Consider the following 222,263-nt stretch of genomic DNA (forward strand, 5'->3'; position numbering starts at 1 on the left):
TTTCAAGAAGCGGCCCGGCCCTGGATCCGGCGCCGTCGTGTTCCGAGGCGGATATCGAATCCGGCGATGGCCTCGCTCCATTCAGGCCATGGAGCGGGCGCCTGCCCTGTCCCAGGGCTAGCGGCTCCCGATGGCGAAAGACTGGCGGGAAGCTCCACGCTTGCCCTCGCAACACTCCCCGACCGCCGAATGACGGGTAGGGGAATATCGAGTGCTTTCTTCCTTCCGAGGAAGGAGGACTGCCTCAGCCCTTCATGCTGCCCGTATCCAGCCAGCGCTGGTGCCAGGACAAGGCTTCGGGCAGCAGGTGCGGCGTGTGGCGGCCATAGCTGGCATGCAAGGCGCGCTCGTAATAGTCGGTCAGCAGGTCGCGGTAGTCCGGATGCGCGCAGCGGGCAATCAGCACGCGGGCGCGCTGCTTCGGCGACAGGCCGCGCAGATCCGCCAGGCCCTGTTCGGTGACGATGATCGAGACGTCGTGCTCGGTGTGATCCACGTGGCTGACCATCGGCACCAGCGAGGAGATGCTGCCACCCTTGGCGATGCTGGGGCTGAGGAAGATCGACAGGTAGCCGTTGCGGGCGAAGTCGCCGGATCCGCCGATGCCGTTCTGGATCCGCGAACCCATGATGTGGGTGGAATTGACGTTGCCGTACAGGTCCGCTTCCACCATGCCGTTCATGCAGATGCAGCCGAGCCGGCGCACCAGTTCCGGATGGTTGGAGATCTCCTGCGTGCGCATGACGATGCGCTCGCGATAGAAACCGATGTCCTGCTTGAACACCTCGTTGGCTTCCGGGCTGAGCGCGAAGCCCGTGCACGAGGCGCTGCGCAGGACGCCGTCGCGCAGCATGTCCAGCATGCCGTCCTGGATGACCTCGGTGAAGGCGGTCAGGTCACGGAAGCCGCTGGCCGACAGTCCCGCCAGCACGGCATTGGGAATGTTGCCCACGCCGGACTGCAGCGGCAGCAGGTTGGGCGGCAGGCGGCCCTGTTTCACCTCGTGCTGCAGGAACTCGATCAGGTGCGCGGCGATCCGCTGGCTGGTGGCGTCGGCGGGATTGAACGGGCTGTTGCGATCCGGGCCGTGGGTGCGCACCACCGCGACGATCTTGTCGGGATCGCAGCGCAGCGCGGTGTCGCCGATGCGATCGTCCGGATGGATCAGCGGAATCGGCTTGCGGTGCGGCGGCAGGGCGGTGCCGTAGTAGATGTCATGCATGCCGTCCAGGCCTTCGGGCTGCCAGTCGTTGACCTCCACGATCACCTTGCGCGCCAGGTCCAGCCAGGTCTTGTTGTTGCCCAGCGACGTCGATGGCACCAGCGCGCCGTCCTCGCGGATCGCCGAGGCTTCCACCACCGCGGTATCGATCTGTCCGTAGAAGCCGAACCAGGTGTGCTGGGCGACGTGGCTCAGGTGGGCGTCGATGTATTCCAGCGTGCCGGCGTTGATGCGCTGGCGCGTGTCCGGATCGCTCTGGAACGGCAGCCGCAGGGCGATGCCGTCGACCTTGGCCAGCGCGCCGTCCAGTTCCGGCGCGGTCGAGGCGCCGGTCAGCAGGCGGATCTGGAAGCCGCGTCCTTCCGCGTGCCAGCGGTCGATCCGGTCGGCCAGCGCCAGCGGCACCTCCTTGGGATAGCCCGACCCGGTGAACCCGCTCATGGCCACGGTCTCGCCGGGCTGGATGTGCGCGGCGGCGGCCTCGGCGGAGACGACAAGCCCGCGCAGGCGCGGATGGCGGATACGATCGCTGGACATGCAGGCGCTTGGAAACGGAAAGCGCTCATTATCGCCGCGCCGGCCCGTCCGGGCACCAAGACCATCGGGGAATCCACAGCGCGCGATTTTCCGGGTCCGGTGGTTCGGGCATGCTGTGCGCATGAACAGGATGTCGAATCACGGGAATCCTTCCCGCTGGAACGCGGTGCGGCGCGGGTCGCTGCGGGTGGTCGTGGCCCTGCTGGCCATCTACGCGCTTTATCTGGCCGCGGCCAATCTGTGGATCAACACCGCCTGGGGCGAGCGCACGCTCAACCGCAAACCGGAGAAGTTCCAGATGCACTGGGCTGGCGGCCACAGCTGGTGGCCGGGCCGGGTCACCCTGCGCGACGTGCGCCTGCAGGGACAGGTCCGACGGATCGCCTGGCAGGCGCAGGCGGACGAGGTCCGCGGGCGCATCGCCCTGTCGCCGCTGCTGCGCCGGGAATTGCATGTGCCGTGGTTGCAGGCCGGCGAAGTGCGCGGAAGCATCCGCCAGGCGGCACGCGAACTGCCGGTGCCGCCCCCGGCCGACGGCGGCTGGGTCCTGCGTTTCGATCGCATCGCCAGCGACAGCGTGCGTCGCGGCGAGTTCGGTGGCCTGCGCCTGGAGGGCGACGGCAGCGCGCGGGTCGGCTTCGTCAAGCAACTGCGCGGTGGGCCGATGGAACTGCTGCCGTCGCGGGCGAGCTTCCACAAGGCAAGACTGATCCGCGACGGCGAGGAGGTGCTGCGTGACGCGGCGCTGGAGGCCACGTTCGCCATCGCCAGGCATCGGCGCGAGCAAGCGCCCGGCCTGCGCAAGCTGCTCAAGACCGACGCGCGACTGAAACTGCGCGGCACCACCAGCGCGATCGACGTCACCCCGGTGCCGGGCGACGTGACCCTGGCGCTGGTGCCGGGACGCGGCCATGCCGACATCGATCTGGGTTTTTCGAAAGGCGTGCTGACGCCGGGCAGCCGCCTGCGCTGGAGCATGCCGATCGGTGGACACGACGCCTCCGGCGCCAGCCGTGCCGATGCGCTGGGCATCGCGCTGGCGGTGGATCAGCGCGACATCGCCTTGCGGGTGAAGGCGCCGCCGCTGGCCGAAGGACGGATGTCGGTGGACGCCGACCTGCGCCTGCGCGGCCGCGAGGTTCCACTGGGCGATTTCCCGTCGTTGCTGCCGCGCGCCTCCGGACACGTGGTCGGGCGTTGGCGATTCTCCTCGCTGCACTGGATCACCAGCCTGTTCCCGCGCACCCCGTGGCTGCGCCTGGATGGCGCGGGCGATGTCGATGCCGACGTGCAGGTGGTGGACGGCAAGCTGGCGTCCGGCAGCCGCATCGGCGTGCCCGAAGTGGAAGCGGTGGCCGACGTGATGGGCAACCGCATCCGTGGCCGCGCGCACGCCGACATCCGCCTGGACGCCGGCGCCGGTGGCCAACTGGTGCCGCGCCTGCAGGCGGTGATGGAGCAATTCCATGTCGCCTCGGTACGCGCGCCGGACCGCCCCTACGTGCAGGGCCGCAACCTGCGCCTGTTCCTCAATGCCGATGGACAACTGCAGGATCTGCGCAACGCCATGCGCGGGCGGGTGGTGTTCGACAACGCCAACGTGCCGGACCTGCGGGTATACAACCCCTACCTGCCGCGCCGGCACATGCGCTTCGACGGTGGCGCCGGTTTCCTCAGCGGCGATCTGTCGCTGGATACCGCCGGCGATGTCGGCCAGGGCCGCCTGCGCATCACCGGGCGCGGTGCGCGCATGCACCTGGCCGGCATCGATCTGCGCGGCGACGTCGACATCGGCCTGGCCCTGCGCCGCGCGGACCTCAGGCGACGGGTATTCGTCGCCGATGGCAGCACCGTGCAGTTCCGCAACCTCGGTTTCCGCGAACCCGGCGGCGACGCGCGCAGCGGTTGGTGGGCGAAGCTGCGCCTGGATCGTGCGCGGCTGGACGTGGATCGGCCACTCAGCGCGGGCGGCAGCGCTGCGGTGCAGATGAAGGACGTGGGTTTCCTGCTGGCCCTGTTCTCGCGCCAGAAGGACTACCCGAAATGGGTCTACCGGCTGGTCGACGCCGGCCAGGCGCAGGCCGACGGCCGGGTGCAGTGGCGCGACGACGTGCTGGTGCTGGATCGGGTCAAGGCCAACAACCAGCGCTTCGACCTGCAGGCCCGGCTGCGCTTGCGGGGCCAGCGCCGCACTGGCCAGTTGTACGCCCGCTGGGGCGTGCTGAGCGCCGGGCTGGAATTGCAGGACAATACCCGGCGCTGGCACCTGGTGAAGGCGCGGGAGTGGTACCAGGCGCAACCGGATCTGCTGCGTTGAAGGCCGTTTTGCGCAGCTGAACGGTTTTGCCCCTATTCAGGTTTCCGGGGGAGAACCGTGAAACCGGTTACAGGATTTGCCTCGAAATTGGTCTGGCATCGGTAACATCCAAGCGGCACAAGGCTTTTGGTGAAAACATGGTTCCACGCTCAAATGTACTGCCCGGTTCTGTTTTGCAGTGCAGCGTGCAAGCCCGGTAACCGCTCCTTCACGATGGCCCCGCATCCCGACGTGGGGGAGGGAGCAAGCCCGCAACTGGCCTAGCCATTGCGGGCTTTTTTTATGCCCGGGATTCGCAGCGCCAGGATGCCATTGCGACGCTGGATTCCGGCGAGCGTGGCAATCGCGGCTGCCGGTGGGGTGGGGGAGGCGTAGAATTCACGCCATGAACGAATCCTCCCCACGCCAGATTCCCCTGCAGGTCGTTTCCTCCGCCAACACCGCGCCCTCCGCCCCGCTGGAAACCGGCGTCAAGCAACTGGGCGGCGACAAGATTTCCCGCTCGCCGGTGCAGTTCGCCGATGCGCCGGTGCTGCGCAAGCCCTCGTGGATCCGCGTGCGCATTCCCAGCGACGGCTCGGTGGCGCGGCTGAAGGCCAAACTGCGCGAGAACCGGCTTGTCACCGTGTGCGAGGAAGCCAGTTGCCCGAACATCCATGAATGCTTCGGCCATGGCACCGCGACCTTCATGATCCTGGGCGAGGTCTGCACCCGCCGTTGTTCGTTCTGCGACGTCGCCCATGGCCGGCCCAAGCCGCCGGACGCGTCCGAGCCGCTCAGCCTGGCCCACACCGTGGCCGACATGGGCCTGAAGTACGTGGTGGTGACCAGCGTCGACCGCGACGACCTGCGTGACGGCGGTGCCCAGCATTTCGTCGACTGCATCGCCGCCATCCGCGAGCATTCGCCCGGCACCCGCATCGAGATCCTGACCCCGGATTTCCGCGGCAAGGGCCGCATGGACCGCGCGCTGGAGATCCTGGCGGTCAATCCGCCGGACGTGTTCAACCACAACATCGAGACCGTGCCGGACCTGTACCCCAATGTCCGTCCCGGCGCCGACTACCAGTGGTCGCTGACCCTGCTGCAGAAGTTCAAGCAGCAGCATCCGGCGCTGCCGACCAAGTCCGGCATCATGCTGGGCCTGGGCGAGACCATGGAGCAGGTGAAGGCCACCCTGCGCGACCTGCGCGCCCACGACGTGGAAATGGTCACCATCGGCCAGTACCTGCAGCCGACCGCGCACCACCATCCGGTGATGCGCTACTGGACCCCGGAGGAGTTCAAGGAACTGGAGCTCTACGGCAACGAGCTGGGTTTCAGCCATGTCGCTTCCGGTCCGCTGGTGCGTTCCTCCTACCACGCCGATCGCCAGGCGGCCGAGGCGGCCGCCAGCGCCCGCAACACGGCTGCCGGCTGAACCGTTGGCGGCCGACGGACGGCCAGCCGAAACAGGTTCACTTTTCTCTACGGGCCCGGGGTTAGGGTCTCTTTCGGCGGGCCGTTCCGCCTGCCGAAAGACAGGGATGACAAGCGCCGCAACTTTGGGCACTGTCTGGTTGTCAGATTCCCCGCCGTTCTCCAGCAAGGCCTCCCGGCCGCGAGTACCCGATGAAAGTGAAGAAAGTCCCCGCCGTCCTCCTGCTGTCCCTGGCGCTGGCCTCGCCGCTGGCGCTGCTGGCGCGTGGCGATGGCGACAACCGCGTCGCGCTGCCGACCGCGCCCACCGCGGATCAGGCCACCACCTCCAAGCTGGTGTACGGCCTGTTGTCCGACAGCCGCTACGCCTATCGCCCGCGCGCGCTGGATGAAACATTGTCGGCGGACATCTTCAAGCGCTACCTGGAGGCGCTGGACGGCGGCAAGCAGTTCTTCACCGCCGCCGACGTGGCCAAGTTCGCGCCCTACCAGGCGCGGATGGGCGACGCGATCCGCAGCGGCGAGCTGGATCCGGCGTACGACGTCTTCACCATCTATCGCCAGCGCGTGCAGCAGCGCGTCGCCTATGCGCGGTCGCTGCTCAAGCAGGACTTCGACTTCAGCGGCAACGAACGCTGGGAGTACGACCGCAAGGACGTGCCGTGGGCTGCCAGCACCCAGGAACTGGATGCGATCTGGAAGAAGTCGGTGATGAACGACTGGCTGCGCCTGAAACTGGCCGGCAAGAAGCCCGAGGACATCCGCAAGACCCTGGACAAGCGCTACGCCAACCTGCAGCGCACGGTCGACGAATTCAAGAGCGAGGACGTGTTCCAGGCCTTCCTCAACAGCTACACCAGCGCGATCGATCCGCACACCGATTACTTCACCCCGCGCACCGCCGAGAACTTCAACCAGTCGATGTCGCTTTCGCTGGAAGGCATCGGCGCGGTGCTGCAGCGGCAGGACGACCTGGTGGCGATCCGCGAGATCGTCCCCGGCGGCCCGGCGGACCTGAGCGGCAAGCTCAAGGTCGGCGATCGCATCGTCGCGGTCGGCCAGGGCAGGTCCGGCCAGATGACCGACGTGATCGGCTGGCGCATCGACGACGTCGTCGCCCAGATCCGCGGCAAGAAGGACACCCAGGTCCGCATCGAGTACATCCCGGTCGAATCCGGCATCGACGGCAAGCACGCCCAGGTCACCATCACCCGCCAGAAGGTCAAGCTGGAGGAGCAGGCGGCCAAGGCCGAGACCATTACGCTGCCTGGCGCCAACGGCGAGCCGCAGCGGCGCATCGGCGTGATCAAGCTGCCGGCGTTCTACCAGGATTTCGAGGGCCGCCGCCGCAATCCCAACGACTTCACCTCCGCGACCCGCGACATCGCCAAGCTGCTGGCCCAGTTCAAGACCCAGGACGTCGATGGCGTGGTGATGGACCTGCGCAGCAATGGCGGCGGTTCGCTGGACGAGGCGGTCGAACTGACCGGCCTGTTCATCGACAAGGGGCCGGTGGTGCAGGTGCGTGAATCCGGCGGCCGCGTGACGGTCAACAGCGATCGCAAGCCGGGCGTGGCCTGGGACGGTCCGCTGGCGGTGCTGATCAACCGTGGCTCGGCCTCGGCGTCGGAAATCTTCGCCGGCGCCATCCAGGATTACGGCCGCGGCCTGGTGATCGGCGAGACCAGCTTCGGCAAGGGCACTGTGCAGAACATGGTCGATCTGGACCGCTGGCCGGCCAACGAGACCGCGCGCTTCGGCCAGGTCAAGCTGACCATCGCCCAGTTCTTCCGGGTGGCCGGCGGCAGCACCCAGCACAAGGGCGTGGTGCCGGACATCGCCTTCCCGGTGAGCGTGGACGCCAGCGAGTACGGCGAGAGCACCTACGACAACGCGCTGCCGTGGACCCGCATCGCCGCCGTGCCGCATACCCAGTACGGCAACTTCGCGCCGCTGCTGCCGAAGCTGGAGTCCCTGCATGCCGCCCGCGTGCTGAAGGACAAGGAATTCCAGTGGAGGCTGGAGGACGTGGCGCAGTTCCGCGCCGAGGCGGCCAAGAAGTATGTCTCGCTCAACGAGGCCGAGCGCCGCGCCGAGCGCGAGAAACAGGACGCGCAGTTCAAGGCCCGCCAGGCCGAGCGCAAGGCGCTGGGACTGGCCCTGGACCCGCTGGCCGATGACCTGGCCGACGACGGCCTGGGGGCGAGCGAGCGCGATATCGTCAAGGACGCCGCCCGCGAGAAGCTGGTCGACAAGCGCCCGGATCCGCTGCTGCGCGAGTCGGCCGCGATCCTGGGCGATGCCATCGACGTGTTGAACCAGGACCGCAAGCTGTCGGCGCAGGTGCTGCCGGAATCCACCGGGCCGGGGCGCTGGGCGGACTGAGTCGGCGTGGTTCCGAAGAGGTGAAAAAGCGCGGCCTCCGGGCCGCGCTTTTTTTGTTCGAGGCTTCGTGGCGGGAGCGGGGACGGGACGCCGCGGAGCTTGCGGCGACGCTGGGAGGAAGGGACGTTTTACGGCCGCGACTCACGTCGTTCCTGCTACGCCTGACGCGGGGAGACTTGAGCCAGATGAAAGGCGGACCGTGAAACCTTTCAATGGTGGTGTCACGCCGCGGCCTTCGGCACTGTCCTAGAATAAGTCCCAATACGCTTGGCGCTCCCCCCATGAACTCCTCCACCTCCAGCACCGCCGCGCCCGCGCGCGGTGGTGTCGCCGTCGTCGTCGCCCTGGCCCTGGTCTATGTCGTCTGGGGTTCCACCTATCTCGGCATCCGCCTGGCCCTGGAAGGCGGCTACCCGCCACTGCTGATGGCCGGTGGTCGCTTCATCGTCGCCGGCACGTTGATGTACGCGGTGCTGCGCTGGCGCGGCTATGCCGCGCCGACCGGCGCGCAGTGGAAGAACCTGGCGTTCATGGCGGTGGCGCTGCTGCTGTTCGGCAACGGCTTCGTATGCGTGGCCGAGCAGACCGTGTCCTCGGGCCTGGCGGCGGTTGCGGTGGCGTCGATGCCGTTGTGGATGGGCCTGTTCGGCGCGATGCGCGGGCAGCATCCCAGCCGCGCCGAGTGGGCGGGCATCGTGATTGGTTTCCTGGGCGTGGTCTGGCTCAATTCCGGCAGCGCGCTGACCGCCAGTCCCAAGGGCCTGATCATGCTGCTGATCGCGCCGATCGCCTGGGCCTACGGTTCGGTCTGGAGCCGCGGGCGGGATTTGCCGACCCCCTTCATGTCCGCGGCCGCGCAGATGATCTGCGGCGGCGTGATCATGCTGGTGGTGGGCGCGGCGATCGGCGAGCGCTTCACTGGCTGGCCGACCCTGCAGGGCACGCTGGCGGTCGGCTATCTGGCGATGTTCGGTTCCATCGTCGCCTTCAGCGCCTATGTCTGGCTGCTGCACAACGTGCGGCCGGCGGTGGCCGGCAGCTATGCCTACATCAATCCGGTGATCGCGGTGGCGCTGGGCGCGTGGATCGCCCACGAGAGTTTCAGCGCGCATGACCTGGGCGCGATGGCGATGATCCTGCTGGGCGTGGTGGTCATCACCCTGGCGAAGGCGAAGCGCGCATGAGCCAGGCCGCCATCGATCGCAAGGGACTGGTGATCACCGTCCTGACGTTCGTCATCTGGGGCGTGGTGCCGCTGTACTGGCACCTGCTCAAGGTCGTGCCCTCGTTCCAGATCATCGCCCATCGCATCGTCTGGAGCGCGCTGCTGGTGGTGGGCTGGCTGGCGCTGAAGAACGGCCTGGGCTGGCTGCGCGCGGTGCGCGCGCAACCGCGCGCGTTCGCCGCGCTGGGCCTGAGCAGCCTGCTCATCGCCTTCAACTGGGGCCTGTACATCTGGGCGGTCAACGCCGGCCACGTGGTCGAAACCAGCCTCGGCTACTTCATCAATCCCTTGCTCAACGTGTTGCTGGGCGTGCTGGTGCTGCGCGAACGGTTGAGCCGCCCGCAATGGATCGCGGTCGGCTTCGCCCTGGCCGGCGTGGCCTGGCTGACCTGGCAGGCCGGTTCGCCGCCGTGGATCGCGTTGGGACTGGCGCTCTCGTTCGGCCTGTATGGACTGGTACGCAAACTGGTGGCGGTCGACGCCGTGGCCGGGCTGGGCGTGGAAAGCCTCTACCTGTTCCTGCCGGCGCTGGCGTTCGTCGCCTGGGGCGAGAACGGCCACGGCGGCGGTTTCCTGCAGGGCTGGGGCTGGCGCATCGATCTGCTGCTGATCTTCGGCGGCGTGGTCACCGCGATTCCGCTGATCGGCTTCGCCTATGGCGTGCGCCGGATTCCGCTGACGGTGGTCGGATTGCTGCAGTACGTGGCGCCGAGCATCCAGTTCCTGATCGGCGTGTTCGTGTTCCGCGAACCGTTCGGCGCCGCGCAGGCGTTCGGCTTCGCCGCCATCTGGACCGGCCTGCTGATCTTCGCCGCCGATGGCCTGTGGCGTTCGCGCCAGCGGCCGGTGGTGCCGGCCGCGGTCACCGAGTAAGGCGCCGCGCTCAGGCGCGACCGGGAGGCAGCGGTTGCGGGCAGGCCGGCGTTGCCGTCGGCGTGCGGTTGAACCAGTCGATCACGGTCGGGGCGAGCCGATCCAGCCGCATCGGCAGGCTCAGGTGATCCTCGCCGGCGATTTCCAGGTAGCGGGCGCGCTTCGACGCGGCCGCGAGCAGCCGGCCATGCGCGACCGGGATGTGCTGGTCGGCGTCGCCGTGGACCAGCAGCACGCAGGCCGGCGCCTGCGCCAGTGCCGCGCCGACATCGACCCGGTCCAGATCCAGGCCGAGCTTGCGGTCGGCCTGGGCGATCGCCACGTCGAGGCTGTCGCCGCTGTAGCGCCAGCGCACCAGTGGCAGGGCCAGCCGATCGCGCCAGTTGGACGCCGGCCGGGTGAGCATGTGCGGGACCATGTCGCGGATCGCGCTGCCGGCGTTGTCGAACGATTCCATCGCCACCACGCCGCCGGCCTGCACGCCGAGATCGCGGGCGGTGAAGATCGCGGTGGCCGCGCCGTAGGACACGCCCATCACGTGCAGCGGGCCGGTGACCTCGCCGCGCTCGCGCAGTGCGCGCAGCATCGCCACCACGTCCTGGCCCTCGCGGGTGCCGTAGCCGGACGGCGCGGCGCCGGAGCGGCCGTGGTTGCGCAGATCCACGCTGATGGTGCGGTAGCCGGCCTGGGCCAGTTCCAGCGCCCATGGCAGCAGCGAGCCGCCATCCATCATCCAGCCGTGCAGCAGCACGACGGTGCCACGCGGCGCGCGTGGCGACGGTTTCGCCGGGCCGTTGAAGTCGAGCTGGAAGTCCATGCGGTTGTCGGCGGTGCCGCCGGCATAGCGATAATGCAGTCCGTAGTCGCCCGGATCGATGGCGCGCCAGTACAGCGGCACGCCGTTGACCGGCACGAAGCCTTCGCGATGCGGCAACCGCGCATACATCGCCTCGATGCGCGCGCGCGGCAGCAACGGCGACACGCCGCCGGGCGCGGCCAGGCGTTCGCCCAGCGACAGGGCGGGCAGATGGGCAGTGGTGAAGCCGACCAGCGACAGGCAGACGCAGGCCAGCGCGATCAGGCGCAGCAGCATGGCGATCATCGGGGGGAGGGACAGCGGTCGCGCACCTTACCGGCGTCGCGCGGCCGCTGCTATCGCAGAACGATGACAAAAAGATGACGGTTAAGCCGGGATTTGCCTGGAGGGGGGCGGTTGGCCCAAGGGTGCACCGCGCCGCGAGCGCGGTGCGGGCCCGTGCGATGGCAACGACAGCCGGGCCAGCCCGGCCCTACCGGGACGGGCAGGGCGCGCCGGCGTCGGCCCAGGTCCTGAAGGCGGCGACGAACCGATCGTGCGGCACCGGCACCGGCGCGCGGCTGCCGCCGGGATTCCAGCCCCACAGCACCAGCTTGTCCTCGCTGACGTGCTTGATCAGCGCGGGCATGTCGCGATCGCCGTTGCGCTTGCGATCCTGGATCATCGCGCACAGCTCGGCGGCCGGCAGGCCGATCCAGGCCATCTTGTGATCCGGCGGCGGCAGCTGCCAATGCGGTGCGCCCGGCGGCGCATGCGCGCTGTAGCCGGCGGGCGGATTGGCTTCGCCGTGGCAGGTCGAACAGGGTTGCCCGGGCGCACCCTTGCCTTCGGGGCCGCGCACCACGTTCATCATGTGCGGGGTCTGGCTGTCGAACTGCAACGGTTGATCGCCCGGAATGTGGCAGTTGCTGCAGCGTGGATGCTGGAACACCTGCTCGACGGTGGCGAAGGCCTGCAGGGCCTGCGCCTTCTGTTCGGCGCTGATGCGCGGGCCGCAGGCGGCCAGCAGCAGCATCAGCGCGGCGATGGGAAAGAGGGCGGCGGCGCGCATCGTCGGTTCCTCAGGCGGATTTGGCGGCGGGCGCCAGGGTGAAGGGCAGATCGCGCAGGCGCTGGCCGGTGAGGGCGAACACCGCATTGGCGACTGCCGGCGCGATCGGCGGCGTGCCGGGCTCGCCGACGCCGCCCATCTTGTCCGTGCTGGGCACGATGTGCACTTCGACCACCGGCATCTCCGGCAGCCGCAGCACCGGATAGTCGTGATAATTGGATTGCTCCACTTCGCCGTCCTTGAAGGTGATGCGCCCGTGCAGCGCGGCGCCCAGGCCGAACGCCAGTCCGCTCTCCAACTGCGCCTTGACGTTGTCCGGGTTCACCGCCAGTCCGCAGTCGATCGCGCAGACCACGCGATGGACCTGGATGACGCCGCCATCGACCGACACTTCCGCCGCGTGCGCGACGTAGCTGCCGAAGGATTCATGCACCGCGATGCCGTGACCGCGTCCCTTCGCCGCCGGTTTGCCCCAGCCGAACTTCTCCGCCGCCAGATTCAGCGCGGCCAGATGGCGCGGATGATCCTTCAGCAGGCGCTGGCGGTAAGCCAGTGGATCCTGCCCGGCCGCATGCGCCAGTTCGTCGACCAGGCTTTCCATCACGAAGCCGTTGTAGCTGTGTCCCACCGAACGCCACCACAGCACCGGGATGCCGGTCTTGGGCGAATGCAGATCCACCCGGTGCGCGGGCGTGCCGAGCACGTACGGCGAATCGGCCACGCCCTCGACCGAAGTGGCGTCGATGCCGTTCTTGATCGTGAATGGTTCGAACGGCGTGCCGGCGGTGATCGACTGGCCGACCATCACCTGCTGCCACGCCACCGGCGTACCGTCCGCGCCCAGGCCGACCTTCGCCCGCTGCACGTAGGCCGGGCGATAGTAGCCGCCGCGCACGTCGTCCTCGCGCGGCCACACCGTCTTGACCGGCGCCCTGGCGGCCTTGGCCACTTCCACCGCTTCGGACACGAAGTCCGACACCGGCGTCGCGCGCCGGCCGAAACCGCCGCCGAGGAAGGTGGTGTGAATGCGGATCTGTTCCGGCTTCAATCCGGTGATGCGCGCGGCGACCTGCTGGTCGACGGTCTGGAACTGGGTGCCGGTCCAGATGTCGCAACCGTCGGCGACGATCTTCACCGTGCAGTTCAGCGGTTCCATCGGCGCATGCGCCAGATAGGGCACGCTGTATTCGACTTCCACCACCCTGGCCGCCTGCGCCATCGCCGCGGCGGCATCGCCGGCCTGCACGGCCACCGGTCCGGGCGTGCGCGCCTGCGCGGCGAACTGCTCGCGCAACCGCGCGCTGTCCAGATCCGCGTGCGGACCGCGATCCCAGTCCACCTTCAGCGCATTGCGGCCCTGCAACGCGGCCCAGTAGTGATCGGCGATCACCGCCACGCCGCTCGGCACCTGCACCACGTCGCGCACGCCGGGTACCGCCCTGGCGGCGGTGGCGTCGAACGATTTCACCGTGCCGCCGAACACCGGCGCGCGCGCGACCACGGCGGTCAGCAGGCCGTCGAACTGCACGTCCATGCCGAAGATCGCGCGACCGGTGATCTTCTCAGGCGTGTCCAGGCGCTTGGCGCCCTTCCCGATCAGTTTCCAGTCCTTGGGATCCTTGAGCGTCAGCGTTTTCGGATCCGGGGCCTTCAGCTGTCCGGCCGCATCGGCCAGGTCGCCGTAGCGCAGCCGCTGATCGCCCTGGACCACGGCGCCGTTCTCGGTTTTCAGATCCGCCACCGGCACGCCCAGGCGCTGCGCGGCGGCCTGCAGCAACATCGCGCGCGCGGTGGCGCCGGCCATGCGGTAGCGATCGAATTCGGACCAGGTGCTGGTCGAGCCGCCGGTCATCTGCATGCCGAAGGCGGTGTGCGCGTAGGCCGGCGCGGCGGGCGCATGCTCGACCTTCATTTTCGTCCAGTCAGCATCCAGTTCCTCGGCGATCAGCATCGGCAGGGTGGTCCAGATGCCCTGGCCCATTTCCGAGTGCGACAGCAGCACGGTGATGCTGTCGTCGGCGGCGATGCGCAGGAACGCATTGGGCGCGAACGGTGCCGCCGCGACCGGCGCCGTGGCGTTCTGCGCCAGCGCGAAGCGACCGGCGGCCGGCACCACGAAACCGATGACCAGGCCACCGCCGAGGACGGCGCCGGCCTTGAGGAACTGGCGGCGGGAAGAGGAAGCGACGGAATCCGCAGGCTTGGCGTCCACGAACGTTCTCCGATCAGGCACCGGGCCGGATGGCCCGGCGGGGGAAGAGAAGAATCAGGCCTTGCCCAGCTGCGCCGCGCGATGCACCGCCGCGCGGATGCGCGGATAGGTGCCGCAGCGGCAGAGGTTGCCCGCCAGCGCCTGGTCGATGTCCTGATCACTCGGACTGGGCACCACCGCCAGCAACGCGGCGGCGGTCATGATCTGGCCGGACTGGCAGTAGCCGCACTGCACGACGTCCAGCTCCGCCCACGCCTGCTGCACCGGATGGCGTCCGTCCGGCGACAGCCCTTCGATGGTGGTGATCTTCTTGCCGGCCACCGCGGACACCGGGGTGACGCAGGCACGCAGCGGCGTGCCGTCGATATGCACGGTGCAGGCGCCGCATTGGGCGATGCCGCAACCGAACTTGGTGCCGGTGAGTTTCATCAGGTCCCGCAGGACCCAGAGCAGCGGCATGTCGGGTGGTGCTTCGACGTCGTGCTCGGAACCATTCACATGCAGCTTCATGTTCGTTCCCTGGCGTCGGCGGGGGAGTTGGCACATTACGCCCGCGGATGCGACATTGCCAAGCCGTCCGGCGACCTTTTTTCGGAGCCCCATGTCCAGCCAGCGCAAGGTGTTGGAAGCCGCCATGCGGGCCATGGCGATCGGCGACGCCGTTGCGGCACTGGCAATCGTCGTGGACACCGAGGGGTCCACCTATGTGCATGCCGGCGCGATGGCCCTCTTCGGTGGCCGCGACGGCCAGGTCGGCTGGCTGAGCGGCGGCTGCCTGGAGCCGGATATCCAGCGCCGCGCACAGGCCGCGGCCGAGGCGGGCGCGCTGGACTGGATGGACATCGACACCCGCGACGACGAAGACCTGCTGTCCGGATCGGCGGTGGGTTGCCGCGGACGCCTGCACCTGGCGCTGCTGCCGCTGGCCAGGCTGGATGGATTGGCAACGCTGCTGGACGCCTGGCGGCAGGGCAGTGCCGCGCTGCACTGGACGTTGTCCGCCGCAGGCGATCTCCAGGTGCGCCTGGACGAGCAGTCGGCGCAATGGCGGCTGCCGACCGCCCCACCGGCCGAGGCGCCGCGCCAGGCCGGTTACACGCTCGCGATCCGCGCCGCGCCGAGGGTGCTGATCTGCGGCGCCGGGCCGGAGACACCCTTGCTGGTGCCGTGGCTGCGCGAACTGGGCTGGCGGGTCACCGTGGCCGAACGGCGCCCCCGCTGGCGGCCCGCGGCGGCGCTGGCCGACCAGGCCTGGGAGGTGTCGCCCACGGACGCGGCGTTGCGCGCCAGTGACCACGACGCTGCGCTGGTGATGCACCACCATTTCGAACTGGATCGCGAAGCGCTGGCGGCGCTGGCGGACACCGGACTGCCCTTCATCGGCCTGCTCGGGCCGGGCCGCCGCCGCGACGATCTGTTCAAGGTGCTGCCAGCCGACGTACGCGAACGCCTGCGCCATCGCCTGCGGTCGCCGATCGGCCTGCGCCTGGGCGGGCAGGGGCCGGAAGCGATCGCCCTGAGCATCGCCGCGCAGTTGCAGGCGGTGCTGGCCGGCGAACCGGCATGACCTTCGCGCACGATGCGGTGGTGCTGGCCGCCGGCGGCAGCCGCCGGCTCGGCCAACCGAAGCAACTGCTCACCCGCGATGGCGAAACACTGGTGCATCGCTGCGCGCGGCTGGCCGCGGCCACCATGCCGCAACGCCTGCTGTTGATCGTGGGAAGCGATGCCGACGCCGTGGCGGCGGCGGCGGATGGCCTGCCGGTGGACATCCATCGCAATGCCGACTGGGAAGAAGGCCTGGCGAGCAGCCTGCGCCTGGCGGCGAGCGTGCTCATGAATGCATCGCGCCCCTGCCTGCTGCTGATCTGCGACCAGCCGGCCCTGGAGGCCGCGCATCTGCGCGCGCTGAGCGAAGGTTTCGCCGCGCAGGGATGTGCCGCGACCCGGCATGGCGATGCGTGCGGGGTACCGGCGCTGGTCCCGGCGGATCTGCTGGCGCAGGCATCAGGCCTGACCGGCGATCGTGGCCTGCGCGGCCTGCTCGCGGCACGCGGACGGGAACGCATCGCCTTGCTGGATGCGCCGGAACTGAGCCGGGATCTGGATACCCCCGCGGATCTGCGCGAGGCGTGCGCGCGTGGCTGGATCGATCCGGCGGTAACACCCGGCGCCTGAAAGGAAAACGGCCGGCGAGAGCCGGCCGTTTTCGAACTGCATGGCGCGCAGGCTCAGGCCGCTCGCAGGGCCTCGGTCACCGGCAGCCGTGCCGCGCGCAGGGCCGGGAACAGGCCGCCGACGAAACCGATCGCCAGTGCCCACTTGATGCCGGTCCACAGCACCTCCGGCGAAACCTTGAACTCGAAGGTCAACTGCCCGACGCCGCCGGCAATCGTGGAGGCGGTGAAACCGTTGAATATCAGCCAGGCCAGCACGCCGCCCAACAATCCCCCCAGCAGCGCCAGCAGCATGGTCTCCAGCATCACCGCGACCACCACCGGCACGCCGCGGAAACCGATCGCGCGCAGCGTGGCGATTTCGCGGGCGCGGGTGGCGACGGTGGCGAACATGGTGTTGAGCGCGCCGAACACCGCGCCGATGGCCATGATGCCGCCGACCACCATGCCGATGATCCGGATCACCTTGGTCATGCCCTCGGACTGCTTGCTGAAGTACTCCAGCGTGGTGCTGGCGTCCACGTCCAGGCGCGGATCCTTGGACAGGGTTTCCTTGAAGCCCTTGAACGCTTCGGCGTTGACGAGCTTGGCGGTCACCGAGGTGCGCGAGCTGCCGCGGCGGTAGGTGGTGGCCACTACTTCCGCGTCGCCCCACAGTTCCGAGTCCATCGCATCGCCGGAGTGGAAGATGCCGACCACGTCCCAGGTCTGGTTGCCCAGCCGGATCTGCTTGCCCGGCTCCAGCCCGGCGAACTGGCGCTGCGCGCCGCTGCCAGCGACCAGCTCGCGGCGGCCGGTGGCGAACTTGCGGCCGGCGATGATCTTCGTGTTCGGGCGCACCGTCCAGGCGGCTTCACCGACGCCGCGCAACTGCACGCTGCCGTCCTCGTCGGGCAGGCCGCCCTTGATCGGCAGGTTGGCCGCGACCACCAGTTCCGGCGACACCAGCGCACGTCCCTGCGCATCACGGGCGATGCCCGGCGCCTGGCTGATGACGTTGACGCTGTCATGCATCAGCGTGGACATCACTTCCGCCGCGGAAGCGCCACGCAGGACGATCGCGCTGTCCTCGCCACCGCTCTTGCGCAGCGTCTCGCGATAGCCCTCGGCCATCGCCAGCAGCGCCACCAGCACCGCGACCACGCCGGCGATGCCGATCACGATCACCGACGACGAACCGATGCGCTGGCCGAGCGTGCTCAGCCCCACCTGGGTGACCGAACCGGTCTGGCGACCGCGCCGGGTGAAGAACATCCAGGCCAGGAAGATCACCACCAGCCCGAGCAGGAACGGCCACGGCAGGGCCAGCCACGCGCCGATGCCGATGATGACCAGCAGGAACAGCCCCAGACCGCGCAGGAATGATTTGAGAATACCCATGTGTGTGCTCCTATCGGCCGGTCAGGGCGTCGACGATGTTCAGGCGCATCGCCCGCAGAGCGGGCAGCGCACCCACCAGCAAACCGATGGCGAGCATCAGGCCCAGTCCCATCGCCCAGCTGCGCGCGCCCACCGGCGGCATGTTGATCACGCCGCCGCTGCCGGCGGACAACACCGGTCCCAGCAACGCCGCCAGGCCCAGGCCCAGCACGCCGCCGATCAGCACCAGCAGCACCGATTCGGCCAGCACCAGCCCCAGCACGCTGCCGTTGCTGAAGCCCAGCGTCTTGAGCACCGCCAGTTCCGGGATGCGCTCGCGCACCGCCTGGGCCATGGTGTTGCCGGTCAGCAGCAGCAGGGTGAAGAACACCGCGCCCATGATCGAGCCGACGATCAGGCCGATGTCGGCCATCTGCTTCATCCACGAGGCCGTGGCCGCCGCTTCGGTCTGGGTCTTGGTTTCATGATCGGAGTTGGCCGACAGCGCATCGATCGCCTTGGCCACGCGGTCGGCCTGGTTGACGTCGCCCACGCCGCTCACGTACCAGCCCACCGAGCCGCGGTTGTAGGGTGAGGATTCGTCGAAGTACTTCCAGTGCATCAGCAGCATCTGGTCGTACCAGCCGCCGGCGGCCTTGTCCTTGGGCTTCATCACGCCGACGATGTCGAACGACCAGTTCTTGCTGCCGTCGCGGTTGGGGAAGATGGTCGACAGCAATGGAATCTTCTGCCCGACCTTCCAGCCGAAGCGCTTCATCAGCCCCTCGCCGACCAGGATGCCGGTGCGGGTCTGGGCGAAGGCCTGGCGCTGGGCCGGATCCACTTCGATTTCCGGATAGAGGTCCAGGTAGTTCGGCGCCACCGCGAAGCTGAAAATCTGGTTGCGCGCGTCCTGGTAGGCGCCACCGAACCAGTTGGCGTAGGTGACCGCGGTGACACCGTCGGTACGCGCGATGCGGTCGTTGAGCGACAGTGGCAGGGTGTCGATGAAGGACAGCCGCGAACCGGTCTGCAGTCGCTTGGCGCCCTGCGCGCTCTGCCCGGCCTGATCGAAGCTCTCGCGCACGCCGTTGAGCATGCCGAACAGCAGGAACGCGGCCAGGATCGAGACCAGGGTGAGGATGGTGCGCGTCTTGCGGCGGAACAGTTCCGCCCAGATCAGATGGAGATATTTCATGGCAGACGCTCCCGCGCTCAGGCGTGTTGCACTTGTTCGACCAGGGTTCCCTTGTCCAGATGCAGCGTGTGCGACGCGTATTCGGCTGCCTTGGGATCGTGGGTCACCATCACGATGGTCTTGCCATGCTCGCGGTTGAGCGTCTGCAACAGGCCCAGGATTTCCTCCGCCGACTGGCGGTCCAGGTCACCGGTCGGCTCGTCGCAGATCAGCAGGGTGGGGTCGGACACGATCGCCCGCGCGATCGCCACGCGCTGCTGCTGGCCGCCGGACAGTTCGTTCGGGCGGTGCGACTTGCGTTCGGCCAGGCCGACCAGCTGCAGGGCGATTTCGGCATTGCGCTTGCGCTGCGCGGCGCCCAGCTTGGTCAGCAGCAGCGGCAGCTCGACGTTCTTCTGCGCGGTCAGCATCGGCATCAGGTTGTAGAACTGGAACACGAAGCCGACGTGGTGGCTGCGCCATTGCGACAACTGCCCGGCGCTGAGCCGGTTGATGTGCTCGCCATCGATCTCGATGTCGCCGGAGGTCGGCGAATCCAGTCCGCCGATCAGGTTGAGCAGCGTGGTCTTGCCCGAACCCGACGGGCCCATCAGGGCGACGAAGTCACCGCGGCCGATGTCCAGATCCAGGCCATGCAGCACATGGACCTTCTCCGGACCGCGTTGGTAGGTCTTGGTGAGATTGCGGATCGAAACCAGGGACGACATGGCAACTCCTCGATGGCCGGGCGGCCCCGGCGTGGTGGTGGGATTCCTCCGCCGGGGCCACGGCGCGTGCCGCCGGCGGTCCCGACAGGTGTATGACGAACGGGGAGACCCGGATTCGACCGGGTTCGCGCGTCCGGTTTGGTGCCGCGCGCGCGGCCGGCGGGATTACTCGCCGGCCGTGCGCACGCGTCCGCCGTCCTTCAGTTCGGCGGGGGGATCCAGTACGACGTTCTCGCCGGCCGCCAGCCCGGAACGGACCTGGCGATCGTTGCCCATCAGCATGCCGACCTGGAGCGCGCGCTGTTCGACGCGCTGCTCGCGGTTGACCACGAAGGCGACCTGCTGGCCGGCGCGTTCGGCGATGGCCGCGGCCGGCACCCGCACGCCCTGCGGTTGCGGGGCAGCGTCCCTGGCCGGCTGTTCGGTCTCCAGGAAGCTCACGTTCACGCCCATGTCCGGCACGATGCGCGGGTCCTTCACCTTGATCGCGATGCGCACCTTCACCGTGGCCTTGCCGCGATCGGCGGTGGGAATGATGGCGATCACCTCGGCCGGAATCTTCCAGTCCGGGTAGGCGTTGAGGGTGGCCTCCACCGGCATCTTCGGCTGCACCCGGCCGATGAAGGCCTCGCCCACGTCCACTTCCACTTCCAGCGAATCCATGTCGACGATGGTGCCGATGCCGGTGCGGGTGAAACCGCCGCCGGCCGACAGCGGCGAGACGATTTCGCCGGGCTGGGCGGCCTTGGCGATCACCACGCCGGAGAACGGTGCGCGCACCACGGTGTTGTCCTTGCCGATGTCGGCGATGCGCAGGCGGTCGGCGGCAGCGCGCTGGTTGCGCTGCGAGGTCAGCGCCTCGGCGCGCAGGGCGTCGCGTTCGGCCACGGCCTGGTCGTACTGCGAGCGCGCGACCAACTGCTGCTGGGTCAGCTGCGACAGACGGCGCACGTTGGCCTCGGCCTCCTTCAGCCGCGCCTGCACGCCGGTGCTCTGGCTGCGCGCGGCCTGCAACTGGCTCTCGGCCAGGGCGCGTTCGGCATCGGCGTCGATCGGCTCCAGCCGCGCCAGCACCTGGCCCTCCTCGACCCGCATGCCTTCCTCGATCAGCACTTCCTGGACCTTGCCGGTGACCTTGGCCGACACGGTGGCCATGCGCCGCGCGACCACGTAGCCGGTCGCGTCCAGCACCGAGGCCGAACCGCCACCGCCGCCATTGCCGATCGCGGTGGCCGCGACGGTTTTCACCTCGATGCCCTTGTCACGCCCGAACACGAACCAGGCGCCGAACGCCAGCAGCACGACCAGCACCGCCACGCCCAGTCCGATCCACAGTCCGCGGCGCGACGGGGGTTCCGGCGGCGCGGCCTTGCGATCGATGCGGAGTTCCTTCAGCAGATCAGCGGAATTGTTCATCGCTTGTCCAGACGGGCGAGAGCGGAAAGTGTGACCGGCAAGATTAACCCGGCCCAGTTGCCGGAAGTCATCTGTTTGCCGGCGACATCGTCCCGCCTCCCGGGGCGGGGAGGGCACAGGATGCCCGGCAAGGGCCCCGCGACCAAGTGACAGCTGTCATCCGCTGTGCATGAACACCGCCACTGCCGGGCCCAGCATCCGCGGCCTAGATTGGTCTCCATCCCCGCTGTCCCGGAGCCCCGCCACATGCAGACGCAGACACCGCAGTACGAGCCGGCCCGCCTGCGGGCCGTGCACAAGCGCCATGGCGCGGTCACCGCGCTGGCCGGACTGGATCTGGCGCTGGCGCCGGGGCGCCTGCTGGCGCTGCTGGGGCCCAACGGCGCCGGCAAGACCACCGCCATCGCGATCCTGCTGGGCCTGCAACCTCCCGACAGCGGCGACGTCCACCTGTTCGGGCAGGCGCCGGGCGCGCCCGCGGTGCGTCGGCGGATCGGGGTGATGCTGCAGAGCGCCGGCATTCCGGAAACGCTCAAGGTGCGCGAGCTGCTGGATCTCACCCGCAGCTATTACCCGGCCCCGCGCAGCGTGGCCGACTGCGTGGCGATGGCCGGCCTGGACGGATTGCTGGAACGCCGTTACGGCCGGTTGTCCGGTGGCCAGCAGCGGCGCGTGCAGTTCGCGCTGGCGATCTGCGGGCGGCCGCAATTGCTGTTCCTCGACGAGCCCACCATCGGCCTGGACATCGAGGCGCGACAGACCTTGTGGAAGGCGATCCGCGAACTGGTCGCCGATGGCTGCGCGGTGCTGCTGACCACCCACTATCTGGAGGAAGCCGAGGCACTGGCCGATCGCGTCACCGTGATCGACGCCGGTCGCGTGGTCGCCGAAGGCAGCGTGGCCGAAGTGCGCGCGCGGGTCGCGCAGCGGCGCATCCGCTGCCTGACCGCGCTGCCGGAGGACGTCGTCGCCGGTTGGCCGCAGGTGCGCAGCGCGCGGCGCGAGGGCGGACGGCTGGAGATCGTCGTCGATCTGGCCGAACCGGTGGTGCGCCGGCTGCTGGCCGAGGACGCGGCGCTGACCGAACTGGAAGTGGCCCGCGCCGGCCTGGCCGAGGCCTTCGTCGCCCTGACCCGGCCGGGCCGCGAACAGGAGGCCGCGTGATGGACGCCATGACCGTCGCTTCGCATTCGCCGCTGCGCGCCTACCTGCTGGAAGCCCGCTACGAATTCCTGCGCCTGCTGCGCACGCCGTCGTTCTCCCTGCCCACGCTGCTGTTCCCGGCATTGTTCTACCTGCTGTTCGGAGTGCTGCTGGGATCCCATCGTGGCGGCGACGTGGCCGCGCGCTATTTCCTGGCGACCTACGGCGTGTTCGGGGTGATGGGCGTGGCGCTGTTCGGCTTCGGGGTCAGCGTGGCGCTGGATCGCGAACAGGGCCTGCTGGCGCTCAAGCGCGCACTGCCGATGCCGCCAGCCGCCTATCTGCTGGCCAAGACCGCCATGGCGATGATTTTCGCCACCGTCGTGTCGATCCTGCTGGCACTGATCGCCGTCGGCCTGGCCGGGGTCGCGTTGTCGCCGTGGCAATGGGGCGCGCTGCTGCTGGTCAACGTGCTGGGCGTGTTGCCGTTCGCCGCGATTGGCCTGTGGCTGGGCTGTCTCGTGGGCGGGCAGGGCACGCCCGCGGTGATCAACCTCGTGTATCTGCCGATGGCCTTCCTGTCCGGCCTGTGGGTGCCGCTGGGCATGTTGCCGGCCACGCTGTCGCAGCTGGCGCAGCTGTGGCCGGCGTATCATCTGGCCCAGATCGCCCTGTGGGTGGTGGGCAAGGACGCGGGCCAGCCGCTGGTCCTGCACCTGGCCGTGCTGGCGGCCGTCACCGTCGTCTTCGGCCTGCTGGCGTGGCGGCGGCTGGCGCGTCCGGCCTGAGTGCCGGTTTCGTTTCGGAGGGTCCACGTGTTCATGTACTTCCCGCCCGTATCCGAGAACTCGCTGGCAAACCTGCATGAGCGGCGCAGCGAACTGCGCGGGCGCGGCACGGGGCGCTGGTTCCCGCTGCTGATGCTGATCTGGTCCATCTGGATCTTCGTCACCCCGATGTCCAATCCGGCGTCGTTCCCGCACTGGCTGTGGCCCACCCTGGCCAGCTACGCGGTGTTCCTGCTGCTGTTCCATGGCGCCTACTACCGCGATCGCCGCCACATGCTGTTCAACGCGCTGGGCATGGCCGGGCTGGGCTACGCGCTGACGCCGTTCAATCCCGGTGCGCAGAGCTACATGATCTACGCCTGCGCCTTCATGGCGTTCACCGGCGCCACCCGTCCGGCGGTGATCTGGATGCTGGCCCTGCTGGCCGCCTATTCGATCGAATGGATGGTGCTGGGCTGGCCGCTGATCTACCTGGCCAGCACGCTGATGGTCGGATTCGCGGTGGGGCTGATGAACATCAGCTTCGCCCGCAAGGCCCAGGCCGACGCCGCGCTGATGCTCAGCCACGAGGAAGTGCGTCGGCTGGCGGCGATGGCCGAACGCGAGCGCATCGGCCGGGATCTGCATGATCTGCTGGGGCATACGCTGTCGCTGGTGGCGCTGAAATCGGATCTCGCCGGCAAGCTGCTGGATCGGGACCTGGTGGCGGCCCGGCGCGAAATCGACGAGGTCAGCCGGGTCGCGCGCGACGCGCTGGCGCAGGTGCGCAGCGCGGTCACCGGCATCCGCGCGGCCGGTCTGGCCGCCGAACTCGCATCCGCACGGTTGCTGCTGGAATCCGACGGCGTGGTGCTGACCTGCCCGGCCGAGATTCCGCCGCTGTCGCCGGAACAGGAAACCGTGCTGGCGCTGACCGTGCGCGAAGCCGTGACCAACCTGCAACGGCATGCCCGCGCCAGCACCGCGCGGGTGCAACTGGAAGTGGCCGCCGGCCACCTGAGGCTGCGCATCGAGGACAACGGTCGCGGCGGCGCCATCGTGCCCGGCAACGGCCTGAGCGGCATGCGCGAGCGGCTGGAAGCGTTGGGCGGCTGCCTGCGCATCGATGCCCGCGCCGGGCGCGGGACGGTGCTGGAAGCGAGTCTGCCCATGGGCCCCCTGGCGCCGCAGGTGCCGGGCGCGGCATCCTTGCTGCCCGCGCAATCCTGAGGACAACACGCATGCCGCACGCCGCGGAGCCGGTGGAATCGCCACGCGCATGATCCGGGTGCTGCTGGCCGAAGATCAGGCGATGGTGCGCGGCGCGCTGACGGCGCTGCTCAACTTGGAAGCGGACATCGAGGTCGTCGGCGCGGTCGCCGACGGAGAATCGGCCTGGCGCGAACTGCAGCGGCTGCGCCCGGATCTGCTGGTCACCGACATCGAGATGCCCGGCCTGACCGGACTGGAACTGGCCCAGCGCATCCATCGCCATGAATGGCCCACGCGGGTGGTGATCGTCACCACCTTCGCCCGCGCCGGCTACCTGCGGCGCGCGCTGGACGCGGGCGTGTCGGGCTACCTGCTCAAGGATGCGCCGGCCGATCAACTGGCCGCCGCGCTGCGCAAGGTCCACGCCGGTGGCCGCGCCATCGAACCGCAACTGGCGCTGGAAGCCTGGAGCGAAACCGATCCGCTCAACGATCGCGAACGCCAGGTGCTGCGGCTGGCCGGCGAGGGCCTGTCGGCCGGCGACATCGCGCGCCAGCTCAACCTCTCGCAGGGCACCGTGCGCAACTACCTGTCCGAGGCGATCGGCAAGCTCGGCGTCAGCAACCGCATCGAAGCCTATCGGCTGGCGCGCCAGCGCGGCCTGCTGTAGCCCGGCGCTGTAATCGCGGCTTCCACATGCGTGAGCGTACGTTCCCACGGCGCGCCCCGCGCGAGGCCGCTTCCCCATCCGCGTACATAAAGGTCGTGACGAAACCGACATCGCCCGCGTGATGTGTCGCAGGTTCCATATCGAGGCTTGCGGGATTGTCGTGCCTGCTTGCGATGCTTAGGCTGCACCGACTGACGTGGCCGCCCGGATACCTGTGAGACCCCGCCAAGCCAATCGACTCGGCCTGTTCACCGCCGCACTGATCTTCGTCGCCATCGGCGCGGGCGTGTTCTATGGGGCCCAGCGTTTCATTTCCGACGCCAACCGGGTCACCCACACCAACGAAGTGATCGCGCTCATCGGCGACATCGAATCGGCGGTGCACGACAGCGAGTCCGCGCAGCGCGGCTACCTGCTCACCAACAACGTCAGCTATCTGGCCGATTACGGCCGCAGTCGCGACCAGCTGCCCGACGCGCTCACGCGCCTGCAGGACATGGTTCGCGACAACCCCGAACAGGGGCGGCGGGCGGCGTCCTGGCGGATTGATATCCTGCGCCGGCTGTCGCAGATGGAAGCCACCCTGGGCAACTACCGGCTCGGTGGCCTGGCCGCCGCGCAGCGCTCCATCAACCATGAAGTGCGCCAGGCCTCGGTGAACATCCACCGGCAGGCCGAGGAACTGGTCACCGCCGAACGCGACCTGCTGGCCCTGCGCGCGCGCTCCAGCCACGACAGCGCCAACCTGCTGCGCGGACTGGCGCTGCTGGGCATTCCGCTGGGGCTGGCGGTGGTCGGCCTGGTCTACTGGCTGCTGGTCGGCGAAATCCGCCGCCGCGCCAGCGCCGAGGCGGCCAGCAGCGACGCGCGCCGGCAACTGATGGTCACCATCGAAAAGCTGGAAGCGCACGGGGAGGACCTCAACGATCTCAGCCGCTACAGCGGCATGCTGCAGAGCTGCGTGCGCAGCGAGGAAGCCATCCGCCTGGCGACCCAGCATTTCTCCCGCCTGCTGCCGGAGGTGGGCGGCACGCTGTATCGCATCCGCGCCTCGCAGGACTACGCCGAGGAAGCCGCGCACTGGGGCGAGCATGCCCTGCACAGCGGCGCGATGTTCCCGCTGGAAGCCTGCTGGGCGCTGCGCCGCGGCCAGCCGCACGTGCATCGCGCCCACGCCGAGATGCTCGGCTGCACCCACCTGGTGGCGCCGGCCCTGCATGCCGCGCCGACCACCGCCTGCATTCCGCTGATCGCCCAGGGCACCCAGCTGGGCCTGCTGTACCTGTCCAGCCATGACGATGCGTTCCTCGCCCGCCAGGACCTGGTCGAGACCGCCGCCGAACAGTTGTCGATGGCGCTGTCCAACCTGGAACTGCAGGAGCGCCTGCGCATCCAGTCCATCCGCGAACCGTTGACCGGCCTGTTCAACCGCCGCTACCTGGAAGAGTCACTCGCGCGCGAACTGGCCCGCTGCGAACGGCGCGGCCTGCCGCTGAGCGTGATGATGATGGACCTGGATCACTTCAAGGCCTTCAACGATCTGCACGGCCATGTCGGCGGCGATACGCTGTTGTCCGGTTTCGGCCAGTTGCTGCAGAAGCTGGCGCGCGCCGAGGACATCGCCTGCCGCTACGGCGGCGAGGAGTTCACCCTGATCCTGCCGGAGGCCGACATGGACATCGCACGCGAACGCGCCGAGAGCATCCGCGCGGCGGTGGGGGCGATGCGCATCCGCCACATGGGCCAGGAACTGCCGGCGGTCACCGTGTCGATCGGCGTCGCCACCTATCCGCGCCACGGTCGCGAGGGCGAGCAACTGATCCGTCTGGCCGACGAAGCGCTGTACCACGCCAAGCGCAGGGGCCGGGACCGGGTGGAAGCGGCCGCCGAAGCCGGCGGCCCGGTACTGCATCAGGCGTAGCGCGCCTTCAGCAGCGCGTAGGCGCTGCGCAGGGCCAGCGCTTCGCCGCCGGCCGGTCGGCCGGGACGATCGCTGTCGTTCCAGGCATACACGTCCAGATGCGCCCACTTCTGGGTGGCGGGCAGGAAGCGCTCCAGGTACAGCGCGGCGGTGACCGCGCCGGCCATCCGTGAACCCGCATTGGCCAGATCCGCCACGTTGCTGGTCAGGTAGCGCAGGTAGGGACGCCACAGCGGCATCCGCCAGACCGGATCGCGCATGCGATCGCCAGCGTTGATCCAGTCATTGGCCAGCGCATCATCATTGGCGAACAGCGCCGGCAGGTCCGGACCCAGCGCGATCCGCGCCGCGCCGGTCAGGGTGGCGAAGTCCAGCACGATCTCCGGCGACTGCTCGCCGGCATAGGTCAATGCGTCGCACAGGACCACCCGGCCTTCGGCGTCGGTGTTGTCGATTTCCACGCTGATGCCCTTGCGGGTGGCGATGATCTCGCCCGGACGGAACGCGTCGGGACCGATGCTGTTCTCCACCGCCGGCACCAGCAGGGTCAGGCGCACCGGCAGTTGCCGCGCCATCACCAGCCCGGCCAGCGCCAGCGCGTGCGCCGCGCCGCCCATGTCCTTCTTCATGTTGCGCATGCCGTCGGCCGGCTTGATGTCCAGGCCGCCGGTGTCGAAGCACACGCCCTTGCCGACCAGCGCCACGTGCGGGTGCGTCGGATCGCCCCATTGCAGCGCGATCAGGCGCGGCGCGCGGTGCGAGGCGCGGCCGACCGCGTGGATGGCGGGGAAGTTGCGCGCCAGCAGTTGCTCGCCGGTGATGACCTCGATGTCCGCGCCATGCGCCTGCGCGATCGCGCGGGCTTCGGCTTCCAGTTGCTCCGGTCCCATCTGCTCGGTCGGCGTGTTGACCCAGTCGCGCACGCGCAGGCTGGCGGTCAGCAGGTCGCCGGCTTCGGCATCGATCTCTTCCAGCACCAGCCGGGCCGGCGTGCGCGAGGGCGTCTTGTAGCGGCTGAACCGGTAGCTGCCCAGGCCCCAGCCCAGTTGCAGCGCGGCGCGGATGCCGGCATCCGGCGCGCCCGCGACCTGCCAGTCACCTGCGGGCAATCCGAACGGCGCGTGTCCGTAGCTGTAGGGATCCAGCGGATCGCCCACGCCGATCACCGCGCCGGCCAGGCCGTCGGCGCCGGGCAGCAGCGCCAGCGTGCCCGGCGCGGCGGTGTAGTTCTGCGCTTCCAGCCAGGCGCGCACGGCGGCGGGTTGGGCGTCGCGCCAGCTTTCCCAGCCGCCGCGCTCGACGATGTGCAGCGGCCGCGCCTGCGAGGCGTCCTGGGTGTAGGCGGGGGAAAGGTTCATGCGCGGGCATGCTCCGTGGCGAAGTCGGGATGGGCATCCAGCCAGTCGGCCAGTGCGGTGAGGGTGGCGAATTCCAGATCCGGCAACGGATCCGGATGCGGCCACCCGGCGAGGTGGTCGACGTGATCCACCCGGTTGAGCCAGCAGGTACGCAGGCCGGCGCGCGCCGCGCCAACCACGTCCAGGTCGATGTGATCGCCCACGTGCAGCACCTGCGCCGGCGGCACGCCCAGGCGCTCGCAGGCGGCGTGGAAGATGCCCGGTTCTGGCTTGGCCGAACCATGCTCGCGCGCACCCAGCTGGAACACGAAATGCCGGGCCAGGCCAATCCGCTCCAGGTCGGCATTGCCATTGGTCACCGCCGCCACCGGCACCCGCGCGGCGATGCGCAGCAGCGCGTCGATGGCGTCGGGGTAGCACTCGACCTGGTTGCGGGCGGCGTAGAACACCTCGTAGGCCGGCTCCAGCAGCGCCGGATCCGCGCCGCTGTCGTGCAGGGCCTGCTGCAGGGTCAGCCGGCGCATCGCGCTGAGGTCGTGGATCAGTTCCGGATGCCCGGCGAAGACCTGCTCGCGCAGGGCGCGCATGCGTTCGATTGGGAACAGTTCGGCGGTGCGCGGGCTGTGTTCGAGCAGCCAGTCGTGCAGCACCCGTTCGATCCGCGCGCCGATGGGGGCGAACGGCCAGAGGGTGTCGTCGAGGTCGAGGGTGATGGCGCGGACGGGGAAGCTCACGGGGGAGATTTTAACCCGGTGGGGGAGGGGGTGCCTGTGGTGGGTATTTCGGGCGGTTTTGCTGGGTGAGTAGGTTCGTGGAGGGAGGGTAGCTGGGGCGATATCTGGCGCTGGCGCGGTGATGGGTGTCGGTTGTCATCGATGCGCGCTCGCCGCGGGGCCTTACTTTCTTTGCTTGTGCAAAGAAAGTAAGCAAAGAAACACACCCCGGTCCTCGCGCCCCAGCCGCGAAGCGGCTGGGGTTCGTGTCGCCGATGGGAATTTTGGGACGGCACATCCGTGTGCCGGCCCAAAACGCCGCGCGTCGTGCGCGGCGCCCTGCGGGTTTACCCACCGTCGCCACCGCTGCGGAAGGGGGCCCAGGAGCAAGGGCAAAAGCCAAAGCCAAAGCCAAAGCTAAAGCAGCAAAGACACACCTGCGTTCGACATTCCGCCGTTGCGCTGCTCTTGCTTCGGCTTTTGCCTTTTGGGTCCCCGTCAAGGCGTGGCAAGCGGGCCGGGTAAAACCCGAAGGGCGGCGCACAGGGATGTGCGCCGTTTCCGGCAGGGGCAGGATGCCCCTTCCGGAAATTCCCGGACCGATTGCGGACCCGGAGCGCGTAGCGCGGAGGGCACGCCGGCTAGGGGTGTGCTTTCTTTGGGGGAACGCCTCGCGGCGAGCGCACCATCTCCAACAACCGACGTCACCCGCGCGCGCCAGCGCCCATTCACAGGAACAGACGCGCGCAAACCGAAATCACTCCAGCAACCGCGCCCACCCCTCCATCCCCTCCACCCGCGCCAGCACCAACTTCACACACACCAGCAACGGCACCGCCAGCAGCAAGCCAATCATCCCCCACGCCCACCCGAACAGCATCAACGCCAGGATCAACACCAACGGCGACAACGCCATCCGCCGTCCCAGGATGATCGGCGTGACGATCTGTCCCTCCAGCGTGTGCAGCACCAGGTAGATGCCCGCCGGCAACAGCGTGTACAGCGGTTCGTCGAAGGTGATGAAGCCCACCAGCAACATCATCATCACCCCGATCAGCGGCCCCACGTACGGCGCGAAGTTCAGCAGCGCCACCAGCGTGCCCCACAACATCGCGTCGGTCAGCGGCATCTCCAGCAGGTACAGCGCCGCGCCGAAGATCAGGCCCACCACCGTGTTGATCACGCTGATGGTCAGCACGTAGCGCGACACCTCGCGCTCGATGGAGTGCAGGATGGCGACGGTGAACTTCTTCTGCTGCCGGCTCGGCAGCAGCGCGATGGCCTGCCGCTGCAGGTTCTCGCCGTAGACCATGAAGAAGAACGTCAGCAGCACCACCGCCAGGATCGAGGCCACCAGCCGGGGCGTGGTGGTCAGCGCGCGATAGGGATCGTCCTGGGCGGTGCGCACGATCTGCGGGCGCTTGCCGGTTTCGCCGCCAGCGGCGCGGGCGAAGTTTTCCGCCGCGCGGTTGGCTTCCTGCACCGGCTTGGTCCATTCGCGCAGCTTCGGCGCCAACTGGCGCAGTTCGCGCGGCGCCTCGCGGAACCACACCGAGGCCGGCTGCCACAGCTGCACGCCCAGGGTGCCCGCGCCGGCCAGTCCACCGATCAGCACGAACAGCGCGGCCAAGAAACGCGGCAGGTACAGTCGCCGCAACAGGCGGATGATCGGATTGCCGACCAGCGCGAAGAACGCGGCCAGCAACACCGGCAGCACCACGTCCTGCGCCGCCCACAGGGTGAACCCGACCGCCAGCGTCGCCAGCACCACCAGCGCGATCGGCGCGCGCGGGCGGGGCGGCAACGGCGTGGATTCGGGGGCGGCAGTCTCGGCACTGATCGGAACGGACATCAACGGCGCTCCTGGAAACGGTGTCCGATTATGCCGCTCCGGGTCGCTTGCGCACGGCCAATGCGGCGGCCGGACGGGTTCCGGCAGGCGTCATCGTCATGGCGTGAAGGCAAGGCTGGCTGCGTTCACGCCGGGTCGACACGCAGCTGGCGACATGAAGCCAGCGCTCGTTTGGAAAAAGGGCGGGATGCCGCAGGCGATCGGGCGGGTTGCTTCTGCGCGGAAAAGCAAATCCCCCTCGGTCCCCCTTCTCCGAAGGGGGAGGAAAGCAAAAGCAGGGAAGCCTAGAGCAGTGTCGGAATGCGTTTGAGTTACCCCCTTCGAAGAAGGGGGGGGCGCCGCAGGCGACCGGGGGATTTGCTTTGCGCGGAAAAGCAAATCCCCCTCGGTCCCCTTTCTCCGAAGGGGGAGGAAAGCAAAAGCCGGGAAGCCTAGAGCAGTGTCGGAATGCGTTTGAGTTACCCCCTTCGAAGAGGGGGGCAACGCAGGCGACCGGGGGATTTGCTTTACGCGGAAAAGCAAATCGCCTAATTCCCTTCCTCAAAGAAAGGATCAACACAACTCAGCGAAGAAGAAGACTCACCGGAGGAAACGATCGCCGGCGCGCACGCCTAGCGCTCCGACATCTCGGTCGCCGCTTCGGCCGGCATCGGCTGGCGAAGCGGCAGCTCTTCCTCGTCGAAGGCTTCATCCACCAGCGGTTCTTCCGGCGGATAGGCCGCTCCCGGCTGCGCGCCGGCCTCCTGCTCTTCCTGCACCGCCTGCGCGGTGTCCGCCGCCTCGCTGGCCTGATCGGCGGCGGTGGCGGCCTGCACGGTGGCGAACAGGCTGCTCAGCGAACCGACCATCTGCAACCAGCGTGCACCATTCATCGAGCGCAGGGGCTCGGCACGCCCTGCCAGGAAACCGCTGACCAGCCCGGCAATCATGATGCGTCCGGGCGTCCAGCTGTCGCGCCAGACCTGGCTCAGCGTGCGCCAGTGCGCCTGGGTCTGCATCGCCCGGCCTTCGACCAGTTGCTCCGCGCGCTGCACGCGGTGCTGCAGGCGTTCGAACTTCATCGCGCCGCTCCCGGGCCGTCCTCGCCTTCCGGACCGTGCTCCGGATCGGGCTCGTCCTCATCGAACAGGCCCAGCCGCTGCAACTGCCGACGGGTGGCGTGCAGGCCGGTGTGATCGAAATAGCAGCCCACCTTCCACGCCGCCAGCACGGTCACGCCGATGCTCACCAGCGCGGTCACCGACAGCGACTGCAGCCAGGACCAGCCCAGCCGCTGCAACAGGGCGATCAACGCGCCCGCGCACAGCAGCCATGCGGATGCGCCGAAGATGATCGCCACGCCGGCCCAGGCCAGCGCGCGGCCGAACGCACTGCGCGCCAGCGCCAGATCCGCCGAGACCAGCCGGCGCAGCGCGCGGCCGGTGTCACCGGCCGATGCCAGCGCGGCCTTGCCGGCCGCACCGACCTCGCGCAGGCTGTCGTCCAGCCCGGGTTTGGCGCCCGCGGGTGCTTCGGCGTCGGCCGATTCCGGAGGAACGCTCACGCGCGGCGGCTTACTTGTCGCCGCTGCGTGCCAGCTTGGCGATGATCCAGCCGGCGGCGAAGGCCACGCCGAACGAGGCCAGCGGCCGCTCGCGGATCAGGTCGGCGGCGCTGTCGATCAGATCGCGGCCCTTGTCCATCAGCGCGTCCACCTGTTCGCGGGCGGCGGCGCCACCCACTTCGGCGGCGGCGATGCCGGCCAGCGCGCTGTCGGCCAGCTCGGACTTCACGTTGGCCTTGCCCAGCTTCAGCTCGTCGCCGGCCGCGCCGGCTGCGCCCTTGATCGCCTCGCCGGCAGCGGATGCGGCCGACTTCAGGTGCGAACCAGCCTCGCCCAGATTGCTCTTCATCGCATCGGTAGCGGTGGGATTGCTCATCGTCGTCTCCAGCAGTGAGGGATTGCCGCTCCACTCTATAGCAGGTGGGCATGAATGGGCTGTTATGCGGCCCGGTGCGGGCTTTTCGCAAATCCCGGAATCAGAAGCAAATCCCCCTCAATCCCCCTTTTGCAAAGGGGGAGGCAAAACAAAACGAAGCGCCCCTTGATCAGCCATTCGGCTGTTGAGAAGCGTTGCAAGGGGGGAATGCTTCGTTGTGTTTCACCTCGACCGGATGCCGCTTCCGCCTCCCCCTTTGCAAAAGGGGGATTGAGGGGGATTTGCCTTTGGCTTCTGCCCGCCTACTGCATCAGCAGATTGCCCGAGCTCCGCCCGCGCAGAATCTGCAGCACCAGTTGCTGCGGCTTGCGATCGAAGCTGGCGCGGAAGCTGGCCAGGTCGGCGAAGTCGCCGCTGCTGCCGCCCACCACCAGGTCACCCGGACGCAGGCCACTGTTCCAGGCGCGGCTGCCACGAGCCACGTTGCCTACCTGCAAGCCGCCGCCGGCGCCCATGCTGCGCAGCTGCTGGCGCGAGCCCTCGTCCAGATCCTTGAAGGTGGCGCCGGTCAAACGCGGATCCACCGTCGCGCCGTCCAGCGAGCGCAGGCCTTCCTTCAGCGTGGCGGTCAGCTGCAGCGGCTTGCCGTCGCGGCGCACGTCCAGGGTGATCCGGCTGCCGACATCCTGCAGGCCCTCGAAGTTGTGCAGCGACGGCGCGTTGTCGATGCGCTGGCCGTTGGCGGCCAGCACCACGTCGCCGGACTGCAGGCCGGCGGCGGCGGCGGCCGAGCCCGGGTACACCCGGGTCACCAGCGCGCCGCGCGGATTCTCCAGGCCCAGGCCCTTGGCCAGGCGCTCGTCCACGTTCTGGGTCTCCACCCCCAGGGTGCCGCGCTTGACCACGCCGTTGTTGGCGATCAGCTGATCCTTGATGTTGCGGGCCAGATTGATCGGAATCGCGAAGCCCAGGCCGATGTTGCCGGCCATGCTGCCGCGCGGGTTGAAGCTGGCGGTGTTGATGCCGACCAGTTGGCCCTGCAGGTTGACCAGCGGGCCACCCGAGTTGCCGGGATTGATGGAGGCGTCGGTCTGGATGAAGTTCTGGAAGCCGGCCATCGGGATCCCGCTGCGGCCCACCGCCGAGACGATGCCCGAGGTCACCGTCTGGCCGAGGCCGTAGGGGTTGCCCATCGCCACCACGAAGTCGCCGACCTGCAACTGGTCGCTGTTGGCCATCGGGATGGCGGTCAGGTTGCTGGCCGGGATGCGGATGAGCGCCACGTCGGTGTCCGGGTCCGAGCCCAGGAACTCGGCTTCCATGGTGCGGCCGTCGCTCAGGGTTACCGAGACGCCGTCGGAATTCTCGATGACGTGATGGTTGGTGAGGATCAGGCCCTGCTGGGCATCGATGATCACGCCCGAGCCCAGCGCGCGCTCCACGCGTTCGCGCGGCATGTCGGGGATGCCGAAGATGCGGCGGAAGAACGGGTCGTCGGCGAACGGCCCCAGCGGGCTGGCCACCCGCACGGTCTGGCGGCTGTACACGCTGACCACCGCCGGGGTGACCTGCTTGAGCATCGGCGCCAGCGACGGCACCGGCTGGCCGCCGACCGCGGCCGGCAGCGTCGCGGCGACTGGAATGGCGGCCGCGGGCATCGCCTGCGCGGGCTGCTGGAAGGTTTCGTGGAGGGCCGTGGCGGCGAATCCGCCGAACGCGGCGGCGGCGGTCAGGGCGAGCAGGGTGGGAAGCGGTCGGATCGGTCGCATCGGTCTTATCGCGGCTGTGTCTGGGGGTGTCGGACGTTCGGATGGCGACGCCGGCGCGGGCTTGCAAGGGGCGCAGGCGAATCCTGAACGAGTGTGCGGATCGACCCCTAAACCCGCAATGAAGTTCCACGCCAACGCTGTCCGGGGTTTCACTGGATCACCCCGGATTGTCATGAAAAAAAGCGCATCAAGCCGATTGACAGACCCTACCCCGGGGGGTAGCTTGGCTATCTCGTGCCGCCACTACATATAGCGGTTTGGTGCGAAAGCGGCCCAAGCACTGGTGTTTTTGCTTGGCAAGAGGGGGCTCCCCGGGGAGGGGGCCAAGGCGATGGAACGGTGTGAGCAGACCTGCGTGAGCCTACGTGAGCGCGTTTCCCTCAATTCCGCCAACACAGTCCGGCAACCTGCGCCGCGCATGATGGAGCGCTGCGCGCGGGCCGGCCGTCGCCGTCATTCGGGCACGCCGCGGTAACACGACAACTAGAAAGAATCCGGTTCAGGAACCAAGGAGAACAACACAAAATGAGCACGGTGCGCCTCGAGGCGGTCAAGACAGCGGCAACCGGGACCGAGATCCCCATGCAGCCGGCGTCCCAGGATATCTGGGACAAGAAGTACCGGTTGAAGACCAAGCAGGGCGAAGCCCTGGACGCCGACATCGACGGCACCTACCAGCGCGTGGCCCGTGCCCTGGCCGACGCCGAGAGCACCAACGAGAAGCGTTCCTACTGGTACGAGCGTTTCGTGTGGGCGCTGCGCCGCGGGGCCATTCCCGCCGGCCGCATCACCTCCAACGCCGGCGCCCAGCAGCACAAGCCGGCCACCAGCACCATCAACTGCACCGTCTCCGGCACCATCGAGGATTCGATGGACGGCATCCTGGACAAGGTCCACGAGGCGGGCCTGACCCTCAAGGCCGGCTGCGGCATCGGCTACGAATTCTCCACCCTGCGTCCGCGCGGCGCGTTCGTGGCCGGCGCCGGCGCCTACACCTCCGGTCCGATGTCCTTCATGGATATCTACGACAAGATGTGCTTCACCGTGTCCTCGGCCGGTGGCCGTCGTGGCGCCCAGATGGGCACCTTCGACGTGTCCCACCCGGACGTGAAGGACTTCATCCGCGCCAAGCGCGAAGACGGCCGCCTGCGCCAGTTCAACCTGTCGCTGCTCATCACCGACGGCTTCATGGACGCGGTCAACAACGACGCCGACTGGCCGCTGGTGTTCCCGGTCAACATCAAGGAAAAGGGCGACCTGGACCTGGAAGACGCCAACCAGGTGGTCTGGCGCGACTGGCCGACCCACAAGAACTACGTGGTCCGCGACGACGGCCTGGTCGCCTGCAAGATCTACGGCCACATCCGCGCCCGCCACCTGTGGGACATGATCATGGTCTCGACGTACGACTACGCCGAGCCGGGCTTCATCCTGATCGACCGCGTCAACGAGATGAACAACAACTGGTGGTGCGAGACCATTCGCGCCACCAACCCGTGCGGCGAGCAGCCGCTGCCGCCCTACGGCGCCTGCCTGCTGGGCTCGGTCAACCTGACCAAGTTCGTGCGCGATCCCTTCACCGACCAGGCGCGTTTCGACTGGGAGGAATACAAGGAAGTCGTGCGCGTGTTCACCCGCATGCTCGACAACGTGGTGGAAGTGAACGGCCTGCCGCTGGAACAGCAGCGCGCCGAAATCCTGCGCAAGCGCCGCCACGGCATGGGCTTCCTGGGCCTGGGCTCCACCCTGACCATGCTCAAGCACAAGTACGGCAGTCCGGAATCGTGCGAGTTCACCGAATCCATCGCCCGCGAAATGGCCGTGGCCGGCTGGGAAATGGGCCTGGCGCTGGCGAAGGAAAAGGGCGCCGCCCCGATCATGGAAGAGCTGTTCACCGTCACCGCCGAGATGCTGCGCAAGCGTCCGGAAATGGCGAAGGACGGCTGGAAGGTCGGCCAGGAAATCCCCGGCAAGGTGCTGCACGCCAAGTACAGCCGCTACATGCAGCGCGTGGCCTCGGTCGCGCCGGATCTGGTCGATGAAATGGCCGAGGTGGGCAGCCGCTTCACCCACCACAGCTCCATCGCCCCCACCGGCACCATCAGCCTGTCGCTGGCCAACAACGCCTCCAACGGCATCGAGCCCTCGTTCGCGCACCACTACAGCCGCAACGTGATCCGCGAAGGCAAGAAGTCCAAGGAGAAGGTGGACGTCTATTCCTACGAGCTGCTGGCCTACCGCGAACTGATCAACCCCAAGGCGATGCCGTTCAGCGACGAAGCCGAGGCCAGGCTGCCGGAATACTTCATCGCCGCCGACGACATCTCGCCCAAGGAACACGTGGACGTGCAGGCCGCCGCGCAGAAGTGGGTGGACAGCTCCATCTCCAAGACCGCCAACGTCCCCACGGACTACCCGTACGAGGAGTTCAAGGACATCTACCGCTACGCCCACCAGCAGGGCCTGAAGGGCTGCACCACGTTCCGCTTCAACCCCGCCGCCTTCCAGGGCGTGCTGGTCAAGGAAGCGGACCTGGAAAACACCACCTATCGCTTCGAGCTGGACGACGGCAGCGTGGTCGAGGTCAAGGGCAACGAGCAGATCGAATACGACGGCGAAATGCACACCGCCGCCAACCTGTTCGACGCGCTCAAGGAAGGTTACTACGGCAAGTTCTGACGGCCGATGGCGCGCGCTGCCCCGCAGCCGCGCGCCGCACCCGGAAGAACACGCCCCGTAGAAACCAACCGAAAGTCCCCTCTCCCGCTCGCGGGAGAGGATGCCCGCAGGGCAGGTGAGGGAGGCGAGCGCAGCGACTGCTCTTCCCCGGGAAACAACCCGAAAGTTCCCTCTCCCGCCTGCGGGAGAGGATGCCCGAAGGGCAGGAGAGGGGGGCGAGCAAAGCGAGCTGCTTTTACCGCCAACCCAAACCACTCCAAAGGCAAAACCACAGGCCTCAGCCCCGCTGCAAAACCGCGAAGCTGGGTATAGCATCGGCGACGTAACCCGACAGAACGCCCACAGGAGGGCACATGAGCAACGGTAATGGTGTCACGGCGACGCTTTCCGACGCCGCCGAGACTGTGAAGGAAAAGGCGATGGAAATCGGCGGCGCGGTCGCCTCCTCCGCCAGCGCCACCGTCGCCAAGGCGAAGAAGGCCGCCAAGAAGGCGGAAAAGACCGTCAAGGCCGACCTCGCGAAAGCGAAGAAGGCCGTCGCCAAGCGCACCAGCAAGGCCAGCAAGGCGGTGAAGAAGACCGTCGCCAAGGCCAAGAAGAAACTGGCCGCCGCCAGCGCCAACGCCAAGAAGGAAGCCGCCGCGCTCAAGCGCAAGGCCTCCGGCGCCGCCAAAAAGGCGGCCAAGAAGACCACCGCCCGCAAGGCGGCGAAGAAAGCCGTGAAGAAAACCACGGCCCGGAAGGCGGCGCCCAAGAAGGCCGCCGTCCGCAAGGCAGCACCGAAGAAGGCAGTAGCCAGGAAAGCGGTAGCGAAGAAAGCAGCACCCAAGAAGGCGGCCAAGAAAGCCGTCCGCAAAGCAGCCCCGAGAAAGACCGTAAAGAAAGCCGCCAGAAAGGCGGCCAGGAAGTAACCCGCGGTACCGCCTTCCCCTCTCCCCACCGGGGAGAGGGGACAGGCTTCAGGGCACCACCGCCCGGAAGGCGGTCCCCTCATCACCCAGCACAACGACACAACAGGATTTCCCGCCATGGCCGTCAAGATCGACAAGAAAATCAAGGGTTACAGCGTCCTCACCCCGGAAGACAAGGCGCGCGAAGCGGCGCCCCCGGTGCAGGTCGAGTCGATCACCCGCGCCAAGGCCGAGGCCGAACTGCCCAAGGCCGACATCATCCACATGCACGAGCGCATCGAGCGCCCGGAAGTGCTGGTCGGCAGCACCTACAAGATCAAGTCGCCCCTGGTGGAACACGCCATGTACGTGACCATCAACGACATCGTGCTCAACGCCGGCACCGAGCACGAACTGCGCCGCCCCTTCGAAATCTTCATCAACAGCAAGTCGATGGAGCATTTCCAGTGGATCGTCGCGCTCACCCGCATCATGTCCGCCGTGTTCCGCAAGGGTGGCGACGTCACCTTCCTGGTCGATGAAATGAAGGCCGTGTTCGATCCGCGCGGCGGCTACTTCAAGGCCGGCGGCGTCTACATGCCGTCCCTGGTCGCCGAACTCGGCGCCATCGTCGAAGAACACATGAAGTCGATCGGCCTCATCCACGACCCGGAAATGAGCGACCACCAGCGCGCCATCCTGGCCGAAAAGCGCAAGCAGTACGAAGATCGCGCAAAAAAAAACTCTGAAGTAACCCCCTCCATCGTCTCTTCCCCCGCTCCCGCGGGGGAAGATGCCCGCAGGGCAGAAGGGGGCGCTCTTAACGCAAGCCCTTCAAGCACCACCAGCACCCCCGGCGCCTCCGAAGACATCGCCGTCACCGGCGACGGCGCCAGCTTCCCGCCCTCCGCCACCCTCTGCCACAAGTGCAGCACCAAGGCGCTCGTCATCATGGACGGCTGCGCGACGTGCTTGAACTGTGGGTATTCGAAGTGCGGGTGACGGTTACTGCATTGGAAAAAAGGGGCCGTATGGCCCCTTTTTTATTTCAATCAACCAATCAAGTTATGCAATCCTGATGAATCGCTCGCGTGGCTGACGTTGTCAACGACCTTGTTGGAAGGCCGAATCGCATCGAGTGAGAAGAGAGGTGGTCCAACCCACAGGGAAATCACCATCACGAGCGGTCCGCCCTCGCAGCCCAACCTCGATCCACCTACTCCTTCAACCGCACCCTGAACTGAAAACACTCGATCCCAAACCCTTCGCGGAAATAGAAGCGATGGGCCTGTTCGCGAATGGTTCGGGAGATCAGTTGAATCTCGGCGCAATCCAGGGCTTCGGCCTCGGCGCGTAGTCTGGCGATGATCCGGGAACCGTAGCCCTTGGAGCGGACGCGCTCGTCCGTCACCAGGTCGTCGATATAGAGCAGGCGGCCGCAATAGATCATGTTCATGACGCGGTAGCTGGCCACGGCGCGCACCACGTTGTCGTCGGTGAGCGCCAGCAGTTTGAGGTTGTCGCTGGCCATCAGGTCCCGGATGAGGGATACGTAGCTGGCTTTTTCGATGTTGGGACGCAGTTGGCGCATGACGTCGAACGTCGCGGCAATCTGGTCGTCCGAAACGGCATGCTCGATATGTACGGTCATCGACGTCGGGGAGGCGGCGGCACGAGGGGATGACGCGATTCTGGGCAGGCGGCGGTCACGCCGTCAATCGGAACCGGGTGCTTCAGGGAACCTCCGAGAGCAGGGACCGGAGCGCGCCGCTGCGGTTCATCGCCATCATGTCGTCGAAACCGCCGATGGGCACGTCGTTGATCACGATCTGCGGCACGGAGGTGCGATGGGTGGCGGCGACCATCGCTTCGCGTGCCTGCGGATCGGTGTCCACCCGCAGCTCCCTCCACGAGAGGTTCCTGGCCTTGAGGAAGTTCTTGGTCGCCATGCAGAAGGCGCAGGTGGCGATGGTGTAGAGGACGATGCGCGGCATGATGTGGTGCTCCTCAGTAGGCGGGGGAAGGAAGGGGGAAGGGATGAACATCCGTGTCCTGCGCGGTGGATGCGGTCGTGACGTCGGGCGGGCCTTCGGTGACCACCAGCAGCACGATGCTTCCGGCGTCCAGGCCATAGCGTTCCCGCTGCTCCGGTTGGCGGGATGCCGCCAGCAGGCCGGCCAGGCCCGCGGCGCCAGAGGGCGTGGATGCCGGGCCTCCGGCGGCCAGTAGCTGTGCCGGCCCGGCTTCCAGTTCGGATTCGGTCACCCGCATCGATTGGGCGCGGTGACGCAACAGGATCTCCAGGGCCGGCGCCGAGGCCAGGCCGCAGGCGAGCATTTCGGCCGTGGTCCGCAAGTCTCCCTCGATGCGAACCGGCCTGCCTTCGCGCATGGCGCGGGCCACGCATGCGGCGCCGTGGGGTTCGACCACCACGAGGCGGCCGGCGGCGTGCATGTGGGCATGCAGACCCTCCGCGATGGCTGCCGCGAGCCCGCCCACGCCCGCCTGGATGAAGGCATGGGTCGGCTGGACGTTGCCGGCGGCGGCGAGCTGGCAGATGAGTTCATCCGTCAACACGCCATAACCGGCCATGACGTCCTTCACCACCGGGTGGTCGGCGTCGGGCGTGGTGTCCGGAACCAGCAGGCAGTCTTCCGCGAGTGCCGCCGCCTGCGCGCACTGCACGGCATCGTCGTAGGTGCCGTCCACGAGTACGATGTCCGCGCCCGTCGCCCTGATCCGATCGACCCGCACGGGGCTCACGTCATGGGGCAGGTAAACGGTGGCGCGCACACCGGCGCGTTGGGCGGCGGAGGCCACCGCCAGGCCATGATTGCCGTCGCTCGCGCAGACCAGGCGAAGGCGCCGATGGGCGGCGCCATCCGCGTTCGGCGAATTCATGGCGTGGCGCCTGATCGCGCGCAGTGCCGCGACCATTCCGCCCAATACCTTGAAATTGCCCAGCGGACGCTCGGCCTCGTTCTTGACGAAGACCCGGGCGACTCCGGCGGCCCTGGCCAGTCCGGGCATCTCCAGGAGCGAGGTGGCCTGGTAGCCCTCCCATATGTCGCCGGGATTCCAGTCGCGCGAAAGGTTCGAAGAAGATTTCATGCCGGCAGTATGCGCAGGCCTGCGCGCCGTCTTGCCGCAAAACGGGCCGCTGCCGTGCGGATTATCCGCAATCGCGCAGGCGGAACCGCAAGAAAACAAGCACCGCGTTCCGCCGCTACACCGGTTTACACGTCGGCTTCCCCGGGAACGGGAATGGTCAGGCCGCGCTTGACCACGCCCAGCGCCACGTTCGTGGTGAACCGCTTTACGTTCGCGTTCTCGCCGACCATGCGCGCCATCAGCGCGTCGTAGGTTTCCGTGTCGGGCGCGGTGATGACCAAGACGAAGTCGGCCTCTCCCGTCACATAGAACGCCTGCTGGATATGGATCTGGGTGGCCATCCATTTCCTGAACTGCGCGAGCAGTTCGGGGCGCTCCCGTTCCACCTGGACGGACACGATGAAGAAGGTGGGTTTGCCTGCGTACCGGGGATCGACGACGGCGATGTCGCGCATGATCGCGCCGGACTCGCGCAGTCGACGCACCCTGCGCTGCACGGCCGACGGAGACAGGGCCACCTGCTCGGCCAGCCGATCGGCGGTCTGGCCCGCGTCCTCCTGCAGGAGGTTGAGAAGCTGTCGGTCGAAGCGGTCGAGCTGCATGGCGTCATCCTAACCCTGCCTTTGCGCGGAAAAAAGGCGCAAACCACTCCCGAATCGCGGCGTACCTGCACGGACGCGCCCGTAGCATCTCAGCTCCGATTCGGAGGTGTCATGGATTTTTCGCAACTGCAGGACTTCATCGAAGAAACCTGGTCATCGGAGGTCATGCCGGCGCTGCTGGCCTACATGCGGATCCCGTGCGAGTCCCCCGCGTTCGACCCCGGCTGGGCGGACAGCGGGCATATCGAGCGCGCGGCCGAACTCATGCGCGACTGGTCGAGCCAGCAACTGGACGGCGTGCCGGGCGTCTCGATCGAGATTCTCAGGCTCGGGGCGCGTACCCCGGTCCTGCTGATCGACATCGCCGGCGACGGACGCGCGCCCTGCCTGATCTACGGTCACCTGGACAAGCAGCCGCCGATGGACGGCTGGACGAACGGTCGCTCGGCCTGGACCCCTTCCCGGGAAGGCGATCGGTTGTATGGGCGTGGGGGCGCCGACGACGGCTATGCGCTCTTCAGCGCCATCACGGCGGTACGCGCGTTGCACGACCAAGGCGCATCGCTGCCGCGTTGCCTGATCCTGATCGAGGCCTGCGAAGAATCCGGCAGTGGCGATCTGCCCGCCTATATCGATCATCTCGCGGATCGCATCGGGGTTCCGGCGGTCGTGTTCGCGCTCGACGCCGGCTGCGGAAATTACGATCAGCTGTGGTTGACGACGTCCCTGCGGGGACAGGTGGCCGGCACCTTGACGGTGCGCGTGCTGGAGCAGGGCATCCATTCCGGCGATGGCTCCGGCGTGGTTCCGTCAAGCTACCGTATCGCTCGCCAGCTGCTGTCGCGTCTTGAATCGGAGGAGAGCGGCGAAATCGTGGATGCCTTCCACGTCGCCATTCCCGCCGCCAGCCGCGCGCAGGCGGAGGTGGCCGCCGAGGCGCTGGGCGCCGACTTCCATGCGCAGTTGCCGCTGGCCGGCGGCGTCCGTCCCGTGAGCGGGCAGGTCAGCGAATTGATCCTCAACCGATCCTGGCGGCCCCAGTTGGCCGTGCTCGGCATCGACGGGCTGCCCTCGGTCGCGAACGCCGCCGCCGTGACGCAGCCGAGCACGACGCTGAAGCTGGGCCTGCGGTTGCCGCCCACCCTGGATCCGGTGCGGGCGGCGGCCACGCTCAAGCGCCTGTTCGAGTCCGATCCGCCGTACGGCGCGCAGGTGGAGTTCACCCCCCAGTTGCAATCAGGCGGTTGGTTGGCGCCAACCATGCCTGCCTGGCTGGAACACATCGTCGAAGAGGCGTCGATCGCCGCTTTCGGCGCGCGCCCGGCCGCGATCGGCGGCGGCGGCGGCATCCCGTTCCTGTCCATGCTCGGGGAGCGGTACCCGCAGGCGCAGTTCATCGTCACCGGCGTGCTCGGGCCGCAATCGAACGCCCATGGACCCGACGAGTTCCTGGATGTCCCTACCGCCATCCGCATCACCATCGCGCTGGCGCACATCCTGCGGGATGTCCAGTTGCAGGCAGGCTCCCACGACAGCCATGCCTTTCCTTCCACCGTGCCCGCGCAGGACACGACCAATCCCTGAGTACGACCCCATGAAACTGCTCTATCAGACCCATTCGCCCTACGCCCGCAAGGCGCTCGTGTTTGCCCACGAGGTCGGCATCGCGCCGCGGCTTGAAGTCATCCATCAGGAAACCAGTCCCACCGCGAAGAACCTTGAGGTGTTCGCGCAGAATCCGCTGGGCAAGGTGCCGGTGCTGCTGCGCGAAGGGGCGAGCCCCCTCTTCGACTCGGACGTGATTTGTGCCTATTTCGATTCCCTGCACGATGGGCCGCGCCTGATTCCCGCGAGTGGCGAAGCCCGCTGGAACGCGCTCCGACTGCAGGCGGCCGCGCAGGGAATCGCCGACGCGGGCATCGCCTTGCGCTGGGAAACGGTGCGACGCCCGGTGGAACTGCGTTACGCGCCATTGAGGGATGGCTACATCGAAAAACTGCGGACGACCTACGACTGGCTCGAAAGCGAAATCGCGCCAGGTGAACCTCTGCATGTCGGCCATATCGCGATGGCCACTGCCCTGAGCTGGATCGCCTTCCGCGAATTGCCGGACTTCCGGACCGGGCATCCCCGCCTGACGGAGTGGTTCGACGCCTTCGAGCGGCGGGCTTCGATGCGGGCCACGCCGCTGCATGGCGAAACCCGGGACTGACTGGGCAGCGCCGTGCCCACGACCGCTTGAATTCACCGCGGGATGCCGCTCATCCGCGGGCCGCGGCGGGATGGGTTGACATGCAGGTAAACGCCTGCATAATGAGTTGCACTCAATCGATGCACCGGGATGGACGACGACAAGGTTTTCAAGGCGCTGGCCGACCCGACGCGCAGAAGGCTGCTTGACCTGCTGTGCGAGCGGAACGGGCAGACCCTGGGCTCGCTCTGCGAGCAGATCGACATGGCGCGGCAGTCGACGGCGCAGCACGTCGGGATTCTCGAGGCGGCGCAGCTGGTCAGCACCGTCTGGCGTGGCAGGGAGAAGCTGCATTTCATCAACCCGGTCCCGCTGCATGAAGTCTACGAACGCTGGGTGCGCAAGTTCGAACGTCAACGACTCGCGCTCCTGCACGACCTCAAGAACGAACTGGAAAGGGAATGATCATGGGCAACGACAAAACCAGCTTTGTGTATGTCACCTATATCCGTTCAACGCCGGAGAAGGTGTTCGAGGCCATTACCCGGCCGGAAGTGGCACGACAATACTGGGGGCACGAGAACGTGTCGGACTGGGCGCCGGGATCCGACTGGAAACACGTGCGCGCCGACGACGGCCGCGCGGTGCAACTGGTGGGCAAGGTGGTTGCCATCGACCCGCCGACGCGCCTGGTCATCACCTGGGCCGATCCCGCGCAGGCCGGCAACCCCGATGCGCACAGCCGCGTGAGTTTCGACATCGCACCCTATGACGGCATGGTGCGGCTGACGGTGACCCACGAGGAACTCCAGGCCGACGGCGAGATGGCCCGCGGCATCCAGCGGGGCTGGCCGATTGTCCTGTCCAGCCTGAAGTCGTTGCTGGAAACAGGACAGGGCATGGATGTGTTCGCCAAACCGACCGCGTCCTGACGAAGGGAGCCCACAGATGACCGAGCCATTCACCGGCGGCTGCGCGTGCGGCGCCATCCGCTACTCGACCCCGCACGCGCCGATTTTCCAGAATCACTGCCAATGCCGCGATTGCCAGCGCCGAAGCGGTACCGGGCACGGATCGTGGCTGACCTTCCCCGCCCGATCCGACATGACCCTCACCGGTCAAGCGACCGAGTGGGAAGTCGCCAGCGACAGCGGCAACCGGAAGATCCACGCGTTCTGCCCGATCTGCGGCACGCCCACCCATCTGCGCTTTTCCGAATCGCCGGATCTGATTGCCGTCGCGGCGGCCAGCCTGGATGACCCCAGGCGCTTCACCCCCCAGGTGCTGACTTACCGCGTGCGTGCCCTGGACTGGGATGACATGTCACCCTCTTTGCCGGCCTTCCAGACGATGCCGCAGGCATGAAGACCCGGGGATCCCACGGACGGGATCCCGCACGGCCACGCTGATTGTCCGGAACCTCCCCCTCCCGGGCGGAACGGCACCCCAACGTCTGACCTATTCAGCCCCGCGACGCATGGCAATACCATCGACCGACGAGATTTCTCCTCTGCCGGCTCGCCCTATCAGATCCGTCCCATTGTTTCGGGCCGGGTTGGTGGAGAATCTGATGGAGGAGGCGCGAAGGCGCAGGCGAACTGGGGACGGGTAGGTTTTACCCCGGACATTCCCAGCGAAGCCGGGCTTGCGCGCCGGAAGCGTCCAGCGGGTGAAGGCGGACGCCACCGATCCGATGCAACGAATTTCCGATGCGAAGTCCCTTCCGGAGAAGCGCAATGATGTCCCTCCACAACCGTCGTGCCGTTCCAACGTCCGTGGCTGGATGGCGACGCGCCCTCACGGCGCTGGCGCTGGCCGTCGTCGCACCGGTCGCCGTCGCTCAATCCGCGCTGTTTGATTCCCACGTCCATCTGTGGGACGGCGAGAAGTCGCTTGCGGCGTATGAAGCGCAGTTGAAGGAAAGCAGGCTGGGGCCGGCCCGATTCGCGGCGATGTGGTTCGGCGGCCCCAACCAGGCGCTGGCCGGGGACACGGCGAAAATCCGCGCCGGCAACGATGGCATTCTCGCCCTGGCGGCCCGCCATCCCCGGATGACGCCGGTGGTGACGGTCCATCCCTACGACGGAGAGGCGGCGCTGATGGAACTGGAGCGCGTCGCCAAACAGGGTGCCAAGGTTCTCAAAATCCACCCGCATACCCAGCAGTTCGAGGCCGATGACCCGCGCGTGCTGGCGGCCGTCACCCGTGCCGGCGAGCTGGGGGTGATCGTGCTGATCGACAACGCCAACATCCTGCCGGGCGACAGCGAGAAGATGTTCAATCTGGCGCTGCGCGCGCCGGGAACCAAGATCATCTTCGCGCACATGGGCGGGATGAACTTCCGCTTCTGGAACACGCTCAAGGCGGCGCGCACCGCCGAGGGGCTGCTGGGCGACAACATCTATTTCGACGTGTCGGCCATCGTGGCGCTGGTGGCGGATTCGCCGGTTGAGCAGGAATTCGTCTGGACCATGCGCAACGTCGGCATCGACCACATCCTGCTGGGTTCCGACTATCCGCAGTTCACGCTCGAGCAGAATGTCGACGCCTTGAACCGCCTCGGTCTGGACGCGAAGGAAGTGACCAAGGTGCGCTACCAGAATGCGCACGTCCTGTTGAATCAGGGCGATTGAGCTGGATGCAGACGGAAGGCGTCGCTACCAGTGAAGGCGTTCCCACGGCAGCGGTCGTTGCTGGCCGACGAAGAGCGCGGGCATTGGGACCCGTATACCTGTGCCGGAGCGGATGCGCGGAGCTCATGCCGTCTTCCATCGCGGGCAACGCCCGCCAGGAATTGAGCCCCGGTGACCAGTGGGACTAGACGCCCTGCCGGGCGGCCGAGTAGTGGCGCAGCCTGTCGGCGATGTTCCCGGCATGCAGCTCGAACAGATGATTGTCGAAGTCGTAGAAGTAGACGGATGCGCTCTCCGCGCCTACCCGGGGGCGTGACGGCACCACCTCCGCACCTGCCTCGATCAGGCGGCGCGTGATCTCCGGAACAGCTTCCAGATCGATACTGAGGGCGATGTGATCGTAGGAGCGGGCGCGCTGGATGTGCGCGTCTTCCATGACGACCAGCCACAGATCGCCGATCCTGAGAAACGTCTCCGGATACTTCGAGTACTCGCGTTCAGGGCTCCGGTATTCCTCACGGGCGCCCAGGGCCTGGACAAACAGTCGGACGGTCCGATCCATGTCGCGCACGATGATGGTCACGTGGTTGATACCGTGGATTGGCATGGGCGCGGCTCCGGGGTCCAGGCGAAAGCCGGACGTCCGACGGATGATAGATCGCCCGTCTGTGGCAAAGTCGCCGATTGTCATCCGGTGATGGAGCCGAAAAAGCCATCAGATTGGCGCGGGTAGTCCCGCCGTACAGAGTTTTTCTGAACTACTGGCGCAGGGTGTCAGCCGACGTTGCCCAGCGGTGTCGATTGACCCTGAGTGTTTCGTACAAAGTACGCGTTCTCACGGAACGCGGAACGCGCAATGCTGTTCCAGGGCTAGAGCGCCAGTATCAGCGTAATGCCCATGGCGTTGTGAAACATCTGGATGAGAGCCGAGGACACGGTGCTTTCCTTGAGTGACCTGGACGGACACAAGAAGGGCGTCGCGAAGACCAGCGAAGGGAACCAGACCACCAGACCCCAGAGGCCGTAGAACGCGCTCTGGGCAGTGGCGAACAAGGTGCCAGCCAACATTGCTGACCATCGTGGTGAGAGGCGTCTGGAGAAGTTCTTGAACAGCCATCCCAGCAGGAGGGCTTCCACGAACGGCGACAGCACCACGGTTCCGACGATCATAAGGACCTTGGAGAATGCCCCGGGCCCATGTCGAGAGCCGGTGGCGGGCTCTCCAGAACCTGATTCAATCCCAACGCCGCCAGGAGGGCGCCTGCAAAGCTGATACAAGCCAAGAGCAGGCAGCGTCGAAGCACCGAGTAGGTCAACATGGCGATCAGAAGCCCGACGACGCGTGGCCGCCGGGACAAAGGATTACTGCATGCCCGCAGGCATGTTGTTGTAGTAATCGCACGCATCTCCGCCGGAATGCTTTTCCGAGAGAATTGTTTTGGCGGCCAGCTTCACGCCCTATCCAATGACAAATCGAATGACTGTCGTGCGAATGCCACCGCTTACAGTTTGAATTTCATTGGTTGAAAGTTCACGCATGATCGACCTCTTCCTCTCAATGGCCACTGGCCGGAAGTCCCGAGTCTGCCGTGATAATGTCGAGGATGTCGACTAACTTTGAGCATTTTGCGCTCAAAATTCATGCTGTCACGGAAGCATCCAAATTGGAACCAGCGGGGCGAATTCCTTTCTACCGTGCTGGCCCGCTTCCATTCACGATCCGCCCCTCCACCATCGTCAAAACCCGATCCGCGCTGCGAATGGTCTCGGGCCGATGGGCGACGATGACCTTGGTCAATTTCAGTTGCTGGACGGCTGCATTGACCAGCCGCTCTCTCGTCACGTCGAGGTGGCTGGTGGCTTCGTCCAGGAATAGAAGTTTGGGCTGTCGGTACAGCGCCCGCGCGAGAATGAGCCGCTGCTTCTGTCCGCCCGAGAGCGAGCTGCCCATGTCGCCGATCAGGCTGTGATAGGCCATGGGCATGGCGGCAATCTCCTCGTGTACCGCCGCCAGCCGGGCGGCAGCCTCCACCCGGTCGTGGTCGAAATGGGGGTCGAAAAAGCTGATGTTGTCGGCGATGCTGCCGGCGAACAATTGGTCATCCTGCATCACGGTGCCAATGATGGCGCGGAAGTTGCGAGGGCCTACCTGTTTCAGGTCCATGCCGCCTATGCGGATGCTGCCCAATTCCGGTCTCAGCAGGCCAAGCATCAGCTTGACCAGAGTGGTCTTACCACAGCCGGATGGTCCGACGATGGCCACCGACTCGCCGGGTTCGATGATGAAGCTGCAATCCTTGACAACCCAGGGCTCGCTTTCGGCGTAGCGGAAAGACAGGTTCTCCACCACGATCCGCGACTCGCCAGCGGGGAGGCTTTCCGGTCCGTCAATGTCCTCGGGAGGCGTCAACACGATATCGGCCAGCCGCTCGCCATGCAGGCGCAGCAGTTTGAAGCCGATGAATGTGTCGATGAGACTGGTAATTCGGCTGCTGAACTGCGCTTTGTAGGAAAGGTACGCCACCAGCATCCCTACCGAGAACGTGTTGCCGATAACCAGATATGCGCCGACGGCCAGCACCACGATGTTCTCGATGCCGAATATCAGGTTGCTTACGGCACCGTAGATCATATCCATCCTGGCGATCCGGACCGTCTGGTTCTGCGTATCAACTGCATGGTTCATCCAGGCGCCGTGGCGCTGGCGCTCGTGCCCCATGAGCTTGATGGTGGTGACGCCACGCAAGGTCTCGAGCAGGTGGGTCTGCAACCTGGCGGATAATACGAGCTTCTCTTCGTTCGCCTGGCGGAACCAGCGATAAGTGGTCAGCCTAACTCCAAAGTAGAGCAGCAGTGCGATCGCGCTGGCCAGCATCAGCAGGGGGCTGTACGTCAGCATCATCGCCAAGGTGGTGACCGTCATGATGCCGTCCAGGACTACGCCCACGGCACTGGACGTGATCATGCTCTGGATGGTGCCAACCGAGCCCATGCGCGAAGTGATGTCGCCCAGATGGCGCTTCTCAAAAAAATCCACGGGCAGGCGGAGCAGGTGCGCCAGGACGTTACCATTCCATTGCAGGCCGAGGCTCGTCGACAGGTGGATGCCCGCCCAGGTGCGCATCAGCCCGATGGCGATCTGCAATACCAGGAGAAGAGAGAATGCGACGATCAGGACGGCCAGGAGATTGGTATCCGCACTGACCAGGACATGGTCGATGACGCCCTGGGTAAGCAGAGGAGACACCAAGGTGAAGACCTGCAGGGCAAGCGACAGGACCAGGATCTGGATCAGCGAGCGCTTCAGTCCTCCGATGGTGCCTGCCAACTGGCGGAAAGAAACGGATGGCTTCGGCTCCTCCTTTTCGAACTCAAGTCCGGGGCGGAGCTCAAGAGCGACGCCGGTGAACCGGCTGGAAGCCTCATCCATTGACACTTTCTGCAGTCCAATGGCGGGATCCATGACCGTCAGCCATTTGCCCTTGACCTCCGCCAGCACCACGAAATGATTGAGATCCCAATGCAGGATGCACGGCAGCTCTAGCTGGTCAATTTCCGCCAGCTCCAACCGAAGTGGACGCGTGAGAAGACCGTGTTGGCCCGCGATGCCGACAAGCTGTTGAAGTGTGGCTCCCTTCAGCGAAAGGCCATTCTGGCTGCGGAGGGTGGCGAGATCCACGTGGCGACCATGATGGGCGAGGATCATCGCCAAGCAGGCAAGTCCGCACTCGGCCGCTTCAGATTGAACGATCGGTCTCATGCGTGCCTGTGGGATGCAGCGAAGATTCGGATGCCCGGCCTGTCGATGGGGAGGATGCTCGGGGGCATGAACTGTCTGGGATGTGCATGAGCAAGGCGCTTGGCCCATAACCAACCGTGGGGAAAGGAATCACGCTTCAACGGATGATCACCGGGTCCCCGGTGTCCGTCCGGAACCCGAGCTTTCCGTAGACGGCGGAGGTCTGGCTGACCCGTGCGTTCCCCTCCGCTGCAAGGTCGAAATAGACGCCGAGTGCCGGAATATAGGCCACGACATGGTTGGACCATCGGGGATCCGGGACTACCAGACTTCTAGGAGGTTCTCGCTTGAGGCTCGTGATGACAGCAGTGGAGTAGATGCCCTGCGCGCTGAGCGAATCGATGAACAAGGTCACGTAATCTTTGCAGTCAGCGACGCCAAGCTGCCGAATCCTGTCGGGAGAGTTTTGAGGATAAACGCCGGAGTTGTCCGCCGTGACCTGATAGGGGAATCGGCCTTTCAGTTCACCTGCAATCGCATCAACATCACCAAGCTCAATTTCATGGCGGTTGGTGGATGGATTCGAAAGCAACGCGCGCAGGTGTCGCTCATATCCCATGGCGTGGTCGGGCCAGCTTTCGATGGTCGAGAATATCGTGTAGCTGCCTTCTTCGGACCCGCGACGGTCGTCATCCAAGACAGCGGAACCGTTGATCTTCCCTCGATGGATACTTCCGTCCATCATCTCCGGCGAGTCGAGGTAAATAGGGATTCCTTCCGCTGCTGTGATGATGTGCCTGTTGATGGATCCGGCATCCATATAGAGCGTCCCAAGGACACCGTCGACCAGGGGGTCAGTAACCTTAACTAGACGAACTACGAGCATTGCCCTCTCCTTTGAGACTCGATCAACCTCCGTCTCCTTTACCTCGCGATAACAGATTGGCGAGGTGGGATCGTTGGACGACAACTGGACCGCTTCGGTAAAGGCCGAGTTTTTGGATGCCGAAAACGCAGATGCGGAAAGGACGTGGGTAAGGCTGCATCGATGTGGAACGTAGAAGGCGTTGCGTACGCCCTTGTCAAACAGTCTTTTGTCATCGGGAGAAAATACATAAAGACTGGTTTGGACAAGCCTGTTGTCGTCGGTGAGAATCCCCCGGGAATACAAGCACGAAGATTCTTCGTGCACGCATTTATCGAGGAACTTCACTTCGTCTTTTCCTGGTTCGATGAATGGTGGTCCCTCAAAGGTGCTCGCGACGAAGGGGGCCAGTAGGGTAATAAGGAGAGCATGCCCATGTGCGGTCATTTGTCTGTTTTTACTGCCTTCTTCCATTGCTCTTGCCTGCCCATCTGGGGAAATGGGCAGGCGTTGGGCTATTGGGGCTTACCGAATACAGGTCCGGCTTTCCGAATCCCACGTCCCTCCATCAAGCTGCTCGCAGATTTTGGAGACTGATTTGTCCAATAGACTGGTCCATTTGTCGGCTGCGTTGCTGCAGGTTGCATCAATGGCGTCGGATATTCCTGGTGCGGATCTGCCTGTCGCCCATTCCACCCCTGCACCCAGTAGACGGCATGCATCCATTGCTTCTGCATGGGTTAGTCCTTGAGATCTTGCAGTCCTGTATGCGTCTTCCAATTCTTTCTGAACATTGGGTGGAATGTCGCCACCGTTCTGTCCGCCTGAAACGATCTGCAGTTCTTTCATGGTCAGCGTTCTCATAACTAGCTCCTTTTTGCTTCGCGTGAATCCGGGACGCACCCGGGAATCTGATGACAGGCGGTCGAGCGGGCTTGGCTTGCGGGATTTCAGTGCGTCAGGACGGTGCCTCGAATGGAGTAAATGGGCTCAAAGACCCACTCGATAAGTCTTCGTTTTTCTCCCAGCACGTCGGCATCAAGCAGCATTCCCGGCTTGAGTGGCTCGGGCTTTCCGTAGGCGGTGATGACTTGCCGGTCGAGTGCAACGCTGATGCGATAGAGCGGTTCGTTGGCGGACTCGCCCACACCCGGGGAATCGCTGCTTCCGGCGCTCCGGCTGATACGGCTGACCCTCCCACGGTGCTGGCCGAACTTCTGGTAGGGGTAGGCCTGATACCGCAGCAGGACGTGATCACCCGGCTCGATGAAGCCGATGGCGCGGCTGGGCACCCACAGCTCCGCTTCCAGTCGGCCGTCACCGGGAAGCACGTTCATCAAAGGCTGGTTGGCCTGCACCGCCTGGCCGGGCTTGAACCACTGCGCGGCGACGAGACCGCTGACGGGAGCAGTGATGGCCTGTTCGCTCCGAGCCCGGGTTTCCAGGCCTTCCTGTTCGAGCAGGGCGAGGTCGCGCAGGAATGCGGCCTCGCCGCTGCGGCGTTGGCCCGGCAGTTCGTGCGTGGCCTGCTCGAGCTGGGTGATCAGGCGGCGGGTCGTGATGGCCTGACGCTGCAGATTCTGCATTTCCCCTGTCAGGGCAAGCACGCTGGATTCCTGTTGTTTGATTTGCAACAGGCTGACGTAACGGTCTTCCTCCAACCCGCGCAATCGGTCCAAGGTCTCCTGGGCGAGCCGGATCTGCGCTAGCCGGGTGGCCGTCTCTGCCTCGATCTGGTTCAGCTCCTGGCGGGCTGCCGCCAACTGCCCGGACAGGCCTCCAGCTTGGGCATTGAATTGCTCCTGCTGCGCAGCGCGCGACGAATGCAGGCCTGCGGTGCGCTGCCGAAGCCGTGCCTCGATGGCCGCCAGGGCATCGCCGCCAGCGACCGTGGCGCGAGGCATGGTGACCACGGCAATCGTCTGGCCTGCCCGGGCGTGACCGCCTTCGGGAATATCGACGCGGGAGACGATGCCGGTGACGGGAGAGAGAATCGTTGCCATGCCTTGCGCCGGCACAAGCTGGCCGACTACACGCGACCGGCGTGTATAAGTGCCAAGAAGCAGGAACAGGACGGTGGCCAGGGCCGCGAGGCCGGCGAAGGTGGTCAGTACCCACGACCGCAGGGGCTGGTTGAGCGTGATGCCGCCCAACCAGCCCGCGCGCTTGGCATCCAGCACTTCCTTGCGGAAAAGGTCCTGCGACATGGTGTTGCTCACCAAGAAAGCCGACGCAGAACAGTTACCCGCTTGAGGGGATCAAGTCGACTAACTTTGGACGTTTAGCGTTCAAAGATCGCGTTCTCACAGAAGCGATTTCGGGCGCTAAGATAGGCGGGCCCGCTTGGGGAGTCATGACCAGTGAAGGAATCCGGGATGGTAGGGGCAATGCCAGATACGACCGGTATTTCTGCCAGGCAGAGCGTTCGGTATAAACCGCGATACTGTCTTTCGTTTGCGCGCCGTGGCTTGCCACGAGCGCTTCTGGTTTTCGTCGCGCTTTTGTTGACGGGCTGTCCACCCGACGAGCGCTACATCGTCAACAATTTCCTGGGTGCGGACATACAGATTCGGTCTACGAGTGGCGACATCAGCGTGCGGAATTCGGATGTCGTCATCATCAGTAGCTACGAGCATGCGTTCGAACTCAACAAAGCGGGGAATCGCCTGCTGAAGTTCAGCTCCGGAACGGCAAGCCGATGTTTCATTCTTGATATTGCGTCCTATCGGGTTGACCCGGATCTCTATTACGGCGGCGGAGCGCGCTCGGTCCTCCAGATAGTGCTGCTTCCCGATGGCGATGCACGTGCCATCCCTTACAACCGTCGCGCACGGACTGAAGTCCAGAACGGGAGCATCAAATCCAGGCCACGCTTCCCCAGATGCCCGGGGCCCAGCCCAACCGGCAGCGGATAGCAGCTGTCATCGCGTTGAGGTTGATGCTTTCGACCCGTGAAAGCGGATGCGCTTTCCAATCATGAATAACAGTGGAGCGAGGTAGTGAGTAGTACGGATATCCACCGGCAGTCTTTGCACAGGATGATGAGCCTTGCGTTCATAGAGATACGCGCAGCCGAGTCACCCGGAGTGTCAAGGAAGCTCGCCGGTATATTCCACAATCTTCCCGTGCGGCTGCTCCGCTGCTCGACGGATGAGGACTACGAGGTCGAGTATCAGGTGCTGTTTGGCAGGGCCCGACGCTGGGGGATGGAAGACTATCTGATCGGGGTTCGTACGGGGGTGGAGAAAGCGATCCGCGAGCGTGACGGGACCAATGTGCCGGATTAGGGCGATGCGGCGCAATCATCTGCCGCCCTCATTCTCACCTCGGTTCGCGCGCCGTCCCCGCACCCACATCATCCCCAACGCGGCGACCAGCGGTAGGCCCAGCACCCGCAGCGCGCCGCTCGCGCCCGAGGCTTCCCACTGCGCGGCGGCCATCGGCAGGGCGATCAGCAGCACCGCGTTGTTGAGGCTTTCGGAGATTGCGAGCACCTGGCCCTTGTCGGGGCCGCTGTGGCGGGCGAGCAGGGCGGTGCTGGCCGGGGCCGCCACACCCAGCGCGCATCCCCACAGGATCAGGCAGGCGAGTCCGGCCGGCAGCGGCAATGGCGCGGCCATGAACATGCCCATCGCCAGCAGGAGCAGCCACAAGGCCACCATCAGTGCCGCCTCGTCTCCTGACAGCCGCCGGCGCAACGCGCCGATGCCGAGATTACCGAGCAACAGTCCGGCACCGAACACGGATACCGACAGACCGATGCTGGCGACGCCCAGTCCATGCCGGAGTCGCAGCACTTCACCCGCGAGCAGGAAGCCGGCGACCGCGGCACCGTTCCAGAGTCCCTTGGCGAGCAACAGCCGCACCAGTTCGCCCTGGCCCAGCCAACGGAAGGCGCCCGGGTTCGGAACAGGGAATGCGCGCGGCGACGAAGACACCGCAGCGCAGGCGACGCCGAAAGTCAGCACGCATCCGGCCGCCATCGCCCAGAACGGCGCGCGCCAGCCCAGCGCTTGCGCCAGCACGCCTGCCAACGCCGGACCGGCCACGATGCCGAAGGTCATCCCCGCCATGACCGCACCCATCGCCGCCGATTGCCGCCGCGCGGGGACGGCATCGGCCACCAGCGCGAACGCGGTGGGAATGAGCGCCGCCGACGCCAGCCCGCCCAGCATCCGCAACGCCAGCGCGACGCCGAAATTCGGCGCCAGTGTCAACGCCAGATGGTCCGCCGCCAATAGCAGCAACGACGCCAGCAGCCATCGACGCCGATCCATCCGGTCGGACAGGTACCCGAACACCGGCGCGGCCAACGCATAGGTCAGCGCGTAACTGGACACCAGCCACGCCGCCCGCGCCGGCGAAACCGCGAAGGCACGCGCCAGCGGCGCCAGCATCGCGGACAACATGAACTCGGACGCGCCGACGAAAAACACCGCCAGCGCCAACGTGGGTAACAGGAGTCGTGAAGGCACGGAGCCCTCCTTGCAGGCAGGGGAACAAGACGCGCGGCCAGGAAAGCCGTGTCGTGGCGAGGCGACGCGAACCAGGGAAGAAGAAAAGAAGACGTGCGAGGTGGACGAACGTCGTGGCCGCAATGCGGGCGGGGCGCCGCGTTGCCGCAATGTGGTGGCTTGAGGGGAGCGGACGCGGAACCGCGTGCCGGTGGTGTCAGGGTCCCGTGAGCCAGGACCGTGCGCGACTATATACCTTCATCGGCTTGGCGGAAACCGGTGTGGTCCATCCATGGAGCGCGGGTCCACCCTCAATGCCTGCGTGGCCCGTACTCCGCGTCCAGGCACTGCCGCAGCACGTCCAGCGCCTGTTCGATGTCGCCCACCGGCAGGCCGGCGTAGCCGAGGATCAGGCCGGCGCGATCGGGGGGATCCAGGTAGTAGGGTGAAATGGAGTACAGGCCCAGGCCCATGCGACGGGCGCGGTCGACGAACTGGTGGCCCTGTTCGCGGTCGCGGTGGTTGAGCCAGACGGGAATATGCATGCCGGCCTGCGTGTCGATGAAGCTGAGCCGGCCTTCGTTCATCCGGTGCAGGCCGTTCAGCAGCGCGTCGCGGCGTTCGCGCAGCGCGACCAGCGAGCGGCGCAGGTGGCGGTCGCAGGCGCCGGAAGTGATGAAGCCGGCCAGCGCGGCCTGGTCGATGGCGGAGGCGCCGAAATCCTCCATCCATTTGGCGGAAATGAAGTCCCGCCGCAATCCGCGCGGCACCACCAGGTAGCCCAGCCGCAGCGACGGGAACAAGGTCTTGGAGAACGTGCCGACGTAGATCACCCGGCCGTGCTCGTCCTGCGACTTGAGCGAGGGCAGGGAACGCGCGTCATAGCGGATCTCGCCGTCGTAGTCGTCCTCGATGATCCAGCACCTGTGGCGCGCGGCATAGTCCAGCAGCGCAGCGCGGCGTTCCGGCGGCAGCGTGCCGCCTTGCGGGAACTGGTGGGAGGGCGTGGCGTAGATGAGGCGCGGCGCGGTGGCGGGCAGGGCATCGATGATCAGGCCCTGGTCGTCCACCGGCACCGGCTGCAGCTGCGCGCCGTAGGCCTGCAGGATTACCCGGGCGGCATAGTACTGCGGTTCCTCGATGGCGACCGGATCGCCGGGGTCGAACAGCACGCGCGCGCACAGCGATACCGCCTGCTGGGTGCCGGCGACGATCACCACGTCCTCCGGGCGTGCTTCCACGCCGCGTCGCAGCACGTATTCGCAGATGGCCTGGCGCAGTTCCGGCAGGCCCTGCGCCCACGGATAGCCGGGCGAGGTGTACAGGGCGGCGTGGCCGAGTTCGCGCGCCCAGGCGGTGGTCACGGCCGGGTGCGTATAGGGCGCGCCGTACTGGAACGAGAAGCGCACGCCGGGCACGCGCTTGCCGGGCAGGTTGTCCTGGTCGTGGGCCTGGCGGGCGCGCGCGGTGAAGCGGGTCTGCGGCGGCAGCGGCGGCACGTCCACCGGCGTGGGCGCGGACCGCGCGGGCAGGGTGACATAGCTGCCCGAACCCACCCGGCCGTCGATGTAGCCTTCGATGCGCAACTGCTCGTAGGCGGCCAGCACGGTGTTTCGCGAAAGGCCCATCTGCTGGGACATGAAGCGGGTCGGCGGCAGGCGGCTGCCCTGGCGCAGCTGACCGGACGCCAGCGCCTGCTTGAGCGCGCGGGTCAGCTGCGCGTGCAGGGGACCATTTCCGTCGAGTTGCAGTTGCGTCAGCATCCGGTTCCTCCCAATGGCCCTATTAGATCCCGTGGGATTGGCCCTTGATGGAGCCATTGGCATTGTTTCAGATAGGGCCAAATTGGCAATCGGGAGATCGTGATGTCCAGTCCAAGCCAAACGCTGGCCCCGGCGCGGCCGGCCGTGCCGACGCTGTTCTGGCCGGTGATGGGCGGCACCGCCGCGGCGATGCTGGATCTGGCGGTCGCGGCCGCTTACTGGGGCGCGCGGGGCGTGGCGCCGGATCGGATTTTCCAGTCGATTGCCGCATGGCTGCTCGGGCCGGCGGCGTTCACGGGGGGCGCGGCCACGGTCGCGCTCGGCGCGGTGCTGTATGCGGGCGTGCTGTCGGGCGTGATGGGCGCCTACCGGCTGCTGGCGCGGTGGTTCCCGATCCTGCTGCATCGTCCGCTCGGCGCGGGCGCGCTGTATGGCGCATCGATGTACGGATTGATCTTCCTGGTGTTCGTGCCGCACTTCAGCGCGGCGACGCCGGCCGCGCACGCGTGGCAGTGGCATGCGATCTGCGTGGCGGCTTACGTGTCCCTGGTCGGCATTCCCGCCGCGCTGCTGGCGCGCATCCAGGCGCACTGACGATCACCATCACATCGGTGGGCGCGCCGGGCCGGGCGCCAGTCCCGCGTCGCCCGGCGCACGTGGCGCCAGCGCATAGCGCGCGCACAGCACGCCGATGATGGCGTGCATGGCGATGCTGGCGGCAACCCAGCCAACATGCCTGAAACTGGCCATGCCCGCGGCCGACAGCGGCAGCACCACGAAATTCATCAGCAGGTACAGGAACAGGCCGTAGGCCACGCCCATCGCGACCGGGCGACGCCGCAGCACGGCCACCTGCATGGCCATCTGCCGGTAGGCGGCGATGAACAGGAATATGATGGCGAAGTGCGACAGCGCGCCCACGCCCGCGGTCTGAACGCCACCAGCGAAACTCGCTTCGCCGTACCAGCCGGCGGCGATGGATTGCAGGATGCGCATCGGCGGAACGTCATGGCTGAGCCACCAGAACCCCACGGCGAACACCAGATCGGCCATTCCCGCCACCAGCGTGCCCAGGCCGACCCGCGGCCAGTTTGAAACGCGTGAATCCCCGTGATGCATTGCCGTTTCCCTCGTGATGGTGGGTAAGCGTGATCAGCAGCCGAACGCCGCTCAGGCGGCCCGTTGCGCCCGTGCCAGCGAATGCCGGCGGATGTCCGTCGGCGTGGCACCGAAGCTGGCCTTGAACGCGCGGCAGAAGGCGCTCTGGTTCTCGAAGCCCAGCCGCAGCGAGATGTCCAGGATGGATAGATCGGTCTCGCGGATGAGTTCCAGCGCACGCTGGTCGCGCAGGCGTGATGCGTATTCGAACGGTGTCTGGCCAAACACCCGGCGATGCATGCGCAGCAGGTGGCAGGGCGAGTAGCTGGCCAACCGGGCGAGCACGTCCAGGTCCAGGCGCTGGCCGGGATCGCAATGAATCGCGTGGCGGACGCGCAGCAGCCGGGTCATGGCCTGATGCCGCAGCGGTTGCGTACGGCCGGCGCAGCGCGCCAGCCGGTCGTGCAGATCCGATTGCCAGTGCGCGATGTTCTCCATCAGGGTGGCGAGGGCAGTCTCCGGCGATGCGCGCGGTCGATCGCGGGCGGTTGCCGCGAGCACGATCAGGTCATGGGCGAGCATGCGCGGAATCCGCGCCTGCCACGGCAGCAGCGGTGCTCCTTCCCGTTGCTGCGGTGGCATCTCCGGCCAGGCATGGCGTGCGCCGGTGACCACCAGCCAGCCCTGCGGCCGGGCACTGCGGCAGCGAAGCACGCCATCGCCCCATGCCTGGCCGTGACCGGACGGAAGCCGCCATTCCAGATCGCCGGATTGCAGGCAGAGGCCTCCGCGAATGGACCAGCACAGGCTCATCCATTGCGCGGGTACCACGAGGTGGCTGCCCCGGCCCTGGGCCAGGACGACGTGCAGTCCATGCGCCGGTTCGCGTTGCAGATCCAGCTGGCCGAACTGGCGCAACCGGTGCGGGATGAGTTCGATCATGGCGGCACTCTCTCGTCATGCCGGCGTGCGCGGAATGCCGCGGCGGCAACGGCCACACCCTAGGACGCGGCGGGCGTCGCACCCAGAACCAATCGGATGACGCGCGAGGAGGCCAATCGCGGTCGCGGCGGGATGCACGGAAACAAGGAAGGCCACGATTGGCGATCGTGGCCTTCGGGCCGGAGCGAGAGAGAGGTGCTTCGGCGCCTTGAATCCTGCGTAAAAACGCCGCCGGGTGTTGTGCCGTCCTCGCGCAAATCCTGTGCGCGGGTTGCGACCCATGGCGCAGATGGCGAACACCGAAGCGGACTCGTCCGGAGCGGACGCGGCGCAATGCTCAATTTCCGCACATCCCGAAAGTAAAGGGATCGTTAGCCTCCTCGCGTCAGGCGTGGGGGAGACCGGCACCTGATTCGCCGCATCACGCGACTCGCGTGATCGTGATCCTTGATCTGCAGGAGAACCAGAGAGTGCGAACCATGAGCATCCACCGGAACATGCATCGTCTTTGTCGGGGACTGAAGCGCAGCGCCCTGAGCACCGCCCTGGGCGTGTGCTTCGTCGGCGGCGCGTATGCGCAATCGAATACGTCCGGCGCCATCACCGGACGCGCGACGGCCGGTGAAACCATCACCATCACCAATCCCGCCACCGGCTTCAGCCGAAGCGTCACGGTGGGCAGCGATGGCAGCTACCGTTTCTCCGCGCTACCCACGGGCCAATACACGGTGACCAACGCCGGCGGTGTCACCCGCACGGTCAGTGTCAGCGTGGGCACCGCGACCACCGCCGATCTCGTCGCCAGCGGCGGTGGCGGGGCGACCACGCTGGATGCGGTGACCGTGGTGGGCTCCAGCGCGGTCAATCCGATCGACGTGTCCTCGGTGGAGTCCACCACCATCCTGACCGCCGAACAGATCGCGCGGATTCCGGTGGCCCGTGACGCCACCAGCGTGGCGCTGCTGGCGCCGGGCACGGTGCGCGGCGATGCGGCATTCGGCAACCTGGCCTCGTTCGGCGGTTCGTCGGTAGCCGAGAACCAGTACTACGTGAACGGTTTCAACATCACCAACACCTTCCGCGGGTTGAACTTCACCCAGGTGCCGTTCGAGGCGATTGCCGAGCAGCAGGTCAAGACCGGTGGCTACAGCGCCGAGTTCGGGCGCTCGCTGGGCGGCGTGCTCAACCAGATCACCAAGCGCGGAAGCAACGAGTTCCATGCCGGCGCCAACGTGTTCTACGAGCCCAAGTCGCTGCGCGAGGAAACCAGGAACGTCCACTATTCCAATCCGCTGGTGCCCGGCAGCCTGGGACAGGTGCAGGAAGACAATGCGCGCGATCGGGAATGGCAGGCCACCGCCTCGGTCTGGGCCAGCGGCGCGCTGATCAAGGACCGGCTGTTCGCCTACGGTCTGGTCCAGTACCAGCGCGAGGAAGCCGATACCTGGAACAGCGTGATCGCCAGCACCAATACCAGCGCGGTCACCAAGACGCCGAACTGGGTGGTCAAGCTGGACTGGCAGATCACCGACGACCATCTGCTGGAATTCACCGGCATTTCCGACAAGCGGGAAGTCGAGACCTCGGTGTACGGAAATACCGTGGGCCGGCTGGACCGGCAGGCGCTGATCGGCACCAATTTCCAGGAGGCCGGCGGCGACAACTACATCCTCAAGTACACCGGGTACCTCACCGACAATTTCACCCTGTCGGCGCTGGCCGGCCTGGGCAAGTCCTCGCGCGCCCAGCATCTGCGCACCGCCGACGGGCAGGATGTCCGCTACGGCGGCAACCTTGAACAGCCCGCCAGCGGTTGCCCGCTGATCGTGGACGCGCGCCCGCAGTACCGTCGCGACCTGACCAGTGGCGGACTGCCCTACGTCAGCACCTGCAACATCACCGGCGGCGCCATCCAGGCCGCCAACAACGAGGACACCCGGCATCAGTTCCGGGTGGATGCGGAATGGCAACTGGCGACCCACCGCCTGCAGTTCGGTATCGACATCGACAATTACGAGTCGGTGGCCGGCACCTCGATCGAAGGCGGCCGGACCTGGCGTTATGCGACCAACAACGGCACGGACGGGCAGCCGGAGACGGGCGACGAGTACGACGTCGTGCGCGAGCAGATCGTCAACCAGGGCTCGTCCAACGAAATCAAGCAGCGTGCCTTCTACCTCCAGGACAGCTGGAACGTCACCGACACCTTCATCGCCTACCTGGGCCTGCGCTGGGATACCTTCGACAACCGCGACGGCTTCGGCAACAGCTTCGTCAAGGTCGAGAACCAGTTGGGTCCGCGGCTGGGCTTCTCCTGGGACGTCAACGGCGATTCCACCCTGAAGATCTTCGGCAATGCCGGCCGCTACGCGCTGCCGCTGACCGCCGACGTGGCCACGCGCGGCGCCTCGGCCTCGGTGTTCACCCGCCAGGAGTTCCGCTTCACCAGTGTCGATCCGATCACCGGAGCGCCCGCCGGGCTGACGCCGGAAGGCGACCTGACCTACATCAACGGTGAATTCGGCGAACCGAAGAATCCGCTGACCATCGCGGCCAAGGACCTGGACCCGATGTACCAGGACGAGTTCATCCTGGGCTTCCAGGCCGCGTTGACCGAACACCTGAATCTCGGTGTGCGCGGCATCTACCGCAAGCTGAAGGCGGCCATCGACGACAACTGCGACTACACCGCCATCCTGGAATCGGCGGGTTTCCACCTGGACGAGGAAGACGGCTGGCTGGATGCGCAGGGCCGCGCCGCGGCACTGCCGGGCGCGGGATTCCCGTACTGCCGCATCTTCAATCCCGGCAAGGACGCGGTGTTCATGACCGATCTGTACGGCGACGGCAACCTCACCCCGGTGCGGGTGGAAGGCTCGCGCCTGTCGCCGGAAGCCAAACGCTCCTACAGTGCCATCGAACTGTTCATGGACGGCAGTTGGGACAGGTTCTTCTTCCAGGGTTCCTATACCTATGGCCGCAGCCGGGGCAATACCGAGGGCGGGGTGAAGTCCGACATCGGCCAGGCGAACACCAATACGACCCAGGACTTCGACTACATCGAACTGACCACGGATACCTTCGGCTATCTGCCCAACGACCGCCGCCACAGCCTGAAGCTGTTCGGCAACTACGAGTTCAACGAGGAATGGTCGATCGGCGCCAACCTGGTGCTGCAGTCCGGGCGCCCGCTCAACTGCTTCGGCGTGTATGCGCCCTGGCCGAGCCGATCCGGGTTCCATCCCTATGGTTCCTCGTTCATGCGCTGCGGCACCACTGAGGCCGGCCAGGCTCTGGGGCCGGACGGCAATCCGGCCAATCCGGTGCAGGCCTTCCCGCGCGGCACCAAGGGACGCCTGCCGTGGACGCGGCAGTTGGATCTCAACCTGCGCTACGCGCCGGCGTGGGCGAAGGGGTTGCAGTTCAAGGTAGACGTGTTCAACGTATTCAACGAACAGAAGGTCACGTCAGTCAGCGAAGGCGCCGAGGACGGATCCACCGGCATCCCGCTGGATACCTATCTGTTGCCGCTCTCGTTCCAGGCACCGCGTTCGGTGCGCTTCATGGTCCAGTACGACTTCTGATCGGGTGCAAGGCGGAAAAGCATGGCCGTCCGCGGACGGCCATGCGGCGTGCCGCCCGCGATCAGGCGGGCGAGTGGGCCTGGATGGATTGGATCTCCAGGTGGACGCGCGGTGAGCATCGTCGGGCGTGGCGTCATGCGGTCATGGCGTGGCCAGCGTGTCGAGAATCCGTCCCTGCGCATCCACCACGAAGCGCGCGCGACGGCCGTCGTGGTAGAAACTCACGCGCCAGGTGCCTTCGTCCTCGCCGGTGCCGCGCTCGCACAGGACGGTGATCTTCTCGGCGTCCATCAGTTGGCGGAATGCGGCCACGTCCAGGTTCAGTGCGCGCGCGACCGCGGCGCCGTCCACTTCGATGGGCGGCGTGTTGCGGCTGGAGTGGAAAGACAGGGGCAGGGTGGTCATGGCGCGGCTCCGGAGACGATGCATTGTCGCCCGGAGTCGATGTCGCGGGTCTTGACCTGCATCAAGACCGGACTAGCCGTGTTTGTGGCGTGGTCGTGGGAGTCCAGGAGAGCGCGAATCGTCGGCGTCCTCGCGCTGCACGCCCACCCCGTGCGTATACACCAGGGTGCCGCCCAGCCAGCCGGTGGCGCACAGGGCGAGGAAGCCGGCGATGCCCAGGGCCAATGCGAGGGTGTCGGGTGCATGCAGGGTCTTGCCGTGCACGCGCAGCATCAGGCTGGCGGTGTAGCAGCTCCAGGTGATGACCGCCATCAGCAGATGGCGGTTGGCGACGCGCAGGGCGGGGCTGTCGTTGGGAATCTTGATCAGCTCGACGAATCCCGCCGCCATGGTGGCGAGCGCGCTGACCGCGCCAATCAGCAGCAGGCCACCGGCGAAGCGCCAGGCCGGTTCGCCCCACCAGCGGCTGCCGACATCGGCGAGCGTCGCCAGCGTCCAGCAGGCGATGGGGAAATGGACCAGCGCGGGATGCAGCGGGTGTTTCATACGGCCAGCACGGCGCTCAGCAGGGTGAGGAAGCCGACCACGGCGACGCCGGCATGCACGAACACCACCGCCTTGGGCGCGACCCGGCCGCGCAGGTGGATCGAGGCCAAGAAGAATCCGCCCAGCGCGGCGAGGATCAGGATGGCGAGGGCGGCGGTGGCGCGCGCGGGCGCGTCGCCCTGCACGACGGTGAGAATCAGCAGGATCAGCCCGCTCGCGCCGAGCAGCGCGTGCAGTATGGAAATCGTCCAGGGCGCGAGATGGCCACGCAGTACGCGGCTGGCCAGGACGAGGCCGCCGACGGCGGCGATGGCGAAGACGATCAGGGCGGCGGTCAGCATGGTGGTCTCCTAGCGGGTGGTGGGCGAGCCATCGGCATCGCCGGAAGCGGATGGTCCCGGCGGCGACGCCTCCAGCCGCTTCAACACTTCGTCGGTCATGCGATCGCAGCGGGAGCCGAGGAAGGGAAAGGCATCGGTGAGCGTCGTCGCCAGGGTGTCCTGCAGGGCCGCGCGCAGTTGCCGGCGCGCACGGTACAGGCGGGTTTTCACGGTTTCCTCGCGCAGGTCGAGCGCGGCGGCGGTTTCCTCCACCGTGCACTCCTCGATTTCGCGCAGGACGAACACGATGCGGAACGGTTCGGGCAGTGCGTCGATGGCGTGTTCGACCAGGACGCGGATCTGCGCGCGGGTGGCGGTCGCGGCGGGATCCTCGTGGCCGAAACGGGAAGGGAACATCACCACGCGATCCTCGTGTTGTGCGGCTTCGATCTGATCCACGTCCACCGTGGCCCGGCGCTGGCGCAGGCGCCCGTAGGCGGCATTGAGCACGATGCGGGTCAGCCAGGTGAGCAGCGAGGCCTCGCCACGAAAGCCGTCGATCTTTTCGTAGGCGTGCACATAGGCTTCCTGGACGACGTCCTCGGCTTCGGCGTCGTCGTTGACCACGCCGCGCGCGACCCGGAACAGGCGCTGGTTGCAGCGCCGCATCACCTGGCGGAAGGCTTCGCGGTCGCCGCGCCGCACCCAGCCAACCAGGGCGGCATCGTCGAGGGCGGCGTAGTCCAGCGCCAGCGGGGTATGAACAGGGCTCATGAAATCTCCTCTCTTACCCATCGGATGCACGAGTGGCCGCGAGGTTCCCGCGCCGTGGCGGCACCCGTGGAAAACGGGTTGGGGCGGGGAGTGGGGACACCCTGCGCCCGCGGGGCGGATGGCGGCGTGGAGGCGTGAAGACGGTGCCGCTAAAGCGGCTCGCCCAGGTACAGCGTATGGCCCTGGTCGTCCTGGAGGATGGCCTCGCGGGTGTTCCAGGGCGTCTCGTGCACGTCCTTGACCAGCGGCACGCCGCGGGCCTTGAGCCCGGCGACGAACGCGGCCACGTCCCCGGTTTCCAGATACAGGTGGAAGTGGCCGCCGTCCTCCACCCAGGCGATGGACGGGTCGGGTTCGTCCACCTGTTTGAGATGGAAGACCTGCGCGCCGGCGCGGATGCCGACGTAGAAGTCCGCATAGTGGAACGCGACCTGGAAACCCAGGATGTCGACATAGAAACGGAGCGATGCGCGCAGGTCGGTGGTGCGCAGCTGCGGGATGACGCCAGTGATGGGCATGTTCGCCTCCGGAGGCCGCCTGGCCATCGAGGTGGAAACGGTGGGGCCGGGGCTTACCCTACACCTGGAATCGCTTCGCAGGGGGGGGCCGCCGATGCGCCTTCCGATGACGCATACTGCGGCGCCGGTCCGGCCCCCTGGAAGGAAGTCCTCGTGAAAGCGTGTCTTCGTCGCCTTGCCGTTGCCTCCCTGCTGATGCTGCCGTTTCCCCTGTTCGCCGCCGACGCCGCGCCGCGGCCGGAACTGCGGTTGTGGCGGCTGGACTGCGGGCAGCTGTGGACCTACAACCTGGACGAGTTGTCGGATACCCGCGCCTATGTGGGCCAGAGCAAACTGTTCGTCGGCAGTTGCTACCTCATCCGGCATGGCGACGAGTACCTGCTGTGGGACACCGGCCTTTCGCGCGAATACCTGGGCAAGCCGCTGGTTCGCGGCAAGGAGGATTCCACCGCGCTTTCCACGACGGTGGTGGAGCAGTTGGCGCGAATCGGGGTGAAACCCGCGCAGATTTCCAGGGTGGGCATCAGCCACTACCACTTCGACCATATCGGGCAGGCTGCGGAGTTCCCGCAGGCGACCCTGCTGATCGGTGCCGGCGATTACGCGGTGCTGGGCACGCCGGGCCACGAGGCGCGGACCAAGCAGTTCATGCCCTGGTTGGGCAAGGACGCCAAGGTGGAGAAGGTGCGTGGCGATCTCGACGTGTTCGGCGACGGCAGCGTGGTGATGCTGGACCTGCCCGGGCACACGCCGGGCCATCATGGCCTGCTGGTGAACCTGTCCAAGCGTGGGCCGGTATTGCTGTCCGGTGACGTGGTGCATCTGCACGAGAATCTCGATACCCATGGCGTGCCCTCGTTCAACACCGGTCGCGCGCAGTCGCTGGCCTCGATGGACCGCTTCGCCGAACTGGCGAAGAATCTCAAGGCGACGGTGATCATCCAGCACGAGGAAGCGGATGTGGGGAAGCTGCCGGTGTTTCCGGAGGGGGCGGAGTAAGGGTCTTTTCCTGGCGGGATGGCGCCGGGTGCAGAATGGGTCCCAGCCTGCTGGGACGACGGGATGCGGGACTGGATTAATTCGGAGAGATGCACGACTGGGTGCGCTCTTTTTCGTCGTCATCCCGGCGAAGGCCGGGATCCATCGTGATGTTGCTTTGAGCCAGCGCGTGCGGCTCGGAAGGTGGTTGTTCCCACGTTGCCGGCGGTCGCCTCGCGCGCGGTAATGCTCTCGGTATCCACAGATGGAACGTTTGCCGCGAAGCGACTGGGGTTCGTGTCGCCGATGGGGATTTTTGGTACGGGACATCCGTGTACCGACCCGAAAGGCGGTACGTCGTGCGTGATGCCCTGCGGGTTTTCAGATCGACGCCATCGCTGCGGAGGGGAGACCTCGGGAAGTGGCAGCAAAGTCTATGGTCTTGTCTTTGTCGGGCGCTGACGCGCGACGATGGCGTCGGTTATCACAGATGGTGCGCTTGCCGCGGGGCCTTACTTTCTTTGCTTGTGCAAAGAAAGTAAGCAAAGAAAGCACACCCCGGTCCTCGCGCCCCAACGGCTTTGCCGTTGGGGTTCGTGTCGCCGGTGGGAATTTTGGGACGGCACATCCCTGTGCCGACCCAAAACGCCGCGCGTCGTGCGCGGCGCCCTTCGGGTTTACCCACCGTCGCCACCGCTGCGGATGGGGCCCCTACAAAGCAAGAACAAAAGCCAAGGCCAAGGCCAGGGCAGCCAGTCCCGGCCGCAGGCTTCTGCTCTGCCGTTGCTGTTGCCCTGCTTTTGCTTTGGCCTTTCGGGCCCCCGTTCAGGCGTGGCAAGCGGGCCGGGTAAAACCCGCAGGGCGGCGCACAGGGATGTGCGCCGTTTCTGGCAGGGGCAGGATGCCCCTTCCGGAAATTCCCGGACCGATTGCGGACCCGGAGCGAAGCGCAGGGCACGCCGCCAGGGGTGTGTTTCTTTGGTTCCTTTCTTTGCACAAGCAAAGAAAGGGACGCCCCGCGGCGAGCGCACCATCTGTGAATACCAATAACAACACCGCGCAAGCGCCTCAACAACCAGAAGCGTACGGGTCCAGAAACAACCCCTGCGCGGGCTATTGGAACCTGTGCAAGGACGATGGGAAGATGGCCATCCGCCCTCCCTGGAATTCCGGGAAACCATCACAAGGAATGACATGCTGCCCAAACTTCCCGCCGCCTTGATCACCCTCCTCGCCATCCCCCCCGCCTTTGCCAACGACAAAACCCTCGAAGGCGCCTGGGAACTCCAGGGCGGCGAGTACGTCACCGAGGACGGGCAGACGAAGGACTATGCGGAAATGAAGTTCAACGGCCAGAAAGTGCTGGCCGATGGAAGGTTCTCCTTCACCATGCAGACCGGCGACAAGTTCTGGGCGGGCGGTGCGGGACGGTACGAAGCCGAAGGCGGTCAATACACCGAGAGGCTGGCGCAGCGGTCATTCGCAGCCGAGAACGGCGGCACGTATTCGTTCCGGTATCGCGTGGAAGGCGATGTGTGGCGCCTGGAGCGGTGGAAGGACGGCAAGCGGGTCGAATTCGAGGAGTGGAAGAAAGTCCGGCCCTGAGCGGAGGCGGCGTATCACCGCCTCCCTGCGCCTGAATCAGGTGTCGCTGTCCGGTTCGGCGGGCACGTGTTTGCGCGCTCCTGACGTGTGCGTTCCTGCCATGTGCGTTCCCGCCATGCTCGCGAACACGCCGTCACGGCGCACCCAGGCGTGGTACAGCGCCGCCGACAGATGCAGCAGCACGGTGGCGAACAGCAGGCGGGCACCCCAGCCGTGGGCGTCGCGCAGCCAGGCGTAGAGGGCAGGGTCCGGCGCCAGCAACGGTGGCAACTGCACGCCGCCGAACAGCACGATGGGATAGTTGCCCGCCGACAGCATGGCCCAGCCGATCAGCGGCATTGCCAGCATCAACGCATACAGCAGCCAGTGCGAGGCCAGCGCGGCGAAGGCCTGCCAGCGGGGAAGATCGTCCGGTAACGGGGGCGGGCGATGGCGCAGGCGATGGACCAGCCGCCAGATCGCCAGCAGCAGGATGGCCGCGCCCAGGGGGCGATGCAGCGCGATCAACCAGGGACGCTCGGACACCGAGGCGACCATGGCCACGCCGATGAACAGCATCGCCAGGATCATCAGTGCCATCGTCCAGTGCAGCACCCGCGCGATGATGTCGAAGGAGGCGGGGCGGTTCATCGCGCACCTCCCTTGCCGATGGCTTCGGGTGCCTGTCCGCGGCCGATTTCGCGCTCGCGGCGGTTGAACGACTGCGAATACACCGCCGAGCGCGCGGCCAGGATGGGGTCGTCCGAGGCGCGAATGCCGGTGGGCAGGATCAGCGGGTCGTAGTTGATGTCGCGGCAGGCGCCGGTGGCCTGTGGCTGCGCGGCGGTCAGCGACAGCGTACCGGCCACGATCTGCGCACGGCTGTCCGGCCAGGGTTGCGAAGGATCGTTGACCGGGTCGCCGGGTGCGGCCAGGGTCAGCACCAGATCCCACTGCAGGGGGCCCTGCGCCAGCCTTTGCGCCAGGTCTTCGGCGAGGAAGTCGGCGTCGGCCTGTTCGCGTTGCCGCGGGCTCAACGGCGCGAATGCCAGGTGTGGCCGCATCGACCAGCGCACGGCCTGTTCGTGACCGTCCGCGGCGATGAAGCGGAAGGCGTTGACGCCGTTGTACCGGGTGTTGCCCCAGCTGTTGGACCACGGTGCCGACTTGGCCCAGGCCAGGAACTTGCGCGCTTCCGGGTACTGCGCCACGAACGCCGCCATGCGCGCGGGGTCGGGTTTGCCGGTGGCCGGATCCGGCCGCGAGGCGAGCGTCTGCGCGTGGAAGCCCTGCGGGGTGGCGACGACGAAGAACGGAAAACTGTTCATCGCCATCCGCCATTGCTGGCCGTCGTCGCTGCGCAGCAGCAGCGCCATGCTGCGCACGCGTGCCTGCGCGTCGACGCCGTGCGGGTCACCCCCGCCGATCGACATCCGGCCCAGTACCGGCGTTTCCGCCTGGCGGAATACACGCGCCGAGGAGAGTGCGGCGGCCTGGCCGGAACTGCGGAACACGCCCGTGACGCACACGCCTTTGGCATGGGCGCGGCGGAAGCCCGGATGCGCTGGGCCATTGGCTTCGATGGCATTGGTCATGGCGGAGGCGGTCAGGCGGGAAGCGCCGCCCAGCCAGCCGGCGGTCCAGGCGAACGCGGCCGCCAGCGCGGCGGCGATCGCGCCGATGGCCAGCAAGGGCCATCCGCGGCGTCCGCCGGTGCGGGGAGAAGGGGATGAAGGGGGGCTCACGGTGGGCTCCTGGCGATGGGACTGGGAATAAGACGCCCCGGGCGGCCGGTTTATTCCCGCCACTCCTTGCGCATGCGGATGGAATAATCCGGGCATCGGGTGCGTCTTACGCCAGGACCCGTGCCGAAACGATGACGATGGATGCTTCCGACGACCCGCGCCTGAGCGCGCTCCTGCCCCGGCTGCGGCGCTTCGCGCGCTCGCTGGCTGGCGATGGCGCGGACGACATCGTGCAGGCGGCGCTGGAGCGCGCGCTGCGGCGCTGGGATTCGCGTCGCGACGACGAGGCCCTGCAGGCCTGGCTGTTCGCGATCGTCTATCGCCAGTTCGTGACCGAACACCGGCGCGCGCGACGCTGGCAGCGGGTGATGGAGCTGTTTGGCGCCGAACCCGTGGACCCGTCGCCCTCGCCCGAGCGCATCCATGAGGGGCAGGCGGTGCTGGCCGCGTTCGCGCGGTTGCCGCCGGATCATCGCGCGCTACTGCTGCTGGTCAGCGTGGAAGGTTTCAGTTATCGCGAGGCGGCGGACATGCTTGGCCTGCCCATTGGCACGGTGATGTCGCGGCTGTCGCGCGCGCGCGAAAGGCTGCGCGCGCTGACCGATGACACCCCGTCGCCCCGCACCCTGAGGGTACTCAAATGAATCGCTGGTCTCCCACCGAAGAAGAATTGCACGCCTACGTCGATGGACGCCTGGCCGCGGAGCGCCACGAGATGGTGCGGCAATGGCTGCGCGGACAGCCCGGGCAGGCGGCGCGGATCGAGGCGTGGAAGCACGATGCGGAAGCACTGCGCGCAGGCTGGGCCCGGGATCTGGAGCCGGCCGTGCCGGCCGCGTTGCAGCCGCATCGCCTGCGCGCGCAATTGCGCCGCAGGCGCCGCGCCCGCCTGGGCATTGCCGCCAGTTGCCTGCTGGCGCTGGGGGTGGGCGGCATCGCCGGTTGGCAGTGGCGCGACATGCGCTTGATGAAGGAGCAACTGCCGATGGCAGACGCGGTGGCCGCGTATCGCCTGTTCGCCAGCGACGGCGGGGCGGTCGCGGGCGACATCGCGCCGGCAGCATTGAAGCCATGGCTGCGCACGCATTTCGGCGCGGCCGGAGAGATGCCGGATCTGAGCGCGCAGGGCTTCCGTTTGCAGGCGGGGCGCCTGTTGTCCACGACGGAAGGCGCGGCGGCGATGCTGGTTTACGAGGATGCGCACGGTGCGCGCATCGGCCTGTATCTGCGGCCGCGCACGCCACGCAACACCACGGGCGAACGTCGCGACGGCCGGTTGCTGGCGCAGTACTGGGCCGAAGGCGATACCGCGTTCGCGCTGGTCGGCCCGGCCACGCAGGGCAGGATGCGCGAGATCGCGCCGCTGCTGCGGGGCGGTTGATCCGGGGGATGTTGCTGCTGGGACCTGGCGAAAAGCAAATCTCCCGTGGTCCCCCTTTTTCAAACGGGGCCGATGCCTGCCTGGCGCGATGGCATGTGGAAGCCAGGTGCCGCCCCTTGGGGCGGTTACCCCAAAGTGCGTACTTGTGCGATGGCGAGCGGGCTCCCAAGAATGCCGCTCCCCACCCGATGCGGCGAACCGCACAAGGACACCTGCATGACCCATGTACTCCACGTCAGTGCCTCGCCCGGCGGCGAGGGTTCCCGTTCGAAAGCGCTGGCAAACGCATTCCTCGACGCCTGGAAAAACGCGCATCCCGACGACACGCATGAAACGGTGGATGTCTGGAATCTGGACCTGCCCGAGTTCGACGCGTCGATGATCGCCGCCAAGTTCGCGGTGCTGCGCGCGCAGGACGCCACCCCGGAACAGCAGGCGCAGTGGGATCGCGCGGTGCAGGTCTCGCGGCAGTTCAACGCCGCCGACGTCTACGTCTTCAGCGTGCCGATGTGGAACTACGGCCTGCCGTACCGGCTCAAGCACTACATCGACATCGTGACCCTGCCCGGGCAGAACTGGCGCTGGTCGCGCGGCGAAGGCTACCAGCCGCTGCTGGGCGGCAAGCGCGCCTTCCTGATGTATTCCAGCGCGGGCGATTTCTCCGAAGGTGCGGTCACCCAGTACGAGGATTTCCAGAAGCCCTACCTGCGCCAATGGTTGCGCTTCCTCGGCATCGAACCGGCAGGCGAGATCGCATTGGCACCTACCTTGACCGACCCGGATCATCTTGCGCGGGTGCGCGAGGATGCCATCGCGCGGGCACGGGTGCTTGCGACCCGGTCGTGAACCGGGCGCAAGCGGACGTGGCCGTGCTATTCCTCCTCTTCTTCCGCCGGTTCGCGATCGCGCCGGGGATCGGGTTGCGGGGCGGGATCTTCACGCCCGGCCAGCGGCCGGGACTGCGGGTTCGCGTTCATGGGCTGGCTCCGGTGACGCGCGGCGGTCGCCGCGCGCAGCAACGCTGCGCCGGGTGCCATGAAAATCCCGTGACCTGGAGACATCCGCCGCCTCATGTTCTCGTAACCGGATGCTGCCTACGGTGGCCAAGTCCGCAACGAGAGGAGGAAATCCGATGATCATCGAAGAGATCATGACCCGCGACGTGGCGACCATCCGTCCGGAGCAGTCCCTGCTCGACGCCGCCGAACTCATGCGCAGCCGGGACGTGGGCAGCCTGCCCGTGCACGAGAACGACCGGTTGATCGGCATGATCACCGACCGCGACATCGTGGTGCGCGGCCTGACCGACAAGGACATCACCGGCAAGACGGTGCGCGACGTCATGTCCGAGGAAGTCATGTACTGCCGCGCTGGCGATCAAGTGGAGTCGGTTGCCACCAACATGGCCGATCTGGAGATGCGGCGCTTGCCGGTGGTGGACGAAAACAAGCGCCTGGTCGGTATCGTGTCGCTGGCCAACATGATGCATTCCAAGCGTACCGCCGCGCAGACCATGGGGCGCGGGGTGGCCACGCCGCACTGAGGTCCCCCGCCCGCGATGGCGGACGGAAAACGGTGGAACCCGCGACCGGCGGCGCCGGACGGTGCGGCCGGTTCCGTGCCTATTGCATGCACCACCATGCGCCGAGCACCAGCGCGAGCAGCGAAACCATGGCGAACAGGCTGAGAACGGCGGATCGAAGCGTGCGAAGACGATAACGCATCACGGGCAGCTCCATCGGGAAGCTGCACGGAGGCTCCGGGATCACGGTTGGATTGCACCGAGTGCCCGGCGAGGGTAGCGCGGTGCGTGTGAAGGCGAGTTTCCCTGTTTGTCCCGGTACGGGAGTACTGCCGGTGCGGGAGGCGAACTGATAGGCTCTGTGCTCCTGGGAAAGCTGGAATGGATGATGAAATCGGCTCCGCGCATGGTTGCGAGCCTGTTGTTGCCGCTGGGCCTGGTGGCTTGCCTGCATGCAGTGACGGATGCAGGGTCGGGCATGGCGGGTTCGCCACAACTCCCCGATTGGCTGCGCGCGAAGATAACCGACTACGAACGCCAGCCGGCGCGGCAGGCGCCCAGCACGATCTGGCGAATCACCCACCAGGGCCAGCCGGCGTACTACCTGGTGTCACCCTGCTGCGATCAGTTCAATCCACTGCTGGATGCCAACGGCAGGGAAATCTGCAGTCCGTCCGGCGGCTTCACCGGTGCCGGCGATGGAAAGTGCCCGCGGCCGATGGATGCGGGTACCGATGCGGTCCGGCTGTGGGCACACCCGGAACAACAGGATCCACCCACGACGCCCCCGGGCCTGGGCGCTCCGTGAAGCGTCCCCGGCCATCGGCGAGCGCGCCACGATGGGCTGGACTAAGATAGCTCGCAGCCTGTTTCTTCCCCGGGTCCCGTCATGGTCCATGCGTTCCTGGCTTCCGTCCTGATCTTCGCCGCCGTGGTGATGCTGCATGTCCAGCACAGCCGGGCCGGTGATCGGCTCCTGCAGCGATCTTTCGACGGGCTAACCTTTCCGGCCGAGACCGGGACGCTGCGGGTGGCCGATATCACCGTGGTCAAGCGGGTGACCCACGATGTCTCGCGCCACAGCGATCATGCGCCATTGGCGGCCCTCTGGTATTGCGTCGGCCCGGGCCCGAGCTATTACGTGGCGGTCGCGCAGTACGTGCGCAACGGTTGGCGGAGCGGACGCTACGACTGGGTCGTGCGCCCGCTCGATGCGGAGCGGATGCGCGGCGAGCTGGGCAGCGATCAGGAAGCCCTCCACGCGGCATTCGGGGATCACGTGGAAGGCGTGCTGCGCGCCTGAGCGCGGAGGGCTGGTCTCAGGCGGCCTGCGCATCGCGGTGCTTGAGCACGCGATCGATCAATCCCCATTCCATGGCCTCGTCGGCACTCATGTAGTGGTCGCGGTCCAGCGTGCGCTCCACTTCCGCGCAGCTGCGTCCGCAGTGCTCGGCGTACAGGCGGATCACGCGCTCCTTGGTTTTCCGCATCTCCTCGGCGTGGATGAAGATGTCCGAGGCCTGGCCCTGGAAGCCGCCCAGTGGCTGGTGCACATGCAGGCTGGCGTTGGCCAGCGCCTTGCGCTCGCCGGGTTCGCCGGCCATCAGCAGGAAGGATCCCATCGATCGCGCCGTCCCCATGCACAGCGTATGCACCGGCGCCTTGATGTATTGCATGGTGTCGTACATCGCCAGTCCGGCGGTGATCAAGCCGCCCGGCGAATTGATGTAGAGATGGATGGGCTTGTCCGGGTTCTCCGCTTCTAGGAACAGCAGTTGCGCGCACACCAGCGCGGAGACGGTGTCGTTGACCTCGCCATTGAGGAAGATGATCCGTTCGCGCAGCAGGCGCGAATAGATGTCGAAGGAACGTTCTCCCCGGCTCGACTGTTCGAGGACCATGGGGACGAGCTGCATCGTTTCGCGCATGCGCGAACTCCTGGTTTCCGGACGGTGGAGGGAACGCACGGCCTCAGGCCGCGCGCATGAGCACGGGAGCGTCGTCGTTGGCGGCCGGCGCGATGGAGGCACCGCGCGCATCCGGCGGCGCGTGGATGATCCGCAACGTGCTGCCGCCATTTTCATTGGGGAGGATCCGGAAGGTCACGACGCTTTCGAGAAAGGGCGGTTCCTCCTCGCGCACCCGGTAGCGGATTTCCTCCTCGCCGGAGGTGGACACCGGGACGGCGTCGGCCAAGGCGCCTTCCGGCAGCCATTGCTCGCGGAACGCGGGAATGCTGATGGCGCGCCAGACCTGGGCCGGCGGCGCATCCAGGTCGTATTCGAGCACCAGCCCGGCGTCGCCGGTTGGCGTTTCGGTCGCGGAGTCGTTCATTGGTCCATGTCCTTCAGCAGCGCCTTCAGGGCATCGATCCGGGCCGGCCAGTAGGCGCGGTACTTCGACAGCCAGCGCGCGATCAGTGCGAGACCGTCCGGATCGACTTCGTAATTCATGAACCGGCCCTCGCGCTCCTCGCGGACCAGGCCCGCATTGCGCAGGACGGCCAGGTGCTGGGACATCGCCGGCTGGCTGATGTCCAGGCCGCTGCGCAGGGAACTGGCATTCATGCGACCCGCCGCCAGCTTCTCGAAGATCGCGCGGCGGGTCGGATCGGCCAGGGCCTTGAAGATGTCGTTTTCGACCATGCGCAACACATTAGCGACTGCTTATGTGTTGCGCAAGTGCCTTCGCACGGGCGGGGCGGGCGGTTAGAAAGTGACCTTCACCGACGGCGCGCTGCGCTTCGCTTCACCGTGGTAGACGGCTTCGATGTTGTTGCCGTCGGGATCCAGCGCGAACGCGCCGTAGTAGCCCGGATGGTAGGCGCGTTCGCCGGGCGCGCCGTTGTCGCGGCCACCATGCGCCAGCGCGACGCGATGGAAGGCCTCCACCATCGCGCGATCCCGCGCCTGGAACGCCAGGTGGTGGCGGCCGGTGAGCTCGCCCTGCGCGGCCTCGCTGCTGGCGGTGGACACGAACAGCTCGTCGGCCCAGAAATAGTCTTCGCCGCTGCCGCTCATCGGAATCTCCAGCACATCGAAGACAGCCTGGTAGAAACGGCGGCTGGCATCCAGATCGCGCACCACCAGTTGCAGGTGATCGATCAGGCGCCCGCGGTGGAGTTCGTTGGTTTCCATGGAGGATCTCCCGTGGTGGCGTGGAGCCGTCTTATAGCATCGGCGGGCGGCGTGCCGCTTCACGATTTCTTCAAGCCGTTGCCGCGAAGTTTCAAGGCGGCGGGGAGATGGCGATGCAGCGCGGACGGGTCCCGCAGGAAAGGCTGGCGCGGCTGCGCGTCCTGTGCCTGGAACTGCCGGCGGTATATGAAGAGGCGGCCTGGGCGGGAACGCGGTGGATGATCGGCAAGCGCAACTTCACCCACGCGGTGATGATCGAGCGTGGCCGGCCACCGCCTACGCGCGCGCGGCCGCCTCGCCGGGGCCGCTGGCGGTGGTGACGTCCCGGGTGCCGCGGGCCGATGGCGATGCGTCGCGCTTCCGCCAGCGCCCTTACTTCAAGCCGCCATGGTGGCCGGACATCGTCGGCATCGGCCGGGACGCGGACACCGATTGCGATCGGGTATCCATGCACGTGATCGCAAGCTATCGCCTGCTGGCACCGAAAGCGCTGTTGCGCTGAACCGCATGTACGACGCCGCGCGCCTCAGGGCGCGCGCAACATCGCCTCGATATGCGCGCGAAGATCGGCCTGCATGTCGGCGCTGAAATCGTGGGCGACGCCCGGATAGGGCGTGAGGGTCGCATCGAATCCACGCGCATGCAGGGTCTGCACCGCCGCGCGGGTAGGGCCAAGCGGGACCGTCGCATCGTCGCTGCCGTGCAGGGCGCGCAGCGGCGGGCAGTCCGCGGTACAGGCCGGACGGGCCGGCAGCCAGTCCGGCAGCAGCCGTGCCGCGACCGGGAAGGCGGCGCGGAAATGGCCGGGATGATCCAGCGCCAGCAGGAAGGCCAGGTCGCCGCCGTAGGACACACCGGTCACGATGGCCTTGCCGGAGCCGGGGTAGCGCGACTCCACTGCCTGGATGAAATCGAACAACCGGCGTTCGACATCGCGGGTGACGACGGCCTGCTCGTCGGTGGACCGTTGGCCATGGCCCTGCGGAAACCAGGAGTGCCCTTGGGGACGGGGATACGGTCCTTCCGGCAATACCACGCGGGCCGGCACCTTCAGATCCTCAAAGGCATCGACGAGCACTTCCGGTCCCGCGCCCGAGTAGTGCAGGGCGACGATCAACGGCAACGGCTGCTCCGCGCCACCGCCGCCGGTCTCGAACACGAGCTGGCGCAGGCCGCCGGCATGTTCCTCGCGAGGGGCCGGCGTCCGTGCATCCGCCTCCGGTGCGACTGCCAGCAAGAGCGGAACCAGCAAGGACATGAACAGGCGCATGGCAGACGACCTCCGCGAATGAACCGCCACGCTAGCGTCGATGCGGGTGGGCCGCAACGCGGTCCCTTGCCGATTTGACCTGTTCGTCACTGCGCAGCGCGCAGGGTATGGCCTCTGCCGACCCCTGCGCGCCGGTCCGGAGAAGTACGATGAAGAGCGCGACCCGTCATGTGTTGCTGTTGGCCGGCATGTTGTGCCTGTGGGCCGGTGCCTATTCCCTGGGGCGAAGCAGTCCGTCTGAGCCCACCCTGCCGCGCGACCGTGCCTTACCGGCGGGCGAAGTGGGCGTCCTCACGGAACCGGGCGGGCATGCGCCGGACGCGCCGGGTACCGGCATCGCCGCCCGCACGGTAGGTGCGGATCTGGTCATGCGGGTGCATGCACCGGGTCTCAGGACGGGAGTCGGGGGACGCATGCGCGGTCATGCTGCGCCTGCTTCTTCGCCACGCCCCCGTCCCGGACCCGGTTAGCGGCCCCTGCACTCAGGCAGCCTGCAGTTGCGCGACCTGCGCCAGCGCCTGGCGTAGGGCGACGTCGGCGCGTTCCGGACTGATGCGCACGCCTTCCGCACCGACCACCTCCAGGCGGGTGACGCCCAGGAAGCCGAAGAACGCGCGCAGGTAACTTTCCTGGTGTTCCAGCGCGGCCATCGGGCTTTCCGGCCCATAGAAACCGCCGCGCGATGACGCGACGATGACGCGCTTGTCGCCAAGCAGACCCTCGACGCCGTTGGCGCCATAGCGGAACGTCCTGCCCGGCACGGCGAGTGCGTCGAGCCAGGACTTGAGCTGGCTGGGTATGCCGAAGTTGTACATCGGCACGCCGATGACCAGGATGTTCGCGGCCAATACCTCGTCCAGCGCGGCGGCCAGTGCACGTGCCGCCGGTGTCGGCGCGGCTACCAGATCGACGGCCATCGCGTCTCCCGAAAACTGCGGCAAAGGCGTGGCGACGACGTCGCGATATGTCAGCTGCGCGTCCGGACGCTGTTCGCGCAGGCGGGTTACGATGGCCGAGGACAGCGAACGGGTGACGGACTGCTCGCCTTGGATACTGGAATCGATGTGCAGGATGTTCATGCGTGATTGCTCTGGTGGGGCGCATGAAACTATTGGCGTACCGCCATTCCTTCAAGAAGGATGCTTTTCAATACCGAGTATGGAAAACCAGACTACCCCCTGCACGGAATCCTACGATGAGGTCGTGGTTCTCCACGCTGAAATCCGCACCGCCATCCAGTCGATCGGCGGCAAATGGAAGCTGGAGGTCCTCTGGCTGCTCGGCCAGCGCATGCATCGTTTCAACGAGCTCCGGAGAGCGATTCCCGGCATCACCCAGCACATGCTGACGCAGCAGCTGCGTGAACTGGAAGCGGATGGACTGATACATCGAACGGTGTATCCGGAAGTGCCGCCGCGGGTGGAATACACGCTTGCCGATCACGCGCGCCGGCTGCGCCCGGTGTTCGACGCGCTGTTCACTTGGGTGGCCAGCGGGAAGCCGGATCCGGCCACCCCGGCGTGACGACCGCGGGCTGCGTGGCCTGCGGTGGCCCACTGGGGCATGCCGAACGGCGGGAGCGACGCAAGTCGCGACGCGCACCCGAACCACGGCAGCCTGTCCCTGCCTTGCGTTCTTTTTCCCGGGCGCCGTCCGGCCTAGGCGTTGCCAGCCGCCAACGCGCCCAGTCGAAAGCCAAGCTGGAACGCCGCCTGTGGATCCCGGTGGCGCACACTGCCGGCCTGGCTGTCCGGGAGCGCGTCCAGATCCAGCCGGAAGTGCGCATCACCCCGCTCGCCCGCCGCGTATCCCAGTTCGTACGCGCAACCCGCGCATCGATGGCGGCCCGGATAACCCTGGTCCTCGGGCAGCGACTCGAAGCGGACGTCGTAGCGGTGCGCCTGATTGCAGATGCTCATCGGATCGTCCCTGTGTCGTGAGGGCTTCCCGCTGGAAGCGCTGCCATTCCATCCACTTGCGCGTCGTGGCGCAAGTGGCGCGGCAAGTGGCGCCGACGCCAGGGTCGGCATCGGCGCCGTCATGGATTCACTGCCAGGCTGAAATCCGCAAGCGCACCTTGCCGCGGATGCCCGGCACGCTGGGCTGCCGGCTGCCGTTGGCGGCGACCGTATGGCTGTCGAAGGGAATGGCGATTTCCACTTCCTCGCCGCTGATCTTCTTTGCGTCGATCTCGGTGTGCGCCGCCGCCACGCCGGCGTCCTGCCAGGCGTAGCTGATCTTCCACTTGCCACCGGCCTGGGTCGGTGGCGTCAGGTCGAGGATCAGGGAATTGCGGAATAGATAGCCGCCCTCGTAGTGCTCGTTGATCCACAGCTTGCGTTCGATCTCGTAGTCCGGCACGCGCACGCCCAGGGTCATGCCGTAGGACAGGGAACGACGGTCGGGATTGACCCGCGCGCGGTTGGCCAGGAACACGCTGGAAAGATAGTGCGACCTCTGCTGTTTCCATTCGGCCTGCGAGAAGCACGAGACCGAATCCTCCTCGGACATGCGCCGGGTCAGGTACCACAGCTTGCCGCGCGGGGACGCGAGTGCCTCGACCTGGTACAGCGCGTCGACCTGGCGGCCCTGATCGACCGCCTTCTGCACGGGCTCGGGCAGGCGGATTTCGTCCACGTCCAGCCACACGTCCACGCGGACGTCGCCGAACAGGAAACGGGCCAGGTTCTGGAACGCCTCCTCGCTGTTGACGATGCCGAAGAATCCCGAATGCGCGCGGTAGGCAAACGCCTTGGCGCAATACGCGCCGATGGAACCGTCGGCATTCAGGCCGCGCAGGGTCGCGTTCTTGATCAGCACCAGGCCATCGCTGCCATGCCCGACGAAGGTCCGCGAGAGCCCGGCGGCGGTGGTGTAGTCCATCCGGTTGGTGCCGACCATGCAGAACACCCGCCGCGACGGGAACCGATCCTCGGGAATCAGGTCCACGCGCTTGTGCTGCTTGGCCGCCGCCTTGAGATCCAGGTATTCCGGCATCCGCTTGTCGCGGTCGAAATTGTTCATGTCGAAGGCCGACAGCCATTGCGGCACGTTGACCCCGGCCACGTCGATGCCGTTGTGCGGGGTGGCGTAGGTGAACAGCTTGTCCACGTACCTGCGCGCCTGTTTCGGATCCAGGGCCGGGTTCTGCAGGAAGGCGCGGCAAACCAGCCCGCCCATCGAATGGGCAACCAGGTAGCAGCGGAATTCGGCCGGCTTCACGCCGTTGTCGGGATTGCCGCAGATGAGGTCCCGGGTCTTGACGATCAGATCGCCCAGCTCGCGGGCGAAGGTCTCGATCTTCGGCGTGGTGCCGGTACCGAACAGGCCCGAGGCATTGTCGTAGTAGCGGTGGATGATGATGGAGCGGCTGCCCAGGCGGTTGCGGGTCGGTTGGCCCTCGGCGTCGGTCTCCCACTCCGGATCCAGGATGTCGCGGCCGTCCTCGTAGACATCCGAATAGCCGAACTCGGACATCAACCGCACGATCGGCGATTCGAACACGTACTTGCGCGGCTTGCGCGAAGGATCCGAGACCGCGCGATACACGGTCGAACCCAGGTTGAATCCGCAGAACGGGTCCGCGGTGGTCTCGTCGATTTCACCGCGGGTCATCGCATAACCGCGGACGTAGATGATCGGGTAGTAGGGCGCTTCCATCTTGGCCATCGTGAACTCCTGTCGGCGGGGAACGTAGCGCGGGACAGCTTAGTCCCAGAGATGGCTACGGATTTGGACGCCGGTCACGGCCATGCCGTCTTCAGTGGCGCGCGGCCTCGTCGGCCAGGCGCCGGCAGAATGCGGCGGTGGCATCGTCCATGGGGAAGCAGCATTCGATGCGCAGTTCGTCCAGGGTGACGTCGCGTGGTGCGGCGAACACGGTGATGCTGGAGAAGAACTGCAGGCGCTGGCCATCGCGTTCGAAGATGGTGGTCAGCAAGGGGGAAGGCCGCTGGCCGGGATCGCGCTGGCGCCAACCTTGCGGCACGCCGGGATGGGCCAGGATTTCAGCCAGCAGCTGTCGCGGCACCGGATCCGAGGGATGCGCGGCGATCTCGTTGTGCAGATGGTGGATGAGGTCGCCGGCCACGTCCTCCCAGTTGACCAGTGCCGCGCGCAGATCGGCCGGATCGAACACGTGCCGCAGCATGTTGGCGTGCGGGCTGGCGCGCCCGGCCAGCAGGAAACCGTTGACGCGCGCGGCGGCGGCGTTGGCCTGCACGATGTCCCAGTGCCGGTTGATGACGAACGCCGGATACGGTTCCTGCTGGGCGATGATGAAATCGATGGCGCGCTGGATGCGGGCCAGCTCGGGCGCCGCCAGCGGCGTTTCCGGATAGTGCGCCGCGTAGCCCGCCGCCTGCAGCAGGACGTTGCGTTCGCGCAGCGGCAGGCCCAGCGCGTCGGCCAGCCGCACCACCATCTCACGGCTCGGCCGGGACTTGCCGGTTTCCACATAGCTGAGGTGGCGCGCGGAGATGTCCGCCGCCAGGGCCAGGTCCAACTGGCTGAAGCGGCGCGTGGTACGCCATTCGCGGAGCAGGGATCCCAGGCCGTGGGCGGGGGTGTCGGGCGCGATGTTCATGGCGGCGAGCATAGCGGCGCGATGGTCATCGTCGCCATGACCTCCGAGGTAATTGAGCGCGGATGTGGACACGCCCATCCTGCCGCCACCGGATGACGGCATTGGAGAACGAAGATGCAACGCAGAGACGTGTTGAAGCTGGGAATGGGCACGATGGCGGCGGTGGCCGCCGGTTGGACCGGACGTGCCTGGAGCGGCGGTCTGGTGGGCGGCGGGGGAGCCGCCGCCGGGATGGGAACGCTCGACGCGGTCGCATGGGCAGCCGCGCGGCAATGGACGCGGACGCCGTTCGGCCGGATCGCCCACGTGGAGCGCGGCAGCGGCCCGGCCGCGCTATTCCTCCACGGTTTCCCGCTCAACGGTTTCCAGTGGCGCGGCGCGCTGGAGCGGCTGTCCGCGCATCGACGCTGCATCGCGCCGGACATGCTGGGACTGGGCTACACCGAAGTGGCTGAGGGCCAGGGCGTGACTCCGGCCGATCAGGTGCGGATGCTGGCGGATCTGCTGGATCGGCTGGGCGTGGACAGCGTGGATCTGGTCGCCAACGACAGTGGCGGCGCGGTGGCGCAGCTGTTCGCGGTGGCGCATCCGCGGCGGGTGCGCAGCCTGCTGCTGACCAACTGCGACGCCGAGACCGATTGCCCGCCGCCGGCGCTGAAGCCGGTCATCGAGCTGGCACGCGCGGATCGCTTCGTCGCCGAATGGATGGCCCCGTGGCTGGCGGATCACGCGCTGGCGCGCTCGCCGCAGGGACTGGGCGGCATGACCTTCACATATCCGCACAACCCGACCGACGAGGCGATCGAGATGTACCTGCGTCCGCTGGTCGAGCATCCGCCGCGCACGCACGCCTATGCCATCGGCCTGGACAGCAACGTGCTGGCCGGCGTGGAGGCCACCCTGAAACGCAGCCGTTTTCCGACCCGCATCCTGTGGGGCACCGGCGACGATATCTTCTCGAAGAACAGCCCGGACTACCTGGCCGGCGTGTTCGGCGACTCGCGCGGCGTGCGGCGCGTGGAAGGCGCGCGCCTGTTCTGGCCGGAGGAGTTTCCGGAACTGGTCGCGGAGGAAGCCCGCCGCTTGTGGGGCGTGTAACGGCGTCCCCACCTTCCGTCGCCGCCCGTCGCGGCTCACGCCGCTCCTGCAGCCATTCCTCCCCTGCGTTGTAGGATCCCCGGCAACGCAACAAGGTCATGGCGCATGTACGGCAAGGTATTGGTGACGGGCAGTTCCGGGCATCTGGGCGAGGCGCTGGTGTCCACCCTGCAGGCGCAGGGACATGACGTGGTGGGCGTGGATCTGCTGCCCGGTCCGCACACGCACCGGGTGGGCACGATCGCCGATCGCGCGTTCGTGCGCGAAGCGATGGCCGGCGTGGACGTGGTGCTGCACCCGGCCACCCTGCACAAGCCGCACGTGGCGACTCATTCGCGGCAGGCATTCATCGACACCAACCTGACCGGCACGCTCAACCTGCTGGAAGAGGCGGTGGCCGGCGGCGTGCGCGCGTTCGTCTACACCAGCACCACCAGCGTGTTCGGCGATGCACTGGTGCCGCCGCCCGGCGAGCCGGCGGCCTGGATCACCGAGGATGTGCGGCCGGAACCAAAGAACATCTACGGCGTCACCAAGGCCGTGGCCGAGGATCTGTGCCAACTGTTCCAGCGCAACCAGAAGCTGCCCTGCATCGTCCTGCGCACCTCGCGCTTCTTCGCCGAGGAAGACGATGACCGCAACGCGCGGGCGCGCTTCACCGACGCCAACCTGAAGGCCAACGAGTTCCTGTACCGGCGGGTCGACATCGAAGACGTGGTGGACGCGCACCTGCGCGCCGTCGAACGCGCGCCCGCGCTGGGTTTCGGCCGCTACATCATCAGCGCGACCACGCCGTTCGGTCAGGAAGACATGCCGCGCCTGCGCGGCGACATGGGAAGCGTGCTGCGTGAGCGTGTGCCGGCGTTCGAGGCCGAGTATGCGCGATGCGGCTGGCGCCTGCCGGCCGGCATCGACCGCGTCTACGTCAATGCGCGGGCGCGCGAGGAACTGGGCTGGCGGCCCCGCCATGATTTCTCCACCGTGCTGCGGCGCGTGCGCGAGGGCGGCGAGGTACTCAGTCCGCTGGCGCAGCGCATCGGCGCCAAGGGCTATCACGCCGAATCGTTCGAGGACGGACCGTATCCGGTCGAAAGCCACTGAGCGACGGCATGGCCGCCGTGGTCGCCTGCGCGAACAGGCGAGGGTGATGACGCCCGCGGGCGGACGTCATCACCGCATCCTTCTCCCGCTATGGGAGAAGGCAAGAAGCAGCGATCACCCGAACAGCTTGTTGCTGACTTCGGCGATATGACGCCCCTGGTAGCGCGCGCCTTCCAGTTCGTTGTCGCTGGGCTGGCGCGAACCGTCGCCGCCGGTGATGGTGGTGGCGCCGTACGGGCTTCCGCCCGTGACTTCGTCCAGGCGCATCTGGCCCTGGAAGCTGTAAGGCAGGCCGACGGTGACCAGGCCGAAGTGCAGCAGGTTGGTCAGGATCGAGAACAGGGTCATTTCCTGTCCACCGTGCTGGGTGGCGGTGGAGGTGAACGCGCCGCCGACCTTGCCGTTGAGCGCACCCTTGGCCCACAGGCCGCCGGCCTGATCCAGGAAGTTGGCCATCTGCGAGGCCATGCGGCCAAAGCGGGTGCCGGTGCCGACGATGATCGCATCGTAGTTCGCCAGATCCTCGATCTTCGCGATCGGGGCGGCCTGGTCGAGCTTGTAGTGCGAGGCCTTGGCGACGTCTTCGGGCACCAGTTCGGGCACCCGCTTGATGTCGACGGTGGCGCCGGTGGAGCGCGCGCCTTCGGCGACGGCTTCGGCCATCTTCTCGATATGGCCGTAGGCGGAGTAATAGAGGACGAGGATCTTGGACATGGAAATCTCCACGGGTGGCAGGAGGGGGAGCCGGTCGCGATGCGGCAAGCGCGGTGACTATAGGCCAGCCGCCATCACCGGATTGAGGCCCGTGGCGGAATTGGATTGTTCCATCCGTGCGGATAGTGGGGGCGCTGTCACCTCGGCTGACACGCTATTGGTGGCGACACGGCAGCCAAGGTCTTGGCCAGGACAGCTTGCCCGATGGCGTCAACGAGGATGGCGCTCGACGTTGCGGTTGAGCTTGTAGTTGATGTAAAGCGAAGAAAACAGGAATGACCAGAATCCGTGAAACCAGTCAGCCGAAGCACGGGGATAGCCGTAGTAGGCATTCATATGGCCGCCGAACCGGATTGACCAGATCGAATGCATCAGCACCCAGATCAGACTCAGGATGCCGCCGAGGGTATCGAGCGCGTCCGCGGTGCGGTCGCTGAGGGGAAGCAGAAGCAGCGCCAAGGTTGGAATCAGCGATACATACGCCATGATCAATACGCCCGTCGCGGACGCCAGCAACGACCTGGCCGTTTCGTCCGGCAAGAAAGGCGCCAATGTGCGCGTCTGGCGCAACGCGTAGTGGCCGTAGTACACACCTGCCGTGATGCACGCCAGGAACAGCAACCACCAGGTGCTCGGGTGATGGAGTCTGGCGATGGGGTCGCCGCTGAGGAATGAGGTGTGCGGAGAGTCGGACGATGTCGTGTTCATGAAGCCGGTTCGGGAAACCGGCCACTTTAGGACCGGACCGCGGGGGCCTGTATCGGAAACATCCGAATCTGCGACGCCCCCGCTGCGCGGGCGTGGGCCAGCGCGCATGGCCGCAATATCCCGCCCGTCCGCCCGGCCATGCCGGCCGGCAGGCGCGCGGCGCGACGTACTTTGCTACATTCGGCCATCCTCGATGGCGGCAGGGTCGGGCGCCGGGCGACCTTCCGGATACGGATACGCCTTCCCCATCGCGGCATTTGTCCACGGAAGAACGATTGCCCATGCCAGCAGCCGATGCACCGGTCAGCCCCGAAGATCGCCATCACCTCATCGACGCCCTGCGCGGCTTCGCGCTTGCCGGCGTGCTGCTCGCCAACCTGGGTTATCTCAGCCTCTACAACCTGCTGACCGAACCGGCGCGCGCCGCCTTGCCAACCGCCCGTTTCGACACGGTCGCGATCGGTGTGATCGAATGGCTGGTCAGCGCCAAGGCCATCACCGTGTTCTCCCTGCTGTTCGGATTGGGATTTGCCATCCAGATTGAGCGTGCGCAGGCGCGCGGCGCGGGAATGTCGCGTTTCGTGCGCCGGCTGTGCTGGCTGCTGGTGATCGGCACGGCGCACAGCTATTTCATCTGGTGGGGCGACATCCTGATGACTTATGCGCTGATCGGCCTGCTGCTGGTGCTGTTCCGGCGCGCGTCCGATGGCGCGCTGCTGTGGGGTGGCCTGTTCATCGCGCTGGTCCTGCCCACCCTGCTCGTGCCCTGGCTGGGCGGGGGATTTCCCGGCCTGCCACCACGCAGCGAGATCGATGCGTCGACCCTGCAAGCTTTCCGCACGGGCGACTGGCAGCGGGTGTTCGCCGCCAACGCGACGATGGTGAACTGGACCCGGTTGTCCGGCGGCATGCTGATCTGCTTCGTGCTGGGCCGCTTCCTGCTGGGCTACTGGGCCGGCAGGAAACGATTGCTGCAGCAGCCGCGGAATCACCGGGACCTGTTCCGGAAGCTGTTCTGGGGCAGCCTGGCGATTGCGATCGCGGGCACGCTGATCCAACTGGCGAAAGCGCACCTGGGCTGGGGTGCGGACTTCCTCCCGCGCTGGATCAACGGATTCCTGTTCCGCCTCGACTCCCTGGCCTTGGGCGTCACCTGGGCCAGCGGCTTCGTCCTGCTGTTCCTGCAGCCACGCGGCGAGCGCCTGCTCGGCGTGCTGGCGCCGGTCGGACGGATGGCGTTGACCCATTACCTGGCGCAGAGCGTGCTGGGCATCTCCCTGTTCTATGGCATCGGCCTGGGCCTGGGACCGGATACCGGCGCGGTCGGCTGGCTGCTGGCCTGGATCGGCATCTTCGGCGCGCAGATCCTGTTCAGCCACTGGTGGCTGGCGCGTTTCCGCTATGGTCCCTGTGAATGGCTGTGGCGCAGCCTGACGTACGGTGCCAGGCAGCCGATGCGCCTGCCGCGCGAGGCGCTTCCCGCTTCGTGATGGACGCCACGGAACGCCACGCCACGCTTACGAATCGCTACGGTCTTCTTAACGCCTCGCGGACTAGGCTCGCTTGCCGTCGCCGAGAGGAGGCAAGCATGAATACCGACTACTTCTTCGCCCAGGACGACGCGGGCAACCGCTGCCGCGTCGATGTGCTGCGTGCCTGCGATGTCCGCGATCGCGAGGCCACGCTGCACGACAATGCTCCCATCTATCTTCTGGAAGACGGTTCGCGCCTGCATCGGCTCGATCGAGACACCTTCCGGGTGCTGGGCACCGGCGCCTACGTCACGGTGCTGCGCGATTGAACGCGCGCACGCGGGAAGCGGACCGATAGACCATCGCCGCATGCGGCCGATCCGGCATCGCCGGACTGGCCACGGCGGCGTCAGGATTGCAGGAACGCCAGCAGATCCGCGTTGACCCGATCCTTGTGGGTGTCGGTGAGGCCATGCGGCGCGCCCGGGTATTCGATCAGGCGCGCCTGCGGGATCAACTTGGCCGATGCGCGTCCGGCTGCGTCGATGGGCACCACCTGATCGTCGTCGCCGTGGATGATCAGGGTCGGGATGTCGAACTTCTTCAGATCCTCGGTGAAGTCGGTTTCCGAGAACGCCTTGATCGAATCGTAGGTGTTCTTGTGCCCGCCCATCATGCCCTGCATCCACCAGGCATCGATCAAACCCTGCGAGGGTTCCGCGCCGGGACGGTTGAAGCCGTAGAACGGCCCGCTCGGCACATCCCGGTAGAACTGCGAGCGGTTGGCGCGCTGCGCTGCGCGCAGGCCGTCGAAGACGTCCCGCGGCAGTCCCCCCGGATTGCGTTCGGTCTTCAGCATCAGCGGCGGCACCGCCGAGATGAGCCCGGCTTTCTTCACCCGGCCGGTGCCGTGGCGTCCGATGTAGCGCGCCACCTCGCCACCGCCGGTGGAGAAACCGAACAGGGTCGCGTCGCGCACGTCGAGGTGCTCCAGCAACTCGGCCAGATCGTCGGCGTAGTGATCCATGTCGTTGCCGTCCCACGGCTGGCTGGAGCGCCCATGCCCGCGCCGATCGTGGGCGATGCAGCGGTAGCCGTGTTCGGCCAGGAACAGCATTTGCGATTCCCAGCTGTCCGAGTTGAGTGGCCAGCCGTGGCAGAACACGACCGCGGGGCCGTTGCCCCAATCCTTGTAGTAAAGCTCCACGCCGGCTTGGGTGGTGAACAGGCTCATCGAGGTACTCCGTTGGGGGAAGGGAAACGACGGCACGACCGCCAGCGCGGCCGATGTACTGCGGGAAGGCACATTGTCTGATCGGCGGATGTCGCCGCGATGTCTTCAGGCGGTCGCGGGCAGGGCCCTGCGGCGCGCGCGCAGGCGCAACGCCTGGTAGCTGGCGCCGATCACGAACAGGACGAACACGACCGACACCAGGCCTAGCACCAGGGGCGACTGAGGTCCCTCCGCCAGCGGCCGCGACGGTGGCACCCGCCGCAAGGTCTCGTTGATGGCCGGAATGAACAGCAGCATGTAGCTGAAGGACAGACTGAGGTTCTGCAGGTACTCGGCGCCGCTTCCCAGCCACGCGTAGCGGCGCGCGGTGAAGCCCACGGCCAGCGCGAGCAGCGCGACGATGCCCAGCGCGTGCGCTTCGTTGAAGCCACCGGTACTGGACAACCCGAAGGAGGTGAAGATGGAAACCAGCATGCCGGCCAGATAGGCCTTGCCGGTGCGCGAGGCGGGTTCGATGCGGCCGTCGCGAATCAGCGCGATCGCGCCGAACACGACGGGCAGCAGGCTGAGGAGGGTATGGACGATGCCGAGCGGCGAGAATGAAGGCGTCATGGCGCGTGTCCTTCCGGAGAGAGGAAAAGGAAATCGACCTGCCGCGTGGGAATGTCCCCGTCGTCGTGCCTTCCCCCCGGACGGTCACCGCGCGTTCGCGCAGCCTATGCCGGACGCGACCGTGCCGCCAGTACCGCCGGGCGGACGCGCCGGCGTGGGCGCGCCCGGCCGCGATGTCGGGTTCAGGGCTTTGCCGGCCAGCGCAGTTCGGCGGTCACCGGGAAGTGATCGGACGGATAGCGGCCATTCTGCTGGTCGGTGACGGTGGTGACCGGGCCGACCTCGAAGCCGTGCACCAGGATCCAGTCGATGCGGCGATCGGCATTGCCGGTGAAAGCGTGAAAGGTGGCTTCCTGGCCTGCGCGCTGGCGGCTGCGTTCCCAGGCATCGACCAGGTCGCCGGTGAGCAGGGCATGCACGCGGCTTTCCGGACCGGTGTTGAAATCGCCGGTGACCACCACCGGCACATCGGCCGGCAGCGCGGACAGCCGCTGCAGCAGCAGCGCGGCGCCGCGCTCGCGGATCGGCTCGTCCTGATCGCGGTAGGGCAGGTGGGTGTTGAAGAAATAGAAGCGGCGGCCATCGGCGCGGCGTTCGAACAGCGCCCAGGTGACCATGCGCGGATACAGGTTGCCCCAGGTGATGCTGCCCGCCACCTCGGGCGTGTCCGACAGCCAGAAGTCGCCGGACTCGATTACCTCCAGTTCGTCGCGCAGGTAGAACACGCCCATGTGCTCGTCGCCCGTGCCCTCGGCGTCGCCGCGGCGACCGACGCCGAACCAGGCGTACCCGGGCAGCTGCCGGACGATGTAGTCGCCCTGTTCGGCGAACAGTTCCTGGGTACCGAACACCGCCGGGTGCTGCGTGCGGACCGTGTCGACCAGGATGTCCTTGCGCGCCTGCCAGCGGTTGTCGCCATCGGCGTCGGTGGGCAGGCGCACGTTGAAGGTCATGACCTTCAGCGGCGCGGCGGCGCCTTCGTCGGCCGCGGACGCGGTGACGCCGGCCAGGGCGGTGGAGAGGACGAGCAGCAGGGCGGCGAGTCGGCGCATGGTTCCGGGTTCGTGCGGGGGAGCGCCGGAGTGTAACCGCGGCCCGCGGGCCCCTCATGACGGCGCGCAGCATCCGCGAGACAGGTCGGTCACGGCCGGGGGGTGCCCGATGTTGCATGATTGTGCATGTTTATGCACAATCAGCGCGAATCCGCACAGGCCATCCCCCATGCCCCTCCCGGACACCGCGCCTCCGTCGGCGCCCGTCATCGACGCCGTCGTCTTCGATCTGGGCGGCGTGCTCGTCGACTGGAATCCACGCTACCTGTATCGCCAACTGTTCGGCGACGACGTCGCCGGCATGGAATGGTTCCTGGCCGAGGTGTGCAGCCCGGCCTGGAACGCGGCGCAGGATGCCGGCCGCAGCTGGGACGAGGCGGTGGACGAGGCGATCGCGCGACATCCGGACCAGGCGGCGCGCATCCGCGCCTACCGCGACCGCTGGATCGAAACCCTGGGCGAGGCGCTGGCGCCGACCGTGCAACTGCTGGACGAACTGCGCGATGGCGATTGCCGGCTGTACGCGCTGACCAACTGGTCGGGCGAGACCTTCCCCCACGCACTGGAACGCTATCCGTTCCTGGGCTGGTTCGACGGCATCGTGGTGTCCGGCCAAGAGCGCCTGGCCAAGCCGGATCCCGCCATCTTCCACCTGCTGATGGAACGGCACGACCTGCGCGCCGAGCGCACGGTGTTCATCGACGACATGGCGTACAACGTCGAGGCCGCGGCACGGCTGGGCATGCGGGCGATCCATTTCCGCGATGCGGCGCAGCTGCGCCGGGACCTGGCGCGCCTGGGCGTGGCGCCGCTGGCGACGGCGCCGACGCCATGAGCACGATCCCCAGCATCGACCTGCTGCCGGAAGAACGCCAGCAGCGCATCCTCCAGCGCCTGCATGCGCAGGGGCGGGTGCTGGCGGCGGAACTGGCGCAGGAATTCGCGGTGTCGGAAGACTCGATCCGCCGCGATCTGCGCGAACTGGCCGCGCGCGGCCTGTGCCGGCGCATCTACGGCGGCGCGCTGCTGCACGCGCCGGAGGTGAAGCCGCTGCTGCAACGCCAGGGACAGGACTCCGAGCGCAAGCAGCTGCTGGCGCGGACCGCGCTGGGCCTGCTGCGCAAGGGCCAGACGATCATCCTGGATGCCGGTTCCACCAACAGCGCCCTCGCCGATGCCCTGCCGCGGAATTTCGAGCTGACCGTGGTCACCAATGCACCGGACATCGCTTTCCGGCTGATGGAGCGCGCGGACGTCGAGGTGCTGGTCATCGGCGGACGCATCGAGCACCGGATCGGCGCGGCCATCGGCGCGCAGGCGGTGCAGGAACTGCGACGGGTGCGCGCCGACCTGTGTTTCCCCGGCACCTGCGCGGTCGACATCGACAGCGGCCTGTGGGGCAATGACGCCGAGGAATCGCTGTTCAAGCGCGCGATGATCGAATGCAGCGGCGAGACCGCGGTGGTGGTGATGAACGAGAAGTTCGGCGCCGACGCGCGCTTCCAGTTCGCCTCCCCGCACCAGATTGATCACCTGATCGTCGAACACGATGCGCGGGAAAGCCTGTGCAACGCCTTCGAACAGCAGGAAATCGCCGTGCATCGCGCCGACCGGCGCTGATCGTCCTTCCCCCGTTTCCACCCAGGAGCATTGCCCCCGATGGCTTCCATCGCCACCGCCGCGCCCATTTCCCGCGCCGAATTCCGTGCCACCCGGTTGCTGTTCTTCGCCGCCGGCTGCGCGGTGGCGGTGTGGGCGGCGCTGGTGCCGTTCGCCAAGGCGCGCACCGGCTTGAATGAAGCCTCGCTGGGCGCGCTGCTGCTGTGCCTGGGCATGGGTTCGCTTATTGCGATGCCGCTGGCCGGTGCCTGGACCACGCGGCAGGGCTGCCGGATCGTGCTGGTCGCCTGCACGATCGTATCGAGCCTGATGTTGCCGCTGCTGGCGTGGGTGCCTTCGGTGATCGCGCTGGGCGCGGTGCTGTTCGTGTTCGGCGCAGCGATTGGCGCGGCCGACTGCGCCTTCAACGTGCAGGCGGTGATCGTGGAGGAAGCGGCGGGGCGCCCGATGATGTCGGGTTTCCACGGCTTCTTCAGCCTGGGCGGCATCGTCGGCGCGGCCGGTGCGGCCGGCATGATGTCGCTGGGCATGGCGCCGCTGGCGATGACGGTGATCTGGACGGCCTTCATCCTGCTGCTGCTGGCCTTCAACTGGCGCGGCCTGTTGCCGTATGGCAGTCCGCACGAGGGGCCGTTGTTCGCCGTTCCGCACGGATTCGTGCTGCTGCTGGGGGTGCTGGGTTTCGTTGTGTTCCTCACCGAGGGCGCGATGCTGGACTGGAGCGCGGTGTTCCTGACCGAGCAGCGCGGCATGGCCTCGGCGCAGGCCGGATTCGGCTATGCCTGCTTCGCCCTGGCGATGACAGCAGGCCGCTTCGCCGGTGACGCCATCGTCGCCCGTCTCGGCCCCTCGCGGGTGGTCTGGCAGGGTGGCCTGCTGGCCGCGGCGGGCATCACCCTGTCGGCGCTGCTGCCCGAATGGCAGTGGTCACTGCTGGGCTACACCCTGGTTGGCCTGGGATGTTCGAACATCGTGCCGGTGCTGTTCACCGCCGCCGGCCGGCAGAAGGTCATGCCGCAGGCGCTGGCGGTGCCGGCGATGACCACGATCGCCTACGCAGGCGTGCTGACCGGCCCGGCCGGCATCGGCTTCATCGCCCACCACAGCAGCTTGCCGACCGCGTTCCTGTTGCTGGCCGCGATGATGGTCGGCGTGGCGATGTGCGGGCGCGCGGTGCGGACCTGATCCGCACGGCGGCCTCGCCTCAACGCGACAACGGTACTAACGCAGCAGCGGCACGTCGATATGGCTGCTGCCCGCCCAGCGGATCTCCAGCGGCTTGCCCGCATCGGCCACGGTTTCGTCACTGACTTCCTTGCCGCTGCCGAGGTTGATCTGCATGTCGCGCTGCTTGTTGACGCCCAGCACCACCACCAGCCGGCTGCCCGGCTGCAACTGGCGGCTGGTCAGGCGCTCGCTGCGGAACGCGATGGATTGCGGCTTGCCGGGCGCCAGCAGTTCACGCCGGCTGCGGTCGCGCGCATGGCTGGCACGGCCCAGGTGCCATGACAGCAGCAAATAGCGGCCATCCGGCAATTGCTCGTACAACGCCAGGTTGAGGTCGAAGTCGCGCTTGTTGGTGATGAAATCCAACCGGCCGGAGAACAGGCCGGACAGTTCCGCCGGCGCGGTCAGCGGCGCACCGCGGAATACCAGCGCGGCATGCGGATCCAGCGCATCCAGCATCGACAGGGTGGGCGGATTCCAGTCGACATCACTGCGATCGGCCAGATCCAGGGTCAGCAGTGTGCTCTCCCCGCGCTTGCCCGCGGGGTGTTCCAAGAGCAGGCCCTCGGCGCCCGTCGCGGCGGGCCGCAGGTACAGGCGCTGGCGCTGGTTGGCCATGGCGTCGAGGGACGCGGCGTGTTTCCACGCGTTGGCACCCATCACCTGGTAGTTGACCCGATCCTTCAGCAGGGGCGGACGCGGCGCGGCGCGCAGGACGTGATCGAACCACTGGAAGCGCAGCGCGGGCAGATCGATCAGGGCGACCGGATCCACTTCGTAGCCTTCCTGGACGCGCGCCGCGCCGGCCTGCATCGAGAAATGGTTGTAAGGCCCGATCAGCAGGGTGTGATCGGCTTTCGGGTTGTTCCGGATATGCTCGTCGAAGTAGTGCTGAACGCCCACGCGCGCGCCGTCGAAATAACCGGTGACCGCCAGCACCGGGATGTCGATGCCGGCGAATTCATCGCCCTGTGGCGTCATCGCCTGCCAATAGGCGTCGTAGGCCGGGTGCTCCATCCAGCGCGAGAACCAGGGATTCGGATGGCCGTCGATGGCGGGCAGGTCGCGGTAGGCGCGGCCACTGCCGTACCAGGCGGCATCCAGGCGCCGCCAGCGTTGCTCGTCGCCGTAACTGTCGCCATCCAGGGTCGCGTTGCCGGCGGTCCACAAGGGCCACGGATACAGGAAATTGAGGAAGACGTTGCCCTGCATCGGAATATCGATGCCCGGCGCGGTCGAGGCCGAGGTCAGCATCGCCTTCAGCGCCGGCGGGCGATGCTTGGCGGCAGCCCACTGGGTGAAGCTGTTGTAGCTGTTGCCGTACATGCCGACGCGGCCATCGCACCAGGGCTGCCGGCTGATCCAGTCGATGGCGGCGGCGGCATCCTCGCCGTCGTGTTCGTAGGGCACCGGCGTGCCCGGCGCCCCGGCCTTGCCGCGGGTGTAGGCGAACACGCCGACATAGCCGTGCGCGGCGGCGGCCTTGGCGTCGGAAAGGCTCCAGTCGTCGTTGACGTAGATGGTGAACGCCAGCAGCGCCGGTTGCGGCGCGGTCATCTTCCGCGGTCGAACCACCAGTCCGCGAAGACTCGTGCCGTCCGCGCCGGGAATGACGACGTCGCGTTCGATGAGGTAGCGGTTGGCCTCGTCTTCGGCCAGCAGGTCGGGTAGAACCGGCAGCAATGACGCATAGACCGCGTGGAACTGGTACAGCCGGATCAGTTCGAGCGCGTCGGCTTGTTCGATGGCGACCTTGCCGTGCTGTTTCTGCAGCGCGGCATCGAGATCGCGGCGCGCGCGCGGCAGATCCGCGCCCATCACCGGTAGGGTACGGGCCGCCTGCCGATCGTCCAACCGCGCGAACGCGCGACGGAACGCGGCTGCGGGATTGGCCTCGCCGCGCACATGCGCATCGGCATCGATTTCATATTGGATGAACAGCACCTCGGCCTGTTCCGGCGCGGTGGCCCTGCGCACTTCACGCAGCGCGGCGATGCTGGCCAACGCGGCCTTCGGTTGCCCGGCCACCCGCTGCAGGCGCACCCGGTTGATGAGTTCGCGTTCGCGATCGGGGTCCTGGTAAGCGGCCAGCAGTTTGCGGGCAAGCACCGGTACCTGCCGTTCCAGCGCGGCGTTGGAATCCAGCGGCTTGTCCGGCCATGCGAGGGTCTGTGCGTGGACACCGAGGGGAATCAGCAGCCATGCGACGACCAGCCATCCCGCCGTCGCCAGCCTCCCTGCCCAATCCTGCTTCCCTTCCTCCCGGTTCCGCGTCCGCATGCGCCATTCCCGTGTTCTCCGGCCGACGGCCGGAAGGTCGGCGGATGATGCCGGAAGCCACGGCGGCCCGCATCTGCCGCAGGGGGTAATCCGGCTTACCGGCGAGTCGGCGCGCGTACGCCCAGCACCAGCAACCACAGGCAGGTGCCGATTTCGCCCAGCGTGGCGGGCAGGGTGATATAGCCCGCGGCGGCGGTCTCGGCGAAGCCGGGCATCAGCAGGTGCGCGAACACGTCGATGACATAACCCAGGCAGCCCAGCATCAGCAGGATGCCCAGCACCCGCGGCAGCAGGCGCGAGGTGAACACCAGCCAGCCGAACGGCAGCAGCCACAGTCCCCAGAACAGCTTGGACACCAGGATGCCGTTGGCATAGCCCTTGAGCGCCAGCATCACCTGCGCGTTCAACACCTCGGGGGTGAACGCGCGCAGGTAGTCGGCATTGTCCAGCAGGCTCAGCACGTCAAGCTTGTGCAGCAGGTTGAAGAACGACAGCGGCACGCTCGCCACGGCCAGCGCCACCATCAGCGTGGCGGCGGTCCTGCCATGCGGCGCGAGCAGGCGGTACAGCGCCAGCGGCAGCAGCAGGAAGGCGACATAGCAGACCAGCCCGGCGGCGATGCCGAGCCGGAACAATCCCTCGTTCGCGGTGATCTTCGCCACGGTCGCCGCGGCGTCGCCGGCCACCTGCGTCTGCGAAGGAACGTAGGCGATGCTGAAGATGCCGGCCAGCACCACGATCAGGTACAGCAGCCCGGCGATGCGGGCGGTGGTGCGCGGATGCGGCAGGACGAGGGTGGATTCCATGTTCACGGTGGCTTCCCGGAGGATGTCAGGGCGCGTGGCGTGGCCATCTCAGGGCCAGCACGACGATGGTCAGCGACAGCAGGATCTCGATGACGCCCAGCAACTGGTAGAAGCGCCAGGCGCCGGGCATGGTCAGCATCATGATCGCGGCGTAGACCAGTCCCAGCAGCACGTTCACCCAGCGGCTGAGGACGGGCTTCATCGCCAGCGACAGGAACACCATCAGCGCAGGTATCGCCATCATGATCGCGGTGCCGATCAGCACACCCTCGGTGACCGCGCCCAGCGGCCCCATCCTGCCGTCGGTCATGTTCTGCAGCTTGCCCGGCACATACAACCCGAAATAGTCGCCATAGACGTAGCACAGCATCAGGCTGGTCCACAGCGCGGCCAGCTTGATTTTCACCGGGATCTTCGCGTCCTCCAGCGGAGGCGCGATCTGTTTCGACGATGCCATGGATTCCCCTTGCCGGAAGATGCCGCGTGACGAACAGGAGTCGCGAGAAACGGAAGCGTCATGACCGGCCCCGCCATCGAAAGGGCGGATCGGTGGAAGAGCCGACAACGGGCAGGCCAGGCGTCTCTCCTCGCGCGTCCACGCCCGTTGTGGCCGGGGCGACGTTAGCACGCGGGCGGGGACGGTCCATATGCCGGAAGGAACAGCGACCTTCGTCGGGGCGGCCGGGCGTCAGCGCCCGTAGGTGCGCCAATGCAGCATGTGGCGACCGTCGCGGCGCATTCCGACGAACTCGAACCCGGTGCGTGCGGCCGGACAGGTGAAGAAAGTGTACTGCGAGGCCAGAACGGCTTGCCGCGGCCACCAGCGGCGTTCGAACGGGCCGGGCAGGGTTTCGGCGTAGTGGGTGGAGAGGCAGCCCTCGGGCAACGCCACCTTCACGTCGGGGGGAAGCTCGAACGCCAGCGCGCTCGTATTGTCGTCCACGTCATGCACTTCCTTGAGCGCGATGGCGCCTTCGGGCACCCAACCGGGAATCCAGCCGCGCTCTACCATCCCGGCTTCGCGCGCGGCGGCAAGCGTGTCGAATGACGTGTCGAGGGTGTCCGAGGCCAGGCAACCGGCCAGCAGCAGCGTGCTGGCCATCGGGGTCAGCCAGCGGAGAAACGGGACTTGCCATCGTGCGTGCCGGGCGGACTGAACGTTGCGGGCATTGTCACGCACCGGATCGCCCGGGGAAGGGAAATGACTAGTCGGCAAAGCTGCGGTGATACCAGGTCGTACCGGGTGCCTCATCGGCGGGTTCCAGTGCATGGCCACCACCCTCCGCCTCGATGAACAATCGATCCGTTGGAGATCCCGGATCAATCGGGCAGGAAAGGGCATCGTCCTGTTCGCTCCGGCACCGCCGCTGGATGAGCGCGGCCAATCGGATGACGGCCTGGGTGGCTGGCAGATCGAGTCGATAGGACTCTCCATGGGACATCCCGGAGACGTACTGGCCGACTTCCAGCACCGGCACGCCGCCCAGGGTGGCGGCGCCTGGCGCGAGACGGGCGGTGATCCGGATGGCAACAAGCTGCGGGTCTTCGTTGCCGATGCATTCCGCCTCCAACGACTGCACGAGCTCATGCCAGGGTTCGTGCAGGGCGGCACGCGGGCTCGCCACCAGATCATCGTTGCCGCATCCGGGCGTGGCGCCCGATGCAACGTCCGCGGGGCGGGCCAGCATGGGGAATGGAAGATCGTCCAGAGCGACGGGCGGGTGCGGGGGAGATGCGCAGGCCGATGGCGACAGGAATGCGGACAGCGGTGCCGTCAGGAGCATGGCGAAGAGGCGCGGCGTGATCATGCCGCCATGCTGCGGGTTCCGCCCGCGGATGGGTATCGGATTCGTCCCAATCAGGGCGACGTATGAGCGATCTGCGCGACGCGCGCCCATGCGCTCGCGCGTCGCGACCTGGGTATTCCGCTCAAGTCGAAATGGATTCCAGCATGCGCTGGAATGACGGGGAGGGGACTGGGGAAATTGTCGGTGGGACGGGAACCCGTCGTCCCAGCGAAGGCTGGGACCCAAATGGCCGTTTGCGTGGTGTATCCGGGAGAAGCCCAATGGATTCCAGCGTGCGCTGGAATGACGGGAGGGGAATGGGGAAGTTGTCGGTGGGACGGGAACCCGTCGTCCCAGCGAAGGCTGGGACCCAAGTGGTCGTTTGCGTGGTGTATCCGGGAGAAGCCCATTGGATTCCAGCGTGCGCTGGAATGACGGGAGGGGAATGGGGAAGTTGTCGGTGGGACGGGAACCCGTCGTCCCAGCGAAGGCTGGGACCCAAGTGGTCGTTTGCGTGGTGTATCGGGGAAGAAGCCCAATGGATTCCAGCATGCGCTGGAATGACGGCAATCGAACCTTCGGCGACGAAGAACGATGTGGGCGATGGAGCCGAGGAGGACGGCGGGATCAGAACGCCAGCGTCGCCACCAGCGGCACCGGATCGTCCCAGCGTTCGCGCGCGCCCAGGAACGCCAGTTCCACCAGCACCGCCGCGCCGATCACCTGCGCGCCCTGCCGGCGCGCCAGCGCCACCGCCGCGCGCAAGGTGCCGCCGGTGGCGAGGACGTCGTCGATGACCAGCACGCGTGCGCCTGGCGGCAGGGCGTCGGCGTGGATTTCCAGGCGATCGCTGCCGTATTCCAGCGCGTAGTCCAGGGTCAGCGTGCGTGCCGGCAGCTTGCCCGGCTTGCGCACCGGCACGAAGCCCACGTCCAGTTCGCGCGCCAGCGCCGCACCGAGGATGAAGCCGCGTGATTCGATGCCGATTACCGCGTCCAGCGCGACACCCCGCCAGGGTTCGGCCAGTTCGGCCATCGCGTCGGCGAAGCCGTCGGCATTGGCCAGCACCGGCGTGATGTCCTTGAACACGATGCCGGGCTTGGGGAAATCGGGGACATCGCGGATCAGTTCGGACCAGTGGGACATCGGCGGACTCGTCGGGCGGGGACCGCGATGCTAGCGCGTCGAGGCGCGCAAAAGAAAACCGCCGGACGGACCAGCGGTTTTCCACGGAGAAGCAGCGGTGATCAGAAGTCGTAGCGGACCTGCAACTGCGCCAGATCCACGTCGGCGTCCTCGATCTCGAAGCGGCTGTACTCGCCGCGCAGCGCCACCTTGTCGGTGAAGCGGTACTGCAGGCCCACGCCGTAGGTGGCGTCGGTGCCGCTGTCGTCGCGGGTGCGGGTCACTTCCGGCAGGGCGCGATCCAGATCCCAGCGCTGCACGCCGGCCTTGGCATAGCCGGAGAACCTGTCGGTGAAGGGCACGGTGGCGACCGCGGTCAGCGACACGCTGCTGGCCTCCAGCGGGCGGCCCAGGTGGCCGCGCGGTTCGAGCTTGCCGAGATCCGAATAGCCGGCTTCCAGGCCGAACCAGCCGTTGAACTGGTAACCGCCGAACACCGAGAACGCGGTGTCCTCGTCGTCGTAGCGCTGCTCGTCCACGCTGGACTGGCCGGCGCCGACGCCGGCATAGAAGCCCTTGGGCTCGGCGGCCTGCGCGCCGAAGGCGATACCGCCCAGCAGCACGGCGGAGAGGAGGGCACCGGACAGCTTGTTGTTGTTCTTCATGGGGGAACTCCTGCATGCATCGCGCGGGAGAGGGAGCTGCGATGCGTGGGCGACGGGTCCTGGCGGAATGCTTGGGCAGCCGTCGTGCGAAGCAGAGATAGGTACGCGAACGCGGGAACAAACGGCCGCGCGGGCGATGCAGTTTCCCGCCGATGGAACGAGGGATTGGTGTGCCAGCACTGGACTTTTCCAATGGTTTTCGCGCAACGCGCGCCCGGGCTATCCGAGTGCGCTCCGCTCGCGGGCGCAGCACGCGATTCGGGATGGACTCTCCCGCCGGGACGGACTAATCACCCGAATCGGACTTGTCTAAGCTGCGCGCTTCCCTGTCCCGAGCCACCGCCATGAGCGAGCCGCTGTCGATGTACCAGGCCTCCGTGCCCGTCCTGATCCGCGCCCTGCGCAACTTCAAGCACATCCTCGCCAAGGGCCACGCGCATGCGCTGGCGCAGGGCTACGACCCGGCGGTACTGCTGCAGTCGCGGTTGTATCCGGACATGCTGCCACTGATGCGCCAGGTGCAGATCGCCACCGATACCGCCAAGTTCGCCCCGGCGCGCCTGGCCGGCGTGGATTCACCGCGTTTCGAGGACAACGAAACCACCTTCGAGGAATTGCAGGCGCGGCTGGACCGCGCGCTGGAATTCCTCGGCGGCTTCAGCGCGGCGCAGATCGACGGCAGCGAGGGCAAGGACGTGGTGCTGCCGCGCCGCACTGGCGACCAGCACTTCAGCGGTCGCGACTACCTGCTGGGTTTCGTGCTGCCCAACCTGCTGTTCCATGTCGGCATCGCCTACGCCATCCTGCGCCACAACGGCGTGCCGCTGGGCAAGATGGACTACCTCGTCGGCGAAGGCTGACGCTTCCGGCGACCGGGAGGCGCCGCCACCGGCGCTTCGCCGGTGATCCGTGCCTGCCGTGTTCGGCTGAGGGTGGCCAGGGCCGCGCGGTACGACCAGCGGATCAGCGACTGCAGTTCCTCGTCCGGCACGGTGCGCACGTCCACCACGGTCACCCAGCGGTAGCGGCCCAGCCAGCGCGCCGGCTTGAAACCGGGTTGGTCGGTCAGTTCGAGGAAGCGTTCCGGCGCCACCTTGAAGCTGAAGCGCCAGCGCTCCGGATCGCTGGTCTTGAAGTGGGCGAAGCGCTTGCCGCCGACGAAGTACGCCAGCAGGTTGGCCGGTTCGCCCCACTCGGTGGCGGTCACGCCGGGGAGGGTGGCGCAGAAGTCGCGGGTCTGGGTGGCGTCCATGGCTGCGGTTCGGGGGACAAGCTGGCATGATGCCACCGGGGCCCCTCGAGTCGTCGTCATGATGCGTCGTCATCCCGTGGTGTTGTTCCTGCTGTTGACGTTCGTTTTCTGCCTTCCCTTCTACCTGTTGCTCAACCTGTCCTTCGCCAACGCGGAAGGGCGGCGCCTGTACGTCACCGGCCTGATGTGGGGGCCGGCGCTGGCGGCACTGCTCACCTGCCTGCTGGCGCGGATACCGCTGGCCACCCTGGGCTGGCGCTGGCCCGGCGGACGCGCCGCCTGGCTCAGCTACCTGCTGCCCATCGGCTATGGCCTGTTTGCCTACGGGATCATCTGGATCACCGGCATGGGCAAGTTCTCCACCGAGATCTACCTGCCCTACGCGCGGCGGGTGATCGGCCTGCCGGAAGCGCCGGACGGCGCGATCATCGCGATGATGCTGGCGTTGCAGCTGAGCATGAGCTTCGTCCTCAACGCCGTGATGGCACTGGGCGAGGAGATCGGCTGGCGCGGTTTCCTGGGCCCGCGTCTGGTGCGCCGGTTCGGCTTCGGTGCCGGCGTGCTGTTCACCGGATTGATCTGGGCGGTGTGGCATTACCCGGTGCTGTTCTGGTTGAACTTCCCCGGCGATCCGCCCAAGCCTTTCGCGATGGCGTGCTTCACGATCATGGTGACCGGCCTGAGCTACGTGTACGCCTGGTTGCGCGAAACCACCGGCAGCGTCTGGACCGCCGTGTTCCTGCATGGCAGCCACAATGCGGTGATCAGCCTGGTGTTCACCCTGCTGACGGTCGAGACCGGACCCATCACCGTGTACGCGGTCGACGAATTCGGTTTCATGCTGGCGATCACCAGCGTGCTGATGGCCCTGTGGTGCTGGCGGCACCGTGCGCGCCAGGCGGCCATGCAGGTGGCGTCGGCGGACGCGCCCTCCTGAGCGACACGGCAGGTGATGCGGACCTGCGACATTTCGTCGCACGGTTGCCGGATCAGCCACTTGCGGGGCGCGCAGTGCGCGCATCATGCCGCGCCGGCGACTAGAATCGCGTCGTGATCCGGCATCCCGCCCTTTTCCGTTCCCTGGCCCGGCTGGCGCTCTGCGCCATCCTGTTGCTGGCGCTCGCGCCGGCGGTGAGCCGGGTGCTCGGCGCCGGCGCGTCCGGGAGGATGGCCGGCTGGATAGAACTGTGCACGACGAGCGGCCTGACGTGGGTGGACGCGGCCGGCATCGCCGGTGACGACGCGCCCATGTCCACGCCTGCCGGCGCGGACGGAGACTGCGCCTATTGCCCGCTGGCGACCGCATTGCCGTGGGTATCGCTGGCACTCGCGTTGCTGTTGCCGTTGCTGCCCCGGCCCTGGATTCGCCCCCACTGGCGCGAACCGATCCTGCGCGCATCGATCCGGCCGCGCGGACTAGGCGGGCAGGGGCCGCCGCCGATCTTCTGAACCACGAGAACCGAGTTGTTCCCGCGGCCGCAGGGCCGCGCCCGTGTTTTGGAGAATGCCATGTCCATCCGAGTATCGATGCGCCGGATCGCATCGCGGTTTGTCGTCCGTCCGGGCCTTCGCGGCCGGCTTGCTTCGTTCGATCGTGCAGGTGCGAGCATCAACGCGGTGATCCGCTTGCGGCCACGCGGGCGTTGGAGTGTGCTGTGCCTGTCGGGCCTGCTGGTGGCCTGTGGCGGACAGGAGACCGCGCCGCCGGCGCAACCGGCAGCCGCGCTGCCGCCCGCACTGACCCAGGTGCGCGAATGGCCCCTGCCGGCGCCGACGGGCGCGGCGCAGCCGGATCTGATCGTCGCTCCGGATGGGCGGCGCCTGCTGAGCTGGGTGGAACCGGTGGCGGGAGGCGGACACCGTCTGCAGCTGGCGTGGGCGGAGCGGGAAGGCTGGCAGGCGCCCATCACCGTCGCGCAGGGAACGGACTGGTTCCTCAACTGGGCCGATACCCCGCACGTGCAGGCGCTGCCGGACGGTTCGCTGTGGGCGCACTGGCTGCGCAGCACGGGGCCGTCGCGGATGGATTACGGCATCGATCTGGTGCGCTCCGGCGATGGTGGCCGCAACTGGACGCCGCCGCGACTGGTGCATCCGGCCGGCACCCGTGGCGACCATGGTTTCGTGACCTTCTGGGCACAGGCCGAGGATCAACTCGGCATCGCCTGGCTGGACAGCCGGCAGAAGGCGGCGGCGCCGGTATCGGCCACGGCGCGCGACGACAGCCACCACGACGGTCACCATGGCGGTGGCGCGATGATGCTGCGTGCCGCGCTGTATGGTGCGCAGGCACGGCAGCAGGCCGAGTGGCCGCTGGATGCGTCGACCTGCGACTGCTGCACCACGTCCTCGGCGATCACCCGCCGCGGCGTAGTGGTCGTTTACCGCGGGCGCGGCGCGGGCGAGATCCGCGACACCCGCATCGTCCGTTTCGACGGCAAGGCGTGGACCGCGCCACGCGATGTGCACGCCGATGGCTGGCACATGCCGGCCTGTCCGGTGAACGGTCCGGTGGTGGCCGCGCACGGCGACGACGTGTGGGTGGCGTGGTACACCGAAGCCGGCGGCGTGCCGGAACTGCGTGCCGCCCATTCGGCCGACGCGGGCGACCGCTTCGATGCGCCGGTCACGCTCGCGCGCGGCGGCCAGGTGCTCGGCCGGCTGGGCATGGCCTTCACCGGTGATCGCCTGCTGGCGACCTGGCTGGAGGAAACCGGCGCGGGTGAACAGCGCATCGTGCTGGGCACCTACGATCTGCGCTGGCGCCAGGCCGGACGCGTCGATGTCGCCACGCTGGCCGCGCGCGGTCGCGCCAGCGGCATGCCGCGCCTGCGCTGGGCCGGAGATGCGGCCTGGCTGGTGTGGACCGATGTTCACGACGGCAAGCCACGGCTTACCGGGGCTTCCGTGCGCTGACGCCGACGGACGTGCGCCACCCGTTTCCACGCATGCGGTACATGACGCGGCTGGCGGTGCTGGCCGCGCTGCTGATCGCGCTTGCCCCTTCGATCAGCCGCGTGCTGGGCAGCCGTGGCGGCGAGCCACTGGCCGGTTGGGCTGAACTGTGTACGCCGGCGGGATTGACCTGGGTGGACATCGCCGCGGCGAAGGCGCGAGAAACGGCGCCCGCGTCCGGCTGGCCGGACGAGGGCGATGCCTGTCCGCAATGCCCGCTGGCCGCGACGATGCCGCCGCCGCCGGACGCATTCCGCCTGCCATTGCCATGGCTTCCGCCGACAGCGAATCCCGAGTCGGAAGCCCCGTTGCCTGCACAAGGCACGCCGCCGGCGGGACCGGGGTGCCGGGGACCGCCGTCGGTGTAGCGCGCTCCTCACCGAACCCTTTCCCCGGCGCTGAACGCGTCGACCCCGGAGTTTTCCCATGTCGATTTCCCGCTGCGGGACGCCACGTGCGTCGCGCCTGTCCCTGGCCGTGTTCGCGGCCCTGGTCGTCCTTTCCTCCGCGCATGCCGCCGAGGCCGATTCACCCGTTCCTCCCCCGCAAGCCACCACGCTCGACGCCATCCGCGTCGAAGGCCGCCGCGCGGCGCTGGACGCGCCGGCGGGCACCGGTACCCGCCTGGCCTTGAGCGTGATGGAAACGCCCGCCGCGATCACCGTCATCGATCGCCAGGCCCTTGATGCGCGCGGCGTGCGCACGACCCAGGAAGCGCTGTCCGGGATTCCCGGCCTGACCGTGGCTTCGCCGCCGGGCAATGGCAACGCGGTCACCCTGCGCGGTTTTTCCGGTAGCCAGATCACCCAGTTGTTCAATGGCATCGACGTGCAGTACGCCTCGATCGCCGCGCGTCCGGTCGATGCCTGGCAATACGAGCGGGTGGAAGCGATCGGCGGTCCGTCGAGCTTTCTCCATGGTGCGGGCGCGGTCGGCGGCAGCATCAACTACGTCACCCGGCTGGCGCAGCTGCACGACGACGACGCGCGCTGGCAGGCCAGCATCGGATCCTTCCGCGATCGCACCCTGGCGATGGGCGCCAACCTGCGCCTGGGTGGCGATGCGGCGCGGCAGGCGCTGCGGGTGGATGTCAGCACCCGCGACGCCGACAGCGCGTTCGATGGCCAGCGGCGACAGGCGACGACCGCGGCGGCGTCATGGCTGGTGCAATGGACGCCCGCGCTGCGGCATACCCTGGCGCTGGAGCACCAACGCGAGGACAACGATCGTCCCTACTGGGGCACGCCGGTGCGCCAGCCCGCGCAGGGACGCCTGTCGGTGCTGCCGGGCACCGAGCGGCGCAACTACAACGTGGCCGATGGCTATTACGGACAGGACATCCTGTGGGCGCGCTCGATCCTGGAATGGTCGCCGGGCGAGGCGGACACCGTGCGCAACACGCTGTACCACTACGACGCGCTGCGCGACTATCGCAACGTCGAGAGCTATCGCCTGGACGCGGCCAACCGCGGCGTTATCCGGTCCGGCGCATTGCTGCAACGGCACGATCAACAGCTCTACGGCAATCGCCTGGAATGGACGCACGCCGGCACGCTGGGCCGGTTGCCTTCGCAATGGAACCTGGGCCTGGACGCCAGCTACAACCGCCAGACGCGGTTTCCGCTGTCGCTGCCCGCGACCATCGACACGGTGCCGCTGGACGCGATCACGCCGGGCCATTTCCTCGACGTGCCCGGCGCGACGCGGATCCATCGTCCCGATCGCACCAATCGCCTGCACACCCGGGCGCTGTACCTGGAAAACCTGACCAGGCTGACCCCGGCCCTGTCGTTGCTGACCGGACTGCGCCGCGATCGGATCCGCCTGGACGTGCTCAACCACCGCACCCCCAGCGCCAGCAATCCGGCCCGGTTCGAACGCGAGTACACGCCCACCACCGGCCGCGTGGCGTTGAACCGGGCGATCAGTCCGCAGGCAAGCGTGTACGCGCAGTACAGCACCGCCGCCGATCCGCCGGCCGGCATCCTCAGCACCGCCAACTTCGGCACCCTGCGCGATTTCGATCTCACCACCGGACGCCAGGGCGAACTGGGCGCCAAGTTCCAATCGCGCGACGGCCGCCACTACGCGACATTGGCTGCGTACCGCATCGTGCGCCGCAATCTGGCCATCAGCGATCCGGCCAATCCCGGCCAGACCGTGCCGGTGGGCCGGCAGTCGGCGCGGGGCCTGGAGGCGAGTTTCGGCTGGCAGCCCTGGCAGGGCCTGGAAGTGCAGGGCAACCTGGCCTGGGTGGACGCCCGCCTCGATGATTTCTTCGAGAACGCCGGTGGCGTGCCCGTGTCGCGCGCCGGCAATCGTCCGGCCAACACGCCCGCGCGGGTCGGCAACCTGTGGGTGGACTACGCTTTCGATGATCGCTGGTCGGCCGGCGTCGATCTGCGCGGGGTGTCGTCGCGCTACGCCAACGCGGCCAATACGCTGTCCACCGCCGGCTACGCGCTGTGGGGCGCGCACCTGAGCTGGCGCTGGCAGCCGCGCACCCGGCTCACCCTGCGTGGCCGCAACCTGGGCGACCGCACCCATGTGGTGTACGCGTTGAACGACGGCATGGTGTACCTGGGTGATCCGCGCAGCTGGGAAGTCGTACTGCAGCAGTCGTTCTGAACGGCTGGCCGGGTGAGTCGCGCGTTCGCGGACAACCGCGACGCGCGGTTCAACCGGGGCGGGCCAGCAGGTCGCGCAGCGCGTCTTCCAGTTCCGGGAAACGGAAGCGGAAACCTTCCACCAGCGCATGCATGGGGATCACGCGCTGGCCGGTGAGCATCAGTTGCGCGGCTTCGCCCAGCGCCAGCCGCAGCAGCGGGGTAGGCACCGGCAACAGCGCGGGCCGATGCAGGACCCGGCCCAGGCGGCGCGCGAAGTCGCGGTTGCGCACCGGTTCGGGTGCGGTGCCGTTGTAGGCGCCGCCGGCGGATTCCTGTTCCAGCAGCCACACGATCAGGGACACCAGATCCTTGCGATGGATCCAGCTCATCCATTGGCGGCCGTCGCCCATCGGCCCGCCCAGCCCCCAGCGGAATGGCGACAGCATCTTCCCCAGCGCGCCACCGTCCGCGCCCAGCACGATGCCGGTGCGCAGGCGGCACACCCGCAGGCCCAGATCCTCGGCCTGCATGGCCGCGTATTCCCAATCCCGGCAAAGGGTGGCGGCGAAGTCGTCGCCGGGCACGGTCGATTCGTCCAGCAGGACGTCGTCGTGCGGGCCGTAGTAGCCGATCGCCGACCCGGACACCAGCACGTGCGGCCGCCGCAGCTGCGGCGTCATCCAGCGGATCAGCTTGGCGGTGGTGCCCAGGCGCGAATCGCGGATGAGCTGCTTCTGGCGCACGTTCCAGCGCCGCCCCACCAGGGGTTCGCCGGCCAGGTTGACCACCGCCTCGATTTCGCCCGCCTCGGCCAGGTCCTCGATGACCGCCACCCCGGGCAGGCGCTGCCGGGCCAGGGCCGGCCGGCGCGACCAGACGGTCAGGCGATGGCCGCCCGCCAGCAGGCGGGTACACAGGGTGCGGCCGATGAAACCAGTGCCGCCGGTGAGCAGGATGCGCATTCGGGTGGGGCGAGGCGGGGTCCACCAGACTACGCCGGGGCGCGTGTTCCGCCCGTGGAAAGCAGCGTGCGCTCGGCTTCCGCGCTCCGGACGACTAAAATTCGCGGATGTCCGCTTCTCCACCGCGCATTCCCCTGTTGCTGCTCCCCGGCCTGCTGTGCGACGCCCGGCTGTGGCGGGACCAGGTGGTCGGCCTGGCCGACCTCGCCGAGGTCGCGGTCCCGGACCTGACCCTGGACGACAGCGTGGGCGCGATGGCCGCGCGCGTGCTGGCGCAGGCGCCGGAACGCTTCGCGCTGGGCGCACTGTCGATGGGCGGCTACGTCGCCTTCGAAATCCTGCGCCAGGCGCCGCGCCGGGTCTCCCGGCTCGCCCTGCTGGCGACCAGCGCGCGCGCCGACCCGCCCCAGCGCGCGGCGGTGCGCCGGGCCAGCCTGGCGCTGGCCGAGCGCGGCCGTTTCGCCGGCGTCACCCGCAAGCTGCTGCCGCAACTGGTGCATGCCAGCCGGGTCGACACCCCGGTGGGCGAGGAAGTGATGGCGATGGCCGAACGGGTCGGGCGCGATGCCTTCCTGCGCCAGCAGCACGCCATCCTGGATCGCCCCGACTCGCAACCGCTGCTGCCCGCGTTGGCGATGCCGACCGTGATCGGCGTGGGCGACGACGACCGCATGACCGCGCCGGAGGAATCGCGGATCCTCCACGCCGGCATTCCCGGCGCACGACTGCATGTATTCACCGATTGCGGCCACCTTCCCCCGATGGAGAAGCCGCAGGAAACCACCGCGCTGCTGCGTGCCTGGCTGACCGCCTGAGCCGCACTCCCATCACCCTTCACACACGAAACACAGGAGCATTTATGGAACTGGCAATGATCGGCTTGGGCCGCATGGGCGCCAACATGGCCGAACGCCTGACCCGCGGCGGACACCGCGTGCACGGCTATGATCCCGGCGAACCGGCGCGCCAGCAGGCGGCCGAGCGCGGCATCGCCATTGCCGATTCGCTGCAGGCGGCGGTGGCCGCGCTGCCGTCGCCGCGCATCGTCTGGGTGATGGTGCCGGCCGGCGTGGTCGACGAGACCCTGGACGCGCTGCTGCCGATGCTGTCGTCCGGCGATACCGTCATCGACGGCGGCAACTCCAACTACAAGGAAACCATGCGCCGCGGCGCACGCCTGGCCGAAGCTGGCGTGCACTACGTGGACAGCGGCACCAGCGGCGGCGTCTGGGGCCTGGCCGAGGGCTACAGCCTGATGATCGGCGGCGACGCCGCGGCGGTGGAAGCGCTGCGGCCGGTGTTCGAGACGCTCGCGCCGGCGGCCGATCGCGGCTGGGGCCATGTCGGTCCGTCCGGCGCCGGCCATTTCACCAAGATGATCCACAACGGCATCGAGTACGGAATGATGCAGGCCTTCGCCGAAGGCTTCGCCATCCTGGAACGCAAGGAAGCCTTCCACATCGATCTGCAGCAGGTCGCCGAGATCTGGCGTCACGGCAGCGTGGTGCGGTCCTGGTTGCTGGACCTGACCTCCGATGCGCTGAAGAAGAATCCGACCCTGGCCGGCATCGCGCCCTACGTCGAGGATTCGGGCGAAGGTCGCTGGACGGTCGCCGAGGCGATCGATCTGGACGTGTCCGCGCCGGTGATCACGATGTCGCTGCTGGAACGCCTGCGTTCGCGCGAGGACGATTCGTTCGCCGACAAGCTGCTGGCGGCGATGCGCAACGAGTTCGGCGGCCACCGCATCAAGCAGGGCTGAGCGCGCGTGGCGGCGGGCCGGTAACGCCGCCGCCACATCGCCATGACCCGCGCTTAGCGTCCGCGCTGCTAGCGTCGCGTTTTCCCCCGAAGGAGCCCGGATCATGAAGATCCTGATGGTGTTGACCTCGCACGACCAGTTGGGCGAAACCGGCAAGAAGACCGGTTTCTGGCTGGAGGAGTTCGCCGCGCCGTACTACGTGTTCAAGGACGCCGGCGCGGACGTCGTGCTGGCCTCGCCGCGCGGCGGCCAGCCGCCGCTGGATCCGAAGAGCGATGCCGCCGACGCGCAAACCCCGGCGACGGTGCGCTTCAACAACGACACCACCGCCATCGCCGAGCTGGCGCTGACGCGCCCACTGGCCGAGGTGCTGGACGAGGACGTGGACGCGGTGTTCTATCCCGGCGGACACGGACCATTGTGGGACCTGGCCGAGGATGCGGATTCAATCCGCCTGATCGAAAACCATTTCGCCGCCGGCCGGCCGATCGCCGCGGTGTGCCACGGGCCGGCGGTGCTGCGGCATGCGCAGGGCACGCTCAGCCAGCCACTGGTCAAGGACAAGCGGCTCACCGGGTTCACCAATGCCGAGGAAGCGGCGGTGGAACTCACCAACGTGGTGCCGTTCCTGCTGGAGGACGAACTGAAGGCCAAGGGTGCGAAGTTCGAGGCCGGCCCGCTGTTCCAGCCGCACGTGGTCGTGGATGGCAAGCTGGTCACCGGCCAGAATCCCGCATCCTCCGAACCGGCCGCGCGCGCGCTGCTCGAACTGATCGAATGAATTCCGGCGACCTTCACGGCTGCTTATCGCCCCGGCGCTAGAGTGGGGCCGTCCCTCCCTGGAGCGACGGCCATGATTGAAGTACCGCAGACGTTGTACACGCGGCAGGCCGACATCGACCGGCTCGAGGCGATGGTGCAGGCGCTGCCGGACGAAGCGGTGGTGGAACTGCGCCTGGTCGATGGCGGCACGCTGACCGGCACCATTTCCACGCGCCCGAGCGTGCAGGTATTCCGCGACGCCGACGGCATGGAAGGTTTCAACGCGGTGGTGCGGCTGGACGACCAGCGCGATCCCGCGCACGCGCACTACCTGTGGATGGACCGGATCCGCGAGATCGTCCAGATCGGTTCGGCCTGAGCCGGTTCGCCCGCATGCCGCAACTTCCATCCACCGACATCGCCTGTCCCTACTGCGGCGAGCTGATCACGCTGTTCGTCGACGAATCGGCGGGCGAGCAGGATTACATCGAGGACTGCCAGGTGTGCTGCCGGCCAATCGAGATTCGCGTCGGCATCGACGAGGACGGCGTGCCGGCGGTGGCGGTGCGGCGCCAGGACGATACCTGAGCCGGCCTTGACGCGGCGTTCGCCCGCGGCGATCCAGTATGCGGCGTCTTTTCCGAGGAGCGCGGCCATGTGCATCCGGAAGATCCTGGGCGGAGCCCTGTTGCTGCTGGCCACGGCATGCACGCCCGGCGCCGCGCAGCAGACGAGCGAAATCGGACCGAACCCGCGCTTGCCGGCGCCGCAGAAGCGCTGGCTTCCGACGGTGAACATCGCGCCGGCGGTCGGTTGGCCGGAAGGCGCGACGCCAGCCGCGGCCGAGGGACTGGCCGTGCAGGCATTCGCCCGTGGCCTGGATCATCCACGCTGGCTGTACGTGCTGCCCAACGGCGACGTGCTGGTGGCGGAGACCAATGCACCACCCAAGCCCGGCGAAAAGGGCGGACTGCGCAACTGGTTCATGAAGCGGACGATGGCCAAGGCCGGCGCCGGCGTGCCCAGTGCCAACCGCATCACCCTGCTGCGCGATGCCGATGGCGATGGCATCGCCGAAACCCGGCACGTACTGCTTTCGGATCTGTTCTCGCCGTTCGGCATGGCGCTGGTCGGCGACCAGCTCTACGTCGCCAATGCCGATGCGGTGGTGCGCGTCCCGTACCGCACGGGACAGACCCGCATCGACGCCAGGCCGGTGAAGGTGACGGATCTGCCCGGCGGCCCCATCAATCACCATTGGACCAAGAGCCTGGTCGCCAGCGCCGATGGACGGACGCTGTACGTGGGCGTGGGCTCCAACAGCAACGTCGGCGAGAACGGCATGGCGAATGAAACCGATCGCGCCGCGGTGCTGGCGATCGATATCGCCAGCGGACAGCGGCGGATGTACGCGTCCGGCCTGCGCAATCCGGTCGGACTGGCCTTTGAACCCGGCACCGGCGCGTTGTGGGTGGTGGTGAACGAGCGCGACGAAATCGGCGATCAACTGGTGCCGGACTACCTGACCCGCGTCCGCGAAGGCGCGTTCTACGGTTGGCCCTACAGTTACTACGGCGCGCACGTGGATGCGCGGGTGAAGCCACAGGAACCGGCGCGGGTGGCGCGGGCGATCGCGCCGGATTACGCGCTTGGCGCGCATGTCGCCGCGCTCGGTCTTGCGTTCGCGCGGGGCGACGCACTGCCGGAGCGCTTCCGCGAAGGCGCCTTCATCGGCCTGCACGGTTCCTGGAATCGTTCCGAACCTTCCGGCTACAAGGTGGTGTTCGTGCCGTTCGCGCACGGCCAGCCGGCGGGCTCGCCGATTGATTTGTTGAGCGGCTTCCTCGACGCCGATGGCAACGCGCGCGGACGACCGGTCGGCGTGGCATTCGATCGCACGGGCGCACTGCTGGTGGCGGACGACGTGGGCAACGTCGTCTGGCGGGTCGCGCCACGCTGAGGATGTAAGCGCAATGACAGTCCGCCGGGCGTATGCTCCCGTCGTCCCACATCCTGGGGAGGGGAGGGCATATGAACGGCACCATGGAGATTCCGCGTTCCAAGGGATTCTGGCTGGTGGCCATCATCGCGCTGGTCTGGAATCTGCTCGGCGTGGCGATGTTCTGGATGCAGGTCAACATGGGCGCCGAGGCCTTGGCGCGGATGACCGAGGCGCAACGGCAGGTCTACGAGCCACACCGGCCTGGCTCAACGTAGCGTTCGCGATCGCCGTGTTCGGTGGCGTGCTCGGTGCATTGGGCATGCTGATGGGAAAGCGCTGGGCGGTGACGATGTTCTTCGTCTCCTTGCTGGCACTGCTGGTGCAGATGATCGGCGCCTACCTGGTCACGCCGGCCTGGGACGCCTACGGCCCCGCGGGACTGGTGATGCCGGTGGTGCTGATCCTCATCGCGCTGCTGTTCTGGCGCTACGCGCAGAAGTGCGTGGTGCGGGGCTGGCTGGTGTAGGGAAGAACAGGAGCGAATCCCCCTCAATCCCCCTTTTGCGCTTTCAACAGCCGAATGGCTGGTCAAGGGGGAGGTAAAAGCCAATATACGAAGCAGCCCCCTTTTGTAAAGGTGGCGGTAAAAGCCGATGTACGAAACAGCCCCCTTTGCAGAAGGGGGCGGGCATCTGCGTAGCAGATGACGGGGGATTTGCTCCTGGCGCGAAAAGCAAATTCCCCTCAGTCCCCTTTTGCAAAGGGGGAGGCAAAAGCCGATGTACGAAACAGCCTCCTTTGCAAAAGGGGGCGGGCATCTGCGTAGCAGATGACGGGGGATTTGCTCCTGGCGCGAAAAGCAAATCCCCCTCAGTCCCCCTTTGACCAGCCATTCGGTGTTGAAAAGCGCTGCAAAGGGGGAGGCAGAAGCAGCATTCGCCGAATCCCGAATCCCGAATCCTGGCCCTCAATCCACCTCGGCCACATCCAGCCCGATGAAGCCGCCGGATTGCCGGCGCCACAGCGCCGCATACAGACCGTCGCGCTGCAGCAACTCGTCGTGGCTGCCGGTTTCGATGATGCGGCCCTGATCCATCACCACCAGCCGGTCCAGCACGGCGATGGTGGACAGGCGATGGGCGATCGCGATGACGGTCTTGCCTTCCATCAGCGCGTACAGTTGTTCCTGGATGGCGGCCTCGACCTCCGAGTCCAGCGCCGACGTGGCCTCGTCCAGCACCAGGATCGGCGCGTCCTTCAGCAGCACGCGCGCGATCGCCACGCGCTGGCGCTGGCCGCCGGACAGCTTCACCCCGCGCTCGCCGACGTGGGTGTCATAGCCGCTGCGGCCCTTGGCATCGGTCAGGGTGCGGATGAATTCGTCGGCATGCGCGCGCCGCGAGGCTTCGACGATCTGCGCCTCGCTCGCGTCGGGCCGGCCATAGCGGATGTTGTCGCGGATGGAGCGGTGCAGCAGGGAAGTGTCCTGGGTGACCATGCCGACATTGCGGCGCAGCGACTCCTGCCGGACGCCGGCAATGTCCTGGCCATCGACCAGGATCCGCCCGCCTTCCAGGTCGTAGAAGCGCAGCAGCAGGTTGACCAGGGTCGACTTGCCGGCGCCCGAGCGACCGACGATGCCGACCTTCTCGCCGGGACGGATGACCAGCGACAGATCCTCGATGACCTTGGACTGGCGGCCGTAGTGGAACTGCAGGTGCTCGAAACGGATTTCGCCGCGGCTGACTTCCAGATCGCGCGCGCCGTCGCCATCGGTGATCGCCAGCGGCTGGGCGATCGTGTTCATGCCGTCCTCGACCGTGCCGATGTTCTCGAACAGGCTGGCGACCTCCCACAGGATCCAGTCCGACATCGAGCGGATGCGCATCACCAGCGCGATGGCGACCGCGATCGCGCCCAGCGAAATCGACCCCTGAAGCCAGGCCATCACCGCCAGGCCGCCGACGCCGGCCAGCAACAGCGCGTTGATGCTGTGCAGGCTGACGGTCAGCTGGGTGACCAGGCGCATCTGCCGGTGCACGGTAACCATGAACTCGTCCATCGCGTCGCGCGCATAGTCCTGTTCGCGCATGGTGTGGGCGAACAGCTTGATGGTCTGGATGTTGGTGTAGCTGTCGACGATCCGGCCGGTCATCTGCGCGCGGGCGTCGGACTGGGCCATCGATACCCGCTGCAGGCGCGGGACGAACCAGAACAGGATGACCAGGTAGCCGACCAGCCACAGCGCCAGGGGCAGGATCAGGCGCAGGTCCGCGCGCCCGACCAGGATCACCGTGCCGACGAAGTAGACGAGGACGTAGACGAACACGTCCATCAGCTTCATCACCGTCTCGCGGATCGCCAGCGCGGTCTGCATGACCTTCTGCGAGATGCGGCCGGCGAACTCATCCTGGAAGAACGACACGCTCTGCCGCAGCAGGTAGCGGTGCGACAGCCAGCGGGCGATCATCGGATAGTTGCCGAAGATGGTCTGGTGGATGACCAGCGATTGCACCAGCACCAGCAGCGGGTACGCCACCACCACCAGCGCGCCCATCCACAGCAGGGTGGAGCCGTGGGTGGCCAGGAAGGTCGCGCGGTCGGCGCTGCCGAGCCAGTCGACCAGATCGCCCATGAAATCGAAGAACAGGATTTCAAGCGCCGAGATGGTGCCGGTCAGCACCGACATCAGCAGCAGCCACGGCAACAGCGGCCGCGAGTAGTGCAGCAGGAATGCGAACAGCTTGCGCGGCGGCGTGGCGGGCTCGCCGGCGGGGTAGGGATCAATCCGCTTTTCGAAGAATCGGAACATGGGTCGGGTCTTCCATGTGCAGGGGGCACGTCAGGGGGAGTGTCGGGCACGACGCCATCGGCATCGCCGGACCGTCACCGCGCCGGATAGGGCCAGGCCGCGCGCGCCTGGCGCAGGGCATGGCCCAGCCAGGCCAACTGGTCGAGCATGGTGGAGGCGGCCTGCGCGCAGGCCGCCGCGTCGCGCGGCTGCCCGTCGGCGCCGAACCGATCCCACGCCATCGGAAACAATATCGAATTGCGCACCGTGCAGGCGTGCAGTCCGGAGAACACCTGGCGCAGTTGCTCCACCGCGCGCGAACCGCCACTGACGCCGCCATACGCGACGAACGCCACCGGCTTGGCCTGCCAATGTTCCTGGACCGAATCGATCAGGAACTTCAGCGCCGCGGGATAGCCGTAATTGTACTCCGGCACCACCAGCAGGAAGGCATCGGCGCGCCAGATCCGCTGCTGCAGGTTCACCAGGTCGGGCGAGGGGGTCATCCCGTGCCGGTGCGGCAGATCCATCAGCGCCGGATCGACCACGTCCACGGTGTAGTCGCGGCGGCGGTCGATCTGGCCGCGGATCCAGTTGGCGACCACGTCGCAGAAGCGGCCTTCGCGGTTGCTGCCATAGATCAGGGCCAGTTCGAGGGGAGGGGTCATGACGGAACAGGGACTTGCAGGGAGAGGCCGTCCAGGGTAAAACCTCAATCAATATTGAGGTCAAGCGAGCGTGTCATGTCCGCGCAAGCCAACCCGGCGATGGCAAGGAAAAAAAAGGCGAACGTCTGCATGGAACTGACCGTGGGCGAGGTGGCGGCGCGGGCCGGCGTGGCGGTGTCCACCCTGCATTTCTACGAGAGCAAGGGACTCATCCACAGTTGGCGCAATGCCGGCAACCAGCGCCGCTATCCGCGCGAAGTGCTGCGCCGGGTCGCGATCATCAAGGTGGCGCAGCGGACCGGGATTCCGCTGGCCGAGATCCGTGACGCGCTGTCGTCGCTGCCGGAAGGGCGCACGCCCACCGCCGCGGACTGGCGCAAGCTGTCCGCGCGCTGGCAGGCGGATCTGGACGACCGCATCGAACGCCTGACCCGCCTGCGCGATCACATGGACAGCTGCATCGGCTGCGGCTGCCTGTCGCTGAAGGTCTGTCCGCTGCGCAACCCGCTGGACGAACTGTCCGAGGAAGGCCCGGGACCCCGCCTGCTGGATCCCTGAGGCGAATCCAGGCGAACGGTCCCGCCCTACGCGCAGGGAATTTCGCGGTGTTCCCCGGCGCTGCGGCTGCCCAGCTCGATCAGCCGCATCACCGCAATGGCTTCCTCCGGGGTGACCGGCGGCGGCGCGCCATCGACGATGGCCGCGCGCATGGCGCTGTAGTAGTGCCGGTAATCGCCGGACAGGCTGTCCACCGCCTGGGTGATCAAGGCGCCGTCCTGGCCGGCCAGGATCAACTCGCCCGGACGGGGATCCGAACCCCAGCCGGCATCGCCGGGCATGCCGCCGGCGCGCAGCCGGTCTTCCTGCGCGTCCAGGCCATGCTTCAGGTAACTGCCGCGCTCGCCATGTACCGCGAAACGCAGGCCGTTGCCGGCCACCAGTGAACCGGCATGCAGGTGCACGCGGGTACGCGGGTAGCGCAGCTGCACGTGGAAATAATCGGTGGCGCGCGCGCCCGTGCGCTGCCTGGCTAGGTCCGCCTGCACCGCCAGCGGCGTGCCGAACAACTGCAACGCCTGGTCGACCAGGTGTGGTCCGAGGTCGTACCAGAGCCCGGCGCCGGGCACGTCGCTCTCGCGCCAGCGCTGCGCAACCTGCGGACGATAGCGATCGAAATGGGAGTGGAATTCCGCCACGTCGCCGAGCGTGCCGTCTCCCAGCAACTGGCGCACGGTCAGGAAATCCGCATCCCAGCGCCGGTTCTGGAACACGCTGACCAGGCGCCGGCGGGCCCTGGCCTGGGCGATGACCCGCTCGGCTTCGTCCAGGGTGACGGTGAACGGCTTGTCCACCACCACGTGCTTGCCCTGCGCGAGCGCGGCGATCGCCAGCGGCGCGTGGGTTTCGTTGGGCGTGGCGACCACCACCAGATCGATGGTGGGATCGGCGAAGGCTTCGCCCGCGTCCGCCACCACGCGCACCCGCGGCAGATCCGCATGCACCTTGCCGGCGTCGCGCGAGACCACCGTGTGCAGAACCAGCCCCGGCGTGCGGCTCAGCAAGGGCGCGTGGAACACCTTGCCGACAAAGCCATAACCGAGCAGGGCGACATTGAGTGAACTGGACATGGATGGTCTTCCGCAAGGACAAGCACCGGCGCTCACCATCTTAACGCCTGCCTGGCGCAACTGAATGGCACGTCACGCATGCGCGGAAATGATCATCCTCTTCACGCCTGCTGTACGCCGGCGTGGCAAGACTGGCGCCGCGTTCCCGCAAAGGCAGGAGGCACCATGAAACATTCGAACACGATCCTTTTCCGTCTTCCGTTCGCCGCGGTCCTCACCGCCGGCGTCGCGCTGGCGAGCTTCGGCGCGTCGGCCCAGCAGCAGACCGAGCCGGAAGAACAACAAAGCGCGCAGCAGGGCGACTCAAACCAGCCCGTCAATGACACCTGGATTACCACCAAGGTCAAGACCGAATTGCTGGCCGCCGAGGACGTCTCCGGCCTGGACATCAAGGTCGAGACCACCAATGGCGAAGTAAAGCTGTCCGGCCGCGTCGACAACCAGGCCCAGATCGACAAGGCCGTGGCGGTCGCGCGTGGCGTCAAGGGCGTCGGCAAGGTCGACAGCAGCGGCCTGAGCGTGGGCACCAGGTAACGCCGCGTCGCTCGCCCGGAACATCTGCCGGCCATTGCCGGCGCATCGCTTGTGGCACGGAGCGGGTGCATCCCAGCGCAGGATGCACCCGCTTCTTTTCCATGCGTTGATGAGAACGGAACCGCAGGAAACGGTGCGATGGCGTCTCCGCCGATCGGCGCTCATTCCTGGAGGAAGTCCAGCAGCGCCCGGCGCTTGCGCGCACTCAGCCGGTTGAGCAGGTTCAGTAGGCGGCGCTGTTCGCCGGGAATCCGGTAGGACGCCCCCGGTTCGGAAACCTGGCGGCGATGCTGGCCATCGCCGGTTTCCAGCCAGTACGCATCGACGCCGAGCACGTGGGCGAGCGAACCGATCTTGGAAGTGCTTTTGCTGATGCCGCGTTCGAGCGCGGAATAGCTCGGTTGGGTGATGCCCACCGCCCGCGCGACCTGTTCCTGTGACATGCCGATCGCTGCACGCGCGTGCGTGAGTCGCTGGGCGAGAGTGGGGCCTGTCTTGACCATGCGCATACGCTAACGGTCGTGCCCGGTGGCAGGCAAACAGGCTTGCCTATCGAGGGTGCATATGCAAGGCTCTCTAACGAACGAAGCGTGCGTTTTTCCAGTGTTATTTTTCACTTTTACCTGCGCGCGTGATGCAAGGATTGCTGACAGGAGAAACCAAGATGCAGGCACGCGGAGTACCGGAAGCGGATCCCGGTTACCACCTTCCGGAAGAAGCGCAGCTGCAGTTGCAACAGGTGCGGGATCAACTGGAAATGATGGCGGCGATGGTGATGCCGGGGCAGCGGCGCGATGACGCCATCGACGCCCTGTGCCTGCAGCCTTCGGCGCTGGCGCACCGCTTCCGCCAGCTCGCACGCGAGATGAGCGACGCACTTGCCGCCGCGCGCTGGCGCGATTGAAATAAGCGGGGCCGGGTCCACCCGACCCGGCCCCACGCCATCCCTGACATCACCGGCTCCGCCGATGGCTTTTCCCTGTGCGTTCAGCGCTGCACGAGCGTGGTGTCGTTCCCGGCCCGCGGCGCAGGCTCGCCGATCTCGCGCTTGACCGTGGCCAGCGCCGGATCCACATCGGGTTCGCCCCAACCGCCGAGCGACTTGTACACCGCGACCACGCCGACGTTGACGCCGGCTTCGGCCTGCGCGAGCGCATCGTCGGCCGCCAGCTGCGTGCGTTGCGCATCCAGCAGGGTGAGGAAGTCCGACGCACCGACCCGGTAACGGGCCTCGGCCAGTTCCGCGGCCCGGCGGGCGGCGGTGGCCTGCTCGTTCACGCGCAGCAACTGGGTCTGCCGCTTGGCATAGCCCAGCAGCGCGTTCTCGGTGTCTTCCAGCGCACCCAGCACCGCCTTCTCGTACTCGGCCACGGCACCATCGTTCTGCGCCTGCACCGCACGCAGGCGCGCACGCACGCTGCCGAGATCGAACGCGGCCCAGCTGATCGACGGCGTCACCGACCAGGCCTTGTTGTCACCGTTGATCAGGCCGCTGAAGTCACCGGCGAGGAAGCCGACGAAGCCGCGGATGCTGACCCGCGGAAACAGGTCCGCGGTGGCGACGCCGACCCGCGCGGTGGCCGAGGCCAGGCGGCGTTCGGCGGCGCGCACGTCCGGACGTTGCCGCAGCAGCGTGCCGGTGTCGCCGATCGGCAGCACCTTCACCAGTGCCGGCGTTTCCCGTGGCGCCAGCAGCGCGTCGAGCGTGCCGGGCCGGCGTCCGGTCAGCACTTCGATGCGATGGCGCGATTGCGCCTCGGCGGTTTCCAGCACCGGCAGGGTCGCCTCGATCGCCTTCATTCGCGCCAGGCTGCTCTGCACCTCCAGCTCGGTGCCGGCGCCGAGTTCCCAGCGCGACTCGGTCAGCCGCTGGGTCTCGCCCAGGTTGCCCAAGGTCTTGCGGGCCACGTCCAGGCGCTTCTGCGCGCCGCGCAGTTCGAAGTAGTTGCGCGCGACCTCCGCCGCCACGCTGACCTGCATGGCGGTCATGTCGTTGCGCTGTGCCTGCAGATCCGCGTGCGCGGCCTCGGCGGACCGGCGCAGGCGACCGAATAGATCCAGTTCCCAGGCGGCGTCGAAGCCGACGCTGTCGGTCTCGGTCTCCACCCGGCCCTGATCGGCGACCGGCTGCTTGCTGCGGGTCTGTTCGACGCCCAACTGCACGTGCGGGGCCAGATCCAGCCGGCGCTCGCTGAACACCGCGCGTGCTTCCTGCACCCGGGCCGCGGCGATCCACAGATCGGGATTGGCGGCCAGGGCGTCGGCGATCAGCTGATCAAGGGTGGCGTCCTCGAACTGCGACCACCAGTTGGCGACCGGGCGGGTGTCGCTGAACGCGGCTTCGCTGGCGCTGGGCAGTGTCGCCGGCGCCAGTTCGGGAGCGCGATAGTCGGGGCCGACCGTGGCGCAGGCGGCCAGCAGCGCCGAGGCGATGCCGACGACGAGGGTACGGATCACCATGGCAGCACCTCCTCGCGATGGAAGAAACCGCCCTGCGGGCCGTTGTCGTCGATCAGTGCCAGGGCGACGCTGGTGCGCGCCCCATCGGCGATGTCCAGCTCGCCTTCGCCGGCATTCATGTCGGTCTTCACGTAGCCGGGATGGATGGTGTTGACCTTGATCCGGCTGTCGCGCAGTTCATAGGCCAGCTGCACCGTCCAGGCGTTCACCGCGCTCTTGGACACGTTGTAGGCGGGCACCTTGAAGTCGTAGATGGGCGAGGCGGGATCCGCGTTCAACGCGACCGAGCCCAGGATGCTGGACACGTTGACGATGCGGCCGGCGTTGGACTTGTGCAGCAGCGGCAGGAACGCCTGGGTCACCGCGATCAGGCCGAACACGTTGGTGTCGAAGGTCGTGCGCCAGGTCGAAGCGGTCTGCTCGGACACCTTCTTGCCGGACTCGTCGACCAGGATGCCGGCGTTGTTGACCAGGATGTCCAGACGGCCGTGGCGCGCAGCGACGGTGCTCACCGCCTCGGCGATGCTGGCATCGCTGGTGACGTCCAGCGCGATCGCTTCCACCGGCAGGCCATCGGCCTGCAACTTGAGCGCGGCCTCGACCGCGCGGTTGCGATCGCGTCCGGCCAGCAGCGTGTGCACGCCGGCCTCGGCCAGCTGGCGCACGGTCTGCAGGCCGATGCCGCGGGTGGCGCCGGTGACCAGCGCGATGCGGGATGTGTCTTGCATGGGATTCTCCAGTAAATGGGGGAGGGAGAAACGAACCGGGGAAGGAAGGATCAGGCGTGGGCGTCACCGGCCGGGTGCGCCGGGGCGTGCGAGACCAGCGGGCGATGCGCGAGCTTGCGCAGCGCCACGTAGAACACCGGGGTCAGGAACAGGCCGAACAGGGTCACGCCCAGCATGCCGGCGAACACGGTGATGCCGGTGACCGAGCGGACTTCCGCACCGGCGCCGGTCGACAGCACCAGCGGCACGGTGCCGGCGATGAACGCCACCGAGGTCATGATGATCGGGCGCAGGCGCAGGCGGCAGGCTTCCAGCGCCGACTCCACGATGCTCTTGCCCTGCAGTTCCAGTTCGCGGGCGAACTCGACGATCAGGATCGCGTTCTTGCACGCCAGGCCCATCAGCACCACCAGGCCGACCTGCACGAACACGTTGTTGTCGCCACCGGTCAACCAGACGCCGGCCAGCGCGGACAGCAGCGTCATCGGCACGATCAGGATCACCGCCAGCGGCAGGGTCCAGCTTTCGTACAGCGCGGCAAGCACCAGGAAGGCCAGCATGACCGCCAGCGGGAACACCACCAGCGCGGCCTTGCCCTGGGTGGCCTGCTGGTAGCTCAGGTCGCTCCAGTCGATGCCCATGCCGGTCGGCAGGACCTTCTCGGCCAGTTCGGTGACCTTGGCCATCGCTTCGCCGGAAGAGAGCACGCGCGGGTCGGCTTCACCCAGCAGGTCGGCGGCCGGATAGCCGTTGAAGCGGATCACCGGATCCGGACCGTAGGTCTGCTTGATGTTGACCATGCTGCCGACCGGGACCATTTCGCCGTTGGCATTGCGGGTACGCAGGTTGGCGATGTCCTCGACGCTGTCGCGGAACGGGCCGTCGGCCTGCGCGACCACCTGCCAGGTGCGGCCGAACATGTTGAAGTCGTTGACGTAGGCCGAACCCAGGTAGGTCTGCAGGGTGTCGAACAGCTCGGTCAGCGGCACGCCCTGGGCCTTGGCCTTGACGCGATCGACCTCGGCGTCCAGCTGCGGCACGTTGGCCTGGTAGCTGCTGATCGGGAAGCCCATGCCCGGCGTCTGCGACGCCGCGCCCTGGAACGCCTGCACCGCGTTCTGCAACTCGCCGTAACCCAGGCGGGTGCGGTCCTCGATGAACAGCGACCAGCCCGAACCGTTGCCCAGGCCCTGGATGGGCGGCGGCATCAGCGCGAAGGTGAAGCCTTCCTGGATGGAGGAGAACTTCTGGTTCAGCTCGGCGGTGATCTGCTCGGCGCTGTTCTTGCGCTCACCGAACGGCTTGAGGTTGAAGAACACCACGCCGCTGTTGGGCGTATTGGTGAACTGCAGCGGATTCAGGCCGGGGAAGGCGATTTCGTCCTGCACGCCTTCCACTTCCATCGCCATCTTGGCCATTTTCTTCAGCACCGCGTCGGTGCGTTCGATGGACGCGCCTTCCGGCATCTTCACGCCGGCGATGATGTACAGCTTGTCCTGCAGCGGAATGAAGCCCGCCGGCACCGCCTTGAACATCACGCCCGCGCCGATCAGCAGCACCACGTACACCGCGAACACCGCGCCGCGACGGCCCAGCGCACGCGAGACCGCGCCTTCATAGCGTTCGGAACTGCGCTTGAAGAACCGGTTGAACGGACGGAACAGCCAGCCGAACAGGCGGTCGATGATCCGCGCCGGGGCGTCCTTGGGTGCGCCGTGCGGCTTCAGCAGCTTGGCGGCCAGCGCCGGCGACAGGGTCAGCGAGTTGATCGCCGAGATCACGGTGGAGATGGCGATGGTGACCGCGAACTGCTTGTAGAACTGGCCGGTCACGCCGGTCAGGAACGCCATCGGCACGAACACCGCGCACAGCACCAGCGCGATCGCGATGATCGGGCCGGACACTTCCTTCATCGCCAGGTGCGCCGCTTCCAGCGGCGTTGCGCCTTCCTCGATATGGCGTTCGACGTTTTCCACCACCACGATGGCGTCGTCCACCACGATGCCGATGGCCAGCACCAGGCCGAACAGGGTCAGCGTGTTGATCGAATAGCCCAGCAGGTAGAGCACGGCGAAGGTGCCGACCACCGATACCGGCACCGCCAGCAGCGGGATGATCGAGGCGCGCCAGGTCTGCAGGAACAGGATCACCACCAGCACCACCAGCAGGGTGGCTTCCAGCAGCGTGGTGATCACCGACTTGATCGAATCGCGCACGAACACCGTGGTGTCGTACACCGAGGTGATCTCCACGCCCGGCGGCAGCTTCTTGCGGATCTCGGCCATCTTCTCGACGACCGAATCGCGGATGTTGAGCGCGTTGGCGCCCGGGGCCTGGAAGATGCCCAGCGCGGCGGCGTTCATGCCGTTCAGGCGCGCGCGCAGGGTGTAGTCGCCCGCGGCCAGTTCAATCCGGGCCACGTCCGACAGGCGCACGATTTCGCCTTCATTGCCGCTCTTGAGCACGATGTCGCCGAATTCCTCGGGAGTTTCGAGGCGACCCTTGGCATTGATCGGCAGCAGGAAGTCGCTGCCGTTGGGCATCGGCTCGGCACCGAGCTGGCCGGCCGAGACCTGCACGTTCTGCTCGCGCACCGAACGCAGCACGTCGCTGGCGGTCAGGCCGCGCGAGGCGACCTTGTCCGGATCCAGCCAGATGCGCATGGCGTAGTCGCCGCCACCGAAGGCCTGGGCGTCGCCGACGCCGGCGATGCGCGCCATTTCGTCCTTCACGTGCAGGCGCATGTAGTTGCGCAGGTACAGCGAGTCGTACTTGCCGTCCTTGGACACGAGGTGGACGACCATCAGGAACACCGGCGATTGCTTCTGGGTGGTCACGCCCTGGCGGCGGACATCCTCGGGCAGGCGTGCCTGCGCCTGGGCGACGCGGTTCTGCACGCGCACCGCGGCCTCGTCCGGGTCGGTGCCCGGCTTGAAGGTCACGGTCAGCTGCAGCACGCCGTCGGAGCCGGCGACGGACTTGATGTACATCATGTCCTCGACGCCGTTGATGGCTTCTTCCAGCGGGGTGGCGACGGTTTCGGCGATGACCTTGGGGTTGGCGCCGGGATAGACCGTGCGCACGACCACCGAGGGCGGCACCACTTCGGGGTACTCGCCGATCGGCAGCATCGGGATCGAGATCAGGCCGGCGGCGAAGATCACGATCGACAACACCGCGGCGAAGATCGGCCGGTCGATGAAGAATCTTGAGAAGTCCATGGGTGGATTTCCTTGGGAAATTGAAAGCAACAGACTTGCCCCTCCCCCGGGGGAGGGGAGGAGGGAGGAGCAGCACGCAAGGGGGGAAACACCCGTCCGCATCCGGCGGACGGGTGGACCATCACTTCATCGCAACGGCGTCGGGCGCGGGCGCCTTGTCTTCAGGCTTGGCATCCATCGCGACCACCTTGGCGTTGACCGGCATGCCCGGGAAGAACACCTTCTGCACGCCACTGATGATCACGCGGTCACCGGCGACCAGGCCCTGTTCGACGATCCGCAGGCCCTGGACAACCCGGCCCAGCTTCACGTCGCGGCGCTGGGCTTTGCCTTCCTTGTCGACCACGTAGACGTAGCGGCGATCCTGGTCGGTGAGCACGGCCTTGTCGTCGACCAGCGCGGCCTTGAACTCGCCGCTGCCCAGCAGGCGCACGCGCGCATACAGGCCGGGCGTGAACAGGCGGTCCTTGTTGTCCAGCACCGCGCGGGCGCGGATGGTGCCGGTGCTGCGATCGACCTGGTTGTCCAGGAAGTCGACGGTGCCGGCATGCGGGAAGCCCTGATCGTCGGCCAGCGCGACCTGCACCGGTACCTTGCCGTCACGCTCGCTCGGGCGTTCGCCCTTGCGCGCCATCTCGGCGTAGCGCAGGAACGCGCGCTCGTCGGCATCGAAGTGCACGTGCACCTTGTCCAGCGACACCAGCGTGGTCAGCACGCTGGCGCTGTCGCCGGCGGTGACCAGGTTGCCGGCGGTCACCAGCGCACGGCCGGCGCGGCCGTCGATCGGGGCGCGCACCTGGGTCCATTCCAGGTTGAGGCGGGCCGAGTCCACCGCGGCCTGGGCGGCGGCGACATTTGCCTGCGCCTGGGCGGCGGCGGCGCGACGCTGCTCGTATTCCTCGGTGGAGATGGCCTGCAGTTCGGACAGCTTGCGCGCGCGCTCGGCTTCGCTGCGACCGAGTTCTGCCTGGGTGCGGGCACGTGCCAGCTCGGCCTGCGCGCGTGCCAGATCGGCGCGGTAGCTGCGCGCGTCGATGGTGAAGAGGACATCGCCCTTCTTCACTTCCTGGCCTTCGGTGTAGCTGACGCGATCGATGTAACCGGACACGCGCGGACGCAGCTCGACGTTTTCGATCGCCTCGATGCGGCCACTGAATTCGTCCCATTGGCTGACCGGCTTGATCAGCACCGGGGCGACGCTGACCGAAGGCGGCGGCGGCGCGCCGGCTTCGCTGGCCTGGCCGCCGCTGCAGCCGGCCAGGATGGCCAGCGACAGCGCGCTGGCCGCGCCCAGGGCAAGGAATCGTCGCGTACGCGGAGCGATGTCGATGTACTTGTTCATGGAAGTCTCGTGGGTGGTGGGGAAGGGACAACGGGCGTGAAGCCTAAGACCTGAACTTAAGTTGAGGTCAAGCGGGGGCGGCATCGCCCCAGCGGGAAGCGGGAAAATCGGAAAACAGGGTCCGGGTCGGCGCTTCCGCCAGCTCCTTGGAGTAGGAGACGATCGGGAGCGGCTTGCCGTGACGGCTCAGCAGCGATACCGCGTTGCGTCCGACCGCCAGTGCGTTGGGCCATTCGGCGCAGGCATTTACGGCGTTGGCCGGCGTGCAGATGGGTTTGTCCACCGACAGCAACTGCACCCGCACGCCCATCGCGTGCGCTTCCTCGTGCAGCACCTGCGCCATCATCCGCATGGTCGCCCCGGTGACCGAGGCGTGCCCGTAGCCGGACCAGCCGCGTTCGGCGAACGGACCGCCGACCAGGATGTAGTGCGTGGTGCCGCCAGACTCGGCCAGCAGCGGCAACAGATGCCGGGCCGCCGCCAGGTGCGGAATCACGTCCATCTCCAGCTTGTGGCGCAGCACGTCGCTGGACTTGTCCAGCAGGCGTCCCGCTTCCAGCGGGCTGGTCAGGCTGGCGAACACCGCGCGCAGCGGGCGGCCACGCGCGCGGATGTCCCGCGCCAGCCGCGCCGCATCGTCATCGCTGAAGATGCAGCCGCTGTGCATCAGCTCCAGTCCCGGCTCGTCGCTGAAACGCTCGGCCAGCGCCCGCATGCGCGGTCCTTCGCGCCCGATCGCCAGCACCGGGCTTCCGACTTCGAGCAGCGCGCCGACCACGCCGGCACCGACCGTGCCGGCGGCGCCCAGCACCAGCGCCTGCGGATGCGCGGCGGCTTTCACGACCGGCTCCTGCGCGGACCGGTCAGCAGGGCGCGCTGGCCGAATGCGCGAGCGCGCACCACGGTCGCGGCGCCCGCCTGCATGCGGCGCGGCACGGTGAACTCACGGAAACCCGACACCGGTGGCCGCGGGGACAGGCGCGAACGCGACGCTTCGGTCTGCGTGTCGGCGGACTGTCCCCGGGACCAGCGGCGCCACCAGCCGGCCAACCAACCGGACACGCCGCCGCGCGTGGGGAGGGAGGGGGCGGCGGTACGGTCCGGGTTGGCGGCCTTCTCCGCGTCGGCGGGGGAGGATTCCGACGTGGGGGAAAGTGTGGAACGACGGGGCGGGAGACCGATATCCGGATCCTGCGGCGTGATTGCCCGATCCTGCGGGGCCTGCGCACTGGCCCGGGACGGGATGGTCGCGGCCAGGTTCAGCCGCAGGGGCGCAAGCGCCTGTCCGGCGAGCGCGTGGGCGAGTGTCCCGCTCATGGGATGTTTTCTCCCATGCCCGGGACAATCGTGGACGACAGCCAGAACGTGGCCATCGCAGGCGTCCCGCCGTGACCCGCCTCCACCGTTTCCTGCCGACGGCGGGGACGTAGCCGGATTTCCACGCCAGGCGCGTGCCGACCCAGCGCAAACGACCGCATGGACGAAGTTTCGGGCAGGCGACGAATGGCCAGGGGGAGGCGGGTTGGCGAGGAGAAAAGCATGAGGTCGGTCACTGCGATAGGAGCAGGGCGCCTACCTTATGCCGACAAAGGGGACTTGATTAGTCCAGATTTAGGGGAATAATCATCCCGCTGGCGGTCCAATCCGGACCGACCTCCCCCGGAGTTCCCATGAGCCACGATCTGAACGACACGCTGATCTTCGTCAAGGTGGTCGAGCAGGGCAGCTTCATCGCCGCCGCCAAGACGCTCGGCCTGCCGAAAACCACGGTCAGCCGCAAGGTGCAGGAACTGGAAACGCGCCTGGGCGCGCAGTTGCTGCACCGGACCACCCGCAAGCTCGGCCTCACCGAGGCGGGCAACATCTATTACGAACATTGCCAGCGCATCGCGCGCGAATTGAGCGAGGCCGAGAGCGCGGTCAATCAGTTGCAGGGCGGTCCTCGCGGCTGGCTGCGCTTCACCACGCCGTATTCGATCGGCATCGACAAGATTGCGCCGCTGCTCGGCGAATTCCACGCGCAGTACCCGGAGATCCGGGTGGAGATGCTGCTGAGCAACGAGCCGCTGGATCTGATCGGCGGCGAGATCGATGTCGCCCTGCGGTTGGGCAACCTGCCCGATTCCAACCTGGTCGCACGCCGGCTGGGCGTGCTGCGCACCCAGGTCTACGCGAGCAAGAGCTACCTGGCCCGCTACGGTGAACCACTGGGGCCGGATGATCTGCAGCATCACCGCGCGCTGGCGATGCCCAAGCACCGGCGGGGGGGCGGCAGCTTCTGCTGGACCCTCAACGATGGCAACCAGGACAAGGACTTCGCGATCAATCCGATCCTGATCGCCAACGATCCGGCCGCGCTGAAAGGCGCGCTGCTGTGCGGCGAGGGCTTGATGGTGGCGGCGGACGTGATGGTCAGGCCGTATCTGGAACAGGGCTATGTGCAGCGCGTGCTGGCCGGCTGGACCGGACCGGAGTTCGAGTTCAACGCGGTGTTCCCGCGTGGCCGCATGATGTCGCCGAAAGTGCGTGCGTTCGTCGACTTCCTGGTCGAACGGTTGAAGTTCGACATGGATTACATGATGGAACACTGCCCGGTCTACCTGAAGCAGCAGGCCGAGGCCTGCGCGAGCGCGCTGGCCGAATCGGTGCGCCGCGAGACCGAGGCGGAGGAAGCGGCGGAAATCGCTGACGGCCGCCGTGTGCTGGCCGAAGTGGTGAACTGAGTTCGGCCCTTCCGCGTCGTCGCCATCCACCGGCTAACATGCCGGCGGTGGCGCGACGCCCGCGCCTTGCCCGGAGGCGAACGATGAAGACGTGGATTCCCCTGATCGCGGCACTGCTGCTGGCCGCCTGCAAACCCGCGGCGGAACCGGTACCCGCGGAACCCGCCGCTGCCGACGCCCCGGCCGCGGATGCATCCGCGCAAGCCGCACCGGAGCCGATCGCGCAGACCCATGGCGGCGCGGCCGCGCCGACGCCCACCGCCGCCGGCGAAACCGACGACCATACCGAGGTCAACCGGCGCATCGGCCAGATGCTGGGCGATGCCACCCGCTATGAAACCGCGGTCCTAGCGTTCCAGCAGGCCGTCGCGCAGAAGGATGCCGCCACCGTCGCGGCGATGATCGATTTCCCGTTCAGGGCCACCGTCGGCGGCAAGCCGGCCACCATCAAGGACGCACCCGAATTCATTGCCCAGTACGGTCGCATCGTCACCCCGGAGATGGCGGAAGTGATCGTGCGGCAGCGCTACTCGGACTTGTTCGTCAACGGCAAGGGCGTGATGTTCGGCAGCGGCGAGGCCTGGATCAACGGTATCTGCGTGGACAAGGCCTGCAACTCGTTCAACGTGCGGGTGGTGGCCTTGCAGCCGACCCGGTAGTCCTGACGTAGGAGCGACGTGAGTCGCGACCTTTGCGATTCTCCTGCCTGGAATGTGGTCGCGACTCACGTCGCTCCTGCAAGGCGGCATCCGGAACAAGACAGGGCGGCCATGGCCGCCCTGTTTCGTCGCGCCGGTACATCCCGGCCGCGCTACTCCACTTTCACTTCCACCCGCCGCGCCTCGTCGGCGTTGCCGTTGCCCTCGGTCTGCACCGGTTTGTCCAGCGCGATGCGTTCGGCGGTGACGCCGTTCACCACCAGCCACTGCTGGATGGCCTGGGCGCGCTGCTTGGCCAACTCCTGGTTGGTCGCCAGATCGCCGGTGGCATCATGGAAGCCGGACACCCGCGCCTTGCTTCCGGGCTTGGCATGCAGGCTGCCCAGCACGCTGGCCAGGCGCGCGCTGGCGTCGGCCGGCACCACCGCGGAGCCGACGTCGAAATACACCTTGGCCAGATGATCGTTGGTCAGCTCGGAGACGTGCATCGATTCCGCCGAATGCGCGCTGCCCATCGCCGCACCCGCGCCTCCCTTGAACCAGCCATCCACCGGCAACAGCGGCACCAGCAGCAGGGCGACGATGTTGATGATCTTGATCAGCGGATTGATGGCCGGGCCGGCGGTGTCCTTGTAGGGATCGCCGACGGTATCGCCGGTGACCGCCGCCTTGTGCGCATCGGATCCCTTGCCGCCGTGATGGCCTTCCTCGATGTACTTCTTGGCGTTGTCCCAGGCGCCGCCGCCGGTGCACATCGAGATGGCGACGAACAGGCCGGTGACGATCGTGCCCATCAGCAGGCCGCCCAGCGCGGCCGGTCCCAGCAGCAGGCCGACGATGATCGGGATGATCAGCGGCAGCAGCGAGGGCACGATCATTTCGCGGATCGCCGACTTGGTCAGCAGGTCCACCGCCTTGTCGTACTCGGGCTTGCCGGTGCCTTCCATGATCCCCTTGATCTCGCGGAACTGCCGGCGCACTTCCTCCACCACCGCGCCGGCCGAACGGCCCACCGCCTGCATCGCGAAGGCGCCGAACAGGTACGGAATCAGACCGCCGATCAGCAGGCCGACCACCACCTTGGGATCGTTGATGGCGAAGCTCACCGCGCCTTCGCCGAACTTCTCGCCCAGCTTGTGCGCGTAGTCGGCGAACAGCACCAGCGCGGCCAGTGCGGCCGAACCGATCGCGTAACCCTTGGTCACCGCCTTGGTGGTGTTGCCGACCGCGTCCAGGGCATCGGTGATCCTGCGGATGTCCGGACCCAGTTCACTCATCTCGGCGATGCCGCCGGCGTTGTCGGTGATCGGGCCGTAGGCATCCAGCGCGACCACCATGCCCGCCATCGACAGCATCGCGGTGGCAGCCACCGCCACGCCGTACAGGCCGCCGATCCAGAAGCTGGCGAGGATGGCGATGGCGACCGCGATCACCGGCAGCGCGGTCGACTTCATCGACACCGCCAGGCCGGCGATGATGTTGGTGGCGTGGCCGGTCTCCGAGGCTTTCGCGACCTGCTGCACCGGAGCGTATTCGGTGGCGGTGTAGTACTCGGTGATCACCACCATCGCCGCGGTCAGGACCAGGCCGATGAGCGCGCAGCCGAACAGCGGCATCAGCAGTTCGGCCGCGAACATCGACTTGGTGACGAAGAAGAACGCGATGGCCGCCAGCACGCCGGATACGGCGAGGCCGCGATACAGCGCGTTCATGATCTTGCCGCCTTCGCGCGCCTTGACGAAGAAGGTGCCGATGACCGAAGCGACGATGGATACCGCGCCCAGCACCAGCGGATAGACCACGCCGGCCCAGCCGTAGGTGGCGAAGGAGATGCCGGCGATCAGCATCGCCGCGATCACCGTCACCGCATAGGTTTCGAACAGGTCGGCGGCCATCCCCGCGCAGTCACCGACGTTGTCACCCACGTTGTCGGCGATCACCGCCGGGTTGCGCGGGTCGTCCTCGGGAATGCCGGCTTCGACCTTGCCGACCAGGTCCGCGCCAACGTCGGCGCCCTTGGTGAAGATGCCTCCGCCCAGGCGGGCGAAGATCGAAATCAGCGACGCACCGAAGGCCAGGCCGACCATCGGCTGCAGCGCCGCCTTGATTGCCGCTTCGGTGGGCTGGCCGCTCCAAACCACGAGGAAGTAGCCGGCCACGCCCAGCAGGCCCAGGCCGACCACCAGCAAGCCGGTGACCGCGCCGCCGGTGAAGCTGATCTTCAGCGCTTGGTTCAGGCCGTGGGTGGCGGCCTCGGCCGTGCGCACGTTGGCGCGCACCGAGACGAACATGCCGATGAAACCGGCCACGCCCGACAGCAGCGCGCCGATGGCGAAACCGATGGCGGTGGGCCAGCCCAGCGCGGGCACCAGGCCGATGATCAGGAACAGGATGACGCCGACGATCGCGATGGTGGTGTACTGCCGGCGCAGGTAGGCGCTTGCCCCTTCCTGCACCGCCGCCGCGATTTCCTGCATGCGCGGATTGCCGGCAGGCCGCGAGAGAATCCAGCGTGCCGAGAATATTCCGTAAAGAATTGCCACCGCGGCGCAGACCAGCGACAGCGTCAAACCGTGTTGTTCCAGCATGACCCCTCCCAAGGTTGATGGATGACGTCCGGCGAATGCGTGACCGGTCGAAACCCGGGTGGGGCGGTGATCCCGATGGAGCCTGTCGAACGGGATACAGCCACTGCGGCGGGGCCGCGCGGATACCGACGTGTTCAGACAATCCCTGGAGCAGCCCGAGTATGACCCGAGCCCGGCCCGCCCGCCAACCGCGAGGCGGGGTTCAGGCGGGCCGTGCCAGCCTTGCCCGGTCGTTTTTCCGAGGTTGCCCGATGCGTCCGATTTCCCCCCTCGTGCTGGCCGCCCTCCTGGCCACGACCACCGCCACGCCTGCGTTTGCGGCCGATCCGCAGCCGGAGATCAAGCGGCCCGCCGCCGCCGCCGCCCAGGCGGTGGGTACGGTCCATACCATCCGCCAGATTCCGGAAGCGTGTGCCCGCTTCGAAGGCATGTTCACCGGTGATGCCGCGCAGCCCTACCGCTTCAGCGTGGTCCGGACCAGCGCCCAGTGCCAGCCGCGCGCGCGCCTGCTGGATGCCGCCAAGGCCAAGCCGGACGCGGCGTCGGGCTGGCTGCTCAATGACGTGATCCGGATTCCCAGCGCCGCCTGCGCCTCACAGCAGGCGGTCGTGCGGGTCTGGCGCAAGCCGGTCGCGGTCAGCACGCCGGACAAGGACGGCCAGGGCCAGGCCCGCATCTACCTGGAAGACGCCAGGCAGGACATCGCCGCCGGCAAGATCGCGCAGGCGAAGATCCCGCTGTTCGCCACGGAAATGAAGGTCGAGGGCAAGTGTCCGTAAGGACAGCTGGAAACGCCTTGCCGCAAGAAAAGCGACCTAGCCCATCGGCAAGGTCGCTTTAATTTTGCCCCGGGATGTAGGCCAGCTCACGCGTGGAACGCTGCAAAGCGCGGCAGGAGCAGGGCGGTATCAGGATTACCGCCCGACGTGGCTCACCCTTCCCACTTGGGCAACTTCTGCTTCACCGCCACGTTCTTAAGCGCCACGTACTTGGGCAACCCGTCGCGACCGAATTCGGGATAGGCCTCGCCACGGATTAGCGGCTCCAGGTATTTGCGCGCGGCGGCGGTGATGCCATAGCCGTCCTTGCGCAGGAAGCCGTTCGGCATCTTCTTTTCGTGGTTGGCGACCTTTTCCAGCGGCGCGGCTTCGATCTTCCAGCGATACGGCGCATCGGAAGTGCGCACGATCACCGGCATCACCGCGTTGCGGCCCTTCAGCGCGTACTGCACCGCGGCCTTGCCGACCGCCTGCGCCTGCTCCCAGTCGGTCTTCGAGGCGATGTGGCGGGCCGAGCGCTGCAGGTAGTCGGGCAGGGTCCAGTGGACCTTGAAGCCCAGTTGATCCTTGACCCGGCCGGCCAGGTAGGACGCGACGCCGCCGAGCTGGGTGTGCCCGAACGAATCCTTGCCGCCGCCGGCGTCGGCGACGAAGCGGCCGTCGGCGTACTGGATGCCTTCGCTGGCCACCACCACGCACCAGCCGACCTTGGCGACGACCTTCTTCACCTGCGCCAGGAACGCGGCCTCGTCGTAGGCGCGCTCGGGGAACAGGATGATCTGGGGCGCGTCGTCCGGCGACTGCCCGGCCAGTCCGGCCGCCGCGGCCAGCCAGCCGGCGTGCCGGCCCATGGCCTCGTACACGAACACCTTGGTCGAGGTCTCGGCCATCGCCGCGACGTCCAACGCGGCCTCGCGCACGGATACCGCGGTGTACTTGGCCGCCGAACCGAAGCCGGGGCAGGTGTCGGTCACGGCCAGATCGTTGTCCACCGTCTTGGGCACGCCGATACAGGTCAGTGGGTAGTCGAAGGCCTTGGCCAACTGGGACACCTTGAGCGCGGTGTCGGCCGAGTCGTTGCCGCCGTTGTAGAGGAACCAGCGCACGTCATGGGCCTTGAACACTGCCAGCAGGCGCTCGTAGCGCGCGCGATCGGCTTCCAGCGACTTCAGCTTGACCCGACACGAGCCGAACGCGCCGCCGGGGGTCTGGGCGAGGGCGCGGATGGCTGCCGCCGACTCCTTGCTGGTGTCGATCAGCTCCTCGCGCAGGGCGCCCAGGATGCCGTTGCGGGCCGCCAAGACCTTGATTTTACGGGCGCGGGCTTCGCCGATGACGGCCGCCGCGGTGGCGTTGATGACGGCGGTGACACCGCCGGACTGCGCATAAAGTAGGGTGCCCTGGGTCATGGGGGATTCGTTCCGGGTTGCCTGGATGCGGTAAGCTTCACACAGATGACGCGGTGCAGCGAGGCGCGGTGGATCCCGCCGCCCGGCGCCGCCAGCAGGATTCTAGTTCGGGAGTTACACAATGCGATTGGTTCTACTGGGCCCCCCCGGGTCGGGCAAGGGCACTCAGGCAGCGCGTCTGAAGGAATATCTGCAGGTTCCGCACATTTCCACCGGTGATCTGCTCCGCGCCGAAGTGGCCGCGGGCTCCCCCCTCGGCCTGCAGGCCAAGGAGATCATGGCGCGTGGCGATTTCGTCAGCGACGAGATCCTGCTGGGCATGCTGGAGGACCGGTTCGCCCGTCCGGACACCGCCAACGGTTTCATCCTGGATGGCTATCCCCGCAACCTGGTACAGGCCGATGCCCTGGGCGTGCTGCTGGACAAGATCCGCCAGCCGATGGATTTCGCGGTGCAACTGGAAGTGCCCACCGATCTGCTGGTGGAGCGGATTGCCGGCCGGGCCAAGGCCGAGGGCCGCGACGACGATTCCCCGGAGGTGGTCCGCAATCGCCTGGACAAGTACACCAGCCAGACCGCACCGGTGATCGACTACTACCGCCAGCACGGCCAGTTGACCGTCGTCGACGGCGTGGGCTCGCTGGACGATGTGTTCAGCCGCCTGATCGAGGCGCTGTCGCCGGCCAAGGAAGTCGGCTGAGGCCGGCTTCCGCGGAGTCCGGTTCGCTGCCCGCGCGGCGACCGGCCCGCGCGGGGCGTGGCGCCGGTTTCATCCGGACTCCGGCCCATTCCTGATCCCCGCACCGCGTGCCGGTGCATCACTTCCGCCCGGGTCCGCCCCGTGCCGAAATCCGGGCGCTGGGCTACAGTCTCATCGTTCACCACGGAAGCGTCGTCTTGAAGATCCACATTCTGGGAATCGCCGGTACCTTCATGGGCGGCGTGGCCGCGCTCGCGCGCGAGCTCGGGCATGAGGTCGAAGGCAGCGACCAGGCCATCTATCCGCCGATGTCCACGCAGTTGGAGCAGCTCGGCATCGCGCTCGCGCAGGGCTATCTTCCGCGCAACATTTCCCCGGATTGCGACGAGATCGTGATCGGCAACGCGCTCTCGCGCGGCAACGACGCGGTCGAGACGGTGCTTGACGAGGGACGTCGCTACACCTCCGGCGCGCAGTGGCTGTCCGAGCGGGTATTGCCCGGGCGCGACACGCTCGCGGTGGCCGGCACCCATGGCAAGACCACCACCACGACCATCCTGACCTATCTGCTGGAAGCGGCCGGGCGTTCGCCGGGCTTCCTGATCGGCGGGGTGGCCGAGGATTTCGGTGTATCGGCGCGGGTCGGCCAGGGCCGCGAATTCGTGGTGGAGGCGGACGAGTACGACACCGCCTTCTTCGACAAGCGCAGCAAGTTCGTCCATTACCGCCCGCTGGTGGCGATCCTCAACAACCTGGAATACGACCACGCCGACATCTTTCCCGACGTGGCCGCCATCCAGCGCCAGTTCCACCATCTGGTCCGCACGGTGCCGCGGCGTGGCCGCCTGATCGTCAACGGCGAGGACGAGCGCCTGGCGGAAGTACTGGCAATGGGCTGCTGGACACCGGTGGAACGGTTCGGCTTCGACCCGGCGCTGGAATGGAGCGCGCGCCTGATCCGCGAGGACGGCAGCGCCTTCGCCGTGTGCCACCAGGGGCGTGAACTCGGGGAAGTCCATTGGCCCCTGCTGGGGCGCCACAACGCGCTCAACGGGCTGGCCGCGCTGGCGGCGGTGAACGCGGTCGGCGTGGATCCGGCGTCGGTGATGCCGGCACTGGCGCGCTTCCGCAGCGTCAAGCGACGCCTGGAAGTCATCGGCGAGGCCGATGGCATCACCCTGTACGACGATTTCGCGCATCACCCGACCGCCATCCACACCACCCTGGAAGGATTGCGGGCGAAGGTGGGCGACGCCCGCATCGTGGTGGCGATGGAGCCGCGCAGCAATTCGATGCGGCTGGGCGCGCACGCCGGCGCGCTCGCGCCTTCGCTGGCGCTGGCCGATGCGGTGGTATTCCTGCATCGTCCGGAATTGCCGTGGGATGCCGGCAAGGTGGTCGCGGCGATCCGGGGCGATGCGCGCACGGTGGCGGACGTCGATGCCCTGATTGCCGCGCTGCAGTCGATTGCGCGCCCGGGCGACCACGTGGTGTTCATGTCCAACGGCGGTTTCGACGGCGCACCGCGCCGCTTCCTGGCGGCACTGCGCGAAACCGCGTAGGGTGGACCACGGCCTGCCATTGCATTGATGACCGAGCCACGGCTGGATTCTTCCGGCACGCCACCGTGGACCGTGGCTGATGGAGAACCGATGACCGAAACCCTGCCGCTGTTCCCCCTGCATGCCGTGTTGCTGCCCGGTGCGGGACTGGGTCTGCGGGTGTTCGAGCGGCGTTATCTGGACCTGGTGCGCGACTGCGGGCGGGCCGGGCGCGGTTTCGGGGTCTGCCTGATCCTGGAAGGCGAGGAAGCCGGTCAGCCGGCGGTTCCGGCCGCCCATGGCACCGAGGCGGTGATCGAGGATTTCGATACCGGCCCCGACGGCTTGCTGGCATTGCGCGTGCGTGGCGCGCGCCGGTTCCGGGTGATGCGCACGCGGGTGCGCGACAACGGTCTGGTGGTGGGGGAAGTGCAGTGGTGTGATCCCGATCCCGATGACGAACTGTTGCCGCAACACGGCCTGCTGGCGACGCTGCTGCAGAGCCTGCTCGAACAGGCCGGGGCGGATTTGAACCGGATCACGTCGGCGCAGATGGACAATGCCGCCTGGGTGGGATGGCGGCTGGCCGAACTGCTGCCGCTCAGCGCGCAGCAGCGGGGGATGCTGCTGCAGGAGGACAACCCGCACGCGCGCCTGGATCGGCTGCTCGCGGCGATTGCCTGAGCGTCAGCGCCCGGCGGGTGCCGGCGACGGCGACGAAGGCGTCGCGGCCGCGCCATCGGTGCGCACGCGCAGGACCGGCAGCTGCGATTGCGGATGCGGTTCGATCCGGTGCTGCATCGGCGCGGTGGCCGCGCTGACCGCGTGCAGCGCGGCATCGGCCTCGCGCAGCGGTCGCCATACGCCCACCAGGCGGAATGCCTGCTGGTGCTTCAGCACCTGCGCGCTGCCGATCCACAGGGGCGTGTCGCCGGGTTGCAGCAGGGTATTGGCCGGCCACAGGCGCAGCACGAAGCGAAGGCCGGGCTGCGCCCCATCGCGCACCATCAGCAGGCTTTCGGCGCGGGTGTCCAGGGTTGCCGGCAGCACCGGTTGTTCGGCCGGTGAAAGGTCGGTGTCCAGCAGGTTGAGTGCATCCTGCCAGCCGGCCTGCGGCTGCGCCCGCCAACCGGCGGCTTCCAGTCGCGCCTGCAGCGGCGCCAATGGCCCGGCCACCTGGATGTCCAGCGGCCAGCGCTGCTCGTCGTCGAATTCGTTGCGGCGCGCGGGCAGGCGCTGCCAGCCCTGTTGCCACCAGTCGTCCATGCCCATCGACTGCACGATCACCGGCGTCTCGAACTGCGCCAGCATGCGGTCCACGTTGCGTGGCGCGTGCCAGAGCGCGGCGGCGACGAACGCGCCATAGAACAGCCAGCCCAGCGGGGTGATCCAGAACGAGCGCAACATGCGCCGGCGATAGGCGATGCCCAGCACCAGCAGCCAGACGATGCCGAACAACATGCCGCCGATGATGTCGCTGAGCCAGTGCGCGCCCAGGTAGATGCGGGCGAAGCCGATCAGCGCCACCACGATGCCGGAGACCAGATAGGGCCAGACCCGCTGCCGGCCCGGCAGCTCGCGGGCGATCAGCACGGCGAAGAAGCCGAAGGTGATGGTCGCCATCGTCACCGCGATGGACGGGAAGCCGAAACCGCTGCTGACCGACGGCGGCTTGGGAATGTCGACCGAGGCGCCCAGCCACGCGGTGAGGGCGAGTCCGAACGCCAGCGCGGCCAGCCAGTGCGCGGCGGCCATCCAGCGCCGGCGCCAGCACAGGTAGACCAGCACCAGCAGCGAGGCCGGCGCCAGCACCTGCTCGTCGCCGAGCGAGGCGATCGCCGCCAGCGGCTGATCGGCGAGCGGATTGCGCAGCGCCTGCATCAGTTCGTGCACCGCCAGATCGATGCCCAGCGGTTCGCCGTGGCCGATGACGATGATCAGGAAGGCGAACCACACCCAGACGATCGCCAGCAGCAGGATCGCCAGCAGCGCCAGTGGCACCGATTCGCGGCGCTTGGGATCGAACACCGCGGCCGAGTAGCGGCCCAGCACCGGGTGTGCATGCGACCACGCCAGCGCGCGCGCCAGCAGGGCGTCGGCGTGGGCGGCGAACCAGCGGTAGCTGTACAGCACCAGCGCCCAGGCCAAGGCCAGCACCACCAGCAGCAGGCCCAGCACCAGGCCCAGCCGGCCGGCGACCGCGGCCACCGCGTCGTAGGCATGGCCGAACACCCAGCCCGGCAGCAGGAACAGCGCGGCCCACGACACCGCCGCCAGCAGGCTGGCCGGCAGATAGCGTCTCATCGGCATCCGCAGCATGCCGGCCACCGCCGGCACGAACGGACGGATGGGGCCGACGTAGCGGGCGATCAGGATGCTCTTGATGGCGTTGCGGCGGAACAGCAGTTCGCCCCGATCCAGCAGCTGCGGATAGCGGCTGAACGGCCAGTGCCGACGCAGTTGCGGTCCCCAGCGATGGCCGACCCAGAAGCTGGTGCCGTCGCCGGCCAATGCGCCGATGGCGGCGCAGATGAGGGCGTAGGGCCCGGAGATCTCGCCCAGCCCGATCAGCACGCCGACCGCGAACAGCAGCGGCAGCGCCGGCACGATCGCGCCCAGGATGATCACCGCGTCGCAGAAGGCGATCGCGAAGATCACCGCCCCCGCGGCCACCGGATGTGCGCTGATCCAGGCCAGCAGCGAGTCGAACCAGGACGGATTCATCGGCTGGATTATAGGGGGCGGTTCATGACTGGCATCCCGTCTGATGGGCGTGGACTTTCAACGTGAAACGTGGCTGGCGGCGTGATTCCGGCCCCCGGATCCGACGGTCCGTCCCCGCCGCCGCCGACCCGCCGTCCGGCCGGGGTATCCTGAAAGGCATCTCCTTTCAGCGTCGGACGCAGGACCTCCATGGCCAGCTTGCAGGGCAAGACTCTCTTCATCACCGGCGCGTCGCGCGGCATCGGCCTGGCCATCGCCCTGCGGGCGGCGCGCGATGGCGCCAACGTGGCGATCGCGGCCAAGTCCTCGGTGCCCAATCCCAAACTGCCCGGCACCATCCACAGCGCCGCCCAGGCGGTCACCGAGGCGGGCGGGCAGGGCCTGGCGCTGAAATGCGACATCCGCGAGGAAGACGACGTGCGTGCGGCGGTAGCGGCGACCGTGGACGCATTCGGCGGCATCGACATCCTGGTCAACAACGCCAGCGCGATCTGGCTGGCCGGCGCGCTCGACACGCCGATGAAGCGCTTCGACCTGATGAACCAGGTCAACGCGCGCGGCAGTTTCCTGTGCGCGCAGGCCTGCCTGCCGTACCTGCGCCAGGCGGCCAATCCGCACATCCTGACCCTGGCGCCGCCGCCCTCGCTGGATCCGCGCTGGTGGGCGCCGCACACCGGCTACACCCTGGCCAAGATGGGCATGAGCTTCGTCACCCTGGGCCTGGCCGGCGAGTTCGGTCCGCAGGGCGTGGCGGTCAATGCGCTGTGGCCACGCACCATCATCGCCACCGATGCGTTGAACATGATTCCCGGCGTCGAGATCGCGCGTTGCCGCACCCCGGCCATCGTCGCCGATGCGGTGCACGCGGTGCTGACCCGGCCCGCCGCGGGTTTCCACGGGAATTTCCTGATCGACGAAGCGGTCCTGCGCGAAGCCGGCGTGGAGGACTTCTCCGGCTATGCGGTGGATCCGTCGCAGCCGCTGCTGCCGGATCTGTTCCTGGATCCCTGATGGACTGCATCTTCTGCGCCATCCTCGAAGGTCGTGCGGCGGCCAGCCGGGTGGCCGAGGATGCCGATGTGGTGGCGTTCCTGGATCTGCGCCAGCCGGTGCCGGGGCATGTGCTGGTGGTGCCGCGCATGCATGTGGAGACGATCTACGAACTGGCGCCGGACACCGCCGCCGCGCTGATGCGGATGGCGGTGCGGATCGCGCGGGCCCTGCGCGCGGAGTTCGATCCGCCGGGCCTGAACCTGTGGCAGTCCAACGGCCACGCCGGCGGCCAGGAAGTGCCGCACGTGCATCTGCACGTGCAGCCGCGCCAGCATCGCGATGGCCTGTTCCGGATGTATCCGCAGGGCCTGCCCGTGCCCGCCGCGCGCGCCACGCTGGATGCGCTGGCCGCGCGCCTGCGCCCGCATTGCGACATCGCCTCCTGAAGTTGAAGTTTCGGACCGATTTTCCAGAATGTCTTTCCACCGGAGCATTCCGATGACCGCTGACGCTTCCTCCATCCGGCAAGGCCTGATCCTGATCCGCTGCGTCCTGGCCGCATTGCTGTTCATCCACGGCGCGGCCCGCCTGGGCGCGGGCGGCGTGGTGCCGTTCGGCCAGTTCCTGGACGCACGGGGATTCCCGTTCGGCGCGGGCATCGCCTGGTTCATTACCGTGTTCGAACTGTCCGCTACCCTGTTGCTGGCGTGGGGCCGCTGGGTCACCCCGCTGGCACTGGTATTCGGTGCCATCTACGCCTGCGGCATCTGGCTGGTGCACGCGCAAGAAGGCTGGTTCGTGGTGGGCCTGGGCCGCAACGGCATGGAGTACAGCGTGCTGATCCTGGCCTGCCTGCTCGGGCTGGCCTGGGCCTACCGGCCCCGGCGTTCCCGGCTGTCTGCCGATGCCGTCCACTGAGATGTTGCCCGCTGATCCGATTCAACGATTCAAGAGAACGACATGAAATATCTGCACGCGATGATCCGCGTCCACGACCTGGACGCGACCAGCAAATTCTTCACCGAGGGCCTGGGCCTGAAGGAAACCCGGCGCATGGACAACGAGGCCGGCAAGTTCACCCTGGTCTATTTCGGGGCGCCGGCCAACCCGGAGTCGGAAATCGAGCTCACCTACAACTGGGGTTCGGACGAGGACTACGGCAGCGCCCGCAACTTCGGCCATCTGGCCTTCGAGGTCGACGACATCTACGCCACCTGCGCGCACCTGCAGTCGCTGGGCATCGCCATCAACCGCCCGCCGCGCGACGGCCGCATGGCCTTCGTGCGCACGCCGGATCTGATCTCCATCGAACTGTTGCAGAAGGGGGCTGCGCTGCCGCCGCAGGAGCCGTGGACTTCGATGGCGAACGTCGGCGTATGGTGAACGCCACAACGATGGCGGTCGCCGCGACGCGGGGAGCGCACTTGGATTCGCCATCGAGATCGGGGAAGCTGTGATCCCGCGATGACATGACGGATCCCCGATGAGCCTGGCGCTGCTGGTGATTGATGTGCAACGTGGTTTGTTCGAGACGGAGCCGCCGCCCGCGGATGCCGGGCACGTCGTTTCCCGCATCAACGATCTGGCCGCGCGGGCGCGCGCGAAGGGCGTGCCGGTGATCTATATCCAGCACGAACACGCCGGCGGCATGGAAGCCGAGTCGCCAGGTTGGCAGTTGGATCCGAGGCTGGACGTGGAGGCTGGCGATCGGCGCATCCGCAAGAGCACGCCGGATTCGTTCCTGCGCACCGGCCTGGATGAAGTGCTGGCGTTCCTCGGGGTGGAGGAACTGGTGCTGTGCGGCTATGCCACCGAGTTCTGCGTGGATACCACCACCCGCAGCGCCGCCGCGCACGGATACGCGGTGACGCTGGCCGCCGATGCCCACACCACCCACGACAAGCCGCATGCGAGCGCGGCGCAGATTCGTACCCACCACAACGCCACCCTGCCGGACATCACCAGTTTCGGCACCCGGATCCAGGCCTTGCCGGCGGGGCAGATCCTGTTCGCCTGAAACCGGCGGGACCCGGTGCCGGCTGGCGCCGCCCGGGTCCCCGTCCTGCGCGCGGATCAGCGACAATGACGGACTCGCACATCCCGTCCGCCGCCGCCATGACCGCCAGCCCCGCGTCCGAACTGCTCGCCAAGGGCAAGCAGTACTACCTGCCCATCTACCGCCAGCGCGAGCTCGTGCTCGAACGCGGCCAGGGCGCGCGCATCTGGGACAGCGAGGGCCGCGAGTACGTCGATCTGTCCGCGGGCATCGCCGTGTGCGGCCTGGGCCACAATGATCCGGACCTGGTGGCGGCGCTGGTCGCGCAGGCCGGCAAGCTGTGGCACACCAGCAACGTCTTCCACAGCGAGCCGCCGCTGCGGCTGGCCGAGGAACTGGTCGCGTCCTCGCGCTTCGCCAGCCGCGTGTTCCTATGCAATTCCGGCGCCGAGGCCAACGAAGCGGCGATCAAGCTGGTCCGCAAGTGGGCCGCCGGCCAGGGCCGGACGCCGGACAAGCGCGTCATCGTGACCTTCCGCGGCAGCTTCCATGGCCGCACCCTGGCCACGGTCACCGCGACCGCGCAGCCGAAGTACCAGGAAGGCTACGAACCGCTGCCCGGCGGCTTCCGCTACGTCGATTTCAACGACCTCACCCAGCTGGAAATCGCGATGGCCGCCGGCGACGTGGCCGCGGTGATGCTGGAGCCGGTGCAGGGCGAAGGCGGAGTGATGCCGGCCGCGCCCGGATTCCTGAGCGCGGTGCGCGAGCTGTGCGATCACCACGGCGCGCTGCTGGTGCTGGATGAGATCCAGTCCGGCATGGGCCGCACCGGCACCCTGTTCGCGCACTGGCAGGACGGGGTCACGCCGGACATCGTCACCCTGGCCAAGGCGCTGGGCGGCGGCTTCCCGATTGGCGCCATGCTGGCCGGCCCGAAGGTGGCCGAGGCCATGCAGTTCGGCGCCCACGGCACTACCTTCGGTGGCAATCCGCTGGCCGCGGCGGTCGCGCGTGTCGCATTGCGCAAGCTGGCAGCGCCGGCCATCGCCAACAACGTGGCGCGCCAGTCGGCGGCGTTGCGCAAGGCGTTGGCCGGGATCGATGCCGAACTGGGCCTGTTCTCGCTGGTGCGTGGTCGTGGCCTGATGCTGGGCGCGGTGCTCAAGCCGGCCTACGCCGGACGCGCCAGCGAAATCCTCGACCATGCCGCCGCCCAGGGTGTGCTGCTGCTGCAGGCCGGCCCGGACGTGCTGCGCTTCGTGCCGGCGCTGAACATCAGTGACGAGGAGTTGGCCGAGGGCTGCAGGCGCCTGCATGCGGCGCTGCGCCAGTTTGCCGGGAAATAACGGCAAATGCAGGAGCGACGCCAGTCGCGACCGCCGACCTGGAACGTCCTTGGAACGCGCCTTGAACGGGACCGGACATGTGCAGGCACGGGCGGTGCCGCCGGGAGTCCGTCCCGCCGGCAGGTATTGACGTGATGGAAGCTGTCCGGATGCCGTGTATATCGCGGTCGCGACCGACGTCGCTCCTACAATCCAGCAGGCGTCAGGCCAGCCGGTAGCGCTTGAAGACCTGCCGCAGGCTCGCCGCGTCGCTGACGGTCTCGGCATGCAGGCCCACGCCGCGCGCGCCCTGGACGTTGGCGAACACGTCATCGACGAACAGCGTGCGCGCGGCATCCCAGCCCAACCGTTCCATCGCCAGCGTGTAGATCCTCGGCTCGGGCTTGCGCAGCTGCAGCGCGCCGCTGCACAGCACACGGCCCTCGATGCGTGGATGGATCGGCGCGACGATGCGCGGGATGGCCTGCGACATCAGCAGGCCGTTGTTGGTGAGCACGCCCAGTTCCAGAGCGGGATCCAGGGCGAGAATCTGTTCCAGCACCGCCGCATCGGCATGGCTGCCGGCCATCCGTGAGGCGATCCAGGTGTCCTCGTCGATCGCCCGGGCAATGCCTTCGCCCAGGCGTGACAGGTACAGCGCCGTGCTGATCCGGCCGCCGTCGTATTCGGTTTCCAGCCCGGAGGTGAACAGCACCTCGCGCACGCGTTCGTGCTCGGCGCCGGCGTAACCGGCGAGGTGGGCGATGCGCTGCTCGTGATGGTAGTGCGCCAGGACCCCGTCGAAGTCGAACAGGATCCGCTCGATGCGCGGCGGCACCATCATCCCGCCGCGACCACCTTGAACGCCTCGCGCGCGGCGGCGATGGTCTGCTCGATGATCGCCGGATCGTGCGCGCTGGACATGAAGCCGGCCTCGAACGCCGACGGCGCAAGGAACACGCCGCGCTCCAGCATCGCGTGGAAGAAGCGGTTGAACGCGCCGATGTCGCAGGCCACCGCCTGCGCATAGGTGTCCACGTACTGATCGGTGAAGAACATGCCGAACATGCCGCCGACGCGGGTGGTGGTGAATGGGACGCCAGCGTCGCGCGCCGCCGCTTCCAGGCCATCGCACAGCGCGTTCGTCGCGTCCGTCAGTCCGGCATGGAAGCCCGGCGCCTGGATCAGTTCCAGCATCGCCAGGCCGGCGGCCATCGCCACCGGATTGCCGCTGAGCGTGCCGGCCTGGTAGATCGGGCCGGCCGGAGCGATCTGCGACAGCAGTTCGCGACGGCCACCGTAGGCCCCGACCGGCATGCCGCCGCCGATGACCTTGCCGAAGGTGCTCAGGTCGGGCGTGATGCCGTAGTGCGCCTGCGCGCCACCGAGGGCGACGCGGAAGCCGGTCATCACTTCGTCGAAAATCAACAGCGCGCCATGCTGTGTGCACAGCGCGCGCAGGTGCTGCAGGTAGCCCTCGCGCGGCGGCAGGCAGTTGGCGTTGCCGACCACCGGTTCGATGATGAGGCAGGCGATTTCCGGTCCGTACTGTTCAAACAGCGCGGTCGCGCCATCGAAATCGTTGTAGCTCAGGGTCAGGGTCAGCTCGCTCAGGCCCGCCGGCACGCCCGGCGAGGTCGGCACGCCGAGGGTCAGCATGCCGCTACCGGCCTTGACCAGGAACGAATCGCCGTGTCCGTGGTAGCAGCCTTCGAACTTGACGATCCGGTTGCGGCCGGTGGCGCCGCGCGCCAGCCGGATCGCCGACAGCGTGGCCTCGGTGCCGGAGTTGACCATGCGCACCATCTCGCAGGACGGCACCAGCCGGGTGATGGTTTCGGCCATGGTGACCTCGGCCGGGCACGGTGCGCCGAACGACAGGCCGTTCTGGATGGCGGCCTGCACCGCCTCGCGCACCGCCGGATGGTTGTGGCCGACGATCATCGGTCCCCATGAACCCACGTAGTCGATGTAGCGGTTGCCATCCACGTCGTACAGGAATGCGCCGTCGGCGCGCTGCACGAAGAAGGGCTCGCCGCCGACCGACTTGAACGCGCGCACGGGCGAGTTGACGCCACCGGGGAGCAGTTGCTGGGCGCGGGAGAACAGGGCGTGGGACTGATCGTGGTTCATCTGGGTTCCAAACAGGCGGGAAGGCGTCCGGTGGGAGCGGCCTGGGCCGCGAAGGAACGCCGGGAAAGCTGCATCGCGACGGGCGTCGCTCCCACAGCCGCGCGCCGGCTAGCCGGCAAAGCCCCGACGGTAGGCGCGCACCGCGCCGACAGGGTCGACGGCGTCGAAGACGCCGCCGATGACCGCCACCAGATCGGCGCCGGCGGCGGCCAGCGCAGGCGTATTGTCCGGGGTTATGCCGCCTATCGCCACCCGGGGCACGCCGAGGCCGGCGGCGTCGGTCAGCAGCGCCGGCGACGCCCGCCGGGTGGTGGCCTTGCTGCGGGTCGGGAAGAATGCGCCGAAGGCGACGTAGCTGGCGCCGGCCGAGACCGCGCGACGGGCGCGGTCCAGGTCGTCGTAGCAGGAGGCGCCGACGATGGCGGCCGTGCCCAAGTGCGCGCGCGCGGCGGCCAGATCGCCGTCGTCCTCGCCCAGGTGCACGCCGGCCGCGCCCACGGCAACGGCCAGTTCGACGTCGTCGTTGATGATCAGCGGAACCCCGGCCTGCGCGCACAGCGCCTGCAGGGCACGGGCCTGTTCCCGCCTGAGCGCGGCGTCGGCACCCTTCTGCCGGTACTGCAGCCAGGTGACGCCCTCGTCGAGCAGGGGCGCGACCCGCGCGAGCAGGCGCGCGGTGTCGGGCTCCTCGGGAGTGATCAGGTAGAGGCCGCGCGGCGGTTGGTCGCGGGCCGAGCCTTCCGGCCAGGGGGAATTCATCGGCGAAACTTCCGGTGCGGGAGCGGGAGTGGGACAATCAACGGCCCACCCGCACGCATTATCCGATGACCGACGCCACCGCCACCACCTACCGCACCTGGATGTGCGTGGTCTGCGGCTTCCTCTACGACGAAGCGGCCGGCTTGCCGGAAGAAGGCATCGCGCCCGGCACGCGTTGGGAGGATATTCCCGACACTTGGACCTGCCCGGACTGCGGCGTGACCAAGGATGACTTCGAGATGGTCGAAGTGCCGTAGAGCCGGGCTCGCCCGGGTCCCGGGATGGAGGGCAGGAAAGGCGGCGTCCAGGGCAGCGGAGCAAGCTCCGCTCCACGCGGATGCGCTGACTCCCGTCAGAAGGTCAGGCTTCGAGTCCCCAATCCCCGCCCTCAATGCATCCGCGAAGGCGGGGCGGCGTTCAGTTCGACCAGGCGCTCGCGCAGATCGACGGCGTCGTTGGCTTCCGGCGCCAGTTGCAGGTAGCGCGCCAGATCCTGGCGAGCGCCGCCGAGGTGTTCCATCTTCAGGTAGGCCAAGCCGCGATCGCGCAGGGCCTCGGCCTGGTCCGGAATCAGTTTGAGCACGCGGTCGGCGCTGCGCGCGGCGCGGTCCCACTCGTCGCGTTCGGCGTACACGCCATGCAGGTTGCGCAGCACGCGCACCAGGATCGCGCGGTGGCTGGCGGGATCCAGGATCCGCAGCAGCGCGTTGTCATCGGGAATGTCGCCGCCCAAGTGCGGACGGGCGCGCTCGCGCAGCTCGTCGGCGCCGAGCGGACGCCCGCCGTTGAACGGATCCATCACCAGCAGGCCATCGTCCACCGGCAGGCGCACCAGGAAATGACCGGGGAAGGAAACGCCGTCCAGCGGCACGCCCAACCGGCGCGCGACTTCCATCTGCACCATCGCCAGCGAAATGGGATTGCCCAGGCGGCGCTCGAACACCTGGTTGAGGTAGCTGTTGCGAGGATCGTAGTACTCCTCGTGATCGCCACCGTAGCCCAGTTCTTCGAACAGGTGGCGATTGATCGCCGCCATCTTCAGCGGCCAGGACGCGATCGCGTCTATCTCGTGGCGCAGGTGGGCGACGTGGCTCTGCACCAGCGTGTCGTACAGATCGGCATCCAGGTCGGGATATTCGTCGCGCGCGATCAGCAGCGCGGTTTCCAGCAGCGGCAGGGCCTCGTCGGCGCGGGTCGCCAGGCTGCTCCAATCCGGCAATGTGAGGTGTTCCCCCATGCCGCCAGACTGGGGCCATTTCTTCCCGCAATCAAGCCCTAGCGGGCCGGCGCGATGCCCTTGCCCAGATGCAGTTCAGCGCCGTCCTCCAGCTTGAGGCGATCGGCTTCGCCGGCGTTCAGTTCCAGCACGTAGCGGGCCGGCGCATCGCTCGGGTAGGACGGGCAGGCGTCACCGGCCGAGCAGGGCGGGGTGTTGCGGCGTTGGGCGACCAGCTTGCGCTCGTCGTCGAAGTACAGGATGTCCAGCGGAATCCGGGTGTTCTTCATCCAGTACGCCTGCGGTTCCTCGCGGTCGTGGATGAACAGCATGCCGGTGCCATCGGCCAGGACGTCGCGGAACATCAGGCCACGCGCACGCTCGGCATCGTCGTCGGCGATCTCCACCTGGTAACGCTGGCCGCCGATTTCCACCCAGCGGCCATCGGCGCTGGCGCATCCGCTCAGCGACAGCGATCCACCCAGCGCCAGCAATCCGGTAACGAGAATACGGTAGAGCATGCTGCCTCCTGCGGGCGCGGGACGGAAAAGGGGACTACAGCACCTGCGGCGGTTCGCCGCCGATGATCACCACGTCCGCCGGACGGCGCGCGAACAGTCCGACGCTGACCACGCCGGGGATCTGGTTGAGTTCGCGTTCCAGCCCGATCGGATCGACGATCGACAAGTTGTGCACGTCCAGGATCCAGTTTCCATTGTCGGTGGTGACGCCGTCGCGCCAGACCGGCTGGCCGCCGGTCATCGCTAGGATCTCGCGTGCGACCAGGCTGCGCGCCATCGGGATGACTTCCACCGGCAGCGGGAACTTGCCCAGCACCGGCACCTGCTTGACCGGATCGATGATGCAGACGAACTTGCGGCTGGCCTCTGCGATGATCTTCTCGCGGGTCAGCGCCGCGCCACCGCCCTTGATCAGGCGCTTGTGCGGATCGCACTCGTCGGCGCCGTCCACGTACAGGGACAGCGTGCCGGAGGCATTGAGATCCATGACCTCGATGCCATGCCGGCGCAGGCGCTCGGTGCTCTGATCGGAACTGGAAACCGCGCCGGCGATGCGATCCTTGATCCGCGCCAGGGCATCGATGAAGTAGGCGACGGTGGAACCGGTGCCGACGCCGACGATCATGCCGTCCTCGACGAAATCGATGGCCTTTTCGCCGGCCAGGCGCTTGTGTTCGTTCTGCGACACGAGGGTCATTCCATGGAAAGAAGGTGTTTCCACTGCGCGGCGGTGACCGGCAGCACGGACAGGCGGTTGCCGCGGGCGATCAGCGCGAAGCCTTCGCCCAGCGCATCGGCCTGCTGCTTGATTTCATCCAGCGGGATGGTGCGCTTGAGTTTGCGCTCGAAGGCGACATCGACCAGCACCCAGCGCGGCTCCTCGGGCTTGCTCTTGGGATCGTAGTAGTCGCTCTTCTTGTCGAACTGGGTCGGGTCCGGGTATGCGGCGCTGGCGACCTTGGCGACGCCGACGATGCCCGGCACCGGGCAGTTGGAGTGATAGAACAGCACGCCGTCGCCGACCTGCATGCCATCGCGCATGAAGTTGCGCGCCTGGTAGTTGCGCACCCCGTTCCACGGTTCCACGCCAACCTTCTTCAGATTGTCGATGGAGAAGGCGTCCGGTTCGGACTTCATCAGCCAATAGCGCTTGCGGGCGGTCATGCGGGCATTCCGTGGGGGCTGCGGGACGGGAACAGGGTCTGGCGCTCGGTGCAGATGGCGTCCACCGGAACGTCCCAGGCGGCAGGGGCCAGCGCGTCGACCTGCTGGGTGGCGAAACCGACGCCGACCAGCCAGGGCGGAGCCGCCGAGCGCTGGCGGAAGCCGAAGCTGCGATCGTACCAGCCGCCTCCCATGCCCAGGCGATGGCCGTCGCCATCGAAACCCACCAGCGGCATCAGGACCAGCGCCATCTGTTCCGGGCCGAGCGCGGAGGCGGGCTCGATGTCCGGCTCGGGAATGCCGAAGCGGTTGGTGACGAGCGCATCACCGGGGCGCCAGGGGGCGAAGCCCAGGGTGTTGTCCGCGCGCAGTACCGGCAGGCAATAGACCAGGCCATCGGGCAGGCGCAGCTGCCAGTTGTGCAGGCCGATTTCGCCGTCCATGGCCCAGTAGCCGGCGGCGTAGCCGGATGCGGGCAGGAAGGGAAGCGCGCGCAGCCGCTCGGCCAGCGCATCGGCGGCCGCGATGCGTTGTGCGGCGGGAATCGCGCGGCGGCGCTGGCGCAGGTCGCGCCGGAGCGCGTCGCGGTCTGAACTCATGTGGGTGGGTGGTGCGAATCCATGGCGGGCGATTTTATGCCAAGCCGCCGCGGCTCGCCTGCGCGCGGGCACCCGCCGGGACATCGTTCCGGTCCGCAACAACGAGGAAGATAAGGCGGGGAGAGAGCCGGAAGGCAGCAGCGCCGTCAGTCGCGGCCGCGGGAGTACGGTCCGGGTAACGACGGCTTCGTCGTGAAGCAATCCGGCAGAAGGTGGATGGCAAGACCGGCCGGGTCGCGACTGACGGCGCTGCTGCGCGGGAAAAATACGTCCTCCGCCATGGCGATGCTCGCGAAACGACCTTGAACCCGGGGTTCAAGTGGGAAGGCTGGATATCCATCGGGCTTCCCGCTGCGAAGGCGGACCTGCACTCCCGGCTACCGTTGCCATCCCGTGGTCGTCATTAAGGGACAAGGCGAATGTTTGCGCGCGCTGTCGTTCACAGCAGAGGACGCAGCGCCAGTATAGCGGCCCGTCCGAAATTGCCTAGTCCGTTCGTCGGTCAAATTCAGTCGCGGTTCGCGACCGTGCGCGATCAATGCACTAACGCGGTGCGTCGAGCACTTCGTCCAGCCTGCGGTGCAGATCGTCGAGCGCGCGCGATAGTTCGCGATCGCGCGAACCGCGCTCGTCGCGCAACTGCTGCAATTCGTGTGCCAGGTTCAGCGCGGCCAGCACCGCCACCCGATCCACCGCGGCCATCCGGTTGCTGCCGCGCACTTCGCGCATCTTGCTGTCCAGCAGCTTGGCCGCCGCCATCAGGCTGCTGCGCTCCTCCGGCTCCACGCCGACGGTGTACTCGCGATCGAGGATGTGGACGCTGACCGGCTCGTTGGCGCTCACGTGTGCTGCTCCAGGGACTTCAGGCGGCTGATCATCGCTTCCACGCGCGAGCGGGCCTGCTCGTTCTTGGCCAGCAATTGCGAACGTTCGCCGACCAGTTGTTCCTGCTGGTGGCGCAGGCTGCGGTTCTCGTCGGCCAGTTGCTGGCAACGATCGGCCAGCGTCTGGATGCGCGCGGAGAGGCGTCGGATCTGTTCCAGCGGGTCGTTGTCCATGGGCGGCACGATAGGGGCGGGGCCGGAGGCCGGTCAAGGGCGTGCGGCGGCGCCCCGTTCAGGAGACCGCGCGCATGCCCGAACCGGGATAGTACTCCTGGATGAACTGCAGGCACTGTTCCGGTTCCAGCGCGCGCGAGACCCAATGGCCCTGGACCTCGTCGCAGCCGTGGTCGCGCAGGAACTCGAACTGGTCGTAGGTTTCCACGCCCTCGGCGATGACCTTCAGCGCCAGCGAGCGGCCCATGGTGATGATGGTGCTGGTGATGGCGGCGTCGTCGCCGTCGTTGGGCAGATCGCCGACGAACTCGCGGTCGATCTTGAGGGTGGTCAGCGGCAGGCGCTTCAGGTAGGCCAGCGAGGAATAGCCGGTGCCGAAATCGTCGATGGCCAGCGAGATGCCCAGACGGCGGCAGGCGCGCAGGGTGTCGGCGTTCTGCTCCGGATTGGCCATCACCACGCTTTCGGTGAGTTCCAGTTCCAGCCGGTCGGCGGGGATGCCGGTCTCGGCCAGGATCCGTGCCAGCACCGCGGGCAGATCGCCACGTTGCAGTTGCATGGCGGAGATGTTGACCGCCACGGTCAGCTCCTCCAGGCCCAGGTCGTGCCAGCTGCGCATGAGCCTGCAGGACTCACGCAGCGCCCAGGCGCCAATCTCCAGGATCAGGCCCGATTCTTCCGCCAGCGGAATGAACTGCGCCGGCGACACCATGCCGAACTCCGGGCTGTCCCAGCGCATCAGCGCCTCCACCGCGGTGATCCGCTGCGCGGCGATCGCCAGCCGCGGCTGGAACACCAGCGACAGCTCGTTGCGTTCCAGCGCCCGTCGCAGCGCGCTGGCCAGGATGGCGCGATGGCGGGTCTTCTCGTCCATCGATTCGGAATACACCTGGTAGGTATGGCGGCCCATCGCCTTGGCCTGGTACATCGCGGTGTCGGCGTGCTTGAGCAGCTCGGTCGGCACCTGCGCATGCTGCGGGTACAGGCTGATGCCGATGGAGGGCGACACCGACATCTCCAGGCGTTCGCCGAAGTTCAGCGGCGTGCGGAAGGCGTCGATGATCTGCTGGGCGATCCGCTCCGCGTCCGCCAGTGACTCGATGTCCTCCAGCACCACGGTGAACTCATCGCCGCTCAGGCGCGCCACCGTGTGCTGGGCGCCCACGGTCTGCTGCACCCGCGAGGCGGCCGCGCGCAGGATCCGGTCGCCGGTGGCGTGGCCGAGCGAGTCGTTGATGTCCTTGAAGCGATCCAGATCGATGAACAGCACCGCCACGTGGCCCTGTTCGCGGCGGGCGCGGACGATGGCGCGCGACAGCCGCTCTGACAGCAGCGAGCGGTTCGGCAGGCTGGTCAGGGTGTCGTAGTTCGCCAGGTAGCGCAGCTCCTGTTCGGCGCGCTTCTGCTCGGTGATGTCGGTCAGCACCTGCACGTAGAGCTGGCGCTCGCCGGAAGCGTCCGGGACCACGTTGGTCTCGATCCGGCACAGGATTTCCTCGCCGTCCTTGCGCACCTTCCAGACTTCGCCGGACCAGTGCCCGGTGTGCAGCAGTTCGGCGTTCATCCGTTCGAAGAAGGCTTCATCGTGCTGATCGCTGTCCAGCATCCGTGCCGGCTGGCCGATCACCTCGTCCTCGCTGTAGCCGGTGATGCGGGTGAAGGCGGGATTGATGGTGATGAAGTGGTGGGCCCAGTCCAGCACCGCCACCGCCTCGTTCATGCTGCGCATGACTTCGCCGGCGATGCGGTGTTCGTACTCGGCGTTGCGGCTCAGGGTGATGTCGCGGGCCGTGCCGGCGATGCGGACGGGACGGCCCTCCGGATCGCGCTCGACCACCCGACCGCGCGCCCGCACCCAGATCCAGTTGCCGTTCTGGGCCATGTCCATGCGGTGTTCCGACATGAACAGCGGCGCCTTGCCCTGCAGGTGCAGGCGAAGGCGTTCCATCACCAATGGCATGTCGTCGGCATGGATCGGCGGCACTTCGCCGTGGCGGGTGAACACGGTGATGTCGGAGGAGTGCAGGGCGGTCTCGTCCGCGCGCATCCGGTAGAGCTTGCGCTGGACCAGGTCGTAATCCCAGAAATGCTCGCCGGAGGCCCACAGGGCCAGCTTCAGGCGTTCGTCGCGGGAACGCGTGGATTCCGTGCGCACGGGTTCCGGCGGCGCGCGCCGCGCCTCCAGCCAGGGGCGCCAGTGGCGACGGGTGGCCACCAGCGCGACGCCCGCCAGCACCAGCAGCGCCAGCGCCAGCAGTGGCAGGCGCGCGGACAGCGGCCAACCGGGATGGGTCACGGCGGCAAGTGCGGAGAGCATGTAGGCGCGGGGCCGTCCGGAGCCGGGAGATGGGCCAGTGTAGGGGCGGGCGAACGGGCACAACAAGCGGCCCGGAGGCTTTTCGTTGCTACACTTCCCCGTCTGTCCGAACCCGTTCGCGGATTGCGTTAATCCATGTCTCATCAGCCGTCCGATCTCCCTTCCTACGCCGAAATCGGCGAAGTCTCGCGCCAGCAGCAGCTCGCCGCCGACCCGGCCGAACTCCACGGCGCACTGTGCGGCTGGCTCGCCGGCGGCGGTGCGGACGTGGCCGACTGGCCGGCCCGCGCGCTCGCGGATCCGCAGTTGCCGACGCCGCAGCCCGGCAGCGCGTTGGACCGCCTGCGCACGGCCAGCGTGGCGCAACTGGAAGATCGCAGTTTCGCCTTCGAACTGCTGCTGCCCGACGGTGAAACCAGCACGGTGGATCGCGCCGACGCGCTGTTCGCATGGTGCAGGGGGTTCCTGGGCAGTTTCGGGCTGGCCGCCGGTGCACATCCGCCGCTGTCGGAGGAAGGCGCCGAAGCGCTCCAGGATCTGGCCCGGCTGGCCCAGGCCAGCCCGGAAGGCGGCGACGAACAGGAAGACGAGGACGCGCTCTCGGAGATCGAGGAGTACGTGCGGATCGCGGCGCTCCTGCTGCATGGCGACTGCGTGATGGGGCCGCGCCACCGCAAGCGGCTGAACTGATGAAGGCCCAGACGGGGCTGTCCGCGGCGGAGTTCGCGCGCAGGCGCAAGCAATTGATGCGGATGGCGGGCAACGACGCCATCCTGGTGCTGCCAGCGGCCCCCGAGCGCGTGCGTAGCCACGACACCCACTATCCCTACCGGCAGGATTCCGACTTCTGGTACCTGTGCGGATTCCCCGAGCCGGAGGCGGTGCTGGTGCTGGTACCCGGCCGACGTCACGGCGAGGTGCTGCTGTTCTGCCGCGAGCGCGATCCCGAGCGTGAAAGCTGGGACGGCCCGCGCGCCGGCCAGGAAGGCGCGGTCGACGAGTACGGCATGGACGATGCCTACCCGATCGAGGATCTGGACGAGATCCTGCCGGGGCTGCTGGAAGGACGCTCGCGCGTCTACTACCACTTCGGCCGCGACGCCGATTTCGACCTCAAGCTGATCGGCTGGGTCCGCCACGTGCGCGCGCAGGTGCGCCAGGGCGCGCAGCCGCCGCATGAGTTCCTGGAACTGGGACACCTGCTGCACGATCTGCGCCTGTTCAAGTCCAGGGACGAACTCAAGCTGATGCAGCGCGCCGCCGACATCAGCATCGAAGCGCACCGGGCGGCGATGCGCGCGGCCCGGCCCGGTATCCGCGAATACGAACTGCAGGCCGATGTCGAGCGCGTGTTCCGCGCCAACGACGCCTGGCCCGCGTACGGCAGCATCGTCGGTGCCGGGGCCAATGCCTGTGTCCTGCATTACCGCGCCAACAACGGCACCGCGAAGGACGGCGAGCTGGTGCTGATCGACGCCGGCGCGGAATTCCGCGGCTACGCCAGCGACATCACCCGCACCTTCCCGGTCAATGGCCGCTTCAGTCCGGCGCAGCGCGCGCTGCACGATCTGGTCGGCCAGGCCCAGCAGGCGGCGCTGGCGCAGGCATTGCCGGGCCGGCCCTACGAGGCCGGCCACGTCGCGGCGGTGGAAGTGCTGACCGAAGGCCTGCTGCGGCTGGGCCTGTTGAAGGGCTCGCTGGAACGCAACCTCGCCGAGGGCCATTACCGCCGCTTCTACCGGCACAAGACCGGTCATTGGCTGGGCCTGGACGTGCACGACGTCGGCGACTACCGCATCGAGGGCGAATCACGCCTGCTGGAACCGGGCATGGCCTTCACCATCGAACCCGGGCTGTACGTGTCGCCGGACGACACCAGCGTCGCCGAGAAATGGCGCGGCATCGGCATCCGCACCGAGGACGACGTGGTCATCACCGAGCAGGGCCCCCCCCGGGTCCTGACCGATGGCCTGGCCCGCAGCGCGGACGAGATCGAGGCCGCGATGGCCGGCTGAAAGGCCCCATTACTCGTAGGAGCGACGTCAATCGCGACGCTTTTGTCGCGGAATACGGCCGCGACTGACGTCGCCCCTACAGGGGCGGGCTGATCAACCCGCCGCGAACGCCGGCCGGGTCAGGTTGACCGCATCGCCGTCGGTGCACAGCACCTCATCCTCGATGCGGATGCCGCCATAGGGACGGAACGCGTCCACCCGCGCCCAGTCGATGCTGTCGGCGTGGCCGTTCTTCTTCACCTCGTCCAGCAGCATGTCGATGAAATAGAGCCCCGGTTCGATGGTCACCACCATGCCCGGTTCGAGCACGCGGGTCATGCGCAGGTAGGGGTGTCCTTCCGGACGCGGGATGCGGCCACCGCGATCGTTCTCGGCGAAGCCGGCCACGTCATGCACCTGCAGGCCGATCGGATGGCCCAGGCCGTGCGGGAAGAACGCAAAGCTGACGCCGTTGGCCACCGCGGCTTCGGGCGAGATCCTCAGCACGCCGAACTCCTTCAGGATGCCCATCAGGCGCAAATGCGCGTCCAGGTGCAGTTGCCGGTAGTCGACGCCCGCGCGCACCGCCTGGCCCATCGCGATCTGCGCCTGGTCGACCGCGTCGATCAGCGCCTGGAATTCGCCGGCGGCGTCGGTCGCGTAGGTCCGGGTGATATCGCTGGCGTAGCCGTGGAAACTGGCGCCGGCATCGATCAGGAAGCTGCGGTGTTCGGCCGGCGCGCCGCGATCCAGTTCCATGTAGTGGAGCACGGCGCCATGTTCATTCAGGGCCACGATGTTGCCGTACGGCAGTTCGGCCGAATCCTGGCCGACTGCGGCGCAGTAGGCCATGTGGATGGCGAACTCGCTCCGTCCTTCGCGGAATGCGGCCTCCGCCGCACGGTGCCCGCGCACCGCCAGCCGCTGCGCCTCGCGCATCAGGGCGATTTCATAGGCGGACTTGTACGAGCGCTGGTACTCCAGGTAGTTGACCACCGCTTCCGGGTTGTTCGGGACATGATCGCCCAGTGCGCTCTGCGGCTCGCCGAGGATGGCGCAGCGGGCGGCGGGACCGGGCAACAACGCGCGCGCGTCGTCGGGCTTGCGGATGATGTGGATGTCGAAGTGGTCCACCCACCAGCCGCCGGGTGCGGCCGGAACCACGTGCCAGTAGTCGAATGGCTGGTGGTAGATGACTTTTGGCCGTTGGCCCGGCGTGTACACCAGCCAGCTGTCGGGCACCCGGGTCAGCGGCAGCCAGGCCTTGAACTGCGGGTTGACGGCGTAGGGATAGTCGCGATCGTCGAACACCTGGTAGTGCAGGCTGCCGCTGGGCACGACCAGGTGATCGAAACCGCCGCGCGCCAGGGCTTCGTCGGCGCGCCGCTTCATCAGCGCCAGGTGATCGGCGTAGAGCGGAGCGAGTTCGGTGGCCAGTGGGGCGGAAGCGTTCATGACGGCGGCTCTTGCGGGCGAAACCCGCATTTTGCCGCATTCGCGCCGGGCTTTCGCGTGCCCGGCGCTCAGCCGGGACCGGGCGCGTTCACCCAGGCGCGCAGCGCGTCCAGTTGCGTCGGCTCGATGGTCAGGAAGCGCAACCCGGCGAAACCCTGTCCGGGCGTGTTCGCCGCGGCCATCCACAACACGTGCGCGCCGACCTCGATCGGCATCTCGCGACCACCGACCGCGCGCAGGTGGAAGCGCAACTGGTAGATCGCGTCCTCCACGATCGGCGCATTGGCGATCAGCAGCATGCCGGATTCGGACACGTTGCCCAGCCGGCCGATCAGCTGATCGGTGAGGGTATCCATGACCGCCACGGGCTCGGGGACATTGCGGCGGCGGGCGCGGCGGAATTCCTGGATCATGCGCCGTCTCCTCCGATATCCGCGGACCTGGCCATTCCGGTGAGGCTGCGCAGCGCGCGCAGCGTGGCGTTCCAGGCGCGGTCGATCAATCGGCCCTTGTCTTCGGTGACCACCTGCGCCTGGCCCTGCGCCATCAGCCGCGCCAGGCTGTCCAGCGAATGTTCGCCGGTGCGCTGCCCCCGCTGGTTGACGAACAACGCGTGGCCGGTGACCGGACTGAACCAGGACAGGCGTTGGCGCTGCACGTCCCCCTGCTGGTTGAGGGTGAATTCGAACCAGGTGCCGAACGGCAGCGAGCGCAGCATTTCGTAGCATTCCTGTTCTTTCGGCGAGCGCGGCTGGATCGGCTGGCGCCGGACCATGTTCTGCTCGCCCAGCCTCGCACGCGCCTTCAGTTTGGCGGTCAGCTCGGTCTTCGAGGTGCCATCGTCCTCGCCATCGGCGCTGGACAGCCGGCGGGCGATGGCCTGGGCCTCTTCGTCGTGATAGCCGACCTGCAACAGGGCCTTCTCGATGCGCTGCGGCAGTTGCGGGTCTTTCGGCGCATCGGCCGGCGCGGTAGTGGCGGCGACGATCTGCAGCGTGGTCTGCAACTGTTCGGTCCACTCATCCGAGTGTTCGCCCTGGCGCAGTTGGGTCAGGGTCAGCACGTCCGCCCACGCTTGGTTGACCAGCGCCTGCACGAAACGCGGCGGTTGCTGTTCGTTGAAGGCGGCCTCGATGGTCTCGCTTGCGCGCTGCTTGGCAATCTCCAGGCGTTCCTTGCCGCGTGCGGCTTCGACGTGCCGGCGCTCGGCCAGTTCCGCCTTGCGTGCCGCGGCTTCCAGGTGCCGCTGCACTTCCTGGTTGGCCTGGGCGAACACCGCCTCATCGCCGTGGTAGTGCTTGACCACGAAATCCACCGACTGGTGCAACTGGTGCAGCAGGCGTGGATCCAGATCATCGTCGGTCTGCCAGGTGGCGCCGGACTCGGCCACCGCGTTGAGCAGTTCGCGGGCGGGATGCTCCGGCCGCAGGAAGAACTCGCGATCGCGCAGGGCGACCTGCGCCAGCGGCACCTGCAGGCGGGTCAGCAGATCGCTGGCCGGCGATTCCTGGCGCACCTCGCGCTCGACCTCGTTGTACAGCAGGCCCAGCAGTTCGAAGGTGTCCGCGTCCGGGGCCGCCAGCGTGGCCTGCTCGCCATGTTGCTGGCGCGCGCGTGCCAGCAGCGCCTGCTGGATGTCCTTGAGGCTGCGGCGCGCCTGTCCCTCGATGCGTGGCGTGGCCACGCCCTGCAGGGCCTGCAGGGCGGACAGCACGTCCGGGGTCGGCACCAGGCGGCGGGCGCCGTCGGTGGAACCTGGGGCGGCGGTGGAAGCCGCCTGTGCGCCGGTTGCCGTGCCTGGTGACGGCATGCCCGAGCTGGCCATGCCGCCAAAACGGGTGGCAGCCGGTTCGCTGAAACGCGCGGCCGCCTGGCGCCGGGCGGCCAGCAGTTGCTGCAGGAGTTCGAAGCTCGGACCGCCGTCGGCCGGTGCCTGCACGCCCGGTCCGGTGTCCGGCAACGGCGGCGGCATGCCGGGTCCAGCCGTGGGGATGGTCCACGCCGAAGGTGTGGACGGGCCGTGCCAGCCGGTCAGCGGGCGGTCGGCCGGGCTCCGCCCAGGCGCGCGATCAAGGGCCTGGGCTCCGGGGCGGGCGGGCGCGGATGCGTCCACCGCGCGGGTGCGGCGTGGCAGATAGATCAGCCCCGGCAGGAGCCCTTCCTGCGACAGGTACTGGTTCAGTGTTTCCGCCCACTCGTGGTAGTTGCCCATCACCTTGTGATCGAAGGTGCGGTACAGCAGCAGCCGTTCCTCCAGATCAAGTTCCAGGGTGCGCGTGGCCAGCTTGAGCATCCGGCACAGGCCCTGTGGCCCGACCGGAAGGCGTTCGTTGTCGAAGGCGGGCGCGCCGCCCAGCGCGCCGAAGCGCTGGCCCAGCAGCAACAGTGCCTGCGCGGCTCGGGCTTCGTGGCGCCGGGCGATATCGCTGAGGACGATTTCCTCGTCCATCGCCGCGTCTTCCACCAGGGTCAGGGTACGAAACTCGATGCCACTGGGTGCGGGAGCCCGCGTGCGTTCGGGAGGCGTGCGCACCGCGGCCAGTTCGGCTTCCAGTGCGAACATGAAATGCGGGACGAATTCGCCGCGGTTGCGTTGCAGGGCGCGGAGATTGTTGAAGAATTCGGCTTGGCGGTTGTCGCTGCGCGCCTGTTCGGCCTGCTTGAACAAAGCCTGCTCGTATTCCGGCAGCATCGCGTTGAGCGACTGGATGATGTCGCTGGCGATGTGCTCGAAGAAACCGCGCAGGAGCTTGCGCACGCGCGGCGGCAGCGCAGCGCTGGCCAGGCTGCCTGCGGCAGTGCTCGGCGGTGGCGGTGGGATGGCGGTCACGTGCGGTGGATCTCCCCTGAAGCCACAATTATCACATTTCCGGGATGCTGGACCGAACCACGTGGGGGCCGGGTGAGGGCGGGCGTCAGTCGGCCAGGAACGCGGACACCACGTCGTTGGTGAAACGCCGTCCCAGTTCGGTCGGAATGAACCGATCCGCCTCCTGCCGCAACCACCCGGCGGCCAGCGCGCGCGACAGCGGCGCCTCCACCGTCGCCAGGGCCAGGCCGGTACGGTGTTCGAAGTCGACGGCGCGGAATCCCTCGTGCAGGCGCAAGGCATTGAGCATGAACTCGAACGGGCGCTGCTCCGGCGGTATGCGATCGTCGCCGCCCAGGGCCTGGGCGCCGCCGGCCGCCGCCAGGTAGGCGGTGGGGTGCTTGATCTTCCAGCGCCGCAGCACGGCCTGTTCGGCACCCAGGGTGATCTTGCCGTGGGCACCGGCCCCGATGCCCAGGTAGTCGCCGAAACGCCAGTAATTGAGGTTGTGCGCGCACTGCCGATCCGGGCGCGCGTAGGCGCTGGTCTCGTAGTGGCCGAAACCGGCCTCGGCCAGCAGCGCCTGGCAGTGCGCCTGCATGTCCCACGCGCCGTCATCGTCGGGAATGCCCCGGGGCGGGCGGGCGAAGAAGATCGTGTTCGGCTCGAGGGTGAGCTGGTAATGGGAGACATGCGCAGGCTGCAGGGCGAAGGCCCGCTCCAGGTCGCGCTCGGCCATCGCCAGGGTCTGCTCGGGCAGGGCGTACATCAGGTCCAGGTTGAAATTGTCGAAACCGGCGTCCTGCGCCAGCTTCACGGCCGCCTCCGCTTCGCCGCTGTCATGGATGCGGCCCAGCCGCTGCAGGCAGCCGTCGTCGAAACTCTGGATGCCGAAGCTGATGCGGTTGACCCCGGCAGCACGGTAGCGATCGAAGCGGCCGTGTTCGGCGGTGCCCGGATTGGTCTCGAGGGTGACTTCCAGGCCCGGGGCGAACCGCAACCGCGCCGCTGCGGCCTGCAGGAAGCGGTCGATGGCCTCCGGTGGAAACAGGCTCGGGGTGCCGCCGCCGAAGAACACCGAATGCACCGTGCGTCCCCAGACCAGCGACAGGTCGAAATCCAGGTCCCGGATCAGGGCATCGACGTAGTCGTCGAACGGCAATGCGCCCTTGCCCTGGTGCGAGTTGAAATCGCAGTAGGGGCATTTGCGGACGCACCAGGGCAGGTGCACGTACAGCGACAGCGGCGGCGGGATCAGCATGGCCGGATCATTTTCCCGCATTCCGGCGGCTGCGGGGCGGGGTGCCCGCACGCCCGCGCCCGGCGGGGCTCAGGACCAGGTCAGGCGCTCGCGCAGCGCGGCCAGGGCCCGGCCGCGGTGGCTGATGCGGTTCTTGAACGCGGTTTCCAGTTCCGCGGCCGAATGGCCCAGTTCCGGGTCCAGGAACACCGGGTCGTAGCCGTGCCCGCCGTTGCCGCGGCGCCCGTGCAGGATGCGCCCGCGCCATTCGCCTTCCACGATCAACGGCTGCGGATCGTCGGCATGGTGGAGCAGCACCAGCACGCAGTAGAAGTGCGCGCTGCGTTGTTCGTCGGGAACGCCCTTGAGCGCCTCGAGCAGCTTGTCGATGTTGCGGCTCGCGTTGCCGTGTTCGCCGGCGTAGCGCGCCGAATACAGGCCGGGCGCGCCATTGAGGGCGTCGACGCAGATGCCGGAGTCGTCGGCCAGCGCCGGCAGGCCGGTCAGGCGGGACGCGTGGCGCGCCTTGATCAGCGCGTTCTCGACGAAGGTGGTGGCGGTTTCGTCCGCATCGGTCACGCCGAGGTCGGACTGCGCGATCAGCTCGATATCGGTATCGGCCAGCAGGTGGCGGAGTTCTTCGAGTTTGCCGGCGTTGGAGGAGGCGAGGACCAGTTTCACGGGGGAGGATCCGTCGGGGGAGGATTCGTGGGGTGATGCCCGGGTGGATTCAGGACTTGAGCTGCAGCAGGTCCCAGCGGTTGCCATAGGCATCCCGGAACACCGCGACCGTGCCGTAGCTTTCCTCGCGCGGGGTTTCCAGGAATTCCACGCCCCGCGCCAGCATCCGCGCGTGATCGCGATGGAAGTCGTCGGTCTCCAGGAAGAAGCCGACCCGGCCGCCGGTCTGGTCGCCGATGCGCGCGCGCTGGGCGTCATTGCCGGCGACCGCCAGCAGCAGGCAGGTTTCGCGCGCACCCGGCGGCGCCACCCGCACCCAGCGCTTGCCGTCGCCCTGGTCGGTGTCCTCGCGCAGTTCAAAGCCGAGCGCGCCGGTGTAGTGGGCGATGGCCCGGTCGTAGTCGTCGACCACCACGGTAATCAGGCTGAGCGTCTGGCGCATCGGAGGGGAGAGCCGGGGGAGATGGGAAAGGGGCCGCGCGCGGTGTCGTGTCAGCCGGCCAGTGCGGCCTGCTGGGCCGCGAACAGCTCGGCCGTGCCCTTCTCGCCCAGCGCCAGCAGCGCGTCCAGTTCGTCGCGCCGGAACGCGTGCCCCTCGGCGGTGCCTTGCAGTTCGATGAAGCCGCCACCATCGTTCATCACGATGTTCATGTCGGTGTCGCAATCGCTGTCTTCGGCGTAGTCCAGATCCAGCACCGGCGCGCCGCGGTAGATGCCCACCGACACCGCGGCGACCGCGCCCAGCAGCACGTCGCGCTTGATTTCGTTGCGCTGGCGCAGCCAGCCAATCGCGTCGGCCAAGGCGACATAGGCGCCGGTGATGGCGGCGGTGCGAGTGCCGCCATCGGCCTGGATCACATCGCAGTCCAGGGTGATGGTGCGCTCGCCGAGCGCAGCGCGATCCACGCAGGCACGCAGCGCGCGACCGATCAGGCGCTGGATTTCCAGCGTGCGCCCCCCCTGCTTGCCGCGTGAAGCCTCGCGATCGCCGCGGGTATGCGTGGCGCGCGGCAGCATGCCGTATTCGGCGGTGATCCAGCCCTCGCCCTTGCCACGCAGGAACGACGGCACCTTGTTCTCGACGCTGGCGGTGCACAGCACCCGGGTTTCGCCGAAGCGGATCAGCACCGAACCTTCGGCGTGGCGCGTGTAGCCGCGCTCGATGCGGACCTCGCGCATTTGATCGGGGAGGCGGCCGCTGGGACGAAGGACGGACATGCAGGGAACTCGGCTGGAGGGAGGAGCGGTGGACCGCGTGGGCCGGAGGGCCCGCGGATTCGGCCGACCGGGGCGCGCTAGGGTACCATTCGCGCTTTCGATCCGACCGGGTTTTCCCATGATCCGCAGCATGACCGCCTTCGCCGCCGTCGAACGCACCACCTCCGGTGGCACGCTGACCGGCGAACTGCGCGCGGTCAACCATCGTTTCCTGGAACTGGGGACGCGCCTGCCCGAAGAGCTGCGCACGCTGGAACCGGCCCTGCGCGAACGCGTTTCCGCGCGGGTGTCGCGCGGCAAACTCGATTTCACCCTGCGCCTGCGCGCCCCGGAGGGCGAGGGCACGCTGCAGATCAACCCGGCGCTGGTCGGCCAACTGTCGGAACTGGCGCTGGATCTGCATTCGCGATTCCCCGCCCTGCGCACCGAGTTCGCCGACCTGCTGCAGTTCCCCGGCGTGCTGCAGGGCAAGGCGGTGGACCAGGCGACCTTGCAGGCCGAGGCGCTGGCACTGGTGGAAGCGGTGGTCGATCAGTTCGTCGTCGCCCGCGAGCGCGAGGGACAGAAGCTGGTCGCCGCCATCCTGGAGCGCGTCGACGCGATCGCCGCGCGCGCCGCCGAAGTGCGCGAACTGATTCCGGCCATCCGCGCCGGCCAGCGGCAGAAGCTGGAAACCCGCCTGGCCGATCTGGCCCAGCCCGCGGATCCCGGCCGGCTGGAACAGGAACTGGTGCTGTGGTTGCAGAAGCTGGACGTGGACGAGGAACTGGATCGGCTGGACAGCCACGTCAAGGAAATCCGCCGCGTCCTCAAGCAGGCCGAACCGGTCGGCCGTCGCCTGGACTTCCTGCTGCAGGAGTTCAACCGCGAGGCCAACACCCTGGGCTCGAAGTCGGTGGACACCCGCACCACCAACCTGGCGGTCGAGCTGAAGGTCCTGATCGACCAGATCCGCGAACAAGTGCAGAACATCGAATGAGCCGCCGCGGCACCCTCTACATCGTCGCCGCGCCCTCGGGCGCGGGCAAGAGCAGCATCGTCAACGCCGTGCTGGCGCGGGACCCGGAAATCGCGCTGTCGATTTCGTTCACCTCGCGCGCGCCGCGCCCCGGCGAACGGCATGCCCAGCACTACCATTTCATCAGCGCCGACGAGTTCCAGTCGATGATCCGGGCCGGCGATTTCTTCGAATACGCGCTGGTGCACGGCGACTGGAAGGGCACCGCGCGGCAGTCGGTGGAACCGCAACTGTGCGCCGGCAAGGACGTGCTGCTGGAAATCGACTGGCAGGGCGCGCGCCAGGTGCGCGAGAAGGTGCCGGACGCGGTCAGCGTGTTCATCCTGCCGCCCTCGCGCGATGCGCTGGAGCAGCGCATGCACGCGCGCGGCCAGGACAGCGAGGAAGTGATCCAGCGCCGGCTGGCCGCCGCCCGCGAGGAGATGTCGCACTACGACGAGTTTGACTACGTGATCGTCAACGACGTCTTCGAAACCGCCTGCGCGCAGATGCACGCCATCTTCACCGCCAGCCGCCTGCGCCGGGAGGCCCAGCAGCAGCGGCACGAAGCGCTGATCGGGGCCCTGCTGGCCGGGTAGGCGCCGGGCCGGGGGCTTTTTGTCGTTTAACTGACTGATTTATAAAGAAACGGTTGCCTGGGGCCAGCCGAGGCCGTACAATCGCCGCCCCTTTCCCTATTCATCGCGCGGCCCCTGGGTCGCCGGGAGCCCGCATGGCCCGCATCACCGTCGAAGATTGCCTGGAAGTCGTCAACAACCGTTTCGAACTGGTCACGATGGCCGCCAAGCGCGCCCGCCAGCTCGCCAATGGCGTCGAATCCACCATCGACAACAGCGAAACCGCCGACAAGCCGACCGTGCTGGCGCTGCGTGAAATCGCCGCCCGCAAGATCGACAACGATCTGATCGACCGCGTCGAGAAGGCCGAGCGCGAGCGGGCCGAGCGCGAGGCGCTGGAATGGGCCGCCGCCGAAGTGGTCGCCGACGAAGACATGTCCAAGGGCGACGACTGAGGCAGGCCGCCGGCGCGGGAAAATCCCGCGACGCCTGCATTGCCGCTTTCATCGGAAAGGCCCGCGCGAGCGGGCTTTTCGCGTTTTCCGGGTTTGCCGTCCCGCCACGTCTGCACTAGGCTGGCGTCATGAACCCAGGCCGTACCGCCAAGGCGCTCCGTACCCCCGCTTCGTCGCACGGCGACGGCGTGCCGGACTATCTCGCCCAATTCGAAAAGACCGCGCGCTACCTGCCCAGGGAACAGCTGCCGCTGCTGCGCCGCGCCTGGGAAGTCGGCGCCGCCGCGCATGCCGGGCAGACCCGCAAATCCGGCGAGCCCTACATCACCCATCCGGTGGCGGTGGCCGGCGTGCTGGCCGAACTGGGCATGGACGCCGAGACGCTGATCGCCGCAATCCTGCACGACACCATCGAGGACACCCCGCTGACCCGCGATGGGATCGCGGGGGAGTTCGGCGAGTCGGTGGCCGAACTGGTCGATGGGGTCACCAAGCTGGACAAGCTGAAGTTCCGGGATCGCCAGGAAGCGGCCGCCGAGAGCTTCCGCAAGATGCTGCTGGCGATGTCGCGCGATCTGCGCGTGATCATGATCAAGCTGGCTGACCGCCTGCACAACATGCGCACGCTCGGCGCGCAGAGCGCCGAGGCGCGCCAGCGCATCGCCCGCGAGACCCTGGAGATCTACGCGCCCATCGCCCAGCGCCTGGGCATGAACCTGGTCAAGTCGGAACTGCAGGATCTCGGCTTCCGCGCGCTGCATCCGTGGCGGCATGCGGTGATCGACAAGCACATCCGCAGCCAGCCGGTGATGCGCCGCGAATCGATGGCCCAGATCGAGGCGCATCTTTCCCAGCGACTTACCAAGGAGGGCATCGAGCATCGCCTGGTCAGCCGCATCAAGACGCCGTGGAGCATCTACAACAAGATGCGCTCGGAAGGAAAGAGTTTCGATCAGGTGATGGATGTGTTCGGCTTCCGCGTGGTGGTCGATTCGGTGCCTTCCTGCTACCACGCCCTCGGCGCGGTGCACGCGCAATACAAACCGCTGGATGGGCGCTTCCGCGACTTCATCGCCATTCCCAAGGCCAACGGCTACCAGTCGCTGCACACGGTGCTGTTCGGTCCGTACGGATCGCCCATCGAAGTGCAGATCCGCACCCAGGAGATGGATCTCATCGCCGAGCGCGGCATCGCCGCGCACTGGACCTACAAGTTCGGCACCGATTCGCCCAACAGCGCGCAGAACCGCGCGCATGCCTGGATCAGCGAGCTGATCGACAACCAGCGCGCCGCGGGTTCGTCGCTGGAGTTCCTGGAGAACGTCAAGGTCGATCTGTTCCCGGACGAGGTCTACCTGTTCACGCCGAAGGGCAAGATCCTGTCGCTGCCGAGGAATTCGACCGCGCTCGATTTCGCCTACGCCGTGCACACCGATGTCGGCAACCAGGCGGTGGCTTCGCGGGTGGACAAGAAGCTGGTGCCGCTGCGCACCAAGCTGGCCAGCGGGCAGAGCGTGGAAATCATCACCGCCAAGTCCGCCGCGCCCAAGCCGCAGTGGCTGGAATTCGTGGTCACCAGCAAGGCCCGCACCGCCATCCGCCACCAGCTCAAGCAACTGGAGCACGAGGACGCGGTGCAGTTGGGCCACCGCATGCTGGATCGCGCGCTGGAGGAACTGGACAGTTCGCTGGAGCGGTTGCCGCAGCAGCGCCTGGACACCTTCCTGGCCGAGCATCGCTATCCGCGCCTGGAAGCGCTGCTGGCCGACGTCGCGCTGGGCAACTGGATGCCGGCGCAGGCCGCGCAGGCCCTGACCGCGCATGCCGAACTGCGCGCCGGCGGCCATTCGCGCCACTCACAGGAAAAGATCCTCATCACGGGCACCGAGCGCGGCGTGGTCAGTTTCGCCAACTGCTGCCAGCCGATCCCCGGCGACGAGATCATGGGTTACCACACCGCCGGCAAGGGCATCGTGGTGCACCGGATGGATTGCCCCAACGTGGTCGAATTCCGCAAGTCGCCCGAGCGCTGGGTGCCGATCGCCTGGGACGCCAACGTCACCGGCGACTATGACGCGTCGTTGTTGATCGATGTGGAAAACCGGCCCGGCGTGCTGGCCCAGGTCGCCGCCGCGGTGGCCAAGAGCCAGTCCAACATCGAGCGGGTGGAGTACCTGGAACGCGACATCAACGTGGCGGTGCTGCGCTTCTCCATCCAGGTGCGCGACCGCAACCACCTGGCCGAAGTGATGCGCCGGCTGCGCCGCCTGAACGTCGTCCACGGCGTCCGCCGCCAGTAGCGTGGAGCTGTTTTGCGCACAAATCCGTCTGTAGGAGCGACGTAAGTCGCGACCCGGTGCGTCCGACGGTTTCCGGTCGCGACTTACGTCGCTCCTGCAAGGTGGCTCTGTGGGCCATCCGCGCCTCGGGTAAAATCCCCGCCTTTCCAGACAGGAGCGCCCCATGAGCAAGCAGATCATCCACACGGAGCAGGCGCCCGCCGCCATCGGCCCGTACTCGCAGGCGGTGCGCGCCGGCAACACCGTCTACTTCTCCGGCCAGATCCCGCTCGACCCGGCGACCGGCAACCTGGTCGAGGGCGACATCGAGGCGCAGGCACGCCGGGCGTTCGACAACCTCAAGGCGGTGGCCGAAGCCGCCGGCGGCTCGCTCGGCGATATCGTCCGCCTGGGCCTGTACCTGACCGACCTGGGCGAGTTCGCCAAGGTCAATGCAGTGATGCAGGACTACTTCCAGGCGCCGTTCCCGGCGCGTTCCACCATCGAAGTGGCCGGCCTGCCCAAGGGCGCGGCGTTCGAGGTCGATGCGGTGATGGTCACCGGCTGACGGCCGGCCCGGAGCAGCGTGCGATCACACCATGCGATCGCGCGCCTCACTGGGCGTATGCCCGGTCCAGCGCTTGAAAGCGCGACGGAATTCGCGCACGTCGTTGAAACCCAGTTGGGTGCCGATGTAGGCGATGGTCAGTTCCCGGTCCTGCAGCAGTTCCAGCGCACGATCCGTGCGCACGCGGTCGTGGATGTCGCTGAAGCGCTGGCCCTCGTCGGACAATTGCCGGCGCAACGTCCGCTCGCTCAGATGCAGGGCGGTCGCGATCTCGGTCATCTGCGGGTTCTCGCGCAGGCGCGGCCGCAGTTGCCGTTCCACCGCCGCGGTCGCCTCGCCTGAGGTCGCCACCGCGGCCAGTTGCGCGTGGCACAGCGCCAGCACCTGTTGCGAACCCACCGGGTTGTAACTGGTAAACGGCAGCGAGAACCAGCTGCGATCCACCAGCATCCGGTTCTGGCCCTGGCGGAACCGCACCTCGCATTCGAACATGCGGCTGTATTTGCTGGCGTAGGCCGGGGCGGGGTAGGTCAGATCCAGGCGGACCGGATGGAACTCCGGGCCGGCCAGTTCGCGCGCCAGCATCAGTACGCTGGAGAACATTTCCTCGCACAGGAACGGCAGGATCTCGGGCAGATCCAGCGGGGTGGTCGCCACCACCGACACCACGTCCGGATCCTCCTGCAGCAGTTGCAGGTCCATCAGCGGCCCCAGGTTGCGCTGGTAGGTCAGGCCGATGTTGACCGCCTCGCCGAAGTTCGGCGCCATCCGCATCGCCAGGCCGAGCAGGCCAAAGTTGGCGCCGTTCTGGTTGCCGCCCAGGGCGAGGCCGACATCCTCGATCGGCAGGGTCGGCAAGGCACGGCGGATGACCTCGGTGGCCTGGCGGTAGGACACCCGCGCCTGCGGATCCTGGATTTCGCGCGGCGTCAGGCGCAGCCCGCTGAACCAGGGCTCACAGTTGACCCCCAACTCGCCCGCCAGCAGCACCAGGCTGCACAGCATGTTGGTCGGCAGATTGGCGATGGACAGGCGATTGCCCCCGTCCAGGCCCAGTTTACGGCGCATCGAAGCCCCTCCAGCTTGTCCGCTTTGCCCCCCCAAGTATGCCGCTCCTGCCCTACTTCAGGGAAACCAGTGGGACAAGACTCTCAATTACTGAATTCGCACGCGTATGGTGGCCGCCGGCCGCCGCGCGATGACCGGGGAGGGAATGCGATGCAGCGGACGATGTTGATGGTGGGCCTGGCACTGGCGCTGGCCGCCTGCCAGCCGAAGACCGACGAACAGGCGCCCAAGGCCGATGCGGCGAGCGCGGACTTCTCGCAGAAGCTCCACGAGCGGCTGCTCGATGCCAAGCCTGGCGACGTCATCGAGATTCCCGCCGGCACCTACCACTTCGACCGCAGCCTGACCCTGCGCGCGGACGGCGTGACCATCCGCGGCGCGGGCATGGACAAGACCGTGCTCAGCTTCAAGGGCCAGAAGGCCGGCGCCGAGGGCCTGCTGGTCAACGGCGACGACTTCGCCATCGAGAACCTGACCATCCAGGATTCCAAGGGCGACGGCCTGAAGATCAGCGAATCGGAGAACATCACCATCCGCGGCGTGAAGGTGGAATGGACCGGTGGTCCGAGCACCAAGAACGGTGCCTATGGCCTGTACCCGGTGCTGGCGAAGAACGTGCTGATCGAGGACTCGGTTTCCATCGGCGCCTCCGACGCCGGCATCTACGTGGGCCAGTCCGACGGCGTGATCGTGCGGCGCAGCCGCGCGGAGCAGAACGTGGCCGGCATCGAGATCGAGAACACCATCAATGCCGACGTCTACGACAACGTCGCCACCGGCAACACCGGCGGCATCCTGGTGTTCAACATGCCCGGCCTCAAGCAGCAGGGCGGCAACATCCGCGTGTTCAACAACAAGGTGATCGCCAACAACCACGAGAACTTCGGCGCCAAGGGCACGCCGGTGGCGAGCGTCCCGGCCGGCTCCGGCATCGTGGTCAATTCCAACGACGACATCGAGATCTTCGGCAACGAGATCCGCGACAACGCGACCACCAACATCATCATCTCCAGCGTCTACTCCACCGGCTACAAGGATTCGAGCAAGTCGGAAACCTTCGATCCCTACCCGGAGCGGGTCTACGTGCATGGCAATACCCTGTCCGGCGGCGGCGACTCGCCAGACGGCTTCGATCTGAAGGCGCTGAAGGTAGCCATGTACGGGCTGCGCGGGAATTTCCCGGACGTGCTGTGGGACGGCTACTACAACAAGGACCGCAAGGTCGACGGCCAGGCGCGTGGGCCGGAAATCTGCCTGCGCGACGTCAGCGGCGTGATCAACGCCGATGGCCCCGGCGGCTACAAGAGCCCGAGCAAGGACACCCGGTCCTTCCAGTGCGAACTGCCGCGCCTGCCCGCGGTGGACCTGAAGCGGGGTTGAGCACGATGCGGAAGTACCGGGCCGCGGGAGTGGCCATCGCCGCTTTGCTGGCCGCCGTGCTGCTCGCGGGATGCAAGCGTTCGCAGGAGGTGGCCTTCTTCGCCGAGGGACAGCCGGCACGTCTGGATGACTGGCACGTCCTGCGCATCGAGGACGGCCGCCTGACCTTGAACGAAGGCGTGGTGCCCTACGATCTCAACACGCCGCTGTTCAGCGACTACGCCCACAAGCTGCGCACGATCTGGATGCCCAAGGGCAAGAGCGCCGCGTATCGGCCCGATGCGGCGCTCGACTTCCCGGTCGGCACGATCATCAGCAAGACCTTCTACTACCCGCTGCCGGCGGGGCAGGCGTGGGATGGCCGCTCGGTGGCGCGCACGCCGCCGTCGGCCAGCGTGCTGGAGCAGGAATCGCTGCCAATGTCGCGGGTGCGCCTGATCGAAACCCGCCTGCTGGTGCGGCGGGAATCGGGTTGGGTCGCGATGCCTTACGTCTGGAACGAAGCGCAGACCGAAGCCACCCTCAAGCGCACCGGCGATCTGATCACGCTGGATCTGGTCGATGCCTCCGGCCAGCGCGAGGAGGCGGCGTACCAGGTTCCGGACCAGAACCAGTGCGGCGGTTGCCACCTGACCGACAACCGGTCGCGCCAGCTGTCGCCGATCGGTCCCAAGGCACGCCACCTGAACCGGGATTTCGACTATCGCGAAGGGCGCGAGAATCAGCTCGCGCACCTGGCGCGCGTGGGCTACCTGACCGGCGCGCCCGCGCCGGCGCAGGCACCGCGCGACGCGGACTGGATGGACGCGGCCAACGCCAGCCTGGATGCGCGCGCGCGCGCCTACCTGGACGTGAACTGCGGCCATTGCCACAGCCCGACTGGTCCGGCGATCACTTCCGGCCTGTGGCTGGACGCGGCGACCCATGATCGTCTCAAGCTGGGTTTCTGCAAGCAGCCGATCGCGGCGGGCAAGGGCACCGGTGACCGGCGCCACGACATCGAGCCCGGCAAGCCGGACGAATCCGTGCTGAGTTTCCGCATGGACAGCGCGGACCCGGCGGTGATGATGCCGGAGCTGGGGCGCTCGGTGGTGCACCGCGAAGGCGTTGAACTGATTGATGCGTGGATTCGCGCGCAGCACGGCAGTTGTGATGGGGATGGGCCGGGGGGAGAAGCGGTACCGGCGTCCACCTGAGGGGTAAATCCGTAAAGACAACGCTTCTGGGAGGGAGTGATGAAGTTGAATCAACGGTGTCTGGTAGTGGGGCTGCGGCACGCCCTGTTCGGAAGCTGCGCTTTGCTGGGGGTTTCGGGTGCCGCATGGGGGCAGGCCGCTCCCGCGCAGGATGATGCGACCACGCTGGACACCATCAAGGTGACCGCGCAGAGCCGCGAGCAGGAATTGAAGGACGTGCCGATCGCCATCAACGTCCTCAACGGCGAGATGATCGATCAGGTGGCCGCCGCCGACATCGGTGATCTGGACATGTTCGTGCCCGGGCTGGAGGTCACCGACGGCAGCCCGACCCAGCCGCGCTACGCCATCCGCGGCATTTCCACCGGCGACTTCGGCATCGGCACGGATCCGGCCGTGGGCGTCTACATCGACGGCGTCTATTCGGCCCGCACCGGTGGCGCGATGCTGGCCTTCAACGACATCGAGCGCATCGAGGTGCTGAAGGGACCGCAAGGCACCCTGTTCGGGCGCAACAGCGCCGCCGGCGCCGTGTCCATCATCACCAACAAGCCGAGCAACGTGGCCGAGGGCAACGCCCGCATCCGCGTGGGCGAGGACGGCCGACGCTATCTGTCCGGCCTGTTCAACGTGCCGTTCGGCGAGCGCCATGCGCTGCGCTTCAGCGCGCTGTCCAACCACAGCGACGGCTGGATGACCGATGCGACGACCGGCGACCGGCTCAATCCCGAAGACACGATGGCCCTGCGCGCGGCCTGGCGTTCGGACCTGGGCGAATCGACCACCCTCAACCTGTCCTGGGACTACGAGAACATCGACCAGCTGGCGCGTCCGGCGGTCGGCCTGGTGCCGCTGGGACCGTATCCGACGCCCGCGCCATACCCCGCGGATCCGGACAGCTACATCAATCCGCTGAAGGCACCGGTGTTCAACGACGTGGTCAACAACGAGGAGTCACGCACCTTCAATGGCCTGACCTTGCAGATCGATCACGCATTTCCGTGGGGCAGCCTGCAGTCGACCACCGCGGTGCGTGATTTCGACACGGTCAACCGCGAGGACGAGGATGGCACCAACCGCATCAACCTGTATTTCGACACCGCCAATATCGAGAGCAACCGCAGCTACTACCAGGAGTTCAAGTTCTCGGGCGTATCGGGCAGGTTCGACTGGGTGGCCGGCGCCAGCTGGTTCAAGGAGGAGGCCGACCAGACCAGCGAGACCAACCTGTTCACCGACAGCGTGGGCACCGCGATGGGCAACCTGCCCAATTTCGGTGGCGTGAACATCATCGCGTTGCTGGATCAGGTCCTCGAGGGGGCCGGCCTGCCTTTGCGCCTGCAGGGCCATCCGTGGCGCGAGAGCATGGTCAACGAGGGCAAGGCCGAAGCCTATGCGGCGTTCGGCGACGTCATCTGGCACGTCAACGACCGCTGGAACCTGACCTTCGGCCTGCGCCTGACCCACGACCGCAAGGAGTTCAGCTGGTTCAATGGCCCACGCGACGCGGCCACCCTGGACGCGACCGTGGCGATGCTGGATCAGCAGGGTTTCTTCGAACTGCTCCAGCAGATGGGCTATCCGGTCAGCGCCGACATGTTCAACCAGGACTTCGTCTTTGCCTTCGGTGAGCTGGAAGGGGTGAGGAACAGCCGCAAGAAATCCTGGACCGATCTCAGCCCGCGCTTCGTCGTCGACTACGCGGTCAACGACAACACCATGGTGTTCGGCTCGCTGGCCAAGGGCTACAAGGCCGGCGGCTTCAACAGCGTGCAGCCGCAGTCGCAATTCGACAACGAAGACGTGTGGAATGCCGAGTTCGGCATCAAGACCGTGTTCCCGGAGCAGAAGCTGTCGCTCAACGCCTCCGGTTACTACTACGTCTACAAGGACCGCCAGGCGATCAGCCTGGACTTGAACACGGCCGGTTCCGGCGTGCCGCGCTATGTCGTCGACACCAGCGACATGCAGGCCTGGGGCGTTGACGTGGACCTGCAATGGCGTCCGGTGATCGGTCTCGACCTGACCCTCAACACCGCGTTCATCGATGCGACCTACAAGGATGGCCTGTCCACCAACGGCCGGGACATTTCCGGGGATCCCACCGGCGAACCCTACCTGTCGGCGTCGCTGGGCGCGGGCTACACCGTGAACCTGGGGGACGCCGGCGACCTGCGCTTCTCGCTGCTGCACGCCTATCGCGGCAAGGGCCGCTGCAATGCCGAATCGGAGACCCAGGGTACCTGCCAGGCCAGCCCGGCCTTCCGCACCGGCGAGGCGCAGAACCGCACCGACATGCGCGTGCAGTGGTCGTCGGCCGACGGCACCTGGGGCGTGGGCGTGTATGGCAACAACGTGTTCGACAAGCGCTACGTGACCGGAGTGAACAACATCTCCGCCTCGGTGCTGGGCACGCCATTCGCCTCGATCTCCGCGCCGCGCCAGGTCGGAGTGGAGTTCAGCGCCCGGTTCTGACACCGACGAGCGGTTCCGGCGCGTGCCGGAACCGCTCCCGGACTGGCAATCGCACCGCGATCCCCGGCATGCTTGCACCATGCCGTATGCCAGTCCCGGGGCCGACGAGGTGGCCCGCCTTCCGATCGCGTCGCTGAAAGGCGTGGGCGCGCGCATCGCCGAAAAGCTGGCGGCGCGCGGCCTGCTGACCCTGCAGGATCTGTGGCTGCACCTGCCGCTGCGCTACGAGGATCGCACCGCGCTGACACCCATACGCGCGCTCCGGCCCGGCGTGCCGGCGCAGCTGGAAGGCCGGGTGGAGGCGGTCGAACGCGGCTTCCGCTACCGGCCGGTATTGCGGGTGGCGATCGGCGACGACTCGCACGCGACGGTGGTGCTGCGGTTCTTCCATTTCCGCGCGGCGCAGGTCGCGCAGTTCGCGCCGGGCACGCGGGTGCGCTGCTACGGCACGCCCAAGCCCGGCCAGCATGGCCTGGAAATCGTGCATCCCAGCTACCGGGTGCTCGATGCGGAGGCCGAAGTGGCGCTCGGCGAGGCGCTGGACCCCATCTATCCGGCCATTGAGGGCGTGGGACCGGCCAGCCTGCGCAAGCTGGTCGGGCAGGCCCTGGACCGCCTGCCGGCGGACGCGTCGCTGGAACTGCTGCCGGATGCGTTGCTGCGTGAATCCAGCCTGCCTTCACTGCGCGAGGCGCTGCTGGTCATGCATCGCCCGCCGCGCGATGCCGACCTGCCGGCATTGTCGGCCGGACGCCATCCGGCCCAGCGGCGGCTGGCGCTGGAGGAACTGCTGGCCCACCACCTGAGCCTGCGCCGGCAGCGCATCGCCCTGCAGCGCCATCGCGCGCCGGCATTGACCGGGCGCGGCACCCTGGCGGGGCAGTTGGTGAAGTCGCTGCCGTTCCGCCTGACCGGCGCGCAGCAACGGGTGTTCAAGCAGATCCGCGAGGACCTGAAGCAGCCCTCGCCGATGTTGCGGCTGGTGCAGGGCGACGTCGGCAGCGGCAAGACCGTGGTCGCGGCGATGGCGGCGATGCTGGCGGTCGAGGCGGGCAGGCAGGCCGCGCTGGCGGCGCCCACCGAATTGCTGGCCGAACAGCATCTGGCCAATCTGCGCCAATGGCTGGAGCCGCTGGGCATCCGGGTGGCATGGCTGGCCGGCAAGGTCACCGGCAAGGCGCGCGCGCAGGTGCTCGAAGAGGTGGCTTCGGGCAAGGCGCAGGTGGTGGTGGGTACCCATGCGCTGATGCAGGAGGCGGTCGCGTTCCAGGATCTGGCGCTGGCGATCGTCGACGAGCAGCACCGCTTCGGTGTCCACCAGCGGTTGGCGCTGCGCGACAAGGGCGCCAGCGGCGAGTCGATCCCGCACCAACTGGTGATGACGGCCACGCCGATTCCGCGCACGCTGGCGATGGCGGCCTACGCCGATCTCGATGTCTCGGCCATCGACGAACTGCCGCCCGGACGCACGCCGGTGCATACCGTGGCCTTCAGCGCCGAGCGCCGGCCGGAGCTGGTCGAACGCATCCGCGCCGCCTGCGCGGAGGGCCGACAGGCGTACTGGGTCTGCACCCTGATCGACGACAGCGACGAAGTGATCGCGCAGGCCGCCCAGACCACCTACGAACAGCTTTCCGCCGCGCTGCCGGAACTGCGCATCGCACTGGTCCACGGCCGGATGAAGGCGGCCGAGAAGCAGGCGGCGATGCGCGCGTTCAAGCAGGGCGAGAGTGATCTGCTGGTCGCCACCACCGTGATCGAAGTCGGCGTGGACGTGCCCAACGCCTCGCTGATGATCATCGAGAACGCCGAACGGCTCGGACTGGCGCAGTTGCACCAGCTGCGTGGACGGGTGGGACGCGGCGCGACCGCGTCCACTTGCGTGTTGATGTACCAGGCGCCGTTGTCGCAGATGGCCAAGCAGCGCCTGGCGACCATGCGCGAGACCAACGACGGTTTCGTCATCGCCGAGAAGGATCTGGAGCTGCGCGGGCCGGGCGAACTGTTGGGCACCCGGCAGACCGGCCTGGCGACGTTCCGCGTGGCGGATCTGGCGCGCGACGCGGGCCTGCTGCCGCAGGTGCGTGATCTGGCCGATCGCCTGCTGGCGGAGTCGCCGGCTCTGGCGGATCGCATCGTCCAGCGCTGGGTCGGCGGCGCGGCGCGCTACGCAGGCGCCTGAGCCGCGACTTTCGTTCGTCATCCATCGGTGCCAGACTCGCGGACCGAGACATGAATGAAGAAGACGCATGAGTGACAGGACTCCACTGCTGATTGATACCGATCCCGGCGTTGACGACGCACTGGCGCTGCTGATGGCGTTCAATGATCAGCGCCATGACGTGATCGGCCTCACCATCGCCGCCGGCAACGTCGGCCTGAAGCACACCGTGCGCAACGCGCTGAAACTGTGCGAAGTCTGCGGTCGCACCGATATCCCGGTATTCGCCGGCGCACCGGAGCCGCTGCTGCATCCGGCGCCGGACGCGGGCTACGTGCACGGCCAGGATGGTTTCGGCGACATCGGTTACGACGCACCGGCCAAGCAAGTGGAAGCCGAGCATGCCGCGCTGGCAATCCTGCGCCTGTCGCACCAGCACGCCGGCCGGCTGACGCTGGTGGCGCTGGGGCCGCTGACCAACATCGCGCTGGCGTTGAAACTGGACCCGACCCTGCCGCGGCGGATTGCGCGCTTCGTGGTGATGGGGGGCGCGGTGACCGCCCACGGCAACATCACGCCCGCGGCGGAGTTCAATTTCTATTTCGATCCGGAAGCCGCCCATCTGGTGTTCGAAGCGTTCGAACGCGTCGAACTGGCGGACTGGGAGGCCACCATCGCCCATGGCCTCCATCATGATCGCGTCACCGACTGGCTGCGGGCCGATTCGGACCGGGCCCGGTTCTATGCCGGCATCTCGGAGAAGACCCGCTTGTGGTCGATCGATCGCCGTGGCGACTACTGGTATGCCGCCGACGCCCTGGCCATGGCCTTTGCCCTGGAACCGGAAGGGGGCCTGGAGCGGGCCGAGCGGCCGCTGGCCATCGAACTGCAGGGCGCCCACTCCCGGGGGGCCAGCGTGGTGGACTGGCGGCGGGAGGGCGGCCAGCCGGACAAGGTCGACATCCTGCTCAAGTACGACCAGGAGCGCTTCGAGGCCCTGATCCGGGCTGCCCTGGCGGCCGGCTGAGCCCGGACGGACCCCGGACTTGCGCCGATGGGGAGGAGCGGGCTACAATGCCGCTCTTCCTATCCTGCAACACGGTGTGCCCGCCATGAAGGCCGACATCCATCCCGAATACCGCGAAGTCGTCTTCCACGACGTGACCTCCGATTTCAAGTTCCTGACCCGCTCGACCCTGGGCAGCAAGGAAACCACGAAGTGGGAAGACGGCAACGACTATCCGCTGATCAAGGTTGAAATTTCCTCGGCTTCGCATCCGTTCTACACGGGCAAGCACAAGGTCATCGACACCAGCGGCCGCATCGACAAGTTCCAGAAGCGCTACGCGCGCTGAGCGAACCGTCGGTTCGTCCTGCAACGGCCGCGCCAGGTGCGCGGCCGTTTGCATTTGCGCCGTCCGCTTGCGCGTAACCGGCGTTGCATGGCGACTAATGCTTTGGTCTGAGTTTGGTCTGGAACCGAGCGACGACTCCAAAGCGCGTGTGCGATAATCGACGTTATCCGAGGACCCCCCTCCGGACTCCCGTCACACGCCGACCGTGCAAGCGGCCGGTGCTTCCCCACGAAGGAGCGCACACTGTGTCCGATCTCGACCAGGTCACGCTGACCGCCGGCGACAAATCCGTCAACCTGCCGGTCCTGAAACCCACGCTGGGCAACAACTGCGTGGACATTTCCAAGTTGACCAAGGAAACCGGTCTCTTCACCTACGACTCCGGTTTCACCGCCACTGCCAGCTGCAAGTCGGCCATCACCTACATCGATGGCGACAACGGCGTGCTGCTGTATCGCGGTTATCCGATTGAGCAGTTGGCCAAGAATTCCAGCTTCCTGGAAGTGGCCTACCTGTTGATGAACGGCGAACTGCCGGGCAAGGCGGAATTCGAGAAGTTCGATCACGAAGTCACGCATCACACGATGATGCACGAGTCGCTGAAGAACTTCCTGCACGGTTTCCACTACGACGCGCATCCGATGGCGATGCTCGCCGGCACCGTCGCCTCGCTGTCCGCGTTCTACCACGACACCCTGGACCTGGAAGATCCGGAGCAGCGCCGCCTGGCCGCCATCCGCCTGATCGCCAAGGTGCCGACGATCGCCGCCGCCGCCTACCGCTATTCGATTGGCTGGCCGATCCGCTATCCGCGCAACAACCTGGAATACGTCGACCGCTTCCTGCACATGATGTTCGAAGTGCCGAGCGAGCCATTGGAACTGAGCCCGGTGGTGGCCAAGGCGCTGGATCTGCTGTTCATCCTGCACGCCGATCACGAACAGAACGCGTCGACCTCGACCGTCCGCCTGGTCGGTTCCACCGGCGCCAACCCGTACGCGTCCGTCGCCGCCGGCATCACCGCCCTGTGGGGCCCCGCCCACGGCGGCGCCAACGAAGCCGTGCTGAAGATGCTGGAAGAGATCGGCACCCCCGACAAGGTGGACAGCGCCGTCGCCAAGGCCAAGGACAAGGAGTCCGGCTTCCGCCTGATGGGCTTCGGCCACCGCGTTTACAAGAACTTCGATCCGCGCGCCAAGATCATCCGCGAGATGACCCACAAGGTACTGGGCGAGCTGGGCGTCAACGACCCGCTGCTGGAAGTGGCGCTGAAGCTGGAAGAGGCCGCGTTGAAGGACGACTACTTCATCCAGCGCAAGCTGTATCCGAACGTCGACTTCTACAGCGGCATCATCTACAAGGCGCTGAAGATCCCGACCGAGATGTTCACCGTCATGTTCGCCATCGGCCGCACCGCCGGCTGGGTCGCGCACTGGCTGGAACAGCAGGTCGATCCGGAAGCCAAGATCGGCCGTCCGCGCCAGATCTACACTGGCTACGACGTGCGCGACTACAAGGGCATCGACCAGCGCTGAGCGTCTGTTCCACGTCGACGGTGCACCGAAACGCAACGCCCCGCTCTCGCGGGGCGTTTGCTTTTTCAGCAGGGCGAATCGGTGGCTCCATAGCGCCGCTGCATCTCCTCGGGTGTGACTTCCTCGATGCTGTGGCCGATGTTCCAGCGATGGCCGAAGGGATCCCGCACCACGCCGGAGCGCTCGCCATAGAACATGTCCCGGGGCGCCATCATCAGGGTGGCGCCCAGCGCCACCGCGCGCGCGATGGTGGCGTCGGCATCGTCGACATGGATGTGCAGCGTGTGCGAAGCGGGAGCGGCGGGATCCGGACGGGCGATGCCGAATTCGGGGTACTCCTCGCACAGCATCAGCGTGGCGCCACCCAGTTCGAGTTCGACGTGGCCGATGCGGCCACCGGGCTCGACCAGGCGGAACTTTTCGGTCGCCGCGAAGGCATCCCGATAGAAGTCGATCGCGGCACCGGCATCGTGGACGCAGAGGTAGGCGAACAATTCATGTACGGCCATGGGCGGCTTCCTTTGACGGGGTGGCGCATAGCATTGCCGCGGCGGCCACGGCGGTATTGAACGAATCCGAAACTCAATTGGCCGGCGCCGCTATCGGCACATGGCGGAGCGCACGCGGTGCGGCGCGGCGATACTGGCCCGGCGTCATGCCGGCGTGCGCACGGAATTCGCGGATCAGGTGGGCCTGGTCGCTGAACCCGCCGTCCAGTGCGACGTTCGCCCACGCGCTGTCCCCGGCGGCGGCCGGCAACACCCGTGCGAAGCGGCGCAGGCCCGCGTAGCACCGTGGCGTCATGCCCACGCCCTGGTGGAAAAGATCGGTGAAGCGCCGCGCGCTGTAGCCCGCCGAACGCGCGATGGCCGCAATCCGCGTGCCGGCCTCCACCTCGCCCAGTCGCGCCGCCACCTGCGGATGCAGGCCGTGGCAGGGGCGCAGGCGCGCCAGCAATTGCGCTTCCAGGAGTTCCACATGACGCTCGGGAGCCGCAGCGTGAATCCGCTCGCGCAACATCGCGGCGGCCGTGCCCCAGACGTCCTCCAGTGCGACATGGCGATCCGCCAGTTCATGCGGCGCGACCCCGAACAATGCGCGCAGCGCGCCGGGCCTGAACACCACGCCCAGCGAGCCGCCGCCGGAAGCCGCTTCCTTGCGATAGGCCCGCGAATGCGGACCGGCAAGGATCAGGTCGCCAATGCACCGTGCGCCCGTTTCGCCATCCATCCATTTGCGCAGTGGCGTGCCGTCCAGGCGCAGCGCGAGATGAGCGTGGCCATCGGGCAGCACCCATTCCCGGCGCGCCGTACCGGTTGCCGTGGCCGCCACATGCCAGTAGCCGACTATCCAGGGACGCAACGCGGGGGAGGGGGGCAGCAGGTGCACGATGGCGTTTCCTTGGCCGTGCTCAGCCCTGCATGCCGGTTTCGTAGCCGGCGATTTCCTCTTCGGCCAGGACCTGCCGCAGTTGCGCCGCGGATGCCCGGCGCATCGGCTTCTCATCGACGCTCGACAAGGGCGCCTGGCGCACGGCGTCCTGCGGCAGCACGGTTACGTCGAAGCTGAGCTCCTCCGCGCTGAAAAGCCAGACCGGAGCATCCAGCCCGCGCTCGCGATCCAGGCGCAGCCGGCGTGTCCTGGACTCGCTGGGAATCCGATGTTCCTCGAGGAACCGGGGCAGTGCGTCCGGATCATCGCTGTGGACATGCAATTGCACGGCGGCGTTGCTGTCCGAAGTGCCTTCCAGGACCGGTCCGACCAGCCGGGGGGAGAAGTCGTGGAAGAACTCCAGTGCGCGCAGGGCCGCTTCACGGCGGCGGCGCACGCCTTCGGCATGGGCCTCGCCGACGAACAGGCGCTGGTACTCGCGCAGGGCGTCCTCGATCTCGCGGTTGCGCGGCAACGACGCGTCGTCGTGGATGCCCAACCGGTTGGCGGCCTTGAGCTTGGCCTGGTGGAAGTCGCGGATGCCACCCTCGGCCATCAGCCTGGCGGCCTCATGGGCGAGGCGGTGACGGCGCTCGCGGATGCGGGTTTCGGCGTGCTGACGGGCATGGTGCATGATGAGCCTCCGCGTCGAAACTAGCGGCGACTGTACACCAAGGATTGTGAATGTAAATCGGTGGATCACCCGGGTGATCCACCGATGCCGGGGGAAGCGTGGTCAGAAGATGTCGAAGGCTTCTTCGTCCGGGACCGCATCCTCGGGCCCGAAGTCGTCGAACTGTTCGATGCGCTCCAGGTCCTCGGCCTTGACCCACTCGGTCGCGCCGTTGGTGGTCACCTGGACCATGCCGGCGGGCGGATCGTTGGCGGCGATCGGCTTGTCCTTCAGCGCCACCCGCATGTAGTCGATCCAGATCGGCAGCGCCGCCTTGCCGCCGTATTCGCGATAACCCAGCGAACGGAAGTCGTCGCGGCCCACCCAGACGGTGGTGACATAGGTACCGCCGAAACCGGAGAACCAGGCATCGCGGTGATCATTGGTGGAACCGGTCTTGCCGCCCACGTCCTCGCGTCCGAGCGTCTTGGCGGCGGCGCCGGTGCCGCGCTGGACCACGTCACGCATCATCGAGACCAGTTGGTAGGCGGTGCGCTCGTCGATGGCGCGCGGCGCGGCAACGGTATCGCCGGCCTGCGCCGGCTTGACCGGCGGTGCGGCCGCGGTCGGCGGGGCCTTGGCCGGCGCGGGCTTGGGCGCGGCCGCCTGCTGGGGGCCGAAGTTGAAGCCGTCGACCACGTCGTTGGCGGGCACCGCGGCATTGCCGAGCGAAGTGCCGCTGCAACCACGGCAGGCGACCGCGGGCTTCTCCTTGAACAGCACGGCGCCGGCACGATCCTTCACCTCGTCGATGAACCAGGGGGTCACCCGCGAACCGCCATTGGCGAAGACCGCATAGCCACGCGCCACCGACATCGGGGTCAGCGAGGCCGTGCCCAGCGACATCGACAGGTTGGGCGGCAGCTCGGCCTCCTCGAAGCCGAACTGACTGATGTACTTGCGCGCGAAGTCCACGCCGATGGCGTCGAGCAGGCGTACCGAGACCAGATTGCGCGACTGCACCAGCGCCTCGCGCAGGCGCATCGGGCCACGGAAGCCGCCGCCGTCATTCTGCGGGCGCCACATGTGGCCACGGCGGTCGCGGAACACGACCGGTGCGTCGAGCACGATCGAAGCGGGATTGAAGCCCTTTTCGAACGCGGCGGCGTACAGGAATGGCTTGAAGCTCGAACCTGGCTGACGGCGCGCCTGGGTGGCGCGGTTGAACTTGTTGCCGGCGAAGCTGTAGCCGCCGATCAGCGCCCGCAGCGCGCCGGTGTCCGCATCCAGCGATACCAGCGCCGCCTGCGCGCGCGGCACCTGGTCGACCACGTAGCTGCCTTCGGTCTTGCCGGCCTTCAGGCGAACCAGATCGCCACGCTTGAACAGCTTGCCGGGCGATTTGCCGGTCCACTGGCTGGCCGACGGCGGCAGCACCACCTCGCTGGCGTCGGACAGGACCACGCGGGCGCTGCCGTCCGCGGTGGTGGCGGCGACGATGGCCGGGCGCATGCCGCCCTGCGGAGGCACCCCGTTCAACTGTGCGGCCAGCGCCTTGGCGTCCGCGTCGGCGGGCACGTCGAAATGCCGTTCCACCCCGTTCCAGCCGTGGCGGCGGTCGTACAGCTGCAGGCCCTCGCGCACCGCCTGATCGGCGGCCGCCTGCAGGTCGGCGTCGATGGTGGTGGTGACGTGGTAGCCCTTGGTCAGGACGTCGCCGCCGAACCGGGCAATCATCTCCTGGCGGACCATTTCGGCCACGTACGGCGCGTAGACCTCGACCGGGCGCTCGTGCGGGGTCGCATGCATCGGTTCGGCCTTGGCCTCGGCCGCCTGCGCCGGGGTGATGTAACGGTCCTCCAGCATCCGGCTGATCACGTACACGCTGCGCTGGTGGTTGCGCACCGGGTTGCTGATCGGGTTGCCGCTGGAAGGGAATTTCAGCGCGCTGACCAGGGTCGCGGTTTCGGCCAGGGTCAGCTGGTCAAGCGTTTTCCCGTAGTAGTACTCGGCCGCCGCGGCCACGCCGTAGGAGCGGTTTCCGAAGAAGCTCTTGTTGAGGTAGAGCTCCAGGATCTCGTCCTTGGTCAGCATCTTCTCGATGCGCATCGCCAGCATCATCTCGACCAGCTTGCGCGTGTAGCTGTACTCGGAGCTGAGGAACCACTGGCGGGCGACCTGCTGGGTGATGGTGCTGCCACCGGCCACGCGGCCTTCCTTGCGGCTGACGATCTGCCAGACCGCCCGGCTGACGCCGGTCAGGTCGACGCCGTTGTGCTTGTAGAAGTCCGAGTCCTCGGCGGCGATGAAGGCCTGCTTGACCGGCTCGGGGACGTCCTTGATGGAGACCGGGTAGCGCCGGGTCTCGCCGAACAGGCCGATCAGGCGGCCGTCGCTGGCGTAGACGTAGAGGGGCTCCTGCAATTCGACGCTGCGCAGGGACTGGATGTCCGGAACCTTGGCCGAAACCACGTAATAGAGGACGCCGATGGCGGCCAGGCCGGCGAGGGTGAGGACCAGGCCGGCCAGCAGGGCCCAGCGCAGGAGACGGCGGAAACGGGGCATCCAGTGGGATCCGATTGCAGAATTCTCGGGGGCAGAGTATAGATGACGGCTGGGGTCGCCGCCGGCGATCCTAGGGGGAACAGTAACTTGTGTGACAACCTTCGTGAACCGTGACAAGCCGCACAGCCACGAAAACTGAAGTTGCCAAGCGTAAAAAGTTGGTTATTAATGTGGCGGTAGCAGTACCGCCCAGTGCCCGTCGGAAGGGGAAAGACCGTGGGGCTAATCCCAAGAAGCCAGGCGCCGCTGGTCGGCGTCGATATCAGTTCGACCGCGGTCAAGCTCTTGCAGCTTTCCCGCGTCGGTAACCGTTACCGCGTGGAGCACTACGCGGTCGAACCGCTGCCGCCCAATGCGGTGGTGGAAAAGAACATCGTCGAGGTCGAGGCCGTCGGCGAGGCCATCCGGCGCGCGGTGACGCGGGCGGGAACCAAGGTCAAGCACGCCGCCGCCGCGGTGGCGGGCTCGGCCGTCATCACCAAGATCATCCCGATGCCCGCCGATCTGGACGAGAGCGATCTCGAGGCCCAGGTCGAGCTGGAAGCGGTCAACTACATCCCGTATCCGATCGAGGAAGTGAACCTCGATTTCGAGGTGCTCGGCCCGATGCCGAACAACCCCGAAATGGTGCAGGTGCTGTTGGCGGCCTCGCGTTCGGAGAATGTCGAGCTGCGCCAGTCGGCGCTGGAACTCGGCGGGCTGACGGCCCGGGTGATGGACGTGGAGGCCTTCGCGGTCGAGAACGCCTTCGCCCTGATCGCCGACGACCTGCCGATTCCGCAGGACGGCGTGGTGGCATTGGTCGACATCGGCGCGACCATGACCACCCTGAACGTCCTGCGCCGTGGCCGCAGCCTGTACAGCCGCGAACAGGTGTTCGGCGGCAAGCAGCTCACCGACGAGGTGATGCGCCGCTACGGGCTCACCTACGAGGAAGCCGGCCTGGCCAAGCGCCAGGGCGGACTGCCGGAAAGCTACGAGGTCGAGGTGCTGGAGCCGTTCAAGGAAGCGACGGTGCAGCAAATCAGCCGCCTGCTGCAGTTCTTCTATGCCGGCAGCGAATTCAACCGGGTCGACCAGATCGTGCTGGCAGGCGGTTGCGCCGCGCTCCCGGGCCTGCCGGAGATGGTCGAGGAACAACTCGGCGTCCCCACCGTGGTGGCCAATCCGCTGGCGCAGATGACCCTCGGACCGCGCGTCCAGGCGCATGCGCTGGCCCAGGATGCTCCCGCGCTGATGATTGCCACCGGCCTGGCGCTGAGGAGCTTCGACTGATGGCAAGAATCAACCTACTTCCCTGGCGCGCCGAACGACGCGCCCAGCGGCAGCGTGATTTCTACGCCATGCTGGGCCTGGCCGCGCTGGCCGGTGTACTGCTGTCGTTTCTGCTCTGGTTCCATTACGACCGCCAGATCAGCGGGCAGCTCGTGCGCAACGATTTCCTGAAGGGCGAAATCCAGAAGGTCGAGGCGCAGATCCAGGAAATCGATACGCTGGACAAGCAGAAGGACCGGTTGCTCGCACGCAAGAAGGTCATCGAGCAACTGCAGGCCAACCGCTCGCAGATGGTTCATCTGTTCGATTCGCTGGTGCGCACGATTCCCGACGGCGTCGCGCTGTCGAACATCAAACAGGAAGGCGAGGTCCTGACCCTGGAAGGTCGGGCCCAGTCCAATGCGCGGGTCAGCGAATACATGCGCAACCTGGAAGGCTCCGGCTGGATGACCAAGCCCGACCTGGCGATCATCGAAGCCAAGGCGGAGGACGCCAAGGCGCTGTCCGGCGGAGTCAGCAGTTCGCTGCCTTACATGTTCAACCTGCAGGTGCGCCTGGCGAACCCCAACGCTTCCGAGGGCAAGGATGGCCAGCCGGCTGATGGGAACGCAATGCCCGAGGTCAGTCCGGCTCCCGCCGCCGCCACGGCTGCACCGGTGACGCCGGTCGTTCCCGCCGATGGAGCCAGTCCGGCCGCCACGCCCGCGTCGCAGCCGGCTACGCCCGCCAACACCACCCCGGCCGCGCCTTCGAATCCGGCCCCGACGCCCGCCAACAGCCCGGGGAACGCGTCATGAGCCAGAAAAAGACATCGCTCAAGAACCTTGACATCAACAACATCGGTGCCTGGCCACAGAACGCGAAGATTGGCTTCTGCGTGATCGTTGGCCTGTTCATCCTGGTGATGGCCTATCTGCTGGTGATCAAGGGCAAGCGCGAGGATCTCGCGCAACTGGAAGGCCAAGAGAGTTCATTGCGCCGCGACTTCGAGGAAAAGCAGGGGCGCGCCGCCAACCTGGGGCCCCTGAAGCAGCAGTTGGCACAGATGGAACAGGTGCTGCAGCAGATGCTGCGCCAGCTGCCGAGCAAGACCGAGATGCCGGACCTGATCATCGACATCTCGCAGACTGCGCTGTCCAGCGGCCTGTCCAACGAGCTGTTCCAGCCTGGTCCGGAGACGCCGAAGGAGTTCTACGCGGAGAAGCCGATCGCCCTCCGCATGGTCGGCAGCTACCACCAGTTCGGTGCCTTTGTCAGTGGCGTGGCCTCGCTGCCGCGCGTGGTCATCCTGACCATGCACGACATCTCGCTCAAGCCGAAGGAAGGCAAGGGCGCGATCACCAGCCGCGGCGCGCTCGAACTGTCGGGAACCGTGAAGACCTATCGCTACCTCGACGAGAAGGAAATCGAGGACCAGGAGAAGGCCGCCGCCGACGCGGCAAAGGCAGGAGCGAAGTGAAGAACATGCATTCCGCTATCCGCCCCTTGCTCCTGGCCTGCCTGGCGGTGTCGCTCGCCGGCTGCGCGCGCGGCATCACCAGTACGCCGGGTGACGCTCCCAACCTGGAGAAATGGGTGGCGGACGTACGCGCCCGGCCCGCGCCTCCGCTGGATCCATTGCCGGTCATGCAGCAGTTCGAGACCTTCGAGTACGCGGCGCAGAGCCTGCGCGACCCGTTCAGCAATGCGTGGAGCAACGTGGACAACGGGGGCCTGCGGCCGGATCCGAACCGCCGCAAGGAAACCCTGGAACAGTATCCGCTGGACAGCCTGGACATGGTGGGGACCATCGGCAAGGGTCCGGGCTTGATCGCCTTGGTGATGGCGCCGGACAAGGTGACCTACCGGATCCGTCCGGGCAATTACATGGGCCAAAGCGATGGTCGCGTCACCTCGGTACGCGAGGACGGCATCGAAATGGTCGAACTGGTGCCGGATGGCGCAGGCGGCTGGCTGGAACGCCCCGCCTCGGTCGCGCTTGAAGAACAATGATTGGGGGAAACACGATGACCGCTTCAAACGCTAATGGCCTGCGGCCGATCCGGCGCCTGGCTACGCTCAGGACCCAGAGCCTGGGTTTTGCCATCGGCCTGCTGGTCGCCACGGGTGCAGCCGGTGCGGCCAATCCGACGCCCCCGGTCCAGGCCGTCGCGCCGGCCTCCGCAACCGCGGGCACGCCTGCGAAGGGCCAGGTGGCGATCACCAACATCGACTTCCGTCGAGGCGAGGATGGTGCCGGCCGGCTGGTGGTCAAGTTCGACCGCGCTGGCGCGGCTCCCGATTTGCGCAACCTGGGAGCCTCGGTGGTGGTGGATGTCGGCAATGCCGAGATTCCCGCCAACCTGCAGCGTGGCCTGAACGTGGTGGATTTCGCGACCCCGGTACAGCGCGTGGATGCCCGCCCGAGCGGCCAGGGTACCCAACTGGTGTTGAGCACGCAGGGCGCCTTCGAATCACTGGCTTACCAGACCGGCAACGAGTACGTGGTGGAAATCGCCCCGCGGGCCGACAAGCCGGCGATGGGTGCGTCCGGAAGCGGGGCGGCGGCAACGGTCGCCAGCGCCGCGGCCAAGGTGGCGGGTTCGCAGAATACCCGCACCTATGGTGGACGCCCGGTCACGTTCAACTTTCAGGACGTGCCGGTCAGGACGGTGCTGCAGCTGATCGCCGAGGAATCCAACCTCAACATCGTTGCGTCCGACACCGTGCAGGGCAATGTCACATTGCGTCTGGTCAACGTGCCCTGGGATCAAGCGCTGGACATCGTGCTGCGCGCCAAGGGCCTGGACAAGCGCCGCGAAGGCGGAGTGGTCTGGGTCGCGCCGCAACAGGAACTGGCCAAGTTCGAACAGGACAAGGAAGACGCGCGCATCGCGATCGAGAACCGCGAGGATCTGGTCACCGACTACGTCCAGATCAACTACCACAACGCCGCGGCCATCTTCAAAGCGCTGACCGAGGCCAAGGGCATCGGTGGCGCCTCGGGCGGCGGTGGTGGTGCCGGCGGCACGGGCCAGCAGGAAAACAGCTTCCTGTCGCCGCGTGGTCGCCTGGTCGCGGACGAGCGCACCAACACGCTGATGATCAGCGATATTCCGAAGAAGATTGCGCAGATGCGCGAACTGATCAGTGTCATCGACCGACCAGTGGACCAGGTGCTTATCGAAGGCCGCATCGTCATCGCGACGGATACCTTCGCGCGTGACCTGGGCGCCAAGTTCGGCATCGGTGGCCGCCGCAGCTACAACAACGGCGACAACACCGGCACGATCGGCAGCGGGGCCACTGGCAACGCCAATGCGTCGCGCGGCTTGAACGTCAACCTGCCGGCGAAAACCTTCACCACGGGTACCTCCGCGAGCATCGCCTATACGTTGCTGGGCCGCAATTTCAATCTTGATATCGAACTGCAGGCCTTGCAGGAAGAAGGCCGGGGCGAGGTCATCTCCAATCCGCGCCTGGTTACCACCAACCAGCGCGAGGCCGTCATCAAGCAGGGTCGCGAGGTCGGTTATCTGACCGTGACCGGCCAGGGCACCGGCGGTGCGGCGCTGCCGACCGTCCAGTTCAAGGAGGCGCTGCTGGAGCTGAAGGTCGTGCCGACCATCACCAGCGACGATCGCGTGTTCCTGAACCTGAACGTCAAGAAGGATGAAGTCCTGCGCTTCATCGATCTGGGGCAATTCGGGTCGGTGCCGGAACTGGCACGCCGCGAGATCAACACCGCTGTGCTGGTTGACGACGGCCAGACCGTGGTCATCGGTGGCGTCTACGAGTTCACTGATCGCACCAGCATCGCCAAGGTGCCGTTCCTGGGCGACATTCCCTTCCTGGGCAATCTGTTCAAGAAGAAGGGACGCAGCAAGGAAAAGGCCGAGCTGCTGATCTTTGTGACTCCGAAGGTGCTGCGCGTGGCTACCCAGGCTGCCGCTACTCAGCGGAGCCCTTAATAGCTGTCTATTAAGGTTCTAAGAAAATCTTGGAGAGGCGAGGGAAATCCTCGCCTCTTTTTTTGGGCCTGAGAAAGCGGCATGAAGCTCTGACCAGCTATTCCAACTATTTGCGTCAAGTTTCATTTTGAAGTGAATTGTGACGCTCTCCAAGTCAATCGAGACTAGTGACTTGCAAACTGATTCCGCCCTATAGGGAACGAGCACGGATTTCTATGGGGCGACGGTGGAGTCGATCTTGCATCAATGCAGGAGTGTCTACTCAGATGAAGAGCGGCGGCGACGTACTCGATTGATTGGAAGTGCGTTTGTTCAACGCCGCCTGAGAAGGAATGATTGGTTAAAGGAGCAAATCAATGAGGCATCGATACAACGGGTTTCTGGGGCTGGCACTTTTTTATCTTCTCCTGATGGTTGTGCCAAATGCTTCGTCTGCACAGAACGTTATTTGTAGAGAAAAATCGTCTGTACCGGAGGGCTACGTCATAACCTCGGTGGTGCAGAAACCGGCATGTGTAACGGGCTATGGCGCAACAATAGAATTGCCGGTTGACAATTTGATGGTTTGCGCGCACTCGCCCATCCCGACGCCTTTTGTCGTGACGGGTGGAACTGATGGCTACGACACGACAACCTGTCGAGGGGTCGGAAGGCTTTCGATACACGCAGTTTCGGACAATATGATGGTTTGCAGTAACTCGCCCATACCGCTTGGCTATGGTGTTACCTATTTTACGAACGAAAGACAGAGCTGTCTGATAGGAAGGAAGCTTTTGAACAGGCTCCAGGACGGAATGTCGATCTGCTCTTTGATGACATCGATCCCATCACCCTATGTCGTGACGTGGGTCGGAACAGGCTTGAGCTGTGGAAATTCACATCAGACATACAGAGTAAATACGATTCGGGACGGTATGAGTGTTTGTTCGCAGTCCACCATCCATCCCGGCTATGTGATTACCCAGGTAACGCAGGGGGGAGCTTGTGGGGCCGGCAAGACTTACACCATCAATCAAGCCCACGACGGCATTTATGTGTGTGAGAACAGCCCGATTCCGCCATCCTATGTTGTGACAGGGCGAGATATTCATGGTGCCTGTGGCCAATTGAAGTCCTATAGGCTCAATGTAGTCCGCAATGGGATGGAGGCATGCAGCGGAAAACCGGTGCCGAGTGGATACGTAATCACCAACATCACCAGCAATGCATCCGATTGCCTGCTGACCGATCGGTATAAATTGGAAGTTCCATATGAAGGCATGGTGGCTTGTGCGAACTCCCCCATTCCAGCCGGCTGGAAGAAGGACGGGAGCGTGAACATCTATTACTGCGGTTGGTTCCAAGGTATTCGACTCAGCAAGAGTTAGCGGAAACGCTGCTGAACAGGACGGTTGTTCACGGCTGAATCCGAGCCAAGCAGGTCAGCCTCAAATATGAAGCGCCATTGCGCGAGATGGGGCAGAATTCAGGCCTGTTTGACTTGCAAAGGCGGGCGGCGTGGAACATCGAGAGGGTCAGGCGAATCCGGGCGTCAGCGCTGATCGCCTGCATATGGCCTTTGCCGAATTGCGGCAGGACCTGGCCGACACCATCGTCGGCCAGGCCGCGCTGATCGAGCGCCTGCTGATCGCATTGCTGGCGGATGGACATCTGCTGGTCGAGGGGGCGCCCGGGCTGGCCAAGACCACGGCGGTGCGTGCCCTGGCCAGCCGGCTGGAGGCCGATTTCGCCCGCGTCCAGTTCACCCCGGACCTGCTGCCCGCCGATCTGACCGGCACCGAAGTCTGGCGTCCCCAGGACGGACGCTTCGAATTCCAGCCCGGTCCGATCTTCCATCCGCTGCTGCTGGCCGACGAGATCAATCGTGCGCCGGCCAAGGTGCAGTCGGCCCTGCTCGAGGCCATGGGCGAACGCCAGGTCACGGTCGGGCGGCATACCTATCCGCTGCCGGCGCTGTTCCTGGTGATGGCCACCCAGAACCCGATCGAACAGGAAGGCACCTTCCCGTTGCCCGAGGCGCAGCTGGATCGCTTCCTGATGCACGTGCGCATCGGTTATCCCGAAGCCTCGGCGGAAGCGGAGATCCTGCGCCTGGCCCGCGAACGGGCACGCGAAACCCTGCAGCCGATCGCGGCCACGGTGACCCGGATGCCGCAGGAAGACGTGTTCGCCGCGCGCAAGGCCGTGCTCGATCTGCACGTCGCCCCGCAACTGGAGCGATATCTGATTGAACTGGTGCTGGCATCGCGCGATGCCGGTCGCTACGACGCGGCGCTGGCCCGGCGCATCGCCTGGGGCGCGAGCCCGCGCGGTTCGATTGCGCTGGAACGCTGCGCGCGTGCGCGGGCCTGGCTGGCCGGACGCGACTACGTGACCCCGGAGGACGTCCGTGCAATTGCGCCGGACGTGCTGCGCCATCGCGTGCTGCCGAGCTATGAGGCCACCGCCGAGGGCTGGGATGGCGATCGCCTGGTCGCGGCCTTGCTCGACGTCGTGCCGCTGCCCTGAGGAGAACCGGGATGGCGACGAGCGCCGACGGCATCGCCCCGACCCTGGCCGAACTGGTGGCGCTGCGCGCGACCGCGCAGCGGCGGAAACCCGCGCGCCAGGGACGGCACTCCATCGCCGGGCCCGCCGCCTCGAACCTGCGTGGGCGTGGCATGGAGTACGCCGAATCCCGCGAATATGTTCCGGGAGACGACGTACGCCATATCGACTGGCGATTGACCGCCCGCAGCGGGCGGACCCATACCAAGCTGTTCCAGGCCGAACGCGAGCGGCTGACGCTGATCGTGGCCGACACCTCGCCACGGCTCTATTTCGGAACCCGCGTGCGTTTCAAGTCGACCCAGGCCGCACGCGCCGGCGCGGTGGCCGCCTGGAGCGCGATACGCGATGGCGACCGTGTCGCCGCCTTGCGCGGCACCGCGACCGAACCGCCGGTGCCGCCGGCTTCCGGCACGCGCGGCGCACTGCGGGTACTCGACGCGCTGGTGCGCTGGTACGCGCGTCCGCCGGCGGATGATCAGGGCCTGGCGTTCGCGCTGGATCACGCCGTGCGCCTGTTGCGTCCCGGCTCGCGGCTGATCGTGCTCGCCGATCCGGACAGCATCGCGGCGATTCCCGAAAGCGACTGGCCGCGCTGGGCCGCGCACCACGAGATCAGCGTGCTGTTGCTGTTCGATGCGCTGGAGGCCGAGCCGCCGAATGCCGCGCTGCCTTTCCAGGTGGGCGGCCAACGGGTGCAACTGGATCTGGCCGATGCCGCGCAGCGCCAGCGCTGGGGCCAGTTGTTCTCCGAGCCGTTGCAAGCCGCCGTGCGCAACCTGCCCAGGCGCGGGGTGCGCGCCTACGCGCTGCGCGGCGACGCCCCGAGCGAGTCCTGGTTGCCGGTGGGCGGCATGACGCCGCAGGTGGCCTGATGAAGCCGGCCGAACTGGTCCTGCGCGATGTCCACCTGCCCGCGGCACCGGCCTGGTGGCCGCTCGCGCCCGGCTGGTGGGTGCTGGCGGGCGCGCTCGCGTTGCTGGCGCTGTTCCTGTTCGTGTCCCTGTGGCGCCGCCGCCATCGCCGGCGGCAATGGGAACGTTGGTTCGACCAGGCCGGGAAGGGATTGGCGCCTGCCGCGCAGGTGGCGGCGATGTCGGAACTGCTGCGGCGCGCGGCCCGTCGGGTGGAACCGCGGGCCGACCGCCTGCAGGGCCAGGATTGGCTCGTGTTCCTCGATGGCGGAACAACCACCGCGTTCTCGCAGGGCGACGGTCAACTGTTGCTGGACGGAGGCTATCGTCTGCGGGTTGACGCCGATGCGGTGGCGCGCCTGCATGGCCTGGCGCGCACGCGCTTCCTGCAGCTGATGATGGCGGGGCGCCGATGATCGGCGACTGGCCATGGCTGCAGGTCTTGCGCGACATGTACGCGGGATTCGCGTGGCCGTGGATGTGGCTGGCTTTTCCGTTGCCGTGGCTGACCCGCTGGCTGCTGCCGCCGAACCGCGGCACCTCGGCGGCGCTGCGCGTTCCCTATGGCGGGCAACTGCGGACCATCGCTTCGGTCCACGGATTCCGGGGACGCCGCCGGGTGGCTGCGCTCGCGTGGCTGGCCTGGTTCCTGTTGTGTGCGGCCGCGGCGCGACCGCAGACCTTCGGTGAAGCGGTGACCCCGCCGCACGCCGGCCGCGATCTGATGCTGGCCGTCGACCTGTCCGGCAGCATGAGCGAGGCCGACATGGCGCTGGGCGGCAGCGTGGTGGATCGGCTGACCGCGGCGAAGGCGGTACTCGCCGATTTCCTCGATCGCCGCAGCGGGGATCGCGTCGGCTTGCTGGTGTTCGGCCAGCGCGCCTACGCGCTGACGCCCTTGACCCTGGATCTGCAGAGCGTGCGCGAACAGTTGCGCGACAGCGTGGTGGGGCTGGCAGGCCGGGAAACCGCGCTTGGCGATGCGATCGGGCTGGCGGTCAAGCGGCTGTCGGCACGTGAAAAAGGCCAGCGCGTGCTGATCCTGCTGACCGACGGAGTGAACACCGCCGGCATGCTGGAACCACTGAAGGCTGCCGAGCTCGCCGCGCAGGCGCGCGTACGCGTGCACACGATTGCATTCGGCGGCAGTGGCATGACCTCGTTCTTCGGCATGGCGGTGCCGCTGCCCGGCACGGGGGGCGAAGAGATCGACGAGGCCACCTTGCGCCGCATCGCCGACATGACCGGCGGCCGGTCCTTCCGTGCCCGCGACATCGAGCAACTGGCCAGCATCTATGCGGAGCTGGATCGGCTGGAGCCCGTCGCGCAGCCGGGTGAACAGGTGCGGCCACGCGTCGAACGCTATGCACTGCCGCTGCTGCTGGCGTTGGGAGTCGGTCTGCTCGGTCTCGCGCTGCCACGGAGGCCTTCATGAGCGCATGGCTGGCATCGCTGCATTTCCTGCGTCCACACGCGCTGTGGCTGTTACTGCTGTTGCCGTTGATCGCCTGGGGATGGCAACTGCGCCGGCGCCGCTCCAACGTCTGGCGGCAGGCGGTGGATCCGCACCTGCTGCCGCATTTGCTTGCCACGACAGTGCGTGCCGGATGGCGAGGCTTGGCGCTGCTGCTCGCCGGTTATGTGCTGGCCGTGCTGGCCCTTGCCGGGCCGAGCTGGCGACAGGGCGATCAACCGCTGTGGGAACAACGCGCGCCGCTGGTCATCGCACTGGATCTGTCCAGCGCGAGCCAGGCTGCCGATCTCCCGCCGTCGCGCCTGCTGCAGGCGCGCGGCAAGCTGGCCACGCTGCTGCGGCAGCGCCAGGGTGGACAGGTTGCCCTGGTCGCGTTCGCCGGGGATGCCTTCACCGTGGCGCCGTTGACCGAAGACGCGGGCAATGTCGCCCTGTTCCTTGACGCGTTGGCCCCGGACATCATGCCGACGGACGGGCAGCGGGTGGATCGCGCCATCGCCTGGTCGGCCAGGCTGCTGAAGCAGGCGGGTTTTCGCGAAGGCGAGATCCTGCTGATGGGCGACCATGCCGATGCCGCCGCGCTGGAAGCGGCGTCACAGGCCGCGAAACAGGGGTACCGCGTTTCCGCGCTGGGCCTGGGCAGCGCAGCCGGCGCCGCCTATCGCGCCCGCGAAGGTTCGCTCGGGCGCGCGCGACTGGATGCCGCCTCGCTGGGCCAACTGGCGGCCCGCGGTGGTGGACGTTTCCAGACGCTGTCCCGCGATGAAGGCGATCTGGAGGCGCTCGGCGTGCTGATGCCAGACAGCCTCGATGCCCGTGAAGCATCGGGTGGACGCGGCAGGGACTGGCTGGATGAAGGCTATTGGTTGTTGCCGCCGCTGATGCTGCTGGCGTTGTTCGCGTTCCGGCGCGGCGCGGCGCTGGTGTTGCTGGGTAGTTGTTCACTGTTGTGGGCGACGCCCTCGCAGGCGGCGGATGGCAGCTGGTGGCGCCGCGCCGATCAGCAGCAGCACGCGCGCATGGAGCAGGGTGTCCAGGCGTACCGCAGCGGAGATTTCGCCGCGGCGGAGCAGGCGTTCGCGGGACAGGACGGTGCCGAAGCCCAATACAACCTGGGCAACGCGCTGGCCAAGCAGGGCAAGTACGACGAAGCCATCGAGGCCTATGACAGGGCACTGCGGCAACAGCCGGGAATGACGGACGCGCTGGCCAACCGGGGTGTGGTCGAGCGCGCCCGCCAGCGCCAGCAGGGGCAGGGACATTCAGGCAAGGATTCGTCCGACCGCGGCGCGGGCAATGCCGGCGGCTCGCCGAACGCATCGCGAGCGGCCAGCAACGCCAGCCCTGCTTCCTCGTCGTCGACGCCCGATGCCCAACCATCCCCGTCGTCGTCGCAGGCACGTCCCGCGTCTTCGCAATCACAGGCGCAATCGCGGAAGGCGGAACCACCGCCGAATGCTGCCGCCGATGCGGAGACGCAGCAGGCGGCCGATGCCGCCCAGCGCGAGCGTATGCGCCAGGCCCTCGCCGGGCAGCCGCGTGGACAGGCGGACCAGAAGGCGAAAGGGCTGGCGGCCGCCGACGAGACTCCCGAACAGCGCGAGCGGCGGCAGGCCTTGCAGGCTTGGCTGAAGCGGGTACCGGATGATCCGGGAGGCCTGCTGAAAGCCAAATTCCAGCTGGAACACGAGCGTCGGACGAGGGAGGGGCAATGAAACCGTGGTGGTCGCGCGCGCTGGGCGTGTTCGTGTGGATGGTGCTGGCGTTGGCGCCGGGGATCGCGCTGGCGCAGGTGCAGGCCCGGGTGGACCGCAATCCAATCGATCTCGGCGACTCGGTGGTGCTGAGCATCCAGTCCGGCGGTGCGGCCGCCGCACCGGATCTGGGTCCGCTGATGCAGGATTTCGAATTGCTGGATCAGACCAGTGGGCGTTCGCTGGAGATGGTGAACGGCGTCAGCAGTTCGCGGGTGGTCTACCAGATCACCCTGCAGCCGCGGCGCGATGGCAACCTGGTCATTCCCGCATTGCAGATGGGCCAGCAGCGCACCGCGCCCATCGCGCTGACCGTCCGTCCGGCGCCGCCGGTCGCCACCCGCGCCGGCAACGCCGACGTCTTCCTTGAAACCGAAGTGGACGATGCTTCGCCGTTCGTCCAGCAGAGCGTGGGCGTGGTGCTTCGCCTTTTCTATGGCGTGCCATTGGTCTCCGGCGAACTCGATCTGGATGCGCCGGATGGGGCGATCCTGCAGAAGGTCGGCGATGACGTGCAGGGCAGCCAGCAGATCAATGGCCGCCGCTACAACCTGATCGAGCGCCGCTATCTGCTGGTGCCCGAACGCAGTGGCAGCCTGACCCTGCCCGCGCCGCGTTTCAAGGGCCGGGGCGCGGGTGGCTGGTTCGACGATCTGATGGGCAGCGGCCGGCGCGAACTGCGGGTCGCCGGGGCTCCGCGCATGCTCGCCGTGCAGCCGCAACCCGCGGGTGCGCCGCAACCGTGGTTGCCGCTGCGGGATCTGCGCCTGCGCTATGTCGGCGCGCCGACGGCGGCGCGCGTGGGTGAAGCGGCGACCCTGATCGTCGAAGGCGTCGCCCAGGGCGCGACCCAGGCGCAACTGCCGGAAATGCCGACGCCCTCGGTACCGGGTGCGCAGGTGTTCGCGGAGCCGGTCCAGTACGACGAGACCTTCACCGGCGGCACGCCGCAGGTGAAATGGACGCAGCGCTACGCGGTGGTGCCGGACCGGCCGGGGCGCCTGACCGTGGCGGGCCTGGGAATCCCATGGTGGGACGTCGCCGCGGGCACCGCGAAGATGGCCCGGTTGCCGGATCTGCCGTTGCAGGTCGGTGCGGGTGTGCCCGCATCCACGACGGGGGCGGTAGCGCCGGGGCTGGCTTCAACCCGGGCCAGTACCCCGGGAACTCCGGCGGGTGACGCCGGGGAGCGCGGAATCTGGCCATGGCTGGCCGTGGCGTTCGCGGTGCTCTGGCTGATCACCTTGCTGTGGGCGTTGCAGCGTCGGCGCCTCACCGTGCCGGCTTCCGCGCGCCTGGCGGCAGGGCAGGCAGCCGCATCCGCCCGCCATGCGCTGCCGGACCTCAAGCGCGCGCTGGACGCCGGCAGCCTGGACGAGGTCGGCGACGTGTTGCGCGGCATGGCGACGCCGCCGGCCGCCGATTTGGATGAACTCGTGCAGCGCCTGCAGGTGCCCGCGCAACGCGAAGCGGTGGAGCAACTGCGGCGTGCGCGCTGGGCTGGAGGCGATGGCAGCGCGGCGCGCCAGGCCCTGCGCGCGGCCTTCGCCGGGGGCCCGCGCTGGATCGAGGAGGCCGAGCCCCCGCGGGCGCCGTTGCCACCGCTGTATCCGTCGCCGAAGCGGCGCTGACGCAGGCGCACAACGGTCGCGCGGGAGAGGTTTGCTAAGCTGGACGCTTCGTTCCGAAGGCCCGCCACATGACCGAAACCCCGACCGCCGGCAAGAACAAGCTACCGCTGCACTGGAAAATGGCGATCGGTTTCATCGCCGGCCTGGCAATGGGATTGCTGGTGTACATGACGGGGATTGGCCAGTTGACCGCTGCCGGCGCGGGCAGTCCGGCCTGCGTCGCCGGTGCCGCGGATCTGCCCTGGCAATGCACCCCATGGGTGCAGCTGATCACCAGCTACGTGACCGGGCCGATCGGGCAATTGTTCCTCAACCTGATTTTCATGCTGGTGGTGCCGCTGCTGTTTTCGGCGCTGGTGGTCGGCGTGTCCGAGATGGGCGACATCCGGGCGTTCGGCCGGGTTGGTTGGCGCACCCTGGGCTACACCGTGCTGATGTCGTCCATCGCCGTCGTGCTGGGCCTGCTGCTGGTCAACTGGCTGCAGCCGGGCAGTGGCATCGACCGCGATACCGCGCAGCATCTGCTGGCCGAAGGTGCGCAGCGTGCCAGCGCGATTGTCGCCAGCACGCACGAACAGCCGCACGGACTCGACATGCTGCTGTCGATCGTGCCGGACAACGTCATCAAGGCGGCGGCCGACAACACCATCCTGGCGGTGATGTTCTTCGCGCTGATGCTGGGCATCGGCATGGTGCTGACGCCCGGCAAGGCCACCGATACGCTGCGCGAGGGCATCCAGGGCCTGTTTGACGTATCGATGACGCTGATCGGCCTGGTGATCCGGCTGGCCCCGTACGCGGTATTCTGCTTCATGTTCGACCTGGCCGCCAAGTTCGGCTGGGACCTGTTGTTCAAGCTGGCGAGCTACGTCGGCGTGGTCGTGCTGGCACTGGCCCTGCATCTGTTCGTGGTCTACTCGATCGCGCTGCGCGCCATCGGCGGTTACTCGCCGCGCGCCTTCTTCCGCGGCACCCAGGAAGCGATGGTGCTGGCGTTCTCCACCGCCTCCAGCAACGCCACCCTGCCGACCTCGTTGCGGGTGGCGGAGGAAAAGCTCGGCCTGCCGCCGCGCATTTCGCGTTTCGTGCTGACCGTCGGCGCCACCGCCAACCAGAACGGCACCGCGCTGTTCGAGGGCGTGACGGTGATCTTCCTGGCCCAGTTCTTCGGCGTGGACCTGTCCCTGTTCCAGCAGGTGCTGGTGATGCTGGTCTGCATCCTGGGCGGTATCGGCACGGCTGGCGTACCGTCCGGATCGCTGCCGGTGGTGGCGATGATCTGCGGCATGGTCGGCGTGCCGCCGCAGGGCATCGGCCTGATCCTGGGCGTCAATCATTTCCTCGACATGTGCCGCACCACCCTGAATGTCACCGGCGACATCGCCATTGCCGCGATGGTGTCCAAGGGCGAAACCGAGCGCGGCCACGGCTGATTCCGCCCGCATCGCCGGAACCGCCCACGACGCCCCGCCACTGCGGGGCGTCGGCGTCCCGTACCGGGGGCGCACTGAAGACAGGAAATCCGAGGTGTCCGCAAGTCACTGATTCGACGGAGGATTCGGATCTTTCCGCGGTTTGGCCGTTTCAGTCCGGCCGGTGGTCTATGGGACAATGGGCGGCCCGCATTCCGGCGCGCCACTTCCAAGCCCGATTCCCTCATGACGACGCCTACCCGCCGCCAGCTCGCCAACGCCATCCGCTTCCTCGCCGCCGACGCGGTGGAAACCGCCAAGTCCGGCCATCCCGGCATGCCCATGGGCATGGCCGATATCGCCGAAGTGCTCTGGAACGATTACCTGAGCCACAGCCCGAAGAACCCGCATTGGTTCAACCGCGATCGCTTCATCCTGTCCAACGGCCACGGCTCGATGCTGCAGTACGCGCTGCTGCACCTGAGTGGTTACGACCTGCCGCTGGAGGAGCTCAAGCACTTCCGCCAGTTGCACAGCAAGACCGCCGGCCATCCGGAACGCCATGAAACCCCGGGCGTGGAAACCACCACCGGCCCGCTGGGGCAGGGCTTCGCCAACGCGGTCGGTTTTGCCCTGGCCGAGAAACTGCTGGCCCAGCGCTTCAATCGCCCCGAGTTCGAAATCGTCGATCACCGCACCTGGGTGTTCATGGGCGATGGCTGCCTGATGGAAGGCGTGTCGCACGAGGCCGCTTCGCTGGCCGGCACCTGGGGCCTGAACAAGCTGGTCTGCTTCTGGGACGACAACCACATCTCCATCGACGGCAACACCGATGGCTGGTTCACCGACGACACCCCGGCGCGCTTCGAGGCTTATGGCTGGCAGGTGGTGCGCAACGTCAACGGCCACGATCCGGATGAAATCAAGGCCGCCATCGACACCGCGCTGCAGTCGGAAGACAAGCCGGTGCTGATCTGCTGCCGCACCACGATCGGCTTCGGCTCGCCGAACAAGGCCGGCAAGGAATCCTCGCACGGCGCCCCGCTGGGCAAGGAAGAACTGGAAGCCACCCGCAAGGCGCTGGACTGGCCGTACGGGCCGTTCGAGATCCCGCAGGAAATCTACGACGGCTGGCGCGCCGGCAACTCGGGCCTGGTGCGCGAGGAACAGTGGAACATGCTGTTCGACAAGTACGCCGCGCAGTATCCGGAGCAGGCCGCCGAACTGAGCCGCCGCTCGCACGGCGAGCTGCCGGAAGGCTTCCTGGCCGCGGCCGATGCCTTCATCGCCAAGACCCAGGCCGAAGGCCCGGTGATCGCCTCGCGCAAGGCCTCGCAGCTGGCGATCGAGGCGTTCGCGCCGTTGTTGCCGGAGATGATCGGCGGTTCGGCGGATCTGGCGCATTCCAACCTGACCCTGTGGAAGGCCAGCAAGTCGGTCGCCACCGATGACCCGAACGCCAACTACGTTTACTACGGCGTGCGCGAGTTCGGCATGACCGCGATCAGCAACGGCCTGGCCCTGCACGGCGGTTTCCTGCCGTTCGACGCGACCTTCCTGGTGTTCAGCGACTACGCGCGCAACGCGGTGCGCATGAGCGCGCTGATTCCCGCGCACGCGATCCACGTCTACACCCACGACTCGATCGGTCTGGGCGAGGACGGTCCGACCCACCAGCCGGTCGAGCACCTGGCGTCGTTGCGCTACATCCACAACAACGACGTGTGGCGTCCGTGCGACGCGGTCGAGTCGGCGGTGGCGTGGAAGGCGGCGATTGTCCGTCGCGATGGCCCGAGCTGCCTGATCTTCTCGCGCCAGAACCTGCCGCACCAGGCGCGCAGCGAGGCGCAGGTGGCCGACATCGCGCGCGGCGGTTACGTGCTGGCTGACGCCGCCGGTACGCCGGACGTGATCCTGATCGCGACCGGTTCGGAAGTGGGCCTGGCGACGCAGGCCAAGGCGCTGCTGGACGCGGAAGGCATCCAGACCCGCGTGGTGTCGATGCCGTCGACCGACGTGTTCGATCGCCAGCCGGCCGAGTACCGCGAAGCGGTGTTGCCGAAGGCGGTGCGCAAGCGGGTGGCGGTGGAAGCAGCGACGGTCGATTTCTGGCGCAAGTACGTGGGCCTGGATGGCGCGGTCGTGGGCATGGAAAGCTTCGGTGCCTCGGCACCGGCGGAGGCGCTTTACAAGCACTTCGGGATTACGGTCGAGAAGGTGGTCGAGGCGGCGAAGTCGTTGGGTTGATTTCGGCCGCCGTGTTCGACATGAAAAAGCCGGGCGTTGCCCGGCTTTTTTCTTGTGTGCGTTTGATAGATTCCGGCGCATTCGCGCGGGACCGCTATCGGTAGTCGTCGATGGCGCGCTCGCCGCGGGGCCCTACTTGACCAGCCTCCGGCTGTTGAAAAGCACCTCTTTGCTTGTGCAAAGAAAGTAGGCAAAGAAACACACCCCTGGCGGCGTGCCCTGCGCGCTACGCGCGCAGGGTCCGCAATCGGCCCGGGAATTTCCGGAAGGGGCATCCTGCCCCTGCCGGAAACGGCGCACATCCTTGTGCGCCGCCCTGCGGGTTTACCCGGTCCGCTTGCCACGCCTTGACGGGGGCCCGAAAGGCAAAAGCTGGAGCAGAGCAACGGCGCAGTGCCAAACACAGGCGTGCCTTTATTGCTTTGGTTTTGGCTCTCGCTCTTCGGGCCCCATCCGCAGCGGTGGCGACGGTGGGTAAACCCGAAGGGCGCCGCGCACGACGCGCGGCGTTTTGGGTCGGCACAAGGATGTGCCGTCCCAAAATTCCCACCGGCGACACGAACCCCGGCCGCGCAGCGGCTGGGGCGCGAGGACCGGGTGTGCTTTCTTTGGTTCCTTTCTTTGCACAAGCAAAGAAAGGGACGCCCCGCGGCGAGCGCGCCATCGACGACTACCGATAGCAGTCCCACGCGAATGCGCCGACAAAAAAGCAGTTCGCGAGCACCTACCCCCGCGTCTCCCGCAACCCCAGCGCCAACAATCTAGCCTCCAACCACTCCCCCACCCCGACAGGTTTCGCCAACCCCATCCGCGTCATCGCCTCGATCTCCCCGGCGCCCGCGGACAAGGCCCGCAGCACCGTGGCCACCTTCGCCAACGGTGTCGCCGTCTGGATCTTCAACCACGACAAGGCCTTCACCAACCGCTGCTCCACCTCGGTGAAATCACTGCCGAGTGGATAGTCCGGCAGCGTGCCGTCATGGCGGAAGCGCCGCAGGGACGCGGTGAGATGGGCCGGCGTGTTGTCCTGCCAACGTGCGGGTGCCGCGTACCCGCGACGCAGCTTGCGCGCGCGCTGCGCCTCCTCCAGCAGCCCCGCCTGGAAACGCGCATCGGTGATGCCCGCCATGGCGATCACGCACGCCTCGTCGTTGCGCCCGCGCAGGTCGGCGATGCCGTACTCGCTGATGCACAGATCGCGGAGATGGCGCGGGATGGTGGTATGCCCGTAGTTCCAGCGCACGTTCGATTGCGCTTTTCCGCCAGCATCGCGGATGGCGCGGAACATCAGCACCGAGCGCGCATCCTCCAGTGCATGCGCCATCGCCACGAAGTTGTACTGGCCGCCGACGCCGGAAACGACCCGGCCGTCCTCCAGGCCGTCGGAGACCGCCGCGCCCAGCGCGGTCATCATCATCGCGGAATTGAAGAAGCGCGCTTCCCGGCGCTGCAGCCGCTCCAGCGCCTCGTGTCCGCCGTAGAGCTGGTTGACGCTGCCGATGCGGCGCATGCCGATGGCGCGGCGCTCATCGTCCGGCAGGTGGCGGAGCCAGTCGTAGAACGCCGGCGAACCGAGATAGAACGCGCCATGCAGGTACTCGCCGTCACGTTGCAGGCGCGCCTGGTCGCCGAGGTTGGCGGTACCGTCGGCGATGCGACGCATGAGCAGTTCGTCGTCAACGACCTTGCGCCGGATCACGCCCGTTTCCACCAACCGCTTGAAACCTTCGTTGATCATCTCGCTGCAGCCGTACAGGCCGACGTCGAAAGGAGCCAGTCCGCCGCTTTCGATGACCGCCGGATTCCGCTCCAGATCCGGTGCCAGCGCCGCCAGCACCTCGCGATAGGCGGCGTTGTCGGTATGCCGGAGCACCAGCGCATGGCACAGCGCGTCGGCCAGCGCGCCGATGCCGATCTGCAGGGTTCCGCCATCGCGCACCAGCGCGCTCGCGTACAGGCCGATGGCGTACTCGGCGTCGGAGACCGGCTGGCGCGGCAAGCCGAACAGCATCGGGTAAGGACCGGGCGGCGTCACCACCGCATCGAAGTAGTCCTCGTCCACCGCGGCGGTGCCGCCCAGCCAAGGCAATTGGGGATCCTCCTCGGCCACCAGCAGGGGGCGGGGCAGGCCACGTGCCAGTACCGCATCGACCGCGTCCTGGGTGAGGTCGTTGTTGCATGACAGCGACAACCGCCGCCCGCCCGGTTCGCGCGCGACCTTCTGCACGATCACGTTGAGGCCGCGCTCGCCCAGCGCGCGCGCCACGTGGGTGTAGTTGAGACTGGCGTAGTGCCGTTGCGCCTGCGATGAGTCCAGCAGCGCGCCGGACTGCATGTAGAACTCTTCGATCTCGATATGCGCGGGCAGCACATCGCGCTTCATCGCCTGCACATAGGCCAGGCGCGGAAAGTCGTCGCCGAAATGGCGTGCGGCGAAAGGTCCGAGGAAACGCGCCTCCAGGCCCGCATGCGCGCGCGGCGGATCCAGCGACAGCGCGGTGTACAGGAACCAGGGACGCGACGGATCCTGTTCCAGCCGGGCATACAACGCGTTGATCAGGCGATGCGGTTTGCCGATGCCCAGCGGCGCGCCCATGCGCAGGGTCTGCGGGACGTGCTGGAGGATGAAGTCGACGGCCTCGTCGAGGGATTCCAGGTGCGTGGTCATGGGGCGAGCTTAGGCGAAAGACGGTGAGGGCCGTTCGAATGAGGGCGGGACCGGGGCTTGACAGGCAGATCGTTTACGCGCGTAATCAATAAAAATTACAGGCGTAAACGAAATGCCCATCAGTGATGCCGAGGCGATGGTGATGGAGGTGCTGTGGGAACGGGACCCGCAGGGCGCCGACGAAGTGCTGGCGGCATTGTCCGCCCGCACGGGCTGGGCGGAACCGACAGTGAAAACCCTGCTCAACCGCCTGCTCAACAAGGGCGCGATCCAGGCCCGGAAGGAGGGACGCCGCTACCTCTATTCGCCCGTGCTGGCGCGCGCCGACTGGGTGCAGCAGCAGAGTGCCGGCCTGCTGGAACGGTTGTTCGGGGGGCGGGTGGCGCCGCTGGTGGCGCATTTCAGCGAGCGTGGCCGTCTGTCGCCGGCGGACATCGCCGAGCTGAAGAAACTGATCGCGGAGCTCGACGATGAGCAGTGATCCGCTGCGTCTGCTGCTCGCGACCACCCTCGCCGTGTCCGTGGTGATCCCGCTGCTGTACCTGTTGCGTGCGCCGTTGCGCCATTGGCTGGGCGCCGGCGCGGCCTACGCGTCCTGGCTGTGCGTGCCGATCGCCGTGATCGCGGTGATGCTGCCCGCCCGCGAAGCGCCCGCGGACTGGAGCGCGATGGGCAGGGTGCTGCAGCCGATGCGGGCCGCCACCGCCGCGGCGGTGCCGGCGATGGCGCCGACGTGGCAGGCATTCCTGCTGGCTGCCTGGTTCGGCGGCATGCTGGTGATGGTGGCTTGGCTGTGGAGCCGGCAGCGCCGTTTCGTGCACGGGCTGGGCGCGCTGCGTCGCCGCGAGGACGGTCTGTGGATGGCCGACGCCTCGCGCGGACTGCCGGCGGCGATGGGATTGTTCCGCGCCCGCGTCGTGGTACCCGCCGATTTCGAATCCCGGTATCTGGCGCAGGAACGGGTCCTGATCGCCTGCCACGAGCGACTCCACGTCCGGCGCGGGGATCTGATCGCCAACGCGATCGTGTCGGCGCTGCGTTGCATCTACTGGTTCAATCCGGTGATCCATCTGGCCGCGCGCCGGTTCCGCATCGATCAGGAACTGGCCTGCGACGAGGGCGTCATCCGCCGCCATCCCGCCGCGCGGCGCGCCTATGGCGAAGCCATGCTGAAGGCGCAGCTGGACGTCGCGCCGGTGCCGCTCGCCTGCCACTGGCCCGCACCGCATCCGCTCAGGGAGCGAATCGGCATGCTCGGAAAGCGGCTTCCGTCGACCAGCCGCCGCGTGCTGGCCGCGCTTCTGATCGCGGCGATGGCCACCACCACCGGCTACGGCGCGTGGGCGGCGCAACCGGCGCGGCCACCGGCCATGCAGGATGGCCTGTATCACGTCGCCATGCAGGTGAGCCTGGACGGAACGACCCGCGCGTTCGAAATCCGCGAGCAGTCCGGAAAGGCATTCGCGGTGTCGGGCAAGACGGATGCGGGCATGACCTGGCGCGGTGTGTTCCGGATTGATCCGGTGGATGCCCGACACGCACGCGTGTCCACCGAAATCGAGGCCGCGAGCAAGCCGGTGGGAAGTCCGGAACTGCGGGTGGAACTCGGGAGGTTGGCGGGGATTGGCGTGGGAGGTGGCAACGGAGGGACTCCGGTATCCGTCGATCTCGTGGTCACACGGGTGCGGGTGGACGCATCGCCGCCCGTGGCAGGCCCCCATCGGATGAGCCGGAGGACGCAGCCCATCGATTATTCGAAGCTCGCACCGCCCCGGTACCCACCCAGCAGGCACGAGGGCACGGTGATGATGAGGCTGGTGATTGGCGTGGATGGCCGGGTGACGCAGGTTGGCCTGGAACGCGGCTCGGGTTTCGCTGATCTGGATGAAGCCGCGATGGCCGCTGCGCGCGGCTGGCTTTTCGAACCCGCCATTGAAGCGGGCCGCGCCGTGGCGTCCACGGTCCGGGTGCCGGTCGAGTTCGCGCTTGACGAACCGGGGGCCGTTGCGCGGCAGGACGCGCCCGCGCCGAACGACGCAAGGATGGGACGGCGATGAGGCGCCTGTCGCGCATGAGCGCGCCACGTGCGGTGGTGTTGCTGTCGCTGGCCGGCCTCGCCGGTTGCGCCGGCGTTTCCGGGACACGCATCGACAGCGTCGAGCGCAGGCTGATCCTGCCCGAGGGCAGCGCACGCTACGAAATGGCCGCGCACCAGGCATTCGCCTATCCGGAGCCGAAAGACAACGTGTCGCCGGTGTTTCCAGCGGACTACCCGGCGCGGGAACTCGCACCGACGACGCTGTGCGTGTCGTTCGTGGTGGATGAGCAGGGCCAACCGGTCCAGGTGGCCCCGTTGACCCAGGAAGGCTGTGCGCCGCCGGAGCAGTTTGTCCTGTTGCGTGATGCGATGCTGGCCGCGGTCAACGGCTGGCGCTTCGAGCCGGCGATGTTCTGCGACTATCCCGATGCGGCCGCCCGCGATCGTTACTGGAACGGCCATGGCTGCGCGGGCACGACCGTCGAAGCGCGCGTGGTGCCGGTATCGCTGGCCTACGCCTTCACTTTCAGCCTGCGCAACGGCAAGGGCGAGGTGGCGGCGGCGAAACGCTAGCCGCCCTGCGGATCCATCGCGTGCACGGCGTCGGCCAAGCGCCGTACTTCCTCTGCGTGATGGCTGACGTAGATGATCGGCAGGCGGATTTCGTCGCGCACCCGCTGCAGATAGGGAATCAGTTCCTCGCGGCGTGCCTGGTCCAGCGCCGACAGCGGCTCGTCGAACAGCAGGATCGCCGGTTGCGAGAGCAGGGCGCGGCCGATCGCCACCCGCTGCGCCTCGCCGCCGGAAAGGTTGCGCGTGCGCCGGCCCAGCAATGGCCCGATGCCCAGCAGATCGACCACCGTGTCAAAGCCGAAGCGCACCGGGGTATCCCGCCCATGCCGCCCATAGCGCAGGTTGCCGCGCACATCCAGGTGCGGAAACAGCCGGGCGTCCTGGAATACATAGCCAATGCGGCGGCGATGGGTGGGCACGTCGATCCGGTCCGTGCTGTCGAACAGCACCCGGCCATCCACTTCGATATGGCCGGCCACGGGCGCGACCAGCCCGGCGATGGCGTTGAGCACGGTGGTCTTGCCGATGCCGGAAGGACCGGTCAGCGCCAGTACCCGCGCATCCGAATGGATGCGCACGCGACGATGGAACGCACCGCGCCTGAGTTCGGCATCCAGTCGCAGCATCACGCCTCCTCCCGACCGCGATGGCGGCGCGTCAGCCATTCGGAGAGCAGCAGCGCGACCAGCGAAATGGCGATCGCCACCGCCGCCAGCCGCCAGATGCCGGCTTCGCCGCCGGGCACCTGCATCAAGCCGTAGATGGCGGATGACAGGGTCTGGGTTTCGCCAGGGATGTTGGAGACGAAAGTGATGGTGGCGCCGAACTCACCCAGGGCCTTGGCGAAAGCCAGCACCGTGCCGGCGACCAGGCCGGGCCAGGCCAGCGGCAGGGTGACGGTGAAGAACACCCGCCACGGCCCGGCCCCGAGTGTGGCGGCGGCCTGTTCCAGGCGGCGGTCGGTGTTTTCCAGTGACAGGCGGATCGCGCGCACCATCAGCGGGAATCCCATCACCGCGCAGGCCAGCGCCGCACCGGTCCAGCGGAATGCGAACACGATGCCGAAATGCCGTTCCAGGAAGCCGCCCACCGTGCCCTGGGTTCCCAGCGTCATCAGCAGCGCATAGCCCATCACCACCGGGGGCAATACCAGCGGCAGGTGCACCAGCGCATCCAGCAACGCCTTGCCGGGGAACCGGCGGCGCGCCAGCAGCCAGCCCACCAGCACGCCAAGGGGCAGGCTGGCCAGGGCGGCGGTGACCGCCACCTTCAGGCTCAGCCGGATGGCGGTGATTTCCTCGGGCGTGAACCAGTCCAAGTGGCGCGCCTACTTCAACAGGACGAAACCGCGCCGCTGGAAAATCGCGCCGGCTTCCGGAGACGCCAGCCAGATCACCAGCGCGCTGGCGGCCGCGTTGCGCTCGCCGCGCAATGCGGCGACCGGATAGACGATCGGCGCATGGCTGTCGGCGGGAAACGCCGCCACGATGCGCACCGCCGACTCGGCGCGCGCATCGGAGAGGTAGACGATGCCCAGCGGCGCTTCACCGCGCGCCACCAGCATCAGCGCGGCGCGCACGCTTTCGGATTCGGCCAGTTTCGCCTGCACCTCCGTCCACTGGCCGAGTTTTTCCAGCGCGGCGCGTGCGTATTTGCCGGCGGGAACGCTGCTGGTCTGGCCAATCGCCAACCGGCGTCCGTCGAGCGCGGCAGCCAGCGAACCGGGCTTGCCGAGGTTCACTTTGAGCGTGCTGGCCTTCGGCGCCACCAGCACGAGTTGGTTGCCGAGCAGGTTGCGTCGCTGCGCCGGATCGAGCTTGCCGCGTTGTTGCAGATAGTCCATCCACTCCAGATCGGCGGAGAAAAACACGTCTGCGGGCGCGCCCTGTTCGATCTGGCGCGCCAGCGCGGAACTGGCGGCATACGACACGCGGACCGGAATGCCGGTGCGGCGCTGGTAGGCGGCGGCGGCTTCGTCCATGGATTCCTTCAGGCTGGCCGCGGCGAACACGGTCAGCGACGTCTTGTCCTGGGCAACGGCGGCGGCGGCAAACCAGGGGATGAGGGCCAGCAAGCCCAGGCGGATCAGATTCCGGCGAAGCGAGGCGGTCAAGCGCATGGCACGGCTCCGGGTGGGTCAGGGCGACAGGACGGTCAGGGTTTCGAGCTGGCGAAGGCTGCGCGCCGGGCGCGCGTCTTCCGGGACGACCAGGCGCAGCGGTCCATCGGTTGCCGACAGGACTTCGCCATCGCAGCGATCCGCGAGCAGCACGCGGCGATTGCCCAGACTGGGATCCAGTTCGGCCAGCGAAAAGGTCACCCGGTAGCCGTCGCGCGCCACGGCTTCCACCCGGCGCGCCAGATCCGCGCCGCGAAGCGGTTCGGCGGACATCGCGCCCGCACGCCGCAGCAGTGCGATCAAGGCCACGCCTTCGCACGCATGGCGGTCGCCGTGCGCGGTGAATTTGGCGGTTTCGCGCGGCAGATCGCTGCGCATGGCGGCATCCAGCGCGATGACCTGGCGCGCGGGGGATGGCGTGGGAGCCGGTGGAGGGTGTGGATGATCGACCGCCCAGGCGGAAACGGAGCCGGCGGACAGCAGCAGTGCCAGTGGAGCGATGCATCGGACATTCATCGGGATGCGTCCTGGTGCGATGGAATTCAGTGCGTTGCGAGGGTCGCGTTCAACAAGGTCGCCAGGCGTGCGCCGCCCAGCCGCAGCTGTCGCTCGGCGATCGGGCGCTGCACCTCGTAATAGGCGGATTCCAGGGTGGCGCGGGCGGGATAGAAACCGGGCGCCACCACGATGGCGCAGGATTGCCTCGCCCAGTCCGCCGAAGCCGGCGGCAGCACGTCGGCGCGGTCTGGGGCGGGGGCGGGCAGGGCGCGCAGCACGCGCAGGTAGGCGTCCTCGTCGAGTCCGCGACTGCCAAGCAGGCCGCTGTCCCAGACCCGGTGCAGGTTGCCGCCCTTGCCCTGGTAGTGGGTCTGGAAATCGTTGCCGCCCTTGTCGCGCGCGTAACCGGCGTGTAGAGGCTGGTGGGCGTCGCCGACCAGGTGGACGACGAACTTCAGCGCCTGCAGGCGCTCGGCGTCCGGGCGATTCCTGTCGGCGAGGATGGCGCTCTGCGCGCGAATGGCCTCGACCACACACTTGCCGTCGGGGCAGTCGCGCGCGGGCTGGTAGCTACACGCGTGTTCGCCGATGTTGACGTAGTGCCAACGCGCGGACGTCCGTCCCATATCCGGATCATTCTCGCGCAGGTTGTCCGCCCAGTTGGCGATTCCGGCGAGGGTGGGATCGGCTTCGCCCTGCAGCAGGCGGTTGATCTCGGCGCGGGCCTGTGGATCCAGATCGGCTTCCGCCAGGCGTGCGACCAGGCGATGTCCCAAGGGGCCCCACGCGTGCGCCGCGGGCGACAGCGGCAGGGCCAGGACGAAAGCGAGGAGCGCTGAAAAAACGGTACGGGTCATGCCGGCACTTTAACCGACATGACCCGTCCAGATGGTTACAACCTTAGAACTTCAGCACATATGCCGCGCCATAGACCAGCGGATCGATCTTGGCCTGGCCCAGCTTCACGCCATCGACCTTCACGTCGCTGTCGATGTCGATCCAGCGCACGTCCACGCGCACCGCGCCGCGTTCGCTGACCTTGAAATCCAGGCCGGCGTGCGCGGCCAGGCCCCAGGAATCCTTCAGCTTCAGCTTGCTGCCAGCAAGCGCGCCGCGGGTGTCTTCGCTGAAGAAGGTGGTGTAGTTGACGCCCGCGCCCAGGAACGGCGACACCTTGCCTTGGCTGTTGAAGTGGTACTGCAGGGTGAAGGTCGGCGGCAGGTGCTTGGTGCTGCCGACCCGGCCCAGGCCCTTGATCTCGATATCGTGCTTGAACGGCAGCGCGGCCAGCACTTCCAGGCCCAGGTTGTCGCGCAGGAAGTACTCGACGGTCACGGTCGGCTTGACGTCGCTGTCGATGTCCAGCGCCAGCGCGCCGTTGGCCAGCTTGCCGTTGTCGGATTTCGGATTGACCTGGTGGACGCCGACGCCCAGCGTCCAGTCGCCCTTGGATTGTGCGAAGGCGGGCAGCGCGGCACCGGCGATGGCCACGGCGAGGAGGGCGGAAAGGGGCTTTTTCATGTTTGTTTCTGTCGGTTGGAGGGAACGGTGACAGTGTCCGTGTCGTCCCGGATCCCCGCCTTGATCCGGATCAATGTCTGGAAATATGTGAGTCCAGGCGTTCACACGCGAGTGGGGAGCGATATGCCAAGGCCGCCGCGCCTCCGGAATGCCGGGGAGGGAGGGGAATGTGAGTCGGGCGGGGCCTGATAGAATGGGCGTCCCCGTCAACCCCGCCGCGCCGGGCGCGGCCGCAGGAGTCCCGAGCAATGTCGATCAAGGTTGGTATCAACGGCTTCGGCCGTATCGGTCGCAACGTGTTGCGTTCCGCCGTGCAGAATTTCGCCGACGACATCGAAATCGTCGCCATCAACGATCTGCTGGAACCGGACTACCTGGCCTACATGCTGCAGTACGACTCCGTGCACGGCCGCTTCAAGGGCGAGGTCAAGGTCGAAGGCAATACCCTGATCGTCAATGGCAGGAAGATCCGCCTGACCCAGGAACGCGACCCGGCCAACCTGAAGTGGGACGAGGTCGGCGCCGAGGTGGTGATCGAATCCACCGGCCTGTTCCTCGACAAGACCACCGCGCAGAAGCACCTGGATGCCGGCGCGAAGAAGGTCATCCTGTCGGCGCCGTCGAAGGACGACACGCCGATGTTCGTCTACGGCGTGAACGACAAGACCTACCAGGGCGAGGCGATCATCTCCAACGCCTCGTGCACCACCAACTGCCTGGCGCCGCTGGCCAAGGTGCTGCACGACAAGTGGGGCATCAAGCGTGGCCTGATGACCACCGTGCATGCCGCCACCGCCACCCAGAAGACCGTCGATGGCCCGTCCAACAAGGACTGGCGCGGTGGCCGCGGCATCCTGGAGAACATCATTCCCTCCAGCACCGGTGCGGCCAAGGCGGTCGGCGTGGTGATTCCGGAACTCAACAAGAAGCTGACCGGCATGAGCTTCCGCGTGCCGACCAGCGACGTGTCGGTGGTGGATCTCACCTGCGAACTCGAGAAGCCGGCGACCTACGCCGAGATCTGCGCCGAGATGAAGTCGCAGAGCGAAGGCGCGCTGAAGGGCATCCTGGGCTACACCGAGGACAAGGTGGTCGCCACCGATTTCCGCGGCGACACCCGCACCTCGATCTTCGACGCGGACGCGGGCATCGCGCTGGACGGCACCTTCGTCAAGCTGGTGAGCTGGTACGACAACGAGTGGGGCTATTCCAACAAGTGCCTGGAAATGGTCCGCGTGGTCGCCGGCAAGTAAGCCGGTTCCCTCGAAGGCAATACGCGAAGGCGCCTGCGGGCGCCTTCCGCGTTTTCGGAATCCCCGGTTTCCTGTTCCTGCCCGGGTAGCGCCGTGCTATACCCGGTAGGCAACCGCAAGCGACCCGGGGCCAGCTTCTTGCAATGCCCGCCGCTTTGCCGGACGCTGCGGGCGCCCCTGTGCGTCTGCCCGGGGGCTTCTTGACGAGGACAGGAAATGGATGACTTGGCGGGCGTGCTGATCCTGATCGGCCTGATCGTGCTGGCGGTGCCGGTGCTGCTGATCCTGGCGCTGGTGTCGATCGCTGGCCTGAAACGGCGGGTGGCGGTGCTGGAACAGCAACTGGAGGGTCTCCGCGACACCGTCGCCGGCAATGGCGCGGAACACGACGGCCGGACCGCGGCGCCCGTGCGCGAGCGTGTCCGGACGGAACCGCGGGCTGAAGGCGAAACGTCACCGACGCTCGCCGATCTGATCCGTTCGCCTTCTCCGCAAGCGGAGTCTTCCCCACCGCCGCGCGCGACCGCGCCGATCCCGCCGCCCCTGCCGCCGGTGGCCGCGTCCGCGGCTTCCGCGGCACCTTTGCCGGGGCGGGATCCGAACCAGAACCCGAATCCCACCCCGCCGCCGCCACGCGCGCCCTCGGCGCCGATCGAACCGCCGCGCCCGGATTTCATCAGCCTGGGCCTGCGCGCGATCAAGCGCTGGTTCACCGTCGGCAACGTGCCGGTCAAGATCGGCGTGCTGGTGCTGTTCGCCGGCGTGGCGGCGCTGCTGAAGTACGCCAGCGACCAGGGCTGGCTGCGCCTGCCGGTCGAACTGCGCCTGGCCGGTATCGCCGCGGCCTCGCTGGCCGCGCTGGTGTTCGCGTGGCGCAAGCGCGAAAGCAACCGCAGCTTCGCCCTGTCGCTGCAAGGCGGCGCCATCGGCATCCTGCTGCTGACGGTGTTCGCCGCGTTCAAGCGCTACGAATTGCTCGAGGCCATGCCGGCGTTCGCGCTGAGCGTGATCCTGATCGCCGGCGCGGGCGCACTGGCGGTATTGCAGAACGCGAAGGCGCTTGCCGTGTTCGCGATTCTCGCCGGCTTCCTGGCGCCGATCTGGCTGTCCACCGGCAGCGGCAACCATGTCGCGCTGTTCTCGTACTACGTGGTGTTGAACGCGGCGATTCTCGGTGTCGCCTGGTGGAAGCCGTGGCGCATCCTCAACCTGCTGGGCTTCGCCTTCACTTTCGGCATCGGCACGGCATGGGGCCTGGTCGACTACCAGCCGTCCAAGTTCGCCAGCACCGAACCCTTCCTGCTGCTGTTCTTCGCGTTCTACCTGGTCATTCCGCTGTTGTACGCGCGCCGGCAACCGGAGGGTCGGCGCGGCCTGGTCGAAGGCTGCCTGGTGTTCGGCACGCCGCTGGTGGCGTTCTCGCTGCAGGCCGGGTTGCTGCATGGTGAACGCCTGCCGCTGGCCTTCAACGCGCTGGGACTGGCGGCGCTGTACGCGCTGCTGGCGGCCGCATTGCGCCGGCGTGGCGGTTTCGTGCGGTTGGTGCCGTCTTATGCGGTGCTGGCGGTGGGTTTCGCCACCCTCGCGGTACCGCTGGCGCTGTCCGCGCATGCCACCGCCAGCGTGTTCGCCCTGGAAGGCGCGGCACTGATCTGGCTTGGCCTGCAACAGCAGCGCCGGTTGCCGCTGATCAGCGGCACGGGTTTGCAGCTGTTGGCGGCGTTCGCGTTCGTGGTGGGCATGGGACGGCTGGCGCCGGTGACCGCGATCGCCAACCCGCAATTCATGGGCGCGCTGTTGATCGCGCTGGCGGGCTTGGCGAGCGCATGGGTGCTGCGCGCGCGCGACAGGCAGGTACCCGCGCTGGTGTTCTATCTGTGGGGGATGGCCTGGTGGCTGGGCACCATGGTCAATGAAATCGGCCGGTTCATCGCCTGGGACGCGCGCGCCGACGCGATACTCGCGCTGATCGCGATCACCGGCTGGATCGCCGCGGAGGTGCACCGCCGCCGCCCGGCGACCGCGCTGGCGCTGACCACCTTGCTGGGACTGGCCGCCGCGTTGCCACTGGCGCTCGCGCAGGTGCAGGCGCACGACCAGCCATTCGCCGGCCATGGCGCGCTGGCGTGGCTGGCCTACGCGGCGCTGGGCGTGCGCAGCCTGTTGTGCCTGCGCGCCAGCGAGCATCCGCTGGCCGGATGGGCGCAGTTCGTCTGGTTGCTGGTGTGGCCGTCGGTCCTGTCCATGCTGCTGGCATGGATGGGCGGACGCTTCGAACTCGCGGAAGGCTGGCGCGTGCTGGGCATCGCCCTGCCGTGGCTCGCCGCGGCCGCACTGGGCCTGTTCCGCTGGCCCTGGCTGGCCGCGCCGCTGGGCGAGCGCTTCGACGGCTACCGTCGCGCGTTGCTGGCGGTGCTGTTCCTGATCCTGGGCATTGCCGGGCTGTGGTCGCTGTGGCTGGCCGGTGACGCCGCGCCGTTGCCATGGGTGCCGTTGCTCAATCCGCTGGAACTGGCGCAATTGGCGGTCTTCGTCCTGCTGGCCTGCTGGGCATGGGCGCCGCAGGCACCGGAATGGCTGCGGCAGTGGCGGCCGATGGCGCTTTCCCTGCTCGGCTTCGTGTTGATCACCTCGGTCGTCCTGCACGGGGTGCATCACTGGGGCGGGGTGGCCTGGAACGGCAACCTGATCTCGACCGGCCTGGCCCAGACCAGCCTGACCGTGGTGTGGAGCGTGCTGGGCGTGCTGGGCTGGATCGCCGGGTCGCGGCGCGGCCAGCGCTACCTGTGGCTGGCCGGCGCGGTGCTGATGGGCGTGGTGCTGGTGAAATTGATCCTGGTGGATCGCGGCAACCTGGGTGATGTGCTCGGCATCGCCTCCTTCATCGCCTATGGCCTGCTATGCACGATCGTCGGCTATCTGGCACCAGCGCCGCCGCGCGCGGCCACCACGGGAAACGAGGAAGAACACGCATGAATCCTATGGCATCACGTATCGCGCAGGGCCTGCTGCTTGCGCTGTTGCCCGCACTGGCGCTGGCCGGCTCCCGTGGCGACTATGCGCGGGAGTGGCCGCTGGGCACCGTCGAACCCGAGGCCGGTGCCTACCGCGTGGTGCTCGACGAGGCGGTCTACCGGCAGCTGCAGTCGCCGGGATTGCGGGATCTGGAGGTGTTCGACGCGCGCGGCCAATCGGTGCCCGCGGCACTGTTCGACCCCGCGCGTCCGGATGCGGCGCCCGCGCGGATCGAAGCGCTGCCGTGGTTTCCGCTACCGGCGATGACCGGCGCGGCTTCGCGCGACATTGCCGCAATCAGCGAGATTGCCACCGATGGCAGTCTGCGCAGGGTCGAACTGCGTGGCGCGGAGGACGCGCGGGACGGCGGCATCCTGATCGACGCCAGCCGGCTGGCATCGGCGCCGGCGGCGCTGAGGGTTCGCTGGGCAGCGGGGCAGGCGCCGTTCGATCGCGCCTACCGGGTGCTGGCATCCGACAATCTCCGCGATTGGCAGACCGTGCAGGAGGAAGCGCACCTGGTCGAACTGGAGAACCAAGGCCAGCGGATCACGCGCGATCGCATCGAACTGTCGCCGGTGAAGGCGCGCTACCTGCGGCTGACGCCGCTGGCGGCGAACCTGGCCCTGCGGCTGGAGCGGATCGAGGCCGAACTGGCGCAGGCAGGCGGCGGCGCGGCATGGGCCTGGCAGGAACTGCCGGCGACCCGCAACGAAGATCCCGACGGCACCGTCCGTTACGAATTCACCCTGCCAGGACGTTTTCCCGTCGAACGTGCCGATGTGCTGTTGCCCGGCAACAGTACCCGGTCGTGGACACTGGAATCCCGTGACGCGGCCACCGCGCCGTGGCGCCGGGCCGCGGCCCCATGGGTGGCCTACCGGCTGCAATCGGCAGGACGCACGGATGCGTCGCCGCCCCAGACGCTGGACGGCATGCGCCGGGATCGCCAATGGCGCCTGACCGCCGCGCGCGGCGTGGCGGTGGAATCGCCGCGCCTGCGCCTGGGCTATCGGCCCGAAACGCTGGTGTTCGTCGCCCAGGGCGAGGCACCGTTCACCCTGGCGGCCGGCAGCGCGCGCGCGCAGCGCGACGATGCGCCGCTGGCGGATCTGGTGACGGCGCTGCGCGGGCAGCGCGGCCCGACCTGGCAACCGGCGCTGGCGACACTGGGAGCGGCCCGGGTGGTGGGAGGCGATGCGGCGCTGACGCCGGCGCCGCCACAGCGCGACTGGAAGGCCTGGCTGCTCTGGGGCCTGCTGGTCGCCGGTGCCCTGCTGGTGGCCGGATTCGCCTTCAGCCTGCTGCGCAAGCCACCGCCGGCCTGAATCACGCGGTTTGCGGCGCCCGCGCGCAGCCGGGACAATAGGCTTCTTTCCCCCCGCCCCGAAGGAATGCCCATGTCCATCGTCCGCATGACCGACCTCGACCTCGCCGGCAAGCGCGTGCTGATCCGCCAGGATCTCAATGTGCCGATCGAGGATGGCCGGATCACGTCCGAACAGCGCATCACCGCGTCGCTGCCGACGCTGAAGCATGCACTGGGACAGGGCGCGGCGGTGATGGTTGCCTCGCACCTGGGGCGTCCCAAGGAGGGCGTGTGGAGCGAGGCCGATTCGCTCGCGCCGGTGGCCGCGCGCCTGTCGGCGCTGCTGGGCGTGGACGTGCCGCTGGTACGTGACTGGGTGGACGGCGTGGAGGTGGAACCCGGCCGGATCGTGCTGCTGGAAAACTGCCGGATGAACGTGGGCGAGGGCAAGGACGACGAGGTCCTGTCGAAGAAGTACGCCGCCCTGTGCGACGTGTTCGTGATGGACGCGTTCGGTACCGCGCACCGCGCGCAGGCGTCGACCCACGGTGTCATCCGCTTCGCCGGCGTGGCCGCCGGCGGCCCGCTGCTGATGGCCGAACTGGACGCGCTGGCCAAGGCGCTGGACAAGCCGGCCCGGCCGTTGCTGGCGATCGTGGCCGGCAGCAAGGTGTCGACCAAGCTGGAGCTGCTGTCCAACCTGGTCGGCAAGGTGGATCAGCTGATCGTCGGCGGCGGCATCGCCAACACCTTCATCGCCGCCGCAGGGCACGCGGTCGGCAAGTCGTTGTACGAGCCGGACCTGATTGAAACCGCGCGCAGGATCGATGCGGACGCCAAGGCGCGAGGCGCCGACATCCCGCTGCCGTCCGATGTGGTGGTGGCGAAGGAGTTCAAGGCCGATTCGCCGGCCGAGGTGAAGGCGGTTGACGCGGTGGCCGCCGATGACCTGATTCTCGACATCGGTCCGCAGACCGCGGCGCGCTATGCCGAGATGATCCGTTCGGCGGGCACGGTGTTGTGGAATGGTCCGGTCGGCGTGTTCGAGTTCGACGCCTTCGGCAAGGGCACCGAGGCGCTGGCACGCGCCATCGCGCAGTCGCCGGCGTTCTCGATCGCCGGCGGCGGCGACACCCTGGCCGCGGTCGACAAGTACGGCATCGCCGACGAGGTGAGCTACATCTCCACCGGCGGCGGCGCGTTCCTGGAATTCCTGGAAGGCAAGACCCTGCCGGCGGTGGCCGCGTTGGAGGCCCGCGGGCAGTGACGCGCGACACCCTGTTCTTTGATCTCGACGGCACCCTGATCGATTCGGCCGTCGGGATCACCCGCTGCGTGGCCTATGCGCTGGATCAACTGCAACATCCGATCCCGCCGGAGGTGGAACTGCGCCGTTGGATCGGCCCGCCGTTGCGCACCAGCTTCGCGCCGTTGCTGCAGGATCCGCAACGAGTCGAACAGGCGGTCGAACACTACCGCACGCGCTTCGAATCGCATGGCTGGGCCGAACACGACGTCTACGAGGGCATCGGCGAGACGGTGGAAGCCCTGCACGGCGCCGGACACCGGCTGGCGATCGTCACCGCGAAGAACGAGCCGCATGCGCGCAAGATCGTCGCGCACCTGCCGTTCGGGCACCGCTTCGCCGACGTGATTGGATCCACCATGGATGGCCAGCTGAGCCATAAGCCTGAACTGATCGCCGAGGCCATGCGCCGGTTGTCGCTGTCGCCGGCGCAGTGCTGGATGATCGGTGATCGCCACATGGACATCGACGGCGCGCGCCACCATGGCATGCGCAACATCGGCGTGCTGTGGGGATTCGGTGGCGAGGCGGAACTGCGCCAGGCCGGTGCGGATCGGCTCGCCGCCGTGCCCGCGCAGCTGCGCACGCTACTGGCCTGAAAGTCGCGCCCGCCAGCGGGCGGGCGCGCAAACCGGGGTGCGATCGCAGCATGGCGGCGCATTCACGAGACCAAAAAAATACCAGTATCGGCACGCCATTGGTGCGCGCGAAACCGCTTGAAAACAGCGGTTTCGTCGAATCCACTCCGCGCCGTCGATGCGCGTGCCGACGTACGGTTTCCGTCATCACCATCACGGCCATTGCAGCATGCGCGCGGTGTGGTAGCGTTTGCCCCAATTCAGGGAACCGTACCAATGATCGAACGCCAGCGCCGCACCAAGATCCTCGCCACCCTCGGACCGGCCACCGATCCGCCGGGCGTGCTTGACGAACTGTTCCGTGCCGGCGTCAACGTGGTCCGCCTGAACTTCTCCCACGGCGATCCCTCCGGCCAGGCCAGGCGTGCCGCCGCGGTCCGAGCGGCCGCGCAGCGCGCCGGTGCCGAAGTCGGCATCCTGGCCGACCTGCCGGGACCGAAGATCCGCATCGAGCGCTTCGCCGAAGGCAAGATCGTGCTCAAGGCCGGCGCGCGCTTCGATCTGGTCGCCGATGCCAACGCGCCTGCCGGCGACGTGTCGCAGGTCGGCGTGAGCTATCTCGGGCTGCCCGGCGACGTGACCCATGGCGACACCCTGCTGCTCGACGACGGCTTGATGCAATTGCGCGTGGAGCAGGTGGAAGGCGCCCGCATCGTCACCACCGTGCTCAACGACGGCGTCCTGTCCGATCGCAAGGGCCTGAACAAGCTCGGCGGCGGCCTGTCGCTGGGCGCGTTGACCGAGCGCGACAAGGAACTCATCGCCATCGTCGCCGAGATCGGCGTCGACTTCATCGCGGTGTCGTTCTGCCGCAACGCCGAGGACATGAACGAGGCGCGGCGCATTGCCCGCGAGCACGGCAGCGATGCCGCGCTGGTGTCGAAGATCGAGCGCACCGAGGCGATCGAGAACCTCGCCGAGATCGTCGAGGCCAGCGACGTGGTCATGGTGGCGCGCGGCGATCTGGGCGTGGAAATCGGCGATGCCGAACTGCCGGGCCTGCAGAAGAAGATCATCCGCGAGTCGCTGGCGCGCAACCGCGTCGTGATCACCGCGACCCAGATGCTGCAGTCGATGGTCGACAATCCGATCCCGACCCGCGCGGAAGTGCTGGACGTCGCCAACGCGGTCATCGACGGCACCGACGCGGTGATGCTGTCGGCGGAAACCGCAGCGGGCAGTTACCCGGTCAAGGCGGTGGAGGCGATGGCGCGCATCTGCCTGGGCGCGGAAAAACAGTTCGAGACCGACACCGATTTCGAGAAGGCGCCACGCGACCTGGCGCGTGCCGACCAGGCCATCGCGATGGCCGCCATGTTCCTGACCGAACATATCGGCGTGCGCGCGATTGTCGCGATGACCGAGTCCGGCGGCACCGCCCGTTACCTGTCGCGTTTCCGCGCGCGTGCGCCGGTCTATGCGTTCTCCCGCCACGACGGCGCCCGCCGGCGGATGGCGATGATGCGCGACGTGTTCCCGATCGCGTTCGACAGCCGCGGGCTGGCGCCGCGCGAGGCCGCGCGCGAGGCAATGCGCTGCCTGTACGACCGCAAGCTGCTGTCCGAGGGCGACCGCATCATCTTCACCAGCGGCGATCACATGGAAAAGCACGGCGCCACCAACACCTTGCGCCTGCTGCAGATCGGCATGCAGGGGCAGGCCGAGGGGCTGGGCGAGTTGTAATTGCCTTCCATTCGGGCGAGGCTGCATGTTCTCGCCCGAAGAATGGAAGCGGAGTTCATGACCAGGACCAATGCCTACACGCTGTTGTGTGTCGCGATTCGCGCGGTTGTCGTCTGGTTTTTCGCATCCCTGCTGTTGACGCTTCCCGGCATCCTGCTGGGGGTGCGCAATGGCGGTTACGACGGCGGCATCGTCTGGCTGGTGATGGGAGCCGTGCTGCTCCCGGCAGTGATACTCGGGCTGGCCTGGCTGTTTGCCGACAAGCTGGCGCGCCTGGCGTTGGCGCGGCCGCAGGAACCGGTGTTCGACAGCGGTATCGAAGCGAATGCCTGGCTGGGCCTGGCGTTTTCGATCATCGGTGCCTACTTCCTGTTCCAGGTACTTCGTGATGCGGTGCCGCTGCTGGTCCAGTGGATCATGCTGTCGCGCGCGACGGCGGGCTCGCTGTGGCTGGAGGGCGATTCCCAGCCGTTCCTGATCAACGCGGCGAGTCTGGTGATCGAAGCGGTACTGGCCGGGGTTTTCCTGTTGCAAGGACCCGGACTGGCCCGCCTCGTGCATCGTTGGCGTTATGGACGGAATCCCGACGAGCAACGCCAGGCTCCGGAGTGAAACGCCACGTCGCCGTCACGCCACGCTTGTAATCGTTTGCAAATTCCACCGGCCCAAGGCGCTCTCGCGATTGGGCTATAATTGGTATCTTTCCCGCCGCTCCTCCAGGACCCACATGAGCATCGAACAGCTTGCCGAAACCGCCCAGGCCATGGTGGCCGCGGGCAAGGGCATCATCGCGATCGACGAATCCACCAGCACCATCGCCAAGCGCTTCGCCGGCGTGGGCATCGAGAACACCGAGGAAAACCGCCGCGCCTACCGCGAACTGCTGCTCACCACGTCCAAGCTGAGCGACTACATCTCCGGCGCCATCCTGTATGACGAGACCATCCGCCAGTCCACCAAGGACGGCGTGCCGTTCGCCAAGTACATGGCCCAGCACGGCATCATCCCGGGCATCAAGGTCGACAAGGGGACCCACCCGCTGGCCGGCTGCCCGGGCGAAGTGGTGACCGAGGGCCTGGATGGCCTGCGCGATCGCCTCAAGGAGTACTACGCGCTGGGCGCGCGCTTCGCCAAGTGGCGCGCGGTGATCAACATCGGCGAGGACATTCCGACCGGTACCTGCATCGAGGCGAACGCACACGCGCTGGCCCGCTATGCGGCGCTGTGCCAGGAAGCCGGGCTGGTACCGATGGTCGAACCGGAAGTGCTGATGGACGGCGAGCACGACATCCAGACCTGCTACGAAGTCACCGAGGCCGTGCTGCGTTCGCTGTTCGCCGCCCTGTACGAGCACAACGTGCTGCTGGAAGGCACCATCCTGAAGGCCTCGATGGTCGTGCCCGGCAAGGATTGCCCGGACCAGGCCGACGTCGAGGAAGTCGCCGAGTCCACCGTGATGTGCCTGAAGAGCACCGTGCCGGCGATCCTGCCGGGCATCGTGTTCCTGTCCGGCGGCCAGAGCGACGAGGATGCGACCGCCCACCTGGACGCGATGAACCGCCTGGGCGCGCTGCCGTGGCCGCTGTCGTTCTCCTATGGCCGCGCCATGCAGCAGGCCGCGCTGAAGCTGTGGTCCGAGGACCTGAAGGGCAACTTCGCCAAGGCCCAGTCCACCGTGTATGCGCGCGCCAAGGACAATGGCCTGGCCGCGCTGGGCAAGTGGGAAGGCTGAGCGGGCTTTCCCGCCAGTCGGTACCGACGAAACGCCGGCCTCGTGCCGGCGTTTTTCTTTTGTGGTACCGGGCGTGGAAGCTTGGGGAACCTGAACGCGCGTTCAAGAAAAATGGTTTCCCTCTATATAGTTGCCTAGGCAGCTATATCATAGGCAGCCATGAGTGAGTCCCACGACACCGTGTCCCCCGCTTCCCTCGGCTATCTCATCGCCGACCTCAGCCGCCTGTATGGCCGGGTGTTCGATCGGCGCGCCGCGCACCTGGGCCTGACCCGGGTCCAGTGGCGCGCGCTCAAGCGCATCCACCAGAACGAAGGGCTGACCCAGGCGGCGCTGGCCGACGTGATGGACATGGAGCCAATCGCGGTCGGCCGGGTGATCGATCGCCTGCAGAAGGCCGGCTTCGTCGAACGCCGCAACGATCCCGCCGACCGCCGTTGCTGGCGGCTGCACCTTTCGCCGCAGTCGAACGAACTCATGGATCTGATCGAGGGCGTCGCCACCGGCCTGCGCGAGGACAGCCTGGCCGAAGTCGATCCCGTCGAGCTGCAGACCACCCTGGGAGTGCTGTCCCAGATCCGCGAAACCCTTTCCCAGCTCGACCGCGCCAGTCGCGGCGAGTCTTCCCTGCGCAAGTGACCCCACCACCATGACCACCAAGATCAATGCCGCCGCCGAGCAGGCGGCCACTCCCGCTCCTCCCCGACGCCGGCGCGTACCGCTCTGGCTGTGGGTCGCCGCGCCGGCGGCGGTCATCGGCTTCTTCGGCTGGGAGTGGGTGGTGTCCAGCCGCCAGGTCGGCACCGACAACGCCTACATCAAGGCCGAGCGCATCCTCATCGCGCCGCAGGTCGGCGGGCGGGTGGTGGAAGTGGCGGTGACCCAGAACCAGCCGGTGAAGAAGGGCGATCTGCTGTTCCGCATCGATCCCGAGCCGTTGCAGATCGCGCTCGCGCAGAACGAAGCGACCCTGGCCTATGTCGCCAACACCGCCAGCGCCAGCCGCGCCAAGGTGACCGGCGCGGGTACGTCGGTGTCGGCCAAGCGCGAGACCTTGGCCTGGGCGCAGCGCGACCTGGTCCGCATGCAGCAGCTCGCCAGCCAGCAACTGGTCTCGCGCAAGATGCTGGACGACGCGCGACACGCCGTGGCCGAAGCGAAAACCGACCTGGCCGACGCGATCGCCTCCGAATCGGAAGCCAACGCCGCGCTGAGCGGCAGTGCGGGCACGCCGCTGCAGGAACTGCCCGGCTATCGCGGCGCGCTGGCGATGCTGGCCAAGGCGCGGCTGGACCTGGCCCATGCCGAGGTGCGCGCGCCGGTGGACGGCATCGTCGGCCTGCACGACCTGCAGGTGGGCGAGTACATCAATGTCGGCCAGACCGCGATGCCGCTGGTGGCGACCAACCCGATCTGGGTGGAAGCCAATTTCAAGGAAACCGAGCTGACCAAGATGCACGTCGGCCAGCCGGCGACCATCGAGGTCGATACCTATCCGGGCGTGAAGTGGAAGGCGCACGTGGCCTCGATCGCGCCGGCCTCCGGTGCCGAGTTCAGCGTGCTGCCGCCGCAGAACGCGACCGGCAACTGGGTGAAGATCGTGCAGCGCATTCCGGTCCGCCTGGAGATCGACGGCGCCGACAAGCAGGACGCGCCACAGTTGCGCGCCGGCATGAGCGCCGACGTCAAGGTCGATCTGCGCGGGCCCGATGGCGGTAGCCACGCCGGCAAGGCGACGGCCGCGCGCTGATTTTTTTTCGTCATTCCGGGCGTCTGCGGACCGCATTGCGGCGCTGTGGTGGAGTCGTGGTGGGTTCCGCGGCGCTCCGGGATGACTCCTGATTCCAGACCGTGGCGATGTGTTGTCGCTGCGGCCATCCGCGGGCCGTGACGCCATGATCAGCCGATTGAAGAACAACGACGCGAACGGCAACCGCACCCTGCTGGTGGTGTCGGTGATGCTGGCGACGCTGATGCAGGCGCTGGATACCACCATCGCCAACGTCGCCCTGCCGGACATGCAGGGCTCGCTGTCGGCGACCCAGGACCAGGTGTCGTGGGTGCTGACCAGCTACATCGTCGCCGCCGCGATCCTCACCCCGGTCACCGGCTGGCTGGCGGGGCGATTGGGCCGGCGTCGCCTGCTGATCATCGCGGTGGGCGGTTTCACCGTGGCCTCCCTGCTGTGCGGCATCGCCACCGGCATCGGCGAAATGGTGTTCTACCGGATCCTGCAGGGTGTGTTCGGCGCCTCGCTGGTGCCGATCTCGCAGTCGCTGCTGCTGGATGCCTTTCCCAAGGAAAAGCACGGCGCGGCGATGGCCATGTGGGGCATGGGCATCATGGTCGGTCCCATCCTCGGCCCGCCGCTGGGCGGCTTCCTGACCCAGAACTACAGCTGGCACTGGGTGTTCCTGATCAACCTGCCGATCGGCATCCTGGCGCTCATCGGCATCCTCGCCAGCGTCAAGAAGGATCAGCCGCACGAACGGCCGCTGGACGGCATCGGCCTGGGCCTGCTGGCGCTGGGCATCGGCGCGCTGCAGCTGTTCCTGGATCGCGGGCAGGGTGAGGACTGGTTCGGCAGCCTGGAGATCCAGATCGAGGCAGCGCTGGCGTTCCTCGCCCTGTACATCTATGCCTTGTGGTGGTGGCGCCATCGCGAGCACGCGCTGCTGGATCTGGGCCTGCTGAAGAACGCCAACTTCGCGGTGGGCTGCGCGCTGATCTTCATCGTCGGCATCGTCCTGTTCGCGACCCTCGCGTTGTTGCCG

216 protein-coding genes, 1 other RNA gene and 1 pseudogene (1 of these 218 cut by a window edge) are annotated in these 222,263 nt (G+C 67.4%); 113 read left to right on the forward strand and 105 right to left on the reverse strand.

Translation table 11 applies throughout. The features are described 5' to 3' along the window. Positions 1-244: 244 nt before the first annotated feature. The gene (scpC, locus tag AC3DE2_RS00945) at positions 245-1,759 is read right to left on the reverse strand and encodes a succinyl-CoA:acetate CoA-transferase ScpC (protein WP_488424661.1); all 1,515 of its coding nucleotides are present in this window, start codon (positions 1,757-1,759) and stop codon (positions 245-247) included. A gap of 121 nt (positions 1,760-1,880) precedes the next feature. Here scpC and AC3DE2_RS00950 point away from each other — a divergent pair, with 121 nt between their 5' ends. The 5 genes from AC3DE2_RS00950 to rarD all read left to right on the forward strand — a co-directional run bounded on the left by AC3DE2_RS00950 (position 1,881) and on the right by rarD (position 9,978). Continuing rightward, entirely contained in the window at positions 1,881-4,076 is a 2,196-nt protein-coding gene (locus AC3DE2_RS00950; protein ID WP_488424662.1) for an AsmA family protein, read from the forward strand. Between the two features lie 385 nt (positions 4,077-4,461). Next, positions 4,462-5,496: a lipoyl synthase gene (lipA, locus tag AC3DE2_RS00955; RefSeq protein WP_488424664.1), complete on the forward strand. Its 1,035-nt coding sequence runs from the start codon at positions 4,462-4,464 to the stop codon at positions 5,494-5,496. 191 nt (positions 5,497-5,687) lie between these two features. Next, positions 5,688-7,880 carry a carboxy terminal-processing peptidase gene (locus tag AC3DE2_RS00960; RefSeq protein ID WP_488424665.1) on the forward strand — a complete coding sequence of 731 codons (2,193 nt, stop codon included), beginning with the start codon at positions 5,688-5,690 and terminating at the stop codon, positions 7,878-7,880. A gap of 281 nt (positions 7,881-8,161) precedes the next feature. After that, complete coding sequence (yedA, locus tag AC3DE2_RS00965; RefSeq protein WP_295381600.1) at positions 8,162-9,064, forward strand: drug/metabolite exporter YedA; 903 nt, start codon at positions 8,162-8,164, stop codon at positions 9,062-9,064. Beyond that, complete coding sequence (gene rarD, locus AC3DE2_RS00970) at positions 9,061-9,978, forward strand: EamA family transporter RarD (RefSeq protein ID WP_488424667.1); 918 nt, start codon at positions 9,061-9,063, stop codon at positions 9,976-9,978. Before yedA ends, rarD begins: the two co-directional genes overlap by 4 nt. A gap of 10 nt (positions 9,979-9,988) precedes the next feature. Here rarD and AC3DE2_RS00975 read toward each other — a convergent pair whose 3' ends face one another. The 4 genes from AC3DE2_RS00975 to AC3DE2_RS00990 form a co-directional block, all read right to left on the reverse strand. Continuing rightward, positions 9,989-11,068, reverse strand: a complete 1,080-nt coding sequence (locus AC3DE2_RS00975; protein ID WP_488425232.1) for an alpha/beta hydrolase — start codon at positions 11,066-11,068, stop codon at positions 9,989-9,991. A 199-nt stretch (positions 11,069-11,267) separates the two neighbouring features. Then, positions 11,268-11,846 carry a hypothetical protein gene (locus AC3DE2_RS00980; protein WP_488424668.1) on the reverse strand — a complete coding sequence of 193 codons (579 nt, stop codon included), beginning with the start codon at positions 11,844-11,846 and terminating at the stop codon, positions 11,268-11,270. A gap of 10 nt (positions 11,847-11,856) precedes the next feature. After that, the gene (locus AC3DE2_RS00985; RefSeq protein WP_488424669.1) at positions 11,857-14,058 is read right to left on the reverse strand and encodes a xanthine dehydrogenase family protein molybdopterin-binding subunit; all 2,202 of its coding nucleotides are present in this window, start codon (positions 14,056-14,058) and stop codon (positions 11,857-11,859) included. A 54-nt stretch (positions 14,059-14,112) separates the two neighbouring features. After that, positions 14,113-14,568 (reverse strand): (2Fe-2S)-binding protein, encoded by a 456-nt coding sequence (locus AC3DE2_RS00990; protein WP_295381615.1) that lies wholly within the window; start codon positions 14,566-14,568, stop codon positions 14,113-14,115. A gap of 91 nt (positions 14,569-14,659) precedes the next feature. On the opposite strand from AC3DE2_RS00990, the gene AC3DE2_RS00995 reads away from it, so the two are divergent. Both AC3DE2_RS00995 and AC3DE2_RS01000 read left to right on the forward strand, forming a co-directional pair. Continuing rightward, positions 14,660-15,625 (forward strand): XdhC family protein, encoded by a 966-nt coding sequence (locus AC3DE2_RS00995; RefSeq protein ID WP_488424670.1) that lies wholly within the window; start codon positions 14,660-14,662, stop codon positions 15,623-15,625. Then, positions 15,622-16,236, forward strand: coding sequence for a nucleotidyltransferase family protein (locus AC3DE2_RS01000; protein ID WP_488424671.1), 615 nt, complete (start codon positions 15,622-15,624; stop codon positions 16,234-16,236). The genes AC3DE2_RS00995 and AC3DE2_RS01000 overlap by 4 nt, the downstream gene beginning before the upstream one ends. A 53-nt stretch (positions 16,237-16,289) precedes the next feature. On the opposite strand, the gene AC3DE2_RS01005 is transcribed toward AC3DE2_RS01000, so the two are convergent. From AC3DE2_RS01005 to AC3DE2_RS01020, 4 genes are all read right to left on the reverse strand, one after another. Continuing rightward, positions 16,290-17,615 (reverse strand): ABC transporter permease, encoded by a 1,326-nt coding sequence (locus AC3DE2_RS01005; protein WP_488424672.1) that lies wholly within the window; start codon positions 17,613-17,615, stop codon positions 16,290-16,292. Between the two features lie 10 nt (positions 17,616-17,625). Further along, positions 17,626-18,792, reverse strand: coding sequence for an ABC transporter permease (locus tag AC3DE2_RS01010; RefSeq protein ID WP_488424673.1), 1,167 nt, complete (start codon positions 18,790-18,792; stop codon positions 17,626-17,628). Positions 18,793-18,809: 17 nt separating this feature from the next. Next, positions 18,810-19,499 carry an ABC transporter ATP-binding protein gene (locus tag AC3DE2_RS01015; protein ID WP_295381646.1) on the reverse strand — a complete coding sequence of 230 codons (690 nt, stop codon included), beginning with the start codon at positions 19,497-19,499 and terminating at the stop codon, positions 18,810-18,812. 165 nt (positions 19,500-19,664) lie between these two features. Further along, positions 19,665-20,915 (reverse strand): efflux RND transporter periplasmic adaptor subunit, encoded by a 1,251-nt coding sequence (locus tag AC3DE2_RS01020; protein ID WP_488424674.1) that lies wholly within the window; start codon positions 20,913-20,915, stop codon positions 19,665-19,667. 246 nt (positions 20,916-21,161) lie between these two features. Here AC3DE2_RS01020 and AC3DE2_RS01025 point away from each other — a divergent pair, with 246 nt between their 5' ends. The 5 genes from AC3DE2_RS01025 to AC3DE2_RS01045 all read left to right on the forward strand — a co-directional run bounded on the left by AC3DE2_RS01025 (position 21,162) and on the right by AC3DE2_RS01045 (position 26,628). Continuing rightward, positions 21,162-22,079 (forward strand): ABC transporter ATP-binding protein, encoded by a 918-nt coding sequence (locus AC3DE2_RS01025; protein ID WP_488424675.1) that lies wholly within the window; start codon positions 21,162-21,164, stop codon positions 22,077-22,079. Then, entirely contained in the window at positions 22,079-22,846 is a 768-nt protein-coding gene (locus AC3DE2_RS01030; RefSeq protein ID WP_488424676.1) for an ABC transporter permease, read from the forward strand. Before AC3DE2_RS01025 ends, AC3DE2_RS01030 begins: the two co-directional genes overlap by 1 nt. Positions 22,847-22,879: 33 nt before the next feature. Then, on the forward strand, positions 22,880-24,055 hold the full coding sequence (locus AC3DE2_RS01035; protein WP_295381697.1) for a sensor histidine kinase: 1,176 nt from the start codon (positions 22,880-22,882) through the stop codon (positions 24,053-24,055). A 49-nt stretch (positions 24,056-24,104) separates the two neighbouring features. Beyond that, positions 24,105-24,707, forward strand: a complete 603-nt coding sequence (locus AC3DE2_RS01040; protein ID WP_295381660.1) for a response regulator transcription factor — start codon at positions 24,105-24,107, stop codon at positions 24,705-24,707. Between the two features lie 214 nt (positions 24,708-24,921). Continuing rightward, positions 24,922-26,628: a diguanylate cyclase gene (locus AC3DE2_RS01045; protein ID WP_295381663.1), complete on the forward strand. Its 1,707-nt coding sequence runs from the start codon at positions 24,922-24,924 to the stop codon at positions 26,626-26,628. Here the strand turns inward: AC3DE2_RS01045 and AC3DE2_RS01050 are convergent. From AC3DE2_RS01050 to AC3DE2_RS01080, 7 genes are all read right to left on the reverse strand, one after another. Then, positions 26,619-27,986: a leucyl aminopeptidase family protein gene (locus AC3DE2_RS01050; RefSeq protein WP_488424677.1), complete on the reverse strand. Its 1,368-nt coding sequence runs from the start codon at positions 27,984-27,986 to the stop codon at positions 26,619-26,621. The genes AC3DE2_RS01045 and AC3DE2_RS01050 overlap by 10 nt on opposite strands. Continuing rightward, on the reverse strand, positions 27,983-28,720 hold the full coding sequence (locus AC3DE2_RS01055) for an HAD family hydrolase (protein ID WP_295381676.1): 738 nt from the start codon (positions 28,718-28,720) through the stop codon (positions 27,983-27,985). Before AC3DE2_RS01055 ends, AC3DE2_RS01050 begins: the two co-directional genes overlap by 4 nt. 736 nt (positions 28,721-29,456) lie before the next feature. After that, entirely contained in the window at positions 29,457-30,551 is a 1,095-nt protein-coding gene (locus AC3DE2_RS01060; RefSeq protein WP_488424678.1) for an AI-2E family transporter, read from the reverse strand. Between the two features lie 611 nt (positions 30,552-31,162). Beyond that, the gene (locus AC3DE2_RS01065; RefSeq protein WP_488424679.1) at positions 31,163-31,612 is read right to left on the reverse strand and encodes a protein sip-5; all 450 of its coding nucleotides are present in this window, start codon (positions 31,610-31,612) and stop codon (positions 31,163-31,165) included. Beyond that, entirely contained in the window at positions 31,609-32,094 is a 486-nt protein-coding gene (locus AC3DE2_RS01070) for a phage holin family protein (protein ID WP_295382653.1), read from the reverse strand. The genes AC3DE2_RS01065 and AC3DE2_RS01070 overlap by 4 nt, the downstream gene beginning before the upstream one ends. A 10-nt stretch (positions 32,095-32,104) precedes the next feature. Then, positions 32,105-32,470 (reverse strand): hypothetical protein, encoded by a 366-nt coding sequence (locus AC3DE2_RS01075; protein WP_141454151.1) that lies wholly within the window; start codon positions 32,468-32,470, stop codon positions 32,105-32,107. Positions 32,471-32,772: 302 nt separating this feature from the next. Then, positions 32,773-34,230, reverse strand: a complete 1,458-nt coding sequence (locus tag AC3DE2_RS01080) for a Do family serine endopeptidase (protein WP_295382654.1) — start codon at positions 34,228-34,230, stop codon at positions 32,773-32,775. Positions 34,231-34,764: 534 nt separating this feature from the next. On the opposite strand from AC3DE2_RS01080, the gene AC3DE2_RS01085 reads away from it, so the two are divergent. From AC3DE2_RS01085 to AC3DE2_RS01095, 3 genes are all read left to right on the forward strand, one after another. Further along, on the forward strand, positions 34,765-36,918 hold the full coding sequence (locus AC3DE2_RS01085; protein ID WP_488424680.1) for an adenosylcobalamin-dependent ribonucleoside-diphosphate reductase: 2,154 nt from the start codon (positions 34,765-34,767) through the stop codon (positions 36,916-36,918). 353 nt (positions 36,919-37,271) lie between these two features. Continuing rightward, positions 37,272-37,829 (forward strand): hypothetical protein, encoded by a 558-nt coding sequence (locus AC3DE2_RS01090; protein ID WP_488424681.1) that lies wholly within the window; start codon positions 37,272-37,274, stop codon positions 37,827-37,829. 117 nt (positions 37,830-37,946) lie between these two features. Further along, complete coding sequence (locus AC3DE2_RS01095; RefSeq protein ID WP_488424683.1) at positions 37,947-38,810, forward strand: TSCPD domain-containing protein; 864 nt, start codon at positions 37,947-37,949, stop codon at positions 38,808-38,810. A gap of 214 nt (positions 38,811-39,024) precedes the next feature. On the opposite strand, the gene AC3DE2_RS01100 is transcribed toward AC3DE2_RS01095, so the two are convergent. The 4 genes from AC3DE2_RS01100 to AC3DE2_RS01115 all read right to left on the reverse strand — a co-directional run bounded on the left by AC3DE2_RS01100 (position 39,025) and on the right by AC3DE2_RS01115 (position 41,521). Beyond that, a complete protein-coding gene (locus AC3DE2_RS01100) occupies positions 39,025-39,459 on the reverse strand; it encodes a GNAT family N-acetyltransferase (RefSeq protein WP_488424685.1) in 435 nt (144 codons plus the stop codon). Positions 39,460-39,541: 82 nt separating this feature from the next. Next, on the reverse strand, positions 39,542-39,802 hold the full coding sequence (locus tag AC3DE2_RS01105; RefSeq protein WP_295375642.1) for a glutaredoxin domain-containing protein: 261 nt from the start codon (positions 39,800-39,802) through the stop codon (positions 39,542-39,544). Positions 39,803-39,815: 13 nt separating this feature from the next. Further along, positions 39,816-40,919, reverse strand: coding sequence for a pyridoxal-phosphate dependent enzyme (locus AC3DE2_RS01110; protein WP_488424687.1), 1,104 nt, complete (start codon positions 40,917-40,919; stop codon positions 39,816-39,818). 125 nt (positions 40,920-41,044) lie between these two features. Then, positions 41,045-41,521: an Lrp/AsnC family transcriptional regulator gene (locus AC3DE2_RS01115; RefSeq protein WP_488424688.1), complete on the reverse strand. Its 477-nt coding sequence runs from the start codon at positions 41,519-41,521 to the stop codon at positions 41,045-41,047. 111 nt (positions 41,522-41,632) lie between these two features. On the opposite strand from AC3DE2_RS01115, the gene AC3DE2_RS01120 reads away from it, so the two are divergent. From AC3DE2_RS01120 to AC3DE2_RS01145, 6 genes are all read left to right on the forward strand, one after another. After that, a complete protein-coding gene (locus AC3DE2_RS01120) occupies positions 41,633-43,105 on the forward strand; it encodes a M20/M25/M40 family metallo-hydrolase (RefSeq protein WP_488424689.1) in 1,473 nt (490 codons plus the stop codon). 10 nt (positions 43,106-43,115) lie between these two features. Beyond that, entirely contained in the window at positions 43,116-43,733 is a 618-nt protein-coding gene (locus AC3DE2_RS01125) for a glutathione S-transferase family protein (RefSeq protein ID WP_488424691.1), read from the forward strand. A 129-nt stretch (positions 43,734-43,862) separates the two neighbouring features. After that, positions 43,863-44,177, forward strand: coding sequence for an ArsR/SmtB family transcription factor (locus AC3DE2_RS01130; RefSeq protein WP_488424692.1), 315 nt, complete (start codon positions 43,863-43,865; stop codon positions 44,175-44,177). 2 nt (positions 44,178-44,179) lie between these two features. Then, positions 44,180-44,644 carry an SRPBCC family protein gene (locus AC3DE2_RS01135; RefSeq protein ID WP_488424693.1) on the forward strand — a complete coding sequence of 155 codons (465 nt, stop codon included), beginning with the start codon at positions 44,180-44,182 and terminating at the stop codon, positions 44,642-44,644. Between the two features lie 16 nt (positions 44,645-44,660). Further along, positions 44,661-45,077, forward strand: coding sequence for a GFA family protein (locus AC3DE2_RS01140; protein WP_488424694.1), 417 nt, complete (start codon positions 44,661-44,663; stop codon positions 45,075-45,077). 374 nt (positions 45,078-45,451) lie between these two features. After that, positions 45,452-46,345, forward strand: coding sequence for an amidohydrolase family protein (locus tag AC3DE2_RS01145; RefSeq protein ID WP_488424695.1), 894 nt, complete (start codon positions 45,452-45,454; stop codon positions 46,343-46,345). A gap of 184 nt (positions 46,346-46,529) precedes the next feature. Here the strand turns inward: AC3DE2_RS01145 and AC3DE2_RS01150 are convergent, their stop codons facing one another. The 6 genes from AC3DE2_RS01150 to AC3DE2_RS01175 all read right to left on the reverse strand — a co-directional run bounded on the left by AC3DE2_RS01150 (position 46,530) and on the right by AC3DE2_RS01175 (position 53,156). After that, positions 46,530-46,952 carry a VOC family protein gene (locus tag AC3DE2_RS01150; RefSeq protein WP_488424696.1) on the reverse strand — a complete coding sequence of 141 codons (423 nt, stop codon included), beginning with the start codon at positions 46,950-46,952 and terminating at the stop codon, positions 46,530-46,532. 263 nt (positions 46,953-47,215) lie between these two features. After that, entirely contained in the window at positions 47,216-47,515 is a 300-nt protein-coding gene (locus AC3DE2_RS01155; RefSeq protein WP_488424698.1) for a hypothetical protein, read from the reverse strand. A gap of 520 nt (positions 47,516-48,035) precedes the next feature. Further along, positions 48,036-50,105: a peptidase domain-containing ABC transporter gene (locus AC3DE2_RS01160; protein WP_488424700.1), complete on the reverse strand. Its 2,070-nt coding sequence runs from the start codon at positions 50,103-50,105 to the stop codon at positions 48,036-48,038. Positions 50,106-50,241: 136 nt separating this feature from the next. After that, on the reverse strand, positions 50,242-51,423 hold the full coding sequence (locus AC3DE2_RS01165; RefSeq protein ID WP_488424701.1) for a hypothetical protein: 1,182 nt from the start codon (positions 51,421-51,423) through the stop codon (positions 50,242-50,244). Between the two features lie 51 nt (positions 51,424-51,474). Beyond that, positions 51,475-51,813: a hypothetical protein gene (locus tag AC3DE2_RS01170; RefSeq protein ID WP_295375669.1), complete on the reverse strand. Its 339-nt coding sequence runs from the start codon at positions 51,811-51,813 to the stop codon at positions 51,475-51,477. A gap of 86 nt (positions 51,814-51,899) precedes the next feature. Further along, positions 51,900-53,156: an HlyD family secretion protein gene (locus tag AC3DE2_RS01175; RefSeq protein ID WP_488425233.1), complete on the reverse strand. Its 1,257-nt coding sequence runs from the start codon at positions 53,154-53,156 to the stop codon at positions 51,900-51,902. Positions 53,157-53,990: 834 nt separating this feature from the next. On the opposite strand from AC3DE2_RS01175, the gene AC3DE2_RS01180 reads away from it, so the two are divergent. Further along, complete coding sequence (locus AC3DE2_RS01180; protein ID WP_488424703.1) at positions 53,991-54,236, forward strand: hypothetical protein; 246 nt, start codon at positions 53,991-53,993, stop codon at positions 54,234-54,236. Between the two features lie 15 nt (positions 54,237-54,251). Here AC3DE2_RS01180 and AC3DE2_RS01185 read toward each other — a convergent pair whose 3' ends face one another. Both AC3DE2_RS01185 and pdxR read right to left on the reverse strand, forming a co-directional pair. Then, positions 54,252-55,424, reverse strand: a complete 1,173-nt coding sequence (locus AC3DE2_RS01185; protein WP_488424704.1) for an MFS transporter — start codon at positions 55,422-55,424, stop codon at positions 54,252-54,254. A gap of 290 nt (positions 55,425-55,714) precedes the next feature. After that, the gene (pdxR, locus tag AC3DE2_RS01190) at positions 55,715-57,166 is read right to left on the reverse strand and encodes a MocR-like pyridoxine biosynthesis transcription factor PdxR (RefSeq protein WP_295379857.1); all 1,452 of its coding nucleotides are present in this window, start codon (positions 57,164-57,166) and stop codon (positions 55,715-55,717) included. A 102-nt stretch (positions 57,167-57,268) separates the two neighbouring features. Between pdxR and AC3DE2_RS01195 the strand changes: the two genes are divergently transcribed. After that, complete coding sequence (locus tag AC3DE2_RS01195) at positions 57,269-57,760, forward strand: hypothetical protein (protein WP_488424706.1); 492 nt, start codon at positions 57,269-57,271, stop codon at positions 57,758-57,760. Between the two features lie 9 nt (positions 57,761-57,769). Here AC3DE2_RS01195 and AC3DE2_RS01200 read toward each other — a convergent pair whose 3' ends face one another. Both AC3DE2_RS01200 and AC3DE2_RS01205 read right to left on the reverse strand, forming a co-directional pair. Beyond that, positions 57,770-58,285 (reverse strand): hypothetical protein, encoded by a 516-nt coding sequence (locus tag AC3DE2_RS01200; protein WP_295379852.1) that lies wholly within the window; start codon positions 58,283-58,285, stop codon positions 57,770-57,772. A gap of 51 nt (positions 58,286-58,336) precedes the next feature. After that, positions 58,337-59,206, reverse strand: coding sequence for a helix-turn-helix transcriptional regulator (locus AC3DE2_RS01205; RefSeq protein ID WP_488424707.1), 870 nt, complete (start codon positions 59,204-59,206; stop codon positions 58,337-58,339). Positions 59,207-59,685: 479 nt separating this feature from the next. On the opposite strand from AC3DE2_RS01205, the gene AC3DE2_RS01210 reads away from it, so the two are divergent. Further along, complete coding sequence (locus AC3DE2_RS01210; protein WP_488424708.1) at positions 59,686-62,790, forward strand: TonB-dependent receptor; 3,105 nt, start codon at positions 59,686-59,688, stop codon at positions 62,788-62,790. A gap of 141 nt (positions 62,791-62,931) precedes the next feature. On the opposite strand, the gene AC3DE2_RS01215 is transcribed toward AC3DE2_RS01210, so the two are convergent. From AC3DE2_RS01215 to AC3DE2_RS01235, 5 genes are all read right to left on the reverse strand, one after another. Continuing rightward, positions 62,932-63,195: a DUF6522 family protein gene (locus AC3DE2_RS01215; RefSeq protein WP_488424709.1), complete on the reverse strand. Its 264-nt coding sequence runs from the start codon at positions 63,193-63,195 to the stop codon at positions 62,932-62,934. Positions 63,196-63,267: 72 nt separating this feature from the next. Beyond that, complete coding sequence (locus tag AC3DE2_RS01220) at positions 63,268-63,741, reverse strand: DUF2231 domain-containing protein (protein WP_295379844.1); 474 nt, start codon at positions 63,739-63,741, stop codon at positions 63,268-63,270. Beyond that, positions 63,738-64,082 (reverse strand): hypothetical protein, encoded by a 345-nt coding sequence (locus AC3DE2_RS01225; protein WP_488424710.1) that lies wholly within the window; start codon positions 64,080-64,082, stop codon positions 63,738-63,740. Before AC3DE2_RS01225 ends, AC3DE2_RS01220 begins: the two co-directional genes overlap by 4 nt. 9 nt (positions 64,083-64,091) lie before the next feature. Next, positions 64,092-64,835, reverse strand: a complete 744-nt coding sequence (locus tag AC3DE2_RS01230) for an RNA polymerase sigma factor (protein WP_488424712.1) — start codon at positions 64,833-64,835, stop codon at positions 64,092-64,094. A gap of 149 nt (positions 64,836-64,984) precedes the next feature. Next, positions 64,985-65,353, reverse strand: a complete 369-nt coding sequence (locus AC3DE2_RS01235; protein ID WP_295379837.1) for a VOC family protein — start codon at positions 65,351-65,353, stop codon at positions 64,985-64,987. Between the two features lie 153 nt (positions 65,354-65,506). Between AC3DE2_RS01235 and AC3DE2_RS01240 the strand changes: the two genes are divergently transcribed. Together AC3DE2_RS01240 and AC3DE2_RS01245 are read left to right on the forward strand one after the other, a co-directional pair. Continuing rightward, positions 65,507-66,352 carry an N-acyl homoserine lactonase family protein gene (locus AC3DE2_RS01240; protein ID WP_488424714.1) on the forward strand — a complete coding sequence of 282 codons (846 nt, stop codon included), beginning with the start codon at positions 65,507-65,509 and terminating at the stop codon, positions 66,350-66,352. Between the two features lie 1,173 nt (positions 66,353-67,525). Beyond that, on the forward strand, positions 67,526-67,936 hold the full coding sequence (locus tag AC3DE2_RS01245; protein ID WP_295374506.1) for a hypothetical protein: 411 nt from the start codon (positions 67,526-67,528) through the stop codon (positions 67,934-67,936). A 36-nt stretch (positions 67,937-67,972) separates the two neighbouring features. Here the strand turns inward: AC3DE2_RS01245 and AC3DE2_RS01250 are convergent, their stop codons facing one another. Then, positions 67,973-68,566 (reverse strand): cytochrome b, encoded by a 594-nt coding sequence (locus tag AC3DE2_RS01250; RefSeq protein WP_488424715.1) that lies wholly within the window; start codon positions 68,564-68,566, stop codon positions 67,973-67,975. Beyond that, positions 68,563-69,660 carry a catalase family peroxidase gene (locus AC3DE2_RS01255; RefSeq protein ID WP_488424717.1) on the reverse strand — a complete coding sequence of 366 codons (1,098 nt, stop codon included), beginning with the start codon at positions 69,658-69,660 and terminating at the stop codon, positions 68,563-68,565. Before AC3DE2_RS01255 ends, AC3DE2_RS01250 begins: the two co-directional genes overlap by 4 nt. Positions 69,661-69,797: 137 nt before the next feature. Between AC3DE2_RS01255 and AC3DE2_RS01260 the strand changes: the two genes are divergently transcribed. The 6 genes from AC3DE2_RS01260 (at position 69,798) to AC3DE2_RS01285 (ending at position 73,866) form a co-directional block, all read left to right on the forward strand. After that, positions 69,798-70,304: an RNA polymerase sigma factor gene (locus tag AC3DE2_RS01260; protein ID WP_488424719.1), complete on the forward strand. Its 507-nt coding sequence runs from the start codon at positions 69,798-69,800 to the stop codon at positions 70,302-70,304. After that, positions 70,301-71,041 carry an anti-sigma factor family protein gene (locus tag AC3DE2_RS01265; protein WP_488424721.1) on the forward strand — a complete coding sequence of 247 codons (741 nt, stop codon included), beginning with the start codon at positions 70,301-70,303 and terminating at the stop codon, positions 71,039-71,041. The genes AC3DE2_RS01260 and AC3DE2_RS01265 overlap by 4 nt, the downstream gene beginning before the upstream one ends. Positions 71,042-71,257: 216 nt before the next feature. Beyond that, a complete protein-coding gene (locus AC3DE2_RS01270; protein WP_488424722.1) occupies positions 71,258-71,887 on the forward strand; it encodes an FMN-dependent NADH-azoreductase in 630 nt (209 codons plus the stop codon). A 286-nt stretch (positions 71,888-72,173) separates the two neighbouring features. Further along, positions 72,174-72,584: a CBS domain-containing protein gene (locus tag AC3DE2_RS01275; protein ID WP_295376370.1), complete on the forward strand. Its 411-nt coding sequence runs from the start codon at positions 72,174-72,176 to the stop codon at positions 72,582-72,584. Positions 72,585-72,951: 367 nt separating this feature from the next. Further along, positions 72,952-73,371, forward strand: a complete 420-nt coding sequence (locus AC3DE2_RS01280) for a DUF6970 domain-containing protein (protein WP_295376372.1) — start codon at positions 72,952-72,954, stop codon at positions 73,369-73,371. An 81-nt stretch (positions 73,372-73,452) separates the two neighbouring features. Then, a complete protein-coding gene (locus tag AC3DE2_RS01285; RefSeq protein WP_295376375.1) occupies positions 73,453-73,866 on the forward strand; it encodes a hypothetical protein in 414 nt (137 codons plus the stop codon). 16 nt (positions 73,867-73,882) lie between these two features. On the opposite strand, the gene AC3DE2_RS01290 is transcribed toward AC3DE2_RS01285, so the two are convergent. The 4 genes from AC3DE2_RS01290 to AC3DE2_RS01305 form a co-directional block, all read right to left on the reverse strand. Then, complete coding sequence (locus tag AC3DE2_RS01290; protein ID WP_295376376.1) at positions 73,883-74,491, reverse strand: ATP-dependent Clp protease proteolytic subunit; 609 nt, start codon at positions 74,489-74,491, stop codon at positions 73,883-73,885. Between the two features lie 43 nt (positions 74,492-74,534). Next, entirely contained in the window at positions 74,535-74,897 is a 363-nt protein-coding gene (locus AC3DE2_RS01295) for an SRPBCC family protein (protein ID WP_295376378.1), read from the reverse strand. Then, complete coding sequence (locus AC3DE2_RS01300; RefSeq protein ID WP_295376380.1) at positions 74,894-75,208, reverse strand: ArsR/SmtB family transcription factor; 315 nt, start codon at positions 75,206-75,208, stop codon at positions 74,894-74,896. Before AC3DE2_RS01300 ends, AC3DE2_RS01295 begins: the two co-directional genes overlap by 4 nt. Positions 75,209-75,271: 63 nt before the next feature. Then, positions 75,272-75,700, reverse strand: a complete 429-nt coding sequence (locus tag AC3DE2_RS01305; RefSeq protein WP_295376382.1) for a VOC family protein — start codon at positions 75,698-75,700, stop codon at positions 75,272-75,274. A 214-nt stretch (positions 75,701-75,914) separates the two neighbouring features. On the opposite strand from AC3DE2_RS01305, the gene AC3DE2_RS01310 reads away from it, so the two are divergent. After that, complete coding sequence (locus AC3DE2_RS01310) at positions 75,915-76,202, forward strand: hypothetical protein (protein WP_295376385.1); 288 nt, start codon at positions 75,915-75,917, stop codon at positions 76,200-76,202. 24 nt (positions 76,203-76,226) lie between these two features. Here the strand turns inward: AC3DE2_RS01310 and AC3DE2_RS01315 are convergent, their stop codons facing one another. Continuing rightward, complete coding sequence (locus AC3DE2_RS01315; protein ID WP_295376387.1) at positions 76,227-76,970, reverse strand: alpha/beta hydrolase; 744 nt, start codon at positions 76,968-76,970, stop codon at positions 76,227-76,229. A 482-nt stretch (positions 76,971-77,452) separates the two neighbouring features. Further along, on the reverse strand, positions 77,453-78,049 hold the full coding sequence (locus AC3DE2_RS01320) for an FMN-dependent NADH-azoreductase (protein WP_295376388.1): 597 nt from the start codon (positions 78,047-78,049) through the stop codon (positions 77,453-77,455). Between the two features lie 124 nt (positions 78,050-78,173). Here AC3DE2_RS01320 and AC3DE2_RS01325 point away from each other — a divergent pair, with 124 nt between their 5' ends. Beyond that, on the forward strand, positions 78,174-78,494 hold the full coding sequence (locus AC3DE2_RS01325; RefSeq protein WP_488424727.1) for a winged helix-turn-helix transcriptional regulator: 321 nt from the start codon (positions 78,174-78,176) through the stop codon (positions 78,492-78,494). Positions 78,495-78,628: 134 nt separating this feature from the next. On the opposite strand, the gene AC3DE2_RS01330 is transcribed toward AC3DE2_RS01325, so the two are convergent. The 3 genes from AC3DE2_RS01330 to AC3DE2_RS01340 form a co-directional block, all read right to left on the reverse strand. Continuing rightward, on the reverse strand, positions 78,629-78,889 hold the full coding sequence (locus AC3DE2_RS01330) for a hypothetical protein (RefSeq protein ID WP_295376391.1): 261 nt from the start codon (positions 78,887-78,889) through the stop codon (positions 78,629-78,631). Positions 78,890-79,016: 127 nt separating this feature from the next. Beyond that, complete coding sequence (locus tag AC3DE2_RS01335; RefSeq protein ID WP_488424729.1) at positions 79,017-80,639, reverse strand: esterase/lipase family protein; 1,623 nt, start codon at positions 80,637-80,639, stop codon at positions 79,017-79,019. A gap of 91 nt (positions 80,640-80,730) precedes the next feature. Then, on the reverse strand, positions 80,731-81,627 hold the full coding sequence (locus AC3DE2_RS01340; RefSeq protein WP_488424731.1) for a helix-turn-helix domain-containing protein: 897 nt from the start codon (positions 81,625-81,627) through the stop codon (positions 80,731-80,733). Between the two features lie 42 nt (positions 81,628-81,669). Here AC3DE2_RS01340 and AC3DE2_RS01345 point away from each other — a divergent pair, with 42 nt between their 5' ends. Together AC3DE2_RS01345 and AC3DE2_RS01350 are read left to right on the forward strand one after the other, a co-directional pair. Then, positions 81,670-82,653 carry an alpha/beta fold hydrolase gene (locus tag AC3DE2_RS01345; RefSeq protein ID WP_488424733.1) on the forward strand — a complete coding sequence of 328 codons (984 nt, stop codon included), beginning with the start codon at positions 81,670-81,672 and terminating at the stop codon, positions 82,651-82,653. Between the two features lie 105 nt (positions 82,654-82,758). After that, positions 82,759-83,754, forward strand: a complete 996-nt coding sequence (locus tag AC3DE2_RS01350; RefSeq protein ID WP_488424735.1) for an NAD-dependent epimerase/dehydratase family protein — start codon at positions 82,759-82,761, stop codon at positions 83,752-83,754. 114 nt (positions 83,755-83,868) lie between these two features. Here the strand turns inward: AC3DE2_RS01350 and wrbA are convergent, their stop codons facing one another. Together wrbA and AC3DE2_RS01360 are read right to left on the reverse strand one after the other, a co-directional pair. After that, a complete protein-coding gene (gene wrbA / locus AC3DE2_RS01355) occupies positions 83,869-84,468 on the reverse strand; it encodes an NAD(P)H:quinone oxidoreductase (protein WP_488424737.1) in 600 nt (199 codons plus the stop codon). Between the two features lie 210 nt (positions 84,469-84,678). Next, positions 84,679-85,176: a hypothetical protein gene (locus AC3DE2_RS01360; protein WP_488424738.1), complete on the reverse strand. Its 498-nt coding sequence runs from the start codon at positions 85,174-85,176 to the stop codon at positions 84,679-84,681. A gap of 281 nt (positions 85,177-85,457) precedes the next feature. Here AC3DE2_RS01360 and AC3DE2_RS01365 point away from each other — a divergent pair, with 281 nt between their 5' ends. Both AC3DE2_RS01365 and AC3DE2_RS01370 read left to right on the forward strand, forming a co-directional pair. Then, positions 85,458-86,666: a DUF418 domain-containing protein gene (locus tag AC3DE2_RS01365; RefSeq protein ID WP_488424740.1), complete on the forward strand. Its 1,209-nt coding sequence runs from the start codon at positions 85,458-85,460 to the stop codon at positions 86,664-86,666. Positions 86,667-86,764: 98 nt separating this feature from the next. Continuing rightward, on the forward strand, positions 86,765-86,977 hold the full coding sequence (locus AC3DE2_RS01370) for a hypothetical protein (protein ID WP_295376405.1): 213 nt from the start codon (positions 86,765-86,767) through the stop codon (positions 86,975-86,977). Positions 86,978-87,057: 80 nt separating this feature from the next. Here AC3DE2_RS01370 and AC3DE2_RS01375 read toward each other — a convergent pair whose 3' ends face one another. From AC3DE2_RS01375 to AC3DE2_RS01385, 3 genes are all read right to left on the reverse strand, one after another. Continuing rightward, entirely contained in the window at positions 87,058-87,882 is an 825-nt protein-coding gene (locus AC3DE2_RS01375; protein WP_295376408.1) for an alpha/beta fold hydrolase, read from the reverse strand. A gap of 105 nt (positions 87,883-87,987) precedes the next feature. Continuing rightward, complete coding sequence (locus AC3DE2_RS01380) at positions 87,988-88,494, reverse strand: DUF2306 domain-containing protein (protein ID WP_488424741.1); 507 nt, start codon at positions 88,492-88,494, stop codon at positions 87,988-87,990. Between the two features lie 182 nt (positions 88,495-88,676). Beyond that, positions 88,677-89,546: an endonuclease/exonuclease/phosphatase family protein gene (locus AC3DE2_RS01385; protein WP_488424743.1), complete on the reverse strand. Its 870-nt coding sequence runs from the start codon at positions 89,544-89,546 to the stop codon at positions 88,677-88,679. Between the two features lie 169 nt (positions 89,547-89,715). Here AC3DE2_RS01385 and AC3DE2_RS01390 point away from each other — a divergent pair, with 169 nt between their 5' ends. The 3 genes from AC3DE2_RS01390 to AC3DE2_RS01400 are packed head-to-tail and all read left to right on the forward strand — an operon-like array spanning position 89,716 to position 92,351. Beyond that, positions 89,716-90,381 carry an HAD family hydrolase gene (locus tag AC3DE2_RS01390; protein ID WP_488424745.1) on the forward strand — a complete coding sequence of 222 codons (666 nt, stop codon included), beginning with the start codon at positions 89,716-89,718 and terminating at the stop codon, positions 90,379-90,381. Further along, positions 90,378-91,166 (forward strand): DeoR/GlpR family DNA-binding transcription regulator, encoded by a 789-nt coding sequence (locus AC3DE2_RS01395; protein ID WP_295376417.1) that lies wholly within the window; start codon positions 90,378-90,380, stop codon positions 91,164-91,166. The genes AC3DE2_RS01390 and AC3DE2_RS01395 overlap by 4 nt, the downstream gene beginning before the upstream one ends. Positions 91,167-91,205: 39 nt before the next feature. Next, positions 91,206-92,351, forward strand: a complete 1,146-nt coding sequence (locus AC3DE2_RS01400; protein ID WP_488424747.1) for an MFS transporter — start codon at positions 91,206-91,208, stop codon at positions 92,349-92,351. Between the two features lie 36 nt (positions 92,352-92,387). Here the strand turns inward: AC3DE2_RS01400 and AC3DE2_RS01405 are convergent, their stop codons facing one another. The 7 genes from AC3DE2_RS01405 to AC3DE2_RS01435 form a co-directional block, all read right to left on the reverse strand. Beyond that, positions 92,388-94,673, reverse strand: a complete 2,286-nt coding sequence (locus tag AC3DE2_RS01405) for a CocE/NonD family hydrolase (protein ID WP_488424749.1) — start codon at positions 94,671-94,673, stop codon at positions 92,388-92,390. A 95-nt stretch (positions 94,674-94,768) separates the two neighbouring features. Next, positions 94,769-95,479 (reverse strand): DUF4386 domain-containing protein, encoded by a 711-nt coding sequence (locus AC3DE2_RS01410; RefSeq protein WP_295376423.1) that lies wholly within the window; start codon positions 95,477-95,479, stop codon positions 94,769-94,771. Between the two features lie 25 nt (positions 95,480-95,504). Then, entirely contained in the window at positions 95,505-95,936 is a 432-nt protein-coding gene (locus AC3DE2_RS01415; RefSeq protein ID WP_295376424.1) for a DUF6326 family protein, read from the reverse strand. Positions 95,937-96,167: 231 nt separating this feature from the next. Further along, positions 96,168-96,581 carry a YbbD-related protein gene (locus AC3DE2_RS01420; RefSeq protein ID WP_488424750.1) on the reverse strand — a complete coding sequence of 138 codons (414 nt, stop codon included), beginning with the start codon at positions 96,579-96,581 and terminating at the stop codon, positions 96,168-96,170. A 103-nt stretch (positions 96,582-96,684) separates the two neighbouring features. Further along, entirely contained in the window at positions 96,685-97,287 is a 603-nt protein-coding gene (locus AC3DE2_RS01425) for a hypothetical protein (protein ID WP_488424752.1), read from the reverse strand. 606 nt (positions 97,288-97,893) lie between these two features. Beyond that, positions 97,894-98,412 (reverse strand): adenine phosphoribosyltransferase, encoded by a 519-nt coding sequence (locus tag AC3DE2_RS01430; protein WP_488424753.1) that lies wholly within the window; start codon positions 98,410-98,412, stop codon positions 97,894-97,896. Between the two features lie 101 nt (positions 98,413-98,513). Continuing rightward, entirely contained in the window at positions 98,514-99,056 is a 543-nt protein-coding gene (locus AC3DE2_RS01435; RefSeq protein ID WP_488424755.1) for a porin, read from the reverse strand. Between the two features lie 344 nt (positions 99,057-99,400). Here AC3DE2_RS01435 and AC3DE2_RS01440 point away from each other — a divergent pair, with 344 nt between their 5' ends. Continuing rightward, a complete protein-coding gene (locus tag AC3DE2_RS01440; protein ID WP_488424757.1) occupies positions 99,401-99,916 on the forward strand; it encodes a DUF1993 domain-containing protein in 516 nt (171 codons plus the stop codon). On the opposite strand, the gene AC3DE2_RS01445 is transcribed toward AC3DE2_RS01440, so the two are convergent. After that, complete coding sequence (locus tag AC3DE2_RS01445; protein WP_295376436.1) at positions 99,895-100,308, reverse strand: MmcQ/YjbR family DNA-binding protein; 414 nt, start codon at positions 100,306-100,308, stop codon at positions 99,895-99,897. The genes AC3DE2_RS01440 and AC3DE2_RS01445 overlap by 22 nt on opposite strands. Positions 100,309-100,369: 61 nt before the next feature. Here AC3DE2_RS01445 and AC3DE2_RS01450 point away from each other — a divergent pair, with 61 nt between their 5' ends. The 5 genes from AC3DE2_RS01450 to AC3DE2_RS01470 all read left to right on the forward strand — a co-directional run bounded on the left by AC3DE2_RS01450 (position 100,370) and on the right by AC3DE2_RS01470 (position 105,891). After that, complete coding sequence (locus AC3DE2_RS01450) at positions 100,370-101,245, forward strand: CPBP family intramembrane glutamic endopeptidase (RefSeq protein ID WP_295376440.1); 876 nt, start codon at positions 100,370-100,372, stop codon at positions 101,243-101,245. 113 nt (positions 101,246-101,358) lie between these two features. Next, entirely contained in the window at positions 101,359-101,757 is a 399-nt protein-coding gene (locus tag AC3DE2_RS01455) for a DUF2946 family protein (RefSeq protein ID WP_295376442.1), read from the forward strand. 60 nt (positions 101,758-101,817) lie between these two features. Then, positions 101,818-103,224 (forward strand): hypothetical protein, encoded by a 1,407-nt coding sequence (locus tag AC3DE2_RS01460; protein WP_488424760.1) that lies wholly within the window; start codon positions 101,818-101,820, stop codon positions 103,222-103,224. A gap of 32 nt (positions 103,225-103,256) precedes the next feature. Further along, positions 103,257-103,631: a DUF2946 family protein gene (locus AC3DE2_RS01465; RefSeq protein WP_295376445.1), complete on the forward strand. Its 375-nt coding sequence runs from the start codon at positions 103,257-103,259 to the stop codon at positions 103,629-103,631. Positions 103,632-103,689: 58 nt separating this feature from the next. Then, entirely contained in the window at positions 103,690-105,891 is a 2,202-nt protein-coding gene (locus tag AC3DE2_RS01470; protein WP_488424762.1) for a TonB-dependent receptor, read from the forward strand. A gap of 49 nt (positions 105,892-105,940) precedes the next feature. On the opposite strand, the gene AC3DE2_RS01475 is transcribed toward AC3DE2_RS01470, so the two are convergent. Beyond that, positions 105,941-106,834, reverse strand: coding sequence for a TIGR01777 family oxidoreductase (locus AC3DE2_RS01475; RefSeq protein ID WP_488424764.1), 894 nt, complete (start codon positions 106,832-106,834; stop codon positions 105,941-105,943). Between the two features lie 107 nt (positions 106,835-106,941). Here AC3DE2_RS01475 and AC3DE2_RS01480 point away from each other — a divergent pair, with 107 nt between their 5' ends. From AC3DE2_RS01480 to AC3DE2_RS01515, 8 genes are all read left to right on the forward strand, one after another. Then, positions 106,942-107,649, forward strand: a complete 708-nt coding sequence (locus tag AC3DE2_RS01480) for an alpha/beta fold hydrolase (protein WP_488424765.1) — start codon at positions 106,942-106,944, stop codon at positions 107,647-107,649. Between the two features lie 44 nt (positions 107,650-107,693). Then, on the forward strand, positions 107,694-108,596 hold the full coding sequence (gene gnd / locus AC3DE2_RS01485) for a phosphogluconate dehydrogenase (NAD(+)-dependent, decarboxylating) (protein ID WP_488424767.1): 903 nt from the start codon (positions 107,694-107,696) through the stop codon (positions 108,594-108,596). Between the two features lie 103 nt (positions 108,597-108,699). Then, positions 108,700-109,377, forward strand: a complete 678-nt coding sequence (locus AC3DE2_RS01490; protein WP_295376457.1) for a type 1 glutamine amidotransferase domain-containing protein — start codon at positions 108,700-108,702, stop codon at positions 109,375-109,377. A gap of 72 nt (positions 109,378-109,449) precedes the next feature. After that, positions 109,450-109,737 carry a DUF3247 family protein gene (locus AC3DE2_RS01495; protein WP_295376460.1) on the forward strand — a complete coding sequence of 96 codons (288 nt, stop codon included), beginning with the start codon at positions 109,450-109,452 and terminating at the stop codon, positions 109,735-109,737. Between the two features lie 14 nt (positions 109,738-109,751). Continuing rightward, positions 109,752-109,946 (forward strand): CPXCG motif-containing cysteine-rich protein, encoded by a 195-nt coding sequence (locus AC3DE2_RS01500; RefSeq protein WP_295376462.1) that lies wholly within the window; start codon positions 109,752-109,754, stop codon positions 109,944-109,946. A 67-nt stretch (positions 109,947-110,013) separates the two neighbouring features. Beyond that, positions 110,014-111,318 (forward strand): PQQ-dependent sugar dehydrogenase, encoded by a 1,305-nt coding sequence (locus tag AC3DE2_RS01505; RefSeq protein WP_488424769.1) that lies wholly within the window; start codon positions 110,014-110,016, stop codon positions 111,316-111,318. Positions 111,319-111,389: 71 nt separating this feature from the next. Next, a complete protein-coding gene (locus AC3DE2_RS01510) occupies positions 111,390-111,575 on the forward strand; it encodes a hypothetical protein (protein ID WP_488424771.1) in 186 nt (61 codons plus the stop codon). Positions 111,576-111,619: 44 nt separating this feature from the next. Beyond that, a complete protein-coding gene (locus AC3DE2_RS01515) occupies positions 111,620-111,826 on the forward strand; it encodes a hypothetical protein (protein ID WP_488424773.1) in 207 nt (68 codons plus the stop codon). Between the two features lie 441 nt (positions 111,827-112,267). Here the strand turns inward: AC3DE2_RS01515 and AC3DE2_RS01520 are convergent, their stop codons facing one another. Together AC3DE2_RS01520 and AC3DE2_RS01525 are read right to left on the reverse strand one after the other, a co-directional pair. Continuing rightward, entirely contained in the window at positions 112,268-114,112 is a 1,845-nt protein-coding gene (locus AC3DE2_RS01520) for an ABC transporter ATP-binding protein (protein WP_295376466.1), read from the reverse strand. Positions 114,113-114,186: 74 nt separating this feature from the next. Further along, on the reverse strand, positions 114,187-114,759 hold the full coding sequence (locus tag AC3DE2_RS01525; RefSeq protein WP_295376468.1) for an NADPH-dependent FMN reductase: 573 nt from the start codon (positions 114,757-114,759) through the stop codon (positions 114,187-114,189). 75 nt (positions 114,760-114,834) lie between these two features. Here AC3DE2_RS01525 and soxR point away from each other — a divergent pair, with 75 nt between their 5' ends. Then, a complete protein-coding gene (soxR, locus tag AC3DE2_RS01530) occupies positions 114,835-115,317 on the forward strand; it encodes a redox-sensitive transcriptional activator SoxR (protein WP_295376470.1) in 483 nt (160 codons plus the stop codon). Positions 115,318-115,343: 26 nt separating this feature from the next. Here soxR and AC3DE2_RS01535 read toward each other — a convergent pair whose 3' ends face one another. Beyond that, positions 115,344-116,387, reverse strand: coding sequence for an oxidoreductase (locus tag AC3DE2_RS01535; protein WP_488424776.1), 1,044 nt, complete (start codon positions 116,385-116,387; stop codon positions 115,344-115,346). Positions 116,388-116,552: 165 nt separating this feature from the next. Here AC3DE2_RS01535 and AC3DE2_RS01540 point away from each other — a divergent pair, with 165 nt between their 5' ends. After that, entirely contained in the window at positions 116,553-116,921 is a 369-nt protein-coding gene (locus AC3DE2_RS01540; protein ID WP_488424778.1) for a BON domain-containing protein, read from the forward strand. Positions 116,922-117,082: 161 nt separating this feature from the next. Here the strand turns inward: AC3DE2_RS01540 and AC3DE2_RS01545 are convergent, their stop codons facing one another. Further along, complete coding sequence (locus AC3DE2_RS01545; protein ID WP_488424779.1) at positions 117,083-117,430, reverse strand: helix-turn-helix domain-containing protein; 348 nt, start codon at positions 117,428-117,430, stop codon at positions 117,083-117,085. Positions 117,431-117,585: 155 nt separating this feature from the next. Between AC3DE2_RS01545 and AC3DE2_RS01550 the strand changes: the two genes are divergently transcribed. Beyond that, a complete protein-coding gene (locus AC3DE2_RS01550) occupies positions 117,586-117,825 on the forward strand; it encodes an XAC0095 family protein (RefSeq protein ID WP_488424781.1) in 240 nt (79 codons plus the stop codon). 83 nt (positions 117,826-117,908) lie between these two features. Here AC3DE2_RS01550 and AC3DE2_RS01555 read toward each other — a convergent pair whose 3' ends face one another. From AC3DE2_RS01555 to AC3DE2_RS01580, 6 genes are all read right to left on the reverse strand, one after another. After that, on the reverse strand, positions 117,909-119,381 hold the full coding sequence (locus AC3DE2_RS01555) for an efflux transporter outer membrane subunit (protein WP_295376480.1): 1,473 nt from the start codon (positions 119,379-119,381) through the stop codon (positions 117,909-117,911). Continuing rightward, positions 119,375-120,109 (reverse strand): SDR family oxidoreductase, encoded by a 735-nt coding sequence (locus AC3DE2_RS01560; RefSeq protein WP_295376482.1) that lies wholly within the window; start codon positions 120,107-120,109, stop codon positions 119,375-119,377. Before AC3DE2_RS01560 ends, AC3DE2_RS01555 begins: the two co-directional genes overlap by 7 nt. 50 nt (positions 120,110-120,159) lie before the next feature. Beyond that, positions 120,160-123,330 (reverse strand): efflux RND transporter permease subunit, encoded by a 3,171-nt coding sequence (locus AC3DE2_RS01565; RefSeq protein WP_488424782.1) that lies wholly within the window; start codon positions 123,328-123,330, stop codon positions 120,160-120,162. Between the two features lie 121 nt (positions 123,331-123,451). Then, a complete protein-coding gene (locus tag AC3DE2_RS01570) occupies positions 123,452-124,672 on the reverse strand; it encodes an efflux RND transporter periplasmic adaptor subunit (RefSeq protein WP_295376486.1) in 1,221 nt (406 codons plus the stop codon). Between the two features lie 67 nt (positions 124,673-124,739). Then, the gene (locus tag AC3DE2_RS01575) at positions 124,740-125,513 is read right to left on the reverse strand and encodes a Rossmann-fold NAD(P)-binding domain-containing protein (RefSeq protein ID WP_295376488.1); all 774 of its coding nucleotides are present in this window, start codon (positions 125,511-125,513) and stop codon (positions 124,740-124,742) included. Continuing rightward, positions 125,510-125,989: a hypothetical protein gene (locus tag AC3DE2_RS01580; RefSeq protein ID WP_295376490.1), complete on the reverse strand. Its 480-nt coding sequence runs from the start codon at positions 125,987-125,989 to the stop codon at positions 125,510-125,512. The genes AC3DE2_RS01575 and AC3DE2_RS01580 overlap by 4 nt, the downstream gene beginning before the upstream one ends. Before the next feature lie 353 nt (positions 125,990-126,342). On the opposite strand from AC3DE2_RS01580, the gene AC3DE2_RS01585 reads away from it, so the two are divergent. Next, positions 126,343-127,395, forward strand: a complete 1,053-nt coding sequence (locus AC3DE2_RS01585; protein WP_488424785.1) for a LysR family transcriptional regulator — start codon at positions 126,343-126,345, stop codon at positions 127,393-127,395. An 83-nt stretch (positions 127,396-127,478) separates the two neighbouring features. Then, positions 127,479-128,054, forward strand: a complete 576-nt coding sequence (locus tag AC3DE2_RS01590; protein WP_488424787.1) for a hypothetical protein — start codon at positions 127,479-127,481, stop codon at positions 128,052-128,054. 152 nt (positions 128,055-128,206) lie between these two features. On the opposite strand, the gene AC3DE2_RS01595 is transcribed toward AC3DE2_RS01590, so the two are convergent. Continuing rightward, on the reverse strand, positions 128,207-128,569 hold the full coding sequence (locus AC3DE2_RS01595) for an OmpA family protein (protein ID WP_488425234.1): 363 nt from the start codon (positions 128,567-128,569) through the stop codon (positions 128,207-128,209). A 39-nt stretch (positions 128,570-128,608) separates the two neighbouring features. Continuing rightward, positions 128,609-130,642: pseudogene (locus AC3DE2_RS01600) on the reverse strand (sodium-translocating pyrophosphatase); the annotation flags it as partial. Between the two features lie 251 nt (positions 130,643-130,893). Here AC3DE2_RS01600 and AC3DE2_RS01605 point away from each other — a divergent pair. Next, complete coding sequence (locus AC3DE2_RS01605; protein WP_488424788.1) at positions 130,894-131,421, forward strand: hypothetical protein; 528 nt, start codon at positions 130,894-130,896, stop codon at positions 131,419-131,421. A gap of 152 nt (positions 131,422-131,573) precedes the next feature. Here AC3DE2_RS01605 and AC3DE2_RS01610 read toward each other — a convergent pair whose 3' ends face one another. Further along, positions 131,574-132,830, reverse strand: coding sequence for a 6-phosphofructokinase (locus AC3DE2_RS01610; protein WP_295376498.1), 1,257 nt, complete (start codon positions 132,828-132,830; stop codon positions 131,574-131,576). Positions 132,831-132,951: 121 nt separating this feature from the next. Between AC3DE2_RS01610 and AC3DE2_RS01615 the strand changes: the two genes are divergently transcribed. The 3 genes from AC3DE2_RS01615 to AC3DE2_RS01625 all read left to right on the forward strand — a co-directional run bounded on the left by AC3DE2_RS01615 (position 132,952) and on the right by AC3DE2_RS01625 (position 135,755). Next, positions 132,952-133,530, forward strand: coding sequence for an adenylate kinase (locus AC3DE2_RS01615; protein WP_295376499.1), 579 nt, complete (start codon positions 132,952-132,954; stop codon positions 133,528-133,530). A gap of 197 nt (positions 133,531-133,727) precedes the next feature. Beyond that, on the forward strand, positions 133,728-135,092 hold the full coding sequence (gene mpl, locus AC3DE2_RS01620; protein WP_488424790.1) for a UDP-N-acetylmuramate:L-alanyl-gamma-D-glutamyl-meso-diaminopimelate ligase: 1,365 nt from the start codon (positions 133,728-133,730) through the stop codon (positions 135,090-135,092). A 90-nt stretch (positions 135,093-135,182) separates the two neighbouring features. Next, positions 135,183-135,755, forward strand: coding sequence for an LON peptidase substrate-binding domain-containing protein (locus AC3DE2_RS01625; protein WP_488424791.1), 573 nt, complete (start codon positions 135,183-135,185; stop codon positions 135,753-135,755). Positions 135,756-135,758: 3 nt separating this feature from the next. Here AC3DE2_RS01625 and AC3DE2_RS01630 read toward each other — a convergent pair whose 3' ends face one another. Beyond that, positions 135,759-137,795: a bifunctional DedA family/phosphatase PAP2 family protein gene (locus tag AC3DE2_RS01630; RefSeq protein ID WP_488424793.1), complete on the reverse strand. Its 2,037-nt coding sequence runs from the start codon at positions 137,793-137,795 to the stop codon at positions 135,759-135,761. A gap of 189 nt (positions 137,796-137,984) precedes the next feature. Here AC3DE2_RS01630 and AC3DE2_RS01635 point away from each other — a divergent pair, with 189 nt between their 5' ends. The 6 genes from AC3DE2_RS01635 (at position 137,985) to AC3DE2_RS01660 (ending at position 142,133) form a co-directional block, all read left to right on the forward strand. Then, positions 137,985-138,806, forward strand: coding sequence for an SDR family oxidoreductase (locus AC3DE2_RS01635; RefSeq protein WP_440471902.1), 822 nt, complete (start codon positions 137,985-137,987; stop codon positions 138,804-138,806). Continuing rightward, positions 138,806-139,234, forward strand: coding sequence for an HIT family protein (locus AC3DE2_RS01640; RefSeq protein ID WP_488424794.1), 429 nt, complete (start codon positions 138,806-138,808; stop codon positions 139,232-139,234). The genes AC3DE2_RS01635 and AC3DE2_RS01640 overlap by 1 nt, the downstream gene beginning before the upstream one ends. 52 nt (positions 139,235-139,286) lie before the next feature. Continuing rightward, complete coding sequence (locus AC3DE2_RS01645) at positions 139,287-139,706, forward strand: DoxX family protein (RefSeq protein ID WP_295376505.1); 420 nt, start codon at positions 139,287-139,289, stop codon at positions 139,704-139,706. 42 nt (positions 139,707-139,748) lie between these two features. Beyond that, on the forward strand, positions 139,749-140,171 hold the full coding sequence (locus AC3DE2_RS01650) for a VOC family protein (RefSeq protein ID WP_295376506.1): 423 nt from the start codon (positions 139,749-139,751) through the stop codon (positions 140,169-140,171). Positions 140,172-140,271: 100 nt separating this feature from the next. Beyond that, positions 140,272-140,805: a cysteine hydrolase family protein gene (locus tag AC3DE2_RS01655; protein ID WP_295376507.1), complete on the forward strand. Its 534-nt coding sequence runs from the start codon at positions 140,272-140,274 to the stop codon at positions 140,803-140,805. 98 nt (positions 140,806-140,903) lie between these two features. Next, a complete protein-coding gene (locus AC3DE2_RS01660) occupies positions 140,904-142,133 on the forward strand; it encodes an acetylornithine transaminase (RefSeq protein WP_488425235.1) in 1,230 nt (409 codons plus the stop codon). 202 nt (positions 142,134-142,335) lie between these two features. Here the strand turns inward: AC3DE2_RS01660 and AC3DE2_RS01665 are convergent, their stop codons facing one another. The 3 genes from AC3DE2_RS01665 to thiE form a co-directional block, all read right to left on the reverse strand. Beyond that, positions 142,336-142,953, reverse strand: coding sequence for an HAD-IA family hydrolase (locus AC3DE2_RS01665; RefSeq protein WP_488425236.1), 618 nt, complete (start codon positions 142,951-142,953; stop codon positions 142,336-142,338). Next, positions 142,953-144,245 carry a glutamate-1-semialdehyde 2,1-aminomutase gene (gene hemL / locus AC3DE2_RS01670; RefSeq protein ID WP_488424796.1) on the reverse strand — a complete coding sequence of 431 codons (1,293 nt, stop codon included), beginning with the start codon at positions 144,243-144,245 and terminating at the stop codon, positions 142,953-142,955. The genes AC3DE2_RS01665 and hemL overlap by 1 nt, the downstream gene beginning before the upstream one ends. Before the next feature lie 108 nt (positions 144,246-144,353). Next, on the reverse strand, positions 144,354-145,004 hold the full coding sequence (thiE, locus tag AC3DE2_RS01675) for a thiamine phosphate synthase (protein ID WP_488424798.1): 651 nt from the start codon (positions 145,002-145,004) through the stop codon (positions 144,354-144,356). Between the two features lie 65 nt (positions 145,005-145,069). Between thiE and AC3DE2_RS01680 the strand changes: the two genes are divergently transcribed. After that, positions 145,070-145,261: a rubredoxin gene (locus AC3DE2_RS01680; protein WP_295376518.1), complete on the forward strand. Its 192-nt coding sequence runs from the start codon at positions 145,070-145,072 to the stop codon at positions 145,259-145,261. A 131-nt stretch (positions 145,262-145,392) separates the two neighbouring features. Here the strand turns inward: AC3DE2_RS01680 and AC3DE2_RS01685 are convergent, their stop codons facing one another. The 9 genes from AC3DE2_RS01685 to AC3DE2_RS01725 all read right to left on the reverse strand — a co-directional run bounded on the left by AC3DE2_RS01685 (position 145,393) and on the right by AC3DE2_RS01725 (position 151,879). Beyond that, positions 145,393-146,241 carry a SirB1 family protein gene (locus AC3DE2_RS01685; RefSeq protein ID WP_488424799.1) on the reverse strand — a complete coding sequence of 283 codons (849 nt, stop codon included), beginning with the start codon at positions 146,239-146,241 and terminating at the stop codon, positions 145,393-145,395. A 38-nt stretch (positions 146,242-146,279) separates the two neighbouring features. Next, complete coding sequence (locus AC3DE2_RS01690; RefSeq protein WP_295376523.1) at positions 146,280-146,741, reverse strand: DUF192 domain-containing protein; 462 nt, start codon at positions 146,739-146,741, stop codon at positions 146,280-146,282. A 34-nt stretch (positions 146,742-146,775) separates the two neighbouring features. Further along, positions 146,776-147,429 (reverse strand): ribose-5-phosphate isomerase RpiA, encoded by a 654-nt coding sequence (gene rpiA, locus AC3DE2_RS01695; protein ID WP_488424800.1) that lies wholly within the window; start codon positions 147,427-147,429, stop codon positions 146,776-146,778. 5 nt (positions 147,430-147,434) lie between these two features. Further along, positions 147,435-147,905: an EVE domain-containing protein gene (locus AC3DE2_RS01700; RefSeq protein WP_295380150.1), complete on the reverse strand. Its 471-nt coding sequence runs from the start codon at positions 147,903-147,905 to the stop codon at positions 147,435-147,437. Further along, a complete protein-coding gene (locus tag AC3DE2_RS01705) occupies positions 147,902-148,504 on the reverse strand; it encodes a 5-formyltetrahydrofolate cyclo-ligase (RefSeq protein WP_488424802.1) in 603 nt (200 codons plus the stop codon). Before AC3DE2_RS01705 ends, AC3DE2_RS01700 begins: the two co-directional genes overlap by 4 nt. Positions 148,505-148,771: 267 nt before the next feature. Then, positions 148,772-148,958, reverse strand: a non-coding RNA gene (ssrS, locus tag AC3DE2_RS01710) — 6S RNA. 89 nt (positions 148,959-149,047) lie between these two features. Further along, positions 149,048-149,347: a cell division protein ZapA gene (locus AC3DE2_RS01715; RefSeq protein WP_295380145.1), complete on the reverse strand. Its 300-nt coding sequence runs from the start codon at positions 149,345-149,347 to the stop codon at positions 149,048-149,050. Beyond that, positions 149,344-149,562, reverse strand: a complete 219-nt coding sequence (locus AC3DE2_RS01720; protein WP_295380139.1) for a TIGR02449 family protein — start codon at positions 149,560-149,562, stop codon at positions 149,344-149,346. The genes AC3DE2_RS01715 and AC3DE2_RS01720 overlap by 4 nt, the downstream gene beginning before the upstream one ends. A gap of 58 nt (positions 149,563-149,620) precedes the next feature. Then, positions 149,621-151,879, reverse strand: a complete 2,259-nt coding sequence (locus AC3DE2_RS01725) for a putative bifunctional diguanylate cyclase/phosphodiesterase (RefSeq protein WP_295380129.1) — start codon at positions 151,877-151,879, stop codon at positions 149,621-149,623. Positions 151,880-152,014: 135 nt separating this feature from the next. Between AC3DE2_RS01725 and AC3DE2_RS01730 the strand changes: the two genes are divergently transcribed. Next, a complete protein-coding gene (locus AC3DE2_RS01730) occupies positions 152,015-152,569 on the forward strand; it encodes a UPF0149 family protein (protein ID WP_488424803.1) in 555 nt (184 codons plus the stop codon). Continuing rightward, positions 152,569-153,894 (forward strand): aminopeptidase P N-terminal domain-containing protein, encoded by a 1,326-nt coding sequence (locus AC3DE2_RS01735; protein ID WP_488424805.1) that lies wholly within the window; start codon positions 152,569-152,571, stop codon positions 153,892-153,894. The genes AC3DE2_RS01730 and AC3DE2_RS01735 overlap by 1 nt, the downstream gene beginning before the upstream one ends. A gap of 93 nt (positions 153,895-153,987) precedes the next feature. On the opposite strand, the gene pepQ is transcribed toward AC3DE2_RS01735, so the two are convergent. From pepQ to rph, 7 genes are all read right to left on the reverse strand, one after another. After that, positions 153,988-155,328 carry a Xaa-Pro dipeptidase gene (gene pepQ, locus AC3DE2_RS01740; RefSeq protein ID WP_295380098.1) on the reverse strand — a complete coding sequence of 447 codons (1,341 nt, stop codon included), beginning with the start codon at positions 155,326-155,328 and terminating at the stop codon, positions 153,988-153,990. Between the two features lie 68 nt (positions 155,329-155,396). Then, entirely contained in the window at positions 155,397-155,741 is a 345-nt protein-coding gene (locus AC3DE2_RS01745; RefSeq protein WP_295380088.1) for a PilZ domain-containing protein, read from the reverse strand. After that, positions 155,738-158,158, reverse strand: a complete 2,421-nt coding sequence (locus tag AC3DE2_RS01750) for a DUF1631 domain-containing protein (protein ID WP_488424807.1) — start codon at positions 158,156-158,158, stop codon at positions 155,738-155,740. Before AC3DE2_RS01750 ends, AC3DE2_RS01745 begins: the two co-directional genes overlap by 4 nt. A gap of 85 nt (positions 158,159-158,243) precedes the next feature. Beyond that, the gene (gene hemW / locus AC3DE2_RS01755) at positions 158,244-159,419 is read right to left on the reverse strand and encodes a radical SAM family heme chaperone HemW (protein ID WP_488424808.1); all 1,176 of its coding nucleotides are present in this window, start codon (positions 159,417-159,419) and stop codon (positions 158,244-158,246) included. Between the two features lie 48 nt (positions 159,420-159,467). Continuing rightward, positions 159,468-160,058 (reverse strand): RdgB/HAM1 family non-canonical purine NTP pyrophosphatase, encoded by a 591-nt coding sequence (gene rdgB, locus AC3DE2_RS01760; RefSeq protein WP_488424810.1) that lies wholly within the window; start codon positions 160,056-160,058, stop codon positions 159,468-159,470. Between the two features lie 49 nt (positions 160,059-160,107). Next, complete coding sequence (locus tag AC3DE2_RS01765) at positions 160,108-160,500, reverse strand: VOC family protein (protein ID WP_488424812.1); 393 nt, start codon at positions 160,498-160,500, stop codon at positions 160,108-160,110. 50 nt (positions 160,501-160,550) lie between these two features. Then, positions 160,551-161,276 carry a ribonuclease PH gene (gene rph, locus AC3DE2_RS01770; protein WP_295380070.1) on the reverse strand — a complete coding sequence of 242 codons (726 nt, stop codon included), beginning with the start codon at positions 161,274-161,276 and terminating at the stop codon, positions 160,551-160,553. A 118-nt stretch (positions 161,277-161,394) separates the two neighbouring features. Between rph and AC3DE2_RS01775 the strand changes: the two genes are divergently transcribed. From AC3DE2_RS01775 to AC3DE2_RS01795, 5 genes are all read left to right on the forward strand, one after another. Beyond that, positions 161,395-162,255: a YicC/YloC family endoribonuclease gene (locus AC3DE2_RS01775; protein WP_488424813.1), complete on the forward strand. Its 861-nt coding sequence runs from the start codon at positions 161,395-161,397 to the stop codon at positions 162,253-162,255. Further along, positions 162,252-162,872 (forward strand): guanylate kinase, encoded by a 621-nt coding sequence (gene gmk / locus AC3DE2_RS01780; RefSeq protein ID WP_295380037.1) that lies wholly within the window; start codon positions 162,252-162,254, stop codon positions 162,870-162,872. Before AC3DE2_RS01775 ends, gmk begins: the two co-directional genes overlap by 4 nt. A 134-nt stretch (positions 162,873-163,006) precedes the next feature. After that, entirely contained in the window at positions 163,007-163,306 is a 300-nt protein-coding gene (gene rpoZ, locus AC3DE2_RS01785) for a DNA-directed RNA polymerase subunit omega (protein WP_141453999.1), read from the forward strand. A gap of 128 nt (positions 163,307-163,434) precedes the next feature. Beyond that, positions 163,435-165,606 carry a RelA/SpoT family protein gene (locus tag AC3DE2_RS01790; protein ID WP_295380010.1) on the forward strand — a complete coding sequence of 724 codons (2,172 nt, stop codon included), beginning with the start codon at positions 163,435-163,437 and terminating at the stop codon, positions 165,604-165,606. A 163-nt stretch (positions 165,607-165,769) separates the two neighbouring features. Then, positions 165,770-166,153, forward strand: coding sequence for a RidA family protein (locus AC3DE2_RS01795; RefSeq protein ID WP_295380001.1), 384 nt, complete (start codon positions 165,770-165,772; stop codon positions 166,151-166,153). A gap of 24 nt (positions 166,154-166,177) precedes the next feature. Here AC3DE2_RS01795 and AC3DE2_RS01800 read toward each other — a convergent pair whose 3' ends face one another. Next, positions 166,178-167,221 (reverse strand): AraC family transcriptional regulator, encoded by a 1,044-nt coding sequence (locus tag AC3DE2_RS01800; protein ID WP_295379994.1) that lies wholly within the window; start codon positions 167,219-167,221, stop codon positions 166,178-166,180. Between the two features lie 150 nt (positions 167,222-167,371). On the opposite strand from AC3DE2_RS01800, the gene AC3DE2_RS01805 reads away from it, so the two are divergent. From AC3DE2_RS01805 to AC3DE2_RS01835, 7 genes are all read left to right on the forward strand, one after another. Then, on the forward strand, positions 167,372-168,601 hold the full coding sequence (locus tag AC3DE2_RS01805) for a parallel beta-helix domain-containing protein (RefSeq protein WP_295379985.1): 1,230 nt from the start codon (positions 167,372-167,374) through the stop codon (positions 168,599-168,601). A gap of 5 nt (positions 168,602-168,606) precedes the next feature. After that, a complete protein-coding gene (locus tag AC3DE2_RS01810) occupies positions 168,607-169,797 on the forward strand; it encodes an SO2930 family diheme c-type cytochrome (RefSeq protein WP_488425237.1) in 1,191 nt (396 codons plus the stop codon). Positions 169,798-169,899: 102 nt separating this feature from the next. Beyond that, positions 169,900-172,272: a TonB-dependent receptor gene (locus AC3DE2_RS01815; protein WP_488424817.1), complete on the forward strand. Its 2,373-nt coding sequence runs from the start codon at positions 169,900-169,902 to the stop codon at positions 172,270-172,272. A gap of 79 nt (positions 172,273-172,351) precedes the next feature. Beyond that, positions 172,352-174,454, forward strand: coding sequence for an ATP-dependent DNA helicase RecG (gene recG, locus AC3DE2_RS01820; RefSeq protein ID WP_488425238.1), 2,103 nt, complete (start codon positions 172,352-172,354; stop codon positions 174,452-174,454). Positions 174,455-174,521: 67 nt separating this feature from the next. Further along, positions 174,522-175,460, forward strand: coding sequence for a nucleoside hydrolase (locus tag AC3DE2_RS01825; protein ID WP_488424819.1), 939 nt, complete (start codon positions 174,522-174,524; stop codon positions 175,458-175,460). Positions 175,461-175,545: 85 nt separating this feature from the next. Beyond that, positions 175,546-175,788 (forward strand): type B 50S ribosomal protein L31, encoded by a 243-nt coding sequence (locus tag AC3DE2_RS01830; protein WP_295379977.1) that lies wholly within the window; start codon positions 175,546-175,548, stop codon positions 175,786-175,788. A gap of 245 nt (positions 175,789-176,033) precedes the next feature. Further along, positions 176,034-177,323: a citrate synthase gene (locus AC3DE2_RS01835; RefSeq protein WP_295379972.1), complete on the forward strand. Its 1,290-nt coding sequence runs from the start codon at positions 176,034-176,036 to the stop codon at positions 177,321-177,323. 65 nt (positions 177,324-177,388) lie between these two features. Here the strand turns inward: AC3DE2_RS01835 and AC3DE2_RS01840 are convergent, their stop codons facing one another. The 4 genes from AC3DE2_RS01840 to AC3DE2_RS01855 form a co-directional block, all read right to left on the reverse strand. Further along, on the reverse strand, positions 177,389-177,832 hold the full coding sequence (locus AC3DE2_RS01840; RefSeq protein WP_488424821.1) for a VOC family protein: 444 nt from the start codon (positions 177,830-177,832) through the stop codon (positions 177,389-177,391). A gap of 73 nt (positions 177,833-177,905) precedes the next feature. After that, complete coding sequence (locus tag AC3DE2_RS01845) at positions 177,906-178,712, reverse strand: helix-turn-helix domain-containing protein (protein WP_488424822.1); 807 nt, start codon at positions 178,710-178,712, stop codon at positions 177,906-177,908. Positions 178,713-178,734: 22 nt separating this feature from the next. Further along, positions 178,735-179,388 (reverse strand): hypothetical protein, encoded by a 654-nt coding sequence (locus tag AC3DE2_RS01850; protein ID WP_488424824.1) that lies wholly within the window; start codon positions 179,386-179,388, stop codon positions 178,735-178,737. A 102-nt stretch (positions 179,389-179,490) separates the two neighbouring features. Next, positions 179,491-181,932, reverse strand: coding sequence for a penicillin-binding protein 1A (locus AC3DE2_RS01855; RefSeq protein WP_295379963.1), 2,442 nt, complete (start codon positions 181,930-181,932; stop codon positions 179,491-179,493). 216 nt (positions 181,933-182,148) lie between these two features. On the opposite strand from AC3DE2_RS01855, the gene AC3DE2_RS01860 reads away from it, so the two are divergent. The 14 genes from AC3DE2_RS01860 (at position 182,149) to tkt (ending at position 199,136) form a co-directional block, all read left to right on the forward strand. Then, positions 182,149-183,207 carry a pilus assembly protein PilM gene (locus AC3DE2_RS01860; RefSeq protein WP_488424826.1) on the forward strand — a complete coding sequence of 353 codons (1,059 nt, stop codon included), beginning with the start codon at positions 182,149-182,151 and terminating at the stop codon, positions 183,205-183,207. Continuing rightward, a complete protein-coding gene (locus AC3DE2_RS01865; protein ID WP_488424828.1) occupies positions 183,207-184,004 on the forward strand; it encodes a PilN domain-containing protein in 798 nt (265 codons plus the stop codon). Before AC3DE2_RS01860 ends, AC3DE2_RS01865 begins: the two co-directional genes overlap by 1 nt. Further along, positions 184,001-184,666 (forward strand): type IV pilus inner membrane component PilO, encoded by a 666-nt coding sequence (locus AC3DE2_RS01870; RefSeq protein WP_295375372.1) that lies wholly within the window; start codon positions 184,001-184,003, stop codon positions 184,664-184,666. Before AC3DE2_RS01865 ends, AC3DE2_RS01870 begins: the two co-directional genes overlap by 4 nt. 5 nt (positions 184,667-184,671) lie before the next feature. After that, the gene (locus AC3DE2_RS01875) at positions 184,672-185,199 is read left to right on the forward strand and encodes a pilus assembly protein PilP (protein ID WP_295375374.1); all 528 of its coding nucleotides are present in this window, start codon (positions 184,672-184,674) and stop codon (positions 185,197-185,199) included. A 14-nt stretch (positions 185,200-185,213) separates the two neighbouring features. After that, positions 185,214-187,157 (forward strand): type IV pilus secretin PilQ, encoded by a 1,944-nt coding sequence (locus AC3DE2_RS01880; protein WP_488424830.1) that lies wholly within the window; start codon positions 185,214-185,216, stop codon positions 187,155-187,157. Positions 187,158-187,513: 356 nt separating this feature from the next. Beyond that, positions 187,514-188,524 (forward strand): hypothetical protein, encoded by a 1,011-nt coding sequence (locus tag AC3DE2_RS01885; RefSeq protein WP_488424832.1) that lies wholly within the window; start codon positions 187,514-187,516, stop codon positions 188,522-188,524. 184 nt (positions 188,525-188,708) lie between these two features. After that, positions 188,709-189,665: an AAA family ATPase gene (locus AC3DE2_RS01890; RefSeq protein WP_295375747.1), complete on the forward strand. Its 957-nt coding sequence runs from the start codon at positions 188,709-188,711 to the stop codon at positions 189,663-189,665. An 11-nt stretch (positions 189,666-189,676) separates the two neighbouring features. Beyond that, positions 189,677-190,579 carry a DUF58 domain-containing protein gene (locus tag AC3DE2_RS01895; RefSeq protein ID WP_488424834.1) on the forward strand — a complete coding sequence of 301 codons (903 nt, stop codon included), beginning with the start codon at positions 189,677-189,679 and terminating at the stop codon, positions 190,577-190,579. Further along, the gene (locus AC3DE2_RS01900; RefSeq protein WP_488424836.1) at positions 190,579-191,034 is read left to right on the forward strand and encodes a DUF4381 domain-containing protein; all 456 of its coding nucleotides are present in this window, start codon (positions 190,579-190,581) and stop codon (positions 191,032-191,034) included. The genes AC3DE2_RS01895 and AC3DE2_RS01900 overlap by 1 nt, the downstream gene beginning before the upstream one ends. Next, positions 191,031-192,053: a vWA domain-containing protein gene (locus AC3DE2_RS01905; protein ID WP_488424837.1), complete on the forward strand. Its 1,023-nt coding sequence runs from the start codon at positions 191,031-191,033 to the stop codon at positions 192,051-192,053. The genes AC3DE2_RS01900 and AC3DE2_RS01905 overlap by 4 nt, the downstream gene beginning before the upstream one ends. Next, positions 192,050-193,807, forward strand: coding sequence for a tetratricopeptide repeat protein (locus tag AC3DE2_RS01910; protein WP_488424839.1), 1,758 nt, complete (start codon positions 192,050-192,052; stop codon positions 193,805-193,807). The genes AC3DE2_RS01905 and AC3DE2_RS01910 overlap by 4 nt, the downstream gene beginning before the upstream one ends. Next, positions 193,804-195,477 (forward strand): BatD family protein, encoded by a 1,674-nt coding sequence (locus tag AC3DE2_RS01915; RefSeq protein WP_488424840.1) that lies wholly within the window; start codon positions 193,804-193,806, stop codon positions 195,475-195,477. Before AC3DE2_RS01910 ends, AC3DE2_RS01915 begins: the two co-directional genes overlap by 4 nt. 68 nt (positions 195,478-195,545) lie before the next feature. Then, positions 195,546-196,910: a dicarboxylate/amino acid:cation symporter gene (locus AC3DE2_RS01920; RefSeq protein WP_295375737.1), complete on the forward strand. Its 1,365-nt coding sequence runs from the start codon at positions 195,546-195,548 to the stop codon at positions 196,908-196,910. A 225-nt stretch (positions 196,911-197,135) separates the two neighbouring features. Further along, on the forward strand, positions 197,136-199,136 hold the full coding sequence (tkt, locus tag AC3DE2_RS01925; RefSeq protein ID WP_488424841.1) for a transketolase: 2,001 nt from the start codon (positions 197,136-197,138) through the stop codon (positions 199,134-199,136). Between the two features lie 724 nt (positions 199,137-199,860). Here tkt and AC3DE2_RS01930 read toward each other — a convergent pair. Continuing rightward, positions 199,861-201,804 carry an acetyl-CoA hydrolase/transferase C-terminal domain-containing protein gene (locus tag AC3DE2_RS01930; RefSeq protein WP_488424842.1) on the reverse strand — a complete coding sequence of 648 codons (1,944 nt, stop codon included), beginning with the start codon at positions 201,802-201,804 and terminating at the stop codon, positions 199,861-199,863. Positions 201,805-201,916: 112 nt separating this feature from the next. Between AC3DE2_RS01930 and AC3DE2_RS01935 the strand changes: the two genes are divergently transcribed. The 3 genes from AC3DE2_RS01935 to AC3DE2_RS01945 are packed head-to-tail and all read left to right on the forward strand — an operon-like array spanning position 201,917 to position 204,415. Beyond that, the gene (locus AC3DE2_RS01935) at positions 201,917-202,285 is read left to right on the forward strand and encodes a BlaI/MecI/CopY family transcriptional regulator (protein WP_488424843.1); all 369 of its coding nucleotides are present in this window, start codon (positions 201,917-201,919) and stop codon (positions 202,283-202,285) included. Further along, positions 202,275-203,861 carry a TonB family protein gene (locus AC3DE2_RS01940; RefSeq protein ID WP_488424844.1) on the forward strand — a complete coding sequence of 529 codons (1,587 nt, stop codon included), beginning with the start codon at positions 202,275-202,277 and terminating at the stop codon, positions 203,859-203,861. Before AC3DE2_RS01935 ends, AC3DE2_RS01940 begins: the two co-directional genes overlap by 11 nt. A 14-nt stretch (positions 203,862-203,875) precedes the next feature. Then, positions 203,876-204,415 (forward strand): energy transducer TonB, encoded by a 540-nt coding sequence (locus tag AC3DE2_RS01945; RefSeq protein WP_488424845.1) that lies wholly within the window; start codon positions 203,876-203,878, stop codon positions 204,413-204,415. Here AC3DE2_RS01945 and AC3DE2_RS01950 read toward each other — a convergent pair. The 6 genes from AC3DE2_RS01950 to AC3DE2_RS01975 are packed head-to-tail and all read right to left on the reverse strand — an operon-like array spanning position 204,412 to position 208,553. Then, complete coding sequence (locus AC3DE2_RS01950; RefSeq protein ID WP_488424846.1) at positions 204,412-205,041, reverse strand: molybdenum ABC transporter ATP-binding protein; 630 nt, start codon at positions 205,039-205,041, stop codon at positions 204,412-204,414. The two genes, AC3DE2_RS01945 and AC3DE2_RS01950, sit on opposite strands and share 4 nt — an antisense overlap. Then, positions 205,041-205,733, reverse strand: a complete 693-nt coding sequence (modB, locus tag AC3DE2_RS01955; protein WP_488424847.1) for a molybdate ABC transporter permease subunit — start codon at positions 205,731-205,733, stop codon at positions 205,041-205,043. The genes AC3DE2_RS01950 and modB overlap by 1 nt, the downstream gene beginning before the upstream one ends. Positions 205,734-205,742: 9 nt before the next feature. After that, positions 205,743-206,534: a molybdate ABC transporter substrate-binding protein gene (gene modA / locus AC3DE2_RS01960; RefSeq protein WP_488424848.1), complete on the reverse strand. Its 792-nt coding sequence runs from the start codon at positions 206,532-206,534 to the stop codon at positions 205,743-205,745. Positions 206,535-206,552: 18 nt separating this feature from the next. Beyond that, a complete protein-coding gene (locus AC3DE2_RS01965) occupies positions 206,553-207,050 on the reverse strand; it encodes a hypothetical protein (RefSeq protein ID WP_488424849.1) in 498 nt (165 codons plus the stop codon). Positions 207,051-207,076: 26 nt separating this feature from the next. Further along, positions 207,077-207,889: a S1/P1 nuclease gene (locus tag AC3DE2_RS01970; RefSeq protein WP_488424850.1), complete on the reverse strand. Its 813-nt coding sequence runs from the start codon at positions 207,887-207,889 to the stop codon at positions 207,077-207,079. 43 nt (positions 207,890-207,932) lie between these two features. Continuing rightward, positions 207,933-208,553: an OmpW/AlkL family protein gene (locus tag AC3DE2_RS01975; protein WP_295382525.1), complete on the reverse strand. Its 621-nt coding sequence runs from the start codon at positions 208,551-208,553 to the stop codon at positions 207,933-207,935. A 248-nt stretch (positions 208,554-208,801) separates the two neighbouring features. Here AC3DE2_RS01975 and gap point away from each other — a divergent pair, with 248 nt between their 5' ends. The 11 genes from gap to AC3DE2_RS02030 all read left to right on the forward strand — a co-directional run. Continuing rightward, positions 208,802-209,806, forward strand: coding sequence for a type I glyceraldehyde-3-phosphate dehydrogenase (gene gap, locus AC3DE2_RS01980; protein WP_488424851.1), 1,005 nt, complete (start codon positions 208,802-208,804; stop codon positions 209,804-209,806). A gap of 225 nt (positions 209,807-210,031) precedes the next feature. Next, a complete protein-coding gene (locus AC3DE2_RS01985) occupies positions 210,032-212,782 on the forward strand; it encodes a DUF2339 domain-containing protein (RefSeq protein ID WP_488425239.1) in 2,751 nt (916 codons plus the stop codon). Between the two features lie 5 nt (positions 212,783-212,787). Then, the gene (locus AC3DE2_RS01990; protein WP_488424852.1) at positions 212,788-214,149 is read left to right on the forward strand and encodes a DUF3999 domain-containing protein; all 1,362 of its coding nucleotides are present in this window, start codon (positions 212,788-212,790) and stop codon (positions 214,147-214,149) included. 72 nt (positions 214,150-214,221) lie between these two features. Next, entirely contained in the window at positions 214,222-215,397 is a 1,176-nt protein-coding gene (locus AC3DE2_RS01995) for a phosphoglycerate kinase (RefSeq protein ID WP_488424853.1), read from the forward strand. Beyond that, positions 215,394-216,035, forward strand: a complete 642-nt coding sequence (locus tag AC3DE2_RS02000) for an HAD hydrolase-like protein (protein WP_488424854.1) — start codon at positions 215,394-215,396, stop codon at positions 216,033-216,035. Before AC3DE2_RS01995 ends, AC3DE2_RS02000 begins: the two co-directional genes overlap by 4 nt. A 255-nt stretch (positions 216,036-216,290) precedes the next feature. Then, the gene (gene pyk, locus AC3DE2_RS02005; protein ID WP_295382530.1) at positions 216,291-217,757 is read left to right on the forward strand and encodes a pyruvate kinase; all 1,467 of its coding nucleotides are present in this window, start codon (positions 216,291-216,293) and stop codon (positions 217,755-217,757) included. A 57-nt stretch (positions 217,758-217,814) separates the two neighbouring features. After that, the gene (locus AC3DE2_RS02010) at positions 217,815-218,369 is read left to right on the forward strand and encodes a hypothetical protein (protein ID WP_488424855.1); all 555 of its coding nucleotides are present in this window, start codon (positions 217,815-217,817) and stop codon (positions 218,367-218,369) included. A gap of 115 nt (positions 218,370-218,484) precedes the next feature. Then, on the forward strand, positions 218,485-219,489 hold the full coding sequence (locus AC3DE2_RS02015) for a class I fructose-bisphosphate aldolase (protein WP_488424856.1): 1,005 nt from the start codon (positions 218,485-218,487) through the stop codon (positions 219,487-219,489). A 159-nt stretch (positions 219,490-219,648) separates the two neighbouring features. After that, positions 219,649-220,128, forward strand: coding sequence for a MarR family winged helix-turn-helix transcriptional regulator (locus AC3DE2_RS02020; protein ID WP_488424858.1), 480 nt, complete (start codon positions 219,649-219,651; stop codon positions 220,126-220,128). Positions 220,129-220,138: 10 nt separating this feature from the next. Beyond that, positions 220,139-221,239, forward strand: a complete 1,101-nt coding sequence (locus tag AC3DE2_RS02025) for an HlyD family secretion protein (RefSeq protein ID WP_488424859.1) — start codon at positions 220,139-220,141, stop codon at positions 221,237-221,239. Between the two features lie 145 nt (positions 221,240-221,384). Further along, positions 221,385-222,263 carry the 5' portion of an MDR family MFS transporter gene (locus tag AC3DE2_RS02030; protein ID WP_295382534.1) on the forward strand. The gene runs 666 nt beyond the window's last position, so the window shows 879 of its 1,545 coding nt (coding positions 1-879); its start codon is at positions 221,385-221,387; its stop codon lies beyond the right edge, outside the window.

Source organism: Pseudoxanthomonas sp. 68-E7, assembly GCF_057773145.1.

Excerpts from the sequence above, each read along its gene's own strand:
- scpC (WP_488424661.1), bottom strand. The coding sequence starts at position 1,759 with ATGTCCAGCGATCGTATCCGCCATCCGCGCCTGCGCGGGCTTGTCGTC.
- AC3DE2_RS00950 (WP_488424662.1), top strand. The coding sequence starts at position 1,881 with ATGAACAGGATGTCGAATCACGGGAATCCTTCCCGCTGGAACGCGGTG.
- lipA (WP_488424664.1), top strand. The coding sequence starts at position 4,462 with ATGAACGAATCCTCCCCACGCCAGATTCCCCTGCAGGTCGTTTCCTCC.
- AC3DE2_RS00960 (WP_488424665.1), top strand. The coding sequence starts at position 5,688 with ATGAAAGTGAAGAAAGTCCCCGCCGTCCTCCTGCTGTCCCTGGCGCTG.
- yedA (WP_295381600.1), top strand. The coding sequence starts at position 8,162 with ATGAACTCCTCCACCTCCAGCACCGCCGCGCCCGCGCGCGGTGGTGTC.
- rarD (WP_488424667.1), top strand. The coding sequence starts at position 9,061 with ATGAGCCAGGCCGCCATCGATCGCAAGGGACTGGTGATCACCGTCCTG.
- AC3DE2_RS00980 (WP_488424668.1), bottom strand. The coding sequence starts at position 11,846 with ATGCGCGCCGCCGCCCTCTTTCCCATCGCCGCGCTGATGCTGCTGCTG.
- AC3DE2_RS00990 (WP_295381615.1), bottom strand. The coding sequence starts at position 14,568 with ATGAAGCTGCATGTGAATGGTTCCGAGCACGACGTCGAAGCACCACCC.
- AC3DE2_RS00995 (WP_488424670.1), top strand. The coding sequence starts at position 14,660 with ATGTCCAGCCAGCGCAAGGTGTTGGAAGCCGCCATGCGGGCCATGGCG.
- AC3DE2_RS01000 (WP_488424671.1), top strand. The coding sequence starts at position 15,622 with ATGACCTTCGCGCACGATGCGGTGGTGCTGGCCGCCGGCGGCAGCCGC.
- AC3DE2_RS01005 (WP_488424672.1), bottom strand. The coding sequence starts at position 17,615 with ATGGGTATTCTCAAATCATTCCTGCGCGGTCTGGGGCTGTTCCTGCTG.
- AC3DE2_RS01010 (WP_488424673.1), bottom strand. The coding sequence starts at position 18,792 with ATGAAATATCTCCATCTGATCTGGGCGGAACTGTTCCGCCGCAAGACG.
- AC3DE2_RS01015 (WP_295381646.1), bottom strand. The coding sequence starts at position 19,499 with ATGTCGTCCCTGGTTTCGATCCGCAATCTCACCAAGACCTACCAACGC.
- AC3DE2_RS01020 (WP_488424674.1), bottom strand. The coding sequence starts at position 20,915 with ATGAACAATTCCGCTGATCTGCTGAAGGAACTCCGCATCGATCGCAAG.
- AC3DE2_RS01025 (WP_488424675.1), top strand. The coding sequence starts at position 21,162 with ATGCAGACGCAGACACCGCAGTACGAGCCGGCCCGCCTGCGGGCCGTG.
- AC3DE2_RS01030 (WP_488424676.1), top strand. The coding sequence starts at position 22,079 with ATGGACGCCATGACCGTCGCTTCGCATTCGCCGCTGCGCGCCTACCTG.
- AC3DE2_RS01035 (WP_295381697.1), top strand. The coding sequence starts at position 22,880 with ATGTACTTCCCGCCCGTATCCGAGAACTCGCTGGCAAACCTGCATGAG.
- AC3DE2_RS01040 (WP_295381660.1), top strand. The coding sequence starts at position 24,105 with ATGATCCGGGTGCTGCTGGCCGAAGATCAGGCGATGGTGCGCGGCGCG.
- AC3DE2_RS01050 (WP_488424677.1), bottom strand. The coding sequence starts at position 27,986 with ATGAACCTTTCCCCCGCCTACACCCAGGACGCCTCGCAGGCGCGGCCG.
- AC3DE2_RS01060 (WP_488424678.1), bottom strand. The coding sequence starts at position 30,551 with ATGTCCGTTCCGATCAGTGCCGAGACTGCCGCCCCCGAATCCACGCCG.
- AC3DE2_RS01065 (WP_488424679.1), bottom strand. The coding sequence starts at position 31,612 with ATGAAGTTCGAACGCCTGCAGCACCGCGTGCAGCGCGCGGAGCAACTG.
- AC3DE2_RS01075 (WP_141454151.1), bottom strand. The coding sequence starts at position 32,470 with ATGAGCAATCCCACCGCTACCGATGCGATGAAGAGCAATCTGGGCGAG.
- AC3DE2_RS01085 (WP_488424680.1), top strand. The coding sequence starts at position 34,765 with ATGAGCACGGTGCGCCTCGAGGCGGTCAAGACAGCGGCAACCGGGACC.
- AC3DE2_RS01090 (WP_488424681.1), top strand. The coding sequence starts at position 37,272 with ATGAGCAACGGTAATGGTGTCACGGCGACGCTTTCCGACGCCGCCGAG.
- AC3DE2_RS01095 (WP_488424683.1), top strand. The coding sequence starts at position 37,947 with ATGGCCGTCAAGATCGACAAGAAAATCAAGGGTTACAGCGTCCTCACC.
- AC3DE2_RS01100 (WP_488424685.1), bottom strand. The coding sequence starts at position 39,459 with ATGACCGTACATATCGAGCATGCCGTTTCGGACGACCAGATTGCCGCG.
- AC3DE2_RS01105 (WP_295375642.1), bottom strand. The coding sequence starts at position 39,802 with ATGCCGCGCATCGTCCTCTACACCATCGCCACCTGCGCCTTCTGCATG.
- AC3DE2_RS01110 (WP_488424687.1), bottom strand. The coding sequence starts at position 40,919 with ATGAAATCTTCTTCGAACCTTTCGCGCGACTGGAATCCCGGCGACATA.
- AC3DE2_RS01115 (WP_488424688.1), bottom strand. The coding sequence starts at position 41,521 with ATGCAGCTCGACCGCTTCGACCGACAGCTTCTCAACCTCCTGCAGGAG.
- AC3DE2_RS01120 (WP_488424689.1), top strand. The coding sequence starts at position 41,633 with ATGGATTTTTCGCAACTGCAGGACTTCATCGAAGAAACCTGGTCATCG.
- AC3DE2_RS01125 (WP_488424691.1), top strand. The coding sequence starts at position 43,116 with ATGAAACTGCTCTATCAGACCCATTCGCCCTACGCCCGCAAGGCGCTC.
- AC3DE2_RS01130 (WP_488424692.1), top strand. The coding sequence starts at position 43,863 with ATGGACGACGACAAGGTTTTCAAGGCGCTGGCCGACCCGACGCGCAGA.
- AC3DE2_RS01135 (WP_488424693.1), top strand. The coding sequence starts at position 44,180 with ATGGGCAACGACAAAACCAGCTTTGTGTATGTCACCTATATCCGTTCA.
- AC3DE2_RS01140 (WP_488424694.1), top strand. The coding sequence starts at position 44,661 with ATGACCGAGCCATTCACCGGCGGCTGCGCGTGCGGCGCCATCCGCTAC.
- AC3DE2_RS01145 (WP_488424695.1), top strand. The coding sequence starts at position 45,452 with ATGTCCCTCCACAACCGTCGTGCCGTTCCAACGTCCGTGGCTGGATGG.
- AC3DE2_RS01150 (WP_488424696.1), bottom strand. The coding sequence starts at position 46,952 with ATGCCAATCCACGGTATCAACCACGTGACCATCATCGTGCGCGACATG.
- AC3DE2_RS01155 (WP_488424698.1), bottom strand. The coding sequence starts at position 47,515 with ATGATCGTCGGAACCGTGGTGCTGTCGCCGTTCGTGGAAGCCCTCCTG.
- AC3DE2_RS01160 (WP_488424700.1), bottom strand. The coding sequence starts at position 50,105 with ATGAGACCGATCGTTCAATCTGAAGCGGCCGAGTGCGGACTTGCCTGC.
- AC3DE2_RS01165 (WP_488424701.1), bottom strand. The coding sequence starts at position 51,423 with ATGGAAGAAGGCAGTAAAAACAGACAAATGACCGCACATGGGCATGCT.
- AC3DE2_RS01170 (WP_295375669.1), bottom strand. The coding sequence starts at position 51,813 with ATGAGAACGCTGACCATGAAAGAACTGCAGATCGTTTCAGGCGGACAG.
- AC3DE2_RS01175 (WP_488425233.1), bottom strand. The coding sequence starts at position 53,156 with ATGTCGCAGGACCTTTTCCGCAAGGAAGTGCTGGATGCCAAGCGCGCG.
- AC3DE2_RS01180 (WP_488424703.1), top strand. The coding sequence starts at position 53,991 with ATGAGCCTTGCGTTCATAGAGATACGCGCAGCCGAGTCACCCGGAGTG.
- pdxR (WP_295379857.1), bottom strand. The coding sequence starts at position 57,166 with ATGCTGACGCAACTGCAACTCGACGGAAATGGTCCCCTGCACGCGCAG.
- AC3DE2_RS01195 (WP_488424706.1), top strand. The coding sequence starts at position 57,269 with ATGTCCAGTCCAAGCCAAACGCTGGCCCCGGCGCGGCCGGCCGTGCCG.
- AC3DE2_RS01200 (WP_295379852.1), bottom strand. The coding sequence starts at position 58,285 with ATGCATCACGGGGATTCACGCGTTTCAAACTGGCCGCGGGTCGGCCTG.
- AC3DE2_RS01205 (WP_488424707.1), bottom strand. The coding sequence starts at position 59,206 with ATGATCGAACTCATCCCGCACCGGTTGCGCCAGTTCGGCCAGCTGGAT.
- AC3DE2_RS01210 (WP_488424708.1), top strand. The coding sequence starts at position 59,686 with ATGAGCATCCACCGGAACATGCATCGTCTTTGTCGGGGACTGAAGCGC.
- AC3DE2_RS01215 (WP_488424709.1), bottom strand. The coding sequence starts at position 63,195 with ATGACCACCCTGCCCCTGTCTTTCCACTCCAGCCGCAACACGCCGCCC.
- AC3DE2_RS01220 (WP_295379844.1), bottom strand. The coding sequence starts at position 63,741 with ATGAAACACCCGCTGCATCCCGCGCTGGTCCATTTCCCCATCGCCTGC.
- AC3DE2_RS01225 (WP_488424710.1), bottom strand. The coding sequence starts at position 64,082 with ATGCTGACCGCCGCCCTGATCGTCTTCGCCATCGCCGCCGTCGGCGGC.
- AC3DE2_RS01230 (WP_488424712.1), bottom strand. The coding sequence starts at position 64,835 with ATGAGCCCTGTTCATACCCCGCTGGCGCTGGACTACGCCGCCCTCGAC.
- AC3DE2_RS01235 (WP_295379837.1), bottom strand. The coding sequence starts at position 65,353 with ATGCCCATCACTGGCGTCATCCCGCAGCTGCGCACCACCGACCTGCGC.
- AC3DE2_RS01245 (WP_295374506.1), top strand. The coding sequence starts at position 67,526 with ATGCTGCCCAAACTTCCCGCCGCCTTGATCACCCTCCTCGCCATCCCC.
- AC3DE2_RS01250 (WP_488424715.1), bottom strand. The coding sequence starts at position 68,566 with ATGAACCGCCCCGCCTCCTTCGACATCATCGCGCGGGTGCTGCACTGG.
- AC3DE2_RS01260 (WP_488424719.1), top strand. The coding sequence starts at position 69,798 with ATGGATGCTTCCGACGACCCGCGCCTGAGCGCGCTCCTGCCCCGGCTG.
- AC3DE2_RS01265 (WP_488424721.1), top strand. The coding sequence starts at position 70,301 with ATGAATCGCTGGTCTCCCACCGAAGAAGAATTGCACGCCTACGTCGAT.
- AC3DE2_RS01270 (WP_488424722.1), top strand. The coding sequence starts at position 71,258 with ATGACCCATGTACTCCACGTCAGTGCCTCGCCCGGCGGCGAGGGTTCC.
- AC3DE2_RS01275 (WP_295376370.1), top strand. The coding sequence starts at position 72,174 with ATGATCATCGAAGAGATCATGACCCGCGACGTGGCGACCATCCGTCCG.
- AC3DE2_RS01280 (WP_295376372.1), top strand. The coding sequence starts at position 72,952 with ATGAAATCGGCTCCGCGCATGGTTGCGAGCCTGTTGTTGCCGCTGGGC.
- AC3DE2_RS01285 (WP_295376375.1), top strand. The coding sequence starts at position 73,453 with ATGGTCCATGCGTTCCTGGCTTCCGTCCTGATCTTCGCCGCCGTGGTG.
- AC3DE2_RS01290 (WP_295376376.1), bottom strand. The coding sequence starts at position 74,491 with ATGCGCGAAACGATGCAGCTCGTCCCCATGGTCCTCGAACAGTCGAGC.
- AC3DE2_RS01295 (WP_295376378.1), bottom strand. The coding sequence starts at position 74,897 with ATGAACGACTCCGCGACCGAAACGCCAACCGGCGACGCCGGGCTGGTG.
- AC3DE2_RS01300 (WP_295376380.1), bottom strand. The coding sequence starts at position 75,208 with ATGGTCGAAAACGACATCTTCAAGGCCCTGGCCGATCCGACCCGCCGC.
- AC3DE2_RS01305 (WP_295376382.1), bottom strand. The coding sequence starts at position 75,700 with ATGGAAACCAACGAACTCCACCGCGGGCGCCTGATCGATCACCTGCAA.
- AC3DE2_RS01315 (WP_295376387.1), bottom strand. The coding sequence starts at position 76,970 with ATGCGCCTGTTCATGTCCTTGCTGGTTCCGCTCTTGCTGGCAGTCGCA.
- AC3DE2_RS01320 (WP_295376388.1), bottom strand. The coding sequence starts at position 78,049 with ATGAACATCCTGCACATCGATTCCAGTATCCAAGGCGAGCAGTCCGTC.
- AC3DE2_RS01330 (WP_295376391.1), bottom strand. The coding sequence starts at position 78,889 with ATGAGCATCTGCAATCAGGCGCACCGCTACGACGTCCGCTTCGAGTCG.
- AC3DE2_RS01335 (WP_488424729.1), bottom strand. The coding sequence starts at position 80,639 with ATGGCCAAGATGGAAGCGCCCTACTACCCGATCATCTACGTCCGCGGT.
- AC3DE2_RS01345 (WP_488424733.1), top strand. The coding sequence starts at position 81,670 with ATGCAACGCAGAGACGTGTTGAAGCTGGGAATGGGCACGATGGCGGCG.
- AC3DE2_RS01350 (WP_488424735.1), top strand. The coding sequence starts at position 82,759 with ATGTACGGCAAGGTATTGGTGACGGGCAGTTCCGGGCATCTGGGCGAG.
- wrbA (WP_488424737.1), bottom strand. The coding sequence starts at position 84,468 with ATGTCCAAGATCCTCGTCCTCTATTACTCCGCCTACGGCCATATCGAG.
- AC3DE2_RS01360 (WP_488424738.1), bottom strand. The coding sequence starts at position 85,176 with ATGAACACGACATCGTCCGACTCTCCGCACACCTCATTCCTCAGCGGC.
- AC3DE2_RS01365 (WP_488424740.1), top strand. The coding sequence starts at position 85,458 with ATGCCAGCAGCCGATGCACCGGTCAGCCCCGAAGATCGCCATCACCTC.
- AC3DE2_RS01370 (WP_295376405.1), top strand. The coding sequence starts at position 86,765 with ATGAATACCGACTACTTCTTCGCCCAGGACGACGCGGGCAACCGCTGC.
- AC3DE2_RS01375 (WP_295376408.1), bottom strand. The coding sequence starts at position 87,882 with ATGAGCCTGTTCACCACCCAAGCCGGCGTGGAGCTTTACTACAAGGAT.
- AC3DE2_RS01380 (WP_488424741.1), bottom strand. The coding sequence starts at position 88,494 with ATGACGCCTTCATTCTCGCCGCTCGGCATCGTCCATACCCTCCTCAGC.
- AC3DE2_RS01385 (WP_488424743.1), bottom strand. The coding sequence starts at position 89,546 with ATGCGCCGACTCGCCGCCCTGCTGCTCGTCCTCTCCACCGCCCTGGCC.
- AC3DE2_RS01390 (WP_488424745.1), top strand. The coding sequence starts at position 89,716 with ATGCCCCTCCCGGACACCGCGCCTCCGTCGGCGCCCGTCATCGACGCC.
- AC3DE2_RS01395 (WP_295376417.1), top strand. The coding sequence starts at position 90,378 with ATGAGCACGATCCCCAGCATCGACCTGCTGCCGGAAGAACGCCAGCAG.
- AC3DE2_RS01400 (WP_488424747.1), top strand. The coding sequence starts at position 91,206 with ATGGCTTCCATCGCCACCGCCGCGCCCATTTCCCGCGCCGAATTCCGT.
- AC3DE2_RS01405 (WP_488424749.1), bottom strand. The coding sequence starts at position 94,673 with ATGCGGACGCGGAACCGGGAGGAAGGGAAGCAGGATTGGGCAGGGAGG.
- AC3DE2_RS01410 (WP_295376423.1), bottom strand. The coding sequence starts at position 95,479 with ATGGAATCCACCCTCGTCCTGCCGCATCCGCGCACCACCGCCCGCATC.
- AC3DE2_RS01415 (WP_295376424.1), bottom strand. The coding sequence starts at position 95,936 with ATGGCATCGTCGAAACAGATCGCGCCTCCGCTGGAGGACGCGAAGATC.
- AC3DE2_RS01420 (WP_488424750.1), bottom strand. The coding sequence starts at position 96,581 with ATGGCCAGCACGCTGCTGCTGGCCGGTTGCCTGGCCTCGGACACCCTC.
- AC3DE2_RS01425 (WP_488424752.1), bottom strand. The coding sequence starts at position 97,287 with ATGATCACGCCGCGCCTCTTCGCCATGCTCCTGACGGCACCGCTGTCC.
- AC3DE2_RS01430 (WP_488424753.1), bottom strand. The coding sequence starts at position 98,412 with ATGTCCCACTGGTCCGAACTGATCCGCGATGTCCCCGATTTCCCCAAG.
- AC3DE2_RS01435 (WP_488424755.1), bottom strand. The coding sequence starts at position 99,056 with ATGAAGAACAACAACAAGCTGTCCGGTGCCCTCCTCTCCGCCGTGCTG.
- AC3DE2_RS01440 (WP_488424757.1), top strand. The coding sequence starts at position 99,401 with ATGAGCGAGCCGCTGTCGATGTACCAGGCCTCCGTGCCCGTCCTGATC.
- AC3DE2_RS01445 (WP_295376436.1), bottom strand. The coding sequence starts at position 100,308 with ATGGACGCCACCCAGACCCGCGACTTCTGCGCCACCCTCCCCGGCGTG.
- AC3DE2_RS01450 (WP_295376440.1), top strand. The coding sequence starts at position 100,370 with ATGCGTCGTCATCCCGTGGTGTTGTTCCTGCTGTTGACGTTCGTTTTC.
- AC3DE2_RS01460 (WP_488424760.1), top strand. The coding sequence starts at position 101,818 with ATGTCCATCCGAGTATCGATGCGCCGGATCGCATCGCGGTTTGTCGTC.
- AC3DE2_RS01465 (WP_295376445.1), top strand. The coding sequence starts at position 103,257 with ATGCGGTACATGACGCGGCTGGCGGTGCTGGCCGCGCTGCTGATCGCG.
- AC3DE2_RS01470 (WP_488424762.1), top strand. The coding sequence starts at position 103,690 with ATGTCGATTTCCCGCTGCGGGACGCCACGTGCGTCGCGCCTGTCCCTG.
- AC3DE2_RS01475 (WP_488424764.1), bottom strand. The coding sequence starts at position 106,834 with ATGCGCATCCTGCTCACCGGCGGCACTGGTTTCATCGGCCGCACCCTG.
- AC3DE2_RS01480 (WP_488424765.1), top strand. The coding sequence starts at position 106,942 with ATGTCCGCTTCTCCACCGCGCATTCCCCTGTTGCTGCTCCCCGGCCTG.
- gnd (WP_488424767.1), top strand. The coding sequence starts at position 107,694 with ATGGAACTGGCAATGATCGGCTTGGGCCGCATGGGCGCCAACATGGCC.
- AC3DE2_RS01490 (WP_295376457.1), top strand. The coding sequence starts at position 108,700 with ATGAAGATCCTGATGGTGTTGACCTCGCACGACCAGTTGGGCGAAACC.
- AC3DE2_RS01495 (WP_295376460.1), top strand. The coding sequence starts at position 109,450 with ATGATTGAAGTACCGCAGACGTTGTACACGCGGCAGGCCGACATCGAC.
- AC3DE2_RS01500 (WP_295376462.1), top strand. The coding sequence starts at position 109,752 with ATGCCGCAACTTCCATCCACCGACATCGCCTGTCCCTACTGCGGCGAG.
- AC3DE2_RS01505 (WP_488424769.1), top strand. The coding sequence starts at position 110,014 with ATGTGCATCCGGAAGATCCTGGGCGGAGCCCTGTTGCTGCTGGCCACG.
- AC3DE2_RS01510 (WP_488424771.1), top strand. The coding sequence starts at position 111,390 with ATGAACGGCACCATGGAGATTCCGCGTTCCAAGGGATTCTGGCTGGTG.
- AC3DE2_RS01515 (WP_488424773.1), top strand. The coding sequence starts at position 111,620 with ATGCTGATGGGAAAGCGCTGGGCGGTGACGATGTTCTTCGTCTCCTTG.
- AC3DE2_RS01520 (WP_295376466.1), bottom strand. The coding sequence starts at position 114,112 with ATGTTCCGATTCTTCGAAAAGCGGATTGATCCCTACCCCGCCGGCGAG.
- AC3DE2_RS01525 (WP_295376468.1), bottom strand. The coding sequence starts at position 114,759 with ATGACCCCTCCCCTCGAACTGGCCCTGATCTATGGCAGCAACCGCGAA.
- soxR (WP_295376470.1), top strand. The coding sequence starts at position 114,835 with ATGTCCGCGCAAGCCAACCCGGCGATGGCAAGGAAAAAAAAGGCGAAC.
- AC3DE2_RS01535 (WP_488424776.1), bottom strand. The coding sequence starts at position 116,387 with ATGTCCAGTTCACTCAATGTCGCCCTGCTCGGTTATGGCTTTGTCGGC.
- AC3DE2_RS01540 (WP_488424778.1), top strand. The coding sequence starts at position 116,553 with ATGAAACATTCGAACACGATCCTTTTCCGTCTTCCGTTCGCCGCGGTC.
- AC3DE2_RS01545 (WP_488424779.1), bottom strand. The coding sequence starts at position 117,430 with ATGCGCATGGTCAAGACAGGCCCCACTCTCGCCCAGCGACTCACGCAC.
- AC3DE2_RS01550 (WP_488424781.1), top strand. The coding sequence starts at position 117,586 with ATGCAGGCACGCGGAGTACCGGAAGCGGATCCCGGTTACCACCTTCCG.
- AC3DE2_RS01555 (WP_295376480.1), bottom strand. The coding sequence starts at position 119,381 with ATGGTGATCCGTACCCTCGTCGTCGGCATCGCCTCGGCGCTGCTGGCC.
- AC3DE2_RS01560 (WP_295376482.1), bottom strand. The coding sequence starts at position 120,109 with ATGCAAGACACATCCCGCATCGCGCTGGTCACCGGCGCCACCCGCGGC.
- AC3DE2_RS01565 (WP_488424782.1), bottom strand. The coding sequence starts at position 123,330 with ATGGACTTCTCAAGATTCTTCATCGACCGGCCGATCTTCGCCGCGGTG.
- AC3DE2_RS01570 (WP_295376486.1), bottom strand. The coding sequence starts at position 124,672 with ATGAACAAGTACATCGACATCGCTCCGCGTACGCGACGATTCCTTGCC.
- AC3DE2_RS01580 (WP_295376490.1), bottom strand. The coding sequence starts at position 125,989 with ATGAGCGGGACACTCGCCCACGCGCTCGCCGGACAGGCGCTTGCGCCC.
- AC3DE2_RS01585 (WP_488424785.1), top strand. The coding sequence starts at position 126,343 with ATGAGCCACGATCTGAACGACACGCTGATCTTCGTCAAGGTGGTCGAG.
- AC3DE2_RS01590 (WP_488424787.1), top strand. The coding sequence starts at position 127,479 with ATGAAGACGTGGATTCCCCTGATCGCGGCACTGCTGCTGGCCGCCTGC.
- AC3DE2_RS01595 (WP_488425234.1), bottom strand. The coding sequence starts at position 128,569 with ATGGGCAGCGCGCATTCGGCGGAATCGATGCACGTCTCCGAGCTGACC.
- AC3DE2_RS01605 (WP_488424788.1), top strand. The coding sequence starts at position 130,894 with ATGCGTCCGATTTCCCCCCTCGTGCTGGCCGCCCTCCTGGCCACGACC.
- AC3DE2_RS01610 (WP_295376498.1), bottom strand. The coding sequence starts at position 132,830 with ATGACCCAGGGCACCCTACTTTATGCGCAGTCCGGCGGTGTCACCGCC.
- AC3DE2_RS01615 (WP_295376499.1), top strand. The coding sequence starts at position 132,952 with ATGCGATTGGTTCTACTGGGCCCCCCCGGGTCGGGCAAGGGCACTCAG.
- AC3DE2_RS01625 (WP_488424791.1), top strand. The coding sequence starts at position 135,183 with ATGACCGAAACCCTGCCGCTGTTCCCCCTGCATGCCGTGTTGCTGCCC.
- AC3DE2_RS01630 (WP_488424793.1), bottom strand. The coding sequence starts at position 137,795 with ATGAATCCGTCCTGGTTCGACTCGCTGCTGGCCTGGATCAGCGCACAT.
- AC3DE2_RS01635 (WP_440471902.1), top strand. The coding sequence starts at position 137,985 with ATGGCCAGCTTGCAGGGCAAGACTCTCTTCATCACCGGCGCGTCGCGC.
- AC3DE2_RS01640 (WP_488424794.1), top strand. The coding sequence starts at position 138,806 with ATGGACTGCATCTTCTGCGCCATCCTCGAAGGTCGTGCGGCGGCCAGC.
- AC3DE2_RS01645 (WP_295376505.1), top strand. The coding sequence starts at position 139,287 with ATGACCGCTGACGCTTCCTCCATCCGGCAAGGCCTGATCCTGATCCGC.
- AC3DE2_RS01650 (WP_295376506.1), top strand. The coding sequence starts at position 139,749 with ATGAAATATCTGCACGCGATGATCCGCGTCCACGACCTGGACGCGACC.
- AC3DE2_RS01655 (WP_295376507.1), top strand. The coding sequence starts at position 140,272 with ATGAGCCTGGCGCTGCTGGTGATTGATGTGCAACGTGGTTTGTTCGAG.
- AC3DE2_RS01660 (WP_488425235.1), top strand. The coding sequence starts at position 140,904 with ATGACCGCCAGCCCCGCGTCCGAACTGCTCGCCAAGGGCAAGCAGTAC.
- AC3DE2_RS01665 (WP_488425236.1), bottom strand. The coding sequence starts at position 142,953 with ATGGTGCCGCCGCGCATCGAGCGGATCCTGTTCGACTTCGACGGGGTC.
- hemL (WP_488424796.1), bottom strand. The coding sequence starts at position 144,245 with ATGAACCACGATCAGTCCCACGCCCTGTTCTCCCGCGCCCAGCAACTG.
- thiE (WP_488424798.1), bottom strand. The coding sequence starts at position 145,004 with ATGAATTCCCCCTGGCCGGAAGGCTCGGCCCGCGACCAACCGCCGCGC.
- AC3DE2_RS01680 (WP_295376518.1), top strand. The coding sequence starts at position 145,070 with ATGACCGACGCCACCGCCACCACCTACCGCACCTGGATGTGCGTGGTC.
- AC3DE2_RS01685 (WP_488424799.1), bottom strand. The coding sequence starts at position 146,241 with ATGGGGGAACACCTCACATTGCCGGATTGGAGCAGCCTGGCGACCCGC.
- AC3DE2_RS01690 (WP_295376523.1), bottom strand. The coding sequence starts at position 146,741 with ATGCTCTACCGTATTCTCGTTACCGGATTGCTGGCGCTGGGTGGATCG.
- AC3DE2_RS01700 (WP_295380150.1), bottom strand. The coding sequence starts at position 147,905 with ATGACCGCCCGCAAGCGCTATTGGCTGATGAAGTCCGAACCGGACGCC.
- AC3DE2_RS01705 (WP_488424802.1), bottom strand. The coding sequence starts at position 148,504 with ATGAGTTCAGACCGCGACGCGCTCCGGCGCGACCTGCGCCAGCGCCGC.
- AC3DE2_RS01720 (WP_295380139.1), bottom strand. The coding sequence starts at position 149,562 with ATGGACAACGACCCGCTGGAACAGATCCGACGCCTCTCCGCGCGCATC.
- AC3DE2_RS01725 (WP_295380129.1), bottom strand. The coding sequence starts at position 151,879 with ATGCTCTCCGCACTTGCCGCCGTGACCCATCCCGGTTGGCCGCTGTCC.
- AC3DE2_RS01730 (WP_488424803.1), top strand. The coding sequence starts at position 152,015 with ATGTCTCATCAGCCGTCCGATCTCCCTTCCTACGCCGAAATCGGCGAA.
- AC3DE2_RS01735 (WP_488424805.1), top strand. The coding sequence starts at position 152,569 with ATGAAGGCCCAGACGGGGCTGTCCGCGGCGGAGTTCGCGCGCAGGCGC.
- pepQ (WP_295380098.1), bottom strand. The coding sequence starts at position 155,328 with ATGAACGCTTCCGCCCCACTGGCCACCGAACTCGCTCCGCTCTACGCC.
- AC3DE2_RS01745 (WP_295380088.1), bottom strand. The coding sequence starts at position 155,741 with ATGATCCAGGAATTCCGCCGCGCCCGCCGCCGCAATGTCCCCGAGCCC.
- hemW (WP_488424808.1), bottom strand. The coding sequence starts at position 159,419 with ATGCGGGAAAATGATCCGGCCATGCTGATCCCGCCGCCGCTGTCGCTG.
- AC3DE2_RS01765 (WP_488424812.1), bottom strand. The coding sequence starts at position 160,500 with ATGCGCCAGACGCTCAGCCTGATTACCGTGGTGGTCGACGACTACGAC.
- rph (WP_295380070.1), bottom strand. The coding sequence starts at position 161,276 with ATGTCCGTCCTTCGTCCCAGCGGCCGCCTCCCCGATCAAATGCGCGAG.
- AC3DE2_RS01775 (WP_488424813.1), top strand. The coding sequence starts at position 161,395 with ATGATCCGCAGCATGACCGCCTTCGCCGCCGTCGAACGCACCACCTCC.
- gmk (WP_295380037.1), top strand. The coding sequence starts at position 162,252 with ATGAGCCGCCGCGGCACCCTCTACATCGTCGCCGCGCCCTCGGGCGCG.
- rpoZ (WP_141453999.1), top strand. The coding sequence starts at position 163,007 with ATGGCCCGCATCACCGTCGAAGATTGCCTGGAAGTCGTCAACAACCGT.
- AC3DE2_RS01790 (WP_295380010.1), top strand. The coding sequence starts at position 163,435 with ATGAACCCAGGCCGTACCGCCAAGGCGCTCCGTACCCCCGCTTCGTCG.
- AC3DE2_RS01795 (WP_295380001.1), top strand. The coding sequence starts at position 165,770 with ATGAGCAAGCAGATCATCCACACGGAGCAGGCGCCCGCCGCCATCGGC.
- AC3DE2_RS01800 (WP_295379994.1), bottom strand. The coding sequence starts at position 167,221 with ATGCGCCGTAAACTGGGCCTGGACGGGGGCAATCGCCTGTCCATCGCC.
- AC3DE2_RS01805 (WP_295379985.1), top strand. The coding sequence starts at position 167,372 with ATGCAGCGGACGATGTTGATGGTGGGCCTGGCACTGGCGCTGGCCGCC.
- AC3DE2_RS01810 (WP_488425237.1), top strand. The coding sequence starts at position 168,607 with ATGCGGAAGTACCGGGCCGCGGGAGTGGCCATCGCCGCTTTGCTGGCC.
- recG (WP_488425238.1), top strand. The coding sequence starts at position 172,352 with ATGCCGTATGCCAGTCCCGGGGCCGACGAGGTGGCCCGCCTTCCGATC.
- AC3DE2_RS01825 (WP_488424819.1), top strand. The coding sequence starts at position 174,522 with ATGAGTGACAGGACTCCACTGCTGATTGATACCGATCCCGGCGTTGAC.
- AC3DE2_RS01830 (WP_295379977.1), top strand. The coding sequence starts at position 175,546 with ATGAAGGCCGACATCCATCCCGAATACCGCGAAGTCGTCTTCCACGAC.
- AC3DE2_RS01840 (WP_488424821.1), bottom strand. The coding sequence starts at position 177,832 with ATGGCCGTACATGAATTGTTCGCCTACCTCTGCGTCCACGATGCCGGT.
- AC3DE2_RS01850 (WP_488424824.1), bottom strand. The coding sequence starts at position 179,388 with ATGCACCATGCCCGTCAGCACGCCGAAACCCGCATCCGCGAGCGCCGT.
- AC3DE2_RS01855 (WP_295379963.1), bottom strand. The coding sequence starts at position 181,932 with ATGCCCCGTTTCCGCCGTCTCCTGCGCTGGGCCCTGCTGGCCGGCCTG.
- AC3DE2_RS01865 (WP_488424828.1), top strand. The coding sequence starts at position 183,207 with ATGGCAAGAATCAACCTACTTCCCTGGCGCGCCGAACGACGCGCCCAG.
- AC3DE2_RS01870 (WP_295375372.1), top strand. The coding sequence starts at position 184,001 with ATGAGCCAGAAAAAGACATCGCTCAAGAACCTTGACATCAACAACATC.
- AC3DE2_RS01875 (WP_295375374.1), top strand. The coding sequence starts at position 184,672 with ATGCATTCCGCTATCCGCCCCTTGCTCCTGGCCTGCCTGGCGGTGTCG.
- AC3DE2_RS01880 (WP_488424830.1), top strand. The coding sequence starts at position 185,214 with ATGACCGCTTCAAACGCTAATGGCCTGCGGCCGATCCGGCGCCTGGCT.
- AC3DE2_RS01885 (WP_488424832.1), top strand. The coding sequence starts at position 187,514 with ATGAGGCATCGATACAACGGGTTTCTGGGGCTGGCACTTTTTTATCTT.
- AC3DE2_RS01890 (WP_295375747.1), top strand. The coding sequence starts at position 188,709 with ATGGCCTTTGCCGAATTGCGGCAGGACCTGGCCGACACCATCGTCGGC.
- AC3DE2_RS01895 (WP_488424834.1), top strand. The coding sequence starts at position 189,677 with ATGGCGACGAGCGCCGACGGCATCGCCCCGACCCTGGCCGAACTGGTG.
- AC3DE2_RS01900 (WP_488424836.1), top strand. The coding sequence starts at position 190,579 with ATGAAGCCGGCCGAACTGGTCCTGCGCGATGTCCACCTGCCCGCGGCA.
- AC3DE2_RS01905 (WP_488424837.1), top strand. The coding sequence starts at position 191,031 with ATGATCGGCGACTGGCCATGGCTGCAGGTCTTGCGCGACATGTACGCG.
- AC3DE2_RS01910 (WP_488424839.1), top strand. The coding sequence starts at position 192,050 with ATGAGCGCATGGCTGGCATCGCTGCATTTCCTGCGTCCACACGCGCTG.
- AC3DE2_RS01915 (WP_488424840.1), top strand. The coding sequence starts at position 193,804 with ATGAAACCGTGGTGGTCGCGCGCGCTGGGCGTGTTCGTGTGGATGGTG.
- AC3DE2_RS01920 (WP_295375737.1), top strand. The coding sequence starts at position 195,546 with ATGACCGAAACCCCGACCGCCGGCAAGAACAAGCTACCGCTGCACTGG.
- tkt (WP_488424841.1), top strand. The coding sequence starts at position 197,136 with ATGACGACGCCTACCCGCCGCCAGCTCGCCAACGCCATCCGCTTCCTC.
- AC3DE2_RS01930 (WP_488424842.1), bottom strand. The coding sequence starts at position 201,804 with ATGACCACGCACCTGGAATCCCTCGACGAGGCCGTCGACTTCATCCTC.
- AC3DE2_RS01935 (WP_488424843.1), top strand. The coding sequence starts at position 201,917 with ATGCCCATCAGTGATGCCGAGGCGATGGTGATGGAGGTGCTGTGGGAA.
- AC3DE2_RS01940 (WP_488424844.1), top strand. The coding sequence starts at position 202,275 with ATGAGCAGTGATCCGCTGCGTCTGCTGCTCGCGACCACCCTCGCCGTG.
- AC3DE2_RS01945 (WP_488424845.1), top strand. The coding sequence starts at position 203,876 with ATGAGCGCGCCACGTGCGGTGGTGTTGCTGTCGCTGGCCGGCCTCGCC.
- AC3DE2_RS01950 (WP_488424846.1), bottom strand. The coding sequence starts at position 205,041 with ATGCTGCGACTGGATGCCGAACTCAGGCGCGGTGCGTTCCATCGTCGC.
- modA (WP_488424848.1), bottom strand. The coding sequence starts at position 206,534 with ATGCGCTTGACCGCCTCGCTTCGCCGGAATCTGATCCGCCTGGGCTTG.
- AC3DE2_RS01965 (WP_488424849.1), bottom strand. The coding sequence starts at position 207,050 with ATGAATGTCCGATGCATCGCTCCACTGGCACTGCTGCTGTCCGCCGGC.
- AC3DE2_RS01970 (WP_488424850.1), bottom strand. The coding sequence starts at position 207,889 with ATGACCCGTACCGTTTTTTCAGCGCTCCTCGCTTTCGTCCTGGCCCTG.
- AC3DE2_RS01975 (WP_295382525.1), bottom strand. The coding sequence starts at position 208,553 with ATGAAAAAGCCCCTTTCCGCCCTCCTCGCCGTGGCCATCGCCGGTGCC.
- gap (WP_488424851.1), top strand. The coding sequence starts at position 208,802 with ATGTCGATCAAGGTTGGTATCAACGGCTTCGGCCGTATCGGTCGCAAC.
- AC3DE2_RS01990 (WP_488424852.1), top strand. The coding sequence starts at position 212,788 with ATGGCATCACGTATCGCGCAGGGCCTGCTGCTTGCGCTGTTGCCCGCA.
- AC3DE2_RS01995 (WP_488424853.1), top strand. The coding sequence starts at position 214,222 with ATGTCCATCGTCCGCATGACCGACCTCGACCTCGCCGGCAAGCGCGTG.
- pyk (WP_295382530.1), top strand. The coding sequence starts at position 216,291 with ATGATCGAACGCCAGCGCCGCACCAAGATCCTCGCCACCCTCGGACCG.
- AC3DE2_RS02010 (WP_488424855.1), top strand. The coding sequence starts at position 217,815 with ATGACCAGGACCAATGCCTACACGCTGTTGTGTGTCGCGATTCGCGCG.
- AC3DE2_RS02015 (WP_488424856.1), top strand. The coding sequence starts at position 218,485 with ATGAGCATCGAACAGCTTGCCGAAACCGCCCAGGCCATGGTGGCCGCG.
- AC3DE2_RS02020 (WP_488424858.1), top strand. The coding sequence starts at position 219,649 with ATGAGTGAGTCCCACGACACCGTGTCCCCCGCTTCCCTCGGCTATCTC.
- AC3DE2_RS02025 (WP_488424859.1), top strand. The coding sequence starts at position 220,139 with ATGACCACCAAGATCAATGCCGCCGCCGAGCAGGCGGCCACTCCCGCT.